The following is a 211,680-nucleotide window of genomic DNA, read 5'->3' on the forward strand; positions in this document are numbered from 1 at the left end:
ACTCCCTGCGTCTTTTCCTTTGGAAGCTGCACAACACGGTGTCGTCGTCGATCGCGCGTAGTGAGGATTGGTATCACCAGGATTCCGGGGCGTACTACACCTCTCGCTATTGGCCCAGCCTGGATTCTGAACTTGAGCGTGCCCACACTCTCGGCATTGACCTGATTCAACGCGATCGGGTTCAGCGCATTTACGGCGTTGTGAAAAGTGCAGCCCATCTCTCGGTGTTGCGCGATGAACTGCAGGTGTCGCTGCATGCCGATGACATGCAGCAGCAGGAGGTCATTCGCACCAAGGCGGTTGGAGCGATCGGTGCAGTTGAGGATGCGGTGCTTCAGTCCCGCTTCCTTCATGAGAATTACCGCTACAACCCTGATCTCCAGTTGGAGCCACCCCATTTCAGTCCTGCTGAAGAGGTCCTGGCCCGCAGCGGTCAGTTCACAGAGGACTGATGCTTTGGAGCAGCGGCTTTTTCAGGCTTGCGCTGACTGCTTCGCTTACAAATCAACCCAATACAAGGTTTCTGGTGCCAGAGATCGCTTGCATGGCAAGCAGCAAGGCCACCAGCAGATTGCTGCTGATGTGAACGCGCCTGGCACCCGTGGAATGCCCAATCAAGGGCTGCAGCGCGGTGGAGCTCAGCAACAGGCTGGTGAGCAACAGGCCCATCCAGAAATGCGATTGCCAGAACAGGGGGTTCCAGGGAACATCGCTGAATCGCTCCACGGCCGGTTGTAGCCCCAGCAGAAGCAGGCCTGCTGCACTGGCGCTAGCCCAGAGAAAGCGCTGCCAGACCATCCGGGTCGCCAGCAGGCGTCCGAAGCTGAACATCACAGCGCTGCCGGTGACGATCAGACCAAGGGGATGGCTGCTCCAGAGGCTGTGGCCTAGGCCGATCAGCACCGCCACCAGCACCCCGCCAGTGACCCAGGCCCCATGCTGCGCGTGCTCCACCGGCACCGTGTCGGCGATCGGGTTGATGTTCAATCGTTTTTCCCGCGCCAGAATTCCCAGCCGGATCGTCGCGCCCACAACGGGGTAGACAAACATGATCATCAGCACCGGATGAAGCAGCCCCATCCAGGCGTGGAGGCTGAGGACCTGATCAGACAAAGCAACGGGCTCGCTGATCCCAGCCTGCCTGATCCATGCGGCATCAGCCGAAGGTGGCTGTTCTGGTCATCCGAGCAAATGAAAATTCCATGCCTAAAGACGATCGGATCCACATCATTTGTTTCGATGAGGATGTTGCGAGTCTTGCTGTGATAACCGCAGGCTCTTTGCTCTGGGGATGGGCAATTGATTGTTGGTGGCGTCAAGCTTGATTGGATGCGACACCTCAAGACCCGCGTTGCAATGGCTTGGTGAGCCTTCTTGAATCAGGATTAACTTCCTCCATTGCTTCGAGGCTTTGGCCGTCTCCTGAAATGAAAAAAATAGGTGTTGTTTCGCTGCCTGGTCTTTGTAAGAGGTATTCCTGCTGATGATGAAGACGATCGATGATGCTGTCTCGGATCCCAGATCTCAGAGTGAAGAAGATTCTCTGGGGCTCGCTTGTCGTGCTTCGGGTTCTTCTCGTCATGGCGGTTGTCGCCTATATCGCTGTCGAGTACATCGAATTTGACTCCAACAAAGAGGTCTTGCATCTCACGTTGTTTTCGATGTTTTTCTTGTTGTCTAATCTCATGGTTAATATCGGTCGGCACAAAGCAGCCATTGACAATGATGAGCATGCGCAGAGCCTGTTCTGGATAACCTTGTTCGCTCTCTCTGCCGCAATGTTGGAGTTGGTGGATTTAGCGTTCGACCAGGTGTTAGCGGCTATGGCCGATCCGTCCATGGTGATCTATTCCAATGCATTGGGTATTGTTGAGTTTTTAATCAGTATTTTTGCAGTGTTGATGGCATGTTTTTCTGTTGACAAATTTCTTGTTTTTCTTCGTTCAATCTCCTTCGAGCTCAAATACATCGGCCTGCAAGTAAAAAAAATCCCCCGCCCTGAGGGCGAGGGATAATGCTGGGGCAGATCAAGAATTGCAGCCGGTGACTGTCTGACAATCAGACCTTTCTGGAGTAGTACTCCACCACCAGCAGTTCGTTGATTTCCAGGGCAACCCACTCGCGTTCGCAGCGGGCGGTGACCTTCGCGCTCAGCTTGGACTTGTCAAGCTCGAGGTGGCTGGGCACGTTGGCCAGGCCGGGGAACTCGAGGTTGGCTTCAGCCAGCTTCTTGCTGCACTTGCGCTCACGGATGGCGATCACATCGCCGGGCTTGCACTGGTAGCTGGCGATGTCGGTCACACGACCGTTCACGGTGACGTGACCGTGGTTTACCAGCTGACGGGCGCCGGGCACGGTGGGACCGAAGCCGAGGCGGAAACAAACATTGTCGAGACGGTTCTCGAGCAGCTTGAGAAGGTTGGTTCCGGTGGAACCTTCCTGGGCGCGCGCTTTCTTCACGTAGCGCACGAGCTGACGCTCGGAGACGCCGTAGTTGAAGCGAAGCTTCTGCTTCTCTTCGAGACGGATCGCGTATTCAGAGCGCTTGCGACGGGCTTGGCCGTGCTGACCGGGGGGATAGGACCGTTTGGCGGCCTTCCGGGTGAGACCTGGGAGGTCTCCCAAGCGCCGCGTGATCCTCAGGCGAGGGCCGCGGTAACGAGACATAGGTGGGAAGGTGTGTGTTGAGATCGTGCGGTTGTTGGGCATGCTGGAACCGAAACAGCCCCAGGCATCTGCCGCGATGCACGAATCGACCACTCTATCTGGCGGCCCGATGGCCAAGCTCCGACAGGCGCTCAATCAGGTTCTGGCGGCTGTTCTCTTGGCAGGGATTGGGTTTTATCGGCGCTTCATCTCCCCGATGATCGGGCCCCGCTGTCGCTTCACGCCCACCTGCAGTGCCTATGGCCTGGAGGCCATCCAGAAGCATGGACCCTGGAAGGGGGGCTGGCTCACCGTGAAACGGCTGCTGCGCTGCCATCCCTTCACCCCCTGTGGCTGTGACCCGGTGCCCGATTGATGAACCAGCTCACCCTGTACGGCCGCGCTGGTTGCTGCCTGTGTGAAGGCTTGGAATCCCGCTTGCGCGCCCTCGATCTTTTGGGGCTCTCGATCGAGCTGACGGTGATTGATATCGATGCGCCTGGAACCCCCCAGGAGCTGAAGGCGCGTTACGACCTCGAGGTTCCCGTGCTCGCGCTCGATGGATCTGAGCTTCCCCGGGTCTCCCCGCGTTTAACGGGTGAGGGACTGTTGAATTGGTTGCAACGCTGTCTGTCCACGGCGCTCTGAACGGCTTAAAACTCCCCTAAGCACAGGGGAGATGGGATGACGCAGGCGTTGCATGCCCTGTTGAGTGATGCAGGCATCGCAGTGCCGCAGGGACTGGTGAACCCTGGGTTGGAGGCGATCACCACCGATTCCCGCCGCGTCGGCCCTGGAACCCTGTTTCTCGGTCTCCCCGGCGAACGGGTGGATGGAGGCACCTTCTGGGCCCAAGCCCTTGAGGCCGGTGCTGCCGCTGCTGTGATTGGAGCTGAAGCTGCTGCAGCACAACCGCCAGGCGCGGATGCCCCTGTGGTGGTGATCCAGGAGCCGGTGGCGCGTCGAATCGGTGAGATTGCTGCGGCGTTCTGGGATCATCCCTGCAGGCGCATGGCCCTGATTGGTGTGACCGGCACCAATGGCAAAACCACCACCACCCATTTGATCGAGCATCTGGCCGCTTCGGCCGGCCAATCCGTGGGCCTGTTCGGCACGTTGGTGAACCGCTGGCCGGGCCACAGCATCACGGCCACCCACACCACGGCCTTTGCCGACCTCCTGCAGGGGCAACTCGCCGAGGCTGCCTCCGCAGGTTGCGGCCTGGCGGCCATGGAGGTGAGTTCCCACGCCCTGGCGCAGCAGCGTGTGGCGGGCTGCAGCTTCGCAGGGGCCGTGTTCACCAACCTCACCCAGGACCACCTCGATTACCACGCCTCCATGGAGGACTACTTCGAGGCCAAGGCATCGCTGTTTGCGGATCCTCTGCTGATTGCTGATGGCGCGCGATCGGTGGTCAACAGCGATGATCCCTGGGGGGCACGCCTGGCCGAACGGCTTGGTGCCGCCTGTTGGCGCAGCTCGCTGGAGGATCCATCGGCTGAGTTGCGCATGAGCGACCTGCAGATGACGGCTGCTGGGGTGGAGGGCCGCTTGATTAGCCCTGTGGGTGAGGGCCGTTTCCGTTCGCCCTTGCTGGGGCGTTTCAACCTGATGAACCTGTTGCAGGCGGTAGGGGTGCTGCTTCAGCAGCAGTTGCCCTTGCCGGTGCTGCTGGAGGCCATCGGCCGTTTCAGTGGCGTCCCCGGACGGATGGAGCGGGTGATTTTGAACGGGGTGGATGCAGCGAATTTGCCCCCGGTGCTGGTGGATTACGCCCACACTCCCGATGGTCTGGACAATGCTCTTTCTGCAGCGCGTCCGTTCTGCGTGGGCCGGCTGATCTGTGTGTTCGGTTGCGGTGGTGATCGGGACCGGGGCAAGCGTCCGCAGATGGCGGAAATTGCGGCACGCCTGGCTGACCGTGTGGTGGTCACCTCCGACAACCCCCGCACCGAGGATCCTCAGCAGATCCTGGATGACGTGGTTGCCGGGATTCCGGCCGGTAGCGATCTGCTGGTGGAGGGTGATCGAGCCCAGGCGATTGCTTCAGCCATTGCCGAAGCTGATCCGAACGATCTGGTGCTGGTGGCCGGCAAGGGGCACGAGGATTACCAGATACTCGGCACCGAAAAAGTGCACTTCGACGATCGCGAGGAAGCGGAACGCGCTTTGCGCTTGAGGTTGTCTTGAAGCAAGTGTTCTATCGCGATTGATCTGAGCCGATCAAAGGGCGCTGATCGCGGCCACAAGGGCGTTGATGTCGTCTTCTGTGGTGGTGATGTGGGTGCAGGCCCTCAAGCAACTGGGGTCCGCCAGATCGCGAATCCACAGTCCCTGGGCACCCAACTGCTTCACATGCTCTAAAGGGGGCACATCGCCCGTGATCTGAAAGCTCACCAGTCCGCTGGCGGGCGGCACCTCCATCAGGGGTGTGACGCGCTCCAGCTCCTGGAGCGATTGCCAGAGCATGCCACTCAGCGTTCGGATGCGCTCCCAGCGCTGTTGGGCTGATCCCGTTTGGTCCAGCAGTTGCAGTGAGCTGCGCAGGCCCGCCATCAAGGGCACGCAGCTAGTGGCCACTTCAAAGCGGCGGCTGTCGTGGTGAAACAGGTCACTGCTGTTCAGATCGGCCTTGCTTTCATCACGCAGGCTGCGCCAGCCGATCACGGTCGGCGCGGCCTCCTCTAGCACCCGTTCAGACAGCGCCACGCCCCCCAGACCTTCCGGCCCGCAGGCCCACTTGTGCCCGGTGAAGGCGTAGATGTCCGCTGCTGCAGCGGCTTCGTTGACGGGGATCTGTCCGAAGCTTTGGGCTGCATCCACCAGCAGGAAGGGCTGTTGGGGGTGTTGGTTGAGCTGACCGGCGACGGCGGTAATGGGCATCACCTGCCCTGTGTTCCAGAGCAGATGGCTCAGCACCACCAGACGGGTGCGGGGGGTGATGGTCTCATTAATCGCCTTGAGCACGGCGGCATCGCAGTGGGTCTGATCACCCCGCAGATGCTTCACCGGCAGCACGTCGATGGCGAGGTTCTGGCGCCGGGCCAGTTCAACGCAGGCACTCACCACTCCGGGATGCTCGCAGTCGCCGATCAGCAGCCGGTCTCCTTCCGCAAAGGGCAGTCCCCATAGCGGCAGCACGCAGCCGCTGGTGACGTTTTCGGTGAGGGCAAGCCGATGGGGTGGAACGCCGCAGCACTGAGCCAGAAGGCGGCGGGTGCTGTTCACCTCGGTGCCGATGAAGGGCCACACATCAGCAGTGAAGGGCCCCAACTCCTGGATGCGCGACCAGCTCGCGGTGATCGCCTCGAGGGATGAACTGGGCAGTGGCCCTTGGCCGCCGTAGTTGAAGTACGTCTTGTTCTGCAGGGCAGGGCAGAGGTCGCGCATGGTCACGGCAGTGGCCTGAGCCGAAGAATGGGTCCCACCACGTTGGCAGTGGCTTTGTCGTTCTTCAGAGTCTTAGGTCTTTGGTTAAACGACTCAGGCCCACTTTTTTCTGAACTGTTTTTCCGCTGTTCGTTCCATCTGCCATCCCGACCAACGGCGCCATTCGATCTCCGCCGCCGTCAGGCATTGATCGGCGAGTGATTCTTTTTGGTTGTTCGGGGTTCCAAACCGGATGGGGCAAGCAGGACCAGCGTTCACTTCGATTTCCCGACCTCAATCAACCTTGTCGCGCAGACTGAACCGATGGTGGTTGTGTTGGATACAAAAACCAATCGATCAGTATTTCAACTCAGTTTGAATTGCATCTTTGGGCAGGATGTTTCAGCTGGCCTTGAGGTAGATCTTGCGACCTTTGCTATCAACTTTGTAGCGGCCACCCCTGGGGCCGATGTGAATCACATCGGATGGTGATTTGTGGAGGGGGGTTGGCGGCACCAAAGCTTCCCGTTCAACCTTGGTGGGGGTTGGAACTTTAGGCGCTTGTGTTCTTAGGTGTGGCGCGGCTTTGAAGATATTGAGCCCGAGCTTGCGATACAGAAAATCTGCGATTCGCATGACGCATTGCTGGAACTTCCTTTTATTTTCTGGCGTTGTCAAGTGTTCGTGGTGTTGCTGATGTCAATCGCTCAGCTTCAATTGGATCAGCTTTGATCGTTTAACGACTCCGCTCGACTGTTTTGCACGTCGGGGAAGTGCTCGTTCATGCACTCTGGGCAAATGCCATGGCTGAAGTTCAGCGTGCTGTGCTGCATCAGGAATCGTTCGATCGGTTGCCAGAAGCCTTCGCTGTCGCGGATCGACTTGCAGTAGCTGCAGGTGGTGATTAAGCCCTGAGCATGATGCATCTGGCAGAACTCATCCATGAGGGCTAGGGATCGGCGTCTGAGTTCCAACAGGGTGGTGGCCTGTTCCGCCAGTCCTTCCATCACCTTGTATTGCGAATTGGTGAGTGATTTGGGAATGCGATCAATCACGCAAAGCGTTCCAATGCGGTGGTTGATGTCGGTTTTGAGGGGGAAGCCTGCATAGAGCCGGATGTGGGGTTCTTCCTGCACAAGGGGGTTGTCGCGGAATTTCTCGTGAAACAGTGCGTCCTCCACCACCAGAGGTTTGGAATCGAGGATCGTATGGGCACAGAAGGAGATATCCCGGTCGGTTTCGCTGGCCTCAAGGCCCACCTTCGATTTGAACCACTGACGCTTCTCGTCCACCAAGGAGATCAGGGCAATCGGAGATTGGCAGATCTCTGACGCCATCCGGGTGATGTTGTCAAAGGCCTGTTCGGGCTTGGTTCCCAGAATTCGATATTCACTGAGGGACCTCAGCCTGGCTGCTTCGTTGATCGGCTTGGGTGCGGCCTGCATGGACACAGCTCGCTAGGCATGCGTTTGGTCTAAGGCATGAATTTTTTATTTTCTGTAAATGTGCAGTGCGAAAAATTTCGCTTTGTTGATTTTAATTTTCTGGATTAATTAAATTTGCCGGCCTTCCGGGTGTTGGGTTCATTCGGCTGGCCATGCTTGAGCTCCTAAGGGCATGGACACGGGCCTGTGACCATCACTGATTGGCTCTGGATTCTTCATCCCGCCCTTGCGGTTGTTCTGATCTATCCCCTCATCGGGATGGTGGTGCGTCTGGCCTGGCAGACCCGTCAGAGGCGTGTTGCCCAGGTGAAACATCCACCGATGGTGGGCCGCGATCACAGTGATCTGGGCCGTTGGCTCGCGGCGGGTGTGGTGCTTCTGGTGCTGATCGCCTTGACCGTGGCCATCGCCACCAAGGCACCACCAGCTGATTTCTCTGGCGGCGCTGGTCGTGCCATCCAGCTGAGCATCGTGCTGCTGGGTACGGGGGCGAGCCTGGTCGCTCTTTTGCGAAGCAAAGCTGCTGCCCTGCGCCTCAGCTTCAGCTTGATCACCTGGATTGGCGTGCTCACGCTCGGAGCGCAGCCGGAGGTGTGGCGTCTATCGGATGATCCCCTTTCGCCTGCGTTCTGGCAGTCCCATTACTGGGCTGGTGTTGCGGTCACCGGTCTGATGCTGTTTTCCCTGGCGGCCCGGCCTGAGATCCTTCGGGACCTTCGCCTGCGCCGGTTGCACGTCACAGCCTCGGTGCTGGCGGCGCTGCTTTTTGTGATGCAGGGCATCACCGGCACAAGAGATCTGCTGGAGATTCCCTTGAGTTGGCAAAAACCTGCGGTCTATGCCTGCGACTTTGATTTGCAACGTTGTCCCTGAGCTTTGGCCGGAGGTGCTGTGCTGAATTCAGGGAAGACGTGGAACCAGGGAACGGTCGAAAACTTGGGGAGTTGGGCCCCCGAAGAGCAACCGTTTCAGCAGCATCAGTAGTCCCAACACTTCCTGTCTGGGGCGCCGGTCCGGCCATACCCCATCACTGCAGAACAACCAGCGGATCAGGCTGTGTTGTTGCTGTTGGCTCAGGTTGCCCCAGTTCAAGGCCGCCTGCCGTTCTTGGATCTGCAGCATCACAACCGGTAGAGGCGGGATGGCTGCTGTCCACTGCAGCTGGCTGCTGTTCATCAGGGGCGGAACCTTTGTGGCGAAGGCCAGCTCCACACCGCTTTCACTGATGGCGGTGATCCGACATGGATGGCAATGGCCCCCGGAATCAATCACATTCGCGGCGTGGTCCAGGCTGAGCCAGGGGGAGGGATCGCTCTGGGGAGGATTCCAGCAGGCGCGAAGAGCGATGAGGGTTCCCAACAGGTTCAGTCCAGCCCAGACCAGCCCCAGCTGAAGCGGTCCGACTCCGTCCCAGCCTGCGAGCATCAGCTGCTGCACGAGCCCCAGCAGATTCGCCAGGTTGAACAGGCTGAGCACGATCAGGGGAAGCGCCAGAAACCATGACCAGCCGCCCCGGGATCGCTGGCGATGCTTGGGGGTGACCCGGAATCCAACGGAGGAACCGAGGACATTCCAGATCAGGCTCACCACCAGCGGAACGGTGAGTACCCAGCTGGTCAGTTCGGTCAGCAGGGCTGAGCGGCTGTTGCGGTTCAGCCAGCCGATGCTGAGCAGCACCGTTCCCCACAGGGGCAGCATCAATTCAATGATGGCTCGCTGATCCAGCAGGATTGGTGCGACACCAAGCAGCCCGTAGCTCAGCGGCATCAGCATCAGCACCAACCTCGGCAGGTTGTTGAGCCAATGAATGACGCCCTCCAGGTAGGCCAGCTTCTGGCCGGGGCTGAGGCCACAAGCCCGTAGCGGGCCATGGGGCAGTCTCAAACTTTGCAGGGTGCCGTTGGCCCAGCGTTGCCGCTGTTGCACGAAGTCCTCCATGGACTCGGCGGCCAGCCCAGCACTGAGCTTCTGCTGGAGGTACAGCAGCTTCCATCCCTGCGCACGCAGGGCAATGCCGGTGACGTAGTCCTCCGACAAAGCACCCTCGACGAAGCCACCGATCCCATCCAGGGCGCGCCGCCGCACCACGAAGGCTGTGCCGGCACAGACCACGGCTCCCCAGCCGTCCCGTACCGGTTCGATCCAGCGATAGAAGCTCTCCTCATCCGGCAGCAGCCACGACTCCATCCGCAGGTTGCGCATCACCGGATCGGCATTAATGAACGACTGCGGCGTCTGCAGCAGGGCCACATCGGGGTCCAGCAGAAAGCCGATGCCGTGTTCCAGGAACCGTTGCTGAGGGATGAAGTCCGCATCGAACACCGCCACCAGCTCGCCATGACATTGGCTCAGCCCGGCGTTGAGGTTGCCCGCCTTGGCGTGCAGGCGTTCGGAACGATGCATGTAGCGACAGCCCAGTTGTTGGGCTAGGCGCTTCACCTCCTCACGGCCAGAGTCATCCAGCACCAAAACACTGGTGTGGGGATAGCTCTGCTGCGTGCAGCCCAGAAGCGAGCGTTGCAGCACTGCCAGCGGCTCGCCGTAGGTGGGTACGAGGATGTCCACATGGGGCCTCCACTCCGAGGCCTGCCAGTCCCGATGGCGTTTTTGGATGTCCCGACGTCGATCCGGGAAGCGGCGCCAGGCCAGCCACAGTGGCAGCAGACCGGTGATCAGCAGCCAGCCTTCCGCCAGCAGCAAAAGGCCGCTGAGGCTGGTGGAAACAGCGGTGTTGAGATTGAGGCTGGCGGTGCAGCGCCAGTGCAGATAACGAAGGGTCAGAGCGCTGATCAACAGGATCAGGCTGCGTCGGGCCCACAGCGGAGACTCCGCTTCCGGCCGCTGGATCAGCGCCAACGGCCAGAGCAGCAGCAGCAGGCTCACTCCACAGCCAGGCCTTGATTCCTTGGTAACGCTAAGGGGCGTTGTTCCTACGCCGCTTCATAGAGCAAAACGCTGCGGCCATCCCTGAGGGTCACGCTGCTGCGTTGATACACCTCAGGGACGTCCTCCCAATCATCCAAGGCGGGCCAACAGGGCTCGGGCACCCAATACACCTCTCCTGAGATGCCCCCATTGCCCCGTTGCAGCATCGGATAGCCCCGGTGCTGGATCTCGATGAACCCGTCAACGATGCCGTCACGGTCTCGTTGAGCGCCCTTCAGCAGGTTATGGGCGCTGCCGTTGCTTTTGAGTGATCCGTAGACGAAGAGGCGCTTCAGAGCACCTGCACCACTTCACTCACTTCAGGGATCGACTCGCGCATCTTGCGTTCGATGCCCATCTTCAAGGTCATCGTGCTGCTGGGGCAGCTGCCGCAGGCTCCCTGCAGGCGCACTTTCACGATCGGGCCGTCCAGTTCCACCACTTCAACGTTGCCGCCGTCGGCCATCAGGAAGGGGCGCAGCTCATCCAGCACCTTCTCCACGTTCTCAAGCGTGAGGGCCATGGTTTCAGTGCTCATCGGGATGAACCAGACATCAAGACTTCAAGGTTACGGAGTGGCCCCATAGGGTGACGAGAGCGGTTAACCCTCCAGCTCCGGTGCAGCACGACGGTTCGTTCAACCCAGAGGCCCGCTACGACGCCGTGCTGGTGGGCGCCGGAATCATGAGCGCCACCCTGGCGGCGCTGCTGCATGAACTTGACCCGCAGCTGCGGATTCTTCTGGTGGAGCGCCTCGAGGCGCCTGCTCTGGAGAGCAGCGCAGCGGTCAACAATGCCGGCACCGGTCATGCCGCCAACTGCGAGCTGAACTACACCCCGATCCAGGCGGATGGCACCGTCGCGACGGCCAAAGCTGTGGCCATCAATACCTCGTTTGAACGCAGCCTTGAGTTCTGGAGCTCGCTGCAGGAGCGGGGCGACCTCGACACCAGCAGCTTCCTCCATCAGGCGGCTCACATCAGTGCCGTTTGGACGCCGGAGAACATTGCCTTTCTGCGTCAGCGCTTCAGCCAGCTGAAGGATCTGCCGGCCTTTGCGCGGATGCGCTGGAGCGAAGACCAGAGCGAGCTCACCGAATGGATGCCCCTGGTGATGGCGGGCCGCGATCTCAAGCAGCCGGTGGCGGCCACCCGGATTGATCGGGGCACCGATGTGGATTTCGGCAGCCTCACCCGGGCTTATCTGATGCCGTTGCAGCAGAGCGGAGCGCTCAGCGTGGAGTACGGCACCCAGGTGCACGACCTCAAACGTCTGCGTCGTAGCGACATGACCGAGGCCGACTGGAGCTTGGTGCTCAAAGGGCCCTCGGGCAAAAAGGAAGTGCGAGCTCCTTTCGTTTTTCTGGGTGCCGGTGGGGGTGCCCTGCCGCTGCTGCAACGCTCTGGGATTCCGGAGGCGGCTGATTTCGCAGGCTTCCCGGTAAGTGGCCTTTGGCTCGTCTGTGGTGATGCCCAGCTGGCCGACCGTCAGCAGGCCAAGGTGTACGGCAAGGCGGCGGTGGGAGCTCCACCGATGTCGGTGCCCCATCTCGACACCCGCTGGATCGATGGCAAGCGGTCGCTGCTGTTCGGTCCTTTCGCGGGCTTCAGCAGCAAGTTCCTCAAGCAGGGTTCCCTGTTGGATCTGCCTGCGTCCGTGCGCGCCACCAATCTGGTGCCGATGCTGCAGGTGGGCGCCACCAACTTCGAACTGGTGCAGTACCTCATCAATCAGCTGCGCCAGAGCCCTGCGGAGCGGCATGAGGCGCTGCAGCAGTTCATGCCCACCGCCCGCGCCGAAGACTGGACTCTCTCGGTGGCGGGCCAGCGGGTGCAGATCATCAAACGGAGCAAGCAGGGCGGACGGCTGCAGCTGGGAACCGAGGTGGTGGCCTCCGGTGATGGCTCCCTGGCGGCGCTGCTGGGGGCCTCCCCAGGGGCGAGCACAGCGGTGACGATCATGTTGGAGGTGCTGCAGCGCTGCTTTAAGCAACGGCTCGATAGCGAGGCCTGGCAGCAACGCCTGCAAGCGCTGTTGCCCAGCATCCATGACGACCCCCAGCAGGATCCGCAGGTGTTGAACCGGATGCGGGAACGCAGCGATGCCTTGCTTGGGCTCACCGCCTAAGCGTCATTCCCCGAGATTCACCAAGACAACGCCGGCCGTGATCAAAGCGATGCCGATCAATTGGGCGGGCTGAAGCATCTGGCCATAGGCAAAGCGCCCCACCAGCACGATCACCACGGTGCCGATGCCGCTCCAGAGGGCATAAGTGATTCCCAGGGGAATGCTCAGCACCACCTTTGAGAGCAGGACCATCGCCAGGGCGTAGGCGCTGAACACCAGCAGGGTGGGCAGTGGTCGTGTCATGCCTTCCGACAAGCGCAGGCAGGAGGTGCCGATCACCTCAGCGCTGATCGCTAGCAGCAGCAGGGTCCATGGATTGCTCATGACCACTGGTGCCGCTCCTTAGGATTGTGGCAACGACGCTTTCTGGACCCGAGACGGGATTCCGCCGCTGCATGACCGACGCCCCCGTCTCACGGATCCGCAACTTCTGCATCATTGCCCATATCGACCACGGCAAGTCGACCCTGGCCGATCGCTTGCTGCAGGACACGGGCACCGTGGCCAACCGGGACATGCAGGACCAGTTCCTGGACAACATGGATCTGGAGCGGGAGCGGGGGATCACGATCAAGCTCCAGGCCGCCCGGATGAACTACACGGCGGCCGATGGCGAGGAGTACGTCCTCAACCTGATCGACACGCCTGGCCACGTCGACTTCTCCTATGAGGTGAGCCGCAGCCTGCAGGCCTGTGAAGGGGCGCTGCTGGTGGTGGATGCCAGCCAGGGCGTGGAAGCCCAGACCCTGGCCAACGTGTACCTGGCGCTGGACAACGATCTCGAGATCATCCCAGTGCTCAACAAGATCGATCTCCCCGGGGCGGATCCGGATCGGATCAAGGAGGAAGTGGAGGCGATCATCGGCCTTGATTGCGACAACGCCATTCCCTGTTCGGCCAAAACAGGCCTTGGTGTGCCCGAGATCCTGCAGGCGGTGGTGGATCGGGTCCCCCCGCCGAAGGATGCGGTGGAGGAACCCACCAAGGCCCTGATCTTCGACTCCTATTACGACCCCTACCGGGGTGTGATCGTCTACTTCCGCGTGATGAGCGGCCGGATCAATTGCAAAGACAAAGTGCTGTTGATGGCCAGCAAGAAGACCTACGAGCTTGATGAGATCGGGATCATGGCGCCGGATCAGAAGAAAGTGGATGAGCTCCACGCTGGTGAGGTGGGCTATTTGGCGGCCTCTATCAAGGCCGTGGCTGATGCCCGTGTTGGCGACACGATCACCCTGGTGAATGCGCCGGCTGATGAGGCCCTCCCTGGTTACACCGAGGCCAAGCCGATGGTGTTCTGTGGCTTGTTCCCCACAGAGGCCGATCAGTACCCGGATCTGCGCGATGCCCTCGACAAGCTGCAGCTCTCAGATGCGGCGTTGAAGTACGAACCGGAAACCAGCAGCGCCATGGGCTTCGGCTTCCGCTGCGGCTTCCTCGGCCTGCTGCACATGGAGATCGTGCAGGAGCGGCTCGAACGCGAGTACGACCTTGATCTGATCGTCACCGCGCCATCGGTGATCTACAAGGTGAACATGATCGATGGCTCAGAGGTGATGGTGGACAATCCCGCCACACTTCCCGATCCGCAGAAGCGCGAGTCGATCGAAGAGCCCTACGTGCGCATGGAGATCTATGCGCCGAACGAGTACAACGGCGCCTTGATGGGCCTCTGCCAAGAACGGCGCGGCGATTACGTCGACATGAAGTACATCACCACCGATCGGGTGACGTTGATCTACGAATTGCCGCTGGCTGAGGTGGTGACCGACTTCTTCGATCAGATGAAGACGCGCACCCAGGGCTATGCCTCGATGGAGTACAGCCTGATCGGCTACCGCAAGAACCAGCTGGTGCGCCTTGATGTGCTGATCAACGGCGAGCGGGCCGATGCCCTCACCACGATCGTCCATCAAGACAAGGCCTACAACGTGGGCAAGGCGTTGGTGGAGAAACTCAAGGAACTGATTCCTCGCCAGCAGTTCAAGATCCCCATTCAGGCCTCGATTGGTAGTCGAATCATTGCCTCCACCAGCATCAGCGCCATCCGCAAGGATGTGCTCGCCAAGTGCTATGGCGGTGATATCTCAAGGAAGAAGAAGCTGCTGAAGAAGCAGGCCAAGGGCAAGAAGCGGATGAAGGCCATGGGCAAGGTGGATGTGCCGCAGGAGGCCTTCATGGCGGTGCTGAAGCTCAATGATGGAGGGGGAAATTAACCCTCCATCATTCTGATGAATCAAAGGTCTTCGACTTTAATATAGGCGCCAGAAGTTTTGCTCGAGAGGAGTTGCATCCATGTGGAATCAAGCCCCACACTTGTTGAATTGATTTTGATAGATAGATTCCCATTGGTTACCCGTGTTGCATTTAATCCGGCCGGGAGTTTGCCCTGTGGCTTGGCCGGTCGGCAACCGAAGCTCGCCATCACGCCTCGAGATGGCTCCGATCCTGTTGTGTACAGCCTCGGACCAGCGCCATCGGCGATCTGGCGCGGTGATGTGTTGATGCGCTGCGGCCCTGCCTTTGACCTCCAGGGCGGTGTCCGCAGCGGCAGCCGCTATCAGAACCGTGTTGTCTTGGATGGCGTGGACCGTTTTCAACTCCATCAGCCGTCTGGACTGCCGGTGCTGCAGATGCAGCTCGAACAACGCACCCGCCTGGGAGGCCGGGTCCGCTCCCAGGGGGTTGGTTAGGGCTCGGTGATCGGCTCTGGCTCTGGAGCCATCAGGAAGAACACCGTTAACGCCACTTCAGACAGCGCCAGCAGCAGATGGTCCAGCCAGCCGAATTCCACGCCCATGCCCATGGCGGTGATCCAGCTGTTCACCACCACCATCACCGTCGCAAAGATCGCAAGGATCAGTGCAGGAACAGGCCGCAGCAATCGCCGTTGCCTCCAGAGCGTCCACAACAGTGGCCGCAGCACCAGCGTGCAGATGCCATGCAGGACGCGCATCGACACATCGCTGTGCATGTGGGGTGTGATCGCAGCCCAGAGGTTCACCGGGATCAGCAGTGAGCAGAACACCAGGAACGAAATCATGAGGGCAACACCACGGTGAAGCAGCTGCCTTCGCCGAGGCGGCTGTGCACCTCAATGCTGCCGCCCATGCCCTCCACAAGCAGCTTCACAACGGAAAGTCCTAAGCCTGAGCCTGTTTTTAGGGGGGCGTTACTGCCGCGCTGAAAACGTTCAAACACCTTGTTCAACTCGGTTTCAGGAATGCCGATGCCTTGGTCAATCACATCGATCAAGACGGCACTGTCGCTCTGCCGCAGCACCAGTCTGATGGCGGCCTCCCCAGGGGAATACTTGTCGGCGTTTTCGATCAGATCCAGCAGCACCTGGCGCAGGCGAGCGGGATCGGCCTGGGCCACCGCATCACGGGCTGTTGGATCTTCAGGCAGCTCCAGCAGCAGCGGGCGGCTCAAGGTGTTGCGGGCCAGATCGGCCACCTGTTCCAGTTGGTCGGCGAGGCGAACCGGCTCCTTGGTGATTGCCAACCGGCCGGAGTCGCCGCGGGAGAGGTCCAGCAGATCGTCCAGCAGCCGGCGCATGCGGATGCTTTCCTCCTCGGCGGTTTGAAGCTCCTTCACCTGGTTGGCATTGAGGTTGTCGCCCCGTTTGATCGTGCGGTGCAGATAGCCCTGAACGATGGTGAGGGGGGTGCGCAGTTCGTGGCTAACAGCGCTCACGAACTGGCGTTGCTGGCTCCAGGATTGGGCCAGCCGTTCGAGCAGGTCGTTGTAAGTACGGCTCAGCTGCATCACTTCGATCGGGCCTTCGCCCAGCTGAAGTTTTGCTGTGGCCAGGGTGTCGGCGGTGAGTTCAGAGCTGGCGGCATTGAGCTGATCCAATGGCTGCACCACCCGCCGCACCACCCAGCTCACGCTCAGCAGGGTGATGGCCAGGCAGCTGCCCCACACCATGATCATCAACACCAGATAGTTGTTCAGGGCCTGAAGGTTGGAGCTGGCCCGTTGGGCCATCCAAAGACGGGAGCCATCGGGCAGCTCTGCTTGACCAGCTCCGTCAGTAGCCGTTCATTTTCGAACTCAATCGTGCGCTGCACCCCCGGCTCACGGCCGGGGTTGGTGGCCATGGCGGTGTGGATGGCGACTTCTGAAATGGATTGGTGGATGCGGGGTCGCAGCAGTGTTCCGTTGTCGTCTTCGATCCAGAGGCTGGTGTTGGCATTGGAGTGGAACAGCAACTCCTGTTCGAGCCGGGCGGGGTCGTCTTGCAGGCCACTGATGGCTTTGTCGCAGAGCGCGATGCTTTGGCGGGCCAACTGCTGGTCGTTGGCCAGCAGATTGCGCTGACCGATCAACAGCCCCACCGATGAGGCCCCGGTGAAGCCGAGGAAGACCACCAGATAGGTGGCCAGCTGCAGCTGGCCTTGCAGGCTGCCCAGCAGCTGTTGTCGCCAGCGGTAGCGAGACGCCATGACTTCATTCTTCCGCGGTTCGGGAGACAATGCATCTGCCTGAGGCCAACCTGCCCGTGATCCGCAGCCTCTCCACCCGTATGGCCCGTTGGGGCCTGGTGATTGTGGGGATCTACCTGCTGGTGGCTTTGATCACGCCGTTGTTGGTGACGGCTGGCATCCTTCCGGACGCCAATGCCGGCCTGGAGAACCCGATCTACGCCGGTCCCAGCTGGACCCATTGGTGCGGCACCGACAGGCTCGGCCGGGATGTGTGCGTGCGCACCATGGCCGGCAGTGGAGTGGCGCTTCAGGTGGTGTTGCTGGCGGTGGGTGTGGCCCTGCTGGTGGGTGTGCCCTTGGGCATGGTGAGTGGTTATTTCGGCGGGGCTGTCGATCGCCTGATGGTGCTGCTGATGGACACGCTCTACACCCTGCCGGTGTTGTTGCTTTCGGTGGTGTTGGCCTTTCTGCTGGGCAAGGGCATCCCCAATGCCGCCGCCGCCCTTTGTGTGGTGTACGTGCCGCAGTATTTCCGCGTGGTGCGCAACCAAACCGCCCAGGTGAAAAGCGAGCTGTTTGTGGAGGCCGCCCAGAGCCTGGGGGCAGGGCCGCTCTGGGTCCTGCGGCGCTACCTGTTCCGCAACGTGATCACCTCCGTGCCGGTGCTGCTCACCCTCAATGCCGCTGATGCGGTGCTGGTGCTTGGGGGATTGGGATTTCTCGGTCTGGGCTTGCCGGAGACCGTGCCTGAATGGGGTGGCGATCTCAATCTGGCCCTTGCAGCAGTGCCCACCGGGGTGTGGTGGACGGCGCTGTTCCCCGGTCTGGCGATGTTTGTGTTGGTGCTGGGGCTGTCCTTTCTTGGTGAAGGCATCGAGGCCTGGGTGAGCGGCGCAGAAGCCAGGCCCGCGTCAGACTGACCCCATCGGCACGGGTGTGATGGCCTGGTGGATCAGCTTGCTGTTGCTGAGCATGGCAGCGTTGCTGTGGAAAAAGAGCTGCGACAGCACCGATGACGTGATCGCTTTGCTCGAGCGGATCCTGGCCACCACCCTGCTGCTGGTGGTGGTGCTGGTCAGCCGCAATCTGCTGCTGGAAACGGCGGTGTTGATCGCCGCGGTTCAGTTGCCTGGGGTGCCGCGGCGACCGCGCTGATTTCAGGCTGGTTTCGGTGCCTTCACCTCACGGATCGAAATCCGGCAGGAGCTTGGGAAGATGGCATGGGCCGCTTCCACGGCATGGGTGAGATCGTCGGACTGGAGCATTTCTTCGCCCCATTCGTTGCCGCAGTGGTAAGTGACCGCGTACTGGTGCAGCTGTTTGTTGTCCATTGCTGACATTCCGCTGCTTTGGTTATGGCCCAGGGTTCATGGAGATACAAGTCTTCCGTCGAATCAGCAGCGCAGCTTCACAGTTCGCGGCAACTCCTCCATCAGCTCTCCCTCCTCACTCAAGGCGGGGTAAGGCCGTTCCTGCTCCCGGCACCAGCGGGCCACCTCGGGGTAGGACCACTCAAACAGCAACTGCTGGTACTGCTCTGGCTTCAGGCCTTCCCCCTGGGTTGGAGCCAGGCCGGCCACTTGGCGTTGGCGCAGCGCCTCAAACAGCAAGGTCGCGGTGGCGACCGACACGTTCAGGGACTGAACCATGCCGCGCATCGGGATGAACAGCGCTTCATCCATCAGGTCCCGGGCCTGATCGGTCAGCCCCCATTTCTCCGCCCCGAGCACGAAGGCGGTGGGTCCAGTGAAGTCGCACTCCCGGTAGTCCTTGGCATCCACCCCGAGATGGGTTCCGTAGAGCCGGAACCCTTTCGCTTTGAGATAGCGGATGGCTGTTTCGGTGTCGGGATGGTCGTGCAAAGGCACCCATTTCTGGCTGCCCTGGGCCGTGCTGTTGAAGGTGCGTGGCCGCCCGTCAAAACTCACCGCGTGGGCTTTCAGCGCCCCGACGGCATCACAGCTGCGCAGGATGGCGGAGAGGTTGTGGGGTTTCTCCACGTGTTCGAGCAGCACCGTGAGATCCGCCATGCGGTGGTTCAGCACGGATTTCAGCCGCTCAAACCGTCGCGGCAGCAGGGGCATGGGCGGTCAATCGGGTGAGAGCAACAGGTTGGGGTTCTTCCATGCTTTGGGGTCTGGAACGACAATCGGGAAGTCAGCGCTTCCGTCGCCATCCAGATCCCGCCCAAGGATCCCTCCGTTGAACCGTACGTCTCCGGCGGCACGTTTGATCAACGTGTCTGGAGCCAGGTGGCCCGCATCCCCCACGGTCGCTTGGCGACCTACGGCCAGATCGCTGAGTTGATCGGTGCCTTTGGTTGTGCGCGTCAGCTGGGTTGGGCGCTGCGGCGTCTCAAGCTCCCGTCCGTCGTTCCCTGGCATCGCGTGGTCAACGCCCAGGGGCGGATTTCGATGAGCCTCAGCCGTGAGGGCAGTGACTGGATCCAGCGTGATCTGCTGCTGGCTGAGGGCATTCCTGTGGATGCGGAGGGACGCTTGCCGCTGCGTCAGTTCCTCTGGCACCCGGACGCCCATGCTGGGGATTGATGCGTGCTGCTCTTGTCTGATTCGGCTCCGATTGGACTGCTGCCGCGCCGTCTCGCCTGGGATGTGTTGCAGGCGGTTGCGGCTGGAGCTTATGCCGATGTGGCGCTGGAGCGGGTGCTGCGGGAGCGGGACCTCAAGGCACCCGATCGGGGATTGGTGACCGAGCTGGCCTATGGCGCGATTCGCCAACGGCGCACTCTCGATGCCTGGCTGGATCGGTTGGGCAAGGTGCCGGCGTTGAAGCAGCCGCCCAAGTTGCGCTGGCTGTTGCATGTGGGTCTTTATCAACTGCTGTTGATGGAGCGGATTCCAGATTCAGCAGCGGTGAACACCGCCGTGGAGTTGGCCAAAACCAGCAAGGGATTGGCCCGGCTGGCCCCTGTGGTGAATGGGGTGCTCCGGGCGGCGCTGCGGGCACGGGAGGCCGGCGAAACCCTGCAACGGCCCAACGATCTGGCGGCTCAGCTGGCCCAGGCCCATTCCCTGCCGGATTGGTTCACCCGGTTGTTGATCGAGTGGCGCGGGGCGGAGGGGGCCGCGGCGGTGGCCAGCGCCTGCAACCGTGTGCCGGATCTGGATTTGCGGGTGAATCGGTTGCGATCGAGCCCTGCGCAGGTGCAGCAGGATCTGGCCGCGGCTGGCATCAGCACTGAGTCCATCGTTGGTTGTCCCGATGGCCTGCGCATCTCAGGCCACAGCGGCGATCTGCGCCACTGGCCCGGCTATGCCGAGGGCCATTGGTGTGTGCAGGATTGTTCGGCGCAATGGATTGCACCTCTGCTCGATCCCAAACGGGGGGATCGCATCCTGGATGCCTGTGCGGCTCCGGGGGGCAAAGCCACCCATTTGGCGGAGTTGGTGGGGGATCAGGCGGAGATCTGGGCTGTGGACCGTTCAGCCGGACGGCTCAAGCGCGTTGCGGCCAATGCCGCCCGGCTGGGCCTTGCCTCTATCAATGCCCTGGCTGCGGATGCCGCCAATCTTTTGGAGCAGCGCCCCCAATGGCGTGAGTCTTTCCAGAGGATTTTGATCGATGCCCCCTGCTCGGGGCTTGGAACGCTGGCCCGTCATCCCGATTCCCGTTGGCGGGTGACGCCCCAATCCATTCGTGGTCTTTTGCCCCAACAACAGGCTCTGCTGGATGGCCTTCTGCCGTTGTTGGCTCCCCAAGGCGTGTTGGTGTACGCCACCTGCACCATTCATCCCGATGAAAATCAGGCACAGATTCAGGCTCTGTTGAAGCGTCACCCAACGCTGCGCCTGGAGCAGGAGAGCCAGCTCTGGCCAGATCAAGCCAGCGGGGGAGATGGGTTCTATTCGGCTGTGCTGCAGCGGGCCTAGGGCCTTGGATCAATCCCGTGTCCAGCGTCGTCCCTGGCGATCGATGTTGCGGTCTGGAGCGCTGTTTCTCCAGAGGTAAGGCGTCTGGCGAGGTGCAGGTGCCACGGGCGTGGGTGTGGGTTGGTCTGTCTCAACCGTTGGTTGAGCGGCATCTTGCTCGGCGGTCGCCTTCTGCTTTGGTTTGGGTTGGGTCTTCGGCGGCTTGGCAATCGTTTTCGGGTCGACAGCCAAACGCACTTTTCGCTTCGTCTTGGGTTTGTCGGGGAAGTTGCGTACGGGGATCTCGTCCTTGATCTGGAGCATGAATTGCTTCCACGCCCATGCCGCTTCGCCGCTGGTGCTTTTGGTGGCGCGGTCGTCGTCGTATCCGAACCAGACGCCTGTTGTGAGCTGAGGAATCGAGCCGATGAACCAGAGATCGCGGGTGTTTTCTGAGGTTCCCGTCTTTCCGGCCACCTGTCGATCATCGAGTTTGGCGGCGATGCCGGTGCCGCCGGTCACCACCCGCTGCAGCATCCAGTTCATGGTGTCTGCCACATCACTATCAACCGCCCGCTTGCCTCGGTTGTCGCTCAGGCGCCGGCTCCAAAGCAGCTCATTCTTGGGTCCGCGAATTTCCTCAAAGGGGCTGGGTTTGAAGAACACTCCGCGGTTGGCCATTCCGGCATAGGCGGCGGTCATGTCGAGGATGGTTTGCTCGTAGGCCCCGATGGCCATGGGGTAGTACTTGCCGAGAGGTCGCTCGGTGCCGATGTTGAAGTTGTTGGCGATATCGATCACGGCATCAAATCCAACGATGTCCTGCAGTTGAACTGCCACTGTGTTCAGCGAGTTCTTCAGCGCATCGGCAAGGGAGATGTTGCCGTAGTACTTGTTGCCAAAGTTTTTGGGGCAGTAGCCGTTCCAGCAACGCTGGGCATCAAACACTTTGGTTTCGGGCTTCATGCCCCGATCAATGGCGGCGGCGTAGGGAAACAGCTTGAAGGTGGAGCCCGGAGAGCGCAGCGCCAGGATGGTGCGGTTGAACTGGCTCTTGGAGAAATCCTTGCCGCCCACCATCACCCGCACCAGCCCGTTGCCGGGATCGATCGAAACCATCGCACCTTCGGTGTCGAAGGGGGCATTGGCTCGAATCACCTGCTGAGCTTTCTTCTGCCAGTCGAGATTCAGGCTGGTGCGCACCTTGACTCCGCCCACTTCCAATTGTTCGGGCGTCAAGAATTTGGGCAGCTCCTGGGCAATCCAGGTGGTGAAGTAAGGCGCTGAACTGTTGAAGTACTTGGGTGTTGCGGGCTTCAGTCCAAGCGGGCTGGTGCGACCTCGCTCCGCTTCGCTGGTGGAGATGAATCCGGCCTGGGCCATGCGGTCCAGAACGATCGAGCGCTGCTCTTTTGCCAGATCTGGGTTCACAAGGGGTGAATAAATTGATGGGGCCGGGGGCAGCCCGGCGATCAGGGCTGCTTCAGGAACCGTGAGCTGCTCCGGGGTTTTGGAGAAGTAGATCCAGGCCGCATCGGCAACGCCATAGGCACCGGACCCCAGGTACACGTAGTTGAGGTACTGCTCGAGGATCTGCTGCTTGCTCAGTTGACGCTCCAGCTTCATGGCCAGAGCCGCCTCCTTGAGTTTGCGGGTGATTGTGCGGTCCTGGCTCAAAAAGACGGTTCGAGCCAGCTGCTGGGTGATGGTGCTCGCCCCTTCCCTAACCGCGCCCTGGCGGACATTGGTGACGATGGCCCTGGCGATGCCCCAGCCATCCACACCATCGTGCTGATAGAAGCGCCGGTCTTCTGCGGCGATGAAAGCCTCCGCCACCGTTGGTGGCATCGCGCCGGGCTTCACCTTCTCCCGCGTCGCTGGCCCAAGCTTCTGAATCACCTTGCCATTGGTGGAGAGCAGGGTGATCGTTCCCGGCCGATTGAAGCTGGCAATCCCGCGGGCATCCGGAAGCGTGGCATCCACCATTTCCGTCAGAGCGCGCATGCCCAGAGCAGCTCCAACGCCCACTGCAGCTGCTGTGCCAGCGATCAGTGCCCAGTGCAGGCGGGTACGGTTCACATCACCTGGGTCAAGGGGCTGTGGCCCACGGCCAGAGCGGTCACCAACATGCCGAGCACCAGGAAGGGTTGGGCACTGGCCTGATATTTCACGTCAAAGGCCACGGGGTCTCGCAGCAACCAGATGTCCTGGAAGGTGATCTGGGGAACGATCAAGAGAACCAGCAGAACCGCTGCGAAATGCTGGCCGATCCCGATCAGGACGGCAACCATCGCCAGCTGAAAAACATCGATCATTGCGGCGCTGATCCAACTGGCCCGTTTGATGCCGAACACCACCGGCAACGATTGAAGCCCGAGTTCTCGGTCGCCTTCAACGCTCTTGAAGTCGTTGACCACAGCAATGCCGAGACCTGCAAGGCTGTAGGCCAGGGTCAGCAGTGCTGTGCCCCAGGTCAGCTGGCCAAACAGGGCTTGGCCTGCCCACCAGGGCAGAGCGATGTAGCTGGCACCGAGGGCGTAGTTCCCGAGCCAGCCATTCTGCTTGAGCTTCAGCGGGGGGGCTGAATAGATGTAGCTCACAAAGGAGCCTCCCAACGCCAGTAGAAAAACCACAGGCGTGGCGTGACCGGCCCATCGGTCAAGGCCGTAGGACACGCCCAAACCCGCAAGCAGCAGAACCCAGATCTGCAGCTTGACCTGGCCCAGGGGAATCGCTCCCGAGGGGATCGGGCGGTAGGGCTCGTTGATCGCGTCGATCTCGCGGTCGTAATAGTCGTTGATGGTCTGGGTGAAGCCCGCCAGTAAGGGGCCACTCATCAACATGCAGGCAAAGGCGACGAGCACGTGGTCCACCCGCCACTCGTAATTACCGCTCGCTGCGGCACCACAGATCACCCCCCAGATCAAGGGGATCCAGGTGACCGGTTTCATCAGCTGCAGCCGCAGCTTCCAGATGTTGGTGGTGCCTGAGGCACCCTTCATCCCAAGCAGCTGACGGGCGTCGCTCACGGAGTCAGTCCTCAGGCGGCGGCGATTTCGTCTTCGAAGAACCAGCTGGTGGAGCCATCGCTGAGCTCAACAACCACACCGATTCCTTTGCCGTCGACGGTGCGGAAATCCTTCACCGTGCCGTTGGCGTCCTTCTTCAGAAGGTCAACCATGGCCTGGGGAATGCGATCACGCACGCGGGTCACGCGAACCTTGGAGCCGATCGAGATGGCGTCAGCCTGGGACATGGCCTGCGAGGCTTGGAGAGTGCGCAACCCTAACAGTCGCTTTTGCGCCGAATCGATGGTTGCTCTGCGTCTGATTCCCTGCCTGGATGTCGCCCGGGGACGGGTGGTGAAAGGTGTCAATTTCGTTGGCCTGCGCGATGCCGGTGATCCAGTGGAGCTGGCTTGCCGTTACAGCCGTGCAGGGGCGGATGAACTCGTTTTCCTCGACATCGCAGCCAGCCATGAGGGGCGCGGCACCCTGATCGACATGGTGCGTCGAACCGCTGAATCGGTCACGATCCCTTTCACGGTTGGCGGTGGCATCAGCACCGTTGAAGGAATTACCGAGTTGTTGCGGGCCGGTGCCGACAAGGTGAGTCTCAACTCCTCTGCGGTGCGGCGGCCTGAGCTGGTTCGGGAGGGGGCCGATCAGTTCGGTTGCCAGTGCATTGTCGTGGCCATTGATGCCCGTCGGCGCGATGCCGGTGGCTGGGATGTGTACGTGAAGGGAGGACGCGAGAACACGGGCCTCGATGTTGTGGAGTGGGCCCAGCGGGTGGCTGGCCTCGGGGCAGGAGAGATCCTGCTCACCTCCATGGATGGTGATGGCACCCAGGCGGGATACGACCTTGCCCTGACCAGGGCCGTGGCCGATGCGGTCCCCATCCCGGTGATCGCCTCCGGTGGCGCGGGTTGCCTGGATCACATCGCTGAGGCCTTGGATGTGGGCCCCACAGGAGGCCATGCTTCCGCAGCCCTGCTGGCCTCGTTGCTGCACGACGGCGTTCTCACCGTGGAGGAAATCAAGCAAGATCTGCTCTCCCGTGGTCTGACGATCCGTCCATGAAGCCTGGTGATCCCGCGGCGGTAGAACAGCTGTTTGACGCTGTCGCTCCCCGCTACGACCGCCTCAACGATGTGCTCAGTTTCGGGTTGCATCGCCAGTGGAAACGTCAGTTGGTGCGTGCCCTGAAGCCAGTGGCAGGCGAGCATTGGCTTGATCTGTGCTGCGGAACGGGGGACCTTGCCTTGGAGCTTGGGCGCTGTGTTCGCCCCGCTGGTGCGGTGACCGGTCTGGATGCCGCCGCTGCTCCCTTGGAGCGGGCCCGCCAGCGCCAACAGCAGCAGCCTTGGTTGCCGGTGACCTTCCAGCAGGGGGATGCTCTGCAAACCGGCTTGCCCAGCGCCTGCGCTGATGGCGCGGTGATGGCCTACGGATTGCGCAACCTGGCGGACCCTCTGCAGGGGCTGCAGGAACTCCGCCGGTTGTTGAAGCCCGGCGGCCGCGCCGGGGTGCTCGATTTCAACCGTCTGCCCCAAAGCGGCGCTGCCGCCGCCTTCCAGCGTTTTTATCTGCGTCGCCTGGTGGTGCCCGCTGCCGCCTCTGTGGGCTTACGGGAGGAGTACGCCTACCTGGAGAAGAGTCTGGAGCGCTTCCCTGATGGACCTGAGCAGGAGCGCTTGGCACAGGAGGCGGGATTTGCTGAAGCGATCCATCGCTCTGTTGTGGGAAAACAGATGGGGGTTTTGATTCTCAGGGCGTGAATCTTTGGCTGTGTCGCTTGCGACGCACCCCGTTACTGATCTAGAAAAGCTAAAGAGAACGTTAAGGGGGAGGTTCCGGTTTGGCGTTTCCGCTGCCGAAGCTGCTGCCCCGCATCGAAGAGCTGCTTCAGGAAGTGCAGTGGCTGGATGGTCTGATTCTGATCACCGACTCCGAACGCGCCTGCTTCGTTTCCTTCTCGCAGGTGGATCCTCTGCTGCGTCGCCTGCGCCAGCGCCCCAAAGGACCGGAGGTGGCTGAAAAGCTCTGCATGTCCTTGCTGGATTGCCATGGCAAGGGAGGCGCAAAGCCCGTCCTGGTCTTTCAAGGGGATGGCAGCTTCTGGCTCGGAATGATTGGTCCCAGCGGCAACAATCCGCATCGCCATCACGCCATTGCGCACCTCCACCGTTGTCTGGCTTTGGAGGGCTGACCGGCCACTGGGCAGAATCGGAATCCAGGACGCCCCAACCCAGTGCATTTTCAGGTCTTCAGTTTATTGATTAATTAATCGCAACGCTTACGGCTCTACTTAATGTTAAGCCGAGAATATCTAGTGCAATAAAGCTATTTGCTATAGAAGTGTACTTGGCTGTTTTGGTTTTCATTTTGTGCGACGTAACATTATTTTTTATAAAAGTGCCAAGAGAGAGCATTAAATAGTCCGGCGGTGTGGGTATTGGATGCGCAAATTCGATTGCAGGTGTATTGCCTTCCGCGCTTGGGAGGTTAATCCTCCAGTACCACCAAGAGAAGGCGACGACGATTACAGGTATAAACAATACAAGTTCAATCAGAAGGAGTGTAGGGCTTTTAAGGGGGGAGAGTAAAAGGACGTTCATCGTTAGAAGTTCTACAGCCCAAGCAATTGATAAGTAAGTAGCAAGAACATCATTGATTTTTCTGGCTTTGAAGCCTGCGATAGAGAGGACGATCGAGATGCTGAATATGGCAAATGTTGCAGCTCCAAGGGGGTGATTTGGCTCGGTTATGGATTGAAGAAAATTATGAAGAACTTCGAGAACACTTCTTTGAAGACTTTGCTCCACGCCTTCAAGGTCAAGATTCCGGTCAAATTGCTCCGTAAAAATAAATGTTGTTAATAAGGTCAGGCTTTCAAGAGCGTTAAAAATACTGGGTTTTATTCGTTGAGGCACTTGTTTTGAATGTCAAGTCATTTTATTAATAGCTGCGCCGGGTGTGAGTAACAACCGCAGCCAATCTTTTATCAGCGACTCCCTGCAAGCAGTCTCGTTACAAGGGGCTTTAAGACTCTTTGTAGAACCATGGAGGTTTCAGGTCTTAACACTGTTTGAAGATAGTAGGTCGTAAGTGTGCACCTTCGTAATAAAAATAAACATTTATGAATTCATTGCTCTGCCGTCTGTTGATTGCGTGAGTTGCTCTCTGCGCTCACAGCGCTTCCAATGGTTGGACAAACGCTGCTTTGAGAGAATTGTCGAACTCAGGTCCAACTCGCCTAGACAGCGGCGTTGGTGAGCGAGACAGCGCAACGCGTTTGTGTTTCCTGTCCAACTGATGTCCAACTCCACGGACACCCAAATTCAAGGCTAGGACTGCGTTTTGTACTTTCAGGACATCATCAGCACGCTCAACAGATTCTGGGCGGATCAGGGGTGTCTGTTGTTGCAGCCCTACGACACCGAGAAGGGTGCCGGCACCATGAGCCCCCACACGGTGCTTCGTGCCATCGGGCCAGAACCCTGGGCGGTGGCTTACCCCGAACCCTGCCGTCGCCCCACCGACGGCCGTTATGGCGATAACCCCAATCGAGCCCAGCACTACTTCCAATACCAGGTGCTGATCAAGCCATCCCCAGATGGCATCCAGGAGACCTACCTGGCGTCACTGGAGGCGTTGGGCATCAAGGCCGCTGACCACGACATCCGTTTCGTCGAAGACAATTGGGAGTCCCCCACCCTCGGCGCCTGGGGTGTGGGCTGGGAAGTGTGGCTCGACGGCATGGAGGTGACCCAGTTCACTTATTTCCAGCAATGCGGCGGCATCGACTGCAAGCCCGTTTCGATTGAGATCACCTACGGCCTCGAGCGGCTCGCCATGTACCTCCAAGACGTGGAGAGCATTTGGGACCTCAGCTGGAACAGCGAACGCAGTTACGGCGAGATCTGGCTGCCGTTTGAAAAGGGGCAGTGCCACTTCAACTTTGAGGCCTCCAATCCCGAGCGGCTCAAGCAGTTGTTCGCCATCTACGAAGCGGAAGCGGCTGATCTGATCGAGAAGCAGCTGCCGGCACCGGCCTTGGATTTCGTTCTGAAGTGCAGCCACACCTTCAACCTGCTGGAGGCCCGTGGCGTGATTTCCGTGACGGAGCGCACCGCCACTATCGGCCGGATCCGCAACCTGGCCCGCAGGGTCGCCGAAGCTTGGCTGGCGGAACGGGAGGCGCTTGGTTTCCCGCTCTTGAAAGGGGGAACTCTCGAGACAGCGGCCTGATGGTTTCTGCGTCCACGTCGTTCTGCTGATGCCATTGCCATCTGTCTCCTGGCACTGCTTGTGCTGCGAGGGCTGTTCTGGGGGGCGCCTGCGCCGAGCCGAGTCGATCCATCTCGCCTGATCCAAACGCCGCCTGCGGCCGTGGCGATCAGCGGTCGCTTGCTCGCTGATGTGCGCCGTTTTTCCTCGGGATGTTCTGCTCTGTTGGAGGTGGATCGGATTGAGGCTCGCCGGGGCGATGGACGAACCGAGCTCCAGCTGCCTGCCTGCTCAGCGCCGTTGCAGCAGGGCTGGCGAGTCCAGGCCATAGGTGTGCTGAGGCGTCCGCTGCCAGCAGCGCACCCGCTGTTGCCGGGATCGGCAGAACGTCTGGCCCGCCAAGGCAGTTGGAGTCAGTTGCGGGTCGAGAGCATCAAGGTGCTGCAGCGTCCATGGACGCCATTGGTTGATCTGCGGCGCGATGTTGCCCAGCGACTGCAACGGGCCCTGGGGCCGCGGCGGGGTGGCTTTCTGGCCGCTCTGGTGCTGGGCAGCGCCCAGGTGCAGCTCTCCGCAGATATCCGAGAGGCGTTCCGGATGGCCGGTTTATCCCATGCCCTTGCGGCATCGGGGTTTCACCTCTCTGTTCTGCTCGGCACTGTGCTGATGTTGGCCCGCCGCTGGCCGCCTGGCCTGAGGCTTCCCCTGGCGGCCATGGCGCTGCTGCTGTTTGTCTGTCTCGCTGGAGCCCAGCCATCGGTGGTGCGGGCGGTGCTGATGGCTGCGATGGCCTTGCTGATTCGTGAGGCAGGGCATCACAGCCGTCCCCTGGGGGTGCTGGTGCTGACGCTCAGTGGCATGTTGCTGTTGCGCCCGGCCTGGGCCCTATCGATTGGTTTTCAATTCAGTGCGGCGGCAACCGCTGGGCTGATCCTTACGGCTCCCCGCCTCGAGCGGGCTGTTCAGGCGTGGTTGCCGGATCGCTGCCAGGGGCTGGCAGCGGCGTTCTCCATTCCTCTGGCTGCCCTGCTCTGGACGCTCCCGCTCCAGCTGCTCCATTTCGGTGCAATGCCGTTGTACGCCCTGGTTGCCAATCTTCTCGTTGCCCCGCTGCTGGCGCCGCTCACGCTGCTCGCCATGCTCTCGGCGTTGTTGGTGCTTGTGGGGCCTCCGTCTGTGCTGCCCCTGCTGCTGTGGCCCGTTCATCAGTTGGCGGGCCTGGTGATCACCATGGCCAGCTGGATCAGCCACTGGCCTGGGACACAACTGCTCACCGGACGGCCCCAAGAGTGGGTGATTGCCCTGTTTGTGCTTGGACTGTTGCCTTGGTTGCTGGGGGCAGGGCCTTGTCGCCGCTGCTGGTCGTTGATCCCCCTGGCAATCGCCCTGTTCGCCCATGGCCTGCTTCAGTTCAGCGATGGTCTGGTAGCGGTGGAGCGGTTCGGTCGCCACTGGTTGCTGGCTTGCCATCATGGGCGTGCCGCTGTGGTGAGCACCCATGGCGATGCGCGCAGTTGCCGAATGGCGAAGAGACTCGCCGCCGTTCACGGCCATGCCCGTCTGGACTGGGTGATGCTCTTGGATCCTGTGGCCACAGAGGTGATGGTCTGTTGGCAAGCGTTGGCGCATCGCGCTGAGGCTCCCCAGCAAGGCCAAGCTCCCATCGCCATCGGCCAGGTGCTTCGGAGTGATGGCTTATCTGTTCAGCACCTGCAGCATCGCTCTGGAGCACTGTTGATGCGGGTGGGTCCTCAGTCCTGGCAACTGTTCCCAAGCCCTCAGGCCTTGTGGGCACTGCAGCATCGGCAGCGATCAAAACCCCAGCAGATGATCACCGGAACATGGCTGGGCTTCAAGCCTTCCGCACCGCAGCGGCGTTGGCTTCTGAAGCATGCAGCTGGCTCTCGGTTCATCGGCCTTTAAAGTGGACTCACGCCTGAGGGCGTGTGGAGAGGTGGCAGAGTCCGGTTGATCGCGCACGACTCGAAATCGTGTAGGGGTAACACCCTCGTGGGTTCGAATCCCACCCTCTCCGTTCCGATGAAAAACGATTGAGAGATAAATTAGTAGTTGATAGTTTTTCCTGTTTTTAATAGAGCTATTCCGGTGGTATCGATTTTAAAAAAGACTGCTCGAAAGTATTGATGATGCAGATTCTCCTGGTTTTGTAGTTACTGTATGTGCTTAGCCATTTTCTATATTCTCGGTGGTACAAGAAATTTGAAAGTCGTCTGCTTGCTCTTGCTGAAAGTGCTATCAATGCTGCTCTTAATGATGGTTCGTTGCTGGTGTGAAGTCGATCAAGAATGCGTTGGCGCCATTCGTCCGGTGAAGTGTATAGGGTAATCACGTCGAGCCGTTTGGTTTGCTTTGAGACATGGCGCAATAGCTTCAGATTATTGTTGTGATTGATGCTGGTCAGGTCGATGTGAACCAGTAGACAGTTGTTTAACCTTCGTGCTTTTCGTTTCTTGGAATTCACGGGGTCCATCAGCCTCTGCATCCGTTCAACAGTTGAGCGTTTGAAGCGTTGCTTCGGATTGCAGTCGAGCCGTTCCAGTACGCCCAGTGTGAAAGCGTCATGGGGCGGTTGACTTAACTTTTGGATCAACTTCGTTTTGCCTGATCCCGATGCGCCTGCGATGACAATCACATGGCGGGCAAACTTTCCCTTCCCCTTGGCTTTCATCGGTTCATCGTCATCATGCCGTTTGTATCATAGTTGATATCTGCTCTTTAGAGGGTCGCCATTGCCTGAATGGTGACAATACTTCGTTGGATAATGTTGATTTCTTGGTGGCCGCTGGCGCAGTGTCGAAGTTATTAAATTGTTCTTGTTGGAGCTGGCAGAGAAGTGCCTGGCCTGATCAGAAAAAACGTGTCTCGTTAATATCAACGTCTCTTTTTTGCACATGAAGAGTTTGGTTGAAGAACTTGAATTAAACTAAGAATTAATCGATTGGGCGACCGTTGCATCTTCGCTTCAATCGACCCAAGGGACCTTGAGGGTGCCATGGCCCTACATCAATAACACCCTCTTGCGTGATTCATCTCTTTTTTATTAAGTATTCATTGTCAGTGCGAGCTGATATTTCCCAGGTCGACCCCCCCTTATATGCAAACGCTGCTATCCAAGAAAAGACCGATTCGTACCAGGTACGGAAAGTTCTAGGGGCTGACGACTCTTCTTCTGCCTTTTCCTCTGCATCGATTACAGCTATGACGATTAGCGCTCCTCCTGTCATTGCATCGCTTCGGGGCAATCCGCTCGAACCACAGGGCACAGCATTTCGTCGTTACACCGGGTCTCCTCACCCTTTTGGAAGCACCGTCGAAGCAGACGGCGTGAACTTTTCGCTGTTCAGCGGCAGTGCTACTGGGGTTCAACTGCTGATTTTCACTCGACCTGAAGACCTCGATCCGGTCAACGTCATTACCCTTAGTGCAACTGAGAACAGAAGCTTCAACATCTGGCATGCCTTCATCGAAGGCGTCAAGCCTGGTATGGGTTATGCCTACCGGGTGGACGGTCCCCGTGAACCCTGGAACGGCCATCGCTTCGATCCAGAGAAGGTTCTTGTCGATCCGTACTCCAAAGGAAACAGTCTGGCCCTTTGGAATCGCGGAGCTGCTTGTACACCAGGCGACAACCTGCACTGCAGCATGCGCAGCGTTGTTATCGACACCGGCGACTACGACTGGGAAGGGGATCAGCCCCTGAAACGTCCGATGGCCGATACGGTCGTTTATGAAATGCATGTGGGGGGCTTCACCAAGAGTCCGACCAGTGGCGTTAAACACCCAGGCACTTATCTGGGACTGATCGAAAAAATTCCTTATCTGAAAAGTCTTGGTGTCACGGCTGTCGAGCTTTTGCCCTGCTTCAGCTTCGACCACACAGATGTCACCAAGGAACATGAAGGCCGCAAATTGGTGAACTATTGGGGCTACAGCACCATGGGCTATTTCGCGCCTCACCAGGGTTATTGCGTGAGTGCGGATGCAGGAACTCATATCAAGGAGTTTCGTGACATGGTGAAAGCTCTGCACAATGCAGGAATCGAAGTAATCCTTGATGTGGTGTACAACCACACGGATGAGGGCAATCATCAGGGTCCGATGTTCAGCTTCAGGGGAATTGATAATTCAACGTATTACTATCTAACTGGTGCTAATGGATCAAAAGAGTATTACTACGACTACACAGGATGTGGCAACACATTCAACTGTAATCATCCCGTCGGTGAAAAGCTGATTCTCGACTCCCTGAGATTCTGGGTGGATGAGATGCATGTTGATGGCTTCCGATTCGATGAAGGCTCTGTGTTGAGTCGTGGCGAAGACGGTTCTCCTTTGGAGCATCCTCCAGTGATTTGGGCGATTGAGCTCGACGATATTCTTGGTAAGAGCAAGGTGATTGCTGAAGCTTGGGATGCTGCAGGTCTGTACCAAATTGGCTATTTCCCAGGAGCACGGTGGGCTGAGTGGAACGGTAAATACAGAGATTGCATCCGTCGTTTCATCAAAGGTGATGCGGGCATTATCAGCGAGGTGGCTTCACGTATTACGGGCAGTGCAGATCTCTATCAGTGGCACCACCACGAGCCTGTGAACAGCGTGAATTTCGTCACGGCACATGATGGATTTACTCTTTATGACCTAACTGCGTACAACGAAAAGCACAACTGGGCGAATGGGGAAGGAAATAACGATGGTATTGATGAAAATTTAAGTTGGAACTGTGGTTTCGAAGGTGAGACTGATGACCAGTGGATTAACGACATGAGAAAAAGACAAGTTAAAAATTTCGCCACAATTCATATGCTTTCTATGGGTGTACCCATGATCGTGGGTGGTGATGAATACATGCGGAGTCAGGGTGGCAACAACAACACTTACTGCCATGATAACGAGATCAATTGGTATGACTGGGATCAGATCGCATCAAAGGAAAGTCAGGAGATGATTCGTTTCTGGTCTCTTCTGATCGAGAAAAGAAAAATGTATATTGACCACTTCCGTGGCCGTTATTTCAAGGGCAAATCAAATAAATTTGGACTAAACGATATTGCTTGGCACGGTACGCAGTTGAACAATCCTGGCTGGGATAACAGTGATGCTCGATGCCTTGCTATGACCCTTGGAGACACGGCTGAGGATACAGATCAGACTCACAATGTTCACATTATGTTCAATATGTTCTGGGATGCTGTCGAATTTGAGATTCCTCAAATTCCAGGATTAGCCTGGTACCGAGCAATCGACACTGCTTTGCCTTCACCTCAGGACATCGAGTCTCCCGATCAACAGGTTGCTGTTCAAGGAAACAGCTATTTGGTGACCGGCCGCAGCATCGTGACGCTTGTCTCTCGAGCGTCAAATTGACTTTTATTTAATCCTTACACATTCTCTAGAAACCTCACATTCAACCCAGTCATGGCATCTTCCAATCAGCTTAATTTCCCTTTTTCTGACCTGGTCGCTGGTTACATTCGTAGCGTTTCATACCCCGATGTTTTCGACTGTAAAGGCGAGGTAGAACTCGAAACATCCGATGGAAGGATGTACACAGTGAAAATTACTGATGCAGCATACGCTGAGCTGGTCAGGAATCTAGGTGAGCCATTCCAAATGGCTCCCGATCTTAGTCAGATCTTGGTTGAGGGCAGATTCATTCACGTTTATGGCCTTTTCTATCCTGAATCAGACCGGTTGAAGTTTGAAGCCAAGCATATGTTGCTGTTTGGTCGAGGGAAGGATGACCTTAGATTTGAAAACCAGAACTGGTGGATTCATCAGATTCAGCAATTGTTGAACTTCTATTTGGAAGCACAGTTCCAAGTGGTTGAAGGTGAATCCATTGACTTCAAAAAGTTCAGAACAGATCTCAGTGCGGAAGGTAAAAAGCAGGACGGTGTTCAAAATCTTGATACCATCTCACGCTTGATCTATGGCTTTGCGACGGCCTACATGATCACCGGCGACGAGCGGGCTTTGGAGGCAGCCAAGAACGGAACTGAATATATGCAGCGCCATTTCAGGCACCAAAACAAGAGCGAAGGGATCTGCTACTGGTACAGCCAAATTGACATCCAAGAGGATGGTAGCGTTCGCAAATACATGGGCTCCACTGCCGGTGGTGATGAAGGTGGTAATGCAATTCCGTGTTATGAACAAATTTATGCTCTTGCTGGTCCAACCCAGACGTGGCGACTAATCGGTGGCGAAAGTATTAAGCAAGATATTGACGACACGATCTCATTCCTTAACCGCTACTACAAAGATCATGGTCCATACGGTGGATACTATTCACACGTTGATCCTGTCACTTTTGATGCCAAGGCTGATTCTCTTGGTGTCAACAAGGCCAAGAAAAATTGGAACTCCGTTGGCGACCACGCTCCGGCTTATCTCATCAACTTGTATTTAGCCACTGGTGATGAGAACTATGGAACGTTCCTTGAAGATACTTTCGACACGATTTGTGAGCATTTCCCTGATTATGGCTACAGCCCCTTCATGAACGAGAAGTTCTACGAAGACTGGACCCATGACCTGAAGTGGGGGATTCACCAAGCAAGGTGCGTGGTCGGTCACAATCTAAAAGTTGCCTGGAACCTCACCAGGATGCATAGCTTGATGCCCAAGGAGAGCTACAAGACGTTCGCTCATCAGATTGCTGATGCGATTCCAGGCGCAGGTTGTGATAACCAGCGCGGTGGCTGGTACGACATGATGGAGCGTACCCTGAAGGATGGGGAAGAGCATTACCGTCGCGTCTGGCACGATAGAAAAGCCTGGTGGCAGCAGGAACAGGGGATTCTTGCTTACTACATCATGGCTGGTGTTTACAACGACAAACCTGAATACCTCCGCTACGCAAGGGAAGGTTCTGCCTTCTACAACGGCTGGTTCCTCGATTACGACGCTGGTGGAATCTATTTCAACGTTCTTTCGAATGGTCAACCCTATTCATTGGGTGGAGAGCGTGGAAAGGGCAGTCACTCGATGGCTGGCTATCACTCCTTCGAACTCTGCTTCCTTGCAGCAATCTACTCAAACTTATTGGTGAACAAGGAACCGATGGATTTCTACTTCAAGCCGGATCCTCAGGCTTGGCCCGAAAACAAACTCCGTGTTGCTCCTGATCTACTACCTGCTGGTAGCGTAGAACTATCGGAAGTTTGGATTGATGACAAGTCTTACACAGATTTCGATCGAGCCAACTTGATTGTCAATCTGCCTGAATCGGATATGCCCTTAAAGGTTCGTGTCAGGATTGAACCTGCAGGCTTGGGCTTTAGTGCTGATCTGATGACCTATGAAAATAGCATTGCTAACTTTGCATTGGACGGAGATCTGACCCGCTGCAAATTGCCACTTCTTAAGAAGGAAGTGGAGAAACTGAGCTGCCTGAAGGGCATGGTCCTCGATATGACCAATCTCAAGACTGTTGACGACACAGGCTGGAATTACCTGTTATTCACAAAGCAACAAAGAGGTGCTGATTTCAGCCTCTCACTCAAGGGTTTGAACGCAGAAATCGCACAGTCCCTAAAAGATGCAGAACTAGACGAAGAGTTTACAACTCTCTAACATTCTGAAAAAGGCTGACTTCAATCGTTAAATTAAGAGGGCATGTTTATCATGCCCTCTTTTTTGTAACAAGACCATGACAGCAAGCAATATCTCCAACAATAGAAAGGGTGTTGAGGCTGCCATGGCAGGTAACCATATTGAAGCAGAAAAATTTTTTCGGCAGGCAATAAAAGAGAATGAAACCGCTATTGAAGGGTGTATGAACCTTATCAGACTTCTACATATGCAAGGAAGACACGCTGAGACAATTAGTGCATTCAAAGAGCTTCAAATAAATGTTCAAATAGAAAAGATCCATCCACAAATTTTGTATATGGTCACTCAAAGTGCTTTGGATATTGGCGACCAGAAAATAGCAATCCAGAACCTCAGCGTACTATCCCCACAGCATCCTGGAAATAGTGAGATCCAGTGCATGCTTTCTGAGGCATTCATCAAAAGTGGAAGACTAGTAGATTCCCAAAAATTACTAGAGAGAGTAATACAACTCAACCCAGAGGATCCCAGTATTGCCACACAACTAGCTATTACGGAAAGTGAGCTTGGGAATTACAACAAGGCGGAGAAAATACACAAGCAACTTGTAGGCAAATTTGAGAATGCATTTTTAAGTCACTTTAACTATGGTCTTTTTTTGGCAAACATAGGCGAAACAAAAAGGGCATTAAGATGTTTCGAACGGTGTAAGCAAATCGTTCCAAATGCACCAGAGGCACAAGAGCAAATCGAGAAGTTAATCCAAAATGAAAGCAACGGATTGACAGAGATCTATCAAGATATCGAGAAAAAATATTGGGTTGAAGCTGAAAAAAAGCTTAGAAAAAATAAAGAGGTAATAGAGCCAATTCAGTTTTGGGCTGCAGTTAATGAGTTACCAAAAGAAAATCAGCAAAAACTAGGAAGTATTCAGGCTTTTGACGCAGAAATACAGATCAGAATAGTTGAACTCTATTCCGTCTCGGAAAAAGAAAAGTTTTTGGCTGAACTTGTCGATAACGTGAAGAATGCAGAAAGCTTGATTTGGAATCGAGCTGGCAAACCAACACGGCATGGACTACAAAGCCATGAAATATTGAATGGTAGTCAATCAACCGCCATTCAGGATTTATGTAGGCGTCTCAAGGAAGCCTCACTTGACTACATCAAAAACAAACCACTTCTGCAAAAAATTAGAAATCAAAAAAAGGGAAATAAAGAATTGAGTGGCTGGAGTGTGGTGTTGAAGAAAGGGGGACATCAAAAACGTCATATCCATCCAGAATCCATTGTGAGTGGAGTCGTCTACATACAACTTCCAAAAGAGAGCGCTAACGAGGAAAAAAAAGAAGGGAACCTAGTGTTCCCTTCAAATAATATGAAAATGGTCACCCCGAAAGAAGGTATGGCGGTAATATTCCCGAGCTATCTAGCCCATGAAACGGTACCAATTAATAGCAACGAAGAGCGAATCTGTATCGCTTTTAATTGGACATAAGTTCAGCTATATGGTCGTACGGAATATCCACCATGCACGGCATCTACAAAGAAACGATAGTTACCTGTGTGAGTCGGTGTGAACTCCAGGGCAGGAGGATTGCCGTGAGATGTCAGCTGTCCAAAGCGCTTGAGAGAGCGTCTTGAAGGATCTGCCGCATCAGGGTTACTACCACTGAAATCAAATCCATAACAGTCGAGTTCATAATCAGCATAAACAAGTGCCCAGGGTGAGCGATTGGCGACGTATTTATAGTTGTAAGTTTTTCCAGCAGTTAAGGGAACGACACGATCAAAACAGCCGGGTTGAAGAGGATTCATCAAGTTCAAAGCTGACTCTGGATTCCAAGCTTCGAGAGTTTCTGTATCGTCAAACGATCCGACAAGAGACATCGAATCAAGAGAGGAAACAGGAAGAAGTTGACCAGGTCCGGCAACCACACGAATCGAGAGCCGATCTGTCTCAGGGTCAAAGACAAATTCGAGGTCACTATTAACATCAAGCTTGAAGCAGATATTTAATTCATGCGGCTTCCCATGCCAAGTCACACATTCGAGTGAAGAGGAAGGTATGCCGTCATTGATATCAATCCAACAGCCTAGCCCCATCGTGTCAAGAAAGAGCTCAGAACTGATCCCAACATTTACGACATGAAAGCCAGACTTAACAGACGTTTTGAGTGAAAACTTGTCAGAGTTTGCAATTGGCTTCATCAAGCGTTCAGGATCCGTTGGATCAAACTGGTTGGCTTCAAAGATACTCCCAAGAAGTTGAAAAGAAATTCGGTCGTTCAAAACATCCGGCGTTTTAAGTGAGGGATTGGCGGGAGATGGAATTACGCTGAAGTGAGGTGAATTTGAGGTCGGATCGTGAAGATTAAAACGATACTCGCCGTCTTCAAATACCTGAATCGTGCAACCTGAATGCATGGAAGAACCGTGACTGCTACCAAAACCAGTCCCTTGAACAAGCGACGATTTGCCATCATTTAAGGCAGAAAAACCATAATCTTCATCGTGGTTGGCAGAGATCAGAAACTGATAAATACCATCAGCACGAAAATCGATACCACCAGTCTTCAATAAGGGGACATCGATAGTCCATAGCTGATCAGACTGCTTGACAAACTCACGTCCTTTGAGACGAGGGTCAAATTTGTCAAACATATTGAGACTATCCCATGGAAAACCATTCAATTGGAAGGAATCAAATGAATCAACATGGTGAAAAGTATTATGCCCAGCATTGGGCTTACAAGTTAACTGCATTGACTCAGAGTCAAACTCAAAGACGATGAGCTGAGAGACATCAACGCGAAAATTGATGTTGTAGGTTGATCTCCCATCACGAGTTTCGATCAGATCGAAAACCCCAGACTGCTTCTTGGATAATGATGTTTTGAGTTGGCGTTTAGGAGAATGATTGATTACAAGACGGAGACTATAAAGGCCATTAACATCTGGAAGTTGTGGACCATCGACAGCATGACAAATACGCCAGGTGGTTTCCGACACCCTGACCATATCAAGAGCTGTTTCAAACGGATTCCATCGCCAACGACGTCGATGGATTGTGCCAAGCAGGCTGACTGATTCAATCGTCTCAGAGTCAATATGTTGTTGAGTGAAGCGTGGCAACAAAAACATCGAGACTGGTGTGAAGGCTCAAACCACTGATAGCCAGAAGCAGGACATAACGCAATCATTGAGGAATGAAGCGACCTTGAGTGAACCAGGGATAATAAAAGCCTAAAGAATCAAAGTACTGGTCAGCGAGTCAACACAATGGGGTCACGAAGCGTGAAAGCATCTTTGGCTTTAATGATGCCAAATGGAAAGCTTGTGACTATCGTTGATTTGAGTGAAAGCAACACTCTGACCTTATCTACCATTGGCTATGGCAAAAAGAATTCTGGTCGTCCTGTCTGAGTGGGGCTACTGGGGCGAAGAGCTGATTGGCCCCCTTGATGTGCTGACGAAAGCTGGTTATCAGCTTGATTTCATGACTTCGTTTGGCAGGAAGCCGCCGGCGTTGCCCCCTAGCATGGAAGAAGGATATCTTGATCCACCGCTAAACAAGGTTGTTACCGACGCACACTATGCGAAGCGGACAACCGAGGTACATGAATCAAATCTTCTCGATAATCCAATTAATTTGTCTGAGAAGATTTCGTTGATGCCTTATTTCAACGGACTAAATTTTGGATTAGAACTAGCAGCATTTCATGAAAGAAGAGAGGAATTCTGGAAAGAATTCGTTGATCCATACGATGCGCTGCTGCTCCCTGGAGGTAGCGGACCTATGGCAGACATGGTTAACAACGAAAGGCTGCATAACCTAATTCTTGGATATGTTGATCGTGACAAGCTGATTGCAGCTGAGTGCTATTGCGTCACGTGTCTGGCATTTGCCAGGGACTGGACTGATAGAAAGAGCATTATTTGGGGCAAGCATGTCACTGGACACGCCAGGGAGTACGACTACAAAGAAAACACTGGCTTTGCACAAATGTACGGCTTTGATGGTGAACCGATGAACACTACGGCTAACTTCGGGCCTCCGTTCTACCCATTGGAATATATCCTTCGTGATGCCACTGGCCCTCATGGCAAATATCACGGTGGTGTCGGGAAGAATCTTTCAACGATTTTGGATTACCCCTTCCTTACGGGTCGTTCCACACAGGACTCCGCGTTGGTTGGAGACCTGGTGCGGAAGGTGCTGGAAGACGGTCTTCGCCGCTACGGCTGGTAAAGCAAACAACTAAAAGGGCGCCTTAGTAGGCGCCTCGTTCTTTACTCACATCTCGAGAAATTATGAAAGGACATGAGGCGATCCTGAGGCAGTTTCTTGCCAACGACCTGGACCATATGTTCGGGAACCCAGGGACTGTGGAACAGGGTTTTCTGGATGCTTTGGCAGATGTGCCAGAGATGAAGTACATCCTTACCCTTCAAGAATCAATTGCAGTGCTGTGTGCAGACGGCTACGCGAGGGCACGGTTGAAGCCAGCATTGGTACAGATCCACAGTTCACCGGGACTCGGCAATGCAATCGGTAATCTTTATCAAGCGATGCGAGGACAGGCTCCACTGGTTGTCATCGGCGGAGATGCGGGAATCAAGTATCAGGCCATGGATGCACAGATGGCAGCTGATCTTGTCGCCATGGCAGAGCCAGTAACCAAATGGTCTGCCATGGTTCAACATCCGTCAAGCTTGCTGCGGATGGTGAGACGAGCTATCAAAATCGCCTCAACTCCTCCCTGTGGCCCTGTTTATCTCTGTCTACCTGAAGACATTCTGGATGCTGAGGTCACGGAAGAAATCTTCCCCGCCCATGTACCAAGCTTGGCGACGACGCCACGGGGTGATGATCTGGAGAAGTTGGCCTCAGCGATTGAGCAGGCCAGCAACCCAATCATCCTGGTAGGCGATGGAGTTGCTTGGACCGGCGGGGTCGACCGGGTGGTTGAGTTGGCGGAAACCATGGGGGCAAAAGTCTATTCAGCCGACGGTGGTGAGATTAACTTTCCCGATGATCACCTACTTAACTACGGAAGTACAGGACACATGTTCGGAGATGCAAGTCTTCCGATCATGAGAGGTTGTGATTTCTGTATCACTCTCGGAGCCTACTTACTACCAGAAGTATTTCCCCATCTAGGTGATATCTTTGACCCGAAGGCAACGGTCATTCATGTGGATACCGATGTCAATAATATCGCCAAAAATCATCGGGTCGACATCTCCTACGTTGCCCATCCACATACAGTGATCGAGGGATTGATACCCCTAGTAAAGCAGTTGCCACAGAGTTGGCACAATGCCGCTCAGGAGAGAAGAAAAAAGCTGGAAAGCGAGTCACCTGTGGTCAATAATGACGTCGATATCAATTATGAAGTTGTACCGAAACATGCAAGTGGAGAATATGACGGCAAAAAGTTATCAATGCGGTCGGGGTATTTCATCAAAACGCTCTCTGAAATGATTCCCGAAAATAGAATTATTTTTGACGAGGCATTGACCAATTCACCACCTGTCAACAAATACCTGCCAGGGCGTGCACCCGGTGAACGAATGTTGACACGAGGTGGGTCATTGGGTACTGGATTCCCCGGAGCCATTGGTGCCAAGATTGCTCATCCTGATCGATGCGTTGTTGGCTTCTCTGGTGATGGAGGAAGCATGTACACCATCCAGTGCCTGTGGACAGCAGCACGTCACAACGTTGCAGCAAAATTTGTGGTCTGTCAAAACAGATCGTACAAACTTCTGCAGGCAAACATTAGCCAATTCTGGAAGGAGAGAGGCATTGAAGGTAGGGAGTTCCCCATTCCTTTTGATCTATCCAAGCCTGAAATCTGCTTCAACGAAATTGCAAATAGCTTTGGTGTTGCAGGAGAGCAAGTTGTTCGACCTGATCAAGTTAAAGATGCAATTACAAGAATGTTGTCTCATGATGGGCCGTATCTTATCAATCTTGTACTTGATGGCACCATTAGACCCGACTTAATTGGAGTTAAGTGCGGCCAATAACCATGCATATTTCATTATTGCTTCTTAATTATTTCCCTTCCGGATAAGTTTATCCAATTTTACTTTCAAACACTCATTCTGGTTTTCAAAATGTTCACTCATCCCGAAATTTGGTCCTTTGCATCGAATTGGTATCGTTATCTGGATGTTCATGCTCCCCTCGATAGTTTTAGGCCTCTTTTGACTGAGGACGTTCAGCTTGTTTTTCCAGAGGCTACAGTAACTGGCTTTGAAGGATACTCTACCTGGTACAACAAGGTTATTGATATATTTTTTGACGAACAACATACCCTAAAGATTGCAGACATAACCAGTCAATCTGACCAGGCTGCTGAGGTTCATGTTGTTGTTAATTGGCACGCAAGTATCTGGAATGCACCTGATGCCCGTAGTACCCGTTTGATGATGGATGCTGATCAAACTTGGGAAGTAATGCGAAATTCTGTAGGTCAACCTGTCGTTTCTAAATACATTGTTAACTATATGACATACGAGCCTGGCTCTTGTAAACTTTAATCAGTCACTTATTTTTTCACTTAGTTTGTATTTTTGCCATGAAAAATGTCCCTCAAACCAAGCTTGGTAATCTTTACCGAGAGCACATCAGCTTGATTCTTAAAAAGGATATTGATGGTCTTCTTGCTCAGTATGCAGACGATGCATTGTTGATTTCAAGTTTTGAAAAATCACCTAAATATTTCCGTGGTAGTAAAGAACTTGAGATCCATTTTCAGGGAATTCTTGGTATTCAAGGCCTTGATACTGAAATCGCATTCTGGGGTGAAACAGAAAATCCAACGACACTTATGATCGTTGAGGCTATAACGATGCAAACTCCAGGTGGTGAAGCAAAAATGCGCTTTGCCGACAGCTGGGTTCTTAATGAAGAGGGTCGGATACAGATCCATTTCGCTGGTATGACTCAGTATCCTGATGGTTCAGTTGCTTGAGGATAATATGCTTCAAATTATTTCCCAATTAGCTCTCACTTGTAGAGACCAGAAAGTTACAGAGGATTGGTACGTCAGAAATTTTGGTTTTCGTCGTGCTCGCGTCGCTACATTACCTGATGGTTCTCAAATTATATTTATCAAAATGGCTGATTCAAGTTTTTATCTAGAATTATTCGCCGCAGATAGCGAGAATCCGTTGCCTGATCCCATCAATGATGGTCCAACATATCCGGCATTTAGGCATTTAGCTTTTAAGGTTGATGACGTTGACAAAAAACTCTCACAGATTAGTCCTTTGGACATCACACTTGGACCACTAGACTTCGATGCCTTTATCCCAGGGTGGAGAACAGCTTGGTTGAAAGACCCTGATGGTCGAATTATTGAAGTTAGTCAAGGCTTCGTGGATGAATATTGAGATCGTTCTTTTTAATTAAAACACCTCACTATCTATTTCATGTCAGTTTATTCATCACCACAAGAAGAAGCTCAATTCAAATCTAGAACCGTTGAGCAACTCTGGAACCATCATAATAAATCTTTGGCTGCTCGAGATATCGATGAGTTCATAAAAGATTTTAGTCCATCTTGCATTTTTATCAACAATCCCAAGAGTGGTCATGCTCAAGGTACTTTTCTTGGTGCTGAAGGTGTCGCTAAATGGTGCAAAGAATTTTTTGACTTATTCCAAGATATTTCAGAGTTTAAAGTTCCTTTTGGTGCTCACATCGATTCCCCCCATGAATCCGACGGTGTTGTGATGATTAGCTGGGAGATTTTCAATTCTTCTTTCAATGTCAGGAACGGGGTTGATACATTTATTGTTAAACAAGGTAGGTTTGAAATTGTAACTGTTGTATACGATGTTCAATCTGCTCTGAATTGAATTTGTACATCTAACAACCTTTTCTTTTTATCATGTCTGCTTTTCCTGTGTTTAATGATGTCAAGCTTGATTCCAATAATCAGCAAACTCAAGCTTCATACTACAAATCAGCTGCCACGGGTGATTTTGAGGGTACTTTAGATACTCTTGCTGATGATGTGTTTTTTGAGATTTCAGGTGATCGTTCTACCCTTCCTTTTGCTGGTAGGTGGGAGGGTAAAGAAAATGTCAAAACATTATTTTCTACTTTTGGTTCCGCGTTTAGGCTCTTAAATCTTACCGAAACTGACATTGTTGAATCTGCTTCGGTTTCTTATTCTTTCAATGATGAGTCTTTTTTTGTTTATCAAACTGGCATCTATTACCGTGTTCCTGTACTTCATATCATGTCTTTCAACTCAGATAACAAAATATCTTCGTTAGTTAATATCCATGATACAAGTTCAGCTTATCAAGCCTTTACATCTTCACCTTCATCTCTTATCCCAATATCCCCAAAAATTGCTCCACCATCTGACTCATCTGTCCTGGATGATGCGTATTTGGAGGATATTTCTACTTCTTTGGTTAAGGCCATTTTTTCCGGTGAGACCGCTTCTTCTCTCTTTGCTGAGAATCTCACTTTTTATATTCCTGGTTTGCAAGATAGGGACAAGATCGCTGGTGTCTGGACTCTTGATGAACTTAAATTAGTTTACCCAGATCGCATTAAAAAGTTAAACAAGTTTAGTTCAAGTTCTTCAATTCACTCTATTACTAAGTCTGAAAATCGTATTGCTATTCATGGTTCTGGGGGCTTCTCCAGTCAAAATCCCTGGGTAATTTTGGCTTCTGTCGATTCTAATAAATTGTGCAGTCAGTCTTCTTTATATTTTGATTTTCAGTTTTCACTTTGACCCTTTTTTTCTAAGTCATGTCTGTTTCAACACAACGTTTCGTTGATCCTTTTCTTGTTATTCACCGATTTGAATCTCCTCATATTGATGGTGGTGAGGGCGTTAATAGCTATATTATCGAAACAAGTAATTGTTTAATTATTCTTGATTTACCTCTCCTTGATTCTGTTGCTAAAAATATAAGGGAATATGCTGATCAACTCCAGAAGCCTATCAAAAAAGTATTTATTACTCATGCTCATCCGGATCATTGGTTTGGTCTTTATCGATTTAAAGATTTTGAAAGCTTTTCTACCCCGAAGACTATTGATGAAATAAAAAATTTAGGATCCCAATACCTTGATTTTAAAAGATCTTCTCTTGGTGGCGATGATGCTGACTTGCCTCCTGAAGTGATTGTGCCGAATAACTCTGTTGAGACTTTTGATGAAACTATTGATGGAGTTAGGTTTTCGTGGAAACTTATTTCTAATGTTGAATTCCTCGAAGGTCTCTATTTGATTTTTGATCAACATAAAATATTTATGGCTGGTGATTTAGTCTATAATGGAGTACACCACTATGTCGGACAACGTGACGAATCGGGTTCTCTATGTGTCACCAACTGGATAGATTTTCTATCATCACTTGAAGCTTCCTCTTTTAACTATGTTTACGCTGGACACGGTCCTAATGCTGGGTTTGAGCTAATAGGATTCTCTGTTGATTACCTTAAATGTGTTCGAGATATTATTACTGACCCGAAAAAATCACGTGTGGATTATCGAGATTTTGTCAACACACGATTTCCCGATCATAAAGTTTCTGAAATGATAGACATATCTGACTTTTTTGTTTATGGTCCTCCCGACTCAAATTCCTGATTCATAACTAATTTCTTTCATAGCATTGAATCATCGCTTTGAGGTGCTGCTTTTTTGTATCGCATACTTCTTGTAGTATTTATTTATTTTAAATTTGACTTTATTTAATGCTCCTTTCCTGACTTTAGGCTTTGTACTGCTCTTGTTGCATTATAATTTTTTCAACTAATTCTCTATTATGTACAAACTGCCTATCCTTTGTTCGCTTCTGTTGTTACCACCTGCTGCCATGGCAGAGGATCGAACCTTAGATATTTCTCCCTCTATAAGTTCTTACGTCCAGCAAGATCAAATTTCCTCAGTATCACAATTCTCTGATGTATTGCCTTCCGACTGGGCATATCAGGCATTGTCCAATTTGGTTGAACAGTATGGATGTGTTGCTGGCTACCCCAATGGAATATTTCGTTCTTCTCGTGCAATTACTCGCTACGAGGCGGCGGCCCTCTTGAATGCTTGTCTCGATAGAGTTTCTGAATTAACAGATGAATTGCGTCGTCTTCTGAAGGAATTTGAAGTAGAGTTATCTACCTTGAAGGGTCGTGTTGATGGTTTAGAGGCTCGAGTTGGTGAGCTTGAAGCTACCCAATTTTCAACAACTACTAAACTTTCCGGTACAGCTGCATTTTTATTTGGAGGAACAAAATACCTTGGTTCTGGTGCTCATAATGTAAGTTCAGGAAAGAGAAATTCTCAGCTTCCTAATTATGGTGCTGGGCCGACAGATGGTTTACATTTTGTTTACGATCTTCGTCTCGACTTGAATACAAGTTTTACAGGCAAGGATCTTTTGAAAACACGTCTTGAAGCTGGAAATATGAATAGCAGCAGTTTTGGATTGGGTACAGCTACTCCTTTGTCCTATTATTCATGGATTGCGCCCTTAGGCGGAAATGATAATGAAGTCTCTATTTCTCGGTTGTGGTACAACTTTCCTTTAGGTGACTCTTTCCGTTTTACCATTGGTCCTCGTGTCCGCCAGGATGAACTTCTTGCAACATGGCCTGTTCGTTATCCTTCAGAAATACCTCTTTTCGGTATACCTTGGTATGCTGGGAATCCTGGAGTCTATAATTTAAATACCGGTCCGGGTGCTGGTATTACTTATAATGCCAAATTAAATGATACAAAGTTTAGTGCCGCAGCTATCTATGTTGCAGGTTCTGGTCAATCTAGTTCTCCTACCACCGGTGGTTTGGGCACTGAATCTTCGAAGGCCACATCTACTTTTCAGGCATCTTTCTTCGATGATGAGTGGAACTTTACCCTTGCGTATAACTATACTCAGGCTGGGGTATATCCAGGAATGGGTACTCCCTATTTTACGCAGAACCTAAATAATCCAATGCACTCCTGGGCCGTTTCTGGTTTCTATGATTTCAATATTAATAATAAATATCTTCCAACATTCAATCTTGGTGCTGGTATGAACCATTTTGAAGATGATGATTATGGTCGCCTATCATCAGCTTCATGGTACTCAGCTTTCATGTGGAAAGATTTGATTTCTGATGGTCAAGATTTTGGTATATCTTTTGGTCAGCCCACTTTTGTGACTGACGTCAAGAATGGTACGCCCCGCGATGGTGGCTTTTTTGTCGAGACATATTATCGTTTTTCTGTAACCGACAATATCTCCGTTACACCTACGCTTCTTTGGCTTTCTAGGCCTTATGGTGAGCAAACTAAAGCAATTACTGGCAAGGATACCTTCCGAACTCTCGCTTTTATGCTCAAGACAAACTTCTATTTTTGATCAACAGATATTTCTATAGAGACTTCCTTCGTTTCCTTGTACCCTTTTAAGCATTATTGATATTCAATAATGCTTTTTTATTTTTGGTTATCTAAATTCTTTTGTATTGAGAGGAGGTTGATACCTTTTGTTGCCGTGCTCTCTTTGATAACTTGTGATTCCGTCAGGGTGCCATACGCCAGGGGAGTTAATTTCTTGGTCTTTGCTTACAATTCTAAGTTCTGATCTCACATCGGCAATCTGTATGTTTTTATATTCAAAGTAATCGACCCCATACATCACATCTCGATTACATATTCTCCCTCGACGTATTGCATCAGCCACTCTTTCTGGCATTCCAGGTATCTCAAGGTGTCCTTTATCTACATTTAGAACTCCTCCACCCCAGGACTCAAGTCGGCCTGTTTCGAACAAACTCACAATGGCAACCAGGAAGGAAAATCCTTTGATATCAGGGATTGCTGAGCCAATGAAGGAGAACACTTCCAGTTCTCCCTCAATAGTGGTGTTGTAATCACAAAGTAAGTGAATCCAATCGTGTTGGGCAATTGATGGGTTGACACTCCCTTGTTGCCCTGTGAAAACGAATCCACGGCCTTGGTAGTACTCCCAAATGTTTCGACCTAATGATCCTTTCGGGCAATGCTCAAGCGCTAACCACTGATTTAATAATTCTGGATCATCCTCATCAAGCTCAAAAGGATCGGTCAATGGTTTGTGCACATGCATCAGTTTTCCGCCCTGCTTCACTAAATCTGGATTGCCCATGTATCCCTTGCGTGCCAGGTCTGAAGCTGCTATCCCGTAAGCACCTTGACTGTATTCGCGCGCAATTTCAATAAATTCGTCCTCAACACCCAGTGCATCTGCGGCATGTTCTAGGGTTTCTGTTGCTTTTAAAGGCAATGGGTCAAGAATTAGCTCGGCAAGTGTGAACAGTTGAAACAGCCTGTGGCGAATGGGTTCGCTGACGTCTTTGAACTCTTCTCGTAGACCATCTAGGGAATTGTGATCAACTGCTGCTTCTTTTACATCCAGATCCAAGCCCAATAAGGCTGTTCCGATGGCATGCACAAGATGAATTTGCGTCAGGCCTGAGGTGCGTTGTTCGTTTGCATGCTGCGTAAGGCTATAAAGACACCGCAAAGCAATGTCACGCTGACACGTACTCAGGGTTTTGAAATCTGGATCGAGATGAATCACTTTGACGCCAGAAAATGTTAAGGAGTCTATTAAGAACCTTTGCTAAATCACTTGGGTTGGCTCTCTGAGATGAAGCTTCCCAAGCCATTTAGGTGTCTCTCCACGCAAGCTAGCCAAGTTGATGGGGAGTGTCAGCAGCGATTGTTTGACCCGTTTCCCTTCTCTTTTACATCTGTTTCTTTCTTATGAATGGAACAACAGCACCAGTCCCTGTTCCACTTGATGGAACTCCCGTTCCTCTCGGCTGAGGTCGAGCCCCACATTGAGCCCCTCTTTGAGCGCATCCTCAAAGGGAGGTATCGACGGGGGTGCATTGTCAATCCACAGTGCGGCGATGCCTACTGCCGTGGCATGCCAACGGAATCGGCTCGTTGTGCCGATGTCCGGTTCGTTCAACGCCTCCTCCAGGAGGATGTTGATCGTGAGGTTCGTGCTTGACATGTGCACCAGCATCGTGATCCTGGCCTGCTCCTGCAATGAGCTGAGAGACTTTGTATCGTTCGCTCCACACAAGCTGGATGCCGCCGTCTTCGGACCACTTACCGCAACGCATCGCTCTTGTTCATGAATGGTTTTCGCCCCGCTCAGTCGGCGGAGCTGAACAGGTTGTTCAAGAGGTTGATGCTCTTCTTCAGCGTCTTGGTTGTGAGCCTCAGCTCGCCGCTCTGATCGATGCTGAATCCCGGCGGTCAGGTAGTTGGTTGCATGGCCGATCCGTTTTCACCAGTCCGATTCAGAACCTCCCATGGGGAAGCAGCCACGTTCAGCAGTATCTGCCGCTGTTGCCCTTTGCAATTGAACAGATCGATCTCGGTTCATTTGAGTTGGTGATCAGCAGCAGTCATCTTGTGGCCAAGGGTGTGCTCACTTCTCCAGAGCAATTGCATGTCAGCTACGTGCACACCCCCGTGCGTTACGCCTGGGACCAGATGCACGCTTATTTGCAGCGTTCTTCGCTGGCTCGGCGTGGTCTGGGCCCTTTGATTCGCTGGCAGTTGCATGCTTTGCGGCAATGGGACCAACTCAGTGCAAAGCGGGTGGATCATCTCATTGCCAACTCCCGTTTCACGGCGCGTCGAATCCGCAAGTACTGGGGGCGCGAGGCCAGCGTGATCCATCCCCCCGTGGAGGTGGAACGCTTTCGCTGGAACGCTGATCGAGACGACGTCTACCTCTGCCTGTGCCGTTTGGTTCCTTACAAGCGGGTGAATCTGGTGGTGGAAGCCTTCAACCGCTTGGGTCTACCTCTTCTTGTGGTTGGGGATGGTCCAGAGCGGGCGCGATTGGAGGCTTTGGCAGGTCCAACGGTCACCTTGCTCGGCCGTCAGTCCCAGCAGCAGGTGGAAGAGCTCATGGCCCGTTGTCGGGCCTTTGTGTATGCCGGTCTTGAAGACTTCGGCATCGCTCCGGTGGAAGCGATGGCGTCCGGAGCGCCGGTGATCGGTTTGGGCCGGGGTGGTCTGTTGGACACGGTTCGTTGTGCAGCTGCCGGGATTCCTGAGCCCACTGGGGTGTTGTTTCCGGAACAAACCGTGCAGTCGTTGGTTGAGGCCGTGGAGTGGTTTGAGCAAGATCGACTTTGGCGCTCTCTGGATGCGGAAGCCATTCGTGCCTGGGCTGAGCGCTTTCGGCCGGAAGCCTTCGCGACGCGCTTTGAATCCGCTCTGCGAACAGCCTGGAGCGCCCATCAACGGGGCTGTGCCGTTGCAGCGAGTGACCCTGCGGAGATGCCAGGGCTCCGCTGGTGACGTTGAGTGTGGTGAGTCCCAGGTTGAGCCTTTGACCTCGGCCTCCCGGCCTTCCTTGATTCAGACCGCAGGGCGTGCGCCTCGCCGCGGCAAGTACAAGCCTCATCTTGCCCTGATCTCAGCGCCGCCCTCGGTTCTCTCGACCGGCACGCTGATCCGCCATCAGAACCGTTGGGGCCGCGTCTTCAAGCGCACCGGCGACATTTTGTTTTCTCTGGCCGTACTCAGCATCGGTTCACCGGTGTTGCTGCTTTTGGCGGGTTTGGTGAAGCTCAGTTCGCCAGGGCCTGTGTTTTACGTCCAGCGACGGGTGGGCCGGAGCTACCAGCGTTTTGGCTGCATCAAGTTCCGCACCATGCGGGCGGATGCGGATGCCGTTCTTGCGCGTGTTCTGGAGGCAGATTCCTCGTTGCGCGCTGAGTTCGAGCGTGACTTCAAGCTGAAGCGTGATCCAAGGATCACCCCCTTCGGTCGTTTCCTTCGCCGTTCCAGCCTCGATGAGCTGCCGCAGTTCCTGAACGTTTTGCGTGGGGAAATGAGCGTTGTGGGGCCGCGCCCGATTGTTGATAAGGAGCTTGTTCGTTATGGCCCCTACATGGACGAAGTTGCCTCAGTTCGTCCTGGGTTGACCGGGCTCTGGCAGGTGAGTGGCAGGAACAACTTGAGCTACAAGAAGCGCGTCAAGCTAGACCTGGCCTACGCCCGCGGTCGTTCCTTCGGCCTCGACTTCGCGATCATCCTGCGCACCTTTGGTGTGTTGCTTTTGCCGATGGATCGCGGTGCTTACTGAGTCGTGTTCAGCGGCTGATCGCCCATTGGATGATCACAAGAGCACTGAGCCAAACAACCTCTAGCCGGCTGGATGCCTTCAGAACACTTTTGACGAGGGTCACGTTGGGGTTGGCTTGGCCTGCCCCCAGCAGCGGTTTCTGAACCAGGCGCTCTCCGTAACGGTTTTCTCCGCCGAGTTGGATTCCGATGCAGTGGGCGTAGATCGCTTCTGAACGTCCTGCATTGGGTGATGGATCTGCAGATCCATCCCGTTCTGCAGCTCGCACCCGTTGTGCCCAGTGCCTCCAGGGAGGGCAGACCAGAGGCAGCGTCAGCATGACCAGACGGCAGGGCAGCCAGGTGAGCAGATCATCGAGGCGTGCGCCCGCTGTCCCCAACCAGCGCAGCCGACCGCTGCGGTACCCGAGCATGGAATCCAGCGTGCTGCTGGCCTTGAAGCCCCAGGCCAGCGCCAGCGGACCAGGCCCAGTGGGCATGACCATCCAAAGCAGCGCACCGATCCCCATCCAGAACAGCGGTGCGAACACACCATCCACAGCATTTTCTGAGGCTGTTTCGGCTGCTGCCCTTAGCAGTCCCTCTCGATTCAAGTTTTGAACGTCTCGTCCGACGATCCAGCTCAAGTTCCGGCGGGCTGGCTCGAGATCCACCTCCGCCGCTGATGGCAGCGCATTCAGCACCGCGAGCACGCTGTCTCTGAGGCTTCGAGCCGCCAGGGCGCTGGCAAGGCTCAGGGTCAGTACCGGAATACTGAGCCATCCCCATGGGGAGGGAAGCCACAGCAGCCGCTCCAGACACCAGCCCGTCAGGACGCTGCCAAGCACCAGGATCAGGCTGATCAAGCCTCCCCCGATCCGCAGCTTGATCGGATGGTCCCCCGCCCATGGTTCGGCCCAATGGCGCAACTGCTTAATGCTCCACCCCATCACCACCACGGGGTGGAGCAACCGGCGCGGGTCACCGATCAGCTGATCCAGCAGTGCTGCCCCAAGCACCAGCAGGCCTCCCACCGCTTCTGAGCTCATGGGAGGGGCGTGGCCAGAAACCAACAAAAATCCCCGCTCTGCTGCCCGAACGGTGCAGAGCGGGGGGTGATGTGAGTGATGGTGTTTGATGCCACCTGCTATTCAGGGCTTGCGCTGGATCAGGCGTCCTTCAGCCAGCTGAACATCGAGCGCAGGCCTTTGCCCACCTTCTCGATCGGGTGCTGGGAATCACGGTCGCGCACCTTCTTCATTTCAGGCTTGCCGGCTTCGCATTCGGCCACGAAGTTCCTAGCGAAGGTGCCGTCCTGGATGTCTGCCAGAACGCGCTTCATCTCGGCCTTGGTGTCGGCGGTGATCAGACGGGGGCCGCTGACGTAATCGCCGTACTCAGCGGTGTTGGAGATCGAATCGCGCATGGAGGTCAGTCCTCCCTTCACCATCAGATCCACAATCAGCTTCACTTCGTGCAGGCACTCGAAGTAAGCCAGTTCGGGCTGATAGCCCGCTTCCACCAGGGTCTCGAAACCAGCCTTTACCAGTTCGGACAGACCGCCACACAGCACAGCCTGTTCCCCGAACAGATCGGTTTCGGTCTCTTCCTTGAAGTTGGTCTCCAAGATGCCGGCACGGGTGCCGCCGATTCCCTTGGCGTAGGCCATGGCCATGCCGCGGGCGTTGCCGGAGGCGTCCTGTTCGATGGCGAACAAGGCGGGCACGCCCTGGCCGTTCTGGTACTCCCAACGCACGGTGTGGCCAGGGCCCTTGGGGGCGATCATCACCACATCCACATCGGCGGGAGGCTTGATCAGCTCGAAACGGATGTTGAAGCCGTGAGCAAAGCTAAGCACCTTGCCTGCACTGAGGTGAGGTGCGATTTCCTTCTCGTAGACCTCCTTCTGGAATTCGTCCGGCAGCAAGACCATGATCCAGTCAGCCTTGGCTGAGGCATCAGCCACGCTCAGCACTTCAAGACCGTCTGCCTTGGCTTTCTCGGCGGAGCGGCTGCCGTCATAGAGGCCCACCACCACGTTCACGCCCGAATCCTTCAGGTTCAGAGCGTGGGCATGACCCTGGGAGCCATAACCAATGATGGCCACGGTCTTGCCGTTCAGCAGACCGAGATCGGCGTCGGAGTCGTAAAAGAGCTGGGCCATCCGGGGCGGGCTTGCGGAACACTGCAGTGGACGAGCTTACGCAGCGGCCTGCCCCATTCGGTTCAGGCCTCGTTCGGATGGGAGATGACGCGGTCGATCAGGCCGTATTCCTTGGCTTCTTCGGCACTGAGGAAGTAGTCCCGGTCGGTGTCCTTCTCGATCTTCTCGAAGCTCTGGCCACTCATGTCGGATAGGGAGCGGTTGAGCATCTCCTTCATCCGCAGGATCTCCCGTGCCTCGATTTCGATGTCACTGGCCTGGCGACGGCTGGTGCCACCAAGGGGCTGGTGGATCATGATCCGGCTGTGGGGCAGGGCAACCCGCTTGCCCTTGGTGCCAGCGGCAAGAAGAAATGCGCCCATGGATGCCGCAAGGCCAACGCAGATGGTCACCACCTCGCTCTTGACGTACTGGATGGTGTCGTAGATCGCCAGGCCGGCCGTGACGGAGCCCCCCGGGGAGTTGATATACAGGTAGATCGGCTTGCTGCTGTCTTCCGAATCCAGATAGAGCATCTGGGCCACCAGGCTGTTGGCGATGCCGTCATTCACTTCAGAGCCGAGGAAGAGGATGCGCTCCACCCCGAGACGGGTGTAGATGTCGACCCAGCGCTCCATCTGGCTGCCGGGCAGGCGGTAGGGAACGCTGGGGGTACCGATCGGCATGGTTCAGAACGTTGAAGAAAGAAGTGCAGGAGGGTTGGGTCTGATGCCGTCGGTCAGACGGGGGGATTGCCAGGCAGATCCTTGCGGCTGCTGAGCACGCGGTCGATGAGTCCGTACTCAACGGCTTGTTGCGGGGTCAGGTAGCTCATTCGGTCGGAGTCCTTGCTCAGTTCCTCCACAGAACGACCTGTGTTGGTGGAGAGAATTTCAAGCATCGCCTGCTTGTTGTGCAGCACTTCTTTGGCACGGATTTGGATGTCCGTCGCCTGGCCGCGGGCACCGCTGCGCGGCTGGTGCAGGACGATGGAAGAGTTCGGGAGAGCGGCCCGTTGACCTTTCGTACCTGCCGAGAGGATCACCGCGGCTGTACCCATTGCCTGGCCGATGCAGATGGTGTGCACCGGAGGCTTCACATAGCGAAGGGTGTCGCAGATGGCGAAGGCTTCGGTCTCGAAGCCGATCGCTTCACCTGAGTACCAGCTGGTTCCAGTGGAGTTGATGTAGAAGTAAATCGGCTTCTCTGGGTTGTCGAATTCCAGATAAAGCAGCTGAGCAATGATCAGCTCAGTTACGTCGATGCCCATCTGACGCTTGGCGTCGTCGTCAGAGAACAGGGGCAAGCCCAAATAAACGATTCGCTCCTTCAGCAGGAGTGAGGGAAGGTCAGGAGGTGGTGTGCGCATCACGGCGCTGTCGCCGTAGTACGGGGCCGAAGTTGTCATCTCCACCATCGCGGTGGGGCGAGCCTAGCCGGGGTCAGCGGGCTTGCGGTTGCTGGTTTTGGCCGGTTTTCCCTGACTTTTCGATTTGGATGAAGGCTTGGTGTCGGTTGATGCATCGTTCTCGTCCAAGCGTGCGAACACCATGCGGCCGGTTGGGGTTTGCAGGGCACCGGTCACCACCACTGGCTTGCGTTGGCCGATCAGCGATTTCGCCTCGTTGACCACAACCATCGTTCCGTCATCGAGGTAGCCGACCCCCTGGCTGTCCTCCTTGCCCTCACGCACGATTTTGAGTTTGAGCTCGTCTCCGGGTTGCACTTCAGGCCGCAACGCGATCACCAGCTCACTCAGGTTCATCACCTTCAGGTCTTTGACCTGGGCCACCTGCGCCAGGTTGAAGTCTGCGGTCACCAGCGTGCCGCCGGTGTCAGAGGCCAACTGCAGCAGTCGGTCGTCCGTTCCCTTGCCGTCGTATCGGGTGCTGTTGATCACCAACCGCCGCCCGTAGGTTTCCCGCAGATCTTTCAGAAGCTTCAGGCCACGTCGGCCCTTGGCTCGCTTTTCGATGTTGGTGGAATCCGACAGCTGTTGCATCTCATCGATCACCGATTCGGCAACGATCACCTGCCCTTCCAGCAATCCGCAGGCGAGCATTCCGCGGATCCGGCCATCGATGATCACGCTGGTGTCCAGGATCTTGGCCGTGGCGGGGGTCAGCACCCCATCAGCCACCAGCAGCGCCTCCGTGCTGGCGGGATTGAACAGGCGCAGCAGCGTGCGGCCGTGAACTTCCGCCAGGTTGCTTCCCAGAATTCCGAAAAAGACGTTGCTCACCACCGCCAGAAGGGGTTTGAGCAGAACAATTCCCCCGGAAAACGGAAGCAGCAGAACAGGCAGCAGCAGCAGGTTGGCCACCAGCAGCCCCAGGATCAGTCCGACAGCCCGGCTCACCAGCAGATCGGTTGGCATGGTGCGCACCTGTTGCATCAGGCGCACCCGCAGCCTTTTGAACACCAGGCCTGCGATTAAGCCAATGCCACCGCTAGCTCCGCTGAGCTGGAGACGCAGCTGTTCAGCATTGGTGGTTGCACTAACCAGCCCGTCGGGCAGCAAGTGAATCCCCATCCAGCCAGCAGCTGCACCGGAAACCACAAACAGAAGCAGGATGAGCGGATCCACCATGGGTTCAGGTCGTGGCAGCTCGATCCGGATGCCAGAAGCATGCCTTATCCCATCCCGCCCCGCAGCGCCTATCTCCACATTCCCTTCTGCCATCGGCGCTGTTACTACTGCGATTTCGCTGTGGTTCCCCTGGGAGACCAGGCCCGTGCTGACCACGGGCCTGGCAGCCGCTCGATCCGTGAGTACCTGAACCTGCTGCATCGTGAAATCGCCTCTGCCCCAAGCGGTCCGCCCCTATCGACGGTGTACATCGGTGGGGGAACACCATCACTTTTGTGCCCCGATCAGATCGGAACACTGATCGATGCCTTGACCAACAAATTTGGTCTTCAACCGGGTGCGGAAATCACCCTTGAGATGGATCCGGCCACCTTTGATGCCGCGCAGTTGGCCTCCGTTCTGGCCCATGGCGTGAACCGCGTCAGCCTGGGGGGCCAGAGCTTTGATGATGCGGTGCTCGAGCAGCTGGGGCGTCGGCACCGCCTGAGCGACCTCCATGCAGCGATCGACTGGCTGGTTCAGGCCTGGCGCGATGGGGCACTGCGGTCCTGGAGTCTCGATCTCATCCAGAACCTCCCAGGCCAGACCCTGGCCGGGTGGGATACGCAGTTGGATCAGGCCATTGCCAGTCAGGCCCCCCATCTCTCGATCTACGACCTTTCGGTGGAACCGGGCACGGTGTTTGATCGCCAACGCTCGCTTGGCCTGTTGAAGCTGCCGGAGGACGACCTTGCCGTTGCCTTGATGGAGCGAACCACACAACGGCTTTCGGCTGCTGGCCTCAGCCGCTACGAGATTTCCAACCACGCCCGTCCAGGCCATGCCTCCCGTCACAACCGGGTGTACTGGAGTGGTGCCGGTTGGTGGGGATTTGGCATGGGAGCGACATCCGCACCCTGGGGGGTGCGCTTGGCACGACCCCGAACCCGCGCTGCCTATGCGGCGTGGCTGGATCACCCTCCCGTGGAATCAATCGCCGAGGCTGGTCTTCCCCTGGATGATCAATTTCTGGTGGGTCTGCGGCGCCGCGAAGGGGTGACCCTTCAAGGACTTGATGCTGATGCGCTGGTGCGCCGTTGGACACCGTTCGTTGAGCGTGGATGGCTGCAGCAGCGGGCAGGCCGTTGGTGTCTCACCGACCCCGAGGGCATGGCCCTCAGCAATCAGGTGTTGATCGAGGTGATTCTGTGGTGGGAAGAGACTTTAGAAGAACAAAGCCAGTCACAGCAAGCGATCTGATTGATCAGCGGCTGCTCTTGCGTTTGGCTCGTAGTGCAACGACCTTGCGATCGTTAGGGCTGATTGGGTCAGAAGTGTGAATGAATTCGCCCGAAATCTCAAAAAAAAGAGGTAGGCCCCTCAGCCCACCCCCAAACGACGCATTGAAGGCACCACTGCCTTCTGATCCATCATCACTGACGGATGGGCCCTTGCCCGGTATCAGTTGCATCTAATTAGGCATTAATGCTTAGCCAGATCTTCTCAAGTTGACTGTGAGGATGGCTAAGGCGCTAGCACCACTGCAAACGCTTGGGAGACGGAATGTTCGCGGGTTCCCTCGCCCGCGTCTCCCTAAACGCTTGAGACAGTCGAGCCAAGGCTCGATGGCCGACCCCATCCCTGTTGTCGAGCAGATCAAGCAGGGTCAGCCAGTAACTCTGAGATGTTGGGCATGGGATCAGGCTTCCCATCAGCAATTGCCCGGGCACGAAGGTAAAACCAGCTCTCGGTATCGCCCTTGGCTTCCATGCTTTCGGCGATCGATTTCCAGTTGTTGATCTCAGCTTGATCCATAGGGAAGCAAAAAAAATCTCCGGAACCCCTCAGAACCGGAGATCGTCCAACGGTCTGGTTGCAGCTCTGCATTCAGACGAGCTGACCCTAAAAATCGAGAGCAGACGACTGAGGTACGGATGACCGTTGTCGTCTCTCGAAACCCAGCTATTTCTTTCCAGGCTTCGCTTCACACACAGCCCTGTGGCGCTTTTAGGGCTGTGATTCAAGTTTTATCGGCTTGGGTGATCTCCCCTTTGCTGGGAGGAGTGTGATTCCGGGTCTGGTTGACCCAACCCTTCAACGCGTCGATGAACAGGCGGCGGCCATCCACGAGTGCTGGGCTGAAGGGAGGTTGTTTGGCGGTGAGCCCCAGTAGATCTGCCGTCACGCGCACTTGGCCGTCGCAGCCATCACCTGCCCCGATGCCGATCACAGGGATGGTCAGGGCCTGCTGCACCCGGCACGCCAGCTCGGCTGGAACATGTTCCAGCACCAAGGAGAAGCAGCCCTTCTGCTCGAGGGTGCATGCTTGCTCGAGCAGGCGTTCCTGGCTGATGGCGTCCGTGGCCTGACGGCGGTACCCCAGACGATGCACGGCCTGAGGCGTGAGGCCCAGGTGCCCCATCACGGGAATGCCCATGCGCACCAGACGGTCGATCACAGCGACAACCTCGGGTTCCGCTCCCTCCAACTTCACCGCCGCAGCGCTGGACTCCTTCAGCAGACGTCCTGCGGCCGCCACAGCACGGTCTTCGCCGCACTGGTAGCTGAGAAAGGGCAGGTCGCAGACCAACAGCGGCTGATCGGCGGGCATGGTCGTCAATCCCCGGGCCACCGCCTGGGTGTGATGGAGCATCTGGTCCAGGCTCACCGGGAGGGTTGTGGCATGGCCCAGCGCCACCATCGCCAGTGAATCACCGATCAGCAGCACATCTGCACCGGCGGCTTCGGCCAGAGCCGCAGAGAGGCTGTCCCAAGCGGTGAGCACGGCGATGGGTTGGCCCTTCTGCTTGAAGCGGGTCAGATCAGAAGGACGCATGCAGCTTCGGAACCCCTGGTCGGCTCATTGCTAGCATTCGACCGATTCGGGCCCATGCGGCTCTGACGCCCAAATCTGGTCAGGACCGGAAGGGAGCAGCCACACGGGATGCTCAGGGCAGGCGTGGGTTCCGGGTCACCACATTGAGATAGCCCGTCAAATAGAAAGTTCTGACGGGGTACTCACACCGCGCCATTGTCCTGTTGCTGACGACGACGCAGGAATTCAGGAATGCGGGCGCCGTTTTCTTCAGGTTCCGCACGGTTCACCATGGATGGCATGGAGCGGCTGCGCTCGCTGCGGTAAGGCTGCTTGTTTTCGAATCCTGTGGCGATCACTGTGACGTGAATTTCGCCTTCGAGGGCTTCATCCACCACAGCGCCCACGATGATGTTCGCTTCGGGGTCAACGACGTCGTAGATGACCTCAGAAGCAGTGGTCATGTCCTCCAGGGTCATGTCCTTACCGCCGCTGATGTTGATCACACAGCCCTTCGCACCATCGATGCGCTCGGTTTCCAGCAGTGGACTTGCAATAGCGGCTTGGGCTGCTTCCACGGCTCTGGAGCGGCCGGAACCGATGCCAATGCCCAGGAGTGCCGTGCCAGCTTCAGTCATAACGGAGCGAACGTCCGCAAAGTCAACGTTCACCAGTCCAGGGCAGGTGATGATGTCACTGATGCCCTTGACGCCCATGCGCAGGACGTCGTCCGCACTGCGGAAGGCCTCCTGAAGGGGGGCTCCGCCGATGGCATCACGCAGGCGGTCGTTGGGGATCACGATCAGGGTGTCCACGTGTTCTGCCAAACGAGCGATGCCTTCGTCGGCCTGACGCATGCGACGACGGCCCTCGAAGCTGAACGGCTTGGTCACGATGCCGACGGTGAGAGCACCGACTTCACGGGCGACTTCGGCGACCACTGGTGCGGCACCAGTGCCCGTTCCACCGCCCATGCCCGCGGCAATGAACACAAGATCGGAGCCCTGCAGTGCCTCGTGGAGATCAGTGCGGGATTCCTCGGCTGCTTTCTGGCCGATTGTGGGATTGCCGCCGGCGCCAAGCCCGCGCGTCAGGGTCTGCCCCAACTGCAGACGTTGCTGGGCTTGCGATTGGATCAGGGCCTGCGCGTCGGTGTTGAGAACGCGGTAGCCAACCCCCTCAAGGTCACTGAGGATCATGCGGTTGACGGCATTGCTGCCACCTCCGCCAACGCCGATGACCTCGATGCGGGCGGACTGGCTGGGCTGGATTCCCGCTGCCGTGTAAGACCCTGAGCCGCTCACCATCTCCATCGTCGAGGCAGAACCGTGTGGTTGCGTTGCATTATGTCCCTGAAGCCTGGTCTCGGCTTCAACTGATCACAAACCAGGCCCTGAGGTTGTGGTCTCCAGATTTTCCACCCTCTTGTTTCAGGGTTGGGTTTGGACTTTCTTGGGCGCTGGTGGCGATGGCAGTTGCAGCTCCGGTCGCTCCGGATTGCTGAGATCAAGGTTGCTTTGATGGGCCTGGCGCATGTGCTTCGGCAACGTATTGTTGAGGTGGACGATCGTGTCGATCTGGGTGTTCAGAAGGGCTGGTTCGCCTCCGAGGTCGATTCGGCCCAATCCCGTGGTGATCAGACTGACGCTGCCGTCGGGGTGAAGCACGATCGCTTTTAGTCGCCCCTCGAAGCGATCCCGTTGTTGCAGCAATGCGGCGATCTGGCCGCTTTTCCGATCGTTCCAACCTCGAACCATGATGTTGGTGAGCGGTTCTGGTGATGCTTCGCTGAGGGGAATCCATTGCCCGTCGGCGTTCAGCAGTCCCCTCTCCCGTCCGTCGGGACCCTGACGCATCGCCTTGGCAACGGGAATCTCGGGTTTCAGGCTGATGATGAGGCGAGCGGGCAGCATTCGGCGCTCCACCTGAGCAGTTCGCACGGGCAGCTCCCTGACCAGCTGGTTTTCAAGTGCCCTGGGACTGATCTCCAGCAGCGGTTGGGGAAAGCGCAGCTTGGCGGCCTCAATGACTTGACTGGTCTCGAGGGCAGCGCCGCCGGTTAGTACCACCACATCGGAGCTTCGCAGCGTCCAGCCATGGCGCAAGAGGATCCATGTGCATCCTCCACCGAGGAGCAGCAAGGCCACCAAGCGCCAGAGCTGGAGCAAAAGAATCTGCCGACGCTGCCGGCGCAGCTCCCTGCGACGGGCCACCTGAGCGGAAACCGGCCGTTGGGAGGATTGGGTTTTGGTCGATGCCCGACTCAAAGGTCGCACCGGGCCCGCGCCATCAGTTGCTCACCCCAGCTGCGCGCGCGGTCCGCATCAGAGAAGGGCACATCCATCTGCAGATCCTTGCCAACGAGGCGCAGCCGACAACGCCCCTGGGATTCATCGGTGAGTGGCGCATCACCGGAGGCCAGCGACATCAGTTCCACCAGTTCGAGTTTGCAGATATCAAACGAGCCTTGTTCCTGAAAGCTGCCTGCTTCGAAGCTGCTCCAGTGCAGTGCACCGTCTTTCAGACGCGCACCACCACAACCGTCGAGCTTGGCGAGTTCGGAGCCTTCAGCCCAGGCGCGAAACAGGGTTTGGCGCCGGCGTTCCAACCATCCGAGCGACGCCAGCAGCACAAAGGCCAGTAGCAATGGAAACCAGAGCAGTCCGTGGCTCATGGGTCAGGCGAAGGACGCTGCGCTCATTCTCCTGCTGTTTGGATCAGTTTGTGCACCAACTGTTCGAGTGTTACGCCGCTGGCGGCCCACAGCATCGGGAACATGCTCTGGGCCGTGAAACCAGGCAGGGTGTTGATTTCGTTGATCCACAGCTGATCGTTGGCGTCGTCGTAGAAGAAGTCCACCCGACCCATGCCCTTAACGCCAACAGCTGCGCAAGCCTGCAAGGCCTGCTCACGGATGCGGTCACGTACCGGATCTGGCAAGGGAGCTGGAATCAACGTGGTGCTGCGGCCTGCGGTGTATTTCGTCTCATAGTCGTACCAGTCCGCATCAAAACGAACCTCCCCGATCACCGATGCTTCGAGCGTCCGTCCTCCCAGAACGGCGCATTCCACTTCTCTGGCGTTGACGCCCTGCTCCACCACCAGCCTTGGATCGAGTGCTGCTGCCTGCTCGAGTCCCGCTTCCAGTTCTTGGCGGGAACGCACTTTGCTGATGCCCACTGATGAGCCGAGATTGGCGGGCTTCACAAAACAGGGGTAGTTCAGTTCGCGTTCAATCCGGTCCAAGAGAGCCGATCGGCTCTTGGCGTCCTCGAGTTCCGACGCGTGAAGAGCCACATAGGGCACCTGGGACAGCCCGGCGCTGGAGAAAGCAGATTTCATCGCCTGTTTGTCCATACTGACGGCTGAGCCGAGCACGCCGGCGCCCACGAAGGGTTTGCCGGTCAGCTGAAACAACCCCTGAATCGTTCCGTCCTCGCCGTTGGGACCATGCAGCACCGGGTACCAGAGGTCGATCGCATCGCAGCCCTCCGGGAACCCCTGGAATCCTGAGGGTGGCCTAGGTGTTGTGAGCTCCGGTGCGACTTCAGAGGCCAGGGTTGCCTCGGCCAGATCCGTTCCCCACCAGCGACCATCACGGTCGATGTAGATCGGCTGCACCGTGTACCGCTCGTTGTTTTTACCGCTGCGCAGGCCGCGAATGACAGTCGCTGCAGATCGGATCGAAACGTCGTGCTCTCCAGAGCGGCCTCCAAAGACGAGGCCGACCGTGATGGGACTGGACGGCATGAATGCTGCGACCCCTGAGCGCTGGGAGCGCCAAACGTATCAGCGTTGTGCTCAGTGGGGCAGGGGGCTGCCGCTGAGTGAAAAGGAGCGCACCGCATCGATGCGCACCTGAACAAGATCGCCAGCTTTGTAGGCATGACCATCTGCGCCGGCGGCACTGAAGAAGGTCAGGCGATTGGTGCGGGTACGCCCCATCAGCTGTGATGGGTCCTTGGGATTGATGCCCTCCGCAAGCACTTCTTCCGTGCGCCCCTCGTAGCGGGCATTGGCTTTGCGAGCGCAGCGTTCCACCAGGGCATTGATTTCGCGCAGGCGTTCCACCTTCACCTCTTCTGGCAGCTGGTTGTCCCAATTGGCTGCAGGGGTATTGGGCCGGGGTGAATAGGCCGCTGTGTTTACCTGATCGAAGCCAATCTCTTCGATCAGGTCGAGGGTGCGGCGGTACTGCGCATCAGTCTCTCCGGGGAAGGCAACGATCACATCGGCACTGAGGGAGGCATCGGGCATGCGCTCACGGATGCGGTCGATGATCCGCCGGTAGCGCTCAACGGTGTAGCCCCGGGCCATGGCCTGCAATACGTCGTTGTCTCCGCTCTGAAACGGAATGTGGAAGTGTTCACAGAGCTTGGGCAGGTCGGCACAGGCATCGATCAGCCGCTCGGTGAAGTAGCGCGGATGACTGGTGGCAAAACGGATCCGTTCAATGCCCTCCACGTCGTGGACGTGATGGAGCAGATCGGTGAGGGTGTGTTGGCGGCGACCCTCCGGCGTGATGCCTGGCAGATCCCGGCCATAGGCATCAATGTTCTGGCCGAGCAGGGTGATTTCCTTGTAGCCCTGGGCGGCGAGACCCTCCATTTCCAGCTTGATCGCCTGGGGCAGCCGTGATTGTTCCTTGCCGCGCACGGAGGGCACCACGCAGTAGGTGCAACGTTCGTTGCAGCCATAGATCACGTTCACCCAGCCGCAGATGCTGCTGTCTCGGCGGGCTGTGGTGATGTCTTCAAGGATGTGGTGGTCTTCAGTGGCGACCACTTGCTGACCGCTGTCCACCTGCAGCAGCAGGGTTTCCAGGCGATTGGCGTGTTGCGGTCCCATCACCAGATCCAGCTCCGGCACCCGCCGCAGCAGGGATTCGCCCTCCTGCTGGGCAACACAGCCCGCCACCACCAGGGTGAGATTGGGGTTGCTGCGTTTCCTCTGGGCCTGTCTGCCGAGGTAGCTGTAAACCTTCTGCTCGGCGTTGTCCCGGATGGTGCAGGTGTTGTAGAGCACCAGATCGGCATCCAGTTCGGCTGACGCCTCCCGGTAGCCCATGGCCTCAAGGATTCCCGCCATCCGTTCGGAATCCGCCTTGTTCATCTGGCAGCCGAACGTGGTGATCCAATAGCTGCCCCGCTGGGGGTTGGTGGTGGCGTCAGTGGCGAGGGGGGCGGAGGCGACCAAATCTCTGGCTCAAGCCTTCTCAGTGTGAGTCACAGCGGTGTTGTGTCAGTTTGGAGATTGACAGCCGGATGGCGATGGGCTGGGCCCTCACACGGTTTTCGCTCACCAAGGCCGTGCCCCTCACGATCAGCCGGGGCACCACCGCTGCCGTGGTGCGGTTGCAGCTCAGGTTGGAAGGTGATGGGCTGGTGGGTTGCGGCGAGACCGGTGGATTTGAGACCGGCCACCGTGCCTTTGCCCTTGAGGCTGTGGAGCAGGAGCTGCTGGCGCTGTTGCCGCAACTGGAAGCTCTGGATCACCACCGTCCGCAACGGTTCGAGCCCCTGCTTGCATCCCTGAGTCCCCCGGCCCGTTGTGCCATTGACCTGGCCTTGTGGGACTGGCATGGCCAACGGCTCGGCCATCCGCTGTGGCGGCTCTGGGGATTGGACCCAGCCGAGGGTGTGGCCACCAGCGTCACCCTGGGACTTGCTTCTGTAGATGCCGTGTTGGATCGTCTCCAACGCTGGTGGACGCAGCTGCCGGCGACGCGGGTGAAGCTCAAGCTGGGCAGCCCTGATGGATTGGACCACGACCTCAGCCTGTTAGAGGCGGTGGCCCAAGCCATCACGGATCGATCCCAGCGGCAGGGTGTGGCCATCGAACTGCAGGTGGATGCCAACGGCGGATGGACCGTGGATCAGGCCAGGCAAATGCTGGAGCCCTTGGCCGCACACCGGGTGGTGCTGCTGGAGCAACCCCTGGCTCCCGATCTGGATCCCACGCAGGACACAGCGGGATTCGCGGCGCTTCACCCGCAATGTCCGATGGCCCTGGTGGCGGATGAAAGTTGTTGGGATCTGGACGATCTGCTGCGCCTGGCTCCCGTGGTGGATGGTGTGAATCTCAAGCTGCTGAAGACCGGCGGGCTCAGTCAGGCCCTGCTGATGGCCCAGGTGGCGCAGACGAAGGGGCTGAACCTGATGGTGGGGTGTTATTCCGACAGCTCGTTGTTGAACGGCGCAGCGGCCCAGATGTTGCCTCTGATTCGTTGGCCGGATCTCGACAGCCACCTCAACTTGGTGGATGACCCCTTTGTGGGCCTTGAGTTGCAGAACGATCGTTTGCGACCTTCGGCGATGGCTGGATTGGGGATCCGTCCTGCAGGAGGCACAGAAGCGTGATGAGCGGGATTCAGGCGCCGCCGGGATTTCGGGACATGCGGTTGGTGCTGCTCCAACATGGCGGATTGGCCAGCCTCACCGGCAAGACCGGTCTGGCCATGCTCCGCCACCGTGCCGGACCGATCGTCGCTGTGATCGATCCCGACCATGCGGGTCAGTCTCTGCAACGCGTCACCGGTATCGAGCGGGACGTGCCGGTGGTGGCGGATTTGGCTGCGGCGCTGCCCTACGAGCCTGAGGTTGCTGTGGTCGGCCTGGCTCCCTCGGGGGGGCGGCTACCTGATCCTGTCCGCCACGACGCCTTGGCGGCGTTGCGCGCCGGCCTTCACCTCGCCAGCGGACTCCACACCCGGCTGGCCGATAATCCTGAGCTGGCAGAAGCCTGCTGGCCTGACCGTTGGATCTGGGATCTTCGCCGGGAGCCGGAAGGTCTCAACGTTGGCCAGGCACGCGCCGCAGCACTCCCTTGTCGGCGGTTTCTGGCGGTTGGCACCGATATGGCTGTCGGCAAGATGAGCGCATGCCTGTCTTTGTTGGAGGCGGCCCAACGCTCCGGGATTCCCGCGCGCTTTGTGGGGACAGGTCAGGCGGGAATCCTGATCAGCGGGGAAGGGGTCGCCCTGGATGCTGTGCGCATTGATTACGCCGCCGGTGCGGTGGAGGCGGCGGTGCTTCGGGCCGCGGATGCTCTACCGAAGCAGGGCCTTGTGCTGGTGGAGGGGCAGGGGTCGCTCTGCCATCCGGCCTCAACAGCCACCCTGCCCCTGTTGCGCGGCACCCAGCCGACGGCTCTGTTGCTCGTGCATCGGGCAGCACAGCAGACCATCGACCGGCTTCCTCAGATTCCTCTCCCCAGCCTGGAGGCTTTGGTGGCCACCACCGAAACCCTGGCAAGTTGGGCTCGGCCTGATGGGGCCGGTGAGCCAGCCAAGGTGGCCGCTGTCGCCCTCAACACAGCACGCCTTGATGAGGCTCAGGCTCGAGAGGAGGTGGAGCGCATTCGCCTAACCCTGGGTCTGCCCTGCACGGATCCAATCCGCTGGGGTGCAGAACCTCTCCTGGACGCTTTGTTGAATTGTTAGAAGGGCGAGCGAGGGGATTCGAACCCCCGAATAGCGGCGCCACAAGCCGCTGCCTTAACCACTTGGCGACGCCCGCCGCGTCCGTGAGAATCTACCAACACGAGCTGCAGCCTGCCTGGTGTCACGTTCATCGCGTCCGCAAGGTCGTTCTGCTCTGGCGATGTTGGCGGGGGGGATTGCGGCGGCCGGGGTGCTGTCGCTGGTGGTATCCAACCCATCGTTGGAGGACTATCAGGCCCATGCCGGAGACCAGCTGGTCCGGTTGGGCACCAAGGAACTGTGCGACGAACCAACCCTGCCGATGGTCCTGCGTCTCTGGATTCGCAATTGCCCTGAACTGATTGCCTCCCAGCGGGATGCACTGGGGGCATTGGCAGGCCAGTTCACCACCCGCCGCAACCTGTTTGTGGCCAGTCTTTATTCCACGCGGATGGAACGGAAGGAGATGTTGCCGGGTCTGCGCCTGCCTGGTTTTGAAGTGCTCAGCCTTGGTGTGGCCGGTCGTTTCGTCGTCCTCCGCACCGATGCCAGCAATGGTGCTGAGCGGTGATGGACACCCCGTCGCTTGAGACCCAGCCGGGGAGTGGTTCCCTTGAGGCCTGGGCACCCCTGGGACTGCTGGATTTCGCCCCTTCAGCGCCCCTGCCTGATGGCGAGAAGCAAGGGCTGACGCCTGTGCGGCTTGCCTGGCATCAAGGGCGCTTGAGGGAGCCCATGCCCCTGGCCGCCGAACACGTGTCTCCTTCTCGGATGGTGCTGCCGCGCTTGGTCGACTGCCATGTCCATTTGGACAAGGCCTACACCTGGCAGGAGCATCCAAACCTCAGCGGCAGCTATGGCGGTGCCCTGGAGGCCAACCTGCGGGAGCACAGCAGCCGAACCGTGGCCTGTGTGCTTCAACGCGGAGAGCGCGCGATGGAGAGGGCATTCGCCAATGGTCTGCGGGCCATGCGTAGCCATGTGGACAGTGGAGGCCCCGGTGCTGAGCCCAGTTGGGAGGCCTTGCTCACCCTGCAGCAGCGCTGGCGCACCCGCATTGATCTCCAGCTGGTGGCGCTGGTGCCCTTGGAATTCTGGTGTTCAGCTGAAGCGGATGCTCTGGCGCGTCGTGTGGCCGCCAGTGGCGGCTGTCTTGGTGGTGTGCTGACCCCTCCTTGTGGATCGGCTCTGGTCACCGAGCAGTTGGAGGCGTTGTTGCGCCTGGCAGATCGCCACAACTGCGGTGTCGATCTGCACATCGATGAGGCGGATCACGGCCCGGCGGAGGGAATGGTTCAGCTGCTGAAGGCTCTGCAGCGCGTGCCGGTGCAGGTTCCCGTTACTTGCAGCCATGCCAGCAGTCTTTCCCTGCTGCCGGCGTCACGCCTGATGCGATTGGCAGAGCGCATGGCAGCAGCGCAGCTCAGTGTGATTGCGCTTCCCCTCACCAATGCCTGGTTGCTGGCGCGGGCGGATCACGCCACACCACTTCAGCGTCCGCAGGCTCCGATCCGTCAGTTGCAACGTTGTGGTGTTCCGGTGGCGGTGGCGGGTGACAACGTGGCCGACCCCTGGTTCCCGGGAGGTGACTTCGATCCCTTGGCCCTGCTGGCCGCATCGATGCCTTTGACCCAGTTGCTCCCCTGGCAGCGCCTGGGCTTGGCCCCCTTCACCACGGCACCGCCCGCCATTCTTCAGTTGGAGTGGGATGGAGTGCTGCGGGCTGGTGCTCCAGCCGATCTGATCTGCATGGAGGGCCAGGGATGGTCGGACCTGATCCGCTCTGCTCCCCAGCGTCAGGTTCTTGTGGACGGCCACTGGCAGTCGTCACCGGGCGCTAGACCCTGACCAGTGTTCCGCCACGCCATGGGTCGCGCCGAAGCCTTGATTGCCCTGCGGCAAGCCCTCAGTGCTGTTCCGGAACTGGAGCTGTTGGAGGAACCGGGGGAGCTGCAGCGCCATTCCCGGGACGCCTTTGAGTACTCACCCGTTCTGACGCCGCGGCTGGAGGCCTGCCGTGCTGAGTTGGTGGTCCGCCCGCGCACGGTGGATGCCGTTGAACGGCTGGCTTCGGCCTGCGCTGAGCACCAGGTTCCCTTAACCCTGCGCGGCTCCGGGACAGGGAACTACGGCCAGTGTGTGCCTCTGCAGGGCGGTGTGGTGATGCTCACCACGGCCCTGCGGCAGATCCGCTCGATTGATCCGATCACCGGGGTGGTGACCGTGGAACCGGGCTGTGTGATGCGCGATCTGGATCAGGAGTTGCGCCGGCATGGACGCCAGCTGCGCTTGATGCCCAGCACCTGGCGCAGCGCCACCATCGGTGGCTTTGTGGCAGGGGGCTCCGGGGGCATCGGTTCGCTGCGCTGGGGCTTTCTGCGGGATCCAGGCCATCTGCTCGGGTTGGAGATCGTGCCGCTACGTGCCGATGCCCAGCGCCATCAACTCGGCGAGATGGATGCTGAGGCCTTGAATCACGCCTATGGCACCAACGGCATCATCACGGCCCTCAGCCTGGCCACAGCTCCAGCGGTCAACTGGCACCAGGTGAGTGTCGACTGCGAGCACTGGGAGCAGGCGATTGAGCTGATGCAACGGATCGCTGCCTCGGCCTTGGATCTCCATCTGGCGAGCCTGCTGGAACAGCCGCTGCTGTCGCGTTTGCCCAGCTGGGGTGGACCTGCCGTCTCGGCGCACCGTCTTCTGTTGCTCGTCGCCCCCGATGGGCTTAACAGCCTGCATCGGATGGCGCAGTCAGCCGGCGCCATCCTGCGGGATCTCGGCCCTGAGGATCTCTCCGGGGGCAATGGCTTGCGCGAGCTGAGCTGGAACCACACCACCCTGCATGTAAGGGCTTCAGAGCCGGGATGGACCTACCTGCAGATGCTGTTGCCGCAACCGGAGGCCCCAGCGATGGGGGCACTGAAGCAGCGCTGGGGTGATGCCCTGCTCTGGCATCTTGAGCTTGTGCGTCAGCAGGGCAGTCCCCGTCTGGCGGCGCTGCCGTTGGTGCGTTGGCAGGGGGCGGATCAGCTGAACCGGTTGATGGACGACTGCAGGGCCGCGGGTGCGGTGTTGTTCAACCCCCACGTGATCACCGTGGAAGACGGCGGCCTTGGTGTGATCGATGCCGATCAGGTGGCGGCCAAGATGCGATTTGACCATGCCGGCCTGCTTAATCCTGGCAAGCTTCGGGGATGGGAGGAGCGCACCTGAGGATCAGCAGCCCAAGCTGTCGAATGTGGCAACTCCGGTGCTGGGATTGATGCCATCTGCCTCGCCGCACAGTCGGCGTTGATCATCTCGATCGAGCAGGGCGTCAGTGAAATCGGCCCCCTCGATCTGAGCGTTGCTGAAGCTGCTGCCCGACGCAATGATCCCGGTCAGGACGGCATTGCGGAGATCGGTGGCGACGAAGTCGGCGCGGTCCATCAGGGCATCGGAGAGGTCAGCACCCTGGAAATCAGCCTCGGCGAAGGCCCCTTGGGTGAGGATTGCTCCATGCAGGTTGGCGCCCCGGAAATTCGCACCGCGGCCCACGGCTCCGGCGAAGGATGTATTGGCCAGGTTCTGTCCTTCGAAATCGCCATTGCTCTGGTTGGTGAGCGTGTAATCCACCTTTTCCTGGAACAGGGCGCGGTCCTGCAGACCCACTCCAGCTGAGGTGTCCAGGGCCTGGGCAGGTGATGCCATGAGCAGGAGGGGCAGGAGAAGGCCCAGCAACCAGGAGATTCGCAGCACAGTTCACGCGCAAGCTGTGCTCACTCTGCCGTTACAACGCCGCGAGCGAACAGGTCACCGATCAGATACAGCGATCCGGCAACAATTGGCACCGGTGTCGGCCATCCATTGCTGCTGAGCTGGTGCAGCACGGTTTCGAGGTTGTCGGCCTCCTGCATCTGGTGCTCGAGCTGAGGCAGTTCCTGGAGGAGGGCCGACCGGTTCCAGCTCCTGTGGCTTGGCACCGGAATGATCCAGGCCTGGTCCTGCGGCTGTAGCAGCGTCCGGAGCATGGCGACAGCGTCCTTGTGGGCCTGGATTGCCAGGATCCACACCACACCATTGGCGGCATGGCTCCAGAGGCTGCGTTCTTCGGCCAGTTGCACTGCGGCCGGTGGATTGTGGGCTCCATCAAGGCGAAGCCTGTGGTCACCCCAACGCACGCTTTGCAGCCGACCGGGCCAGTGGGCTGTGGCGAAGCCCTCCTGAATCACAGCCTCAGGCAACGTCCAGCTCAAGCCCGAGAGGGCTTGCAGGGCACCAAGGGCCACAGCGGCGTTGCTGCGCTGAATGGCGCCGGGCAAGCCCAGTTGCCAGATTGGATCCAGGGGCTTCACCCAGTGGAGCCTGGCCTGCTGGGTCCGGCAGGTTGTCTCCAGGACGTCCCGCACTTCAGGGGCTTGGGCGCCACTGATCACGGTAGCCTGAGGCGGGATTGCTGCCGCTTTTTCAGTTGCGATGGCGGTGAGGCTGTGGCCCAGGTGCTCGCAGTGGTCCAGGCCAATGCTGGCGACGGCCACGACAGGACGGCAGGGATGGGCCGTGGTGGCATCAAGCCGTCCCCCCAGCCCAACCTCCAGCACCAGCAGCTCGCAGGCGTGCTGTTGGAACTCCAACAAGGCGGCGGTCACCAGCAGTTCAAACGGAGTGAGCCGATGCCGTTCGTTCAGCGGCTGGAGTTCCTGCAACCGGCTGCGCAGGGTTTCAATCGCAATGGGTTTCCCCTGGATCCGGATGCGTTCGCACCAGCTCACCAGGTGGGGGGAGGTGGTGACACCGCAGCGGAGGCCAGCGGCACAAAGGGCTGATTCCAGAAAGCTGACGATGGAACCCTTCCCGTTGGTGCCCAGCACCTGGATCGCTGGAATCGTCCGACAGGGATGGTCGAGCTCGCGCAGGGCCGCATCCATGCGATCCAACTGCAGATCCATGCCACGCAGATCGAAGCGCGGGATCAGATCAGACAGATCGTCCACTCAGCTGAGGCTGGAGAGGGTTGTCGCCAGACGGCGCAGCAGTTCGCGCACCTCGCGCTTGTTGATGGTCAGTGGGGGCACCATGCGCAGCACTGAGGGGCCGGCCGCCACGAGCAGCAGGCCGTGATCGATGGCGGCTTTCGCCAGCGCGGGTGCCGTCCAACTGCTGCCTTCCCGGATCACGATGCCCTGCAGCAGGCCCCAGCCGCGCACGCCTTGCAGGTGCTCCGGGAAGCAGTTCACGAGCTCTTGGAGTCCATTGCGCAGTTGTTCGCCACGGGCTGTGACGTTGGTCAGCAGATCGCGGCGTTCGATTTCGGTGGCCACTGTCAACCCCGCTCTGCAGGCGAAAGGATTGCCTCCGAAGGTGCTGGCGTGGTCGCCGGGTTCGAACACATCAGCTGATGCATTCACCAACAAGGCACCAATGGCATGGCCACCGCCCAGGCCCTTGGCCAGGGTGAAGGCGTCAGGGGTGATGCCCAGCTGCTCATAGCCCCAGAGGCGTCCACTCCGCCCCATGCCCACCTGAACTTCATCAAGGATCAGCAGGATGTTTCGCTCCGTGCAGATCTCGCGCAGGCGTGAAAAGAAAACGCGATCTCCAGGGTTGACGCCACCCTCCCCCTGCAGGGGTTCAACCAGAACGGCCGCGATCGAGGGGCCGGCCTGTTCGTAGCGGTTGATCAGGGCTTCGAGGGCCTTCAGATCGTTGTAAGGGAAATAATCAAACCCGGTCACCATGGGTTCAAAACCCTTGTGGTACTTGGGTTGACCCGTGGCGGTGACCGCCGCAAGCGTGCGGCCATGGAAGCTGGCTGCTGCCGTGAGAATCACGGGCTGTTCGATACCGCGCCGTTGATGGCCGTGTTTGCGGGCCAGCTTGATCGCGGCTTCATTGGCCTCGGCGCCGGAATTGCAGAAGAAGACGCTGTCGGCACAGCTGTTGTTCACCAGCCAGCTGGCCAGCTCTTCCTGTTCCGGAATCCGATAGAGGTTGGACACGTGCTGGAGCCGTCCCAGCTGCTTTCGCAGAGCCCGCTGCATAGCCCTGTCGCTGTGGCCCAGGGTGCAGGTGGCAATGCCGGCGACGGCATCCAGGTAGCGCCTGCCTTGAGTGTCCTTGACCCAGCAGCCGTTCCCTTGGGCCAGAGCCAAAGGGAACCGGCCGTAGGTGTTCATCACAGCGGAGGGATGGGAGCCGGGGGACTTGAACCCCCAAGACCAGTGGCCGGCTGATTTTGAGTCAGCTGCGTCTACCAATTCCGCCAGGCTCCCGCACAGGGATTGTATTGATTGAAGGGCCCCACTTCAGGGGATGTTGCGCTTCACCTCAGCGCCAGCAGTGCTGAGCTTGGCTTCGAGGTCGTCGTAGCCCCGGTCCAGGTGCTTCAGACCAGCCACTTCGGTGATTCCTTTGGCGGAGAGGCCAGCCAGCACCATGGCTGCGGCTGCACGGAGGTCGGTGCCGGTGACGGGAGCTGCGCTCAGCTGAGCCACTCCTTCAACGATGGCGGTGCTGCCCTCGAGTCGAATCGATGCCCCCATGCGCTGCAGTTCGGCCACATGCTGCAGACGGTTTTCGTAGATCTTTTCGCTGATCACACTGGTGCCCTTCGCGGTGCACATCAGGGCCATGAACGGTGCCTGGAGATCGGTTGGAAACCCGGGGAACGGTTGGGTGGTGATGTCCACGGCCGTGATCTCGCCAGGGGTGATCGTCACGGCCCTCCCCTTGATCTCGATGGAGCAGCCGCAATCACGAAGTTTTTGGATCACAGCGCTGAGGTGTTCGGGAATGACGGGCTCCACCACCAGTGGTGAGCGCGTGATTGCCGCCGCCATCAGGAATGTTCCGGCTTCGATGCGATCCGGGATCACCGGGTAGTTGCTGCAACCACGGAGACGCTCTACGCCTTGAACGGTGATCATCGGGCCGCCAGCGCCGCTGACCTGGGCTCCCATGCTGTTGAGCAGGTTGGCCAGGTCCTGCACTTCAGGTTCCTGAGCAGCGTTTTCAATGGTGGAGACCCCATCGGCCAAAACCGCTGCCATCAGAATGGTTTCGGTGGCGCCAACGCTGGGGCAGTCGAGCACGATCTGAGCGCCCGTAAGGCGTTTTTTGCTGCCGGGCACTGAGGCCGTGACAATCCCGTGCTCGACATTGACGACGGCACCGAGGGCTTTGAGTCCGCGGATGTGCTCCACCACGGGACGAGCCCCGATACGGCACCCTCCAGGGAGAGGGACCCGAGCGTGTCCCAGGCGTCCAAGCAGCGGACCAATGCTGAAGAAACTGGCGCGCAGGCTGTTGACCAGTTCGTAGGGAGGGGCCGAGCCACTGAGCTCGGCTGCGGTGAGGCGAATGCAATCCGACTGCCTGTCGACTTGAACCCCCAGAGATTCGAGGATGGCACTCATGCCATCGATATCTGTGAGAGAGGGAATGTTGGTCAGCTCAATGGTCTCCTCGCTGAGGAGGCTGGCTGTCATCAGCACCAGAGCAGAGTTTTTCGCACCGCTGACGCGAAGTGTCCCCTTCAAGCCATTGCCACCGCTGACATTGAGGCGTTGCTTGAGACTCTCCTGAGACGCTTCTGCAACGGCCATCATCGGTGAGCTGATCCCCTATGTCCGGAGTTTGGCAACAGTTTTTGAGACCGTCTAGACGGCCGGCGTTCAAAGTGGACAGTTTGTTACGAGCGGCTGGGGCCGTCAGGGATCGGCGATGGCCTATGGTCTTGCGGTCGAAAACGACACGCCAGCGGATGTGGCGGAATTGGTAGACGCGCTAGTTTCAGGTACTAGTGGTGGCAACATCGTGGGAGTTCAAGTCTCCCCATCCGCACTAACTTTGTCGGGTAACGACACCCGACAACCATGATCGTTCTGAAAATTTCCAACGCTTCGGAAGTCGTTGCTTCGAAGGTGGGGAAATTTCTTGAGTTTCTCACCCCTGATTCCATCGACCATGCAACCGTCGAAGATCAGGTGATTAAAAAGATGATTGAAAATCTGGCAGCGGAAGGAATCAAAGGCGAAATCGCAGCCATCAATGGCCTCGAGCTCGACGGAGAAGATCTGAGCGTTCACAAGGGCCTGAACGTGCGCAAACACGCAGCGTTCTGAGTCGTTCTCTGGATTCCTCTTTCCCCCTGATCAGCAGCCGACGTAATCCCCTGGTCAAACGGCTGCGAACCCTGGCCACCCGTGCTGGGCGAGAGGCCGAGGGGCTGTTGCTTCTCGAGGGCACCCACCTGTTGCAGGAAGTTCTCAGGCAGGGCAACGCACCCGTTGAAATCATCTCGACTGAAGCCTGGTGGCAAGGTCATCCGGCCCTGGCTGAACGTTGTGTCCAGGCGCGATTGCGGATCGTCACAGATGAGGTGTTGCGGGCTGCTCTCACAACAGTCACACCTGATGGCGTTGCCTGCCTGAGCCCCCTGGATCGACTGCCCGCCGTCCCACCAGAGCTGGACTTCCTCCTGGTTCTGGATCGGATTCAGGATCCAGGGAATCTGGGCACGTTGCTGCGCACGGCCCTGGCCGCTGACCTCAACGCGGTTTGGATGGGGGCTGGCGTTGATCCCCTTGGCACGAAGGTGTTGCGGGCCTCTGCCGGTGCTCTGCTTCAACTGCCGCATCAACGCTTTGGACCCAGCGAAGCGATGGCGATTTCACAGCTTCGGCAGGAACTGAAGCAGCTGGCAGCTTTGGGTGTGCAAGTGGTGGCCACCCTGGTGCCCGATTCGACCCAAGCTTCTCCGATTCCCTATTGGGATCTCGACTGGACGCTGCCGACGGCGCTGGTGCTGGGAACCGAGGGCGCAGGTCTGCATCCGGATCTGCAGGCCTGCTGCACCCATGCCGTCACGCTCCCCCATAGCGCACGGGTGGAATCCCTGAATGTGGCGTCTGCCGCTGTTCCTCTCCTTCTGGAGCGGCGAAGAGCGACAATGACCGCCACATCGCAGCAGTTCGGGTGAGCGACGCCAGCTTCGACTTCGACGTCATTGTTATTGGAGCCGGCTACGGCGGCTTCGATGCTGCCAAACATGCCGCCGAGCACGGCTTGAAGACGGCGATCGTTGAATCCCGCGACATGGGTGGCACTTGTGTGAACCGGGGCTGCGTGCCCTCCAAGGCGCTGCTGGCCGCCAGTGGAAAGGTGCGGGAACTGGCAGACGACAAACACCTCTCGAGCTTCGGCATTCACGCTGCTCCCGTCCGGTTCGAGCGGCAGAAGATCGCTGATCACGCCAATCAGCTGGTTCAGACCATCCGCACCAACCTCACCAAAACCCTCGAACGGGCCGGGGTGACCATCCTTCGTGGGCACGGCCGTCTTGAGGGCAGCCAGAAGGTGGGACTGCGGGAACCCAGCGGGGTCGACAGGGTGCTGACCGCCAAGGACGTGATCATCGCCACCGGATCAGATCCCTTTGTTCCGCCAGGCATCGAAACCGATGGCCGCACGGTGTTCACCAGTGACGAGGCCATCAACCTGGAATGGCTGCCCCGCTGGATCGCCATCATCGGCAGCGGTTACATCGGCCTTGAATTCGCTGATGTGTACACCGCCCTCGGTTGCGAGGTGACGATGATCGAGGCCATGGACAAGGTGATGCCCACCTTTGATCCCGACATCGCCAAGATCGCTGGGCGTCATTTGATTGATGGTCGTGATATCGATGCGCGTTCCGGTCTGCTGGCCCGCAAGGTCACCCCGGGCTGTCCGGTGCAGATCGAACTGGCTGATTTCAACAGCCGTGAACTGGTGGAGACCCTTGAGGTGGATGCCGTTCTGGTGGCCACAGGGCGTGTTCCCAGCAGCAAGGGTCTCAACCTGGAGTCGCTGAATGTGGAAACGAACCATGGTTTCGTCCCGATCGACGACGCCATGCGCGTTCTGGTCAACGACCAGCCTGTTCCTCATCTCTGGGCCGTGGGCGATGTAACCGGCAAGCTGATGCTGGCCCACACGGCTGCTGCCCAAGGCACCGTTGCGGTGGACAACATCCTTGGCCATGCGCGCGAGATCGATTACCGGAGCATTCCGGCGGCCACCTTCACCCATCCCGAGATCAGCTCGGTTGGCCTGACCGAGGCGGATGCCAAAGCTTTGGCAGAGAAGGATGGCTTCCAGCTCGGTTCCGTTCGCAGCTACTTCAAGGCCAATTCCAAAGCTCTGGCTGAACTGGACAGCGATGGCCTGATGAAGCTGCTGTTCAACAAAACCAGCGGTGAAGTGCTTGGCGCCCACATCTATGGGCTTCACGCCGCCGACCTGATCCAGGAGGTGGCCAATGCCGTTGCCCGGCGCCAGAGCGTGCGTCAGCTCGCCACCGAAGTGCACACCCACCCAACCCTCAGCGAGGTGGTGGAGGTTGCTTACAAGCAGGCTGCCGCCCAGGTGGCCGCCTGATCCCGCCCCACGTTTTTCGTTCCAGTCTTTTTCCTCTTCTATGGAGATCCGCCGTCGTCCCCCCAACCCCAAGGTGAGGGTGGCCCATCTCGAATATGCGGTGCCCCACGATGACGAGGAACCGCGTCACATTCTCGAGAAAATTGTCTGGGAAAAAGACCGTGAGATCGATGCCGCCCGCGAAAAGGTTCCCCTCGACAACCTGAAGCAGCAGATTGCCAAGCTTCCTCCCACCAAGGATTTCCTGGGGGCGCTTCAGGCGGCCGCCACGAAACCTGCGGTGATCGCTGAGGTGAAAAAAGCGAGCCCCAGCAAAGGGGTGATCCGTGAGGATTTCGACCCGGTGGCGATTGCTAAGGCCTATGCCGCTGGTGGTGCAAGCTGCCTCTCGGTGCTCACCGACAAGACCTTCTTCCAGGGCGGCTTTGATGTCTTGGTGGAGGTGCGTCAGGCCGTTGACCTGCCTCTGCTCTGCAAGGAGTTTGTGCTGAGCCCTTACCAGCTGTTCCAGGCCAGAGCGGCCGGGGCTGATGCGGTGCTGCTGATCGCTGCCATCCTCTCGGATCAGGATCTTCGTTATCTCAACAAGGCTGCGGCGGCACTGGGCCTCACCGTGCTGGTGGAGGTTCATGACGCCACCGAAATGGACCGGGTGCTCAACATTGGCGGCTTTCCCTTGATCGGAATCAACAACCGCGATCTCACCAGCTTCGAGACGGATCTGGCCACGACCGAGCGGCTGCTGGTCGACTTCAACGACCGGTTGAAGCAACAGGGGGTGCTGCTGGTGAGTGAATCGGGTCTGTTCAGCCGGGCCGATCTCGATCGCGTGCAAGCCGCCGGTGCGGGGGCTGTGCTGGTGGGGGAAGCCTTGATGCGGCAGCAGGATGTTGAAGCTGGTCTGGTGCAGTTGATCCAGGCCGGTTAAGGCCGTTGCCGTTTCACTGCTGATGCAGAATTGCGACATTCAGGCGGTTCTTTGTGCTGATTAGCCTTTTGACCGGTGTTGCAGCCGGGGCCGTTCATGTCGTGGGTGGTGCTGATCACCTGGTGGCCATGGCGCCTTTCTCCCTGAGCAAGCCATGGGCCGCCTTTCGTCACGCCCTGGCGTGGGGTGCTGGTCACTCCACCGGAGTCGTGGTTCTTGCGTTGATCGCCATTGGTCTGAAAGACCTGGCCCATGTGGAGGCGATGTCGTCTTGGGCGGAATTTTTGGTGGGTGTTGCCCTGCTGGTGGTGGGTGCCCTGGCCGTCCGCACGGCGTTCGGGCTGGAACTGCACACCCATCAGCACCGCCACGACGGTGCCGCAGAGCATCGTCATCTTCACTTGCATGTGCGCGGCGCCAGCAACCACCGTCGCCACGTCCACGCCTCCTCCGGCCTGGGCTTGCTGCATGGCCTGGCGGGGGCCAGTCACCTGCTTGCAGTGATCCCTGCGTTGGCCCTGCCGCCCCACGCCGCTGTGGGCTACCTCGTGGCTTACTTGCTTGGATCCATTGGCGCCATGGTGGCCGTGGTGTCTGTGGTGTCGTTCCTCACGCTCCGCAGCGGTGCCCGGCTGATGCCTTTTCTTGTGGGCGGTACGGGTGCTCTCTCGATCATCACCGGGGCCATCTGGCTGCAGAAGACCTCACCGGCTCTGTTCTGATTCCCTACGCGGCAACCGACCCACCACTTCGCCGATCAGCAGGCTTGTGGGCACAGCTCCAAGTTGGCGGCTGTCGGTGCTTTCGCCTGGGTTGTCTCCCAGCAACCAAAGCCCCGTTTCCTCAACGCTCTTCAGACGCTTGATCAGGCGCAGCTTGCTGCGCTGGGGATGCCAGGTCACGACCACGGATCCCAGGCAGGGTGCGGTCTTCCGTCCCAGCCGCCTGACCAGAACCCGATCTCCGGGTTCAAGGGTGGGTTGCATCGATCGTCCTTCGATGCGAAGAAGCAGGCGTCGGCCACAAAAAAGCAGCAACAGGTCGCGAAGACCTGCTGCTGCGATGGAGGGATTGGTTCTGTTCGAACTCAGGATGCGGTGACCCAGGCGTCGGAACGGCCCTTGGATTGCCAGAACATGCCGTGGATTTTCTCAACGGCGGCCATCAGTTCCTCGGCCTTGGCCTGATCGATGTTCACCTTGCAGGCGCTGCAGAGTTTGGCTGCTTTCCAGAAGGTGTAGTGCAGGTCGGGGAAGGTGGCCAGGTGATCGGGCTTGAAGTAGTCGGTCCAGAGGATCAACAGCTCTTTCTTGGTCTTCTGTGCTTCCTCTTCTTTGATGGCCACGTAGCGGCCGAAGGTGTTGTTGTAAGCGGCCAGGGCAGCAGCGGCACCAGAGGCGGGAGCTTCCATCGCCTTCAGCTTTTTGGTCATGGACAGCACGGCTTCGGCTGCCACACGAGCGGAAGCCGGGTCGTACACGCCACAAGGACCGTCGCAATGGGCTTCTGCCACGGGGGCAGGGAGTGCACATGCAAGGGCGGAAAGGGCCGAGCGCAGCATCGGTTCAGAGCGGAATTGGCTTGGGTTGAGCCTAGCTTCCGCTCACTTCTTCACGTCGAGCAGTTCCACCTCGAAGATCAAGGTTGCGTTGGGGGGAATCACGCCACCGGCGCCCCGGCTTCCGTAGGCCAGGTCGGAAGGGATCACCAGCTTGCGTTTGCCACCAACTTTCATGCCGGCAACACCTTCATCCCAACCCTTGATCACCCGACCAGCCCCGAGGGGGAAGCTGAAGGGTGTGCCCCGGTCGTAGCTGGCATCGAACTGGAGTCCGTCTTCCAGGGTGCCGCGGTAATGCACCACAACCGTTTGGCCGGGGGTGGCCTCTTCGCCGCTGCCCACCTCCAACTCAATGATTTTCAGACCACTGGCGGTGATGGTGGTGTCGGGGGCATCGAGGGGGCCACCGAGAGCTGATGCGTCTGCGGAAGCGGAATCGTTGGCCATGGCGAAAAGAGTCGGGTTGGGGTCGTCAGGGTCGAGTTCGAAGCTCAACGCCTGTTTGGGTTTCGAAGCTTCGCTGCGAACGGCAGCAGGTTGCACCGGGGCTGCGGAAACGGTGGAGGGGGCCACGATCTGGCTGACCAGCGCCAGGAGCAGGCAGGCCACACAGACCGTTGTGCTGATGATGATGTCGCGCACGGAAAGGCTTCTGTTGCGCTGATTCTGACCTCCGGTCCGCGGCGTCGGCGTTCATTCAGGCCGGTTCATCTGCCGCAGCTGTTGCTCGAGGCGATCAATGCGACCGCGCAGCTCGTCCACTTCCTTCTGGCTGGGAACACCAAAGTCCTGGAGCAGGTTGTCGCGGTTGCGTTCCAGGTTGCGCCCCACCTGCTGTTCCAGCTCGGGGGTTTCACCGCGCAGGGCCTTGAGCACGTCGTCCACCAGAGCGGATGCTTCATTCGGATCCAGCCGGCCACTGCTCACCCAGTTCTGGGTGACGCCGCGCAGACGCTCAGCAACGAGGGTGGTGGTGCCCAGGCCGCGGAGCAGCAGTTGCTGGAGAGGATTCGCGGCATCCATGGCGACAGGTGGGCGGGTCCGATCCAGGATGCCTTCGGCCGGGACTGCTGACCATGGGCAATCACCAACTGAAGGCCGGATCGCGGGCGCTGCTTGGCGGCGTCCTGGCCGGCGTGGCTCCATCCCTTGGCGGGCCATTGCTGATGGTCCCCGCCCTGGCGCTGCTCTGGTCCGTGGCTGAGCGTCCCCGGTGGTCGGCCGGCTGGGGACTGCTGGCCGTTTTAATCAGTCACAGTTGGCTTCTGGCCCTGCATCCACTTACCTGGATGGGCGTCCCCGCCTGGCTGAGCCTGCCTGTGGCACTGGCCATCTGGCTGGCCTGCGGGAGCCTTGCCGCTCTGCTTCTGGCCGGATGGTCTGTGCTGGCGCGGTGGCTGCCTCATCACTGGCCGCGTCCAGTGCGGCTGATGTTGCTGGCCGGGGTCTGGGCCCTGGCCGAACTGGTGCTTTCGGGCTCGCCGCTGTTCTGGATCGGCGTCGGCGGCACCACCCTGCCCTGGGACCGTCCCCTGGCGGGATTGGCCCGCTGGTTCGGTTCCGGAGGGCTGACATGGCTGCAGTTGTGCTGGGGCTGCTGCCTGCTGGCGCTGTTCGAGCAACCCGCTGCCTGGCGTCGCTGGGGCATGCTCGGATTGGCCAGTGTGCTTCTAGCCCATGGTTTGGGCAGCTGGCTGTTGTCGGCGCCGCCGCCGGTCGGCTCCGTTGCTCTGGGGGTCTGGCAACCCGCCGTTCCCACCCGAGAAAAATTCGATCTGGAACGTCAACAGGCGCTTCCAATGGCTCTGGTGGATGCGATGCGTCAGCTGGAGCCCAACAATCCAGCCGCTGTGGTTGCTCCGGAGGGAGCGCTTCCGGCGCGTTTTCAGCTGCCGGCCGAAGCTCCAGCCGTTCCTCTGATCAGTGGCGGATTCCGTTGGGTGCGGGGTCAGCAACGAAGTTCCTTGTTGCTTTACGAGCCGTCCGACTGGTTTCCCGTTCCTCTGGCAGACAAGCACCGTCTCGTGCCGATCGGGGAATGGATTCCGCCTCTTCCTGCCGGGCTGACGGCGGGACTGTCTGCGGTGGGGGGACTGTCCCCCGGTCCGGCCCCGAGAACGATGGCGGTGGTGGAACCCCCTGCGGCCGTTGCGATCTGCTACGAGATCGCCGATGGTCTGGCTCTGGCCCGCGCCGCTGCCGATGGAGCGACCTGGCTCCTGGCTATCGCCAATCTCGACCCCTATCCGCTCCAATTGCAGGAGCAGTTTCTGGCTCTCGCGCAGTTACGGGCGATCGAGACAGGACGGGATCTGCTCAGCGTTGGCAATACGGGCCCCACGGCGCTGATTTCGGCCAACGGGTCGGTGCAGAGGTTGTTAGCGCCGGAAGCCCCTGGGGTCGCCGAGGCCGTCGTTCAGGTGCGTCAGCGCGTCACGCCCTATTCCCGTTGGATCAGCCCCCCACCCAGAACGGTTTCACCGTCGTAGAACACAGCCGCCTGGCCTGGTGTGATCGAGAACTGCTCCTCCTCAAAGCTGAGACGGCAGCGGTGGGGCCGGTCCCGCTGCTGATCTGCTTCGGTTGCTGGAAGGGGTGAAAGCTCCGCACGCACCGGCGTACTGCGGTAGCGCACCTGCACCTCAACGGTTCGCGGCGCCTCGATCGGGTCAATTGAGACCCAGTTCACCGCACCCACCACGCAGCTGTCTCGGCCGGCCTCGGCCCGGGGTGCCACGACCACCCGATTCATGGCAGCGTCAAGGCGGATGACGTGAAGGGGCTCGCGCCAGGCCACACCGAGCCCTTTGCGCTGACCGATGGTGAAGTGTTCAATGCCGTCGTGCTCGCCCACAACAGTCCCGTCCGCCAGCACGATTTCCCCCTGCCGCGGTGGCAGATAGGCATCCAGGAACGCCCGCATCGATCCGTGGTGGTCAGCCAGGCAAAGATCCTGGCTCTCCGGTTTTTCTGCGGTGCGCAGACCGTGGCGGGCGGCTTCGAGTCGCGTGTCGGGTTTGGTCAGCTCCCCCAAGGGAAAAACGATGCGTCCAAGAACCTCCTGGGGCAGGTCATAGAGGAAGTAACTCTGGTCTTTGCGGGTATCGAGGCCCCGCAGCAGCTGATGTCGCCCTCGATCGCCGCCATGGCGGATCCGGGCGTAGTGGCCAGTGGCGATGCGGGGCAGTTTGCGCTCCTGCAGAGCCCAATCGAGCATCGGTCCGAATTTCACCGATCGATTGCACTGGGAGCAGGGCAACGGCGTGATCCCATCGCGATAGCCATCCACCAGCCGTTGAACGATTTCCTGTTGGAACGTTTCGCGCGTGTCCACCACGTGGTGGGGAATGCCCAGCTGTTCACAGATGCCGGCCGCATCCACCAGCCCCTCGGCGCAACAGGCTCCTTTCCCGCTCATCAGCCAGAGGGTCAGGCCTTCCACCTGCCAGCCCGCTTCCACCAGCAGTGCCGCCGTCAGGGAACTGTCGACGCCTCCAGAGAGACCAACGGCCACACGATGCTCCCCGGGCCATTGCCTGAGGCGCTCAAGAGCAGCCTCTCCAGCGCGGGTTGTGGTGGATCCGACGGCCATGGGCGGCGCAGGGAGTTCTCTCCATAGTGAGGTCCCGGCAACCTTCAACTGGTGTGGCCTCCCGCTGATTCCGATCACGTGCTGGTGGATGCCGCGTCCATGGGGGCTGCGGAACAGAGGTTGTTCGAGAGCGGAATGCCCGTCGCCGCCTTGATGGAGAAGGTGGGGCTGGCCATGGCGGCTTGGCTTCTGGCACGCCGGGATCTGCTGCGCCATGGCGTGGTTGTCCTGGTGGGACCGGGTCACAACGGTGGCGATGGTCTGGTGGTGGCCCGGGAGTTGCACCTGGCTGGCATCGAGGTGTCGTTGTGGTGTCCCTTGCCGATTCGCAAGACCCTCACCGCTGAACATCTGCGCCACGGGGAGTGGCTTGGTCTGCGCCAACGGATTCAAGAGCCCGATCCAGGCGGATCCGAACTGTGGCTGGATGCGGTCTTCGGGCTCGGCCAGAGTCGGCCGCTGCCAGAGCTCTTGGCGGACCTGTTCCGGCGCCGCCAGCAGCTTCGGCCAGGGGCCTTGATCAGCCTGGATGTGCCGTCGGGCCTTTGCTCCGACCAGGGAACCGTGTTGGGCGAGCAGGCGGCCTGTGCCTCGGTCACCCTCAGTGTTGGCTGGTTGAAGCGCGGGTTGTCTCTGGACCCGGCCCGTTCCTGGGTTGGAGCATTGGTGCGGATTGATCTGGGGTTGCCGTCTGCGGTGTTGGGCAACGCCGCAGCGGTCTTGCCGCGCCGTCTACCGGTGAGCGAGTCCTGCTCGGCCCCGTTACCGCCGTTGCCGCCCACGGCGATGAAGTACGAACGGGGCCGCTGCCTGGTGGTGGCTGGCAGTGATCGCTACCCCGGCGCAGCACATCTGGCGCTGCGGGGTGCCATGGCCAGTGGCTGCGGCTGCGGCTGCGTTCAGGCCGTTGTGCCGCCCCGTCTTCAATCCAGCTTGTGGCAGGTGTTGCCGGAGGCGATGCAACTGGAGGACGGGGTGATTCCAGAGCGGCTGGATGCGGTTTTGGTCGGTCCCGGGCTGGGGGAGTCCACCCATTGGTGGAGCCAGTGGTCGGAGCAGATGCTCAGCGTTGCCGGTTTGCTGGTGCTCGATGCCGATGGCCTCAATGGCCTGGCGGCCAGCCCTCAGGGGTGGCGCTGGTTGTTGAAGCGGCGGGGGCCGACATGTCTGACACCCCATGCGGCTGAGTTTTCCCAGTTGTTTCCAGACTGTGATGCGGGTGATGCGCTTGAGAAGGCGATCGCCGCGGCCCGCTGCAGCCGTTGCTGCATTTTGCTGAAGGGTGCGCATTCCGTGCTGGCTGATCCATCGGGTGCGGCGGTGGTGCTGGCCGGCACATCCCCCCGGGTGGCCCGCACGGGTCTGGGCGATCTTCTGGCCGGTTTCGTCATCGGTTGGGGCGCCCAGGGAGTTGCGGCACAGCAGCAGCCCGGGCTTGAAAGCTTCGCTGCCGCTGCGGCTTTGCACGGTTTGGCGGCAGCTCGTGCTCGATCCAGTGATGCTTCAACGATTGCGGATTGTTTGAAAATCAATACAGCGCGGTGTCAGAAAAAGCAAACAACGATGTTCAACGAAGTCTGAATAAATGATTCGTTTTGATTGCCTCGGCGTGCAGGTCCCAAAAGAGCTTTTCTTGGTTTTTAAATCTTTCGCAAATCTGAAATGTTGCGGTTTGCTGTTCTGAATCTGAAGGGTTGCTGAAAACACTTCGACATTCTTTCTGTTCGTAGGAAAGTCAACTCACTTCCGCAGCACCCAAGGTGTCCACAGCTTCCAAGCCGCTGGAGACGCAACGTCGGCGCAGCAGCGACCCCGTCAGTTGGTATCTCGCCACCATCGGCAGAATTCCACTGCTGACCCCAGCCGAAGAAATCGAGCTGGGCAATCAGGTGCAGGCGATGATGGCCCTCACCGAAGACGGTTCTCGTGAGTTCGAGGATGGAGAACTCACCACGGCACAGCGCCGTCTTCTGAGGATCGGTCGCCGCGCCAAAGAGCGGATGATGAAGGCCAACCTTCGTCTTGTGGTCAGCGTCGCCAAGAAATATCAAGGCAAGGGTCTGGAATTGCTCGATCTGATTCAGGAGGGCTCACTGGGCCTGGAGCGTGCTGTTGAAAAATTTGATCCCACCCGCGGTTACAAGTTTTCCACCTATGCCTTCTGGTGGATCCGCCAGAGCATGACCCGGGCGATTGCCTGCCAGTCGCGCACGATTCGTCTTCCCGTTCATCTCAGTGAGCGGCTCACCACGATTCGCAAGGTCAGTCTTGATCTGGCCCACAAGCTCGGCGCCATGCCCAGCCGTGTGGAGATCGCTGAAGCCATGGATATCCCCTTGGATGAGCTGGATTCGCTGCTGCGCCAGGCGCTCACCACCAGCAGCCTGGATGCTCCCGTCAACGGTGAGGAGGGTCGCAGTTTCCTTGGGGATCTGATCGCTGATTCATCCCTTGATGAACCGCTCGACATCGTTGAACAGCGGATTCATCACGAGCAGCTGGGCCGCTGGCTGAGTCATCTGAGCGAGCAGGAGCAGCACGTTCTGCGCATGCGCTTCGGGCTTGAGGGCAACGAGCGTCACACGCTTGCTGAAATCGGACGCTTGATGGAGGTGTCCCGCGAGCGGGTGCGTCAGGTTGAACTCAAGGCGCTGCGGAAGTTGCGCAATCTCACCCGACGGCTTCCGAGCGGCATCTGAGCCGCCACGGGAGTCGATTGATTCGGTTGATCCAGGTCAGCTGAATCAGTCTTCAGCCCAGATGTATCGGGTGAGTTCTGCTGGGTCTGGCTCGGGTGCGGAGAGGGCGAAGTCAACGCAGTCCTGAACGATCCCGTCGATGTCCTTTTCGATGGCGCGCAGTTCATCGCTGTTCACCAGACCCGCTTCGGTCAGGTCCCGCTCGAGGGCTTTGAGGGGATCACGCTTGGCCCAGAACTGCTTTTCTTCCTCCGCCCGCAGTTCGTCCGGATCAGCCAGAGAATGCCCGCGGAAGCGGTAGGTGAGGCATTCCAGCAAGGTAGGACCTTCACCCGCCCTGGCACGTTCCACGGCGCGTTGGGCCGCTGCCCGCACCGCCAGAACGTCCATGCCATCCACTTCCTCTCCGGCCATGCCGAAGGAACTGGCCTTGCGCCAGATCTCCGGGTCGCTGGTGGCCCGGTCGTGGGCCATGCCGATGGCCCACTTGTTGTTCTCGACCACGAAGATGATCGGCAGCTTCCACAGCTGCGCCATGTTCATGCATTCGAAGAACTGACCGTTGTTGCAGGTTCCATCGCCAAAGAAAGCTGCTGTCACGGCGTTGCTTGAGGCATCACCAAGGGCGTCGCGCTTGTAGCGGCTGGTGAAGGCAGATCCGAGCGCTACGGGAATGCCTTCGGCGATGAAGGCAAAGCCGCCAAGAAGGTGGTGCTCCTTGGAGAACAGGTGCATCGAACCGCCGCGGCCTTTGCTGCAACCGGTCTCCTTGCCGAAGAGTTCGCTCATGACTTCGCGGGCCGGCACACCGGCGCTTAAGGCATGCACGTGGTCGCGATAGGTGCTGCAGAACCAGTCGTGCTGCCGTTTCATCGCACCGATCACGCCGGTGCTGACCGCTTCCTGACCGTTGTAGAGGTGCACGAAGCCGAACATTTTGCCCCGGTAGTACATCTCGGCGCACTTGTCCTCAAAGCGCCGGCCCAGGGTCATGTCCCGGTAGAGCTCCAAGCCGGTGTCCCGGTTCACGGTGGCCCGTTGTGTGGTGACCAGCTTCGAGAGCCGTTCGGCGTGGGGACCAGCAGTCGCAGTGCCAATCGGAGCGGAATCGACAGCGAGGTCCTGACCCATGTCCACCTGAGGGATTGCGTTCAACTTTAAGGGCCAGCCGATGAGCGATGGGCAAAACCCCTGACACTGACTAAGATCCGCGTCTCCTCGCAGCGGCGCTGTTGGATCTGCCCATTGATCATTTCCGACTTCTGGGCGTCAGTCCATCGGCAGACCCTGAGGCAATCCTGCGCCGCTTGGAAACCCGCTGTGACAGTCCACCAGATCAGGGCTTCACCCATGAGGCTCTGCTCCAACGCGCCGATCTGCTGCGTCGCTCCGCCGATTTGCTGACCGATCCCGCGGACAGGGCTGAGTATGAAGCCGCTCTGTTGCGCCTCAGCGAATCCCATCCGAACGGCACGGTGGGATTGGACCTCCCCACCAGCAGTGAGGTGGCGGGTCTGATTCTGCTCTGGGAAGCCCATGGAGCTCTCGAGGCCTTTCAGCTGGCAAAGCAGGGGCTCCAGCCCCCCCAGGCTCCAGCCCTCGGCAGTGGCCGTGAAGCGGATCTGACGCTTCTGGCCGCCCTGGCCTGCCGCGATGCTGCCTTGGAGGAACAGGAGCAACGGCGCTATGAGTCGGCGGCCCAGCTGTTGATCGAGGGCATTCAGCTGCAACAGCGGATGGGCAAGCTGCCCGACCAGCAGCGCCGGCTGGAAAACGATTTGCAGGGCCTCACTCCCTTTAGGATTCTCGATCTGCTGAGTCGTGATCTTGGCGATCAGGCCTCCCATCAACAGGGTTTGACGCTGCTTGATGAGTTGGTCGTGGCCCGGGGCGGCTTGGAGGCCGCTGATGTTGATGACGATCAGCCCGGCAGCCTCAGCCAGGAGGATTTCGAATCGTTTTTTCACCAGATCCGCCGCTTCCTGACCGTTCAGGAGCAGATCGATCTGTACAGCCGCTGGTTTGAGGCGGGCGCCGCCGATGCCGGTTTCCTCACGGTTCTGGCCCTCACTGCTGCAGGCTTCTCCCGGCGCAAGCCCGAGTTTCTCGAGCAGGCGCGTGAGCGGATGCAGACGCTTGCCAATGCTGATCTCGATCCCATGCCTCTGCTGGGGTGTCTGGATCTGCTGCTGGGCAACGTCAAGGATGCGGATCGGCATTTCGCCGTCCTGCGGGATCCGGATCTGCAGGCCTGGTTCCTCAATCACCCGGGTGATCGGCTGGCCGCGCAGTGCGAGTACTGCCGGGCCTGGCTTGAACGTGATGTCTTGCCGGGATATCGCGACGTGGATGCCTCGGGTGCCGATCTCGATGCCTGGTTCGCTGATCGTGATGTTCAGGGCTTTGTCGATCGTCTCGATCGCAAGGCGTCGCGGCAGATCGGATCCGACGACATGACCTTGGCTTGGGCAACGGCAGGCGATGCCTCCCTTGGGGAGCCGAGCGAACCAGCTGAATCAGACCAGGCGGTTGACTCCGAAGAAGCGGATGCCACACCGCTCTGGCAGCAACGTTGGGTCCGCCCCGCTGCTGCAGCGCTTGCACTGATCGGAATCACCGTTGCAGGTTTTGCCCTGGTTCGACGCAACTGGAATCCCGCGTCGCAGATGGCGCAAAGCGCTTCACCGTCCGCTTTGGAAGAGGAGGTTGAAGCGAAGCTGGAGCTCGACGCTGCTTCATCTCCCGTGGATGAAGAGCCCATGGATGACGAGCCCGTGGCGAGTCTGAAGCCCGATCTTGAGCCTTCAGCTCTTTCTGAGCCACTGGTGAGTGATGCCCCGACGGAAGCCGAGCTTCAGGCCTTGCTCCAGGGATGGCTTGATGCCAAAGCGTTGACACTGTCCGGCCAGGCAGCGGATCTGTCCGTCGTGGCGAGGCAGCCCCTGGTGAAGCGCGTGGAGCAGGAGCGGGCAGCTGATCAGGCTGCAGGGCGATCCAAGTCGATTGATGCATCCATCACCACCATTGAGGTGGTCGACCGCAAGCCTCAGAGGATTGAATTGCTGGCCCAGGTGGCCTACAGCGATCGCTTGACGTCTGGCGACGGAACCGTCATTGAAGAGACAGCGCCGACTGATTTCATCGTCACCTACGTGCTCGGCAGGGATGGAACCCAATGGCGTTTGCACGACTACATCCCAGGCTCCTGAGTTGCTGAATCGGATTGCATGACCGTCGCTTTTTACGATCACCCCATTGATCCAGGGGCGTAACGCCGATGTTCGACGAGCTTTCAGCCCGTTTTGAGGATGCGGTCAAAGGGCTGCGCGGCCAAGACAGCATTAGCGAAACCAACGTCGATGGGGCTCTGAAGGACGTCCGTCGGGCCTTGCTTGAAGCCGACGTCAGCCTGCCGGTGGTGAAGGAGTTCGTGGCTGATGTCCGCGACAAAGCCGTTGGTGCCGAGGTGGTGCGCGGTGTCAGCCCGGATCAGAAGTTCATCCAGGTGGTCCACGAACAGCTGGTGGAGGTCATGGGGGGCGATAACGCTCCTCTGGCCAAGGCGGCTGACGCCCCCACCGTCGTGTTGATGGCCGGTCTTCAGGGTGCTGGTAAAACCACCGCAACGGCCAAGTTGGGCCTCCACCTCAAGGATCAGGGACGTCGGGCCTTGATGGTTGGTGCCGACGTCTACCGACCAGCCGCCATCGAGCAGCTGAAAACGCTCGGTGCTCAGATCGATGTGGAGGTGTTCAGCCTCGGTGCTGAGGCCAAGCCTGAAGACATTGCGGCCGCTGGTCTGGCCAAGGCGAAGGAGGAAGGGTTCGACACGCTCCTGGTCGACACCGCCGGTCGCCTCCAGATCGACACCGAGATGATGGAGGAGATGGTGCGGATCCGCACCGCTGTGCAGCCCGATGAGGTGCTGCTGGTGGTGGATTCGATGATCGGCCAGGAAGCAGCCGAACTCACCCGCGCCTTCCACGACCAGGTGGGGATCACCGGTGCGGTGCTCACCAAGCTCGACGGTGATTCCCGTGGAGGTGCCGCCCTCTCGATCCGCAAGGTGAGCGGTCAGCCGATCAAGTTCATCGGCACCGGCGAGAAGGTTGAGGCCCTGCAGCCGTTCCATCCCGAACGGATGGCCAGTCGCATCCTCGGCATGGGTGACGTGCTGACGCTGGTGGAGAAGGCCCAGAAGGAGGTCGAACTCGCCGACGTCGAAAAGATGCAGAAGAAGCTGCAGGAGGCGACGTTTGATTTCTCGGACTTCGTCAAGCAGATGCGCCTAATCAAGCGCATGGGCTCGCTGGGGGGTCTGATGAAAATGATCCCGGGCATGAACAAGATCGATGACGGCATGCTCAAGCAGGGGGAGCAGCAGCTCAAGCGCATCGAGGCCATGATTGGTTCGATGACCCAGCAGGAGCGGGAAAATCCCGACCTTCTGGCGAGTCAACCCTCAAGGCGTCGCCGGATCGCCAGCGGCAGCGGTCATCAGGCTGCAGATGTGGACAAGGTGCTGGCCGACTTTCAGAAGATGCGCGGCTTCATGCAGCAGATGAGCCAGGGCAACATGCCCGGAATGGGCGGAATGCCGGGGATGGGTGGAATGCCGGGGATGGGTGGAATGCCGGGGATGGGTGGAATGCCGGGAATGCCCGGAATGAGCGGCATGCCTGGAGGTGGTGGTCGTCCCGGTCGTGGGGGACCACCGAAGCGACAGCGACCCGCCAAGAAGAAGAAGGGCTTCGGGGACCTGTGAGGGCGGAACGGTATGGTGGTTGTTTGGCAGGCGTTTAGGCGCCGCCGGACCACCTCTTTCCTTCACTCCAGGGCCACGATGATCAAGCTCCGCCTGAAGCGGTTTGGCAAGAAGCGGGAAGCGAGCTTCCGCCTCGTGGCCTGCAACAGCACCTCACGTCGGGACGGTCGTCCTCTGCAGGAGCTGGGCTTCTACAATCCGCGGACGAAGGAAACGCGTCTCGACACCGAGGCCATTCGTGAGCGTCTGGGTCAGGGTGCCCAACCCACTGATGTGGTGCGCACGCTGCTCGAGCGCGGCGGTCTTCTGGAAAAGACCGTGCGTCCTGCCGAGACCGTTGGCAAGGCCAAGCAAGCGGCCAAGCGTGAGGCTGATGCCAAGCAAGCCGCCAAGGAGGCTGCTGAGGCCAAGGCTGCAGCAGCTGAAGAGAAAGCTGCAGAAGCTGAAGCTTCTGATTCCGCAGAATCCGAATCCACCGAGGGCTGATCATTCCGGTGTCTGACGACGGCGAACGCGGCCGTTTCGTTCTCGACCTGCCTGATCCCGATGCTGCACTGGCCTTGGCTGGTGAAGCGGAAACAACCCTGCATCGCCTGGAAGCTCTGACAGGAGCCTCCATGGTGTTGCGGGGTCTTCAACTGGTGATCACCGGGCGGCCAACGCAGATTGAGAGGGCTGCTGCGGTTGTGGAATTGGTGCGCCCGATCTGGCAGGACGGCCAGTCGGTGTCACCGGTGGACCTCCAGTCGGCGCTGGGAGCGCTCAACACCGGCCGCGGCGATGACCACGCCGCTATGGGCGAGCAGGTGTTGGCGAAGAGCCAGAAGGGCAATCTGCTGCGCCCGCGCACCCTGCGCCAGAAGAAATACGTGGATGCCATGGAGCGCCACGATCTCACCTTTGCCCTCGGCCCTGCCGGCACCGGCAAAACCTTTCTCGCCACCGTTCTCGCGGTTCGGATGCTTACCGAACGCAAGGTGGAGCGCTTGATTCTCACCCGGCCGGCCGTTGAAGCTGGGGAGCGGCTGGGGTTCCTGCCCGGCGACCTGCAGCAGAAGGTGGACCCATATCTGCGGCCGCTCTATGACGCCTTGCATTCCCTGCTCGGCGCGGAGAAAACCACTGTGCTGCTGGAGAAGGGTGTGATTGAGGTCGCTCCCCTGGCCTACATGCGGGGCCGCACCCTCAGCGATGCCTTTGTGATCCTGGATGAGGCGCAGAACACCACGCCGGCCCAGATGCGCATGGTGCTCACCCGTCTTGGAGAGCGTTCGCGAATGGTCGTGACCGGTGACATCACCCAGGTGGATCTGCCCGCCACCGTGCAAAGCGGTTTGGTGGAGGCATCCGAGGTGTTGGAGGGCGTTGAAGGGGTCGCTGTCTGCCGCCTCACTGCGGCGGATGTGGTGCGTCACCCTCTCGTGCAGCGGGTGGTGGAGGCCTATGCCCGACGGGACGAACGCAAAACGCCAAAAGTTCAACGTCGATAGGGAGATCCACACCCCAATCCCTTGTCAACGCTGGCAGGATGTGATGAGTCTTTGGTGACCTGGTCGACATGCCAGCAAGCAGCAATTTCCAGGAGGCGATCCGCGAGGCGCAATCGAGTGCCCTCGTCGGCCCCAACGTTGTCAATAAAGCGCTGCCCTACGTCGGCGGCGGCATGGTGCTCACCTCAATCGGGGTGATTGGTGGTCTCTCGATGATGGCGACACCGCTGTTCATGCCCCTGTTCTGGGTGGCTGTGATAGGCAACCTGGTGCTGTTCTTCGTGGCGCAGAACGTCGCCTTGAAGGGCAACAACGCCACAGCCTTGCCGCTGTTGTCGATCTACAGCTTGATCACCGGGTTCACCTTGAGTGGTCTCGTGGCTTTGGCGGGAGCCGTTGCGGGTGTGGGTGCGGTCGGCACCGCTGCCCTGGCCACCGGCATCACCTTCGTGATTGCCTCGATCGTCGGCCGCCGCATGAGCGATTCCGTTGGTCAGGCGCTGTCCGGCGTGGTGGGTCTCGGCCTGGTCGGCCTGATCCTGGCGATGGTCGTCCAGTTCATCGGCGGCATCTTTGCCCCTGCCATGTTCCATGGCACCAGCTTTGAGCTGATGATCGCGGGCTTTGGCACCGTGCTCTTCGTGGGAGCCGCCTTCGTCGACTTCTACACGATGCCCCGCTCCTACCGGGATGACCAATATCTGGCAGGCGCTCTGAGCATGTACCTCACGTACATCAACCTGTTCATCTTCATCCTGCGTCTGATCATCGTGCTCAACGGCGGTGGTCGTCGGGACTGATCGTCGCGACTGACGATTTCAACGCAATCGCATCATTCCTTGCCCCGGCCTGTCCGGGGCTTTTTTTGTGGCTCAGCCTTCAACCTTCAGCCCTCCGCCACGGTATAAACGCTGTCTCCAATGGCTTGTTTCTGCTCGGCGTCGTACCCCCACTTCTCCAGGAAGGCGACGTCCTCACCGCGGTTGTCGAGTGCTGCGGCCAGCAGTTGCTCTAGGCGCTCTTTCACCTCCGCTGGTTCCAGCAGCCTGAGCAGTTCAATGCAGCGGCTGCTGACCCGCTCCGAGCCGGCCTGCTGCACCTCATCTCCCGCGCGCTGGTGATGAACGGCCATGGCAGTGCTCATGGCCAGATTGCGAACGCTCAGATCCACAACTTCAGAACCGGCGCCGCGCAGCTGACCGACGACGGCGTCGGGCAACCGATCCATCAGCACGCTCTCGCCCGCCAGGCTCACCACGAAAAATCCCCGGGCCCCATCGCGGCTGGCCACCATTTCACCGATGCGGTCGGCCAGCACCTCATCGCTGATCTCCTCGTTGTCCCACTGCAGCAGCCAGGCCGCTGTGATTTCCATGGCCTGCTGGAAGGTGGGCTGCTGATCCGCCATGGACCTGTCCAATTCCTGCTCTCAGGCTATGGGTCGATTCAACGGGTTGATTCAACGGCGGCGCAGACTTAGAAGATGCATGCAACTCCCCTGCCAGAGGATTACCGCTCTGGCTTCATAGCACTGATCGGTCGCCCGAACGTGGGCAAATCCACGCTGGTGAATCAGCTGGTGGGGGAGAAGGTGGCGATCACATCGCCCGTGGCCCAGACCACCCGCAACCGACTGCGGGCCATCCTCACCACTAAGGTGGCCCAGATGGTGCTGGTGGACACGCCTGGCATCCACAAGCCCCACCACTTGCTGGGGGAACGGCTGGTGAAGAGTGCCCGCAGCGCCATCGGTGAAGTGGATCTGGTGGTGTTGCTGTTGGAGGGGTGCGAGCGCCCGGGGCGCGGTGATGCCTTCATCGTGAATTTGCTGCAGCAGCAGTCCCTGCCGGTGCTGGTGGCCTTGAACAAGTGGGACAAGCTGGCGGAGGAGCGCCGCGCTGAAGCGGAAGAGGCCTATGCCGCTCTGCTGCAGGAGACGAATTGGCCGGTGCACCGCTGCAGCGCCCTGTCAGGCGATGGCTGCGCAGATCTCACAGCAGCGATGGCGGCTCAGTTGCCCTTGGGGCCACAGCTGTATCCGCCCGAGATGGTGAGTGATCAACCGGAGCGGGTGCTGCTGGGGGAACTCATTCGCGAGCAGGTGCTTCTGCACACGCGGGAGGAAGTGCCCCACAGCGTTGCCGTCACCATTGATCGCGTTGAGGAGTTGCCGGCCAAGGGCAAGGGTGCGGGTCGGACGGCTGTCTTGGCCACGGTTCTGGTGGAACGGAAAAGTCAGAAGGGAATCCTGATCGGCAAAGGCGGGGCGATGCTCAAGACGATCGGCCAGGGGGCGCGGCTGCAGATGCAGGTGCTGATTGATGGTCCGGTGTATCTGGAGCTGTTCGTGAAGGTGGTGCCTGATTGGCGCAGTAAACCGGCCCGCTTGGCGGAGCTGGGTTACACGGGAGATCAATAACTGCCCGCTTGATGGCATCAGCGCGTAATGTCGCGCCCATGCTTTCGCTGCTGACGCGCACCAAGAGCTTTCGGGACCCCTGGGTCGGTCACCCGGATCTGAACCGACGCTGGCAGCTGCATCGACGCCGGGTTCAGCTGGCCGAGACGCTTTGTCTTTGGAGGCGGCTGCTGCGACCAGCTCAGCTGGCCAGCCTGGAGCGGGATGGCTTTGTGGTGCTGGAGAACTTTCTGGCGCAGCCGGAGTTTGAGGCCTTGCGCGATGAGGTGGAGACCGTGGTGGCTCGCGCCTCACGCTTGCATCCGGCACCGGACAACAGCCGGCCTGGTTTTCGCCCCAAACAACCCTTCCCCGGGGGGTTTGACCGTTTCGATGGAGGAACCCTCAACCGCTTTCTGCACATCGACCCCGAGCAGATGCCTCGGGCCGCTGCCTTCTCCCATGACCAGCGGCTCAGTGCGGGATCGCGCCAGGTCATCGGCTTGCCGATGAATCCGCGCAAGCTGGACATCTACCTCACGCTGCACGGCGAGGAGGCCCGCACGCCGGATCTGCAGAAGGTGCTGCATCGGGATACGTTCTTCCGAGCTCTGAAGTTCTGGTTCTTTCTTCGGCCGGTGCAACCCCAGGACGGCCCCTTCGAATACGTGCCGGGCAGCCATCGTCTCGATTCGTCCCGCCTGCGTTGGGAGCAGACCACAGCCATTGCAGCTGCCGAAAAACGGCGGCAGCCGGATGTGTCTGGATCGTTCCGCATTCGCGAAGAGTCCTTGGCCGAACTGGGTCTGCCAAGGCCTGTTGCCCTCACCTGCCCTGCCAACACCCTGGTGCTGGCGGATGTGTTCGGCTTTCACCGGCGCGGAGCCGCCGCCCATGGTCAGCAGCGGCTTGCGCTCTACGGCTGGAACCGCCCTTATCCCTTCCTCCCCATCAGTTGGTGATCCGGCTGAGAGGATGGGCGCATGAGTGAACAAGCCTTTCCCCCGGAAGACCCTGGCTCCTTTCTGAGCCTTTGCGACGGGGAGTGGATGAGCCTTCGCAGTTGCTTTGAGCTGGCTGCTGGTGGTGATGACGAGTGGCACAGCAGCGAACGGGGTGAACTCACCGTCCGCTGCGTGAGCGAGCAAGGGGCGCTCGGCCAACTGCAGGTGCAGGCCCCTGGTGGAACCAGCAGCACCCTCACCTTCGCTGCTGATGGACGGCTGATTCTTGATGGTGATTCGCCAGGCAACTGGAGGTTCTGGCCTGACGGCAGCATGGAGCTGAACCTCAGCCGGGCTGACGGCGTGCAGGTTCAGGAGCGGATCTGGTTCACGCGGGCCAACCTGCGCCTGCGCAGCACCACGGCAGTGGATGCCCAGGGCACACCGGTGCAGGGCAGTTTCTGCACGGACATCCGCAGGGTGTCCAAACCCGCGGCCTGAGGCGGCATGGCGCCCTATCGCCTTGATGTGGTGAGCCTGGCGCCGCAGGCGTTTGCTCCTCTGCTGGAGCTGGGGGTGATCGGTCGTGCCTTCAACGCGGGCATTGCCGAGTTGCACCTGCACAACCCCAGGGACTTCGCCACGGATCGCCATCGCAAGGTGGACGACGAGCCCTATGGGGGCGGCGCCGGCATGGTGCTTAAGCCTGAGCCGGTGTTCGCCGCGATGGAGGCGATCCCCCGCAGTCCCCGCAGCCGGGTGCTGTTGATGTCACCGCAGGGGCGTCCCCTCCTGCAGGCAGATCTGCAGCGTTGGTCCACCGACCACGATCAACTGGTCTTCCTCTGCGGTCACTACGAGGGCTTCGACGACCGGATTCGCGGCCTGGCCGATGAGGAGGTGTCAATGGGTGATTTCGTCCTCACCGGTGGTGAGCTGCCGGCGATGACGGTGATCAACGGTGTTGTGCGCCTGCTGCCCGGCACGGTGGGGACCGCCGATTCCCTGGTGGAGGAAAGTCACAGTGCACTCCTCCTGGAACACCCGCATTACACCCGCCCCGCCGACTTCCGCGGCATGTCCGTTCCGGATGTGCTGCGCAGTGGCGACCACGGTGCCATCGCCCGGTGGCGCCAGGAGCAGCGGGAGCAGCGCACCCGCGAGCGGCGGCCCGATTTGTTTGCCCGCTGGCAGACCGCGACAATGAACAACCCTTCAGATCCCGGCATGGAGCTGCGCATCGGCAACGGATACGACATCCATCGGCTGGTGCCCGGTCGGGCCTTGATCCTGGGGGGTGTGACCCTCGACCATCCCGATGGTCTTGGTCTGGATGGCCACAGTGATGCCGATGTGTTGGTGCATGCCGTGATGGATGCGCTGCTCGGGGCCCTTGCCCTCGGCGACATCGGCAAGCACTTCCCCCCCACCGATCCCCAATGGAAAGGGGCCGACAGCTTGAAGCTGCTGGATCAGGTGGTGAAGCTGGTGAAGGAGCGCGGCTGGTCGGTAGTGAACATCGATGCGGTGGTGATTGCTGAGCGCCCCAAACTCAAGCCGCACATTGCTGAGATGAGCAGCCGGATGGCGTCTGCGATCGGCATCGCCCCCGATGCCGTGGGTGTGAAGGCCACCACCAATGAAGGCTTGGGTCCGGAGGGACGGGAAGAAGGCATCAGTTGCCAGGCTGTGGCTCTTCTGCAGCGGAGCTGAACCGTGCATCACCTCCGGTTTGTACTGCTTAGGGTCATCGCACCTTGTTTGGCGCTGGTTCTCTTGTTGGGCGGGCTTTCGGAGACAGAGGTGCGGGCAGAGTCCGACCCGACACGTGGTGACGTGGTGGCTGTGGTTGAGCACCTGCGGCTGCAGGTACCCCGGGAGAGCCGTGATCAATGGATGGCGGCGGAACGCGGCAGCTGGGAGCCTTGGCTGAACCAACAGCCTGGTTTTCTGGGTCGTGATCTGTTCTGGGATCCGGCCACCGAAGAGGGAACGCTGCTGATTCGTTGGAGCAGTCGTAAGGCTTGGAAATCCATCCCCATGGCCGAGGTGGAGACGGTTCAGGAGCGCTTCGAGACGCTAGCCCGTGAGGCAACGGGGCAACGCCAGGGCAACCCGTTCCCGCTGGTGTTTGAAGGGGAACTGTTGCCGCAGTGACCACGCCGGACGCTCGCCTCGATCTGCAGCGCCGCCAGCGCTTGGGCATGGTCGAGGCCGTGTGGGGAGAACACAAGACAGCCGATCAGATCGTCGCCATCCTTGAGAGCTTTGCCGCAGCAGGAGAACTGGGTCTGGTGACCCGGGTGGCTCCCGAAAAGGCGTCACGGGTGTGTGAGGCGTTGCCGGCGGTGGAGCTGCATGCCGATGCTCGCTGCCTCACCCTGGGTGCACTGCCTCCTGCGCCTGCGCCACCGGCTGCGGTGGCGGTGCTCAGCGGAGGCAGCAGTGATCGCACGGTGGTGGCGGAGATCAGCTTGGCACTGCGTTGCCATGGCATCGGCGTGGATCCTGTGATGGATGTGGGGGTGGCTGGATTGCGCCGCTTGCTGGATCAACTGCCCCGTCTCGCTACGGCGCGGATCCTGATCGCCTGCGCGGGAATGGAGGGTGCGTTGCCGACGGTGCTGGCTGGGCTGGTGCCGCAACCCGTGATCGGCGTCCCGGTTTCCGTTGGCTATGGAATCAGCGCAGGGGGACGAACCGCTTTGGAAGGAATGCTTGCCAGCTGTGCCCCAGGGCTGACAGTGGTGAATATCGACAACGGCTACGGCGCAGCCATGGCTGCATTGCGGATGCTCAGGGGCTGTGCCCCGGATGCTTCAAGCTGAGGCTTCAAGCCGCAGCGGAAGGGTCGATCTGGCCGAGACGCTGCAGCTCAACGCTGTTGTGATCACACTCCACCTGCTGAAGCGCATGCACAAGAGCATCCAGATCAGCCTGCGCCAGCTCGCCGTCCTGTTGCCATTGCATGGAGCGGGGGTCGGGAGCCAACGCTTGAAGTACGCAATCTAATCAAGCCAAATTAGGCCTGATCGCTGGGGAGAAATACTCAGAAAACCTGTAGATGAGCCATCAATGGCTCTGGCGTCTCAGAGGTGCTGGAGGTTGGGGTAAGCCGTCACCAGGTCGTTAGCGCTCAGCACATCTCCACGGCCTTCCGGTTGCCAGATCACTTCCAGGGCCATGAGTTCACTTGAGGCTGTGGAACCAAGAATGCGCAGGGTCTGGCGCAGATCTTCACCGGTGTCGGACCCGGAGAGCTTGGCCGATGCCGTGGAGGCCACCAGCAAGGTCACAACGATGAATTCGTTGGTGGCATCAGCGTCTCCAGTGCTGTTACTCGAGTCCGTCGTCCGCTGTCCGCCGACGTTGCTGGTGAGCTCAGCGTCCAGCTTGCTGCGCTCGTTCATCGAGAGGCGATTGAACGTTGATTCAGCCGAGCTGAAGGGAACGCTGCCGCTCTCGGCATTGGCGTAAACCCAGAGGTCCGGTTGGCGCAGCAGGGCCAGGGTTGTTTCCTGTAGCAGCCTCTGCAGACCGGCGGAACTGCTGGTGTCTGAGGAGGCGGCCAAGGAGCGCAAATCATCCTGCAGGGATTTGGCACTGGCCAGCAGGCCCACCTGCACCTGAATCATGTTCACGTTGCGCGGCATGGCCGGAGCCGCAGCAGCACCACCGATTGAGGGGGCATTGCCAACGCCACGAAGGGCGTTCACCAGCACACCTGCAACCGCCATCAGGATCAGTAGACCAAACAGTCCACCACCGCCGAAGCCGAAGATGGGGATGAGGAAGGGGAAGCCAAGTCCGCCGCCGCGGTAACCACCCCCGCGGTAACCGCCGCCGTAGCTGCCACCCCCGTAGCTGCCACCTGATCGGGGCATCGAGGGAGCGCGGAAGCTGCCGCCTCCCATTCGCCCACCGCGGGCGGCATCAGCCGGCTGTGCCTGAAACAGGCAGAGCCCCACAATCACCAGCGGCAACAGCAGTGATGCGAGCAGTCGTCGGGATCGCGTCAACAGTCGGGGAGTGGCCACAGCAGCGCCCACAGCATTGATCCGACGACTCTAGGAACCACCACCAACGATGGTGACGATCTCAAGGGTGTCGTCATCCTTCACCACGATGCTGTCCCAGCGGCTGCGGGCTGCGATCACGCCGTTGTGCTCGGCGACCACCAGCTGGGGGTTGTTGGCTAACAAGGCAACAACGGCCGCCAGGCTGGCGGGCTCCGGTGCTGGATCCAGCACTCGGGTTTCACCGTTGACCATCAGGGTGAGAGGCATGGCTCAGATCGGGGCTTGGTCCAGCTGCTGGAGCAGGTGCCGAGTGGCCTGCCCGCTGTCATTGGCCTGCATGATCGCGCCGATCACCGCCGCGCGCTGGCCCCCGGCCATGAGCAGTGCCGGCAGGTTGGCCGGAGTGATTCCACCGATGGCGAAGACGGGGCGTTGGCTGATCGCCATGGCCTTGGCCAAGAGCTCAACACCCACAGGGTTCCGTTCGGGTTTAACGGCTGTGGAATGGATCGGGCCGAAGCCGATGTAGTCGATCGGCTCCTGCTGAGCCTGATGAACCTGATCGATGCTGTGGGTGCTGCGGCCCAGGAGCCGATCAACGCCCAACAGATCGCGGGCCACCTCGCTGGGCATGTCCTCCTGGCCGAGGTGCACCCCATCCGCATCCACCGCCAGGGCCAGGTCGACACGGTCATTGATCAACAACAGCGCCCCGAAGTTGTTGCAGAGCTTCCTGAGCTGCTGAGCCTCCTGGAGGCGTTCGCGGTCGTTCCCCGCTTTGCAGCGGTACTGCACCATCCCTACGCCATTCCTTAGGGCGGCCTCCACCCGATCGGTCAGGTCATCGCAGGGGGTCGTGATCAGGCAAAGGCGAGCGTCCTTGAGCTTGTTGCGTCGCCTTGCTCCCAGGGTTGCGTTGAGGCAGGTCACCTCCAGGTCGTAAAGCCCGTAGCGGATTGCTGCGGCTTCAGCGGCCAGCGCAGGATCGATTGTGCGGCCGTATTCCTCAAGCACTCGCAGCGCCTCCTGCACCCGGGCGCAGTTGGCCGCCACCACGTGGTCGGGGCTGTGGCGATCGAGTTGGGCCGGATGCTCCAGTCCGGCGCCGGTGTCGGTGCTCGTGGAGCGAGCCTGCTTGTAGCTGTCGTGATGCAGTCGCCCCAGCCGTTGCCGCCAGTCCTTGAGGCGCACCACCAAATCCTGTTGCTCCAGCCCGAAGCGGCACCAGTCTTCGACCACCCTCAGGCCTTCCCGGGCACGGTCGAGGTTGGCGTCGATCAGGCGTGCCACCCGTGGATCCAGGAATGTCTCGCTTGGGGTTGGATTCATGGCACCCTGTGGGCAACGGTTTCTGCGTTGGTCATGGAGAACGGTGGTTCTGAGAGCACCATGCACGTTCTGGTCTGGGGAATCGTCCTTCTCGGCGGCATCGGCGTGTTCATCGTCTGGGGGCTGGTGAATGCCTATCCGACCGTGGCCTGAGAGCCGGTCTGAAGAATCTCGCGGGCCTGGGCTGCGTCTCGGCCGATCTGGCTGCTGAGCTCCTCGAGGCCACTGAATTTGCTCTGGCCGCGCAAGCGCTGCACCGGCTCGACGCCCAGTTGCCGGCCCTCCAGCTCTAGGCTCTGATCCAGCAAGTGCACCTCCACGGCTGAGGGAGATGTGGGATCGATTGTGGGTTGGGGCCCGAGGTTCATCACGGCCGGCAGCCGATCGCCATCCCCATCCAGTTGGGCCCAGGCGGCGTAGACGCCAAGGCCTGGCAAGGCCTTGCGCCCATCCACTTGGAGATTGGCGGTAGGCCAGCCCAGTTCACGCCCCAGGCCTCGGCCTCGAACCACCCGTCCCTGAAAGCGGTAGGCCCGGCCCAGCAAGGCTTTGGCGGTGGTGAGGTCGGCCTGCTCGAGGGCTGCGCGGATGCGGCTGCTGCTCATCCGGCCCTCCCTGTCCTCAACGATGGGCACCACCTTCACCTCAACGCCGCTGCGAGCCGCCAGCCGCTCCAGCATCTCGGCGTCACCGCGCCGCTGATGACCGAAGCGGAAGTTGGTGCCAACGGCAATGCGCCGTGCTTGAAGAGTGTTCAGCAGCACGTTGGTGACGAAGTCTTCGGCACTCAGCTGAGCGAGCTCGCGGGTGAAGGGCACCAGCACGAGCTGTTGGATCCCCAGCGGTTCCAGCAGAGCGAGTTTTTCGCTGGGTAGATCCAACCTCAGACGTGCCTCCCCGAACAACACCTCACGGGGATGGGGCCAGAAGCTCACCACCGAGGCAACGGCCTCCTCGGGGCGGTTCTGAATGGCCTCAGAGATCACGCGGCGATGGCCGGCATGCAGGCCATCGAAACTCCCCAGCGCCAGGGCAGTGGGCCGACGGGCTTCCTCTGGAGAGCAGAGCGGGATCAAAGAGGTGCAGAAGGTGCGCTTTGGTGGCAAGTTTGAACGACAGAGCACCAGGGCATGCCAGACCGCCTCGATTTCAAGAAGTTGTCGTTCGGCGTGCGTCGGATGGGATGGATCCGGTTCTGGATCCAAGTGGTCCTCGGCATCGTTGTGGTGGGTGTGCTGCTGTTCAACAACATCGGCGGAAGCCTGGCCCGTAATTCCGAACGTGCTGTGGGCTTGGGGCCTGGCCTTTCGCTCACGTCCCTGGCCTTTCTCGTGTTGCTGTTCAGCCTCTGGCAGGGCTGGCTGATCGTGCGGACCGGTCGGGCCATCGACAGTGCAGCCCGTCCCAGTCGGGGTGAGGTTGCGCGGCTGATCAAACGGGGGCTGTTGGCGGATCTTCTGGGTCTCACCTTCGCCACCATTGGTTACCAAGCCCTTGCCGGCAGCCTGTTCGTGCAGGCCTCTATGCAGACTCCCGGCATTGCCATCGGCGGCCGCGGCATGGCCGACAACCTGGCGATCACGTCCCTGGAAATGCTTTCAGTGCTCAGCAACACTCAGGTGCTGTTCGCCCACCTGATCGGGGTGTTGTTCTCCCTTTGGTTGCTGCAGCGGGTTTACCGCACCAGTTGATCCTTGAGCTTGAGTTGCGGCAGTCCGCTGAGGGGCCCCCGCCAGAACAGGTCGGGCTGGATCGGCGTGAGTGAGGGTGAATTGGCGTGAATTTGGGCCACATCACTGGGCCAATCACGGGGGCCTTCTCCAGCTGATTCCAGATCCTGCACGGCTTCTCCGGCCAGCCAGTAGTAGGCGCGGCCACGGGGATCTTCCCGGCGGCTGAATTGCTCGTCGTAGAGCCGGATCGAGAGACGGGTCCAGCGCAGTGCTCCCATCTCCTCCCGGTCACAGGGGGGGATGTTGAGGTTGAGCAGCAGGTTGTCGGGCCACTGGTCGGCGATGGCCTGTTCACTCACCTCCAGGGCAAGATCGGCGGCCGCCTGGAACTGACGCCACTGGAAGCAGGCGCTGCTCACCGCTAAGGAACGAATGCCCTCAAGGGTGCCTTCCATCGCTGCGGCAACGGTGCCGGAGCAGAACACGTCGGTTCCCAGGTTGGGTCCGTGATTGATGCCGGAGAGCACCAGGTCTGGCTTCTCCTTCACCAGTTCGAACAGGGCCAGCTTCATGCAGTCGGCTGGGGTGCCACTGCAGGCCCAGGCGGTGACCCCTGGGGCGAACAGTTCATCGGCCCGTTCGGCGCGGATGGGGGTCTGCAGGGTGAGGCCATGGCCTGTGGCAGACCGTTCTTGATCCGGGCAGACCACCGTCACCTGATGGCCGCGGGCTGCCGCTGCGGCGGCCAGGGTTCGGATGCCGTCGGCGAAGACCCCGTCGTCATTGCTGATCAGTATCCGCAGCGGGGCCATGGGGTCATTCGCACTGTGGTGAACCTAAGCGGCATGGCTGCTTACAGTCGGCAGCTGTCTGTTTCATCCCTGTGAGCGCACCGGTCACCCTGCAGCAGCTCACCGATCAACTCGATGCCCTCGAGCAGCAGGCCGCGGCGGAGATCGCCGAGGCGGCCGATGCCGCTGCGCTGGAGCAACTGCGGGTTGGGCTGCTGGGCAAGAAGGGCCGCATCTCCGGTGTGCTCGGGGCGATGGGCAAGTTGCCCGGAGAGGAGCGTCCCCTCGTGGGTCAGCGCGCCAACGTGCTGAAAACGCAGGTGCAGTCGCTATTGGGAGAGCGGTTGCAGGCCGTGAAGCAGGCGGCCATGGCGGAGCGAATTGCCAGGGAAAGCCTCGATGTCACCGCTCCGGCTTCCGGGGTGCCGATGGGGCATCGCCATCCCCTGATCACCACCACCGAAGAGATCGTTGATCTGTTCCTGGGCCTCGGTTACAGCGTTGCCGAAGGGCCTGAGGTGGAGCGGGACCATTACAACTTCACCGCTCTGAACATCCCCGAGGACCATCCGGCCCGGGACATGCAGGACACCTTCTATCTCGGGGGTGACCTGCTGATGCGGACCCACACCTCCCCGGTGCAGATTCGCCACCTCGAAGAGAACCCGCCTCCGGTGCGGATCGTGGCTCCCGGTCGGGTTTATCGCCGCGATGCCGTTGATGCCACCCACTCGCCGGTGTTTCACCAGGTGGAGGTGCTGGCCATTGATGAGGGGCTTGATTTCAGCCACCTGCGCGGCACGGTGATGGCCTTCCTCAAGGCCTTCTTCGGTGACCTGCCGGTGCGCTTCCGGGCCAGTTATTTCCCCTTCACCGAGCCCTCCGCCGAGGTGGATGTGCAGTGGCGCGGCCGCTGGCTTGAGGTGATGGGCTGCGGCATGGTGGATCCTGCCGTGCTGGAAGGGCTTGGCCTCGATCCGGAGCGTTACAGCGGTTTCGCCGCGGGCCTGGGGGTGGAGCGCTTCTGCATGGTGCGCCATGGCATTGACGACATCCGCCGGCTGTACACCAGCGATCTGCGCTTCCTTGAGCAGTTCTGATTGGCGCAGTAAAAGCTCAACCACGCTCTGCCACCTAGGGCTTCGGTGCTCTTAACCCGCAGTTGGCAAGGCTGAACAGGGTGTTTAAAAAAGAGAATCAGGGAAGTTTCGATGGCTCGTCTTGGCTGGCGACTGACGGCCTTGGTGACGCTCACGATCGTGGTGGGTCTTGCGCTTCACTTCGGCGTCTCTGGATGGACGTCGACATCAGTCGCGGCAGGCATCGATGCAACGGGGCGAAGCTCCCTGGTTCTCTTCTCGATGGCCTTTGTGGCTTCGAGTGTGCAACGCCTCTGGCCGTCATCCCTGAGTCAGTGGATGCTGCAAAACAGACGCTGGATCGGGCTGAGTTTTGCATCGTCCCATGGGATTCATTTGGCCTTGATCCTTGCGATGGCGCTTGATTTCCCTGACCCATTCCTGAGTGAGCAGCCCGCAGGGAAGTGGCTGGTTGGCGGTGTGGCGTATCTGTTGATTGCCTCGATGGCTCTCACGTCAACGAATGCGGCTCAGCGATGGATGGGCATGAAACATTGGATGCGACTGCACGTGATTGGCTCCTATTGGATTTGGGCCGAATTCGCCCTCACTTACGTGAGCCATGTGAAGAAAGGGCCAGCGGATTTCTATGCACCCTTTCTTGTCTTCACCCTGGTTCTCCTGCTGATCCGCTGGGTTGGCCACATCAAACCCAAAAGCCCGTTAAGTCCCGTGGGTGGATAAACACTCAAGTCGTTCGGGTTGGAGGCTTAGTCAAACAACCAGCGAAATCCCATCGAAACGCCATGTTGCGTGGAGGAGTAGCTGTCGCGTCCGTTGTGGGCGGAGTAGTCGATACCGAAGTAGCGATAGGCCAGGGAAATCTGAGCGGAATTGCCCAGGGCGTAGGCCATACCCGCTTCGACGGTTCCCGAAAGATCCTGTTTGCCATTGAGCCCAAAGCCACCGGCATCCATGCCGAGGAAGGCCTGCCAGTCTTCGCCCAGAGCCAGGGTGGTGTTCATGCCCACAAGGGGCTGAACCCAGGTGTTGTGCCACGTCTCACTGGCTTCATTGGCAATGTCGCGTTGGAGTTGCCTTGAGGGAAGGATTCCCTCGATGGTTACGTCGTCTTTGAACGACACGTCCATGTCCAAGGAGGCGTCGATCAATCGCATGCCTGCGAAGCCAATGAAGCTCATCGCCCCTGGCGTCATCCGTGGCTTTTGAATCTCCCCAGCGCGATAGCGCAGGGCCAGATCAAAAATGGTTTGCTCGCTGTCGGTGACCGACTTGACCGTTCAATGTTGATTGCCCTCGGGCTTCGATAGGCCCTGTTTTTGTCCCAATTGCCAGCGCACTCAGAGCGAGGACTTGTCCAAGCGTTTTGAAGGCTTTCATGGACGTCTGCGCATTTTCCTCTTGTTAGAGAGAAAAGGAAATTTGCGCAGCGTTGCGATCCCGATCGCGGACGGATGGGCGCATGCAAGGTCCCATAAGCTGAATCCGTTGTTTCTTGGCCGCGATCAGTGCCCCGCATTGGACTGATCGTCAATGACGGCAAGCCGCTGGCCGTTCAGACGGCGGACACGATTCAGCAGCGCCTGGAGGCAACCGGCCACGCCGTGGAGCGGGCCAGCAGTTCGGGGGGAATGGTGGGCTTTGCCAACCCCGATCAGCACCTGCGGCTGCGGGGCTATAGCGCCTGTGTGCCCAAGGGCTTTGATCAATCAATGGTGCTCGCCATCGTTTTGGGGGGAGACGGCACGGTGCTCTCCGCAGCGCGGCAGACCGCTCCTGTGGGGATTCCGATTCTCACGATCAACACCGGCCATCTGGGGTTCCTGGCTGAGGCTTATCTCGATGATCTGGACCGGGCCCTCGATGTGGTGCTCACCCAGCAATGGACGATCGAGGAACGCAGCAACCTTGTGGTGAGTGTGATGCGGGGCGACCAGCGCCGCTGGGAGGCGCTGTCCCTCAATGAAATGGCCCTGCACCGTGAGCCGCTCACGAGCATGTGTCACTTCGAGATCGCTATTGGCCGCCACGCCCCGGTGGACATCGCTGCCGATGGTGTGATCCTTTCCACGCCGACGGGCTCGACGGCCTACGCCCTCAGCTCCGGTGGTCCGGTGATCACGCCGGATTGTCCGGTGCTGCAACTCACCCCGATCGCGCCCCATTCCCTGGCCTCCCGCGCCCTGGTGTTCAGCGACCGTGAGCCCGTCACGGTGTTTCCGGCCACACCGGAGCGGCTGATGATGGTGGTGGATGGCAGTGCCGGTTGCTATGTCTGGCCCGAGGACCGGGTCTTGATCCGTCGCAGCGATCACCCCGTGCGCTTTGTGCGCCTCGCTGACCATGAGTTTTTCCAGGTGCTGCGCAACAAATTGGGTTGGGGCCTGCCCCACATCGCCAAGCCCGAGCGGGAATGAACGCTGATCCCTTGTTGCTGTTGGCAGGCCCTTCGGCGATCTCCCTGGCGCCCCGTCTAGCCGCATCGGGCTACGCAACCCTCGATTGGCTCAGTGCCGGGCCCTCGGCACATGCCGCTGAACCGGGTGAATCCCCTGTGGCTGCTGTGCTGGCGGCCGATCAGACCGCATTGATTCAAGACCTGCGCAGCCGTTTTGGGGCCATGCCGATCCTTTTGGATCTGGAACGCGACAGCGTTGAGGCCCGGGCCGCCTGCCTCGGAACCGGTGCAGATGATTTCTGGCTCTCGGAGATCGGGCCCAGCGATCTGTTGCTGCGTCTGCGCCTGCACCGCACGATTCAACAGCGCTCGGGGCAGCGACCGGTGCTGCTTCAGCTCGATGATCTCAGTGTCGACCCCACCAACCGGACGGTTCGGCGGGGAGAACGTGTGGTGGCGTTGACGGCGAGGGAATTCATGCTGTTGCAGGTGCTGTTGCGGCGGCGTGGCCAGGTGTTGAGCCGCGAGCTGCTGCTTCAGGAGGTGTGGCAGGGGGAGCGTTCCAGCAGCAATGTTGTTGAGGTGTACGTGCGCTACCTGCGTCAGAAGCTGGAGGCCGGTGGTGAGCGCCGTTTGCTTCACACCGTGCGCGGCCGGGGGTATCGCCTCGGCCAGGTGTTGCCGAAGGCTTGAGCGGCCATGGATGCTCTGCCCCCTGAACCGCCCCCGCAGTGGCTGCCGATTGGGGCCCGCTGGTGTGTGGCCCAGCAGCGTTGCATTGATCTCGAGGTAGCCCGCAGTCCGGAGCAGCAGCGGCTGGGCTTGATGCAGAGGCCGGCTCTGCCGCCTTTGCGTGGGATGTGGTTTCCCTTCGCCACCCCCCAGCCGCAGCGCTTCTGGATGTTCAACACCCTTGCGCCTCTTGACATGATCTTTGTGCGTGATGGGCGGGTGCTCGATTTGGTGCCCGCTGTTCCCACCTGCGCTGCCCTGCCCTGTCGCTCCTACTCCGCCGATGCCGATGGCAATGGACGGGCTGATTTCGTTGATGCGGTGATTGAGATCGGTGCCGGTGAGGCGCAGCGTCTTGGCATTGGCATCGGGGATCCGGTACGGATCACGCCGCTCCAGCTTTCGCCGTGAAGCCTGCTTAAGCCGGCTTTGTTCCCGTCACGATCAACGTGGGGTTCATCGGAGCCAGGCGGGTGCCATCCCCCAGTGGTTGTCCCCTCCAGGCCTGCAGTTGCTGCACGCGCACGGCCAACCCAGCGTTCTCGAGCAGAGGCCGAACGCTGGCCAAGGCCTCGATGCTCGCCAGGGGAATCACCACAACGCCATCAGGCCGCAGCCGCGTCAGCACGTTCTGCAGCAGGCGCTCCCGTTGGGCGCCACCGCCTCCGAGCAGAACCCGATCGGGCTGATTGAGGCCATCGGGGAGCCCCCCGTTCAGCACCGTGGTGGCGTCGGCCTCCAGTACTGCTTCGGGGCTGACACCGAGCCGTTGCGCATTGCGCTGGATCAGTTGCGCGCCACCGGCGCGGCGTTCCACCGCGAGCAGTTGCAGGCCAGGCCGCAGGCGCAGCGCTTCCAGACCGACGCTGCCGGTGCCGGCCCCCAGATCCCAGAGCACGCCCTGCTGCGGCAGGGCGAGTTCGGCCAGAAGTTGGATGCGCACCTCCCGCTTGGTCATCAGCCCGGGGTGATCGCTGTGCTGCAGGTAGAGCCCGTCATCGAGCCCGAATAACGGCAGCTGATGCGGATCCGGTGCCGCGGGTTCGCGGGCGATCAGCAGTGCAATAAGCAGTGGATGCAGATCTGTTGGTAACGAGGCGTGTGGGGCGATCAGCTGCACCCGTTCATCGGGGTGCCCGAGGTTTTCGCAGAGCCACAGGTCTGTGCTGGCCTCCAAGCCGCTGCTGCGCAACATCTGTTTCACGGTGCCGGCGCCCCCCTGGTTCGGGTCCGTCAGCACCGCCAGGGCCGCCGGTCGCTTCTGCAGGGTGCTGGCCAGGATTTTGGGATCCCGTCCGTGCAGGCTCACCCACTCGGCGTCCTGCCAGGGGCGCCCGATGCGGGCGAAGGCCAGCTGCAGCGATGTGGGGGCCGGATGAAACCGAAGCTGCTCTGCCCCGATGCGGTCGCAAAGAATGCGCCCTAGGCCGAACCACAGCGGATCGCCGCTGGCCAGTACCACCACAGCTTGATCAGCAGCTTTTGATTGCAGGCTGTCCACCAGAGCCCGCGGTTCATCGCTGCTGATCAGCTCAGGTTTGGCGTCCCCTAGCCAGTCCTGCAGAGCAGCTTGCAACCGCTGCGGTGCGGCAATCACGGCGGCCGCCCGCAGCAGCGTCTGCTGTGGAGCGGGCAACGAGGCGGGCGCCCCGGCGTCGGTGCCGATAACATCGATCATCACGTCATTCTGGTGTCAGGGTTTGCGGGGCAATGACCGCTGGTGCAAGCCCTGCTGCATGCTCGGATTGCCCAGGCCCGCAGTTACACCGCTGATGCGGTGACGCTGCCCTTGGCGGCGGAACAGCGCCTGAACGACCTGATGGAGGAGGCATGACCCCAGCCCATGATCGCCGCCAACGCTTGCATGAGCTTGTGATTGCCTTGATTGCTCAGCAGGACGATCTGCCCTTGCTCGATCCCGATCAGCCCGACTTGGAGGGGACGGCCCCCGGCCGTTGGCTGGATCAGAACCGCCGCAGCCTGCATCGCTATCAAGCCTTGGTTCGCACGGCGGTCACCTTGGATGCCCTGCTGGATGCCGAAGACAATCCCTCACGACTGTCTGCAGGCTGATGCTGATGTCTGCAGGCTGATCGCAACGGCTGGCTGATCGCGTCAAACCTGGCAATCTGGGGCGACTCTCGGCCCCTGCATGGCTTCGTTCGGTTGGTCCGCTCTGAACTCCCTGCTGGGTCGCGGCAAGCAAGCCAAGCGCTGGCATCCACCGGAGGCTTCCTGGAGCCGACCCTTCGGCCTGGGCTGGGACAAGCCCTACACGGTTCGCTATGCCAGCAACCTCGACGACGGCCCCAACCACGGCATGCCACTGGGGGGCTTTGGAGCCGGTTGTTTTGGGCGGGCACCCGACGGCAACATCAACCTCTGGCATCTCGATGGCGGCGAGCACTGGTTTGGGGTGTTGCCCGACTGCCAGTTCGCTCTGTTTGAAGGGAATGGTCGCGGCAAGCGCGCCCACGCTTTGGCGGTTCAGCCGGATCAGGATGCTTCGCGGCCGGAGGCTGGCCAGCCGCTGAAAGCCTGGGAGTGGTACCCGGCCAGCACGCCGGATCGCATCACCGGCACCTATTCCGCCCGTTACCCCCTCAGTTGGACCAGCTACGAGGGTGTGTACGACGCAGAGGTGCGTTGTGAGGCCTTCAGCCCGATCCTGCCGGGTGATTACCAGCGCACCAGCTACCCGGTGGCGGTGTTCGTCTGGACGCTGCGCAATCCCACCGATCAGCCTCTGGATTTGTCGTTGCTGCTGAGTTGGCGCAACACCACCGGCTGGTTCACCAACACCGATGCCTCCGCGGAGGTTCACTTCCGCGATGACGGCAGCCCCGAGCACAACTACGCCCCGGCCATCGGCAGCACCGCCGGCCAGCGCAACCGTTGCATTGACGATGGCTCCCTCAAGGGAGTGGTGCTCGAGGGCAACGTCTCCAATCCCGTTGCCGAGGGCGAGGGCCAGTGGTGCATTGCCACAGCCGAGCAGCCCGGTGTCACGATCCAGCGTTGCAGTCGCTGGAATCCCAGCGGTGATGGGCGTGAGCTGTGGGAGAGCTTCAGTGCTGATGGATCCATCCCTGAAAGCAACAATGACCGACGCAGTGGATCCGATGATCCCCTCAGTGCTGCGCTTGCGGTGCAGTGTCAGCTGCCCCCTGGGCAGAGCATTGAGATCCCGCTGGTGATCAGCTGGGACCTGCCTGTGACGGCCTTTGCTACCGGTAGCCAGGCGCTGCGCCGCTACACCGACTTCTTCGCTGCGGATGCCAACCAGGCGGTTGCCATTGCCGCTGAAGCACTATGTGACTGGCGCAGTTGGCGCCAGCAGATCGAGGCCTGGCAGCAGCCGGTGCTGCAACGCCAGGACCTGCCGGAACCTCTGCGAATGGCTCTGTTCAACGAGCTTTACGACCTCTGTAGTGGCGGCAGTCTCTGGAGTGCGGCGTCACCTGAGAATCCCTACGGCCGTTTCGGCGTTCTCGAGTGCCTCGACTACGCCTGGTACGAAAGTCTCGACGTTCGGCTCTACGGGTCCCTAGCCCTGCTGCAGCTCTGGCCGGAACTCGACAAGGCCGTGCTGCGCAGCTTTGCCCGCGCGATTCCGGCCGCAGATGCCACCCAGCGACCGATCGGCTGGTACTTCACCCAGGGGAAGGGCCGGGTGGAAGCTGATCGCAAGGTGAAAGGAGCCACCCCTCACGACCTGGGGGCTCCCAACGAGATCCCCTGGGATGCGACCAACTACACCGCTTATCAGGACTGCAACCTCTGGAAAGACCTCGGCAGCGATTTTGTGCTGCAGGTTTGGCGCAGCTTCAAGCTCGCCCCCAGTGGTGAAGACATCCGCTTCCTCGCTGATTGCTGGCCGGCGGCCGTGGAGGCACTGCGCTACCTGAAGACGTTCGATGTGAACAACGACGGCCTGCCCGATAACGGCGGTGCTCCGGATCAGACCTTCGACGACTGGCCCCTCAAAGGGGTGAGCGCCTACTGCGGTGCTCTTTGGATCGCTGCGCTTGAGGCTGCCCTGGCGATTGCCCAGACGCTTCAGCTCATCACAGGGCTGGACACCTCCGCTGAACAAAGGGAATTCAGCGGTTGGCTGGAGCAATCCCGGGGCAATTTCGACAAGCTGCTCTGGAACGGCGAGTACTACGACATTGATGCCGAGAGCGGCACGCCGGTGGTGATGGCCGATCAGCTCTGCGGCGATTTCTACGCACGGCTCTTGGGCCTGCCCCCGGTGGTGAGTGACAACAACAGCCGCAGCACCTTGAAAGCAGTTAAGGAGGCCTGCTTCGAGGCTTTCGATGGTGGATCCCTCGGTGTGGCTAACGGCTTGCGCCGCGATGGCACGCCTTTGGATCCCAATGGCACCCACCCCCTCGAGGTGTGGACGGGGATCAACTTCGGGATTGCCAGCTACTACCGCCTGATGGGAGACAAGCAGACGGCGCAAGCGATCTGCTCAGCGGTTGTTGAGCAGGTGTATTCCGGTGGTCTGCAGTTCCGCACCCCTGAGGCGATCACTGCGGTGAACACCTTCCGGGCCTGTCACTACCTCAGGGCCATGGCCATCTGGGGGCTCTGGGCCACGGAGACCGATTGGATGCTCATTCCCGGAGCGAATGCCCGTTGAAGCGTGGCGCTGGGGGATTCACCGAACTGGTTGCGGTAATCCCTGGCGAAGTGATTGCGACTCTGGAAGCTGTAATGGCAGGCGATTTCATGCACGGTGCTGCCGCCAATGATCCGCTGCACCTCCGGGGAGCTGAGAGCGTGATGCACCTGGCTGAGCCGGATCTGTTTCAGCATTGGTTTGGATGGATAAAACCGGCAGCTTTCCTGAACCACCCAGCCGGAAGGTCCCTTCGAGTCGGCCCCGGCTCAATTGGGTGACATCCATCTCGAAGCCAACCGCCTGCAGGCTGTTGCTGAGGCACGGAGCAGAGTGGAATGCAACCTCCATGGGCTGATTGTTGGAGTGAATCGCCTTCTATGCAGGTTTGTTGTGAGAATTTATTCACTCACCTCTTCCCCATGCGCCGTTTGCTCTGTTGTTTGTTGGCCGCTCTGGGGCTGCTGCTGCTCACGCCGGGTACGGCCTGGGCCCAGGTTCATCAGCATGAGAACGAGGACGGCGTCGCCATGGTGCGTTCGCTGGAGAGCCTGCGGGACCTCGATTACGACAGCTGGCAGGCGGTGGCCTACCGCGAAGGCCCTCCGGGCCAGCCGGTGGTGCTGCGCGTGGTGGGTTATCCCGGAAAACTGCGGCTCGATCATCCGGTGAGCCTCCAGGTGTTGGCGGGTCGGCGCGAATGGCAGCTGGACGACATCACCCTGGCCAATCCGGTGCTGGCCACCGATGGGCGCGACGCAGCGGCTGAATTTGCCCTCGATCCTCTGCTGGACGACCTCAGCAACAACCGCCCGCTGCGTTTGGCGTTGCCGGGTGTCTTCACCGAGTTGCCGATCCCTCCCTACGTCGTCGGTGAATGGCGGTCCCTGCAGGAGCTGCCCCTCAGCTGATGTGGGAGCTCTGGATGCGGCGGGCCCTGGCCCTGGCCGCCCTTGCTGAAGGCCACACCAGCCCCAACCCCCTTGTGGGGGCCGTGGTTCTTGATCGCGAAGGCCGCCTTGTGGGCGAAGGCTTTCATGCGCGGACTGGAGACGCCCATGCCGAGGTGGGTGCGTTGCGGCAGGCCGGGGATGCGGCCCGGGGCGGAACCCTTGTGGTCACCCTTGAACCCTGCTGCCACCACGGCCGCACGCCCCCCTGCAGTGAGGCGGTGCTGCGGGCAGGCATTGGCCGCGTTGTGATCGCCCTGGAGGATCCCGATCCCCGGGTGGATGGGGGCGGCATCCGTCAGCTGAGGCAGGCGGGGCTGGAGGTGATCAGTGGTGTGCTGCGCGAGGAGGCCCGCCAGCAGAACCGGGCCTTTCTGCACCGTGTTCGCACCGGCCGCCCCTTCGGAATCCTGAAGTGGGCCATGAGCCTGGATGGCCGCACCGCTTTGCCCAACGGCGCCAGCCAATGGATCAGCGGCCCAACCGCCCGCGATTGGGTGCATCGGCTGCGCAGCGGCATGGATGCCGTAGTGGTTGGGGGCGGCACGGTGCGCGGCGATGATCCGCTGCTCACCAGCAGGGGCCGGCGTTCACCGGAACCGCTGCGGGTTGTGCTGAGCCGCAGCTTGGATCTGCCGGATCAGGCCCAGCTCTGGGACACCGCGGTTGCGCCGACCCTCGTGGCCCACGGGCCCGAGGCTGACCCCCAGCGCTTGCCATCCGGTCCAGAGGGCCTTGGGCTTTCGGCCTGTGAACCGGAGCAGCTGATGGAGGCCCTGGCGCAACGGGGGTGCAACCAGGTGCTTTGGGAGTGCGGGCCTGAGCTGGCGGCCGCGGCGATCAGGCAGGGCTGCGTGCAGGAGATTGCGGCAGTGGTGGCTCCGAAGCTGATCGGGGGCATGGCGGCCCGAACCCCCTTAGGGGATCTGAACTTCAACGCCATGGATCAGGTGCTGCAGGGGCAGTGGCATCAGAGCGAGCCCATGGGCAACGACTGGTTGTTGCGTTGGCGCTGCGGCAGCTAGCTCAGCGCTCCCGGCTTTGCCGATCGAGGCTGCTGGCGAAGCGGCCGATCAGCACCCCCATCACGGCAGCGAGGTAGAGCGGTCCGGCGACGCTGGTGGCCACACTCACCATCCGTGACAGGGGGAGCATTGGACTGATGTCTCCGAAGCCAACGGTGGTGAGGCAAACGAAGGCGTAGTAGTTCAGCGCTGAAAAGATGCGGGCGTTGGCCAGAACGCTTGTATCGCCAACGTTGGCCATTTCCAGGGGTTGAAAGCTGCCTGGCTGAATGGTTTCCAGAGCACTCATCACCAGGCCGGCAGCGAGTCCGATGTGCAGGTACCCGGCCGTGGCACCCATCAGCAGCGCCTCGGTGACCCGTCTGGTGTTGGCGAAGCGTGTCACCAGGCGGATCACGCTCCAGCCCACCAGCACACTCCAGCTCAGGGCCAGCGGCATGCCGCTGTAGATCAGCTCCAGGGGGGTGAGCAGCCAGAGCCACATGGTCACCACGGCCATCAGCCCCAGGCCGCGGTACAGCGCATCACTCCAATCCGGTGCCTTGCTGCTCCCCACCATCACCTGCGTCAGCAGTAAGGCAACAAGGGTGTAGCCGATGTAGGTCACCCAGTCCAAGCGAGGAAAGGCGAAGCCCACGGTGGCAATCAGGGTGAAGAGCAACAGCAGCTTCAGCTGCGTGTCATCACGCTGCAGGAGCCGCTGAACCAGACCCACCAGCACCTTGGCCACTGCTGCTGCACCCAGGGTCGGCAGGCATAGACGGCTGTCAAGCCTTGTTCAATCCAGCAAGGAGAGTTGCTGGTGCTTGTTTGTAAGGGCAGCTGGCTTGAGTGCTCTGCAGTCCCATGGTTCTGCTGGTGATGGCGTGAGCATCGGCTCGAGGGCGCGTCGGTGGGCCCCATCACCCGGTTCAAGCCAGACGCTCTCCAACCCCTCAGGAATGATCACCGGCATTCGATCGTGCAACGGCGCCACCAGGCTGTTGGGCTGCGTCGTGATCACGCAGCAGGTCTCCACTTCACTGCCATCGGGGCCGATCCAGCGGTCCCAGACACCAGCCAGCCAGAACATCTGCCGGTCTTTGCGCTGGATCAGGTGCCCCTTTTCAAAAAAGCCTGTGCTGGGCAGAAGGCAGCGGTGATGGCGCCATGGCCCGCGAAAGGAGGCTTTCTCTGCAATGGTTTCTGCGCGGGCATTGATAGGTCGCGGCGCCTGCAATGGATCCTTGACCCAGCCTGGCAGGAGGCCCCAGAGCATGTGGGAGAGACGGTCTTCACCGTGCTCACGCCGCACCGCCAGCACCGGTTCGTGGGGGCGGATCAGCTCGCGGGGGGCGTAATGCTCCAGCCAGGCGCTGTCGTCTGGCCGCAACCAGCTGCGCAGCAGCTGCTGCAATTCCGCGCGAGGCGTGTCGAGGCAATAGCGACCACACATGGGCAGAAGCTAGGCGCCGTTCGGTTCTTACACCCGTTGATTGCCAGAGATCCCTCGTAGCGTGTCGGAACTCTCAGGCCATCCATGCCGATCCGCCAGGACGACAACCAGCCGAACCGTCGCTTCGGGATCATCAACCTGGTGCTGATTGGTTTCGGGGTGCTGCTGCTGGCCAGCAGCTTTCTCCCCAGCAATGGCATGCAGCAGGTGCCGCGGGTGCCCTACTCCCTGTTCATTGATCAGGTGAATGACGGTGCGGTGAAGCGGGCCTTCATCACGCAGGACCAGATCCGCTACGAGCTGAGTGATCCCGAGGAGGGCACGCCTCCGGTGCTGGCCACCACGCCGATCTTCGATATGGATCTGCCCCAACGCCTCGAGACCAAGGGCGTTGAATTCGCGGCAGCCCCTCCGAAGAAGCCGAATATTTTCACCACCATCCTTAGTTGGGTGGTGCCGCCCCTGATCTTCATCCTGGTGCTGCAGTTCTTCGCTCGTCGCTCGATGGGCGGTGGTGCACAGGGGGCGTTGAGCTTCACAAAGAGCAAGGCCAAGGTGTACGTACCCGATGAGGAGTCGCGGATCACTTTCGCCGACGTGGCGGGTGTGGATGAAGCGAAGCAGGAACTTACTGAGATCGTTGACTTTCTCAAGCGCCCTGAGCGGTACGCCGAGATCGGTGCTCGCATCCCCAAGGGTGTGCTATTGGTCGGACCTCCCGGCACTGGTAAGACCCTTCTTTCCAAGGCCGTGGCTGGTGAAGCCGAAGTGCCCTTCTTCATTATTTCCGGCTCGGAGTTCGTTGAACTCTTCGTTGGTGCCGGTGCTGCACGGGTCCGCGACCTGTTCGAGGAAGCCAAGAAAAAAGCGCCCTGCATCATTTTTATCGACGAACTCGACGCCATCGGCAAGAGCCGTTCAGGGTCCATGGGCGTTGTCGGCGGCAACGACGAACGGGAGCAGACCCTCAACCAGCTGCTCACCGAGATGGATGGTTTCACCGCCCAGGACAAGCCGGTGATCGTTCTGGCAGCGACCAACCAGCCCGAGGTGCTGGATGCTGCCTTGCTGCGTCCAGGCCGCTTCGACCGGCAAGTGCTGGTGGACCGTCCGGACCTCTCCGGCCGCAAGACCATCCTCGAGATCTACGCCAAGAAGGTGAAGCTTGCTGCAGGCGTAGACCTCGACAGCGTGGCTCAGGCCACTAGCGGCTTCGCTGGAGCTGATCTCGCCAACCTGGTGAATGAAGCTGCCCTGCTCGCAGCCCGTGCCCAGCGCACCAGCGTTGAGCAGCAGGACCTCGGTGAAGCGATCGAGCGTGTTGTGGCCGGTCTGGAGAAGAAGAGCCGCGTTCTTCAGGACGATGAGAAGAAGGTGGTGGCTTATCACGAGGTGGGCCACGCGATCGTGGGCCATCTCATGCCTGGCGGCAGCAAGGTGGCCAAGATCTCGATCGTGCCCCGCGGCATGAGCGCCCTGGGCTACACCCTGCAGCTGCCTACCGAAGAACGTTTCCTCAACTCCAAGGAGGAACTCCAGGGCCAGATCGCCACGCTTCTGGGGGGTCGCTCGGCTGAGGAGATCGTCTTCGGCAAAATCACCACGGGTGCTGCCAACGACCTGCAGCGGGCCACCGATCTGGCTGAGCAGATGGTTGGCACCTACGGCATGAGCGACACCCTGGGGCCCCTGGCCTACGACAAGCAGGGCGGTGGCCGTTTCCTTGGTGGGGGCAACAACCCACGCCGCTCGGTGAGTGATGCCACGGCCCAGGCCATTGATAAGGAAGTCCGCGGGCTGGTGGATCAGGCCCACGACGACGCCCTCTCGATCCTGCGCGAGAACATGGCGCTGCTCGAGACGATCGCCCAGAAGATCCTTGAAAAAGAAGTGATCGAGGGGGATGACCTCAAGCAGATGCTTGAGGCGAGTGTGCTGCCGTCGGGTGTGACCGCTTGACGGCAGCGGGCCTCATCCCCGATAACAGTCCTTTGAACCGTCGCGATGGCTACCGCTTCTGCGGGCGTTGCTGCAGTCCTCTCTCCGCTGTGTGGACGTGACTTCCTTTCCTCAGCGGATTGCTCCGCTGGCGAAACAGCAGCGTTGCTGGACCTGGCTGCACAACTGAAGAGCGGCGATCGTCGAATCGATCTCGGCAATCGCGTGCTGGGTCTGATCTTCAGCAAGGCCTCCACCCGAACCCGTGTGAGTTTTCAGGTGGCCATGGCTCGCCTCGGCGGCCAGACGGTGGACCTCAACCCTTCCGTCACCCAGCTCGGCCGCGGTGAGCCGCTGGAGGACACGGCCCGGGTTCTCAGCCGTTACTGCGACGTGCTGGCGATTCGCACCTTCGCTCAGCAGGAACTGGTGGACTATGCCCACTGGGCCTCGGTGCCGGTGATCAATGCCCTCACCGATCTGGAGCATCCCTGCCAGGCCCTGGCGGACTTCCTCACCATGCGGGAAGCCCATGGCGCGCTTCCTGGCCAGACCTTGGCCTATGTGGGCGATGGCAACAATGTTGCCCATTCCCTGATGCTTTGCGGCGCGTTGCTGGGGGTGAATGTTCGGATCGGTTGCCCTGAGGGCTTCGAGCCGTTGCCGGGCGTGCTTGAACAGGCCCAATCCCTGGCGCAGCATGGTGCCTCGATTGAGGTGGTAACCGATCCCCGTGAGGCGGTGGCGGGTGCCCAGGCCATTTACACCGATGTCTGGGCCTCCATGGGCCAGGAGGCCGAACAAGCGCAGCGGGAGCAGGCCTTTGCTGGGTTCTGTGTGAATGAAACCCTGATGGAGCAGGCGGCAGCCGATGCGATCGTTCTGCACTGCCTGCCGGCCCACCGTGGTGAGGAGATCAGCGCTGAGGTGATGGAGGGCAGGGCGAGCCGCATCTTTGATCAGGCGGAAAACCGCCTGCATGCCCAGCAGGCTCTGTTGGCTGCGTTGATGGGTGGTCTGTGACCGTGATCCACCGCTGGTTTGTGCCTTTGATCGTCACCGCCCATGCGGTGGCAGCGTCAGCGGATCAGGCCACCGATAAACATCAGCAGAGCACCATTGCCCGATGGACGGCAGAGAAAATCTGTGAGATGGGTGTGGATGCCTTCTATGCGTTGCCGGATCCAGAGCTCAAAACCATGTTTGAGGACGACACCTCGATGCGTTACGAGGATGTACCCACCGCACCGAATGATCAGGAAAAGTCCCGCATCACGGGGCAGTTGATGGGATATCTCATGGCGGCCTGTCCGCAACAGCTTGAGTCCTACAAAAACCGCTGAAGAGCATCGCGATGCGCAAGGAACGCTGCTGGGTCTGGTTCAAAGGTGGACTCTCTGAGCAGGGGCATTGGATGTCGGGCTGGGTGGCCAGCACAACTGAGGAGCCGGGGCTGTTGATTGAGCATCCCGGTTACGTCACCTGCCGGGTTCCGGAATGGCGTGTGGTGTTCAAGGAGCCCAAAGACCTGAACCTGGCGCCGAGCATTCCCGATGCTGCGGTGTGGAAAGTGATTTGAACTGAGCCTGCGCTTGCGGCACACGGCAAGGAACGGTACAAATGTATTGCCCGAACCTTTTCTTGCGGTGACCCGTGCCCCCCAGGAGCCCCTCACCACTGCTCAGCAAGAGCTGTACGACTGGCTAGCGGACTACATCGGCACCCATCGCCACAGCCCTTCCATTCGCCAGATGATGCAGGCGATGGGATTGCGCTCTCCTGCGCCGATCCAGAGCCGGTTGCGCCATCTTCAGCAGAAGGGATGGATCACCTGGCAGGAAGGCCAGGCGCGCACCTTGCAGCTTCTAGGCGACATGGTCGGCGCTGCGGGGATCCCTGTGCTGGGCGCCGTTGCCGCCGGTGGCCTAGTGACGGCTTTTGATGATGTTCAGGAGCATCTCGACCTGGCGCCGGTGCTGGAGACCCGTGGCCTGTTTGCCTTGACGGTGAACGGTGACTCGATGGTCGACTCCCACATCGCCGATGGTGATGTGGTGTTGATGGAGCCGGTGCAGGATCCCCAGCGGCTGCGCAACGGCACGGTGGTGAGTGCTCTGGTGGCCGGCAGTGGCACCACGCTCAAGCATTTCCATCGCCAGGGGGCGACGGTGGTTCTCGAAGCTGCCAACCCCGCCTATCAACCGATTGAGCTCCCCGCCGAACAGGTGGAGGTGCAGGGTCGCTTGGTTGCCGTGTGGCGGCAGGTCTGAGGATCTCGCGGTGTAAGCTGTGAAACGACAACGGCGGCTCTGAAGCCTCCACGTCGACATGGGGCCATAGCTCAGCTGGTAGAGCACCTGCATGGCATGCAGGGGGTCAGGAGTTCGAGTCTCCTTGGCTCCATTGGGATCTCACCAATCCAGTGAGATGAGTTAGGGGGAAAGCTAGGGGGATTTGACCCCAAGCTCTCCCCCTTTCTTGTGTCTTGAACGCCAATCCCCCTAGCGCTTGGGGGGAGGTGTGCTTATGACAGGTCCAGATCTTCGCCATGTAAGAGATGCTCACCTTGGCGCGGATTTACACCTATTCGAAGACTGACCTGGGTGACGAAAAATTTGAGTTGATAGAGGTCGAGCACGATCATCTCGATAAAACTGTGGAGTCTTTGGTTCGAAATGGGTATGAGCTCATGCCAGAAGGAATAACTCCTGAGAAGTACATCGACCACATCGTTGAAGTGTGAAGGGGATTGTGGGCGAAGTGCTCAAAGGTGTTGTTTTTACGGCCATAGGTGCTGCTCTATTTGCGGCAAATCCCAGAGTTGGTACTGCCGGTGGGCCTTACCTTTTTAGTTGTACCGCAGGATTAGGCCTTCGTTGGGACTCTTCTGAAAATAGGTTGCGTGTGATGGACAAACTCCAATGCCCTGCTGACTAAACAGCTCGGAAGCGACTTTTACAAGCTGTTAGGTATTGACAGCTTTAGATGTGGTGTTTAAGTTGTAGTCACCACAATTCATGGTGATCGCGCGAATAAGGCTCGCGTCCACCGTTGCTACCGGTCCGACCGGAAGTATGACCCCCTTCAGTGACAGATGAGTGGTGCTGTTAACAAGTTCTTTCCTTCTTAGATGGCAAAGAAACGGCACCTGGCCAAGCGTATTGGCGAGTTGAAAGGTCAGCCGATCAATATTCCAGATTCGATGCTTTCTGATGAGCGACCTGTTGAAATCAATGTGGTAGCTGATAACGGTGAGATTTTAAGAAAGTCTTTTCCGAGAACTGCGTCGGGCTGGAAGTCGGCGATTGAGTTTGGCTTAAACGATCTGGCCTTCAGGGAGGCAATGCTTTCTGGCGGTCAATACGTTCCAAAATGGTTCCGTAAATTTGCCATTGCAGAAGGATATATTTCGGAGACCTCCAATGAGCACAACATGGCTGAAAACACGCCCAGCATCTGAAGCGCTGGGTTGCTCTCCTGAGCATCTGAAACGACAACGCGATATTTACGGTGGATTTTTAGAAGCAGGCGTTCACTACAACCTTGGTTCCAGCGTTACTGCTGCGATCACCTGGGATGTGGAGAAGTGTCGTGCTGCTTTTCACCATCGCGGTCAAAAAGTGCGATTCAAGAGTGCACTCTTAGCACAACAAGGAGACAAAAAAAGTCACGCTTTGCCTGTACAGCAGAGTGAAAACGACCCCAGCTTTTTGTGCGCCGGAGAAAAGTAAAAAGGCCGAGCCGCTAACTCGACCACTGCAAACCTGACCCCGAATTGAGTCATCGTCATTATGGCATCGCTGCCTGGTAGTTCACTGTCAGTGGACACTTTCGATCGGTTAAAGCCGCTCGAAAATCTTGTCCGCTTCATTCCAACTGGTTCCAAAAAGGATGGTAAAAAACCGCTCATCAGAGAGTGGCCTAAACACCCTGGTTTCACTGTTCAAGAACTGCAAAAACAGTTCCCTCAAGCAATGTCCGTTGGTGTCGTCACTCAGCCTTTGCTGTGCTTCGACTTTGATGGTGAGACGGCTACTCAGCACGCAGTCTTAAACGACCGCGATCCTGATTACGTCAACACCTGGCGCATCAACAGGACTACTGATCCTCACCGCTACAAGCTGCTGTTCCTGCCCAGCAAAGAGCAGTTGGCGCAGCTTCCTAACGGTCAGATCACTCACAGCTTTAATACGCGGCCAGCTAGCAGCGTTCGTCACCCTTACGAAAAGGGTGCTGTTGTCTCCAAAGGTGAGGCGGAAGAAATCTTCTGCCACCCAGGACGACAAGTGATCGTTGCGGGTGCTCACCCTTCAAGTGGTGGACATTATTTCTGGCCCGTTGGTTTTGGACCTGAAGCGCTGTCTGCACCACCAGAGGAATGGTGGGAGCACGTTCTTGAGTTATCGCGGGACTATCCACGACCAGCAGCAGGAGCTAACAAAACTGTCAGCGCCAGTAGCTTCGCTAGTCGTGACTGGCAACGGATTGAACATTGCCCAATCTGTGGTCGTGGCCCTAACGACAACCCTCTCTGTCAGCTTCACCGCGATGGTGAAACGCTGCGTTGCTTCTTAGGTCAGACGTTTAGTCCGCCAACAAACCTTGAACCAGGTGAACTGGTGCCCGGCACTGATTGGGCGTTTAGCCGTGTCAGTTCCAGTGGTTGGGGTGAGTTCCTCACTTTTGTGAAGGACAACCCCAATCGTTACCAGCAGATCAAAGCCATGTTGCGGGGTTACGCCAATGGCAACTGATCTCGTACTCGCTGACCAACTGCCGCCAGGTTGGCTTGATGACAAGGAGGAAGAGCGCTACCGCCTTGAGGTGGGTGATTTGATCACCCTTCTAAGCGGTGCGCTCCGCAAGCGTTGGCGCTTCAACCTCATGACTAAAAAGATTGAGCTTGATGGCAAGCCGATTCCAGTCTTTGAGCTTGAGAACCTCTACTGCCATCTATCGCAACGCGGTTACACCATCTCCAAGGACAAGGCGATTGATGCCGCCAAAGCAGCTGCAATGGCGCACTCGTTTCACCCTGTCCGTGAATACTTGGATCGCATTGCGTCAGACGACAGCATCGTTGCCGCTGATCTTGACCAGATAGCAACGGCGTTTTGGGATACCGTTGATCCGCTGTACGACGCGATGCTGCGTAAGACGCTCATCGGTGCCGTTAAACGGATCTATGAACCTGGGTGCATGTTCCGTACCTGCCTTGTTTTTAAAGGCGGGCAGGACATTAGAAAGTCGTCCAGCTTCAAATATCTGGCAAGCCCGGATTGGGTGACAGATACAGCGCAGGATAAGCACGAGGATTTTCTCCTCGCTCTTCACGGTTGCTGGTTTTATGAGTTGGCTGAGTTGGACAGCATCACCAACAAGAAGGATGCAGGTGCGTTGAAAAACGACCTGTCCTCTCCGAAAGACGATATTCGTGTTCCGTACGGCAGAGCGCATGACACGTTTCGCCGTCAGAGCATTTGTGTCGGCAGCTCAAACAGAGACGATTTCCTCTGCGATGAAACAGGGGCGTCTCGGTTCTGGGTTGTCGATCTTCCGCATGATGCAGAAGAAGGGTTTGTTATCGACACCGACCGCATACGGGATAACCGTGATGCGATCTTGAAGGCTGCTGTTCTTGCCTACCGAACTGGTGAGCAACCGGTTTTATCCCGGGAACACCAGAACGAATCCAATCGACGCAACCTTGGTTTCGAGCGCAACCACCCGTGGGAGGACTATCTCGCTGACCTGTTGCATAACCTTCCGGCTCACATCAAATCGTTCTCCGCTGAAGCAGCGTTGAACATGTCTGGTGCCATGGGTACTTCGCCCGTTGGGTGGGACTACTCCTATTCAGCGTTGCCGTACAAGGACAGCGTTGAGGTTGGAAAAATCCTTCGCCGTTTGGGTTGTACCCAGGACAAGCATCCAGTTCGTAAAAACGGAAAGCGTCGTCGTTGGTGGCATCCACCTGACACAAGTGACACAGGTGTTTCTAGTAACCGTGCGCCAGCTCTAACCGCAGCAGTGGCAACGGATTTGAGCGATTTGGCACATGGCACTAGTGGATCTTCTTTAAAAGACTCACCACCCATAAACACGCCAGCACCTGCTGCCGCCTTGATGGGCAAAACACCTGTGCCACCTGTGCCAGAGGAAGATTCACCCCTCTTCCTGGCGGAAGATGACTTCAACAATGTTGCTATGGGGTCAGCTTGGGACGTATAAACCCAGTCATAGACAGGAATTTTTCACGTTCTTAAAGCGCCGATTTTCTGGAGAAAAAAAACCGATGGCCCGTCATAGCGACATTGAACGGCTCACGGCTCGTGTGAATAGGTTGTGCCGGTCTGTGTCACTACCTCAGATAGACATTGCTGTCTGGCATGAGGGTGACGTACCGCCAGACCCAAAGCCTTGGCAGTTGCGAATCATGATCGAGCGCCTTGATTAGTCGCTAAGTGCTCCGCCTCTACGCCGTTGAGGAATAAAGGGTGGCTGCTCTTTAGCGATCTGCTCTCCGTCTTTCACCAAGCGCTCAAGTTGAGCCTTAGCTTCTGACTCTTCGTCTTTCTTGGCTGTTTCTGGCATTGGTATGGAGCCTGAGTGGGGGACCATAACCAGAGCAAGCCACAGATTGTGTGGTCTATGCGCCCATTCATAGAAGTCGTTCATGCACCGGCAAGAACGCAAGCGCTCTTATCGGAGTCAGAGACTTCAATGTAATTTGCCAAAACCTGAAGATTGGAATGCCCTGAGATTGATTGGATATTCCGCAGCGGCACACCGTTCTGACTGCAACTGGTCAGGAATGATCTTCTGAAGCTGTGAGTTGAAGTTCCCTGCAACCCAAGTTCTTCGACAGCCTTCCGCAGCGCGTGGTCAAATCCACGTCTCGTCAGATGCGTAGAAGCATGACGACCTGGAAACACCCATTGCTCTGGATTGTTATCTGGATTGACAACAAGCTTCCAAGCATCAAGCTCTTCAGCAAGCAACGGATGAAGTGGGATCGCTCGCGTCTTGGTTTTGCCTTTAACAGTCGGAGCGATCAGGACAATTGAGCTGGGTGTTACGTACTTCCACTTGAGCTGCAAGCCTTCTGAAACCCTGGCACCAGTGCGTCTAAGCAAAGAAGCCAAGACAGCATGTGGACCAGGCAGATGAGCGTGCAACGCATCAAGCTCAGCAGTGGTCAAGACCCTCGCTCGATTGAAGCGATTGATCTTCATTTGTGATTTTCAAGGTGCGGTTGAGGCTAGTCACAGAGTGCGATGTCCTCTTCCTTACCGTAGAGGACGAGATCTGTACTTGAACAGCAACTACACCTGAATCACTGACAGTATCTTTTATCAAAAATCGCAATCATTATGACAATTACTGTCTTCGCAGATACTGATGGAATGTATCTGTAATCATCAGTATTGTTGTTATCAGTAAGTCCAATAGTAGGGGGTAGGGTTGCAAGTTTTTCTTATGCAATCCCAGCGCGGGGAACTTACTTAGACAACATACATACGGTGGTTAGTAACTGTCAAGTAGTACTTTAAGAGGGAAGTTGAAGCCATGGCTGAAGGGACCTTTTCGCCACGGCTATCAACCAGTGCGACCGCACGACGCACTACTGACATAATGACATAAAAGAGCGTAAAATAAAGGTAAGTTCTTATTACTGTTCTTGGACAGCGATTGGCAACTCAGCAAGGAAGATTGGGGGCTCATGGGCCGCTGTAATCGTGCTGCTGAGATGCTGTTCCCGTACAGCGGTCGTCAAGCTGAAGCCTGGTCTCTTTGGGCTTTTAAGCAATACAGGATGACTGGAAAGACCCCCGAGCAACTGAGAGACCAACGTTGCCCAGGGATAAAAGAACTGCACCAGCGCCGTCCACCTAAATCCAACATCTTGAGGTACCGATGAGCAACGAAGTCGCGTTCGCAAACTGGTGGGAAAAGGAGATGAAGGGCATCCCTTGTCCCCCGGTGCCACGGAATCTGAGTGAGTTGACGATGACTGCTCAGATGGCGATGCAAGCAACGCATCCACAGCTCTACACAGCGCTGTTTGCAGGCTCCAGTGAGGTTCGGCTGCCTGCTGATGTGTCTGTCCGTTTGAACTCAGGACAGCTGCAACCTGGCGACGCTGCTGCGCTTCGTGCTTCTGGTCTTGAAGAGCAAGCTCAATACTGTGAGCGACTTCAACAGCTCCAGACGGATCAGCGCATTGCCGATCAAGCGCTTGCATCACGCCAGAACTACTAAGCAGAGCGGCAGCGCTATGCCCGTTACAGCGAGATGGGACTGCTTGAACGTCTTGGTCATGCCCCTGCTTTGACCCCAGATCAGATTGCAGCGAATCGCAGGCGTTACGGCGGGGCAGTGCAGGAATGACAGAGCAACCAGCACCAGTAGGGCGACCAACACGAGAGCTGGTCTTGGACAGCGAAGGCATTCCAGCGCCAGTGATGATTGCGTTGGAAGCTCGTGCTGCTGGTAACTCTTGGAAGCAATCGGCTGAGATTGCTGGTGTTGCTGTCACCTCATTGAGGGAATGGCGCAAGCACGCCATTGTTCGCGACACGTTGAACGAGATGGTGCGCGACAAGCTCGCTGGCGCCACAGCAACGCTGGTTGATGCAACACCACTGCTGGCGAAGGAATTGATCTCGCTAGCCATGGACAGCCGGAACAAGCCGTATTCGCGGGTTAACGCGATGGCTCTGGTGTTCCAGACGGTTGCAACACATCTGATCGACCAATCGCAGCAAGAGCAGATGGCTGAGTTGAAGCAGCAACTGGAGAGGCTTGAGGCCGGTGCTCCGATTGATGTGTAACTCTCGCCACAGTTTGTGTTGTTGAGTCCCGGACATTTTCCTGCTTTAACCACAGTGGTCTTGAAATTCGTGCAAGGTTGTTGGAACCTCCGATTATTTCGAGTGAGTTGTGGGAAATTCGTACCGTGATTCTCTAGAGGAAGAGATCGAGATCCATCGATTAATGCTTGCTCGTGATCTGATAGGTCCCACTTCTCAGGGATCTGACATTCGTTTTGGGACTCTCTTGAGTAAAATAAGGGAGTTAGAAATGCAGCTTTCTGACTACGAAGATCAGTTTGCTGCTTAGTTCTCATGAACGATGGTTTTTTGTCACGACATTGAAGAAGTAGAGACAAGAATCCGCGCCGGTTGGCATATCGATCAACTGCCTCTATGTAAAGCAACATCAACCATGAACAACACGCCAGCACCTCGTTGTGGGAAGGTTCCACGTATGAGTGAAACCCCAAAAGAGATTCCGGTCTGGATCGGTAGAGAGTCAGGTCAACGGAAGCGCTATTTGAAATCGTTAGAGCAGGACCTCGCATCAGAGTTCGGTCCCGACTGGCGAGAAAAGGTTGCCAACCGTTCGGAGGTGTGACTTCTTCTTCTGTTCGTCGTCAGTCCAAGAGCCGTAGTGCTTCATATGCGTCTTGGGGTCATGCCCCATGTACGACGCAAGATCTCGAATCGGCACTGGCTCTCGATAGTGCTCGTATTTGACGGCCCGCCACGCGTATCCATGTCTCAGTGAGTAGGGCACCAGACCCTTTGTGCTGGCCTTCAGCGAGTTCCAGTAGTCATGTCGAGCAAGACATGTTGCAAAGGCATTACCAGCGCCTTTGAAGTCTTTGGCGTTGACGATGGCGGCGGGGAGTTTGACCAATCCCGACCTCCACAATTCAACGCAACGGGCACCCTCGCCAGGCATCTCAACCAAATCCAACGGCAGCGCCAACCGTGGTTTGCGTGGTGCCTTTGCTGTGGCCTTGTTGCGTTTGGTCGGCGCAACGTAGAGATCACCTTTATCGAACGACAGCGTTTGCAGTTCAGAGGGTCGGAGGCCGTACAGCCCAACCAGTGCAACCGCTAACCGCACCTCTGGTTTGCTGTCCAAGGACACCAGCAGCGAATGAAGCTGCTCTGGCATGAGAGGAACGGTCTGTTCAACAACAAGCTCACGCTCACCCTTCAGCTCATCGATGTCTTCCTTGTCGGGTGGCAACCACTGTTGAGCTGCACCGCAACGCTTGACCGCGAAATTCAGAAATCGCTCGATCGACAGCAAGTGCCGTTTACGGCCAACGCCACCGGCAGGGCAGTTCCCAAAAAACTTGAGCGCGTAGTCCTTCATCAGAGAGCGACCATCATGCGGCGCTCGTTTTGGCAGTGACAGCAGCTTCAGAGCGTTGTTGATGTGGGGGCGCTCGTCTCTGTCATAGGTGGACTGTTTGGGCACACCGCTGAGACGCCACTGCTCATAACGCTTGGCGACCTCAACCCAGTCCAACTGTCCTTGAACAGAGGTCTCCGGTACATCAACCAGGAGCTTGTATGACTCCGCCAGCCCCAGGTTCAACGACTCCATCCGGTCGCGAATTTCGCCAACCAGAGATGTGAGCTTGGTTGCTGAGCTGGGTGCCCAACTCAGATTTGTGGTTATTGCCTGTCTCCGCTGACCAGGAACAGCACGGCAGATCTTGATGCGACCGGACTGCTGCTCGATCAGCCACCCCTTTCCATGCTCACGCCGCAGCACGGAACGAACGTCCGTAATCCAGTCAGTCTTCGGCATTAAAGATCTCAGCACTTTTAAAGCGAATTTCGATATTCCTCGCTTGCCACCAACCAATCCTTTCCATTGAGTCCCTTGAGGATTGCCGTGTTGATCTTCATGACTCTTTTGTTCCCCTCAGAAATGGTTTCGCCAGAGGCAGCCATTGTTAGCCCCATTCGTGTCCAACTCTCCATCTGTTCATGTAGCTCTCCGCCGTTGTTGGAGAGCATGAGCAGCCTGTAAGCCGAAAAGATCGCCTGGTCGTAATCCGCTTTGGCTTGCTTGAGTTTCCAGAACAAGATGCCCGCAACACATAGCGAGATGATCGAAATAGACATGCGGATTGCTGTTAGAGACCTGCTTGCTGGGCAGGGGGTCAACTGTTCCCCCTAGTTTAGGGGGTTGTCTAGGGGGATTTGCTTCTGACTAGTCATGACTGGTTGTGAGTATGAGACAGAGAGTCGCTCAGAAAGCAGTGACAGCAACAGGTGTCTCTAGTATTCTCAAGGCATCTCGAAAACTAAGCTGGCTGCATGGCATGCAGGGGGTCAGGAGTTCGAGTCTCCTTGGCTCCATTCCAAAAGAGCCCAGTCCCGGACTGGGTTTTTTAATGCGCGTTCTTACGCTGGCTTGCCAGCACTCCATCTATGGCGTTGATCAGACTTGCCACGACATGGTGGGTTGCAAGCTCTTGTCATCAACCTGGGCGGATCGTTACTTGCATCCCATTGCCTTGTTCCCAAAGGCGGCCTCACTGCCAATGAGGGGGTCTGGCTCTTGACTCCATGCCCAACGCTTGAATCCTTCAGAGCCGACAGACGCTCCAGCATGGAAGCTGCAGGAGTAGATCCAAAAGGTGCCTTCGTCATTGCGGCCCATGCGTGCTTCAACGCTGAAGAGGACCCCAACGAGGATTGCAAAAGGCAGAGCTCTTAGAAAGTGTCTGATCATCAACTGAGATGACTCAGGGTCAACATGCCCAGTTGGAGTGATGTGGTCAATGGATGGGCTGGGCTTCTGAGGCTGGTTGAGGGCAGGATGGATGTATGGGCAAGAAATCCAAGAAGGCCAGCAAGGTGAAGAAGGTCCAGCAGGCCTTCACTCCCCTGATTTGGCACAAAACGTTCATCAAACGGATCAGGCAACGCTTTGGTTTGAGCAAATACCAAATGCTCTGGATCACTTTTGGCAAAGGTCTGGTGATCGGCTACGTCCTGGCGTTCCTGGTTCACCGCTGAATGGAGTCCACTCAGAAGCTTGTAGAAAAGCTCGTCGATAGACGGATGCAGAACACCGGAGAGTCTCAAGCGGTAGCCAGGGCAAACGTGATGGCTGCCTTCGAGAAGCTCAAGAAGAACAAGGCTTAGTGCTTGTGCCGTGCTTGGAAACTCTCAGCAGAGCCTCAGAACAAATCAGAGGGATACCGTTTAACTGGCAGGGCTCGAGGGCACACACGGAACCAGACCCAGGAGACCTTCTCTTCCCTCCTGGGTTTTTTATTGTCTGAGCAGAGCGGGAAAAAATTTCTGCAGTCATGACTCACCGATGACTCGCCGCTTCCATCGTGGCTAAACCTTCAGAAGTTCAGCTGCTCAATTCGGCGAATGAAGCCAACCACCCTTCTTGGAACTCTGGTCCTCCTCAGCACGTGGAGCAGTGTTGGTGCCACTGAGGCTGGTACATATTCCATCCAAAAAGCTGACAACAGCGTTGAAGAACGCATTGCTGCTGCACGGAGTGACGAAGGCTGGTCGAATCTGTTGAAGTCAAAGCTGCACCAATCTTTGGAGTTCGCTGCTTGGGGGAACGGTCGCGGACGTGGCTGGGCTAACGGCGGTGGAGGAGGTGGTGGCTTCGCGAATGCCCGCTATGGAGGTGGATGGGGTAACGGTGGCGGCTGGCGCAACGGAAGCGGTGCCTGGGGCAACGGTGGCGGTCGGCGTGGCTTTGTGAATTGGTGAAACTGCGAGTGATTCATCTTCCAACGGAACAATTTCCCCGTCAGCAATGGCGGGGTTTTTGCTTGAGCAGAGGCAGAAAAAAGCCGGGGCATCACGCCCGGCCCATGCGCAGGTGAATCTGTTGATTGGCTGAGAGGCGAAACGCAAGAGCGCAGCATGCTGTTCTCATCACGACCCACCTTTCCCTTGGGGTTCAGGGTGGTGGTGTCCATCGCTTGAGCCTGGCGACATCCCCCAAATGGGTAATCTTTGCGACGGCTTATCTCCCTCAAATGAGGGATGCGGTGGAGCAGCTGCAGCAGGGGGCACCACCTCGCGACGATCGAGGGCATTGACGGCATCATTCACGGAGTCGTACCTGTCCGATGCTCCACCGACTCTCGATCGGACAGCTGGCGACAGCGATCTCCATCGTCCCGTTGCCCGCAAAGGCTCAGTACGGCACTGCCGAAGATCTTGGTGATGTCATGAACATCAGTCTCAAGGATGTGGTCAGTACAACTTTCGCTGACCAATGCGCATTGCAGGTTGCCAATGCTGGTTCTGGGGGCTTTGGTTGGCTTTCTGATGAAAACAAGGTGTTAACGATCAGCGATAGCCTTTCCTACGACGAATCCCTTGACACAAGCTTTGCCTCAGATGTCGCATGGCGTTTTGGTGTCAATGGCTTGGATGATGGAAATGTAGACAGTGTCCTTTTCAATCATTCGCATCCATCAGCCCTCAGCGAACATGATGAGCAGTTGCGCCAGCTCGATTCATGTCTCTTTGGGATGACGCAACCAGTCGTCCTGCCACCGCTTCCGCTTTCTCCACTGAAGCAATAATTGCATTATCTCTAGCATGATAAGTAGGAATTGGCTGTCGATCTTTCCTGACTGCTGCTGCTTGAAATTAGCAAACTATTCTAATTGGGAAAAGTATTTATCTCATTCTTTCTCTCCTTAATCAACAACTCTTGGGCCTGCATTGATCAGGATCTGTTCGCCATCAGCCTGATGAATGATTCTTTGAAAGAGCTGAGTTCGGATTGGTGAACCGATTCGTTTTGAGGCATCAAGCTCTCAGGTTGTCGATGCCTTGGATCTTCTCCATTACGCCAAGGGGTGAACAACAGGAAATTTCCGGCCACCAGCCCTGCTGTAACGATTACCGCAACGAGCTGCTCCAGCTGTTCGATGTCCATCCCTGCATTGTCCCGCTTTCCCTGAGCAAGGACGTCCCCTTGAGTGTTGACGGGTCCTGGTTCAGCTGTGGCCGCAGCTCCAGGCACAGGGCCGCTCCAAGCATCACAGTGATTACTCCAAGCCCCTGGCTCAGCTTGAGCCGCCTTTTGGGCTTACGAAAAATACAGCGGGTCATACCAGGACCTTGCTTCTTATCGTGCTTTAACCCTTTCTTTCAGTTCAAATTGAAGCGTTTGCCACGAGAACGCTGGGAAAACGCTGAGACAACCGGTCTCAATCCTCTTTTGGGTTTTCTATGTCGCGGCGGATCAGGGCCAGCAGGTATGAGGGCGATTTGTAGCGGGTGGGCAGGCAGCGGTTCAGCGTTTCCAGATGTCCCCAGCAAACCGTGCGCTCAATGTCCTGAACGGTTTTTCCCTGCTGGAGGAGACGCCGCAGCGCCTTGCAATACATCGGATAGCCCGCCTCTAATTCACCGATGGTGAGTTTTGCCTGAGGCATAGGACCACTGAAGCCAGTTCCAACCTATGCCCCCGCGGGGCAGGCTCAGCTGCCGAGCCAGGCGACGCAGTCGATTTCCACCCGTGCTCCCTTGGGAAGAGCTGCCACCTGAACGCAGGCGCGAGCTGGGCTGACCCCCTCACCAAACACCTCGGCATAGATGCCATTGACTGTTTGGAAATCGCCCAGGTCCGCCAGGAACACCGTGGTGCGCACCACCTGAGCAGGCGTGGCGCCAGCTTCTTTCAACACAGCACAGAGGTTTTTCAGCACCTGATGCGTTTCCGCCGCCACATCACCATTCCCCACCATCTCGCCGGTTGTTGGATCCAGTGGAATCTGTCCGGAGCAATAGAGCCATTCGCCGGCAAGCACCGCCTGGTTGTAGGGCCCAACCGGTGCAGGGGCGTCTTGTGTGGTGATGGCCTTGGCGCTCATGGGGTGGTTCTGAACAGCACTCACCTCGATCATCGCCGTTGGTGATCCCGTTCTTCGCTATCGATCACACCGGTCGCCACTGATCCTTGTGTGAGCGCAGAACGCCTAATTCGGCGGCTGAGCTGGCCTGCATGAACAGGTTGGTGCGGCGCTCCACCCCAATGCTGCTGGGCAGGCTGAGCTTGCCTTTGGCGCGGAGACTTCGCACCTCCCGGTAGCGCTCAACCAGCACCGTGTTGTTTGGCTGTTGTGCCACGGCCCATTGCAGGTTGGCCTCGGTGTACTCGTGGGCACAACACACCTGGGTGGCCTCGGGAAGTTCGGCCAGGTTCTGCAGGGCCTGATGCATCTGTTCAGCGCTGCCTTCAAACAGCCGGCCGCAGCCCCCGCTGAACAGGGTGTCCCCGCAGAACAACAGGGGCCCGATCTCGGCACCCTCAGGGTTCGGAAGGAAGAAAGCGATGTGGGTCCTGGTGTGGGCCGCCACATCCAGCACTTCCACCGTTTCTCCAAGAACTGTGACGTGGTCTCCACCCCGCACCGGCATGGTCTGGAACGGAATCCGCTCCCGGTCATCCGCGGAGGCAATCACCTGTGCTTCCGGCCAGCGTTGCAGCAACTCCGGTGTGCCGCCGATGTGGTCGGCATGGTGATGGGTCTGCAGAACGGCCGCCAGGCTCAACTGCCGTTCCTCCAGCCACGCCCGCACCGGTGGCGCAACAGCGGGGTCGATCACCACGGCCTCCGCGCCCCTCACCCAGATCCAGATCACGTTGTCCTGAAGCACCGGCAAGGCATGAAGTGAGGAATGCATCGTTAAAGTCCTGCCTGGTTAACCGGTCAGCGCTCGACCCATGATCACTGTCGCGTTGGCCAAAGGAGCGCTGCTCAAAGATTCGGTGGCCCGCTTTGCGGCGGCGGGGCTTGATTTTTCAGCTGTATTGGACAAGGACAACCGTCAGCTGATGGTGCCCACCCCTTGCGGACGCGCCCGGGCCCTGCTGGTTCGCAACGGTGATGTGCCCACCTATGTGGCCTACGGCCAGGCCCAGCTGGGGGTTGTGGGCTTCGACGTGCTCAAGGAGCATCAACTCCCCGTCGCCCAACTGGTGGACCTGGGCTTTGGTGGTTGCCGCATGGCTGTGGCGGTTCAGGAGAGCAGTGGTTACACCCGTGCCGCTGATCTGCCCGCCCACTGCCGTGTTGCCAGCAAATTCACCCACTGCGCCAGGGAATATTTCGATGCCCTCGACCTTCCCGTTGAGTTGGTTCACCTCAATGGCTCCGTGGAGCTGGGGCCAATCACCGGAATGTCGGAAGCGATTGTCGACCTGGTGGCCACCGGTCGCACCCTGCGGGAGAACGGCCTGATCGCCATCGAAGACCTTTTTCACTCCACAGCACGACTGGTGGGGCACCCCCTGTCCGTTCGCCTCGATCACGGCCCCTTGGCCTCCATCGTCGATGCGATCCGCGCAGCAACACTTGTCGGGAGCTCCAGCTGATGGGAGCCGTCGCGGACTGGCGCCGGGTCCGTCGTCTGGGCCGATACCTCGTGCGGGATCGCCGGCGGCTTCTGGTTGCCCTCCTGCTCCTGCTTCCTTTGGCCTTTGCGGGAGCACTCCAGCCCGTTCTGTTGGGCCAGGCTGTCAGCGTTCTGCGTGGAGAGCCCAGTCTTCCCTGGTTGTCGGGGTTGAGCCTGTCCGCTTCGATCCGCGTGATCATCTGGCTCTACTTCGGCTCGGTGTTGCTGCGGTTCGGCCTGCAGGGCGTACAGCAATTCAGCATCCTGGCCGTCGGACAACGGCTCACTGCGCGCATCCGCGACGACCTGTTTGAACATGCGTTATCGCTGTCCCTGCGTTTCCACGACCGCATGCCGGTGGGCAAGTTGCTCACACGGCTCACCAGCGATGTGGATGCCCTCTCTGAGGTGTTTGGCAGTGGTGCTGTTGGAGTGCTCAATGATCTGGTGAGCCTGCTGGTACTGGCCTCAACGATGCTGTTCATCGAGTGGAGGCTGGGGCTGCTGCTGTTGTTCACGCAGGTGCCCGTCACCTTGGCCGTGCTTTGGCTGCAGCGTCGTTACCGGAAGTCCAACTACCGCGTGCGTGAAGAGCTCTCCCAGCTCAATGCTGATTTCCAGGAAAACCTCCAGGGCCTTGAGGTGGTGCAGATGTACGGCCGTGAAACGGTCAACAGCGCCCGCTTCCTGCGTACCGGCAGGGACTACCGCAGCGCTGTGAACGGCACGATCTTTTACGACAGCAGCATTTCAGCCTTCTTGGAATGGGTGGCTCTGGCCGCCATTGCCCTGGTTCTGGCCCTTGGCGGCTTGATGGTGACCAATGGTGCGATGGGCCTGGGCACTCTCACCACCTTCATCCTGGCCTCGCAGCGTCTGTTCGACCCTCTGCGTCAGCTGGCCGAGCGTTTCACCCAGATTCAGGGTGGGCTGACGGCCGTCGAACGCATTGGTGAATTGATGGAGGAGCCCCTCGAGATTGCCGAGGCCAAGGATGTCCTTCCTCACCTGAGCGGCGGAGGCGGCGAGGTGATCTTCGAGAACGTGAGCTTTGCCTACCGGCCGGACGATCCGATCCTCCGCAACCTGTCGTTCCGCATCGCCCCCGGCGAGCATGTGGCGTTGGTGGGCCCCACGGGTTCCGGCAAGAGCACGATCATCCGCTTGCTCTGCCGCCTTTATGAACCCCAGCAGGGACGCATCCTTCTCGATGGACGTGACATCCGCACGATCCCCATGGCGGATCTCCGGCGTGAGCTGGGCGTCGTGCTTCAGGACACGTTTCTGTTCAGCGGCAATGTGGCCGACAATCTCCGGCTCAGTGCTTCGGTGAGCGACGGTGAGTTGGCTCAGGTCTGTGCTGAGCTAGGCCTCAACGAGCTGCTCTCGAAGCTTCCCAGGGGTCTGGAGACGGAGCTGCGCGAGCGGGGAGGCAACCTCTCCTCAGGTGAACGCCAACTGCTGGCGGTGGCCCGGGTGGCGATCCGCCAGCCAACGGTGTTGGTGATGGATGAAGCCACCGCCTTTATGGACCCTTCAACGGAGGCGACGCTCCAAGCTGATCTCGACCGGGTCCTGCAAAAGCGCACCGCCATTGTCATCGCCCACCGCCTGGCCACGGTGGAGGCCTCGGATCGCATCCTTGTGCTGCGCCGCGGTGAACTGATTGAACAGGGCACCCATCAACAGCTCAGAGCCCGCGGTGGGCTTTATGCCCAGCTCGCCGAGCTGCAGGAACGGGGGTTGGCGCGTCTGTGATCGCTCCTCTGCCCATGCCAGCTGAGCCGCTGTTGGAGCAGTACGGCAAGGGGGCGCGCCTTTGCCCATGTGCCAATGATCAGATCACCTTGGTGTTCAGCCAGGAGTACCCCTTCGATCTGGTGGAGCTTGAGCAGTTGCTGGAAGCCGTGGGCTGGAGTCGCCGCCCGATTCGCCGGGTGCGCAAAGCCCTCAGCCACAGCCTGCTCAAAGTTGGGCTCTGGCGGCACGACCCTAGGGTTCCCCGTTTGGTGGGTTTTGCGCGCTGCACCGGCGATGGTGTGTTTGAAGCCACGGTCTGGGACGTGGCTGTGCACCCCCTGTATCAAGGAAATGGTCTGGGCAAGCAGCTGATGGCCTACATCCTCGAGGCCCTCGATCAGATGGGAACCGAGCGGGTCAGCCTGTTCGCGGATCCGGGCGTCGTCAGCTTCTACCAGGGCCAGGGCTGGGATCTCGAGCCCCAGGGCCATCGCTGTGCCTTCTGGTACGCCAACTGATCGGAATCGGATCCTTCAACGCCGATAGATCCGCAACAGCTGCTCCGTTGATCGGCCCTGCCGCCAGAGCCAGCGCAGCCGGGCATTGCGCCAGGCCTGCATCAGCACGCTCCGCGACTGCCAGCGCTCCGCGCTGGTGAGCAGGGAGCAGTTCAATGAACGGAGGGGAGCGACCTTGCTCAGGCGTTCCACCAGGTCCAGGTCTTCCATCAGCGCCAGGGGCCTGTAGCCGCCCACCCGCTCATACAGCTGGCGCTGAATCAACAGGCCCTGATCGCCGTAAGGCCGTTGCAGCCAATGGCTGCGCAGGTTCACCATCCGCTTCAGCAGCCACAGCATCGGCCGCCCCTCTGCATCCACGTTGAAGTTGAAGAACCAGGCGCTCAGGTGAGCCTCCGGCCTGTTCAGAACCCTCACCACCTTTTGATGCCAGCTGCCCGGAAGGCGGCTGTCAGCGTGCAGCACCAGCACCCAGGCATGGGAGCTGTGGTCGACGCCCCAGCGCAGCTGTGGCCCCCGTCCGGCGTGCGGGTTGTCGAGCACGCTGGCACCGGCCAGCTGCGCCACCACTCGGGTCTGATCCCGGCTGCCTGCGTCGGAGACGATCACCTCCAAGTCTCCTGGCCATTGCTGCAGATCCGCCAGCAGCAGCGGCAGCCTGCTGGCTTCCTCCAGGGTCGGAATCACAACGCTCAGCCCTGCCATGGCTTGAGATCGCTCCAGTGATCCAGATCATTCCGTTGGGGCACGAGGGTGCATGACAGCTGCGGTCTGCGCGCCGCCTCCAGCGTTGCCTCCAGCACGGTCGGGCCGCCCCAGGGAATGCCGATCAGCGGCCAGTGCTGCGGTCTGCGGATCAGGGATGCGCCGATCCCCAGCAGCCAGTACCCCCCATCGGAGGCTGGTCCAAGCACCAGATCATGGTGTTCCAGGTGCTCAACGGCCTGCTTCAAATCATCAGCATTGAGTTCGGGCAGATCAGTGCCGATCACAAGGCAGGGCCTGTGCTGGTGATGGCCGTGCATCAACTGCCGTCGCAATCGGGTGCCGAGTTGCCCCCTCCCCTGCAACCGCACCTGCCCCAGCCCCAGCTGCTGCCCCCAGCGCGTGGCAGCCCGGGGCCCGAGCCCGTTCACCGCCAGCACCGGCTTCATCTCCATGGCGCCGGCCAGGCCGCGCACCACCGCAGCGGTGTGCTGCGTGAGCCGCCACTGAATCCTTGTGGCGCGCTCGCTGCTGTTGGACAAGCCCAGCGCGTGGCTGAGATCGCAGCTCAAGCGGCGTTTGCATCGGCCCGGTGATGGCCAGCGGGCCATCACGACGATCTCCACCATTTCAGTTGTTGCGAGGCAGTTCTCGCGGGCGCACCTCCACGGTCAGGTCCTCTCCGTTGCGTTGGATGGTGAGCTGCATCGGTTCTCCCACCTGGCCGCGGTCCACGGCGAGTTGAACGTCGGTGGGCGTTTGAACGGGGTTGTTTTCCACCTTGAGAATCAGATCGCACTGGCGGATGCCAGCTGCGGCGGCCGGTGTGCCTTTCACCACCTCCTTGACCAGAACACCATTCACCTCGGGAACCCTGCAGGCGCTGTTGGTGGCATTGATCTCCCGGGCCAGCTGCGGGGTGAGGGGCATCAGCTGCACGCCGATGAAGGGATGGGAGGCCTGACCGGTGCTGACGATCTGTTGCGCGATCCGCTTGGCCAGGTTGATGGGAACCGCAAAACTCAAGCCGCCGCCGGGGGCAGTACGGATCGCGGTGTTGATGCCGATCACCTGACCGCTGGCATTGATCAGGGGGCCGCCGCTGTTGCCGGGGTTCACCGCTGCATCGGTCTGGATGTAGGGCACCCGTCGTCCGGAGCCAAGGGCATCGGTGCGATCGACGGCGCTGATGATGCCGGCGGTCACGGTGTTGTTGAGCCCAAACGGATTTCCGATGGCAATGGCCCATTCCCCTGGCTTGAGCTGGTCGGAGTTGCCCAGGGCCGCCACCGGCAGCTTGTCGGCCACCACTTTCACCACCGCCACGTCGGTGAGGGGGTCGGTGCCGAGCACCTTGCCTTTGAAGTTGCGACCGTCCGGAAGGGTAACGGCCACCTGATCAGCACCACGCACCACGTGCTCATTGGTGAAGATCAGGCCGCTGGTCCGGGTGATGAAGCCGGAGCCTTGGCCCTGCTGCCGCTGGCTGGAGGGACCCATGCCGAACATCCCTCCGAAGGGGTTTGAGATCTCCTTCACCACATCGATGCGCACCACGGCAGGGCCGACGCGATCCACCGCCTTCACGATCACGTTGTCCCCCGGCTGCAGCGGAGCACTGCGGGGCTGATCGTGCACCACCGGTGGCGCTGTCATCGGTGGCTTGGGCGTCAGGCCCAGCTGGTCTCTCATCAGGCTGCAACCGGAGAGTGCGCTTCCGGCCAGGGCGATGGCAAGCCAATGCTGGGCGTTGGGCATCACGACGAGATGTGTGCTGATGCATTTAAGACGGCCTGAGCGGATCGGCATGCGTAGATTCAGCGCTCGGGAGATGGGTGGTTTTGGCGCAGACGGGCGAAGAGCTCTGGATCAAGGTGCGGGATGGGTTGCAGGCCAAGCTGAGCAAGCCCACCTTCGAGACCTTCATTCGCCCCACGGGTTGCAGCGGCTTTGCCAATGGAGAGCTGAAGCTTCTGGCCCCGAATCCCTTTGCCAGCGTTCGTCTGCGGGAACAGCTGCTGCCCACGATCGCCGAGATGGCCAGCAGCATCAGCGGTCAGCCCGTCCAGGTGACGGTTCTGGCGGAAACCGCCCTGCCGCTGCCGGACGCCACCGATGAGGCCTCAGCCGCTGCAGATGTGGGGCCGCCGCCAGCGGCCCAGGAGTCGGCATCGGCTCCGGCCCGGAACGGCTCCCAACGGCGCTATCTGCCTGGGCTCAATCCCCGCTATGTGTTCGGCCGTTTTGTGGTCGGCCCCAACAGCCGGATGGCCCATGCGGCGGCTCTGGCTGTGGCCGAAGCACCGGGCCGGGAGTTCAACCCCCTGTTCATCTGCGGCGGTGTGGGCCTGGGCAAAACCCACCTGATGCAAGCCATTGGTCATTACCGACTGGAAATCGACCCCGGGGCTCGGGTGGCCTATGTCTCCACCGAAACCTTCACCAATGACCTGATTCAGGCCATTCGCAAGGACGGGATGCAGGCCTTCCGCGATCGCTACCGCGCCGCCGATCTGATTTTGGTGGACGACATTCAATTCATCGAAGGCAAGGAGTACACCCAGGAGGAGTTCTTCCACACCTTCAATGCCCTGCATGAGGCAGGACGTCAGGTGGTGATCGCCAGTGATCGCCCCCCCAGCCAGATTCCGCGGTTGCAGCAGCGCCTGATCTCCCGGTTCCAGATGGGCCTGATCGCTGACATTCAGTCGCCTGATCTTGAGACACGCATGGCGATTCTTCAGAAGAAAGCGGAGCAGGAGCGCATGTCGCTGCCCCGTGATCTGATCCAGTACATCGCCGGCCGCTTCACTTCGAACATTCGCGAGTTGGAAGGGGCCCTGACCCGGGCCGTGGCCTTCGCCTCCATCACGGGCTTGCCGATGACCGTGGAATCGGTGGCGCCGATGCTCGACCCCACGGGTCAGGGGGTCGAGGTCACGCCGCAACAGGTGATCGACAAGGTCTCTGAGGTGTTTGATGTCACGGCAGAGGAGATGTGCAGCAGCACCCGTCGCCGCGCCGTGAGCCAGGCCCGTCAGGTGGGTATGTACCTCATGCGCCAGGGCACCGACCTCAGCCTGCCGAGGATCGGCGACAACTTCGGCGGAAAGGACCACACCACGGTGATGTATGCGATCGAGCAGGTGGAGAAAAAACTGGCTTCCGACCCCCAGCTCGCCGGTCAGGTGCAGAAGGTGAAGGATCTGCTGCAGATCGATTCCCGCAAGAAGCGCTGATCAGCGGCAGGCTTTCTTGTCGCCTTTCCAGCCCGGCATGTTTTGTGCAGCGGCAGAGCACACCAGCTGGCGTGCTGCTGCTAGAGCTGGCTCCAGTCGCCTGGAGCTGAAGGGGGGTAGGGGGCGGCTGCGCAGCCATGCACCCCAACGAAACTCGTGATACGGGATCAGGGGCTGAGGTTTGATCCAACCCTCCTGCTTCAGCTTCCATACGAGGCTCCGGTAGGGATCGTCGTCCAGCCCCAGCAGGCTCGTGGGCAGCTGATCGGCAGGGTGCGGACCGTTGCCTCGTCCGTCGTAAAGGTAGAGCCAGCCTTGGTTGTGTAGATAAGCCAGCACACCACTTCGGTCGGCTGTTGGGAGGTCCTGCACCACGTAAGCCCAGGTCGTGGCACCTGGATCAATGCCGATCAGGCCTCGCAGCCGGTGGTGCCGATCCATCATCCACATCGCGCCATCGGCAGATCGGATCAATGGGACCGGTTTGCCGCGCAGGTAGTCAAGACGCTGCTGACGGGTGTCCTGGGCGAAATCTTTTTCGCGCGACCAAATCTCCGCCAGACCCACACACCACTGGGTCGGCTGCAGCTGCGATGCAGACACCTCGATCAGTTCAGTTCCCCGATCGGGGGCTGGGATCGGTTGGTAGGCGGGCAGCCGCAGGGGCACGACTCAGTCTTGACGCCCCCGCACTATGACCCAATCAAGAAGGGTCGGGGATCCTGATCAAAGCGATCCCTTACCGGCAAGGGATTGGCCTGCTCAGGACCATCCAGCTGGGCGGTGGCTTCGAGGGCCTGACGCAGCAGTCGCGCTGCCGGGAGTGGCATATCCCTTGGAACCGAAATGCGGTCGCGCAGATAACGCAGCCCGGCGGCACTCCCCGCTGGAGGCGGGCAGGGTGTGTTGCGAACCAACCGGGTGAGGGCGCAGCGCAGGGGCTGGTCAAAGGCTGCAGAACCCATGGGATTCACGTCGCGCAGCCGCTGCTGATGTCGCAGCACCCGGCTCAGGGCGATGACGGCCGGATCGGCTTGATGGTCTGCATCCCAGCAGGCTTCGTCCTCGCCAAGGCCATCACCTCGGTCGATCCGTTCAGCCAGGCGCTTCGCTTCTTCACCATCGTCCGACCAACAGCCGCCCATCTGGGGAGGCAGGTCATGGGCATGGGTGTGAAAGTCGCTTTGGGTGCCGCGGTAGGTCTCCAGTTGCTCCAGGGCACGGAACCAGCGGTCAATGGCTGGATGCTCAGCCCTCAGCCGGTATCCCTTGTAGTAAGCCAGCGAGGCATTCATCCGTTCCACGTAGGGAACAAAGATCAAATCCACGGTCTGCGGCTCCAGCCCCCGCAGCCATGGGCCTTCCATGCGTGTGAGCTCGCTTTCAAAGCGCTGGGCGATGCCATGAAACTGCTCGCGGGCCAGAACCTGTTGCCTCTGGCTCAGCCGTGGTGAACACAGCCAGATGCACCAGGCCTGAAACAACAGCCGTTCAAGACGGCGCAGTGCAAGAGCTTCCGGTGCTGTCATTGCCATGCCCAGGGGGCCGAACTGCTGTTCGAGGGCCAGCAGGATGTCGTCGCTTTCGGTGATCAGCCGCCCGTTGAGCTCCAGGGCCGGCAGCATCCCCGAGGGCACTTTCTCCAGGAACCACGGCTCCTTCGAGCCGTAGCAACGCATGGTGACTTTGCGGATCCGGTAGGGGATGCGCTTGAACTCCAGCCAGAGCCAGATTTTTTGACAGTAGGGGCACCAGGCGTGGTGGTCGCGGTACAGCGTCACCATCACCTTGGATTCAGGCTGTTCGAACAGGCGCAACCTGGCCTGGGCACTGGTCGGCCCTTCAATCCGATTCGGTTCCGGCGTTGCCAGGCTGGCCAGTTCCGACCAACTCAGGGGTTCAGCTGATTCCGATGAAAGGGGCATGCAGGATCGGCGCAAGCTTTGACCGTCCATAGGACTGCCAGTCGCCCAGTTCGTGCATCAGTGCCAGACAGTCCTGCTGGCGGCCCTGATCAGCCAGCTGTTTGAGCCGCAGCTTCATGTCGTCGCTGGTAATCATCATCACGATCTCGCGGCGTTGTGATCGTTTGAGGCGCAGTTCAGGTTCAGGCGGCTGCCTGCGGCGCTTGGAAGAACGGTTCATGGTTTAAGGACGCGGTTGAAGTACGACCGACTCGTCTTGGGCGTTACGGCCCTCTTCCCCGGACCATAACGCCATCTTTACGATGACGCCCGTCGTCTCGGGCACTCTGCCTTTATGGGCGCTGATCTGGATCTGATTGTTCTTGGGGCGGGGTCCGGTGGACTGGCCGCTGCGAAACGTGCGGCCCGTCACGGAGCCCGCGTTGCGATCGTGGAGGGAGATCGCGTCGGCGGCACCTGCGTGATCCGCGGCTGTGTTCCCAAGAAGCTTTTGGTTTATGGCGCCCAGGCCCGCCATCAACTGGCGGATGCATCGGCATATGGCCTTGAGATCGGTGCGGTGCGTTCGGATGTGCCTGATCTCCTGCGTCGGGTTCGCTCCGAGGTGGATCGGCTCAATGCACTCCATCTCGGATTCTTGGAGAAGGCCGGAGTTCAGTTGATCTCCGGTTGGGGACGCTTCACGGCACCAGATTGCATCGGCATTTCCGATCAACGTGGTGGGCCCGTGCGGGAGGAACTCACGGCCCCGCGGTTTCTGGTGGCGGTTGGTGGTCGTCCGGAGCGTCCGGACATTCCAGGCACTGAAAAAACCTGGGTCAGTGATGACATGTTCCTGCGCAAGGATTTCCCTCCAGCGATGGTCGTGGTGGGGGCCGGTTTCATCGCCTGTGAGTTCGCCTGCATCCTGCGAGGCCTCGGTGTTGCGGTCACTCAGGTGGTGCGTGGTCCGCGCTTGCTGCGGGGATTTGATGCCGAGTTGGCGGACACGTTGCTTGATGGCATGCGTGAGCAGGGCATCGACGTGCTGCTGGAGCACACGGTGGTGGCTGTGGAGGGTGAGCCCGGTTCGCTGACGGCTCGTCTGGGGAATGGTCAGTCCTTGGACTGCGGGGGAGTGTTCATGGCCACCGGGCGTCGCCCTTGGCTTTCGGATCTTGGGCTGGACGCTGCTGGCGTTGCGCTCGACAACGGCCGCATCACTGTCGACGCCAACTCCTGCACTTCGGTTCCCCACATCCATGCCGTCGGCGATGTCACCGACCGGGTCAACCTCACGCCTGTGGCCATTGATGAAGGTCGTGCTTTCGCCGACAGCGTCTTCGGTTTGCGTCAGCGCCAGGTGAACCACGATCTGGTGGCCTGTGCCGTGTTCAGCGATCCAGAGTTGGCGACCGTTGGCCTATCGGAAGAACAAGCCATCGAACGCCATGGTGTGGATGGTGTTGTTGTGCATCGCGCCCGGTTCCGTTCCATGGCGCGGGCCCTGCCCGCCTCGGGCCCCCGCTGTCTGCTCAAGCTGGTGGTGGAGAAGCACACCGATCGGGTGCTGGGCTGCCACATGGTGGGTGAGCATGCTGCCGAAATTATTCAGATGGCGGCGATTGCCGTAGGGATGGGCGCCACCAAGGCTGATTTCGATCGCACCATGGCGCTGCATCCCTCCGTCTCCGAAGAGTTCGTGACGATGTAAGCAATCGCGTTCTCGGTCAGGCCAGGTGGTTGGCAAGCCTGAGCGCCATGGCGATCACCGTGAGGCCAGGGCCAACGCTCGAGCAACTGGGAAATACGCTGCTGTCGGCGATGTAGAGATTCTCCAATTCATGGCATTTGCCCTGAGGGTCCACCACGGAACTTGCGGCGTTTTCACCCATGCGGCAGGTGCCGCAGCCAAAGCCCACCACGCTGAGCGGGGCTTCCCCCCGGGCATGGGTGGGGGCCTTCAGCACCACCTTGGTGATCGGGTCGTTTTCCACGTCTTTAAGGGTGTCGATCCAGCGATACACAAGCCGGTCGTGGGCTTCGCGGTTGTTGGGGATGTAGTTGATCCTGATCTGCTCGTTGTTGAGCCACACCTTGTTGTGGGGATCCGGTCGGACTTCGGTCATGGCCCACCAGGCCACCGAGCGGGAGGCCAGGCGCTCCAAACCGAAGTCGGGGATGAGCTTGGTCACTAGCGAGAGCACTGGTGGTGACTCGGCAAACAGCGCGTCCTGCAGCACGCCACCGGCGGCCTGAATGTGGCCCAGTGGAAAACTGACGTTCTTGTCTCCCCAGTAGTAGTCGTTGATTCCCAGTGAACGTCCATAGCGGCCGCTGTTCCGTTCCGTGGCCAGCTGCAGGATTGAGGTGAGCTGCAGATTCATCAGGTTCCGGCCCACCTGATCAGACCCGTTGCCGATGCCCTTGGGATGGTGGGCATTGTCCGAGCGCATCAGGATGGCCGGCGTGTTGATCGCCCCCGCAGCGAGCACCACCACGTCTGCGCTGAACAGCCAGGAATCGCCGTTCAGCTCCGCTTCCACTCCTCGAATCGCTCGGCCGCTGGGATTCACGTGCAGGCGCAACACCCGTGCGTTGTCAAGCACGTTGAGCCGTTTGGGTTCACCCACCTGCAGCCCGAACAACTGGGCATCACCGCTGGGATCATCGGCGTCGTCCGACCAACTGATCGGGATGTCGTAGGGCCGACAGCCCTGACGTTGGAGGGCGCCACGCAGGGGTTCGAGGAAGGGTTCGATGGTCTTGGGTGGAGCCAGGAAATCTCCCTTGCGTTTGGGTTCGGTGGGATCAACCCCCGCTTTGCCATGCACCCGATACAGCTGTTCGGCCTGTTGGTAGTAAGGCTCCAGTTCGGCGTAATCCAGGGGCCATGCCGGTGAGATGCCGTCTTGAAGGGCAACCTCCTCAAAATCTCTTTCGCGCATGCGTTCCAGCACCGCGCCCCAGATCTTGGTGTTGCCGCCGCGGGCGTAGGTGGTTTGCGGTGCAAAGGGATCGCCGTCAGGGCCGAACCAGCGTTCGCTCTTGGGGTGGTAGCGATCCTTGCGGAACAGATCCACGTCGGCGACGTTCTGGTCTTCAAGGGCCATTGCCCCGCCGCGTTCCAGCACCAGTACGGTCTTGCCCTTGCGGCTCAGGGCTCCAGCAAGGGTTCCCCCTCCGGCGCCGCTGCCGATCACGATTACGTCGTAGTGGTTGTCGTCGATGATCATGGAATTACTGCCACACGTAGATCAGTAGGAAAACGCCAGCTCTGGAAGGCGTTTTAGAGGGGCAAATCATGGATGTGCCACGTCTGTGTCATGCCCTGATCAGACGTAAATCACCTTCCTGAACGGTAGGTAGATATTCCGGATTTGAACGCCTCCCTCACGACAGGCCTTCAGTCCCACGGTGACGTCTGACCCATGACACCCGCACTGCTCTTTCTGATGTGGGCTGGGCAAACATGCACCGCACTGCAAAGCAAAAATTGGGAGGTTGTTAATCGATGAAGTCAAAAAATGTGTTTTTCTTCAAGTTGAAGCCTTCCATGCGACGTTGCTGGGTAGTTGATCTGGAACAACCTGAACTGCAACAAGCACAAAAGTTTGCTTCTCTTGAGCAGATGCATTCCTATTTGTAATAGGTACTCCATTTTCCCAACGCAAAGCATTGCTCTCGTCTGCGCTGCCTTTCTGGCTGAGGTTTAGGGGATCAGTATTATTACCGGCAAGGCGGTTCAGAATCTGCTCAAGATCGTTGTTGGTGTGTGCTACGTAGCCAACCCCGCCGAATGCGGCGGCTAATTTTGAGTAGTTCCATATGTGTCCTTGAGGGACTTGGCACATGGGTAGAAATTTTTCAGAAACAGTTCTGCTATCAGACGATTTATAGATTTCAGCATTGACGAGCCACTGCTCGACGCCATAGACACGATTGTCTGCAACAAATATAATTGAATCTAAGCCAAGTTCGGCGATTGTTCCGATCGCGTTGACGCTCTGAGCAAATGCGGCATCACCGGAAATACTGATCGTACGCCTCTTTTCTGTTTCGAAGGTCTGCCGGGCAAGTTTGACTCCATAGCTCGCCGCAGGTGAATATCCAATTGCACCCCATGCAATCTGCGCGATGTATCCATTTTGGGGTGACTTAATATTATTAAATGCGTAAAAACTTAGGCCAGTGTCTGCAAGGACAATTGGTGCGCTTTCCTCGCTGTGTTGAGACAAGTAGTTATGGTGTAAGAGTGATTTAAAACTGTCCCATGTGAGCTGATTATTGTCTCCAAATTCGCTTGTCATTGGAATATTCCATGGTGAACCTTCGAATTTTCGATAGTTGTTCCGGCCAGTTATGCCGCTAGCGAGGCATTTCTCGGTCAGGCCACGGATTAGTAGCTTCAAATTAACATCGCCCCAGTAGGTGCTGCGAGACATTCCAACTTGGACAGCCCCTTCTTTGTATTCGATAAGCTTTTCAGTATTGATTGCATCTTTTACAGAATTAGGGTCATCAGTATTTTGCATTCCAGCAAAGTTAAAGTCGCTTGACATGATCCCCAGGCTCAGCAAGCAGTCTGACTCATTCACAAGGGTTAAAACATTTGGCTGAGAATTTTTCCCGTTGTAAACCCCGGAAAAGTTGAGATCGGTTCTGTACTCACTCAGAACACTTTTGCCAAATAAGCTGGTTACATATGGAGTGTCTAAAGATTTCAGCAGTTCAGCTAGTTCCTTCTGTGCTCTAAAGCGGCATATTTCTGAGCCGGCAGCTACAACTAAATTTTTAGAGTTGCAGATTCGATTAAAAATAGCATCTATGGCTTCGTCTAATAGTTTCTTGGATTGTAGGGGGTGAGAGAAGTCAAGCTGATTTGTTGGCAGGGATCCGCATGGTTGCTTGTCAATATCAATTGCCAATTCAATAAAGACAGGCTTGCTTTTTGTTATGCACGTTATTAGGGTGGCGTCTATCAGTTCAGGTGCTGTTTTTGGATTGTCAATTCGTACCGAAGCTGCAGTTATGTTTTGAAAAATGTGGCGGTCAACTCCTGTGCCATCAATCATGTGATGCCAAAGCATCCCTTGATCACGATGCGAATTAAGCTGTGCTTGAGAGGGGCCGCCATCAATGATAACCAATGGCACATTCTCAACAAAAGCGCCTGCGACAGGCTGCACTGCATTCAGTGATCCAACGCCATAGGTAAATGCTACGCAGCCAACACTTTTTTCAGTTGAGCGGCCATACCTATCAGCTGCATATGCTCCACACATTTCATTGTTCGGATGTATGCGTTGGAGGCCAAAGGATGTCTGTGGATCATCAAGTGATTCCACCCAGCTGGCTATGTAGTCGCCAGGTATTGCAAAGACATGGCGCACTCCAATTTGATGTAAACGAGTGCTGAGATAAGCGCCCACAGTAAAATCTGACTGGGCATAAGGTAAACAAGTGGTCGGATCTATTCATTGAACATCTCTTCCAGTCATCTTAATGCATGAAACCATCATTCTTTTTTAGCTGTATTTCTCTGTGAGGTAAGTCAAGGCCCGTAAGTCTTCTTTTTTAACTTGCTGAGTTGCTGAATGCTCTGAGTGGAGTGCTTAAGGCCTGGATGTTCTGTTCCGAAGCGGACCCCTTTACTGCCATACGTAGATCAGAAGGAACAGAAGGATCCAGATCACATCAACGAAGTGCCAGAACAGGCTCACCGCAGCAACGCCCATCTCGCCTTTGTCGTAGTTCCCGGGAACAAACGAACGCGCCAACATCAGGCCCATCAGCAGGATGCCGGTGATCACATGAAGGCCGTGAAAGCCCGTGAGCAGATAGAACATCCCGCCGAACACACCACTGCTGAGGCTGAATGTGAGTTCCGACCATTCGATGTACTGGCCGTAAACGAAATAGGAGCCCATCGCCATGGTGAGGAACCACGCAGCACGGAAGCCCCAGAGGTTGCCCTTGTGCAGATAGCGCTCAGCGAAATAGGCCACAAAGCTGGAGCTCACCAGAACAACGCTGTTGATCAGCGGCATGCGCACCTCCAGTCCTTCAACACCATCCGGTAGCCATTGGGGGGCAGTGAGCTTGAGCACGGCGTAGCCGGCAAAGAAGGCCAGAAAAATGACGCTCTCGGAGCAGAGGAAGATCACAAAACCGGTCATGTTGTGGCCGTCGTGCTTCACATGGCCGGGGGTGTGATTCAGCTGCAGATCGGGATTGACGCTGGTCATTGGCTCAGGCCTCCTGGGAACGGCGCACGTAGAACTCCTCGTCTTCGACGAGGGGGTGGCCCAGGCCATAGCCGTAGGGCTCGCTGATCACGGTGGGGATGTCGTCCTCGAAGTTTTCAGCCGGTGGCGGCGAGGGCAGCAGCCACTCCAGGCCGATGGCCCGCCAGGGGTTGGGAGGAGCCTGCGGCCCCCGGGCCCAGGAGCTCACCATGTTGAGAATGAAGGGGATCGAGGCGACGCCAAGCATGAAGGCACCGATGCTGGCGATCACATTCCAGATAGCGAATTCAGGGTCATAGGAGGCGACCCGGCGCGGCATCCCCAGCAGCCCAGCCCAGTGCAGGGGCAACCAGTTGAGGGTGGCGCCGATGAAGGTGAGTGCGAAGTGCACCTTGCCCAGGCCTTCGTAATACATGCGGCCGGTGAATTTGGGGAACCAGTGGTAGATCCCGGCGAACACACCGAAGCCGATCGTGTTGAAGATCACGTAGTGGAAGTGGGCCACCACGAAGTAGGTGTTTCCCACGTGCACGTCGATCGGCACGGTGGCCAGCATTACGCCCGTGATGCCGGCGAAGATGAAATTGAACAGGCCACCGAGGCAGAACAGCATCGGGGTGCTGAGGCGGAGATTGCCTTTCCAGAGGGTTCCCAGCCAGGCGAACACTTTCACGCCGGTGGGAACGGCGATCAGCATCGTGGTGGCCATGAACAGATTGCGCATCCACATCGGTGTGCCCGAATAGAACATGTGGTGCACCCACACGATCAGGCTGAGAAAGGTGATGCCGAAGGAGGCGATCGCCACAAAGCGGTAGCCGAACAGGGGCTTGCGGGCATAAACAGGGAAGAGCTCAGAGAAGATGCCGAACACTGGCAACGCCAGCACGTACACGGCGGGGTGCGAATAGAACCAGAAGAAGTGCTGAAACAGCACGGGATCACCGCCGCCTTCAGGCCTGAAAAAGCTGGTGCCGAAGCTGAGGTCGAAGAGCAGCATCACCGCACCACCGGTCAGAGCGGGCAGGCCTACAAGCTGGATGGTCTGAGCAGCCCAGGCGGTCCACACGAAGATCGGCATCTTGAAGAAGCCCATGCCGGGAGCCCGCATCCGGATGATCGTCGTCACGAAATTGACGGCGCCCATGATCGAGGAAATCCCTGAAAGAGCCACCGCCAGAATCCAGAGGAACTGGCCGTTGATGAAGTGGTTCAGGGGGTTCTGCAGGCTCATCGGTGGGTAGGACCACCACCCCGATGACGCCGGGCCCCCGGGGGCGAAGAAACTCCCCATCAACACCACCGCGAACAGCGGCACCAACCAGAAGGCGGCCGCATTCAACTTGGGGAACGCCATGTCCGGCGCACCGATCATGGTGGGGATCAACAGGTTGTTGAAGCCGTTGAGAATCGGGAAAAGGAACAGGAACAGCATCACTGTTCCATGCATGGTGTAGAGGCCGTTGTAAACACTCGGATCCACCAGATCCGCCGGCGGGGTGATCAGTTCTCCGCGCACGATCATCGCCAGCAATCCACCCACCAGCAGGAAGAAAAGCGAGGTGGCGATGTACTGAATCCCGATCACCTTGGCATCGGTGTTGAAGCTGAAGAAGCGCTTCCAGTTGTCAGGGGCACCGGGGACAGGGTGCGGCGCCTTGAGGATGCGTGGGTCGTAGTTGGTGGTGGTCATGGCTCAGGCGTCGTGCGGGATGGAGGGATCTCCGGGGTCGTTCACCATCGGGGCAGGAGCTGGTGGCACCGTGGCCCAGCCTTTGTCGCCACGAGCGATACGACGGTCGTAGAGCACGCGGCCGGGGTCGAGGCCGGGTTGCAGGGCTTGCTTGGCCGAACGCTTCAGCCAATCGGAGTAGGCCTGCTCCGATTCGACGATCACGTTCGATTGATTCACCGACATGTAGGCGCCACTGAACATGGCGTCGCGCAATCGGAAGCGCCCCTCCCGGGTGGGCGTGAGGCTGTAGGAGATCATGCTGCCGGGAACGATGTCCTGCTTCAGCCGAAAGGCCGGCACATAGAAGCTGTGAATCACGTCCTCGGATTGCAGCTGAAGGTTGACCCTTTGATCGATCGGGAGGTGCAGTTCTGAACTGCGAACGCCATCGGGATATCTGAATTCCCAGCTCCATTGCCGTGCAATCACCTGGATCGGTCCCACCTGCGCCAAGGGATCGGCCAAGACCAGTGCGCTGGTGTCGGCACCGATGGCGTACTTCTGCTTCGGCCCCAGGGCGTTCAAGGTGTCATTCACCTTCATCGATGTGAAGGCAATGGCGAACACCAGCAGCAGTGGGATCACCGTCCAGATGATCTCCAATCTGGTGTTGCCCTCAATTGGTGCCCCGTCGCTTTCGTCGTATTTGCCGGCCCGGTTGAACAGCAGCACCCAGCCCATCACGCCGGTGCAGCCGAAGAAGATGAAGGAGCCGATGCCGGTTTCCAGGGCGAACAGATCGTCGACGTACGCCGCTGCGCTGGAGGCCTGCGGCGGAAACCAGCTGTATGACCAGGTCGCCATCAGTTTGGCGATGGCGAGATTGATCGCGATCGCGATGCTGATGACCACAATGGCGCCGATGTTGGGGCCGCTCTTGGGGGCTGTGCTGGTCATGGCAATGCCTCCTGCAGATCGGCACCAGCGGCCAGCAACTGGTCTGCGGTGATGTGCACCCCGAAGTCGCTCGCGAGCCACGCCCCGAGGCTTCCGTGCAGCCCCATCACCAGCAGCATGCCGATGCCGCAGAGCAGATAAAGCCAGCTCACTTGACGGCCCAGGTCCTTGCGCCAGACAAAGCGTTGGTAACCACGCCAGATGGTCATGGCCACGATCACAAGCAGGATCGCGACGCCACCGATTGCATGCCAAAGCATGGTGTCGATGGCGGTCTGGCCGAGGATGCTGCGGATGCCTGGCAACGGCACCGCCAGCAGCATTTCGTAGAACCCTGCGGCCACGGTGAAAAAGCTGATGCCGCTGCAGGCGACGAGGTTGTACCAGCCCACGTCGTGGAAGCCGCTGCGGGTCACCGGCAGAGCCAAGTAGCGGAACACCCGTTTTTCTAGCGGGTAGAACGCACCGGCGACGTCGAAGGCAATGGCGATCGCAAACAGGCCGATGGTGAGGTGCACCAGGTTGGGGTGCAGCGGAATCGCGTAGGGAAGGTTGTTGGCGCCGAGGGAGTCGGCGATGTCGTTGATCGGCGATGCGATCGCGGCGAAGTGGGTCACGACACCACCCCCTGACGGATGGCTTCCACCACGGGGACCGTGTGCAGCCCGTAGACCCACACCAGCTTGTCGCCGAGGAACACCTGCGTGATCACAAGCCCCGCCAGCACCACATCAAGGGCCAGAAAGCCCCTGGGCAAGTTCGCCGGATCCTTCTGCCGGGCGACGTAGCGCCAGCCCGTGAGCAGGGCCAGCACGCCGGCCAGGGACCAACCGATGGTGCTGTGAATGTTGAGGATGTCCCGCGAGGCGCCGTAGGGATTGGCAAGACCGGCCTCCACCTGGCCGAAGATGATGGCTACAAAAATCGCCACGGTGGCGACGATCAGGTTCCAGAAGCTGACTTCAAACAGGTTTTTCTTACCACTGATCACACCGATGACGTCGAACACCACCGTGATCAGGGCCATGGCGATCACGAAGTGAACGACGATCGGATGGATGACGTCGAGCCAGGGCAGATTTTTGTCGTTGAGCGGTGGAAGCAGCTCAAGCATCGGCAAGCCGATCGACACCCGCCAAGGATGACCACGGTGGATCAGACGGTCATCACCAGATGTGCAATTGCAACTCCATTCGTCTCCTCACGGGTTGCACTCGAGATGCCGCTAGGTCTTGGTGCGCCAGAACACCAACGCCTGGGTCATGATCACGATCAACACCACCGGCAGCACAAAACAGAGCATCAACAGCCGGAACTCGTCTGACCAACTGGCGAGGGTTGTTCGGGGAAGGACGTTGTCAACGATGTAAAGGATGTACAAGCCCAGCAACAGTCCACCTTCGAGTCGGCTGATCCGTCCGCGCGTCCAGAAGATCGGCAGGCAGGCCAGGCTGGTGAGCAACATCACAGGTAGGTCGTCCTGAATCAATTCGGGGCTGACCTCCAGGCCACGACCAGCGGCAGCTAAGGCTCCACCACCCAGCACCAGCAGCAGGTTCAGCAGGCAGCTGCCCACCACGTTGCCGATGGCCAGATCGGTGCGCCCGCGCAGGGCGGCCACCAGGGAGGTGATCAATTCCGGCATTGAGGTTCCGGCGGAAACGATCGTCAGACCGATCACCGCCTCACTCACCCCGAGGTAGGTGGCTGCTGCTGTGGCGCCACTCACCAGTACACGGGATCCGATGGTGAGGATTCCAATGCCTCCGATCAGCCGCAGGACGGCAAGGGTCCAGCCGCCGCTCGCCGCGTCCTCTTCGATCTCGGGTTCAGCACTGCCGCTGTCGTCAGGTTGTTCACGGGCGGTGCGGATTTCCCAGATGGTGTTGATCACAAGCCCCAACAGCAAGGCCAGGCCCGCCTGCCAGGTGACCCGTCCTGCTGAGGCCATGCCCCAGACCGCCGCCGAGATGGCAATCATCAGAGGAACATCGCGTCGTACCAGACGGCTTTCGACGCGCAACGGCAGGACAAGGGCGCTGCTGCCTAACACCACCATCACGTTGAAGATGTTGCTGCCCACCACATTGCTCACGGCGAGCGCGTCAGCCCCCTGCAGCACTGAGCTCAGACTCACGAACAGTTCCGGGGCGCTGGTGCCCAGGGAAACCACCGTGAGGCCGATCACGAGCTGGGGGATGCCAAAGATCACCGCCATGGCGACGGACCCTTGAACAAACAGTTCTCCGCCACCGAACAGCAGCCCGATGCCCAGCAGCACTTGGATCGAGGCCTGGAGGAATTCAGGCATGGAGCGAGATCAGGTGTACGGGGATTGTGCTTTGAGGGGAATCAACCTAAGGTCACTCACCTGGGTAATAGATAAGAAACCTTGTTGAACCGGATCAGCATCAGCAACCTGCGTGGTGACGCCTTTGGCGGCGTGACCGCCGCGGTGATTGCTCTGCCGATGGCCCTGGCCTTCGGGGTTGCCGCCACGGGTGACCCTGCTCCCGGGCTTTGGGGCGCCGTGATCATCGGCTTGGTGGCTTCTCTTTTCGGTGGAACGCCCACTTTGATCTCCGAACCCACAGGTCCAATGACCGTGGTGTTCACCTCGGTGATCCTGAGCTTCACCGCCACAGCTCCGGACAAGGAAACGGCCATGGCCATGGCCTTCACCGTGGTCATCCTGGCGGGTCTGTTTCAGATCCTTTTCGGCGTCTTCCGTCTGGGTCGATATGTCACCCAGATGCCCTACACGGTGATCTCTGGCTTCATGTCGGGGATTGGAGCCATCTTGGTGATTCTCCAGCTGCCCGCCTTCCTGGGGCAGACCGCATCTGGCGGGGTGATGGGAACCCTGTCCAACCTTCCGGGCTTGATTGCTGGCATTCAGCCGATGGAGCTGGCGCTGGCGTTGATCACTGTTGCGATCCTCTGGTTCACCCCCGCCAGAGTGAAGCGTTTCTGCCCGCCGCAGCTGCTGGCGCTGGTGTTGGGAACGGTGCTGTCGATGACCTTGTTCCACGACGCAGGCCTCAAGACCATTCCGCCGTTCAATGCTGAGCTTCCCAGCCTGCATGTGCCCACCTTCTCAGGCGGACAGCTGCGTTTGATGTTCGTGGATGCCGCAGTGCTGGGCATGCTCGGCTGCATCGATGCCTTGCTCACCTCCGTGGTGGCCGACAGCCTTACCCGCACGGAGCACAACTCCAACAAGGAATTGGTGGGTCAGGGTCTGGCCAACATCGCTTCGGGCGTCTTTGGCGGACTGCCTGGGGCGGGAGCCACGATGGGCACCGTGGTCAACATTCAGGCCGGCGGACGTTCGGCCCTGTCAGGCATTGTCCGGGCGCTGATTCTGATGGTGGTCGTTCTGGCCGCCGCGCCCCTTGCTTCCACGATTCCCCTTGCTGTGCTGGCGGGCATCGCCCTGAAGGTGGGTATTGACATCATCGATTGGGATTTCCTCCAACGGGCCCACCATCTCTCGGTGAAAGCTGCGGTGATCACTTACGGCGTGATTGCGCTCACGGTGCTGGTGGATCTCATCACTGCTGTGGGTATCGGAGTTTTCGTGGCCAACGTGCTCACCATTGATCGGATGAGCGCCTTGCAGTCAAGAAAAGTGAAAACGATCAGCACGGCCGATGACGATGTGGAGCTGACCGATGAAGAGCAGGTGTTGCTGGATCAGGCCTCCGGCAAGGTTCTCCTGTTCCAGCTCGCTGGTCCGATGATCTTCGGCGTGGCCAAGGCCATCTCGCGTGAGCACAACGCCATCGGCAATTGTCAGGCCGTGGTCTTCGACCTCTCCGAGGTGTCCCACTTGGGAGTGACCGCTGCGATTGCCCTCGAGAATGCCGTGAAGGAAGCGATTGAAGAAGGACGCAAGGTGTTCCTGGTCGGTGCAACGGGCAGCACGGAGAAGCGTCTTCAGAAGCTGAAACTGTTGGATCGGCTCCCCCAAAGCCACATCACCGGTGATCGCCTCGATGCCCTGCGCCTTGCCGTGAACGGTTTGCCGCTGAATGTCTGATCAGATCTCGATCATCGCTCCAGATGATTGGCACGTGCATCTCCGCGATGGAGAGATGCTGAACCAGGTTGTGGCCCATACAGCCCGCCGTTTTCAGCGAGCCATCGTGATGCCCAACCTGCGTCCCCCGGTGACCACGGTGGCGGCTGCAGAGGCCTACCGCGATCGCATTCAGGCGGCGTGCCCCGCTGATCTGGAGTTCACCCCTCTGATGACGGCGTACCTCACCGATTCGATCGCTCCTGCCGAGCTGGAGACGGGTTTTCGAGAGGGTGTTTTCGCTGCCGCCAAGCTTTATCCCGCCAACGCCACCACCAACTCCGCCGCAGGGGTGACAGATCTGCTGCAGATCGATCCTGTGCTGGAAACGATGGCCCGGATCGGCATGCCCTTGCTGATCCATGGTGAAGTCACGGATCCCGAGATCGACATTTTTGACCGTGAGGCAGCGTTCATCGAACGCCATCTGGAACCGCTGCGGGAGCGTCATCCCGAGCTGAAGGTTGTGTTCGAGCACATCACCACTGAACAGGCGGTGCAGTACGTCAGCTCAGCGGACCGCCATCTTGCCGCCACCATCACCCCCCACCATCTGCACATCAACCGCAACGCGATGTTCGCCGGTGGGTTGCGCAGTGATTTCTATTGCCTCCCCGTGGCCAAGCGGGAATGCCACCGTCAAGCCCTGCGCCGGGCGGCCACCAGCGGTGACCCACGCTTCTTTCTCGGCACCGACACGGCACCCCACGAACGGTCATCCAAGGAAAGTGCCTGCGGTTGCGCCGGCATCTTCAATGCGCCCTTCGCCTTGGAGAGCTACGCCCAGGTTTTTGATCAGGAGGGCGCTCTGGAGCATCTCGAAGCCTTCACCAGCCTGAATGGGCCGGCTTTCTACAAGCTTCCAGCCAACACCCATCGCATTACGTTGCAACGGCGTGATCATCTCGTGCCGGAACTTGTTAACGGACTGGTTCCTTTCCATGCTGGAGAGATCCTGTCCTGGGCCGTTGCCGATGCACCTGATCAAGTTCAGCTCTGAAGATTGCGGCACCTGTCACCGCATGAGTCACTACGACGGGAAGGTGGCCGAGGAACTCGGCTGCAGCTTTATCTCCGTGATGCTGCAGGACACAGAGATGTATCGCAAATACCGGAAGATCCTGCTCAAGCAGTACCCCAACAAGGAGGGCATGGGCTGGCCCACCTACCTGTTGGTGAACGATCCCGATGGAGATTTTTCAATTGAGGGAGAACTGAAGGGTGGCATGCCCAAGGGAGACTTCCGCACCAAGCTCGCTGAGTTGCTGCCGTCCTGACGCCTGGTGGTGGGGGCAGGGGGACTTGAACCCCCACAGGCCTTTCGGCCCAAGCGATTTTAAGTCGCGTGCGTCTACCGATTCCGCCATGCCCCCGCCAGAACATCTTAGATTTCCCTCAGCTGTCCTCAGGCCTTGGACCTTTCGTCCCTGCTTTCTCAAATCCCACAGGACACGTTGTTGGTTTTATTGGCCTACGCCGTTCTGGGCGGCCTTTACCTCGTTGTCGTTCCCCTCGCCCTGTACGCGTGGATGAACCAGCGTTGGCATCGCATGGGCAAGCTGGAGCGTCTGGGGATTTATGGCATGGTCTTCTTCTTTTTCCCGGGGATGATCTTGTTTGCCCCCTTCCTCAACTTCCGGCTGAGCGGACAGGGAGACGTCTGACTTGACGCGTGGAAAAGTTCTTCTGATCGGACTTGCAGTCCTCCTGCTTGGAGGACTGGGCCAGGTTGTCTTTCAGGCTGCGGGCTTTGAAGGCTTCTCTGCAGGGATTGCTGCGGAGGCCCTGCTGGTTGTGATTGTGGTGGTGTGGACCAGTTCCTACCTGTTTCGTGTGGTCACCGGTCAGATGACCTACATGGATCAGCGTCGTCGTTACCGCGAGGTGTACGACAAACAGGAAGCTGAAGCGCTTCAAGCCCGTTTTGATGCTCTTCCCGAGGAGGAACAGCAGGCGCTGCTGCGCAAGATTGGGGCTGATGGCTTGGGTCCCACGGACGGTGAGGTCCCCGTCGACTCATAGGCTTCCGAAGTTTGTTCCTGGTCGGTTGACTGAGATGCCCAATCAGCAGTCCTCTTCCATCGCCCAGCGCTTTGAGCAGCTGAAGCAGGACGGTCGCCTCGCCTTGATGCCATTCCTGATGGCTGGCGATCCTGATCTCGCGGTCACCGCTGATGTGCTGCTCAGTCTGCAAAGGGCAGGGGCCGACATGGTGGAACTGGGGATGCCCTACAGCGACCCGCTCGCGGATGGGCCGGTCATTCAGGCCGCTGCGTCCCGTGCCCTTGCTGCAGGAACCACGCCAACGGGCGTGCTTGACATGCTGCGGTCGTTGAAAGGTCAGCTACAGATCCCCGTGATCCTGTTCACGTATTCCAATCCACTGCTCAATGTGGGGATGGAGGCGTTCTGCCAGTCTGCAGCGGAGGCTGGTGCGGCGGGTTTGGTGGTGCCTGATCTCCCCCTCGAGGAAGCCGAGCGGTTGTCAACCATCGCCGAGCGTCATGGCTTGGATTTGGTGCTCTTGGTTGCACCCACCACTCCTCAAGATCGGATGGGTCGGATTGCCAAATGCAGCAGCGGTTTTACCTATCTGGTGAGTGTTACTGGCGTCACCGGTGAGCGAGCTCAGATGGAAAGCAGGGTTGAAGGTTTGGTGCAGCAACTCAAACAAACCTCTCCGGTTCCTGTTGCGGTTGGTTTTGGCATCTCTGGGGCGGAGCAGGTGCGACAGGTTCGGGGCTGGGGTTCCGATGGAGCGATTGTGGGCAGCGCGCTCGTGAAGCGGATGGCTGCAGCATCGCCGGGAGAAATTGCACAGGAAGCTGGTCGTTTTTGCGCTGAGCTGCGTGCCGCGGCAGATCAGCCTTAACGGCTGCCATTCGGTTAGAGCACGAACCAGAGCATGAAAAAACCCCAGCCAAGGCCGGGGTTCATCGATCACGGTGATTGAATCACTCCTCGTCTTCGTCACTGCCACCAACAGGTGTCAGACGAATTTGTTTGCGCCCCAGTTTGATTTCAAATTCATCTCCAGGCTTCAGGTCGAGCAGAGCCGTATACGCCTTGCCTATCAGCAGATTGCCGTTGCCTTGAACGGTGGCCACATAGCTGAGTTTGCGGCCGCCTTTGCCTACGCCGCCAACACCACCCATGCCAAGACTCACTCCTTTGGCTTCCAGCAGTGCCTCATAAAAAGCGGTGAAATTCAAACGTTCTCCACCGTCCTTTTTATTGGAGACATAGCCACAGGCACGAACAAGATCAGACTTGCTTACGTCACCAAGGTCTTTGACTTTATTGAGAAGGTCGCTCCCAGTGAGCATCGCTTTCGAGAGAAATCAACCTTCACAACATAGCGTTTGTGCAAGTCGTTATGCCATCATTTTTCTCTGAAAAGTTCTTCGGTATTTCATCCTTCGCTATGGCACGTTTCGTCTTGTGGGGCACTTACTGCACGGATGCTCTTGTGAAGCGTGCTCCTTATCGTGATGAACATCTTGCTCGCCTTCAGGGCTTGAAAGATCAGGGAACGCTGGTCACGCTCGGACCCACTGAGGGAAGCACCCATGTTTTCGGGATCTTCGAGGCAGACAGCCTCGACGTCGTTCGCAAGCTGGTTGAGGACGACATCTATTGGAAGCAGGGAATCTGGACGGCGCTTGAGGTTTATCCCTGGGTCCAGGCGTTCTGAGCCTGCATGAGCACCCATTCCGCCACAAGCTGATCTCCCTCGCTCCCGAGAACGTCGGCGTAACCACTCATCTGGCCTCGACCTTCACGGGCAATGGCTGCGATGGCGTCCACCGTTGCGATCTGCTCACGCTCGAGGGTCTTCAGCTTCAAGTTTTTCCCTCGGCGAATGATGTTGCCGCCGTTGATGTGGCATCCGGCGCAGTGCTGTTCGAACAACAGGGCGCCGGTGCTGGCATCCGGTCCGGCGGCCAGCGATGCACCGCCTGATCCAAGGCTCAGCAGCAGCACAAGAAACGCACCAATGCAGCAGCGAAGGATGGAGCTCAGCACAGGGACGGTGTGGCTTGAATCAGTCTGCTTGAGCAGGTGATGCCTCCTTCTGGAACCGCTGGATTAGTTCATCGGGAGAGCGGTAATCCTTCGGAAGCGAGGTGTGCAATCTGTTGAGGTAATCCCAGCAGACCGTCCGGCGAATGGCGTTGAGATCGCGTCCATCGGCCACAAGGCGACGCAGGGCTTGGCAGTAGGTCGAGAATCCAGCCTCCAGATCTCCGATGGTGAGCGCCTTGGTTGCGGACGGCATGAAACAGAAGGTCAGGATCCTCTGACTTTTGCGTCGATCTCCTGATTGGTCTGTTGTCAAGATCACTGTTGGAGCTGTGCGGTGGTCCCCATGGCGGAACAGGATCTGATCCGTTTCCTCAACAAGATCTCCCAACTTCAGGTCCTTGCGGAGCGTGTGCGGAACGACTCCAGCAGCCGTGAACAGCTGGCGGCCTGTGCGGACCACAATCAGGTTGTACAGCTGGCCAGATCCTGGGGGTTCGACATCGGTCGGCGCTGGGGTGAGCGTGACCATGGGCCTGGGGGAGAAGCCAACCTGCTGGCGACTACGTGCCCTCCCCCCGGTGAAGAATCAACGCGCGTGTTGGCGTCTGCTGAGACGTGGAGATTGCTGCTGATTGCGTCCAACGGCTACCGGTCCCCCGATGACGCATGGATGGACCAGTTCGATCACGAATGGGTGCTTGTGCTGCGGGGCAGCGCCTGTGTTGCGCTGCAGAACCCCGATCGGATCGTCGATCTCAGCCCTGGGGATCATCTTCTGCTTCCGCCCCATCAGCGCCACAGAGTGGAGCGCACCGATCCTGCGCCTGGAACCCTTTGGTTGGCCTTGCACTGGGATGCGGCTTGAACCTGCATTGGCACGCCTCTTCCACGATGGCTCGTGCCGCCCCAACAAAGCAATGAGCACGACAGCTGATTGCCGTTGGCTTCATCGCGGACGAGAGTGTGTGCATCGAGACCGGAGGAGCCGATGACGGCCGACACTCCACCTGAGCAAATCCCAGAAGCAGACTGACTTCCTGGCCCCTGCTCCAACAGTTTCCACCCATTCGTAAGCGATTCGTCTGGCGCGACAACGAAGAGCGTCAAGCCAGTCGACTTTCCTCTGCATCGTTCGTAGGTGCCCTGCAGGAGAGCCGCTTCACACCTGGACCAGATGGCCCCAGGGTGCCTTAAGCCAGGCGCTTCGACCTTCCTGTATCAGTTCCATCGCTGGAGGAGATCTCCCGAGGCATCAGACACTGAAGTTGAGGTCGATTGCCATGCGCAAACGAGCGAGTTAGGCCGTCTTTCTATCGGGAAGGGCGGCCTTCCTCTTGGCTCATCAACCGTCAGTCCTCGAAATCAAGCTTGGTGGCCGATCCACCACGGCCCAGACGTTTGCGGGAGGGAGTGGCATTGGCTCGCTTGACCAACCAGTAAGCAGCCGACAGTGAGACGACTGCGATCCCAAGACCCACCAGAAGCTGGGGTTTGTTTTCAGCACCGGAAGGCAACAGGATCACCTTTCGAGCCACTGCCGTAAGTGCTGTCACCAGAACCAGTTCGATCTGCACCACGTGGCGCCTCAGGTAACTGGTGATGTTTTGCAGCACCTCCAGAGCGATCAACACGGTGAGCAGATCGCCAAGGATCTTGATCAGATCGTCACCCAACCACGTTGCCGATGTTCCGGTCAGCAACTTTGAGCCCAAGGAAATGATCAGCTGGATGATGGCGGCGCTGATCACAACAGCTGTGATCAGGGTGAGCAGCCGAGCAACCTCCCGCTCACCAGCATCAACGAAACCGAGGAAACTTCTCTTGGATCGATTGGGTCCGCTCACGAGGTTCAATCGTTGAAGGGGTTGTAGTAAGGGCGAGCTTTGGTGTCGCTGGCTGGATTCACCACCTTGGTGTCGCAGGTGACCGAGCCGTCTTCTGCGGTGACGCAATCGGCCTCAATTTTGCTGTCTTTTCCCGTGGTGCTTCCCGGCCCCCGAAGCCATCCCTCGGTTTGGGCGAGGGCGGGGGATGCGCCGAACACCGACATCATCAACAGGAGGGAGGAGCTGAGGAGTTGAGTGGGCGTCATTGCGGCATTGACTGAGCAACCACTTTGCCGGTGAAGTCCCCTAATCGGTGCAGTCGTCTCGAATTTCCTGCAAAAGCAGATCAAGTTGACCGAACGGATCATCCTCGGCTGTGGCCCCACCGGCACTGTCGTTTGCAGGCTGGCCATGCCATTCGGCTTCAACGCTGCAAAGCTGATCAGCCAGCCCGGCAAGGCCACGCAGTTTGTGTTCGCGCTCCAGCACCTCAAGTAGGGCGGGCATTCGGGTCGACACCGCACGCAGTTTGCGACGCAGGTCGGCCTGTGTGCGCCCTTGCTGCTTCAACCAATCCTTCAGCAGCAGAGTCAGATCCGCTTCAAATTCAGGGTTCCAGCCAGACATTGATCAGCGATTCAGTTCAGCGATTCAGTGCGTCAGGGGAAACCAGCGATCCAGTTTGCGGCGAGCCCGCATCCGGATTGCCGGTGTGACGTGATTGCTCCACAAACCCACCATGGCCGTAAGCGCCACAAGATCATCACTGAAACCGGCCACCGGCAGCAGGTCGGGGATCAGGTCGGCGGGCATTAGCAGATAGCTCAGGGCCGCCAGCATGGTCAGCCGCGCGGCTGAAGGCGTCTCGGGGTCAAGCATCAACTCCAGGGCTTCCAGGGCTGGGGCGGCGAGACCTCGGCCGGCCCGCTTCAGCAGGCGCCGCAGCAGGCTTTCATCGATCACCTCCCGTTCGAGCACGTCGGCTTCAACGGTGGTATGCGCAGCATGGTCAGTCATGCGGAAGGGGCCGATTGAACCCACTCTCTCCAGTCCCTCAACAAGACGCCAGCGGGACAAGCCGAAGTTCAGAGTGTGGATTCCACGAGTCCGCTCTGAATGCCTGTCTTGCGCAGTTTGCGCAGGGCCCGCTGCACCACCTGACGGCAATACTCACGGGAACAGTTCATATGGCGAGCCACTTCTGCGAGGGTGCGCCATTCGTTGGTGCCATCCAGCCCAAAGCGCAAGGTCACAACGGTGTGCTCTTTTGGGGTGAGATTGGCTTTGGCCAGCAAGGACCAGACCGACGCGGTGCGCTCGGCGATCTCGGCCCGTTCCATCGGCGGCAGCTCCTCGCTTGGCAGCACGTCCACCAGCTCTGAAGGATCGGATTTCGATTTCACAACCCCCTGCAGGCTCACGGTGACGCTGCGCAGTTCACAGGCCAGCAGATCCTCCACCTCAGCGATGGGGATCTCCATGAACTCCGCCAGCTGCTCACCGCTCGGGCTAAGGCCGTTGCGCTGCATCAGGCGTGCCTTGGCGGCCCGCAATTTCGTGAGTTTTTCGTTCACATTCACAGGAATGCGAATCGTGCGGCTCTGGGTCGAGAGCGCTCGGTTTAGGCCCTGCCGAATCCACCAATAGGCATAGGTGGAGAAACGATGGCCGCGGGTGGGGTCGTATTTCTCGACGGCACGGGTCAGGCCAAGGGTTCCCTCCTGAATCAGATCGAGCAGATCCAGGCCCTTGCCCTGATAACGCTTGGCCAGATTGACAACCAGGCGAAGGTTGGACGTAATCATCTGATTCTTGGCCCGTTCGCCACGGCGAATCACACCTTTTTCTTCGTCGCTGTACTCACAGGCCGGACCACTCCCGCCAGCCAGATGACAGCGTTCTGTGATGGCGACCATCGCCTGAACCTTTCTCCCCATCATGAGTTCCTGCTCTGGAGTGAGCAGTTGATGGCGACCAATTTCGCCGAGAAAAGCACTCAGAGAACTCGTCATCATGACGATACGGCTGAATTGAACCTAGAACCAAAGTGTTTTTTCTGGCGGTCATAATAAAGACTCCCGAATTAATACTTTGTGCGCTATTTCACTCTTTCTTCCTGTTAGTGAAGTGAATCTTTCATTGTTAATACAATTGGGTGGCTAAGGTCGCCGCACCTTCCGTTGCTGCGCCCATGCCCCTGGCCGTCGCTCTCACGTCCGACATCGCCAAAAACGCTGGCGTTGCCTACGTTCACTACCTCAGTTTCATGCTCTGCTTCGGCGCCCTGGTGCTGGAGCGGAAGCTGATCAAAGCTGATCCGAATCGCCAGGAAGCCACGGCGATGGTGATCACCGATATTGTTTATGGCATTGCCGCCCTTGCTCTGCTCGTCAGTGGAATCCTGCGGGTCATCCACTTCGGCCAAGGGGCTGAGTTCTACACCCAGAATCCGCTGTTCTGGTGGAAGGTTGGTTTGTACCTTTCCGTGGGGGGGCTGTCGCTCTATCCCACGATCACCTACATCCTCTGGGCGATTCCGCTGCGCAAGGGTGAGCTGCCGAAGGTGAGCGAAGCTCTCGCCAAGCGTCTGGCCTGGATCATCAATATTGAATTGTTGGGCTTCGCCAGCATTCCGTTGATGGCGACCCTGATGGCCCGCGGTGTTGGTCTCCCAGCCGCCTGATGCAGCCCGAGCTCTGTCCTCCACAACAGCAGGTTCGAACGCTGCAGGTGGCTTTGGAGCGGCAGGCTCCCGGCCAAAGACCCGGCTATGCCTCCTCCATCGCCACCACCTCTCTAGGCCCGCCTGTGTTGAAGCACTGGTGCATCTGGGTTCAGCCCGCCGCCGCCACGCCGGCCAACCGCTGGGACCAACGCTGGCTTGATCAGGTTTCCTCGGCGCTGACCACCTGGGGTGGTCTGGTTCCGCTCACGCTGGTGGACAGTCCGGACCAGGCCAACGTGTTGATTCATCGGCAACGTCCGGCTCGCCGGCAGGTGGCTGGGGTGTGGCGCGCCAGCAACGGACGCACACAGCTTCAGGTTGTGGATGTGCAGCGCCAGGGCCGCCGAAGGCTTGAACCCCTGGTGAAAGTGATGGTTTCACCAGGGCTGCGCGCTGAAGCACTGCAGGCCACGGCTCTGCATGAACTGGGTCATGCCTTTGGCCTCTGGGGCCACAGTTCTGTTCCCACTGATGTTCTGGCGATCAGCCAAGGCGAACGTCCGGTGTTGGTGCCATCGGAGCGGGATCGCCTCACGCTGACGTGGGTGATGCAGCAGCCCAGCCGTTTCGGTTCGACGATTCAACAGCCCGGCGAACCGGTCAAATCTGAATCACCGGAGTGACGTCACCATTCGTGCGCGGCATGCTGCCGGCAGTCGTGATTGATCGATGCAGCTGATCCGTTCTCTGGCACTGGCTGGTTTGCTGATGAGCCTGGTTGGTTGTCGTTCCAACAACAGCCTGCCCCAGCAGGACCCTCAGGTTCGGGAACCGATTCGGATTCAGCTGGACGGCAGCAATCCAGCAGCCAGTGAAGGTGTGTTGGATCGTGCTGAAGGACCTTTGCGGTTCACCGTTGGCCATGGTCGCCATGGCATCGGCTGTGAGGGCACCACCTTCGAAGAGGGCGTCACCCCGCTTGGAACGTTTCAGGTCAACGCCATCCTCAGCAACGACCGCTTCGAGATGGATCCCGCACTGGTGGAGCAATCCGGAAAATCGCAAGAGGAACTGCGCGAGAGCCTCTTCACCAATATGAACTCCATCGACTTCAAGGGTGACGGGGAAACCGGGGAATACGGCATCGGTTACATCAGCCTGGCTCCTGTGCCGGCTACGGAGCAGCCCTTCCGTTTCAACACCTACGACGGCGTCTTCCGCTGGTACAGCTTCGCCATTCACGGCACCAATGACGAGAGCCGTATCGGCAAAGCGGTGACTGGCGGGTGCATCAATGCCGGAAAGCTCACCATGGGGGTGTTGTTGGACACCGTGGAGCTTGGCGATGAGGTGGTGATCAGCACCGACAGCCCCTGCTTGCCTTAGTGCCGGCGCGGGGCGCCCCGTCGTGCGGCCAGCACTTCCTGCACCTGCCGCCAGCTGACGCCGTGATGGGCCAGGGCTACCTGCATGTGGAAGACGATGTCCGCAGCCTCGCCGGCGATCTCGGCAGCGTTGTCGTCTTTGCAGGCCATCACGAATTCAGCGCTCTCCTCCCCGATTTTCTTGAGGATGCTGTTGTCTCCCCCCGCCAGCAGCTTGTTGGTGTAGCTGCCTTCCTCCGGTTGCTCGCGTCTCCCTTCGATCACCCGGAACAGTTCAGTGCAGGCATCCGTTGGCGGCGCTGGAGCCTCGGCTCCACCAGCGGTTCGGGCGTCGCTGTTTTCGTAGAAACAGCTGCGGGAGCCGGTGTGGCAGGCCACATCCCCAGCCTGCTCCACGGTCACCAGCAGCACGTCGGCATCACAGTCGTAGCGGATCTCCCGCATCGTCTGGATGTGACCGCTTGTGGCCCCTTTGTGCCAGAGCTCTTGGCGTGAGCGGCTCCAGTAATGCACCTCACCGCTGCGCAGGGTGGCTTCAATCGCGTCCCTGTTCATCCAGGCCACCATCAGTACGGCCCCATCCAGCCAGTCCTGGGCCACAGCTGGAATCAGCCCCGCTTCGTTAAAACGGAGTTGGTCAATGAAGGCGGGGCTGAGGGGCTGCATCAGGCCTCGGACATTCGGGCAACGCCTGAATCTTCCCGCAGCGTGCTCCATTCCGCGTTTCACCCCTTGCTCGTTTCTCCGACCCCCTACAGCTGCAGCAAAGCCTTTAGCGGCTATCCCTGCTGTCACCGGCAGTGGCGCCACCAGGGCCATTGCCGCTTCGTGCATGGGTACAGCCGTTCATTCACGGTGCACTTCGCTGCAAGTTCGCTGGATAGCTGTGGCTTTGTTGTTGATTTTTCCAGCTTGCGGCCTCTGGAACAGCAACTCAGTCAGCAGTTCGATCACACCTTCCTGGTGAATGCCGATGATCCTTTGATGGAGGAATGGAAGCGTCTTGATCAACTTGGTGCACTTGATCTCCGGGTTATGGACAATGTCGGCATGGAGGCATCAGCTCGTTTGGTTTGGTCCTGGACGAATGCGTTGCTGCTGGAGCGGGATGGAGGGAGGACCTGCTGCTGGCTTGTGGAGGCCCGCGAAAACACTCGCAATGCTGCTAGCTACCACATAATTCCTGATTGGTTTGGCTCGTCCTCCAGTGGATCGTGACGAGGGGATCAGGTTGTTCATCGCGCAAACCCACGACCTGAGTTTTTGCTAGTTCTGATGGTGGACTGCTGACTGCTGCTGGTCACCATGTCCTCCCGATGGATTCAAAGTTGCCTGAACGATCACACCCTGCAGCAGCTGCACAGCATCTGAATCGGGTGGGGTCTTCCCTTGCCTGGTCAACGCAGGTTCGATGAGGTTTTTGTCATGACAATGCCTTTATGGCAACGCACTGCACTGGAGGCCTTCGGAACAGGCTTTCTTGCCTTCACGGTGGGTCGACTGGGCAGCAGCGAATTCAATGGGTTCGAACAGGCCATCGTGATCGGTCTGTGTCTTGCGCTCCTGATCCATCTCATTGGTCGTGCGACTGGCGCCCATTTCAACCCTGCCGTCACATTGCTCTTGAATGCGCAAAGGTTCGGCCGAGCAAGGCTCCTGTCACGGGGTGCTCTCCGTGAATCTGTCGCCTACATCTCAGCTCAGCTGCTGGGAGCCACCGTGGGGCTTGGGCTCAACCCCGTTGAAAGGCCGATCAATGACTTTGCTCTCGAAGCCTGGCTGCCGGAGTTTGTCCTCAGCTTTGTGCTGTTTGGGTTGATTCTGCGTTGGAGTCACGAAGGTCGCATCTGTCCTGTGGCTCAGCCCTTGTCTGGCCTTGTGATCGGTAGTGGGTTGAGCGTGCTTGTGATACTGGGAGGTTTGACTGAATCCGGCATCTACAACCCAGCGATGGCAATCGCATTCGCTGTTAAGGGGATGGGTGGTTCATTCATCGCCATCGTGGATCAATTCCTGGCAGCCGGATTAATGCTGCTGTTGTTGCCCTCTCAGCCACAGTCATCCGATTGAGAGCTGTTCTCCCTCGACGTCAACCGCGATGGAACTGTTCTCGCCCAGTCGCCCGGAAAGGATCAGCTTGGCAATGGGTGTCTCCAGTTCCCGTTGCACAGCGCGTTTCAGCGGTCGTGCTCCATAGACGGGGTCATATCCGGCACTGGCTAGCCAGTCGGCGGCCCCATCGCTCAGGCTCAGCTCCAGCTTGCGCTCAGCCAGGCGTTGGCGCAGGCGCTCCACCTGGAGGGTGACGATCTGGCGCAGTTCCTCCCGCCTGAGGCTGTGGAAGATGATCTGATCATCGAGGCGATTGAGGAATTCCGGCCGGAAATGGGCCCGGAGAGCGTCATTCACCCGGCTTTCCATTGCTTCATGTTGCTCGGGATCGCCGGCCAGCTCCAGGATCGACTGGCTGCCGATGTTGCTGGTGAGAATCAGCACGGTGTTGGTGAAGTCCACGGTGCGGCCCTGCCCGTCGGTGACGCGGCCGTCATCGAGGATCTGCAGCATCACGTTGAAGACATCCGGGTGGGCTTTCTCCACCTCATCGAACAGGATCACGGCGTAGGGCCGACGACGCACGGCTTCAGTGAGCTGACCCCCGGCCTCGTATCCGACGTAGCCGGGAGGTGCCCCGATCAAACGGCTCACGGTGTGCTTCTCCATGTACTCCGACATGTCGATCCGCACCATGGCGTCGTCGCTGTCGAACAGCCGGTTGGCGAGCGCTTTGGAAAGTTCCGTCTTGCCCACACCGGTGGGGCCGAGAAACAGGAAGCTGGCGATGGGGCGATTCGGGTCGCTCAGACCAGCCCTGGAGCGTTGAATCGCATCCGCCACAGCGGTGACGGCCTGTTGTTGGCCGATCACCCGCTGATGCAGGTCATCCTCCAGCTGCAGCAGCTTCTCCATTTCGCTCTGCACCAGCCGCGCCACAGGGATTCCGGTCCACTTGGCGATCACCTCGGCGATGTCGTCTTCACTCACCTCTTCCCGCAGCAAGCCTTTCTCGCCTGGCTCCTCTGAGGCGATCTGGGCTTCCTGTTCGAGCAACTGCTTCTGCAGCGAGGCCAGGGTGCCGTATTCCAGTTCCGCCGCTTTGTTGAGGTCGTAGCTGCGTTTGGCCTGTTCCACCTGCAGCTGCACCCGTTCGATCTCTTCTTTGAGCGACGACAGCTCATCGATCGCGCCTTTCTCCTGCTGCCACTGGGCATTCAGGGAGCTTTGCTGTTCGCCCAGGTCTGCCAGTTCCCGCTCGATCCGTTGCAGCCGCTCCTGGCTGGCACTGTCGGATTCACGGCCGAGGGAGAGTTTCTCCATCTCCAGCTGCAGGATCTTGCGATCGATTTCATCGATCTCCTCCGGTTTGGAGGTGATCTCCATCTTCAGGCGCGCGGCGGATTCATCCACCAGATCGATTGCCTTGTCGGGCAGAAAGCGGTCGGCGATGTAGCGGCTGCTCAAGACAGCCGCCGCCACCAGGGCACTGTCGGCAATGCGCACACCGTGGTGCACCTCATACCGCTCCTTCAGACCCCGCAGGATTGAGATTGTGTCTTCCACGCTGGGTTGATCCACCAGCACCTGCTGGAAGCGTCGCTCCAGGGCAGGGTCTTTTTCGATGTGCTGGCGGTGCTCGTCGAGGGTGGTGGCGCCAATGCATCGCAGTTCCCCCCGGGCCAGCATCGGCTTGAGCAGATTGCTGGCATCCATGGCTCCACCGGTGGCTCCAGCGCCCACCACCGTGTGGATTTCATCGATGAACAGCACGATCTGGCCTTCCGAGGCGGTGACCTCCTTGAGCACAGCTTTGAGCCGTTCCTCGAACTCACCGCGGTATTTCGCACCGGCGATCAGGGCTCCCATGTCGAGGGCGATGAGCTGACGGTTCTGCAGGGCCTGGGGCACATCGCCGTTGACGATGCGCTGCGCCAATCCCTCAACAATGGCGGTCTTTCCCACCCCTGGTTCGCCGATCAGCACGGGGTTGTTTTTGGTGCGCCGGCTGAGGATCTGGATGGTGCGCCGGATCTCCTCGTCGCGACCGATCACCGGGTCCAGCTTTCCGTCACGGGCGGCGGCTGTCAGGTCCCGTCCGTACTTCTCAAGCGATTCATAGGTCCCTTCCGGGTTTTGATCGGTCACCGTCTGGTTGCCTCGCACGGCTGTAATGGCTTCGTTGAGTTTGCTGGTGTCAACGCCCGCCTGGCTCAGCAGTTGCCTGCCACAGCGTTCATCGTCGGCCAAGGCCAGCACCAGATGTTCGATGGCGATGTAGCTGTCACTGAATCCATCGCGGGCTGTTTCGGCGCGATCCAGGCAGCTGTTCAGGGATCGTCCCAGAAACACCGATTCCGGTGGAGAGCCAAGACTGGGCTGCTGCCTGAGATGGCTGTCGACGGCCGCCTGGAACGTGCCAGCGTCGACCCCTGCTTTGCTGAGGATGCGTCCAGCCAGCCCGTTCTGCTGCAACAGCGCAAGCAGCAGATGCTCCGTTTCCAGTTGCTGATGCCTGGCGCTCTGCGCCAGTTGCTGGGCGGCGACGATGGCGGCCCAGGCTTGTTCGGTGAACTGTTCAGCCGTGGGTTGCATCTCGGATGCGTTTCAAACTGGGTTCACCGTATGGGGCTTGATCCGTTTTCAGGGGGGGCAAACCGAAGCCTTGGGATCGGTCCTCACGCCAGGGGGCGGCTAACCGGGGTGTCTTTTTAGAGTTTGCCGAACTCTTGGATGCCCATGCCTGATCAGCCGCTGGTGGACTCCCTCGTGCAGCAGGGCTTGGCGCTGGCAGCAACGGCTGGCGGTGAGCTTGAACGCAGTTGTTGGATGGTGGTGCATGAGCACCACCACGGGGTGAAACCCACGGAGTACGACATCCGGGAAATCGACGAGGACCTCTACCTTGCAGTCCTAGAGGCAGCTCGTCAGTTGCAGTAATGGTTCTCAGGGAATCTGCTGTTCTCAGCTTCGAAGTACTGGAACAGCTCGCCTTCGTTCTCAATCAGGACAGGGTCGTAACCCTTCTGCAATGCAGCCACGGCCAAGAGGATCTGCTGGGGCCCTTCGATCATTGCAATCCGTTGATTAACACAGACGGCAGTCGTGCTCTGAGGCAGAACGAACGGCTGCATTGAGTCGATATTCAGGAGCAAATAGCTACTCATCAGTGCATGAAAAAGCAGGTGGCGCTGATGTTGTCGCTATCCATCTCCCGATATACCTCACACACTCCACCCCCTTAGCAATGGCGGGTCTTTACATGGTCCACCAAGGAAGCTGGCGGAAAACACTGACTTGTTCAAGCCAATCCAGGCGTTTACTTCTGCCCCCAGTTGAATCCGAACCGCTGCTGGGCAGCTGCCTCCATCTCCTTGCGGATCAGCTGCATTGCTTCACGAGCAAATGCCTTCTCATTTTCCTGTGCCGTAATGATCTGCTTCGTAAGGGCACGGAGCTTGTCAATGTCCTCGCAGCTATCGATCTCTCTGAAGGCTGCCTCCAGGTGAAACCTTTGCTCTACTGACAGGTGCTGGTTGGTCATTGGAAGTAAGTAAAAGCAGTTACAACCTTGCTTTTATTGCAAGGCTGCCAATCAGTGAGTGAAATTCAGGCTGCAGAAATGCTCAGAGGAGCAGCTGGGTAACTCGTGGGCTTGGGGTCAGGATTGCCCTCTGCAAGTGCTTTTGCTCGACGGTACATTTCGCTGTTGGTTGCACCCTGAGCTTCCATTGCAGCTGCGACAACAGCCCAGTTACGAATTTCAGTTGTCATCCTTAAATCAATGAAGACCTGTTGAGTCTTGCAATCACTGCTTCTAGCTGTGTGGTGGGTAACCGAATGCAGGCCGAACCACAGCTGATGCATGTTTTTTGTTATCACTCAACTTTCAGGTATGAGATGTAGCCTTGGTCACTTTTTATCTATTAGAGATGTCAGTACTTAGATGGCTTGTTGCTAAAACTTGGTTCTTTGCCTGAAGGTCTTTTATCCGATTAAACCCCCGACAGAACATTCACCCCGTCAGAAATGGCTGGGTTTTTTTATGGCTATTGCTGATCTTCGGTTGTGAATGCTGCGGGGGGAGAGGCCCCTCCGGTCCTCCATCCCCCTCAGTGGTGGGGAGAGTCCGTTAAGCCTCGATCCCCGTGTGGCGGCCGCAGAGCTGCCAGACCCACACCATCAACATCGCCATCAGCCACTCGGTGGGGACCCTGTTCCACAGGTTTTCTTCAGGCGATGCTGTTGAACTCTTCACAACTCCTCTGCTAGTGCATTTGTACTTGATTGGAAGGGATGTCGGTTGATCATTCGAGCGGTGTTGCAGCGCCCAAGGCGGACCCCGTCTTTCTGCACGTGAAGTCGGGAATGACGGTGATCGTCACGGGCACGGATGGGACCTGGCGGATGGCCGACGTGATTTGGGTGGACGGTGGCGCCAGAAACCCGAAGGTGCCGACCCTGTTCCAGGTGGCTGATGTCGATACGGGCGTCATCAACTGGATCAACGCTGACCTCGTCACCCACATCGTTCCCAGGGTCTGATTGGGGAAGCGCTGGGCCCTCGTTAAACCCAGCACTACCAATAGGGATGCAGCTCTGCAACCCGCTGGGACACTCCCAGCAACAGGCAATGCTGGGGAGTTCGGATGGTTACACCCAGTCTTTAGGGATTGTTAAGGGGAGAGAGCAGGTTGGTTGCGTGCTCTCCATTCCCTCGCGTGACTTTCGAGTCAAAACGAAAGCTCGATTAACAAGTCACGTCCAATTGATAGCCACCAAATGAAGACCTGTCAGAGCCTGTGAGGCATTGTCCCCAAGTAGGGGTATTGGCGCGCAGCAAAGAGGAGTTAATCGACCCTATCGGCAGAATCCACCGTTACTTCTGTCGGTCATCGAGGAGAGGCCTTGTTACTGAGCTGCCAAGGCTTCCTCGGATGAAAGGAAGACGACCCTGGAGCCAACTCTCCAGGGTTTTCTTCTGATCAACCCAGCGCAGCGGCGGCCTGAACACCCCTGGATGAGGGCTCGCTGACCCGAGTTGCCGCTTCTTCTATCAATTGCCAGCCTGAGCAAGTCGATAAACACGAGCCCCTTCATCAGAGCTGGGGGGCTCTTTTTTTGGCGAACGAAACCACCGGCAAGTCGACCAAGCGATGGTGGTTCCGTTGCTCCTGCTCTGCAAATCAACTGGAGCTCTTCTGTCGTAACCCTGCTTCGCCAGGACACGACGCATCATCTGACACCTATCTACAGACCCGACTGGTCAACAGGGTGGAACAAAAGGGGTGACCGATCGATCTGCTCAAGGAAAAGAGGACAGCAACCCGCAGCTCATAGAGGTTGTTGCCTCCCTGACTCTCAGAGCCAAAGGCTCAGAAGAAAACTATTGAGCAGTACCTGAGGCCCAGGTTGAAAACTGCTGAGAGCTTTCTGAGAAAAGCCTGAGAAGCGGAAACAAGGGGGCGCTCGTTCTGCACATGGCACACCCCCCTGGGACCGAATTCATGTTGATGAGCTCAGTTGGAGTTGGTGGGCCGAAAAGTCCACGATGCAGGATCGGCATACCGAGCTGAGTGAGGTGGAGCCATGGCCTCTCTGTAAGCAGAATTTATGGTGCTATGCCGAAAAACTCATTCAGGGGCTGGGATATGAGTACGACATTCGGGAAATCAACGAAGATCTCCACCTGGCTGTGTTGCAGGCGGCCAAGCAGGCCCAGTCTGCGGCTTGATCAGCCCTTAAGCAGCTCCCGCAGAAGTGCGCGGTGAGCGTTTTCAGCCTCGATGCTCTCCCGCATTTCTTTGGGGAGGCGGGCCTCCAGGATGTCCTGTTTTTTCATCTCTGTGGCGTAGCGGCTGCTAAACGCGCTGAAGCGATTGAGATAGGGCGTCGCCGTCTCTGGGGTGAATTCAATCACCTCCAGGGCATGTTTGAAGTGGAGGTAGGACACGGTCCACTCCACCAGCTCGTCAAAACTCTGCAGGCCAAGCGGATTGTCAGGGAGTGTCATCGCTGCATCGCCCATGGCTTCAACCAAAACCCTCGGCCTTGGCCTGGGCCGTCAGGTCCTTCAACCGGCCGTTGAGCAGAACATCGCGTTCACGGTCTGCCCCCACATGGGGGGCGATCTCCACCCCAGCGCTCCGCATGGCCTGCATCGCTGCTGCTTCCTCGGCTGAGCCCGTTTCACTGCCGAGGTAGCGCTCCACGGCGGCAGCCCCTGGGGCGTCCGCGGCGAAATACACCGTTCCTGGGCCTCGCCGCTCGATGGTTTGCTGCCGCTGCCGCCGGCGCTGCTGCACGCTTGCCCAGAGCCGTCCTTGATTGGCGGTCATGAAAGCGTTCAGATCGGCGGCGTCGGTGTCTTCCGCCAGGGCCATGCTGGTGCCGTCGATGAAATCACTGAGCAGGGTGACAACGGCCATCAGGTCTTTGGTGATTGCGGGGGTGTTGATTTGGAAAGTCTTGATTGGGAGGGATTTGATTGAAACGAGCGCTGGATCCGGCTGGTCTTGAACCAGCGGGTGATGGCTGATTCCCGGGCGTCGTCGTACAGATCCTGCTGGATCACATTGAACCCGTGGCAGCGTGCCAGGGCCAAAAGTTGATCGTCATCACGGCATTGGGCCACATCACGCCGCAAGCCCTGGTGGTGCTCCACAGCCCGCAGAAAATCCCGAAGAGCTTCACGACTCATCGCCTGGACCAGCCCAATTCGGCCCGTTGTTCAACGTAGGTGGCAACCGCCATGATCTCCTCCTCACTCAGTTTGTCGGCATAGCTGGGCATTGCATTCAGCCCATCCTCGATCTCATGTTCCAGGGCTTCCAGCGGGGAGCTGGAGTAGGCCTCCACATGCTCGTTCAAGTCGCTGATCTTCAGCGTTCGGTTGGCGCGGATCACATTGCCGCCCCCCATGTGACAGGCCGCACAGTTGCTGTTGAAAATCTGCTCACCTCGCTCCAAGGCGGAGCTTTCCATCGTGTCCATCGCCATCACCGGAGCAGACAGCAGACCTGTTGCGCCAACGATCAACAGCAACGTCAGCATCAGGCCTGATAGGCGTGCCATCGCAACCCCCCTCAATGACCCAAGCTATCCATCGTTGCCGGCAAAAAAAAGAACCCCGGGCTGCGATTGATACACAGCCCGAGGCGTTCAGTTCAATCTGAAATTCTCGGAAATTTCCTCGGAAATCCAGGAATCACTCAACAATCACCTTGCCGACCATGCCAGCACCGCGGTGGGGCTCGCAGTAGAAGTCGTAGGTGCCTGCGGTGGCGAAGGTTTCTTCCCAGGATTCGCCGGGGTTGAAGGCGAGATCAGAGTGGCTGTACTCGTCGTGGCCGTCGAAAACAGCGTTGTGAGGAGCCAATTTGTTGTTGACGAATTTGACGGTGTCGCCGGCCTTGATGTTCACGGTGGCGGGCTCGAAAGCCAGCATGCCGCCGTCGGTGCCGAGCTTCACTTCAACAGTGGCGGCTTGAGCGCTGCCGACGTTGAGGCCGATCAGCATCAGGAAGGCGCAGCAGGCGGCTGCAATGGTGCGGATGACGGAGCGCATGAAAGTGCTAGGTCGATACCTAAACCTTACGCGCGGGTCTAGGGGTTCCGCGATTGGGCAGGCCGGAATCGCTAAGAACTGTTGCCAAGTCAGGGGCATGGCTGCTGCCACCGAAACGTTCCGGCTGCGTCACCGGGTCATGGATGAAGTGGCGCTGTCGAATGCTGAATCGGTCCCAGGCATTCACTTCGATCGGCAGAACGCGGATCAGGGTCTCAATCAGCCATGGCCAGAGCGGAATGCCGGGCGTTCGGGCCACACCGCGCCAGCGGCAGAGGGTTTTCACGGTGTCGTTCACCGAGATGGCCGGCTGTCCCATCACCACCCGGCGCAGAGCGCCTTGACCGGGCTCACGGTTCGGCTCGTGGGGGCGTGTGGCCACCAGGCCACAGATGCGGGCGATGTCTTCCGCATGGATGAAGTGGAAGCTGGCATCCACCCGAAGCCAACGGGCCAGCCAGAGCCATTTGCTGGCTTCAGCCAAACCTTCGGTGAGATAACTGGTGGGGAAAGGGCTGGTGCCATCGACCCGTCCGCCGAACACCAGGGTGGGAAACACCGCGACGACTTTGCTGGCAAGGGGATGCTGCTCCAGATCCCTGAGGCAGCGAGCCTTGGTTTGGATGTATTCCGTGCCGTAGGCCAAGGCTTCAGGCAAGGGGCGCAGGTGCCGATCGAGCACGCTCGCCGTTGAGAAATAAATGATCTGCTCCAGCTTGCTGGGATCCAGAAGCGCCAGCATCCGCTTCACCGCCACCACATTCACCTGTTCGGCCCGCTCCGGATCACCCCAGGCCGTGGCGGTGTGAATCACCCGGTTCACCGAGGCCAGCTCATGGGCATAACGGTCGGTGTCCCGCAGGTCACCCACCAAAAGACGGATGCGGGGATGGTCTGGGGGAACAGCGGTGAGTTTGGCTGGGTCTCTGAGCCAGAGCAGCAACTCCGCATCGGATTGGTCCAGCAGCCAGCGGGAGATGTACTGACCGACGCATCCGCTGGCGCCGGTCACCAGGATGCGGGTCAAACGACAGCCCCGAGACGGTCCATCACGCTCTTGCCGGCCCGGAAGAAGGCTTCGCCGTTCTCTTCCGGTGTACCCGGCAGGATTCCATGGCCGAGATTGAGGATGTGCTTCCGGCCGCGGGCCTTGCGCACGCAGTCATCGATGCGGGCCTCGATCGCCTCTGGAGTACCGAAGAGCAGACCGGGGTCCACATTGCCCTGAACACCAACGTGCTCCGGCAGACGTGCCAGGGCCTCGGCCATGTCCACGGTCCAATCCAGCGAGACGATGTCAACACCGGTGTTGGCCATCCGCTCGATCACGCCGGCGCTGCCGGAGATGTAAAGGATGAAGGGAGTGTCGGGGTGGGTCTTTTTGACCAGATCCACCACTTTCTTCTGATAGGGCGCAGCGAAGGTGTCGTAGTCCGCTGGGCTCAGCTGGCCAGCCCAGGAATCAAACATCTGCACCACCTGGGCACCGGAATCAATCTGATAGCGCAGGTAGTTGGCGATCGACTCGGCGAAGTGGTCGAGCAGCTTGTGCAGGATCTCGGGTTCGCGGAAGGCCATGGCCTTGATCACCGCGTAGTTCTTGCTGCTCTTGCCCTCCACCACGTAGGCGGCCAGGGTCCAAGGGGCACCAACGAAGCCGAGAACGGCTGCTTCGTTGCCAACGCTCTGGCGGAGACGACCCAGCACTTCACCCACGAAGGGCATCGACTCGGAGGGGTTCAGCGGGCGCAGAGCATCCACCTGGGCCATGCTCCGGATCGGATCTCCGATCTGGGGGCCTTTGCTCTCGATGATGTCGAAATCGATTCCCATCCCCGGCAGGGGCGTGAGGATGTCGGAGAACAGGATCACGCCATCGGGCTTGAAGGCGTGAAACGGCTGCATCGAGATCTCATAAGAGAGATCGGGGTTCTCGGAACGCTCACGGAAGCTGGGGTACTTGTCCCGCAGGTCCCGGTAGGTCTTCATGTAGCGACCGGCCTGGCGCATCATCCACACCGGAGGACGCTCCACCAATTCACCGCGCGCAGCACGCAGGAGCAGGGGTAAAGAGTCGCTCATCAAGCACGGTCAGGTCAGCCGGAAACCTACCCGAACCCAAGCCTCAGCTAGAGCTTTACCCCCTCTTTGTCATCACGTTCGTCACACGATGTTGTCAGGCTCGCTGCTGTTCAGGCTGCGCTTCGGATCGTGCTTGAACACCATCAGGCTTAGCGGTGGCAGGCAGAGATCAAGGGAATTCTCGTAACCGTGGATGCCCCACTCGTCCGTTGGTTTGCCACCCATGTTGCCGAGGTTGCTTCCCCCGTACTTGGCTGCATCGGAGTTGAAGATCTCCTCGTAGAAGCCGGAGAGCGGAACGCCCACGCGGTAGTGGGAGTGACTTTGGGGCGTGAAGTTCGACACCACCACCAGCCAGGTGCCGCTGGAACTCTCCCGACGCATGAAGCTGATCACGGAGTGGCGGTTGTCGTTGCAATCGATCCACTGGAAGCCGAACTGGTCGAAGTCGTCCCGCCAGAGAGCCGGTTCTGCTTTGTAGAGAACGTTGAGGTCATCCACCAACCGCTGGATGCCCTTGTGGGGCTCGTAGTTGAGCAGATCCCACTGGAGATCGCCCCACACATTCCATTCAGCCCGCTGGCCGAATTCCATCCCCATGAAGATCGTCTTCTTGCCGGGGTGGGTCCACATGTAGGAGAGCAACGCCCGGGTGTTGGCGTACTTCTGCCAATCATCTCCCGGCATCTTGTGCAGGAGATGGCTCTTCCCATGCACCACTTCATCGTGGCTCAGGGCCAGCATGAAGTTCTCGGTGTAGGTGTACCAGATCGAGAAGGTGATGTTGTTCTGGTGGAACTGGCGGAACCACGGGTCCAGCTCGAAGTAATCGAGCATGTCGTGCATCCAACCCATATTCCATTTGAGGTTGAAACCGAGACCGCCGCTGTCCGTGGGCTGCGTCACCATCGGCCAGGTTGTTGATTCTTCCGCGATGGAGAGGGCGCCTGGGAAGTGCTGGAACAGCACGTGGTTGGCCTGCTGGAGGAAACGCACCGCCTCGGTGTTCTCCCGGCCGCCGTTTTCATTGGGGAGCCATTCCCCATCAGGGCGCAGGTAGTCGCGATAGAGCATCGAGGCCACAGCATCCACGCGAATTCCATCGATGTGGAACTGCTCGAACCAGAAGATGAGGTTGGCAACAAGGAAGTTGCGAACCTCGTTGCGGCTGTAATTGAAGATCAGCGTTCCCCATTCCTTGTGTTCCCCGATTCGGGGATCACTGTGTTCGTAGAGATGTGCGCCATCAAAGAAAGCCAATCCATGGGCGTCCTTCGGGAAATGACCGGGAACCCAGTCGATGATCACGCCGATGCCTTCAGCGTGGCAGCGGTCCACGAACGCTCTGAATTCATCGGGCGTTCCGTAGCGGCTGGTCGGGGCGTACCAACCCGTCACCTGATATCCCCAGGACCCATCGAAGGGGTGCTCCGTGATCGGCATCACCTCGATGTGGGTGAATCCCCTGTCCTTCACATAAGGAATCAGTCGATCAGCGAGCTCGGCATAGGTGAGCAACCGTGCCCCGGGCTTCATGTCTGCCGCAGGGACAGGTGGGCGTGGGGTTCCATCGGGTTGGATCCAGGGCTCGTCCGCTGAGGCGTGAATCCAGCTGCCCAGGTGCATCTCGTACACCGAGATGGGCTGATCGAGCGCATTGCTGCTGTCGCGCTTCTGCATCCAGCTCTGATCGGACCATTGGAATCCGTTCAGACGTGCCACGACGGAACTGTTGTCGGGGCGAACCTCGTGCTGGAAGCCGTAAGGATCAGCCTTCTGGTAACAGTGACCGTCCTGGGTGCGGATTTCGTATTTGTAGAGATGTCCCTCCTCGAGTCCGGGGACAAACAGTTCCCAGATGCCTCCGACACGCTGCTGCATGGGGTGGTGACGGCCATCCCATGAGTTCAGATCACCAATAACCGAGACGGTGAGAGCGTTGGGAGCCCAGAGGCAGAACATCACACCGGTGATCCCGTCACGCTCGGTGAGGTGGGCACCCATCTTTTGCCAGATGTGGTGGTGATTGCCTTCGGCGAACAGATGGTGATCCATTTCGCCCATCCACTCACCACGGAAGGCCCATGGGTCGTGCTGTTCATGCACGATTCCGCCACGCTCAACCCTGACCCGGTAGTGACATCCGGGGTCTTGGCTGACCTGGGCCTCAAACACCCAGGGGTGGTTTGGCGTGGTCATGGCGATCTCTTCGCCAGCCTGCAGCAGGGAGACCGATTGAGCTTCCGGCATCCACATCCGCACGGTCCATCCTTGATCCGAGGCTTGAGGACCAAGCACCGCAAACGGGTGGTCATGGCGACAATTCGCCAACCGTTCGCCGTCCTGCACCATCCAGTCGAGGACTGCGGCGACACCCATGGGAGACCTGAGAATTGGGCGTGATGTTAAGCCTGATTTACGAAACAGATCCGCTGTTGATCAGACGAAGTCTCGGGAAATGTCGACGTTGGTGATCCGACCGCGTTCGTCGAAGATCACGAACAGGTTGGTTGTGGCCTTGCCGAAGCTGACAGCCACCAGCACCAGCTGTTGTTCGCCCCCCTGATGGGCGATCACGGCGTCTTTGACCTTGCGGAACCCCCCCGACGTCCGGCTGAGCTTGGTCCATTTGCGTTCCAGGTCTCCGGGGGCCAGATCTTCCTGCAATTGCAGAGACATCTTGGATCGAGCTGCTACCCAGCGCCCTGCTGCCAGATCGCGGGCGAATTCGACGGCCGTTGTCTCGATCGGCTTGATCTGGTCAGTCCACTTCCAGGCCAGCAGCTTGCCGTCTTCATCCAGCACCATCAGCATCCCTTCGTCACCGGATGCCGTGGTCACGACAGCATCAATGGTTGTCGTGTTGTATCCAGGAATCACGCTGACAACGCGTGTCGCCTCGATGGCCATGCGTTGGTCCAGGCGTTCCTGGACGGTCTTCACATCAACACTGGCCTGAACCGGGGTGGCGAGAGCGTCATGCATGACGTCTCCCTGGCGGTTTTTCAGGGCGTCCAGAAGCAGTTCAGCCGCCGCTGTTGCTTGGGCCGGGCTGAGTTCAGTTCTGGTGAGGTCCTCTGCTGCTGCGGGATTGATCACCCCCATGGGGGCTGACAGAGCAAGGGCCAGCAGGGCAGCGGAGAGCTTCAAGGCACAACCATCAGTCGAGCCGCAGTCTGCCGGAGTCAAAGGGGTTCAGCTGCAGGGTGGAGTCAGCAAGTTCCAGTGTCAGCGTCACCACATGATGCTCTGGGCTTGGTGCGCCGCAGGGCACGGCTTCGTGGCCAGGGTTGACGGCGATGGCAGGCCAAGCTGCTGCGGCAATCGAGAGCCTCAGCCGATCGCCGGAAGCAAGGGTCGCCTGCAGTGGTTGGAGGGTCACGCTGCGCCTGGCTGGCTGCAAGGCCTCCTCTCCTCGAACGCGCACCACTCCCGTGCTGAGTTGTTCAACGCTGTTGGCGTTTGCAGGCAGGCGGGACAGGCTGATGCAGAGATCAAAGCCGGGTTGGTCCGCTTCGGCGTTCAGCAGGAGTGACGGTTGACCCGACAGCAGAAGCTCCTCAACCAGGGGAGCAGAGGTGAATGTCGCGACGTCGCTGCGTTGATCCACCGCCAAGCGATCAACGGGGCCAGGGGTTGTCCCCAAGTGTCCACCGATGGCCGGAACCGGTCGCCAGGGGTCATGAACGATGACCACGCTGCCTTCTCCTTCCCCACTCGCCACGAGTCCACCGTCGCTTGGATCGATGCAGGCCAGTCCATGGGTGCGCAGTCCCCATGACGCCGGCCCGCTGGTGCCGGGTGCGGGGATTGCCTCCCACTGATGCTGGGTGATGTTCCAGAGCTGGTGACTGGGCTTCGGCTCCTGCGGGCGGCAATCCTGCAGATGCTGTTGGAAGAACTGCAGCATCAGCTGCTGGGTTTCAGGCCACCACTGCAGATGGGAGGCCGGCCCGATGTGAAGGCAAGGCTGCCCCCCGGCGAGCTGGCTGCGATGCCAGAGGTCCAAAAGGCCCACCAGATGCGGATCCCACCATCCACCGATCAACAGCATCGGCCGTTGAAGCCAGCTTGCCGGTGAGCGATGAACCGTCCACTGCTGATCATTGCGGGGGTCGCTTTGCATCCATCTCCAAGCCATGCCTTCGGGGTCATGGCGCTCCAGCAGGGCTGGCCCGTCGCGCAAATAGCGGTTCTCCTCCAGGCTGCGGCGGATCTCCAGCCAGGCCGCCGCGTCTCCTCGTCGCTGGGCCTGAAGAGCGGCGAGCTGTAGCCCCCATCCCAGCCCCAGATGCCACCAGTGGGCACCGCCTTCACAACTCCAGTGACGGCGTTCGTCCAATCCGGTCATGGCTGGGGCGGTGCAATCCGGTGGTGGCGCGGATTCCGTTGCCGTGAGCTGGGTTAGCCCCTGATAGGAAAACCCGTAGGCCCCCAGGCGTCCATTGCATTCCGGCAACTGGCGCACCCAGGCGTGGGTGGCGCTGGTGTCGGCTGCTTCCTGACCAAACCCCCCGAAGCTGCCTCCTGACTCCCCCTGGCCTCTCACGTCCTGAATGACTACCAGAAAGCCATGGGAAGCCCACCAGCGGGGATGGGCGTAGGTGACGGTTGAGGCGATGCGGTTCCCGTAGGGCTGCCGCATCAGCAGGGCTGGCCAGGGGCCTTCACCACTTGGGTGCCACAGCCGTGACCGCAGCACAACTCCATCGGCAAGCGTCAGCGCTGCAGAGCGGCTGGAAACGATGCCCTTCTCAGCGCACATTGGGGCAATGCATCCCCACGACGTAGGTCACAAGGATCTCCGCATCCTGAAAGGTCAGGTTCTGACTCTCAGCAACCTTGCGTGTCGCTTTTTTGGAGTAGGCGGATTTGCCGTCGGCATTCATCTGCCGGAATGAACGACACATCGCCTTCGCTTTTTCAGGGTTGCGTTTGACGCTGTTGAGCAAGTCCGAATCTGCGGCACCGACGGGTGAAGCTGACCCAGTGAGGGCTAGAGCGACCAGAGCCGTGCGTAGGAGGTTCAAGCCCATAAACCACTCATACGCAGAATTGGACTTCAAGTCAGGGCTGCTGGGGTCAGTTCGCCAGTTGCCTCGCGCGTCGGATCCAATCGCCAGCAACCCGTAGATCAACAACAGCAGGCCGTTTGGTTCCAAGGCTGCGCTCCAGCCTCCCGGTCTGGCGCACGAGACGCTCTGGGGTGCACGCCGCCAGAGCGGTGGGCGTGGCAATGCCCGCATGCATCAGCAGCGCGGCGTCCTGGGGAGGCAGATTCAAACTGCAAACCAAGTCGGCCAAACCCCGCAGCCGTTTCAGGTTTCGGGCTGAAGCCTGGCCACTGCGAGCGAGCTGGCTCAGCTCCAAATCCGTCAGATCACGGATGCGGGACCAGCGGTTGATGCCGGCTCGATCAAGCTCCTGTTTTTCTCTGCGGAACGACTGGGGGAGTTCCTCAATCGCGTCGTTGAAGCCTGGCATCAACGCAAGGTCTTGCTCACCTCGCCCAGAATGACGGGCCGGCCCAGGCCATCGCCTTCCGTCTGGATTCCGCGCAGCCGCACCAGCACAGTGTTGCTGGAACGACCGGAGCCGCGCAGGTTGCCCTCCAACTGTTCCAGGGTGGCTTGAACGGTGTCTGGAGCTAGATCGGCTGGAACCTGCGCCACCACCAGGTCATTGCCGTTGTCGAAAACGATCGGTGCCCGTACAGCACCTTCCACCACCACTGGTGGGGTGTAGCTCACGCCGAATGCCCAGCAGCTCACCGCGAGCAGCAGGGTGAAGCTGCTGACACCAACCAGTCGAAAACGAATGCCCCACTTGGTGAGGAAGGCAATGGCCGTCAGCGCGCCAAGCCCAAGCCCAGACCAACCCAGCCAGGGAGCGGCAGTAAGCAGCAGCTGATCGAAAGCCATGGGGTCTGGTGGACTGAAAACAGTCTCCTTATATTGCGCGAGATTCCGGAGTGGCCGCCGCGTCTGATGGGGAAAACGCGGCGCAGGGTTTGGTTGGTATCAACCGGTTTGGTTCTGATCGGGGCTGGAACAGCGGGCTTCATCGCTCTAGACCGTGCTGCCGAACGCATCCTGAGCAGCGTGCGCCCCGGATTGGAGCGCACGCTTTCAGGCCCTCTGGGCCACGACGTGGACATTGGTCCCTATGAGGGTCTTCGCCCCCTGGGCTTGGGGATTGCCATTGGGCCGACTCGGATCTTGCCGGCGGCGGCGGATCGCTCTGAGCTGAGCCTGGCGGGGCTGGAGGTGAGCTTTGCTCCGCTGGCGAGTCTTCGGCTTCTGCAGCCGGTTCTGCAGATCACGGTGCACAAGCTGCGCGGCCAGTTGCAGGCCAATGAGACTGGGAATTACTGGACCTTCGGATCACCGAGCGGCGACGGCGCCCTGCCGCGGCTTGGCGTGCAGTACCGCTTGGCCGACCCTGCGCTGATTCGTTTCGGCCCTCAGCAGCAGACCCTTGAACTCCGCAGCCGGGGCGCGGTTCGGCTCGGGGAGGCCTTTTTCAGCACCGCATCGGAACTTCGCTGGGTTGAGCGTGAAGGGGCCCTGCGGTTGGACGGTCAAGGGCATTGGGATCGCCCCAGCTTCAAACTTCGAACTCGGCTGGATCGGCTCAAGCTGAAACCATTGGCGGCCGTCATCGCCCCCGCTCAGGAGCTGGACGCCTCCGGGACGTTGGAGGGAGATGTTCAGATCGGCTGGGCCGACGGCGCGTTGAACTGCCGAGGTGGGCTCAGCTTCAAGCGTCTCAAGCTTGCTTCGCTGAACAGCAATCGTCTCAGCGTCGCCTGCAAGGGCGATCAACTGACGCTGGAGCCCGCAACACTGGGGTTCGGAGTTTTTGAAGCTCGGGCCTCAGGTTCTGTCGCCCTCAACAAGAGCTTTGATCTCCGTGCTGAGGTGCACAGCTCAGACCTCAGCTCTGCAAGCAAGGATCGGTTGAAGCTCAGGATCCAGGGCCCCTGGGTGGAGCCCCGGTGGAGTGTTGATGGTGAGATCAAGTTGCCTGAGGCCATGGGGCTCAACAGAGCCCTGACGCTGGAGGGAGCCTGGCGCACCCCCTGGTTGCAAGACCAGCAACCCTCTGTTGCCGTGGACAGCCTGCGCCTCAGTGCCCCGGGACTGCGCTTCGGACTGGCCGGGACGATTGGATCCCAACTGGATCTGCGCAGCACGGAGCTGCAGATCGCTCCCCGCTTCTGGTCTGCGGTTCCGTCTCTGCAGGCCGGACTGGGCCAAACCGCTCCGGTCCTTGGAGCCGTCAACGTCAGTGGTGAATTGGCCTCACCGGAGCTGAGCCTGAAGCTTGGCCAGGCAGCCAACCCGCTGCTGGATCAATGGTCGTTTCTGAGCCGATGGTCCACGGAGGATTCCGCGCTGGTGCTGGATCGCTTCACCAGTCCTGTGTTGCGGGCGGAAGCGCGCCTGCCTTTGCAGCTGGCGCAGGGGCAGCTGCAAGTTGGTGAACTTCAGAGCGGCTTTGAACTCAAACCCCTCAACCTGAGCCGTTTCACCCCCTTGATCGGGATGCCGTTGGGGGGGCAAGTCGCAGCGCGGGGGCGCGTGAACGGTCCGCTGTCGGCGCTGCAGCCCGACATCAGCCTGATGCTGGATCAACCTCGCTTCGGAGCGTTGCAGATACCCGAGCGCTGGACGGGACGTCTCAACGGTGAACTGGGCCGTGGTGCTCGCCTGGCGATGGCGGCCCAGCAGCCCAGCGTGCCCGGCACGCTCGAGGCCGTTCTCAATGCAGATGCCTGGCCCCAGATCGTTCGCTTGGACCGTGGTGAGGGGCAGTTGCGCTTGGACGGACTGGCGCCCGGTGGAGATCAACGTCGCTACCGGTGGAGTGCGGCAGATCTCAACATCGATGGCCTTCGTTTCATCGTCCCGCCGGCTAACCAGCCCAAAGCGGCGGCGGGCCAGCTGACGGGTGCAGGTCGCCTGGCCATGGGCCCCCTTGCGATCCGTGGCTCTGCCTCCATTGCTGAACCCTCGCTGGCGGGTGTTGCCATGCAGAGCGTTGAGGTGGAGGGCGTCCTGACGGATGGTCGTTTTCAGGCCGATGCGGCGCTCACTCCTCTGCAGGGCAGCATTCAGCTGAAAGCCCGTGGCGACCTGGGTGGGCGGATGCACAGCGCGATAAAGGCCGAAGGCCTGGACGTGACCTGGCTGACACTTCTTGCTCGTCAGCTGAGAGGGAGCGACCCCCGTCCGGGTCTTGCTCCCGAGCGTGCTGAGGATCTCGGAACCCTATTCATCAATACCTTCGGCGGTTCCCTTGATGGGCAGTTGCGAGCTCTGGCGGAATCGCGCCGGGCTCTCGAGGCCTACGCCCTGGCCCATCCGTCCAAGGGACCTGAGCTGGAGCGCCTGGAAGGGCGGGTCAATCTGTCGGGAACGATCAAGGGGCCCGATCCCAAGCGCCTGAAGGCCGAGCTGATCGCCAAGGCACACCTGTGGATTGAGGGGGATGACCAGGCCAAGGCACTCCAGCTTGAACCGGTGGTCGCCACGCTTCGCGGCTCGTTGTTCGGTGGATCCGGAGACCTCTCCCTGCTGCAGGTTCCGATCTCCCTCCTGGCGTTGTTGGCGCCTGTGCCGCAGCAGCTTCGCGGCAGCATCGGCATCCGCGGCCGCTACGACCTCAGCGCAGCGGCTCCTCTGCTGGTTTCCGATCTGCTGCTCGACTCCGCCAGCCTGGCGGGCCAGCCCCTGACGTTGGAGCAGCGATCAGTCATCGTTGACAGCGAGCTGATCCGTCTGGATCTGGCTCTCAAGGGAGGGGAGAGCAAGGAAGCTGTCACCGTGACCGGGACGGTTCCTTTTGATCCCGATGCCGACCTGAATCTGAGGCTGGAAAGCCATGGGGATGCCCTGGGCGTGTTGTCGGTCCTCGCTGGGGAGTCCTTCACCGCCAAGCAGGGGAGCACGGATCTGCGGCTGCTGCTGCGCGGGCCTTTGAACCAACCCCAGGCCAATGGCTTTGTGGTGGTGAGCAATGGAGACCTCAGCATCGGTGAACAGGAACTGAGCCGGATCAACGCTTCGATCCTGTTCGACTTCGATCAGGTCGAGGTGCAACGGCTTGAGGCCGAGGTGGGTCGCGGTGGCGTGTTGCGCGGTTCAGGAACCCTGGGCTTGTTCAGTCCCCAAAGCGATGGTTCACCGCTCACCTTGCAACTCAGTCAAGGTCAGATTCGTCAGCCGATTGTGCAGTTCCAGGCCGATGGCGAACTGCAGGTCTCCGGCGCCCTGGTGCAGCCGGTGCTCTCGGGAAATCTGGCCCTGTCACGAGGCACGCTGCGGCCGCAGTCAGGGTTCTTCGGACGGCTGCGACGGGGTGGACTTCGATCCATGGTTTCCAACGGTGTCGAGGGCCCCTCAGAGGAGGTGCGTCCCGGTGCCGACTCGGTGATGCAACTGCTGGCGGAGCAGTGGGACTTCCAGGAACCTCTGGTCCTGATGGGCCCCAACCGAACCATCCAGGGTCCGGATCAGCTGCAGCGGTTCATGCCGTCACTGCCGGCCATCCGCTTTGAGAATCTTCGGCTTGCCCTCGGCCCTGATATCGAGGTGCAGATGCCCCCCTGGATCCGCTTCAAGGGTGAAGGTGCTCTCACCTTGAACGGCCCCCTGGATCCCTCTCTGGAGGCGCGGGGCTTGATCCGACTCAATTCCGGCAGGATCTGGGTCCCCCCCCTTGCGCCACTGCGTTTGGATCCGCAGGCAGCGAATGCAGCGGTGTTCACACCCTCGCTGGGGCTCGTCCCCTACGTGGATATCGCGATGCAAGCCAAGGTTTCTGACACCATCAGCGCGGGCACCAGCGATCAGATCACCAGCGCCAATCTGTTTGCTTCGAATGGCACGGGCAGCGCTTACGCCGAGGGTGGTCAGCTCCGTCTGGTGAAGGTCATGGTCCAGGCCACAGGGCCGGCCAACCGTCTGGTGAACAGGGAAAACCTTGTTCTTCGCAGCTCCCCACCGATGAGCGAGCAGCAGTTGTTGGGCCTGATCGGTGGAAATTCCCTGGCTTCCCTGGGCGGAACCGGTGGCGCTGCGTTGGCCACGATGCTGAGCCAATCGCTGCTCTCCCCTGTGCTCGGCACGTTGACCGATGCCATGGGGCAGCGGCTCCAGGTGGCGATTTTCCCCACTTACGTCAATCCCGATGTGAAATCGGAGAAGGAGCGCACCTCCGGCCGGGTGTCGCCAACACTCACAGTGGTGACGGAGTTCGGTGTGGCGTTGACCGACAAGTTCGATCTCTCCGTGCTTATGGCACCGAATACAACCGACGTGCCTCCGCAGGCCACCGTTTCCTATCGCTTAACGCCAACGACGTCTGTCTCGGCGGCCATGGATGCCAATGGCACCTGGCAGAGCCAGTTGCAGGTGTTCTTCCGGTTCTGAGGAATGCCTGACGTGCAGGTGATTGGGGTGGACCTCGGGGGAACGGCGATCAAGCTGGCTCGGATTCGTGCTGATGGCACGGTGATGGCCGAAGCACAGTGCCCCACACCCCAGCCCGCGGTGCCTGGTGCGGTGACGATGGCCCTGTGTGAGGCGATCGAACAGATCGATCCCGGGCATGCGGCTCAGGCGGTCGGTGTCGGACTTCCCGGTCCGATGGATGCGGCGGCCCGGGTGGCCCGGGTCTGCATCAACCTGCCCGGCTGGGAGGACGTGCCGCTGGCGGATTGGCTGGAGTCGCGGATCAATCGCCAGGTCACCCTGGCCAATGACGGCAACTGTGCGGTTGTGGGCGAGGCCTGGCTTGGGGCCGCCCGGGGTGTTGAGGATGTGGTGCTGCTCACCCTCGGCACCGGTGTGGGAGGTGGAGTGATCTTGAGGGGGGAGCTGTTTACCGGCCATAACGGCGCTGCAGCGGAACCAGGGCTGATCGGGGTGCAGCCCGATGGTCCTGCCTGCAACAGCGGCAACCGTGGCTCTCTGGAGCAGTTCGCCAGCATCACGGGCCTGCGGCGGTTGTGTGATCGCGACCCCCGCGAGCTCAGTGCGGAGGCCGATGCCGGTGATCCTGCGGCCCTGGAGGTTTGGAGCCGTTACGGCGAGCGCCTGGGCTGTGGCGTCGCTTCTTTGGTGTATGTGTTCACGCCGCAGTTGGTGTTGCTGGGTGGTGGCCTGGCGGGTGCCGCCCGCCACTTTCTGCCAGCGGTGCGCCGCGAGGTGGAGTCGCGGGTTCAGGCCGTCTCGCGGGAGGGCTTACGCATCGAAGCCGCATGCCTGGGCAATGGTGCTGGACGACTGGGGGCAGCGCGGCTCGCTCTACAGCGGCTGAACGGGATGATGGCTCCAGATTGATTGCCTTGATGTCCAGCGTTCCAGAGCCTTCCGCCGCGCTGTTGCAGCGTGCCGCGGCTGTCCGCCGTGCTGCTGTTGATCTGGGGCAGACCGATGACGGCCAGCGGGCCTTGGCGCTCCAGGCCATGGCGGATGCGCTGACTGAGCGCGCAGCAACCATCCTTGCGGCCAACCGTGAAGACCTCGAACGCTCTGCTGCCGAGGGGCTGGCACCGGCCTTGATGGCGCGGCTGAAGTTGGACGACATCAAATTGGCTGCGGCCATTGATGGCGTGCGCAAGGTGGCAAGCCTCAGCGATCCGTTGGGTTGCCGTCAGTTGCACCGGGAGCTGGACCAGGGCTTGGTGCTGGAACGGGTTTCCGTGCCGCTCGGGGTGGTGGGTGTGATCTTCGAAGCCAGGCCGGATGCGGTGATGCAGATCGCCTCCCTGGCGATCCGCTCGGGCAATGGCGCTCTGTTGAAAGGGGGCAGTGAAGCCCGCTGCACCAATGAGGCTGTGATGGATGCCCTGCAGGCAGGCCTGGCGGCCAGTCCGGTGTCTGCCGATGCCCTGGCGCTGCTCACCACCCGTCAGGAAAGCCTGGCCCTGTTGCGTCTTGATGGCCTTGTGGATCTGATCATCCCCAGGGGAAGCAACGAGCTGGTGCGCTTCATCCAGGACAACACCCGCATTCCTGTGCTGGGCCATGCCGATGGGGTGTGTCATCTCTATGTGGATGCGGCGGCCGACATCGCGAAAGCCGTTCGCGTGGCGGTGGACAGCAAGAGCCAGTACCCCGCCGCCTGCAACGCCATTGAAACCTTGCTGGTTCACCGCTCCATTGCCCAGCCTTTTCTTGCCGCTGCGCTGCCGGCCTTCGCTGCTGCTGGCGTGAAACTGCGGGGCGATTCCGAGAGCGTGGCCCTTGGCGTGCCGGAAGCGGCCACGGAGGAGGACTGGAGCACGGAGTATCTGGATCTGATCCTGGCGGTGAAGCTGGTTGATGATCTCGAGGCAGCCGCCGATCACATCCGCTCCTACGGGTCGCGTCACACCGAGGTGATCCTGACGGAGGATGCCCAGGCGGCTGATCGTTTTCTTGCGGCGGTGGATAGCGCCGGGGTGTATCACAACTGCTCGAGCCGCTTCGCCGATGGGTTCCGTTATGGATTCGGCGCTGAAGTTGGCATCAGCACCCAAACCCTTCCTCCCCGGGGACCTGTTGGCCTGGAAGGGTTGGTGACCTATCGCTATCGGTTGCGCGGCGAGGGCCACATCGCTGCTGACTACGCCAACGGCAGCCGCGTCTTCACCCACATCGATCGGCCGCTCTGATGGATTGCATCGGTGTGCGGGAGCTTCGGTTGTGGGCCCATGTCGGGGTGTTGGAACACGAACGCCGGGATGGCCAGTGGTTCAGCCTTGATTTCAGTGTCCAGTTCGATCTGAAGGCTGCTGCCGTGGCCGACGATCTGAGCCGGAGCCTGGACTACAGCCTGGCCATTCAGGCCCTGCAGGATCTGTCCCGGCAGATTCGTTGCCTCACGATCGAGCACTTCAGCGAGCAGATGCTGGATCGCTTGGAATCCTTGTATGGGGCCATGCCGATGTGGCTGCGCTTGACCAAATGTGCTGCACCGGTTCCAGGATTTAACGGTCGGGTGTTCGTGGAACGCTCGCGCCATGGCGGCAGATCAGCCCTGTGAGCATCCCGTTGGTGTTGGTGCATGGTCTCTGGGACACGCCCCGCCTGTTTCACCGATTGATTCAGGGTTTGGACCAGCCGGATCGCCCGTTGCTGGCGCCGCATCTGTCCCATGGTCTGGGTTGGGTTCCCCTGCGGCAGTTGGCCTCGCGCCTCGACCTGCACATTCAGCAACGCTTCGGGGCAGACACCCAAGTCGATCTTCTGGGGTTTTCGATGGGGGGCGTGATCGGCAGGATCTGGCTGCAGGAGCTGGGGGGAGCACAGCGCACCCGACGCTTTTTCAGCGTGGGTAGCCCGCAGCAGGGCACCCTTGCCGCTCAGATGATTCCTCGCCCGCTGCTGGCCGGTGCGGCAGACATGAAAGTGGGTAGTCGCCTGCTGCGGGATCTGAATCGCCAACCCGATGCCCTGGCTGGGATCGAGTGCTCAAGTTTCTTTTGCCGCTGGGATCTGATGGTCTGCCCCGGCTGGAGAGCTGTTCTGCCGCTGGGTCGGTGTGAGGAAATCCCCGTCTGGACCCACCAGCAGCTGATCAGCCACCCCGATGCGATCCGACGGCTCTGCAGCAGCTTGCGCCCCTGAAGTCAGGCCGCGGCCACCAGGCCGGAATGGCGAATCAATGCTTCGGTGCTGGCTGGACGCCCTCGGAAGGCTTCAAACACTTCTGCTGGGGAGCGACTGCCCCCGAGGCTGAGCACGGTGTCGCGGAAGCGGGCTCCCGTTTCGCGAATCTGCTCCTCCTGATCCAGACCAACCTCCTCAAAAGCAGAGAAGGCATCGGCACTTAGAACTTCAGCCCATTTGTAGGAGTAGTACCCAGCGGAATAGCCCCCCGCGAAGATGTGCCCGAAGGCGCAGAGGAACTGATCTTCTGGGATGGGAGCCATCACCGTGGTGGTGGCGGCAATCTCACGGCGCAGTTCGTCTGGGGTGATGCCAAGGTCGGGGGTCCACTGGCTGTGGAGGCGGAGGTCACTCAGGGCGAAGTGAACCTGCCGCAGGGTGGCCAGACCTGCATTGAAGGAGCGGCTGCTGCGCAGCTTGTTGAATTCCGCCTCGGGCAGGGGTTCACCGGTCTGCCAGTGGCGCGCCATGCCCATCAACGTGGCGTGATCAAGGCACCAGTTCTCCATGAACTGGCTGGGGAGTTCCACGGCATCCCATTCCACGTTGCTGATGCCGGCTGCTTCCGGTTCCTCAACGGTGGTGAGCATGTGCTGGAGACCATGGCCGAATTCATGGAAGAGGGTCTCCACCTCTTCGAAGCTCATCAGGCTTGGCGTGTCGCCCACAGGTGGGGTCTGGTTGCAGACCAGATAGGCCACCGGCAGCACCACTGATCCATCGGGTTTCTTGCTGAGGCCCAGGCATTCATCCATCCAGGCTCCACCGCGTTTGCTGGCAGGCCGGCTGTAAGGGTCGAGGTAGAAGCCTGCGATCGGTGTGCCATCCGTGCGCTTCACACGGAAGAAGCGCACGTCATCGTTCCAGGTCGGTGCTTCGCCGTCGGCGGCGACGATCTCGACGTCGAACAGCCTTGAACACAGGCTGAACAGACCTTCGAGAACCTGCGGCAGTGGGAACCAGGGGCGCAGCGCTTCCTGATCCAGGTCGAACCTGGATTGGCGCAGCTTCTCCGACCAGTAGGCGATGTCCCAGGGAGCCAGATCATCGGCTTCAGGGGCCTTGTGCTCCCGGGCGATGGTTTGGAGATCCAGTAGTTCCTGCTGAGCTGCTGGATAGGCCGCAGCGCGAAGTTCTTCCAGCAGTGCTTCCACCGCCGGAACATCGTCGGCCATCTTGGCGCTGAGGCTCAGATCAGCCCAGTGGGCATAGCCCAGGCGGGACGCTTGTTCACGCCTCAGGGTCAGGATCTCCTCGATCAGTGCCCGGTTGTCGAGTTCCCCTTCACTGGCCCGCCCTACATGGGCCCGATAGGCCTTTTCCCTAAGGGATCGGTTGTTGGCGTGGGTGAGGAAGGGCAGATAGCGGGGCATGTCCAGTCCCAGCAGCCAGGGGCCGGACTCTGCAGACGCTTCAGCATTCCCCGCTTCGCGCGCTGCTGCGGCCAGCGCCTCTAAGGCCCGTTGCGGCAGGCCTTCCACCTCGTTGGGCTGGCTGAGCTTCAAGGTCCACTGCTGAGTGGCATCGAGCACGTGGTTGCCGAACTGGGTGGAGAGGGCGGCCAAGCGTTCACTGGTGCTGTTGAAAGCTGCTTTGTCCTCACCACTGAGGCCAACACCGCGCTGCTGCATCGAGAGCAGTTCTGATTTCAGGATCCGCTTCTGGGTTGGATTGAGCGGTTCGGCGGGATCGCTTTGAAGGGCCATCAGGGCCCGATGAAGAATCTGGCTTTGGCCGAGCCGGTTGCTGAGGCGCACAACATCGGGCTGCTGGGCGGCGTGGGCATCGCGCAGCTCCGCGGAATTGCAGACGCCATTGAGGTGCGACACCACACCCCAGCTCCAACGCAGCCGTTCGCCGATGGCCTGCAGCGGTTGCATCACCCGATTCCAGGACAGCTTCGAGGGTCCGGCAAGGGCTGACTCAAGAGCCTGCTCTAGGGCAGTGAAGTCCTGATCCAGCTGTGCGAGCAGAACCGGGATGTCTGTGCTGACGAGCTCAGGGGAGATGGCACGGAACTCGGGAAGCTCTTGACCGCGCAGGAGGGGGGAAACAGTCGACATTTCAGCTGGCGATGAACTGCAGGGCCAGAGCGTTGGTGGAAGCTTCGTAGAGATCCATGGCAATGCGGGGCCAGATGCCGATCACCAGGGTCGGCACTAGCAGGCTCAGGCCAATCACCAGCTCTCTGGGGCGCATGTCAGCCACGCTGGCGAGAGCAGGAATCCTTGGGCCGAAGAACACCCTGCGGCACATGGAGAGCAGATAGATCGGTGTGAGCACCAGACCGATGGCGGCAAGCAGCACGGTGATCGAGCGGAACACTGAGGTGAAGGCTTCCTGGCTGGTGATGCCGAGGAACACGGTGATTTCACTGATGAAGCCACTCATGCCCGGAAGGGCAAGGGAGGCCAGAGAGCTGGCCAGGAAGAAGGCAAAGGTGATCGGCAGAGCCTTGGCCAGTCCGCCCATATTCGGGATCGAGAGGGTCTTGGTTCGCTCGTAGAACACGCCCGTCACGAAGAACATTGCTGCGGCGATCAGGCCATGGCTCACCATCTGAAGCATGGCTCCGCTGATTCCCAACGCATCAACGGCACCGATTCCAACCAGCACAAAGCCCATGTGGCTCACGGAACTGCAAGCGATCCTGCGTTTGACGTTGTCTTGGGCGAAGGCATTAAGGGCGCCATAAACGATGTTCACGATTCCAAGAATCACCAAGGCCGGCGCCAGGGTGGCGTGGGCTTCGGGAAGCATCTGCACGTTGAAGCGCAGCAATGCGTAGCCGCCCATCTTCAGGAGCACTCCGGCCAGCAGCATCGACACCGGCGCGTTCGCCTCGCCGTGGGCATCAGGCAGCCAGGTGTGGAGCGGGAACATCGGCAGTTTCACGCCGAAGCCGATCAGGAAGCCCACGTAACACAACAGGCCGAAGCTGCCGCCCGGCGAACGAGCCGCCAGTTCCGTGAGGTTGAAGGTGAAGGTGTCTCCGGAGAGAGCCAGCGCCAGGCCACTGATCAGGATCAGTAGAGAGGCCAGAGCGGTGTAAAGGATGAACTTGGTCGCGGCGTACTGGCGGTTTTGTCCGCCCCAGATGGCGATCAACAGGTAAACAGGAACCAGTTCCAGTTCCCAGGCCAGGAAGAACAGCAGGAAATCCTGCGACAGAAAAACCAGGCCCTGGGCCGAGGCCTGCACCAGCATCAGGGCGAAGTAAAGCCTTGATTTGCGCTGAACCGACCAGCTGGCCGCCACAGACAGAAGGGTGACCAGGCCGCTGAGCACCACCAAGGGTGCTGAAAGACCATCAACACCGAGGGACCATTCGAGGCCTAGGGCTGGGAGCCAGTTCACCCGCTCCACCAATTGCAGCCCTTCAGTGCTGGGGTCGAAGCGGGTGGCAAACACCCCCATCATCAACAGAAGATCGACCAGCAGGACGCCCAGGGTGATGATCTTGGGCGCTGGGGATGGCTTCTCTTCGCTGCTCGGAACCAGTGGCAGCACCAGAGCTGCAGCCGCCGGCAACAGCACAATCAGCGACAACCAAGGAAAGGAACTGCCCGAGACAGCAAGCTCTGCTAACCCAGCATCCATTCCGTGTCCGCAATCTTTAACAAAGCTAACAGGGCTGAACGCCCGGTTTAGGTGGATCTACTCATCCTCGGCCGGTTGCCAGTGGCTGCCTGAGGTCTGCAAATTCAGCACCGGCGCGCGGCTGGCAACCCCTGCCGCTTCCCAGGCCTTGACCATGGCGCGACTCACGGCAGGGCCTTTGTCTTCCTCGCACAGAGCCAGGACGCTCGGTCCGGCTCCGCTGATGGCGCAGCCCCAGGCGCCCGCCTCCATGGCCGCCTGTTTGACCTGGTCACCGCCTTTGATCAGCCGCCAGCGGTAAGGCTCATGCAAACGATCATGCATGCCGTCGGAGATCAGATCACCATTGCCGGTGCGCAGGCCCTGCAGCAGCAGCGTCAGGGCGCCCAGATTGACCACGGCATCGCCAACGGGAATGGCCTTCGGCATGGCCCGGCGGGCTTCGCTGGTGCTCAGGCGAATCGATGGGATCGCCACCACGGCCTTCACGCTCGGCATCCATTCGCATCGCACAACACGCCAGCGCTGAGAGGCGGCTTTGGCGGTCATGCAGAGGCCCCCCAGCAGGGAGGGCACAACGTTGTCGGGATGCCCTTCGATGTCGATGGCCAGCTCGAGTAGCTTCTCCTTGGAGAGGGGCTCGCCAACGAGGGCATTGGCTCCCATCAACCCCGCCACGATGGCCGTGGCACTGCTGCCCAGCCCCCGTGCAGGCGGTACGGCAAGACGCACCCGTGCCTCAAGGGCGACCGGCTCAAGCCCGGCCGCCTTCCACACCCGTTGGGCTGCTCGGTACACGAGGTTTTCAGGCCCACCGCGGAGGTGACTTCCCTCCGATCCTTCAATAATCAGCTCAAACCGTTCACCACCCCCTTCGATCCGACGCATCGCGAATCGGTTGTTCAGGTCGAGGGCTGCACCGAGGCAGTCAAATCCGGGGCCGAGATTGGCGGTGGTTGCCGGGACGTCCACGACCACTTTCTGACCGATGCGCGGCTGCGCCATCGCTGATCCTCTGCTCAGGCCAGTGTCCCACCTGACTCCGCCAGCATCCGGGCGCGACAGGCTGCACTGAACAGTCCGGCATCGGGATCGATCACCGCCGTGACCTGCATCCCTTCGATCAGCTCGCGGAAGCGACCCTTATCGCGCATCGCATTGAGAAAGCTGGCGGATTGCAGTCCCTTCAGTTGTTTTGATGCGGTGCCCCCACCAACCCAGAGACCTCCTGTGCAGAGTTCCTGGAGGGCAAGATCGCCTGCCGCTGCCCCATAGGCCTCCAGCCAGAGCTGTAGAGCGCGTTGCATCAAGGGATCACCCCCTTCAGCAGCGACGCTCACCTGAGCGGGAAGATCGTTGGAGCTGTTGCGCCGCCAAGCCTCCGCCACGCTGCGCAGGGGGTGCATGGCGGCGTCGGGTTTCTGAAGCAGCCAGTGGGCCACATGCCCCAGGCCGGTGCCACTCACGATGCGTTCGATCGACAGCCGGCTGATGCCGAGGTCTTGTTTGAGCCAGCAGGCCAGCTCCCATTCCGATTCATTGCGCGGGGCAAATTCGCGGTGCCCTCCTTCGCTCGCCAGGGCCACCAGGCCCCGTTCACTCTGCAGTCCTCGTGCCATGCCGAGACCGGTGCCGGCACCAAGAATTGCCACGGGGCCCTTGTCCTGGTGGCCCCTCTGAAGGATCACCTGCTGATTGCCGTCGAAGTGGGGCAGTCCGTAAATCAGCACGCCGAAATCATTCACCAGTTCGAGCTGTTCTGTGCCCGCAGCCTTCGCCAGGTCGGCCTCCCGCAGTCGCCAGGGAAGGTTGGTGATCCGGGCCTCGCTCCGACGCACCGGACCGGCAACGGCGATGCAGGCATGCGTTGGGGCTTGGAGATCAGCGGGACGGTTGTTGAGGAAGGCCTCGAGCATCGGCTCAAGCGATGCCCATTCCCCTGAGCGGAAGCGTTCTTGATGCAGCAGGCGCAGCTGACCCGCCTCACTCCCGTAGAGAGCAAGCAGAGTCTTGGTGCCTCCCATGTCCCCCGCCAGGAGTGTGGTGGTGGCCATCCAGGGCTGTGGCGTCTCCTACCAGCGTGGTTCGCTCAAGAAAAGAAGTCCAGTGGAAGTGGTCCCCAGGTGGTGCTTGGCGTGGTGTCGTCATCGCCGTGGCCACTGATCAGAATTCCTTCGCCGAGGCCGTGCTCGATCCGAATGCGGATCGTGCCCCCCTTCTGATTGGCTTTCAGGAAAACAGGACCCGCTTCCTCAGGGCTGTCGACGAGCTCCAGCGGCTCCCACTGTTGGCTTTGCTCCAGGCTGCGCAGCGCTGTGAGGGCCTGCTCGCTGGACGGAGCCATAACGCCGATGGTGAACCAGCTGGCCTTGGCCATGGTCTGATCGAGTTCTGCTCGCAGCTCACTTTTGATCTGGGGCAGCAGCTCCGGTGCTCCGCGCAGACGCGCGAGATCGGCAAGGTTCTGCACGGGGGAATCCGTCATCGGTTCAGCTCCAGGCCTGCTGCGCGCTCGCTGTTGGCCGTCTGGGCAGCACTGAGAAGGTCGGACACTGCTGTAACCCCGAGATCACCGTCATGTCGGCTGCGCAGGCTCACGGCGTTCTGCTCCGCTTCCTTGGCACCGATCACTGCCAACACAGGGATCTTCATCTGTTCGCCGGTGCGGATCAATTTGCCGAGCCGGTCGCCGCTGCGGTCGACGGTGGCGCGAACACCAGCCTTGGTGAGCTGATCGAGCAGCTGCTCCGCGTAGGGCTGCACCTCGTCGGTGACCGGCAGCAGACGCACCTGCTCGGGGGCCAGCCAGAAGGGGTAATCGCCGGCGTAGTTCTCGGTCATGATCCCGAAGAACCGCTCCAGCGAACCGAAGATGGCGCGGTGGATCATGATCGGCCGCTGCTTGCTGCCGTCGGCGGCGATGTAGTCGAGCTCGAACCGTTCCGGCAAGTTGAAATCCAACTGGATGGTGGAGCACTGCCACATCCGGCCGATGGCGTCTTCGATCTTGAGGTCGATTTTCGGGCCGTAGAAGGCACCGCCGCCCTCATCGATTTTGTAAGCCCAACCCTTGCGCTCCAGGGCCTCAATCAGTCCCTTGGTGGCCAGGTCCCAGACGGCGTCTTCGCCGATGGACTTCTCTGGGCGGGTGGAGAGATTGATCTCGTAGTTGCTGAAATCGAAGGTGGAGAGGATCCGTTCGGTGAGATCGAGGATCTTCAGGATCTCGTCGCTGATCTGCTCCGGCAGGCAGAACACATGGGCATCGTCCTGGGTGAAGCCCCGCACCCGCATCAGACCGTGCATCACACCGGGCCGCTCGTAGCGATACACCGTTCCCAGCTCCGCCCAGCGGATGGGCAGTTCCCGGTAGCTGCGCAGTTTGCTGGCGTAGGTGAGCACGTGGAACGGGCAGTTCATCGGCTTGAGCTGGTACTCCCGCTCGTCCACCTCCATCGGGCCAAACATGCTCTCGGCGTAGAAGTCGAGGTGGCCTGAGGTCTTCCAGAGGCTGATGTCCGCCACGTGGGGGGTGTAAAGGAGCTCGTATCCGCCCTCGAAGTGGGCCTGGCGCCAGAACTCCTCGATCAACAGGCGCATGCGGGCACCGCGGGGGTGCCAGAACACCAGGCCAGCCCCGGCCTCATCCTCGATGGAGAAGAGGTCGAGGTCTTTGCCGATGCGGCGATGGTCGCGGCGAAGCGCTTCTTCCTTGCGGCGTTTGTGCTCCGCCAGCTGTTCCGGGGTCTCCCAGGCCGTGCCGTAGATGCGTTGCAGCTGCGCTTTGGTTTCATCGCCTCGCCAGTAAGCGCCTGCGACGCTTTCCAGCTCGAAGGCCTTGGCATTGAGTTGGCCGGTGTGATCCACGTGGGGGCCGGCACAAAGGTCCCACCAGTCCTCTCCAAGGGTGTAAAGGGTGATCGGTTCCTGCAGTCCCTCAAGAATCTCGAGCTTGTAGGGCTCGTTCTGGGCTTTGATTTTTTCCTCGGCCTCGTTGCGGCTTACTTCAACCCGCTGAAGGGGCAGCTTCTTATTGATGATTTTGATCATCCCCTTCTTGATGGCCTTCAGGTCGGCCTCCGTAAAGGGATCGGGATTGTCGAAGTCGTAATAGAAACCTGTTTCGGTCCAGGGGCCGATGGTGACGCGTGCCTTAGGAAACAACTGCTGCACAGCCATGGCCATCACATGGCTCATGGAGTGCCGAATCTTCAGCAGTTGATCGCTTTCGCTGGTCTTGGGCAGAACCACCGGTGCTGAAGGGGCTGGGGTGGTTGCTGCAGCGCTGCTCACCGATTCAGGTTCAGGGCCTCCATCCTATGGGCGAGACCCGAGGGCAACACGTGGGTGAGTCAACCAATCGGGAAGCTGGCGCACTCTTGGATGAGTTGCTGTCTTCCCTTCTCGATGACTTCGAGCACTGGTTTCAGCGGGGCGAGGAGCTTCTGCAGGCCTGTCCGGAGGAGGTGATGCCGCGGGAGGAGCGTCAGCGCATGGAGGAGCGGTTGCAGGACGGCAAGAAGGCCATTGCTGCAACGCGATCACTTGTTGCTGCATCAACGCAGCCCATGGCGGTCTCCATGGAGGTTATGAGCCCGTGGCATGGCCTGGTCACGGAGGTGTGGGCTCTGGCCGCGAGGTTGGGGTCGTCCCGCTCGACTCAGGCACCCAGTTGATTGCGCAACTCGCGCAAGTTGCTGCTGTAGAAGCTCGCCAGTTCCTGATGGCTCTTCACAGGTTGACCGTAGGCGGAGCGGCCAGTCCAGGTGGGGAAGGATGCCCATTCCGGAGCCAGCTTTGCCATGGCGTTCTTGGTCAGGCCCTGTCGGTCAATTTCTTTGAGAGCACCCCGGCGCTCAACAAGGTGCAGAGCGGCCTGATCCTGGTGCCTGGGTTCGAAGCTGCTCAGCCTGAGTTCCTTCGCCACTCCTTTCCAGGTCTTGGGCAGAAATTGATAAGCCCCGGCAGCGGCGCTGGTGTAGCGCTTCACGATCACCCGCTCGGGATGGCGTGAGAGGTCCTGAAACTGCCCTCCCCCGTACATGATCCGATAGCCCTTGTCTTCGCCGTCCTTCCAGGTTCCCTCGGCGTAGCGAATGGTGTTGAGCAGGGCGCGTCGCTCAGGCGTCAGCTCATAACGACCGCCCTCCTTGCCGAAGGACAGGGTGGCGCGGCTGCTGGTGGCGCTTTGCTCAGCCTGTTCTGCAGGCGCCTCTGCGTTCTGGATCGGCTGTTTGGCTCCTGCGGACAGCACCAATCCTGCAGTCAGGGCTGCACCGACCACAGGCCGGCTCCAACGTGTGGCTGGGCTGAACACAGAAAAAAGACGATGCACGCAGAACAATCGGGTGGACGGTCACAGTGCTGGCCCATGAGGCCTGGACGCGAGATCGGCGCCTGAGGGGTTGACTCGTCGTCTCCGCTGTGTATATGCAGCTGAGAGAAGGGTGAGAGTCTTGCAAGACTCGCGGTCGCGACTGAGGTTGTCTTGGTCAGGCCTTGGTGGCCAGCGCCCAAGGTCGTGCCAGCCGCATTGATAAGTGCGGCTGATGCTTGCCTTGGGTGGCGATCAGGCTGGTCGGGCGAAGCCCAAGGCGTCCCGAACCCGTTCAAGCGTGGCGTTGGCCACGGTTTCGGCTTTCTCGCGGCCTGTGCTCAGCACATGGTCGAGCTCGGTGGGGTCCTGCATCAGCTCCCGGTAGCGGGCCTGGATCGGCTCCAGGGCGTTCACGGTGGCTTCGGCCAGCAACGGCTTGAACTGTCCCCAACCCATCTCGGCACATTCAGTGGCGGCCTGCTCCCGCCCCTTGCCGCTGAGGATTGCGTAGAGCCCCAGCAGGTTGTCGGTTTCTGGTCGATCAGGGTTGCCGAATTCGAGGCCACGTTCTGGATCGGTTTTGGCGCGTTTGATCTTCTTGGTGATCAGCTCGGGAGGGTCCAGAAGCGTGATGCGACTCCCCTCGTTGGGATCGCTCTTGCTCATCTTGCTGCGACCATCCGTCAGGCTCATCACCCGTGCCCCTTCTTTGAGGATCATCGGTTTGGGCACTTTGAGCACCGGCGTCTCCTTGTCGCCGAAGCGGGCATTGATGCGCTGTTGGGCGATGTCCCGCGCCAACTCCAGGTGTTGCTTCTGATCCTCTCCAACGGGCACCAGGTCAGCGTCGTAGAGAAGGATGTCGGCGGCCATCAACACGGGGTAGTCCAGCAGGCCCACGGAGACGTTGTCCCCCTGCTTCACGGCTTTCTCCTTGAACTGAATCATCCGCTCCAGCCAGTTGAGCGGCGTGACGCAATTCAGCAACCAGCACAGTTCGCTGTGGGCTGCCACCTGGCTCTGGACGAACACCGAGCAGCGTTTGGGGTCCATGCCACAGGCCAAGTAGAGCGCTGCTGTGGAACGGGTGTCCTCAGCCAAGCGGCTGGGGTCATGGGGAACGGTGATGGCGTGGAGATCCACGACACATACAAAGGTGTCGTGGGTCTCCTGCAGATCAACCCAATTGCGGATGGCACCCAGCCAATTGCCGAGGTGCAGTGCTCCGGTCGGTTGCACCCCGGAAAGAACCCTTGGCTGGCTCATCAATCAGGCCTCGGTTGCTTCGGTTTTGGTGTCGTCGCTGGAGGCGGCTTCTGACTCCACCACCGGCTCCACAACTGGTTCCACCTCTGGCTCGGCAACCGGTTCAGCCGGGACTTCCGGCTGGGGTTTGGCCGGTCGGGCAAAGGGATTCGGACGGGACCCACGGCCACCACGCTCATCGTCAGAGCGGCGGCCACGACCGCCACCATCGCGGCCACCACCATCACGCCGTCCCCCCCGGGCAGGCTGATTGCGTTGCTGCTCGATCAGGGCGTCGAGTTGGCCGTCCTCCAGCATTTGGCCGAGGCTGCGAACCGCGAAACCCAGAACGGCGACGGTTGAGCGGAGGTTGAAGGCCTCCTGCAGTGCCCTTGCCGAGCGCATTTCGTTGTCACTCAGGCGAATCCGGAAGCCTCCGCCTTCACGGCCGCCACCACGGTTGCCACGACTGCGCTGACCGTCTCGGCCGCCGTCTCCCTGTCCCGCCTGTTGTTGGGGATCGCTGTAGGAATCACTCATGGCCCATGGCCTGGAATCAGGCGCAAGTGTGACGCATCACCGGGGTGGTTTCGGTGATCCAGAGCAGCTGGTGGCATTCAACGCTGTTCTCGCGAGCCAGCACGAGCATCGGAACCGCCGTGACCCCCCGCTCAATCCGTTCGCGATAGCTGCTCACCAGTTGTCGGTACCGCTCGGCTGTCCAACCGTGGAGGGCCGTGTCACGACTGTTCCAGTAGTCCTGCAGCGCCCTCTGGCAGTCCTCGATGCCGAAGTCATGCCAGCAGTTCTGTTGGGCCAACAGTGGATCCATCCCCTGCTTCAGCAGGCGCCGGTAATGCACCAGTTCCGGGGCTTCATCGCGTCCATCCGGAGGGAGCAAACGGTGCAGTTGCGTGAGGGGGGTTCGAGACAGCCGCAACCAGCAGCGTTCCCGCAGCAACACAGGAAGTTGCCACGACCAGCCGTCGGCACGGCGAACTTCATCGAGCACCTCAATCAGTCCTCGCTGCTGACGCTCGGTCAGCCCAGTGAGCGCGTGGGTTGTGGTCTCGACCTCAGCCATGGGCGCCGGTGTAGGTGATCCCGTCCTCCACGTAGTCCTTGGGTTCCAGATGAATGGTGCACCGCACCGGCCCGAAGCTTTCGTCCAAGCGCTCTTCCACCTGTTCGGTGATCCGGTGCGCCTTGGTGAGGTCGTCTGCGTCGACAACCATATGCATTTCGATGAACACCTGCTGGCCAAGAACGCCCCGGCTGGCGATGTCGTGGCAGTTCATCACCCCTGCGGTGGTCATGGCTTCGGCATAGATGGCTTCAGGCGCAACCGCCATGTGGTCCACAAGCCAGGGCAAGGTGCCGCGCAGCACCTGCCAGCAAACACGAATCAAAAGCAGTGCCATGGGGATGGCCAGTGCAACGTCGAGCCAGCTCACCTGCAACCAGACCGCCCCCGCCATGCCCACCAGCACCACCACGGTGGTCCAAACGTCGCTCGCCGCATGTTGGGCATCTGCCTTGAGCAGGTTGCTGTTCAGTCGCCGACCTTCCCGCAGCTCATATCCCGCGAGCAGGAGGTTGAATCCCAGCACCAGCGTGAGCAGCACCAGCTCCTGGCTGGTCACACGGATGGGAGGCAGGCCTTCCAGGAGCCTCTCCCCTGAACGAAGCAGGATCTCGATGGCTGTGAACAGGATGAAACCAGCGATACCCAGGGCTCCCACCGCCTCGTATTTGCGGTGGCCGTAGGGGTGATCCCTGTCGGGACGTGGATCGGAAAGCTTGTTGGTGACCAGTCCCGTGAGGCTGGACAACGCATCGGTGGCGCTGTGCATGCCATCAGCGATCACCGCAAGGGAACCACTCATGGCCCCCACCAGAAGCTTCAGCAGCGACATGCTGATGTTCAGGGCCAGGGCCACCATGAGGACTCTCCGCACCCCCTGGCGGTTGTCGACCATCGCGATGGGATGACTGTGCGTCACGGCTAACTAGGGCCTCATCCCAACTTATGGAGAAGTCGTGCTTCTGGCCTGATGTTCTGGTCTCGGGTGGTGGGTTGAGCTAAGAAGGGCCACTGCTACAGCAGCCGTTCTGTTGAAACTCCCGGCTTCATGGCCCGACCTGGTGATGCCACCGTCGTCGCTGCTGCGGCCGTTGGCTCTTGCTGGAGCTGGCCTGCTTGCGGGACAGTGGCTGATCAGTGATGTGATGCACGTTCCCGGCGGGGGGCTGGGGCTGCTGGCAGCTGGTGGCGTGGTGATCTGGCTTGGCCGCAAGCCAAGCCAACCTCGGTTCACTGCACCGGTCTCACTGGATGGCTGGCTGACTCGATGTCAGCAAGTGCTGGATCAGTTCGCACATTTCGAGCAGCAACCCTCTGCGGATCTGGCCCGTCGTGCTGAGCTGAAGTCGGTCTTGGAGCGCAGCGGTCCTGTGCGCATGGCGATGGTTGCCTTGGGAGGCTCCCAGGGACCGAATGAAGCAGACCTCAGCAGCTCTCTGGCTGGCCCGGTGCCGTTGACGCTGTCACTCTGCCATCCACTAACCACCGATGTCGGCAGACGTTGCTGGCCCCGCGGCCTGGTGGATCAGGACCTGATCCTGTTCAGCCTGCAGGCGCCACTGCTGGCTTCGGATCTGCTCTGGCTTCAGCAGGTGCCGGAGGATCAGCCGGCCTGGTTGCTTTTGGCGACTGAAGCTGAGAACGCATCCACCGACGCTGTCTCTGCTGTTCGGGATGACCTTCCCCCGCGCTGGCGCGAGCGAATCCTGGTTCAGGAGCCGTCGATGCAGCTGCGCACTGCCCTTGCACCGCTGCGCCGTTCGCTCAAACAGGCTGCAGTTGAGACGCGGCCGCGGCTGTTGGCGGAACTGCACCGGCGTTGGCAGCGGGACCTCGAATTGCTGCGGCGTGAACGCTTTCTGCAGATCCAGCAGCGCACCCAGTGGGTGGTGGCAGGGTCTGTGATGGCCTCCCCCATTTCCAGCCTGGATCTCTTCGCTGTCGCCGTCGGGAACGGTTTGATGATCAAGGAGATGGGAGAGATCTGGGGGACGTCACTGCAGCCCGATCTGCTGAGGGAGGCGGCGACACAGCTGGCTCGGGTGGCCCTCGCCCAGGGCGTGGTGGAGTGGACCGGTCAGACCTTGCTTGGACTGGCCAAGCTTGATGGGGGCAGCTGGCTGATCGCCGGTTCGATGCAGGCGCTCAGCGCTGCTTACCTCACCCGTGTGGTGGGCCGATCCATGGCGGATTGGCTGGCGATCAATGCTGGTGTGGATGAGCTTGATCTTGTGGCGTTGAAGCAGCAGGCACCGTTGCTCGTGGCTCGGGCTGCAGAGGAGGAGCGGGTGAACTGGAATGGCTTCGTTCAGCAATCCCGTGACTGGTTGCTTAATGCAACTTCATGAACGCTTAGTAAAGTGCTTAATGAAGTTTTTTTGAGAGCTGATTCCGATTGTTGAGATGTCATGTAACGGAACGTTCCATCCATAAACTTGATCCACCTTTCCCTTTTTTGGGAGAGGTTCATCCGTCTTCTTTTCTTCCATGTCCACCGCAATTCGCAGCGGACGCCAGAGCAATTGGGAAGCCTTTTGTCAGTGGGTGACCGACACCAACAACCGCATTTATGTGGGTTGGTTCGGCGTGCTGATGATTCCCTGCCTCTTGGCGGCCACCATCTGCTTCACCATTGCTTTTATCGCCGCTCCCCCGGTTGATATCGATGGCATCCGCGAGCCTGTCGCTGGCTCCCTGATCTACGGCAACAACATCATCTCTGGTGCTGTTGTTCCTTCCAGCAACGCCATCGGCCTGCACTTCTACCCCATCTGGGAAGCTGCTTCCCTCGATGAGTGGCTGTACAACGGCGGCCCTTATCAGTTGGTTTGCTTCCACTTCCTGATCGGCATTTCCGCCTACATGGGTCGTCAGTGGGAACTCTCCTACCGCCTGGGCATGCGCCCTTGGATCTGCGTCGCCTACAGCGCTCCGCTGTCTGCAGCGATGGCTGTTTTCCTGGTTTACCCCTTCGGTCAGGGTTCCTTCTCTGATGGCATGCCCCTGGGCATCTCCGGCACCTTCAACTTCATGTTGGTGTTCCAGGCCGAGCACAACATCCTGATGCACCCCTTCCACATGCTGGGCGTCGCAGGTGTTTTCGGCGGCAGCCTGTTCTCCGCCATGCACGGCTCCCTGGTGACCTCCTCCCTGGTGCGTGAAACCACCGAGAGCGAGTCCCAGAACTACGGCTACAAGTTCGGCCAAGAGGAAGAGACCTACAACATCGTGGCTGCCCACGGTTACTTCGGTCGCCTGATCTTCCAATACGCCTCCTTCAACAACAGCCGTAGCCTTCACTTCTTCCTGGGCGCCTGGCCTGTTGTCGGCATCTGGTTCACGTCCATGGGCGTGTCAACCATGGCCTTCAACCTGAACGGCTTCAACTTCAACCAGTCCATCCTTGATGGTCAGGGCCGTGTTGTGAACACCTGGGCTGACATGGTGAACCGTGCCGGCCTCGGCATGGAAGTGATGCACGAGCGCAACGCTCACAACTTCCCCCTCGACCTAGCAACTGTTGAGTCCACTCCTGTGGCTCTGCAGGCTCCTGCCATCGGTTGATCTGGAATCAACAAACGATTCAGATCAACTGAATCGGAAAGCCCCCTCCTCGGAGGGGGCTTTTTGTTGCTGTGTTGGCTGCGAAGGATGAGTGTGGGGGTGCTCAGGCTCCCTCAGGGCACCAGCCGATCTGATTCTCCAGCCGCTGCATCCATTGATGGCAGCGGTGGGTGAGGTGTGCCCCCTGGGGGATGCGCTGTTGGTGGTGTGCGCAGGCTGGCTGGGTGATCCCTGCCTCTCCAAGGGTGTGCTGAAAGTGCTGGCAGGTGAGGCACACCATGAGGGACCGGCTGGGTCGGAGCTGCCCTGTTCCCATCGGCGGCCAGGCGCTTGGCGGCGGAGCGTTGACAAGGCCCATGGTCTTTTGATTGGTAGCTATGTACTACTCGTTCCCCCGTGAGCTGTCAACGTGGTGTTGGGGAGAATGGAGTCATGAGTGAGCATCAACCCACCCTCCAGTTCGATCTGGATCTTGAAGCTGTTCGCCTGCTTCACCGCTCGGTGAGCTTTCACCTTGAGAAATGGCCCGGGGGGCCAGATCCCAGAGAGCAGGAGGCCCTGCAGTCGATGAAGACCTTGCTCACGGCAGCGCTGCTTGAGTTCAGCCTTGATCAGGATGGTCAGCGCTGAAACGTGCGCCCTTCACTCCTGAGCGGTGAAGCAGCAACAGCGATGCGTTGGTAGGTCTACAACGCATTGAGTCGGTTCAGGCCTGCCTGGACTGCATCCCCACCTGTTGCATCGACGATGGGAAAGAGCAGGGCTGCAGAAGCCTGTGTCTCCTGCGTTGTTCTCCTAAACCGTTGTCCCTGTGGGTTGGTTGATCGCCGTTGCAATCGTCGTGCTGCTGTCCTGGCTGGGATGGCGTTGGAATCAGCTCGAGTGTGCTGAAAGCCGCTCCGTCAGCGGCCGCTTGGTGAAGCGGATGCGTCGTCATTCGCGGCGACGCAAGCACCATCACTAGGCCTGCAATCAGGCCATGGGCATGCGACAACCCAGCTGAATCGTGCCTTCGTCGATCAACCGGCCCAGCCGTTGAGCGATAGCCTCCTCAGTTCGTGTGAATTGATCCTGGCGGGCGGTCACCCACGCCATCTCGCCGTTGGTGATCACGCCGGTGGACATGGCTTCGAGAAAGAGTACGCCGAGCGTCATGACACGGATGTGGTTGGAATCACGTTGATGGGACTCCACCGGGGCTGCATGACCTGCTCACCTTTCTTCATGGCGAGGGATTAAGGATGGTCTTGAGGGCCCTGTCGATCTGAGTGTTCAGGTGTGAGCCGGCGGGATTGAGGCGAATCAAGCCTGTGAATCCTTCGCTGAGTTCGGGCCTGTCAGGGGGACTGCTCAGCCTGAAGTGCATCGCACGAATCACGGTTTCTGGAACGGATCGTTGACGAGAGCGGTTCCAGACCAGGCACTGATCCAATGGTGTCTGCAACCACCAGCCGGTCCATTGAGCGTGCTGGCCCCCCATGCTTCGGTGCATCAACCGTTGGCGCCAGTCCCGCTGCGCATGGGTTGCATCCACAAGCACGTTGTCGCCATCAGCAATGGCGCGGTCGATGGCCCCATGCAGATGGGGCTCCAATTCAGACCAAGGGCCCTGGACATTCGCGTCCCCCCACAGCTGCTCTCTCAGAGCGTCAGTGGAGATCACTTGTGCAGGGAGAAGCGGAGCGAGGATCGCCGCGAGAGTGGACTTGCCGCTGCCCGGTGGGCCGATCAACAGATGGCCCTGGGGCCGTGGTTCAGGCAACGAAGCGTTTGTAGAGCCACCGCACCAGTCCACCAATCACGGGCACCGGAGCAAACGTGGGGCCAACAAAATCGAAGTAATCGCGGTGGTCTCCGATCTTTCCGTCTGGATTGAAGCTGAGTCGGGTTGCTCCCGGGTAGATGAACTCAATTCCTTTGATCTTGAGGCCCATACGCCATTCAACAAAGGCTGTATCACCATTGACCACCACTGACTCCGTTTCCAGGAAAACGTCATCACAGCGCTGCATCAGACCGTCCTGAGCAAGGATGTAGGCGTCGATCCCCTGCCGTTCCTGGGTTGGATCGGTGAAATGCACGTCGTCGGCGTAGACGGCTTTCCATTGCGCAGCTGTGGGGCCAGCAGTGCCGTACGGCTTAGTGAACAGGGCACGGATCTGTTCGGCGTCCAGCGGGGGGTGAAGCATGGGAGTGGTCATCAGAAGTCGGCGCCCACCTGAGCGGTGATGGTGTTGTTCAACTCGGGCGTGCTCATGCTTTGGTAGATCGATTGCACCCGCAATGTTGTGAACAACTTGCTGTTCTCTGCGGGGTAGTAGCGCACCTCAGCGGTCAGGGTATTGCCCGGTTGAACTTCATTTGCCCAGACCGCTGTGAACTGGTTTTGAAGTCCGAACTGAAGCGAAGGCCAGGGTTTCCAGCTGAGATCGGCCGTCAGCGTTGCGCCGCCATAGCTGTTGCCGCAGAAAGTGTCGCTGGCACAGGTGATCCCACCCCCGCTCCACTGCAGAGAGGGACCGATGGACATGGTTAGTTCAGTTGTTTCTGACTTCAACAATGGGAAGGCCACACCGATGTTTCCCAGAACGGTGTTCACCCCGGAATCATTGGTGCCGTTGTATTGGTAGTTGCTCAGTGCAAACAAATCGAGGTTGGCTGCGATCGGTTTGTCGTAGCGGAGTTCTGCAGATCCTTTCTCTGTATCGATCGAGAGTGGCTCGCCTGAATCCTTCGACTTGCTGGAATTGAAACTGCCGCTCAACGACAGCTTCTGTTGGTCGTCTTTGTAGCGGGTTTTTCCGCTGAAGCTGATCGAGAGGGAGTTGTCGCCATCATTCTCATTGCCGATCACTCCGGCGGAGATCGAGCTGGCCCAAAGGGGCTTGGGCTTGGCTGGTTTGAGTTGGTCTGCGGTGAGTTCCAACCGTCCCAGCTGGGGATGGTTCAGCACCGTGGTCCCGTTGTTTGGATTTCGCTCAACCAACTCCCCGTGCAGGCTGTCGCCGTTGCGCAGGGTCAAGCTGACGGTCTCGGCCCAGCTCATGCCTGGAGCCAGGCAGAGGCTCAAGAGTCCAGCCGTGGCGAGGGAACGATGCATGGCTTCAGCTAAAAAAACCCTTGGACTGAAGCCAGAGGCCGATGGCAAGCAGGGGCCCGAAGCCGGCGATCAACACGGTGATCTTCAGGCGCAGCGGCGAAACCTGAGGTTTGGTCTCTCGAAGAGCCATGGCAAGGCACAAAGGCAAGTGAACTTAAACGCTGTAAGGCGTTGGTACCTGTTCAGAGCTCGTACTCCTCTTCAAACTGCTGAATCAGACCCTTGTAGAGCGCCAGAAGGCCCTCGGTTTCTTCGCAGAAACCGTCCGTTGTGTACTTCGCGATCAGATTCACCACGGCGCTGCGGATTTGCGTGAAGGCGCCGAGGTACTCACCCTGGATGTCCTCATCGCGGATGTCATTGATCAGCGCGCCCACCAGCTCAATCTTCCGCTTGGCAGCGGCCATCTCCGCTTCCATCTCTTTGTTGAGCTTGCGGCGTTTCTTCGGCATCCCCTCAACCGGTTCAGTCAGCGACATTACGGGAGCCGCAGGCCTTCCTCGTTCGAGCGGCTTCCCTTAGCGTCGGGTTCGCTCGACCCATGGCCTTGTGAATCGGACATTTCGCGGTGTTGCTTACGTGTCCGTCTGGGTGGTGATCTGGGGAACGGTGGCGTCCTTGATGGACTGGATGCTGCTGACGGGCGAGGTTTATGAAACGGCCAGCTCTGGTCAGGCGGTGACGTTCATCGCCTACGGGGCCGCAACAGTGGTGTTGGCCACGCGGTTCTCGGGGCGTTTTCTTACAGAGGCTGATTCAGAGGCTTCGGATCAGGAGTGATCCGCCCATCAGCAGCGCCAGGATCTCGAAGGCTTGCTTGACCAGGCGGCTTCCTTTCACCAGGGAATAGTGCGCCCCCAAAAAGCCACCGATCAGCGATCCGAGAACGAGAGCGGGAAGCCAGTCCCAACGGATTTCACCGCTCAATCCCAGCACCAGCGCCCCGGTGCCATTCCACCCCAGACCCACCAGAACCAGGGTGTGGGAGACGGCTTTGGCATAGCTCAGCCCGAACCAGCGCACCAGCCAAAGGGTGACGAATAATCCCGTTCCTGAGGTGAGTGAGCCGTTGAGGATGCCGATGATGAAGAGGCCGCAGCTGCCAAGTCCGACGGTGCGGGCTGTCAGGGGTCGGGGCTGGTCTGTCGTTCCCAGATCAGGTTTCCGGGCCGAGTACAACCCCAGCCCCAGGGTCAGCAGCCCAAGGCTGCCGGTGGCCACTTGATCGGGAAGCGCAAGAACCATGCTGGCCCCCACAAACACCCCTGGAAGACCGGCGGCCAACACCAGCGCGGAGCGTTTGAGATCAAGGCTGCTGGCCCGCCAATGACGTCCCGTGGCTCCCAGCCCCAGGGCCACACTGGCCACTTTGTGGGTGGCCAGCGCCATGGAGAAAGGAAGGCCCAGAAGGATGAGGGCGGGCAGTTGCACCAGTCCTGCTCCCCCTCCCGCCAAAGCTGAGAGTGCATTGGCGCCTATGGCGATGCCCAGCAGGGCGATTTGCATCAGCAGTTCAGACACACTCAAGCTCGTGTCAGGAAGGCGATCGGCACCGAAAACGTGATGATGCGATGGGGATCGCCGGGAAGAATGGCGACGCAGGCCACCTCACGATCAGCGTGGGCTTCTCGGGACTGCACCACAAAGTCCGTGGCGTCTTCGATGCTCCACATCGGGGCGTCACCGCAACGGCGTTCATCCCTGTAGGCCTGCCAGACCTCGCAGAACGCCTCTCCATCGTCACCGCTTTTCATTTCCGTCAGCGCCTGTTCCAGGCCCACGTCTTCGAAACGCTCGAACAGGCGCACCATCAATGGATGGGCAATGGTGGATGAGGCCTTCAAGGTGGAGTTGATGGTGCCAATGGCACTCACCATCAGCTTCGGTTTGGAGCGTCGTGCATCAATCACTCCCACTGGCAGGTTGAGGTCCCAACTGGGGTGTCCGCTCACAGCACAGGCCAGATCGAACAGCCCCAAACTGCACTGCTTGATCAAGTTCTGAATGGTCTCTCGATCCATAACTTCAGTTCCGCGCGGCCTGATTCACCGTTTGCCTTCCAGTGTTGCCAAGATGACCGCCGGATGGTTCCTGTTTGGATGTCCTTGGTTCAGATCTACCTTGAAGCCGTCACCCACCAGGTGATAACCAATGAGGAGCTTGCCTACGTCGCTGGCAATCAGGATCGATTCGATCGCACTGAACTGAAACTCACTGCACGTCTGGAACAACTGATCGGTGCAGGGAACATCAGTGTGGGGACACGCTGATTAACCGAACAGAAAACGTTGAAGCCGATTGAGCAATTGCCGCATCGGTCTTTTGTCACGACTGAAGATCATTCGCTCATGTGACAGCATCGCGCGACTCACCTGATCTTCGCTCCCTGATAGACAGAAATAAAGGGGAAGTCAAGTCATCACGGAAGGGCAACCACCCCCGACCAACTCTGGAGAACATCGGGTGCGCCTTGGGTCAGGGCAGCAACAGCACTGGCTGAGCCAATCCCGATTCCCACCACAACCCCTACGGCAAAAACAAGCATCCCCGTCAGAACACTGCGTTCGGAAAATGGCATCCACTCAACGATCAGCCGTTCTGACTTTCCTTCGGCCAACGACCAATGGCCACCATGGTGTCACAGGATGTGATGGGCTCCCGAGCCGATCTGTTGTGTTGTTTCGGCCATAAAGGTAGATCTACCGACTGATTGATCGGGGTGGTCTTCGCTAACAACCGGATGTCAGCCAGATGACCGTTTTAGTCATGAAAACGATTGACGAGCACATCCAGAAGGACCAAGAGGAGTTCCTCAAGGCTCTGTCTGAGCACAACGAAGGCAAGGTGCGTCATCTCACAGAGGAGCTGCAGTGGCTGTTGGATCACAAGAAGGAATTTCCTGATGATCCCCATGACCCCTCACCCCTTGAGCTGTTCTGCGAGCAGAACCCCGATGAGCCCGAGTGCCTGGTGTACGACGACTGAGCAGAAATACCTATTCCTTGCTCCAGCTAGGCGCGAGGCCGCGCACTTACACACAACTTACTTAAGTTGTGTGTAGTCGACGTGCTCCCTGGTGATTCGCGCCATCCTGACCCGCCCCATTGCTGGCGATCTCGGTTTGCTTCTGCTTCGGGTGTTCACCGGAGCGCTGCTGATTCACCACGGTTACGAGAAGCTCGCCAACATCGAGAATTTCGCCGATGCGTTCGTTCGCCCTTTGCATCTGCCCTTCCCGATCCTTCTCTCCTACGTCGCAGCTTTCTCTGAGGTGATCGGTAGCTGGTTGTTGATCACTGGGTTGCTGACCCGGATGGGAGCCTTGGCCGTCGCCGGAACGATCTCCGTCGCCATCTATCACGCCATCGTCACAGCGGGCTTCAACATTTATCTGCTTGAGCTGCTGGGTCTTTATTTCGCCGCTGCTGTCGCTGTTCTCGCCTGTGGCCCTGGTGTCTTCTCCATCGACGAGCTCATTGCCCGCCGGCTCGAACCAGACATGCAGTTCTCCGCTGCGGAAGGCACGGATTACGCCGGCGGCGAGGTTGCTGTTCTGGAAGAAGCCGTCGCCAGCCGCTGAAAACCAAGGTGATTAGCTTCAAAAGCCCCACCACGGTGGGGCTTTTTTAATGGTTTGGCGTCGGTTTGGGCAACAAACGCGTCAGAATCATCAAAGTTGAATGAACGCGATGAAAGAGGTCAGCTTGCTCGAGATGATTGGCCGTTCATTGGCAAAGGTTGCTGCAGGAGCTGGTATTGCAGCAGTTTTGATTTGGCTCACCTACGTGATGCTTGATGTTGGTCATATGCAGTCGGGTTTCACCCTGCCTCAATCCAGTTACTGAGCCCAGATGCAGTTGAGTGGTCTTGAATCTCCGGTTCTGATCATTGCTTCGCTACTGATTGCCCTGCAGGTTTGCTGGATTGAATCTGTGCTTCGGCGCAACCAACGCAGGCTCCTGGGAGAACCTCTCAGTGCAGCAGCATTTCAGCGTGAACTCCAGCGGATTTTTTCAAGAGCGAATGGACTGTCCTGAACCATGAAGCAACTTCCAGGTCAACGGAGCAAGACCCTGCCGCGATGGCTGAAGGCGATCATGGCGGGAGCAATCACTGTGATCGCCACCATTTGGCTGGTGTCGTTGCTTCCCTTTCTGCTTCTGGCAGCTTTGGTGCTTTCAATCGCGCTTATTCCAATCACAGGTCGTCTGCGACGGGAGATGGAAGAGGCTGGATTCAGTGTTGATGAACCGAGAACAACCCATCAACGCCCTGACCTCAACATCACTCCCTGGCATCGCCAGATTCGCAACCTCTGGAGAGATTTCAATTCTTGAACAGGTCGCTCGCCATTGAGCGATAACGACCAAGAGAACTACCGGCGCGACGAGATTTTGTGGGCACACTTTGACCCGGCAAAAGGTTCAGGGGAGCGAAATTCACCAACGTCAGCTCCGGCTGCTCTTCCTGCTCAGCTGCCAGCAGCTCCGCAATGGCTTCTGCTGTGGTTTGTGCTGGAGGTTCGCTCTCCGAAACAGCTTCGGTTGTTTCGACCGGCTTGACCTTGAGTGGACTTTTGGCTTTTGCGCCACCGAGGGGCCAAAGAAAAACAAGACTCAGCAGAAGAGCAACGGCGGCCGTCAGGGTGCCGGTGAGTCCAAACGCCAAACCCTGAAAGTTCCACAGCAACCCCGAACCCGCCATGCCGAAGGTGCCGAGGATGGCCAGCATTAGGCCGAGGAAAGATGCCTGTGGTGCTTTG

Annotated in this window: 246 protein-coding genes, 6 tRNA genes and 1 other RNA gene (2 of these 253 only partly in view); 124 read left to right on the forward strand and 129 right to left on the reverse strand. The window is 59.3% G+C overall.

The window, feature by feature from the left end:
- Window positions 1–452 carry the 3' end of an ERV1/ALR-related protein gene (locus SynA1562_RS03890; RefSeq protein ID WP_186494819.1) on the forward strand. The gene continues 1,729 nt to the left of window position 1, outside the view, so the window shows 452 of its 2,181 coding nt (coding positions 1,730–2,181); its start codon lies beyond the left edge, outside the window; the stop codon is at window positions 450–452.
- A 52-nt stretch (window positions 453–504) separates the two neighbouring features.
- Here the strand turns inward: SynA1562_RS03890 and SynA1562_RS03895 are convergent, their stop codons facing one another.
- Window positions 505–1,080: a DUF4079 family protein gene (locus tag SynA1562_RS03895; protein ID WP_186495297.1), complete on the reverse strand. Its 576-nt coding sequence runs from the start codon at window positions 1,078–1,080 to the stop codon at window positions 505–507.
- Window positions 1,081–1,580: 500 nt separating this feature from the next.
- On the opposite strand from SynA1562_RS03895, the gene SynA1562_RS03900 reads away from it, so the two are divergent.
- On the forward strand, window positions 1,581–2,015 hold the full coding sequence (locus SynA1562_RS03900; protein WP_186494820.1) for a hypothetical protein: 435 nt from the start codon (window positions 1,581–1,583) through the stop codon (window positions 2,013–2,015).
- Between the two features lie 43 nt (window positions 2,016–2,058).
- On the opposite strand, the gene rpsD is transcribed toward SynA1562_RS03900, so the two are convergent.
- Window positions 2,059–2,667 (reverse strand): 30S ribosomal protein S4, encoded by a 609-nt coding sequence (rpsD, locus tag SynA1562_RS03905; RefSeq protein ID WP_011363781.1) that lies wholly within the window; start codon window positions 2,665–2,667, stop codon window positions 2,059–2,061.
- Between the two features lie 76 nt (window positions 2,668–2,743).
- Between rpsD and yidD the strand changes: the two genes are divergently transcribed.
- The 3 genes from yidD to SynA1562_RS03920 are packed head-to-tail and all read left to right on the forward strand — an operon-like array spanning window position 2,744 to window position 4,836.
- Window positions 2,744–3,022 carry a membrane protein insertion efficiency factor YidD gene (gene yidD, locus SynA1562_RS03910; RefSeq protein ID WP_186495298.1) on the forward strand — a complete coding sequence of 93 codons (279 nt, stop codon included), beginning with the start codon at window positions 2,744–2,746 and terminating at the stop codon, window positions 3,020–3,022.
- On the forward strand, window positions 3,022–3,294 hold the full coding sequence (locus SynA1562_RS03915) for a glutaredoxin family protein (protein ID WP_186494821.1): 273 nt from the start codon (window positions 3,022–3,024) through the stop codon (window positions 3,292–3,294). The genes yidD and SynA1562_RS03915 overlap by 1 nt, the downstream gene beginning before the upstream one ends.
- 36 nt (window positions 3,295–3,330) lie before the next feature.
- Complete coding sequence (locus tag SynA1562_RS03920; RefSeq protein WP_186494822.1) at window positions 3,331–4,836, forward strand: UDP-N-acetylmuramoyl-L-alanyl-D-glutamate--2,6-diaminopimelate ligase; 1,506 nt, start codon at window positions 3,331–3,333, stop codon at window positions 4,834–4,836.
- A 33-nt stretch (window positions 4,837–4,869) separates the two neighbouring features.
- Here the strand turns inward: SynA1562_RS03920 and SynA1562_RS03925 are convergent, their stop codons facing one another.
- The 3 genes from SynA1562_RS03925 to SynA1562_RS03935 form a co-directional block, all read right to left on the reverse strand.
- Window positions 4,870–6,036: an aminotransferase class V-fold PLP-dependent enzyme gene (locus SynA1562_RS03925; RefSeq protein WP_186495299.1), complete on the reverse strand. Its 1,167-nt coding sequence runs from the start codon at window positions 6,034–6,036 to the stop codon at window positions 4,870–4,872.
- A 381-nt stretch (window positions 6,037–6,417) separates the two neighbouring features.
- Window positions 6,418–6,693, reverse strand: a complete 276-nt coding sequence (locus SynA1562_RS03930) for a hypothetical protein (protein WP_186494823.1) — start codon at window positions 6,691–6,693, stop codon at window positions 6,418–6,420.
- Window positions 6,694–6,737: 44 nt separating this feature from the next.
- Window positions 6,738–7,460, reverse strand: coding sequence for a GAF domain-containing protein (locus SynA1562_RS03935; RefSeq protein WP_186494824.1), 723 nt, complete (start codon window positions 7,458–7,460; stop codon window positions 6,738–6,740).
- Between the two features lie 186 nt (window positions 7,461–7,646).
- Between SynA1562_RS03935 and SynA1562_RS03940 the strand changes: the two genes are divergently transcribed.
- Complete coding sequence (locus tag SynA1562_RS03940) at window positions 7,647–8,333, forward strand: DUF4079 domain-containing protein (RefSeq protein WP_186494825.1); 687 nt, start codon at window positions 7,647–7,649, stop codon at window positions 8,331–8,333.
- 27 nt (window positions 8,334–8,360) lie between these two features.
- On the opposite strand, the gene SynA1562_RS03945 is transcribed toward SynA1562_RS03940, so the two are convergent.
- From SynA1562_RS03945 to SynA1562_RS03955, 3 genes are read right to left on the reverse strand one after another with little or no spacing between them, the layout of a single operon-like run.
- Window positions 8,361–10,343, reverse strand: coding sequence for a glycosyltransferase (locus SynA1562_RS03945; protein WP_186494826.1), 1,983 nt, complete (start codon window positions 10,341–10,343; stop codon window positions 8,361–8,363).
- A 47-nt stretch (window positions 10,344–10,390) separates the two neighbouring features.
- Window positions 10,391–10,681, reverse strand: a complete 291-nt coding sequence (locus tag SynA1562_RS03950) for a gamma-glutamylcyclotransferase (protein WP_186495300.1) — start codon at window positions 10,679–10,681, stop codon at window positions 10,391–10,393.
- Entirely contained in the window at window positions 10,678–10,923 is a 246-nt protein-coding gene (locus tag SynA1562_RS03955) for a NifU family protein (protein WP_011128549.1), read from the reverse strand. The genes SynA1562_RS03950 and SynA1562_RS03955 overlap by 4 nt, the downstream gene beginning before the upstream one ends.
- An 80-nt stretch (window positions 10,924–11,003) precedes the next feature.
- Here SynA1562_RS03955 and SynA1562_RS03960 point away from each other — a divergent pair, with 80 nt between their 5' ends.
- On the forward strand, window positions 11,004–12,512 hold the full coding sequence (locus tag SynA1562_RS03960; RefSeq protein ID WP_186495301.1) for a malate:quinone oxidoreductase: 1,509 nt from the start codon (window positions 11,004–11,006) through the stop codon (window positions 12,510–12,512).
- 3 nt (window positions 12,513–12,515) lie between these two features.
- On the opposite strand, the gene SynA1562_RS03965 is transcribed toward SynA1562_RS03960, so the two are convergent.
- Complete coding sequence (locus SynA1562_RS03965) at window positions 12,516–12,836, reverse strand: multidrug efflux SMR transporter (protein WP_186494827.1); 321 nt, start codon at window positions 12,834–12,836, stop codon at window positions 12,516–12,518.
- Window positions 12,837–12,907: 71 nt separating this feature from the next.
- Here SynA1562_RS03965 and lepA point away from each other — a divergent pair, with 71 nt between their 5' ends.
- Both lepA and SynA1562_RS03975 read left to right on the forward strand, forming a co-directional pair.
- The gene (gene lepA / locus SynA1562_RS03970) at window positions 12,908–14,728 is read left to right on the forward strand and encodes a translation elongation factor 4 (RefSeq protein ID WP_186494828.1); all 1,821 of its coding nucleotides are present in this window, start codon (window positions 12,908–12,910) and stop codon (window positions 14,726–14,728) included.
- Window positions 14,729–14,908: 180 nt separating this feature from the next.
- Entirely contained in the window at window positions 14,909–15,205 is a 297-nt protein-coding gene (locus SynA1562_RS03975) for a hypothetical protein (RefSeq protein ID WP_186494829.1), read from the forward strand.
- Here the strand turns inward: SynA1562_RS03975 and SynA1562_RS03980 are convergent.
- From SynA1562_RS03980 to SynA1562_RS03990, 3 genes are read right to left on the reverse strand one after another with little or no spacing between them, the layout of a single operon-like run.
- The gene (locus SynA1562_RS03980; protein ID WP_186494830.1) at window positions 15,202–15,555 is read right to left on the reverse strand and encodes a hypothetical protein; all 354 of its coding nucleotides are present in this window, start codon (window positions 15,553–15,555) and stop codon (window positions 15,202–15,204) included. The genes SynA1562_RS03975 and SynA1562_RS03980 overlap by 4 nt on opposite strands.
- A complete protein-coding gene (locus tag SynA1562_RS03985; protein WP_186494831.1) occupies window positions 15,552–16,502 on the reverse strand; it encodes a sensor histidine kinase KdpD in 951 nt (316 codons plus the stop codon). The genes SynA1562_RS03980 and SynA1562_RS03985 overlap by 4 nt, the downstream gene beginning before the upstream one ends.
- A complete protein-coding gene (locus SynA1562_RS03990) occupies window positions 16,466–16,960 on the reverse strand; it encodes a hypothetical protein (protein ID WP_186494832.1) in 495 nt (164 codons plus the stop codon). The genes SynA1562_RS03985 and SynA1562_RS03990 overlap by 37 nt, the downstream gene beginning before the upstream one ends.
- Window positions 16,961–16,989: 29 nt before the next feature.
- Here SynA1562_RS03990 and SynA1562_RS03995 point away from each other — a divergent pair, with 29 nt between their 5' ends.
- The gene (locus SynA1562_RS03995) at window positions 16,990–17,862 is read left to right on the forward strand and encodes an ABC transporter permease (protein ID WP_186494833.1); all 873 of its coding nucleotides are present in this window, start codon (window positions 16,990–16,992) and stop codon (window positions 17,860–17,862) included.
- 19 nt (window positions 17,863–17,881) lie between these two features.
- Window positions 17,882–18,097 (forward strand): hypothetical protein, encoded by a 216-nt coding sequence (locus SynA1562_RS04000; RefSeq protein ID WP_186494834.1) that lies wholly within the window; start codon window positions 17,882–17,884, stop codon window positions 18,095–18,097.
- Window positions 18,098–18,099: 2 nt separating this feature from the next.
- Here the strand turns inward: SynA1562_RS04000 and SynA1562_RS04005 are convergent, their stop codons facing one another.
- The 3 genes from SynA1562_RS04005 to SynA1562_RS04015 form a co-directional block, all read right to left on the reverse strand.
- Window positions 18,100–18,273: a hypothetical protein gene (locus SynA1562_RS04005; RefSeq protein WP_186494835.1), complete on the reverse strand. Its 174-nt coding sequence runs from the start codon at window positions 18,271–18,273 to the stop codon at window positions 18,100–18,102.
- Between the two features lie 63 nt (window positions 18,274–18,336).
- Window positions 18,337–19,026 (reverse strand): tRNA (guanosine(18)-2'-O)-methyltransferase TrmH, encoded by a 690-nt coding sequence (trmH, locus tag SynA1562_RS04010; protein WP_186494836.1) that lies wholly within the window; start codon window positions 19,024–19,026, stop codon window positions 18,337–18,339.
- A 6-nt stretch (window positions 19,027–19,032) separates the two neighbouring features.
- On the reverse strand, window positions 19,033–19,179 hold the full coding sequence (locus tag SynA1562_RS04015; protein ID WP_186494837.1) for a hypothetical protein: 147 nt from the start codon (window positions 19,177–19,179) through the stop codon (window positions 19,033–19,035).
- Between SynA1562_RS04015 and SynA1562_RS04020 the strand changes: the two genes are divergently transcribed.
- Together SynA1562_RS04020 and SynA1562_RS04025 are read left to right on the forward strand one after the other, a co-directional pair.
- Window positions 19,123–19,491, forward strand: a complete 369-nt coding sequence (locus tag SynA1562_RS04020; RefSeq protein WP_186495302.1) for a methylated-DNA--[protein]-cysteine S-methyltransferase — start codon at window positions 19,123–19,125, stop codon at window positions 19,489–19,491. The genes SynA1562_RS04015 and SynA1562_RS04020 overlap by 57 nt on opposite strands.
- 3 nt (window positions 19,492–19,494) lie before the next feature.
- Window positions 19,495–20,832, forward strand: a complete 1,338-nt coding sequence (locus SynA1562_RS04025) for a 16S rRNA (cytosine(967)-C(5))-methyltransferase (RefSeq protein ID WP_186494838.1) — start codon at window positions 19,495–19,497, stop codon at window positions 20,830–20,832.
- A 9-nt stretch (window positions 20,833–20,841) separates the two neighbouring features.
- On the opposite strand, the gene SynA1562_RS04030 is transcribed toward SynA1562_RS04025, so the two are convergent.
- The 3 genes from SynA1562_RS04030 to SynA1562_RS04040 are packed head-to-tail and all read right to left on the reverse strand — an operon-like array spanning window position 20,842 to window position 24,067.
- Window positions 20,842–22,890 carry a transglycosylase domain-containing protein gene (locus SynA1562_RS04030; protein WP_186494839.1) on the reverse strand — a complete coding sequence of 683 codons (2,049 nt, stop codon included), beginning with the start codon at window positions 22,888–22,890 and terminating at the stop codon, window positions 20,842–20,844.
- Entirely contained in the window at window positions 22,887–23,840 is a 954-nt protein-coding gene (gene chlG / locus SynA1562_RS04035; protein WP_186494840.1) for a chlorophyll synthase ChlG, read from the reverse strand. The genes SynA1562_RS04030 and chlG overlap by 4 nt, the downstream gene beginning before the upstream one ends.
- An 11-nt stretch (window positions 23,841–23,851) precedes the next feature.
- Window positions 23,852–24,067, reverse strand: a complete 216-nt coding sequence (locus SynA1562_RS04040) for a DUF2862 domain-containing protein (protein ID WP_114988478.1) — start codon at window positions 24,065–24,067, stop codon at window positions 23,852–23,854.
- Between the two features lie 55 nt (window positions 24,068–24,122).
- Between SynA1562_RS04040 and hisF the strand changes: the two genes are divergently transcribed.
- The 3 genes from hisF (at window position 24,123) to SynA1562_RS04055 (ending at window position 26,022) form a co-directional block, all read left to right on the forward strand.
- Window positions 24,123–24,893, forward strand: a complete 771-nt coding sequence (gene hisF / locus SynA1562_RS04045; protein WP_011363801.1) for an imidazole glycerol phosphate synthase subunit HisF — start codon at window positions 24,123–24,125, stop codon at window positions 24,891–24,893.
- A complete protein-coding gene (gene ubiE, locus SynA1562_RS04050; RefSeq protein ID WP_186494841.1) occupies window positions 24,890–25,591 on the forward strand; it encodes a bifunctional demethylmenaquinone methyltransferase/2-methoxy-6-polyprenyl-1,4-benzoquinol methylase UbiE in 702 nt (233 codons plus the stop codon). Before hisF ends, ubiE begins: the two co-directional genes overlap by 4 nt.
- A gap of 80 nt (window positions 25,592–25,671) precedes the next feature.
- A complete protein-coding gene (locus SynA1562_RS04055) occupies window positions 25,672–26,022 on the forward strand; it encodes a hypothetical protein (protein ID WP_186494842.1) in 351 nt (116 codons plus the stop codon).
- A gap of 70 nt (window positions 26,023–26,092) precedes the next feature.
- Here SynA1562_RS04055 and SynA1562_RS04060 read toward each other — a convergent pair whose 3' ends face one another.
- The gene (locus SynA1562_RS04060; protein WP_186494843.1) at window positions 26,093–26,746 is read right to left on the reverse strand and encodes a hypothetical protein; all 654 of its coding nucleotides are present in this window, start codon (window positions 26,744–26,746) and stop codon (window positions 26,093–26,095) included.
- A gap of 427 nt (window positions 26,747–27,173) precedes the next feature.
- Here SynA1562_RS04060 and glyQ point away from each other — a divergent pair, with 427 nt between their 5' ends.
- The 3 genes from glyQ (at window position 27,174) to SynA1562_RS04075 (ending at window position 30,078) form a co-directional block, all read left to right on the forward strand.
- A complete protein-coding gene (glyQ, locus tag SynA1562_RS04065) occupies window positions 27,174–28,064 on the forward strand; it encodes a glycine--tRNA ligase subunit alpha (protein WP_186494844.1) in 891 nt (296 codons plus the stop codon).
- Between the two features lie 6 nt (window positions 28,065–28,070).
- Window positions 28,071–29,966: a ComEC/Rec2 family competence protein gene (locus SynA1562_RS04070; RefSeq protein WP_186495303.1), complete on the forward strand. Its 1,896-nt coding sequence runs from the start codon at window positions 28,071–28,073 to the stop codon at window positions 29,964–29,966.
- A gap of 25 nt (window positions 29,967–29,991) precedes the next feature.
- A tRNA-Ser gene (locus SynA1562_RS04075) sits at window positions 29,992–30,078 on the forward strand.
- A 63-nt stretch (window positions 30,079–30,141) separates the two neighbouring features.
- On the opposite strand, the gene SynA1562_RS04080 is transcribed toward SynA1562_RS04075, so the two are convergent.
- A complete protein-coding gene (locus SynA1562_RS04080; protein ID WP_186494845.1) occupies window positions 30,142–30,732 on the reverse strand; it encodes a hypothetical protein in 591 nt (196 codons plus the stop codon).
- A 353-nt stretch (window positions 30,733–31,085) separates the two neighbouring features.
- On the opposite strand from SynA1562_RS04080, the gene glgX reads away from it, so the two are divergent.
- The 3 genes from glgX (at window position 31,086) to SynA1562_RS04095 (ending at window position 37,116) form a co-directional block, all read left to right on the forward strand.
- Window positions 31,086–33,428 carry a glycogen debranching protein GlgX gene (gene glgX / locus SynA1562_RS04085; protein ID WP_255445723.1) on the forward strand — a complete coding sequence of 781 codons (2,343 nt, stop codon included), beginning with the start codon at window positions 31,086–31,088 and terminating at the stop codon, window positions 33,426–33,428.
- 51 nt (window positions 33,429–33,479) lie between these two features.
- Window positions 33,480–35,639 (forward strand): AGE family epimerase/isomerase, encoded by a 2,160-nt coding sequence (locus SynA1562_RS04090; RefSeq protein ID WP_186494846.1) that lies wholly within the window; start codon window positions 33,480–33,482, stop codon window positions 35,637–35,639.
- A 76-nt stretch (window positions 35,640–35,715) separates the two neighbouring features.
- On the forward strand, window positions 35,716–37,116 hold the full coding sequence (locus tag SynA1562_RS04095) for a putative 2OG-Fe(II) oxygenase (RefSeq protein ID WP_186494847.1): 1,401 nt from the start codon (window positions 35,716–35,718) through the stop codon (window positions 37,114–37,116).
- A gap of 2 nt (window positions 37,117–37,118) precedes the next feature.
- Here the strand turns inward: SynA1562_RS04095 and SynA1562_RS04100 are convergent, their stop codons facing one another.
- Complete coding sequence (locus SynA1562_RS04100; RefSeq protein WP_186494848.1) at window positions 37,119–38,753, reverse strand: hypothetical protein; 1,635 nt, start codon at window positions 38,751–38,753, stop codon at window positions 37,119–37,121.
- 259 nt (window positions 38,754–39,012) lie between these two features.
- Here SynA1562_RS04100 and SynA1562_RS04105 point away from each other — a divergent pair, with 259 nt between their 5' ends.
- The 9 genes from SynA1562_RS04105 (at window position 39,013) to SynA1562_RS04145 (ending at window position 47,008) form a co-directional block, all read left to right on the forward strand.
- Window positions 39,013–39,870 carry a type 1 glutamine amidotransferase domain-containing protein gene (locus SynA1562_RS04105; protein ID WP_186494849.1) on the forward strand — a complete coding sequence of 286 codons (858 nt, stop codon included), beginning with the start codon at window positions 39,013–39,015 and terminating at the stop codon, window positions 39,868–39,870.
- Between the two features lie 62 nt (window positions 39,871–39,932).
- Entirely contained in the window at window positions 39,933–41,654 is a 1,722-nt protein-coding gene (locus tag SynA1562_RS04110) for a thiamine pyrophosphate-binding protein (protein WP_186494850.1), read from the forward strand.
- A gap of 180 nt (window positions 41,655–41,834) precedes the next feature.
- Complete coding sequence (locus tag SynA1562_RS04115; protein WP_222929803.1) at window positions 41,835–42,170, forward strand: hypothetical protein; 336 nt, start codon at window positions 41,835–41,837, stop codon at window positions 42,168–42,170.
- A gap of 38 nt (window positions 42,171–42,208) precedes the next feature.
- Window positions 42,209–42,604 (forward strand): nuclear transport factor 2 family protein, encoded by a 396-nt coding sequence (locus SynA1562_RS04120; RefSeq protein WP_186494852.1) that lies wholly within the window; start codon window positions 42,209–42,211, stop codon window positions 42,602–42,604.
- Window positions 42,588–43,025: a VOC family protein gene (locus tag SynA1562_RS04125; RefSeq protein ID WP_222929804.1), complete on the forward strand. Its 438-nt coding sequence runs from the start codon at window positions 42,588–42,590 to the stop codon at window positions 43,023–43,025. The genes SynA1562_RS04120 and SynA1562_RS04125 overlap by 17 nt, the downstream gene beginning before the upstream one ends.
- Window positions 43,026–43,064: 39 nt before the next feature.
- Window positions 43,065–43,493, forward strand: coding sequence for a hypothetical protein (locus tag SynA1562_RS04130; protein ID WP_186494853.1), 429 nt, complete (start codon window positions 43,065–43,067; stop codon window positions 43,491–43,493).
- Between the two features lie 32 nt (window positions 43,494–43,525).
- Window positions 43,526–44,389, forward strand: a complete 864-nt coding sequence (locus SynA1562_RS04135; protein WP_186494854.1) for a nuclear transport factor 2 family protein — start codon at window positions 43,526–43,528, stop codon at window positions 44,387–44,389.
- Window positions 44,390–44,406: 17 nt separating this feature from the next.
- Window positions 44,407–45,252 carry an MBL fold metallo-hydrolase gene (locus SynA1562_RS04140; protein WP_186494855.1) on the forward strand — a complete coding sequence of 282 codons (846 nt, stop codon included), beginning with the start codon at window positions 44,407–44,409 and terminating at the stop codon, window positions 45,250–45,252.
- A gap of 229 nt (window positions 45,253–45,481) precedes the next feature.
- Complete coding sequence (locus tag SynA1562_RS04145; protein WP_186494856.1) at window positions 45,482–47,008, forward strand: iron uptake porin; 1,527 nt, start codon at window positions 45,482–45,484, stop codon at window positions 47,006–47,008.
- A gap of 87 nt (window positions 47,009–47,095) precedes the next feature.
- On the opposite strand, the gene SynA1562_RS04150 is transcribed toward SynA1562_RS04145, so the two are convergent.
- Complete coding sequence (locus tag SynA1562_RS04150; protein WP_186494857.1) at window positions 47,096–48,211, reverse strand: hypothetical protein; 1,116 nt, start codon at window positions 48,209–48,211, stop codon at window positions 47,096–47,098.
- 183 nt (window positions 48,212–48,394) lie between these two features.
- Complete coding sequence (locus tag SynA1562_RS04155) at window positions 48,395–48,664, reverse strand: hypothetical protein (RefSeq protein WP_186495306.1); 270 nt, start codon at window positions 48,662–48,664, stop codon at window positions 48,395–48,397.
- A 65-nt stretch (window positions 48,665–48,729) separates the two neighbouring features.
- On the opposite strand from SynA1562_RS04155, the gene SynA1562_RS04160 reads away from it, so the two are divergent.
- Window positions 48,730–49,959 (forward strand): glycosyltransferase, encoded by a 1,230-nt coding sequence (locus tag SynA1562_RS04160; RefSeq protein ID WP_186494858.1) that lies wholly within the window; start codon window positions 48,730–48,732, stop codon window positions 49,957–49,959.
- A 31-nt stretch (window positions 49,960–49,990) separates the two neighbouring features.
- Window positions 49,991–50,749, forward strand: coding sequence for a sugar transferase (locus SynA1562_RS04165; RefSeq protein ID WP_186494859.1), 759 nt, complete (start codon window positions 49,991–49,993; stop codon window positions 50,747–50,749).
- Between the two features lie 7 nt (window positions 50,750–50,756).
- Here SynA1562_RS04165 and cbiB read toward each other — a convergent pair whose 3' ends face one another.
- The 5 genes from cbiB to SynA1562_RS04190 all read right to left on the reverse strand — a co-directional run bounded on the left by cbiB (window position 50,757) and on the right by SynA1562_RS04190 (window position 55,460).
- Window positions 50,757–51,776 carry an adenosylcobinamide-phosphate synthase CbiB gene (gene cbiB, locus SynA1562_RS04170; RefSeq protein WP_186494860.1) on the reverse strand — a complete coding sequence of 340 codons (1,020 nt, stop codon included), beginning with the start codon at window positions 51,774–51,776 and terminating at the stop codon, window positions 50,757–50,759.
- Window positions 51,777–51,895: 119 nt separating this feature from the next.
- Complete coding sequence (gene ilvC / locus SynA1562_RS04175; protein WP_186494861.1) at window positions 51,896–52,891, reverse strand: ketol-acid reductoisomerase; 996 nt, start codon at window positions 52,889–52,891, stop codon at window positions 51,896–51,898.
- A 62-nt stretch (window positions 52,892–52,953) separates the two neighbouring features.
- Window positions 52,954–53,556 (reverse strand): ATP-dependent Clp protease proteolytic subunit, encoded by a 603-nt coding sequence (locus tag SynA1562_RS04180; protein ID WP_011363833.1) that lies wholly within the window; start codon window positions 53,554–53,556, stop codon window positions 52,954–52,956.
- Between the two features lie 53 nt (window positions 53,557–53,609).
- On the reverse strand, window positions 53,610–54,278 hold the full coding sequence (locus SynA1562_RS04185) for an ATP-dependent Clp protease proteolytic subunit (protein WP_041435522.1): 669 nt from the start codon (window positions 54,276–54,278) through the stop codon (window positions 53,610–53,612).
- A 24-nt stretch (window positions 54,279–54,302) separates the two neighbouring features.
- A complete protein-coding gene (locus SynA1562_RS04190) occupies window positions 54,303–55,460 on the reverse strand; it encodes a PIN/TRAM domain-containing protein (protein WP_186494862.1) in 1,158 nt (385 codons plus the stop codon).
- A 39-nt stretch (window positions 55,461–55,499) separates the two neighbouring features.
- On the opposite strand from SynA1562_RS04190, the gene hemW reads away from it, so the two are divergent.
- Window positions 55,500–56,699, forward strand: a complete 1,200-nt coding sequence (gene hemW, locus SynA1562_RS04195; protein ID WP_186494863.1) for a radical SAM family heme chaperone HemW — start codon at window positions 55,500–55,502, stop codon at window positions 56,697–56,699.
- Between the two features lie 396 nt (window positions 56,700–57,095).
- Here hemW and SynA1562_RS04200 read toward each other — a convergent pair whose 3' ends face one another.
- Both SynA1562_RS04200 and panB read right to left on the reverse strand, forming a co-directional pair.
- Window positions 57,096–57,254: a hypothetical protein gene (locus SynA1562_RS04200; protein ID WP_186494864.1), complete on the reverse strand. Its 159-nt coding sequence runs from the start codon at window positions 57,252–57,254 to the stop codon at window positions 57,096–57,098.
- A 205-nt stretch (window positions 57,255–57,459) separates the two neighbouring features.
- Window positions 57,460–58,275: a 3-methyl-2-oxobutanoate hydroxymethyltransferase gene (gene panB / locus SynA1562_RS04205; RefSeq protein ID WP_186494865.1), complete on the reverse strand. Its 816-nt coding sequence runs from the start codon at window positions 58,273–58,275 to the stop codon at window positions 57,460–57,462.
- Window positions 58,276–58,318: 43 nt separating this feature from the next.
- Here panB and ffs point away from each other — a divergent pair.
- Window positions 58,319–58,416, forward strand: an RNA gene (gene ffs / locus SynA1562_RS04210) — signal recognition particle sRNA small type.
- A 41-nt stretch (window positions 58,417–58,457) separates the two neighbouring features.
- On the opposite strand, the gene ftsZ is transcribed toward ffs, so the two are convergent.
- From ftsZ to miaB, 5 genes are all read right to left on the reverse strand, one after another.
- Window positions 58,458–59,567 (reverse strand): cell division protein FtsZ, encoded by a 1,110-nt coding sequence (gene ftsZ, locus SynA1562_RS04215; RefSeq protein WP_186494866.1) that lies wholly within the window; start codon window positions 59,565–59,567, stop codon window positions 58,458–58,460.
- 117 nt (window positions 59,568–59,684) lie between these two features.
- Window positions 59,685–60,467, reverse strand: a complete 783-nt coding sequence (locus SynA1562_RS04220) for a cell division protein FtsQ/DivIB (protein WP_255445725.1) — start codon at window positions 60,465–60,467, stop codon at window positions 59,685–59,687.
- Window positions 60,468–60,517: 50 nt separating this feature from the next.
- Complete coding sequence (locus SynA1562_RS04225; RefSeq protein ID WP_186494868.1) at window positions 60,518–60,928, reverse strand: hypothetical protein; 411 nt, start codon at window positions 60,926–60,928, stop codon at window positions 60,518–60,520.
- 23 nt (window positions 60,929–60,951) lie between these two features.
- A complete protein-coding gene (locus SynA1562_RS04230) occupies window positions 60,952–62,004 on the reverse strand; it encodes a D-alanine--D-alanine ligase family protein (protein WP_186494869.1) in 1,053 nt (350 codons plus the stop codon).
- A gap of 51 nt (window positions 62,005–62,055) precedes the next feature.
- The gene (gene miaB / locus SynA1562_RS04235) at window positions 62,056–63,450 is read right to left on the reverse strand and encodes a tRNA (N6-isopentenyl adenosine(37)-C2)-methylthiotransferase MiaB (protein ID WP_186494870.1); all 1,395 of its coding nucleotides are present in this window, start codon (window positions 63,448–63,450) and stop codon (window positions 62,056–62,058) included.
- A 74-nt stretch (window positions 63,451–63,524) separates the two neighbouring features.
- On the opposite strand from miaB, the gene SynA1562_RS04240 reads away from it, so the two are divergent.
- Complete coding sequence (locus tag SynA1562_RS04240; protein ID WP_186495307.1) at window positions 63,525–64,613, forward strand: mandelate racemase/muconate lactonizing enzyme family protein; 1,089 nt, start codon at window positions 63,525–63,527, stop codon at window positions 64,611–64,613.
- Entirely contained in the window at window positions 64,613–65,695 is a 1,083-nt protein-coding gene (locus SynA1562_RS04245) for a DUF1611 domain-containing protein (RefSeq protein WP_186494871.1), read from the forward strand. The genes SynA1562_RS04240 and SynA1562_RS04245 overlap by 1 nt, the downstream gene beginning before the upstream one ends.
- 3 nt (window positions 65,696–65,698) lie before the next feature.
- Here SynA1562_RS04245 and SynA1562_RS04250 read toward each other — a convergent pair.
- Window positions 65,699–65,771: transfer RNA gene (locus SynA1562_RS04250), tRNA-His, on the reverse strand.
- A gap of 84 nt (window positions 65,772–65,855) precedes the next feature.
- On the opposite strand from SynA1562_RS04250, the gene SynA1562_RS04255 reads away from it, so the two are divergent.
- Genes SynA1562_RS04255 through SynA1562_RS04265 form a run of 3 tightly spaced genes read left to right on the forward strand, consistent with a single transcriptional unit; the run spans window position 65,856 to window position 68,890 of the window.
- Entirely contained in the window at window positions 65,856–66,245 is a 390-nt protein-coding gene (locus SynA1562_RS04255; protein WP_186495308.1) for a DUF4359 domain-containing protein, read from the forward strand.
- Complete coding sequence (locus tag SynA1562_RS04260) at window positions 66,245–67,522, forward strand: amidohydrolase family protein (protein WP_186494872.1); 1,278 nt, start codon at window positions 66,245–66,247, stop codon at window positions 67,520–67,522. Before SynA1562_RS04255 ends, SynA1562_RS04260 begins: the two co-directional genes overlap by 1 nt.
- Window positions 67,523–67,540: 18 nt before the next feature.
- Complete coding sequence (locus tag SynA1562_RS04265; RefSeq protein ID WP_186494873.1) at window positions 67,541–68,890, forward strand: FAD-binding oxidoreductase; 1,350 nt, start codon at window positions 67,541–67,543, stop codon at window positions 68,888–68,890.
- A 3-nt stretch (window positions 68,891–68,893) separates the two neighbouring features.
- Here SynA1562_RS04265 and SynA1562_RS04270 read toward each other — a convergent pair whose 3' ends face one another.
- The 5 genes from SynA1562_RS04270 to murA form a co-directional block, all read right to left on the reverse strand.
- Window positions 68,894–69,367, reverse strand: coding sequence for a pentapeptide repeat-containing protein (locus SynA1562_RS04270; RefSeq protein ID WP_255445772.1), 474 nt, complete (start codon window positions 69,365–69,367; stop codon window positions 68,894–68,896).
- A 68-nt stretch (window positions 69,368–69,435) separates the two neighbouring features.
- Entirely contained in the window at window positions 69,436–70,650 is a 1,215-nt protein-coding gene (locus SynA1562_RS04275; RefSeq protein ID WP_186494875.1) for a folylpolyglutamate synthase/dihydrofolate synthase family protein, read from the reverse strand.
- The gene (locus SynA1562_RS04280) at window positions 70,651–71,832 is read right to left on the reverse strand and encodes an aspartate aminotransferase family protein (RefSeq protein WP_186494876.1); all 1,182 of its coding nucleotides are present in this window, start codon (window positions 71,830–71,832) and stop codon (window positions 70,651–70,653) included.
- Window positions 71,833–71,845: 13 nt separating this feature from the next.
- A tRNA-Leu gene (locus tag SynA1562_RS04285) sits at window positions 71,846–71,928 on the reverse strand.
- Window positions 71,929–71,961: 33 nt separating this feature from the next.
- Window positions 71,962–73,263: a UDP-N-acetylglucosamine 1-carboxyvinyltransferase gene (gene murA, locus SynA1562_RS04290; RefSeq protein ID WP_186494877.1), complete on the reverse strand. Its 1,302-nt coding sequence runs from the start codon at window positions 73,261–73,263 to the stop codon at window positions 71,962–71,964.
- Between the two features lie 151 nt (window positions 73,264–73,414).
- Between murA and SynA1562_RS04295 the strand changes: the two genes are divergently transcribed.
- From SynA1562_RS04295 to SynA1562_RS04320, 6 genes are all read left to right on the forward strand, one after another.
- Window positions 73,415–73,498 (forward strand) — tRNA-Leu (locus SynA1562_RS04295).
- Between the two features lie 32 nt (window positions 73,499–73,530).
- A complete protein-coding gene (locus SynA1562_RS04300; protein WP_186494878.1) occupies window positions 73,531–73,779 on the forward strand; it encodes a hypothetical protein in 249 nt (82 codons plus the stop codon).
- A 26-nt stretch (window positions 73,780–73,805) separates the two neighbouring features.
- Window positions 73,806–74,636 carry an RNA methyltransferase gene (locus SynA1562_RS04305; protein WP_186495309.1) on the forward strand — a complete coding sequence of 277 codons (831 nt, stop codon included), beginning with the start codon at window positions 73,806–73,808 and terminating at the stop codon, window positions 74,634–74,636.
- Window positions 74,633–76,075: a dihydrolipoyl dehydrogenase gene (gene lpdA, locus SynA1562_RS04310; RefSeq protein WP_186494879.1), complete on the forward strand. Its 1,443-nt coding sequence runs from the start codon at window positions 74,633–74,635 to the stop codon at window positions 76,073–76,075. Before SynA1562_RS04305 ends, lpdA begins: the two co-directional genes overlap by 4 nt.
- A gap of 40 nt (window positions 76,076–76,115) precedes the next feature.
- Window positions 76,116–77,003 (forward strand): indole-3-glycerol phosphate synthase TrpC, encoded by an 888-nt coding sequence (gene trpC, locus SynA1562_RS04315; protein ID WP_186494880.1) that lies wholly within the window; start codon window positions 76,116–76,118, stop codon window positions 77,001–77,003.
- A gap of 53 nt (window positions 77,004–77,056) precedes the next feature.
- Window positions 77,057–77,725: a hypothetical protein gene (locus tag SynA1562_RS04320; RefSeq protein WP_011363864.1), complete on the forward strand. Its 669-nt coding sequence runs from the start codon at window positions 77,057–77,059 to the stop codon at window positions 77,723–77,725.
- On the opposite strand, the gene sodX is transcribed toward SynA1562_RS04320, so the two are convergent.
- Genes sodX through SynA1562_RS04340 form a run of 4 tightly spaced genes read right to left on the reverse strand, consistent with a single transcriptional unit; the run spans window position 77,708 to window position 79,587 of the window.
- Complete coding sequence (sodX, locus tag SynA1562_RS04325) at window positions 77,708–78,040, reverse strand: nickel-type superoxide dismutase maturation protease (RefSeq protein ID WP_186494881.1); 333 nt, start codon at window positions 78,038–78,040, stop codon at window positions 77,708–77,710. The two genes, SynA1562_RS04320 and sodX, sit on opposite strands and share 18 nt — an antisense overlap.
- Before the next feature lie 50 nt (window positions 78,041–78,090).
- On the reverse strand, window positions 78,091–78,564 hold the full coding sequence (gene sodN / locus SynA1562_RS04330; RefSeq protein WP_186494882.1) for a superoxide dismutase, Ni: 474 nt from the start codon (window positions 78,562–78,564) through the stop codon (window positions 78,091–78,093).
- A gap of 42 nt (window positions 78,565–78,606) precedes the next feature.
- Window positions 78,607–79,206, reverse strand: a complete 600-nt coding sequence (locus tag SynA1562_RS04335; RefSeq protein WP_186494883.1) for an FKBP-type peptidyl-prolyl cis-trans isomerase — start codon at window positions 79,204–79,206, stop codon at window positions 78,607–78,609.
- A 51-nt stretch (window positions 79,207–79,257) separates the two neighbouring features.
- Complete coding sequence (locus SynA1562_RS04340; protein WP_186494884.1) at window positions 79,258–79,587, reverse strand: phasin family protein; 330 nt, start codon at window positions 79,585–79,587, stop codon at window positions 79,258–79,260.
- Window positions 79,588–79,640: 53 nt separating this feature from the next.
- Here SynA1562_RS04340 and SynA1562_RS04345 point away from each other — a divergent pair, with 53 nt between their 5' ends.
- Entirely contained in the window at window positions 79,641–81,053 is a 1,413-nt protein-coding gene (locus SynA1562_RS04345) for an apolipoprotein N-acyltransferase (protein WP_186495310.1), read from the forward strand.
- On the opposite strand, the gene mnmA is transcribed toward SynA1562_RS04345, so the two are convergent.
- The gene (mnmA, locus tag SynA1562_RS04350) at window positions 81,005–82,156 is read right to left on the reverse strand and encodes a tRNA 2-thiouridine(34) synthase MnmA (RefSeq protein ID WP_186494885.1); all 1,152 of its coding nucleotides are present in this window, start codon (window positions 82,154–82,156) and stop codon (window positions 81,005–81,007) included. The genes SynA1562_RS04345 and mnmA overlap by 49 nt on opposite strands.
- 51 nt (window positions 82,157–82,207) lie before the next feature.
- Here mnmA and SynA1562_RS04355 point away from each other — a divergent pair, with 51 nt between their 5' ends.
- Window positions 82,208–83,737 (forward strand): NAD(P)H-hydrate dehydratase, encoded by a 1,530-nt coding sequence (locus SynA1562_RS04355; RefSeq protein ID WP_186494886.1) that lies wholly within the window; start codon window positions 82,208–82,210, stop codon window positions 83,735–83,737.
- 179 nt (window positions 83,738–83,916) lie between these two features.
- Window positions 83,917–84,855 carry an RpoD/SigA family RNA polymerase sigma factor gene (locus tag SynA1562_RS04360; protein ID WP_186494887.1) on the forward strand — a complete coding sequence of 313 codons (939 nt, stop codon included), beginning with the start codon at window positions 83,917–83,919 and terminating at the stop codon, window positions 84,853–84,855.
- A 45-nt stretch (window positions 84,856–84,900) separates the two neighbouring features.
- Here SynA1562_RS04360 and pdhA read toward each other — a convergent pair whose 3' ends face one another.
- Window positions 84,901–85,986, reverse strand: coding sequence for a pyruvate dehydrogenase (acetyl-transferring) E1 component subunit alpha (gene pdhA, locus SynA1562_RS04365; RefSeq protein WP_186494888.1), 1,086 nt, complete (start codon window positions 85,984–85,986; stop codon window positions 84,901–84,903).
- 101 nt (window positions 85,987–86,087) lie between these two features.
- On the opposite strand from pdhA, the gene SynA1562_RS04370 reads away from it, so the two are divergent.
- The 5 genes from SynA1562_RS04370 to SynA1562_RS04390 all read left to right on the forward strand — a co-directional run bounded on the left by SynA1562_RS04370 (window position 86,088) and on the right by SynA1562_RS04390 (window position 91,910).
- A complete protein-coding gene (locus SynA1562_RS04370) occupies window positions 86,088–88,064 on the forward strand; it encodes an IMS domain-containing protein (RefSeq protein WP_186494889.1) in 1,977 nt (658 codons plus the stop codon).
- A gap of 68 nt (window positions 88,065–88,132) precedes the next feature.
- Window positions 88,133–89,620, forward strand: coding sequence for a signal recognition particle protein (gene ffh / locus SynA1562_RS04375; RefSeq protein ID WP_186494890.1), 1,488 nt, complete (start codon window positions 88,133–88,135; stop codon window positions 89,618–89,620).
- 78 nt (window positions 89,621–89,698) lie between these two features.
- Window positions 89,699–90,106 carry a 30S ribosomal protein S16 gene (gene rpsP / locus SynA1562_RS04380; RefSeq protein ID WP_115133001.1) on the forward strand — a complete coding sequence of 136 codons (408 nt, stop codon included), beginning with the start codon at window positions 89,699–89,701 and terminating at the stop codon, window positions 90,104–90,106.
- A gap of 8 nt (window positions 90,107–90,114) precedes the next feature.
- Window positions 90,115–91,110, forward strand: a complete 996-nt coding sequence (locus SynA1562_RS04385; RefSeq protein ID WP_186494891.1) for a PhoH family protein — start codon at window positions 90,115–90,117, stop codon at window positions 91,108–91,110.
- A gap of 68 nt (window positions 91,111–91,178) precedes the next feature.
- Window positions 91,179–91,910 (forward strand): Bax inhibitor-1 family protein, encoded by a 732-nt coding sequence (locus SynA1562_RS04390; RefSeq protein WP_186494892.1) that lies wholly within the window; start codon window positions 91,179–91,181, stop codon window positions 91,908–91,910.
- Between the two features lie 86 nt (window positions 91,911–91,996).
- Here SynA1562_RS04390 and SynA1562_RS04395 read toward each other — a convergent pair whose 3' ends face one another.
- Window positions 91,997–92,518: a hypothetical protein gene (locus SynA1562_RS04395; RefSeq protein WP_186494893.1), complete on the reverse strand. Its 522-nt coding sequence runs from the start codon at window positions 92,516–92,518 to the stop codon at window positions 91,997–91,999.
- Between the two features lie 75 nt (window positions 92,519–92,593).
- On the opposite strand from SynA1562_RS04395, the gene era reads away from it, so the two are divergent.
- The 6 genes from era to larB all read left to right on the forward strand — a co-directional run bounded on the left by era (window position 92,594) and on the right by larB (window position 97,280).
- A complete protein-coding gene (gene era / locus SynA1562_RS04400; RefSeq protein ID WP_186494894.1) occupies window positions 92,594–93,529 on the forward strand; it encodes a GTPase Era in 936 nt (311 codons plus the stop codon).
- A gap of 38 nt (window positions 93,530–93,567) precedes the next feature.
- A complete protein-coding gene (locus tag SynA1562_RS04405; protein ID WP_186494895.1) occupies window positions 93,568–94,470 on the forward strand; it encodes a phytanoyl-CoA dioxygenase family protein in 903 nt (300 codons plus the stop codon).
- A 21-nt stretch (window positions 94,471–94,491) separates the two neighbouring features.
- Window positions 94,492–94,953, forward strand: coding sequence for a phycobiliprotein lyase (locus SynA1562_RS04410; RefSeq protein WP_186494896.1), 462 nt, complete (start codon window positions 94,492–94,494; stop codon window positions 94,951–94,953).
- A 6-nt stretch (window positions 94,954–94,959) separates the two neighbouring features.
- Window positions 94,960–96,165, forward strand: a complete 1,206-nt coding sequence (gene trmD, locus SynA1562_RS04415) for a tRNA (guanosine(37)-N1)-methyltransferase TrmD (protein ID WP_186494897.1) — start codon at window positions 94,960–94,962, stop codon at window positions 96,163–96,165.
- A gap of 63 nt (window positions 96,166–96,228) precedes the next feature.
- Window positions 96,229–96,609 (forward strand): TIGR03792 family protein, encoded by a 381-nt coding sequence (locus tag SynA1562_RS04420; RefSeq protein ID WP_255445773.1) that lies wholly within the window; start codon window positions 96,229–96,231, stop codon window positions 96,607–96,609.
- A complete protein-coding gene (gene larB / locus SynA1562_RS04425; protein WP_186494899.1) occupies window positions 96,606–97,280 on the forward strand; it encodes a nickel pincer cofactor biosynthesis protein LarB in 675 nt (224 codons plus the stop codon). The genes SynA1562_RS04420 and larB overlap by 4 nt, the downstream gene beginning before the upstream one ends.
- A gap of 4 nt (window positions 97,281–97,284) precedes the next feature.
- Here the strand turns inward: larB and SynA1562_RS04430 are convergent, their stop codons facing one another.
- From SynA1562_RS04430 to SynA1562_RS04445, 4 genes are all read right to left on the reverse strand, one after another.
- Window positions 97,285–97,443 (reverse strand): hypothetical protein, encoded by a 159-nt coding sequence (locus SynA1562_RS04430; RefSeq protein ID WP_186495457.1) that lies wholly within the window; start codon window positions 97,441–97,443, stop codon window positions 97,285–97,287.
- Between the two features lie 98 nt (window positions 97,444–97,541).
- Window positions 97,542–98,501, reverse strand: coding sequence for a DUF1517 domain-containing protein (locus SynA1562_RS04435; RefSeq protein WP_186494900.1), 960 nt, complete (start codon window positions 98,499–98,501; stop codon window positions 97,542–97,544).
- Window positions 98,502–98,519: 18 nt separating this feature from the next.
- On the reverse strand, window positions 98,520–98,738 hold the full coding sequence (gene thiS, locus SynA1562_RS04440; protein WP_186494901.1) for a sulfur carrier protein ThiS: 219 nt from the start codon (window positions 98,736–98,738) through the stop codon (window positions 98,520–98,522).
- 3 nt (window positions 98,739–98,741) lie between these two features.
- Entirely contained in the window at window positions 98,742–99,800 is a 1,059-nt protein-coding gene (locus SynA1562_RS04445; RefSeq protein ID WP_186494902.1) for a thiamine phosphate synthase, read from the reverse strand.
- Between the two features lie 27 nt (window positions 99,801–99,827).
- On the opposite strand from SynA1562_RS04445, the gene SynA1562_RS12965 reads away from it, so the two are divergent.
- Window positions 99,828–99,953: a hypothetical protein gene (locus SynA1562_RS12965; RefSeq protein WP_255445805.1), complete on the forward strand. Its 126-nt coding sequence runs from the start codon at window positions 99,828–99,830 to the stop codon at window positions 99,951–99,953.
- Here SynA1562_RS12965 and SynA1562_RS04450 read toward each other — a convergent pair.
- A complete protein-coding gene (locus SynA1562_RS04450; protein ID WP_186495311.1) occupies window positions 99,935–100,876 on the reverse strand; it encodes a bifunctional riboflavin kinase/FAD synthetase in 942 nt (313 codons plus the stop codon). The two genes, SynA1562_RS12965 and SynA1562_RS04450, sit on opposite strands and share 19 nt — an antisense overlap.
- A 54-nt stretch (window positions 100,877–100,930) precedes the next feature.
- Between SynA1562_RS04450 and SynA1562_RS04455 the strand changes: the two genes are divergently transcribed.
- The gene (locus tag SynA1562_RS04455) at window positions 100,931–101,491 is read left to right on the forward strand and encodes a DUF3611 family protein (RefSeq protein ID WP_186494903.1); all 561 of its coding nucleotides are present in this window, start codon (window positions 100,931–100,933) and stop codon (window positions 101,489–101,491) included.
- On the opposite strand, the gene surE is transcribed toward SynA1562_RS04455, so the two are convergent.
- Complete coding sequence (gene surE / locus SynA1562_RS04460) at window positions 101,476–102,285, reverse strand: 5'/3'-nucleotidase SurE (RefSeq protein WP_186494904.1); 810 nt, start codon at window positions 102,283–102,285, stop codon at window positions 101,476–101,478. The genes SynA1562_RS04455 and surE overlap by 16 nt on opposite strands.
- 71 nt (window positions 102,286–102,356) lie before the next feature.
- On the opposite strand from surE, the gene pheS reads away from it, so the two are divergent.
- Both pheS and SynA1562_RS04470 read left to right on the forward strand, forming a co-directional pair.
- Window positions 102,357–103,364 carry a phenylalanine--tRNA ligase subunit alpha gene (pheS, locus tag SynA1562_RS04465; RefSeq protein WP_115081995.1) on the forward strand — a complete coding sequence of 336 codons (1,008 nt, stop codon included), beginning with the start codon at window positions 102,357–102,359 and terminating at the stop codon, window positions 103,362–103,364.
- 111 nt (window positions 103,365–103,475) lie between these two features.
- Complete coding sequence (locus tag SynA1562_RS04470; RefSeq protein WP_186494905.1) at window positions 103,476–104,087, forward strand: ferric reductase-like transmembrane domain-containing protein; 612 nt, start codon at window positions 103,476–103,478, stop codon at window positions 104,085–104,087.
- 26 nt (window positions 104,088–104,113) lie between these two features.
- Here the strand turns inward: SynA1562_RS04470 and SynA1562_RS04475 are convergent, their stop codons facing one another.
- Window positions 104,114–104,545: a hypothetical protein gene (locus SynA1562_RS04475; RefSeq protein WP_255445730.1), complete on the reverse strand. Its 432-nt coding sequence runs from the start codon at window positions 104,543–104,545 to the stop codon at window positions 104,114–104,116.
- A gap of 327 nt (window positions 104,546–104,872) precedes the next feature.
- Here SynA1562_RS04475 and SynA1562_RS04480 point away from each other — a divergent pair, with 327 nt between their 5' ends.
- The 3 genes from SynA1562_RS04480 to SynA1562_RS04490 are packed head-to-tail and all read left to right on the forward strand — an operon-like array spanning window position 104,873 to window position 106,905.
- A complete protein-coding gene (locus SynA1562_RS04480; protein ID WP_186494906.1) occupies window positions 104,873–105,781 on the forward strand; it encodes an NAD(+) kinase in 909 nt (302 codons plus the stop codon).
- Window positions 105,778–106,455, forward strand: a complete 678-nt coding sequence (locus SynA1562_RS04485; RefSeq protein ID WP_186494907.1) for a response regulator transcription factor — start codon at window positions 105,778–105,780, stop codon at window positions 106,453–106,455. Before SynA1562_RS04480 ends, SynA1562_RS04485 begins: the two co-directional genes overlap by 4 nt.
- A gap of 6 nt (window positions 106,456–106,461) precedes the next feature.
- Window positions 106,462–106,905 (forward strand): DUF192 domain-containing protein, encoded by a 444-nt coding sequence (locus SynA1562_RS04490; protein WP_186494908.1) that lies wholly within the window; start codon window positions 106,462–106,464, stop codon window positions 106,903–106,905.
- A gap of 7 nt (window positions 106,906–106,912) precedes the next feature.
- On the opposite strand, the gene cbiE is transcribed toward SynA1562_RS04490, so the two are convergent.
- Window positions 106,913–108,172: a precorrin-6y C5,15-methyltransferase (decarboxylating) subunit CbiE gene (gene cbiE, locus SynA1562_RS04495; protein WP_186494909.1), complete on the reverse strand. Its 1,260-nt coding sequence runs from the start codon at window positions 108,170–108,172 to the stop codon at window positions 106,913–106,915.
- A 152-nt stretch (window positions 108,173–108,324) separates the two neighbouring features.
- Between cbiE and SynA1562_RS04500 the strand changes: the two genes are divergently transcribed.
- Both SynA1562_RS04500 and SynA1562_RS04505 read left to right on the forward strand, forming a co-directional pair.
- Entirely contained in the window at window positions 108,325–108,567 is a 243-nt protein-coding gene (locus SynA1562_RS04500) for a hypothetical protein (protein WP_186494910.1), read from the forward strand.
- A 79-nt stretch (window positions 108,568–108,646) separates the two neighbouring features.
- Window positions 108,647–111,145 (forward strand): GH116 family glycosyl hydrolase, encoded by a 2,499-nt coding sequence (locus tag SynA1562_RS04505; RefSeq protein WP_186494911.1) that lies wholly within the window; start codon window positions 108,647–108,649, stop codon window positions 111,143–111,145.
- On the opposite strand, the gene SynA1562_RS04510 is transcribed toward SynA1562_RS04505, so the two are convergent.
- Window positions 111,064–111,321: an AraC family transcriptional regulator gene (locus tag SynA1562_RS04510; protein ID WP_186494912.1), complete on the reverse strand. Its 258-nt coding sequence runs from the start codon at window positions 111,319–111,321 to the stop codon at window positions 111,064–111,066. The two genes, SynA1562_RS04505 and SynA1562_RS04510, sit on opposite strands and share 82 nt — an antisense overlap.
- Window positions 111,322–111,546: 225 nt before the next feature.
- Between SynA1562_RS04510 and SynA1562_RS04515 the strand changes: the two genes are divergently transcribed.
- Window positions 111,547–112,035 (forward strand): DUF3122 domain-containing protein, encoded by a 489-nt coding sequence (locus SynA1562_RS04515; RefSeq protein WP_186494913.1) that lies wholly within the window; start codon window positions 111,547–111,549, stop codon window positions 112,033–112,035.
- On the forward strand, window positions 112,035–113,099 hold the full coding sequence (ribD, locus tag SynA1562_RS04520) for a bifunctional diaminohydroxyphosphoribosylaminopyrimidine deaminase/5-amino-6-(5-phosphoribosylamino)uracil reductase RibD (protein ID WP_186495312.1): 1,065 nt from the start codon (window positions 112,035–112,037) through the stop codon (window positions 113,097–113,099). The genes SynA1562_RS04515 and ribD overlap by 1 nt, the downstream gene beginning before the upstream one ends.
- Window position 113,100: 1 nt before the next feature.
- Here the strand turns inward: ribD and SynA1562_RS04525 are convergent, their stop codons facing one another.
- Window positions 113,101–113,829 (reverse strand): potassium channel family protein, encoded by a 729-nt coding sequence (locus SynA1562_RS04525; protein WP_186494914.1) that lies wholly within the window; start codon window positions 113,827–113,829, stop codon window positions 113,101–113,103.
- A gap of 48 nt (window positions 113,830–113,877) precedes the next feature.
- The gene (locus tag SynA1562_RS04530; RefSeq protein WP_186494915.1) at window positions 113,878–114,534 is read right to left on the reverse strand and encodes an SOS response-associated peptidase; all 657 of its coding nucleotides are present in this window, start codon (window positions 114,532–114,534) and stop codon (window positions 113,878–113,880) included.
- 84 nt (window positions 114,535–114,618) lie between these two features.
- Between SynA1562_RS04530 and ftsH the strand changes: the two genes are divergently transcribed.
- The 11 genes from ftsH (at window position 114,619) to SynA1562_RS04585 (ending at window position 122,703) form a co-directional block, all read left to right on the forward strand.
- Complete coding sequence (gene ftsH, locus SynA1562_RS04535; protein WP_186494916.1) at window positions 114,619–116,493, forward strand: ATP-dependent zinc metalloprotease FtsH; 1,875 nt, start codon at window positions 114,619–114,621, stop codon at window positions 116,491–116,493.
- Between the two features lie 45 nt (window positions 116,494–116,538).
- Window positions 116,539–117,495, forward strand: coding sequence for an ornithine carbamoyltransferase (gene argF, locus SynA1562_RS04540; RefSeq protein ID WP_186494917.1), 957 nt, complete (start codon window positions 116,539–116,541; stop codon window positions 117,493–117,495).
- Window positions 117,492–117,815, forward strand: a complete 324-nt coding sequence (locus SynA1562_RS04545; protein ID WP_186494918.1) for a hypothetical protein — start codon at window positions 117,492–117,494, stop codon at window positions 117,813–117,815. Before argF ends, SynA1562_RS04545 begins: the two co-directional genes overlap by 4 nt.
- An 11-nt stretch (window positions 117,816–117,826) precedes the next feature.
- Window positions 117,827–118,051 (forward strand): hypothetical protein, encoded by a 225-nt coding sequence (locus tag SynA1562_RS04550; RefSeq protein WP_186494919.1) that lies wholly within the window; start codon window positions 117,827–117,829, stop codon window positions 118,049–118,051.
- 67 nt (window positions 118,052–118,118) lie between these two features.
- Window positions 118,119–118,742 (forward strand): transcriptional repressor LexA, encoded by a 624-nt coding sequence (lexA, locus tag SynA1562_RS04555; RefSeq protein ID WP_186494920.1) that lies wholly within the window; start codon window positions 118,119–118,121, stop codon window positions 118,740–118,742.
- A gap of 60 nt (window positions 118,743–118,802) precedes the next feature.
- Window positions 118,803–118,875: transfer RNA gene (locus tag SynA1562_RS04560), tRNA-Ala, on the forward strand.
- Window positions 118,876–119,029: 154 nt separating this feature from the next.
- Window positions 119,030–119,215 (forward strand): hypothetical protein, encoded by a 186-nt coding sequence (locus SynA1562_RS04565; RefSeq protein WP_186494921.1) that lies wholly within the window; start codon window positions 119,030–119,032, stop codon window positions 119,213–119,215.
- A gap of 387 nt (window positions 119,216–119,602) precedes the next feature.
- On the forward strand, window positions 119,603–119,932 hold the full coding sequence (locus tag SynA1562_RS04570; RefSeq protein WP_186494922.1) for a hypothetical protein: 330 nt from the start codon (window positions 119,603–119,605) through the stop codon (window positions 119,930–119,932).
- Window positions 119,895–120,203, forward strand: coding sequence for a hypothetical protein (locus tag SynA1562_RS04575; protein WP_255445732.1), 309 nt, complete (start codon window positions 119,895–119,897; stop codon window positions 120,201–120,203). The genes SynA1562_RS04570 and SynA1562_RS04575 overlap by 38 nt, the downstream gene beginning before the upstream one ends.
- 60 nt (window positions 120,204–120,263) lie before the next feature.
- Window positions 120,264–121,226: a hypothetical protein gene (locus tag SynA1562_RS04580; protein ID WP_186494923.1), complete on the forward strand. Its 963-nt coding sequence runs from the start codon at window positions 120,264–120,266 to the stop codon at window positions 121,224–121,226.
- Window positions 121,216–122,703: a VapE domain-containing protein gene (locus SynA1562_RS04585; protein WP_186494924.1), complete on the forward strand. Its 1,488-nt coding sequence runs from the start codon at window positions 121,216–121,218 to the stop codon at window positions 122,701–122,703. The genes SynA1562_RS04580 and SynA1562_RS04585 overlap by 11 nt, the downstream gene beginning before the upstream one ends.
- Before the next feature lie 443 nt (window positions 122,704–123,146).
- Here the strand turns inward: SynA1562_RS04585 and SynA1562_RS04590 are convergent, their stop codons facing one another.
- Window positions 123,147–123,674, reverse strand: a complete 528-nt coding sequence (locus tag SynA1562_RS04590) for a site-specific integrase (RefSeq protein WP_255445733.1) — start codon at window positions 123,672–123,674, stop codon at window positions 123,147–123,149.
- A gap of 802 nt (window positions 123,675–124,476) precedes the next feature.
- Between SynA1562_RS04590 and SynA1562_RS04595 the strand changes: the two genes are divergently transcribed.
- Together SynA1562_RS04595 and SynA1562_RS04600 are read left to right on the forward strand one after the other, a co-directional pair.
- Window positions 124,477–124,734, forward strand: coding sequence for a hypothetical protein (locus tag SynA1562_RS04595; protein WP_186494926.1), 258 nt, complete (start codon window positions 124,477–124,479; stop codon window positions 124,732–124,734).
- A 125-nt stretch (window positions 124,735–124,859) separates the two neighbouring features.
- Window positions 124,860–125,306, forward strand: coding sequence for a hypothetical protein (locus SynA1562_RS04600; RefSeq protein ID WP_186494927.1), 447 nt, complete (start codon window positions 124,860–124,862; stop codon window positions 125,304–125,306).
- 529 nt (window positions 125,307–125,835) lie between these two features.
- Here SynA1562_RS04600 and SynA1562_RS04605 read toward each other — a convergent pair.
- From SynA1562_RS04605 to SynA1562_RS04615, 3 genes are all read right to left on the reverse strand, one after another.
- Window positions 125,836–127,140, reverse strand: a complete 1,305-nt coding sequence (locus SynA1562_RS04605) for a hypothetical protein (RefSeq protein ID WP_186494928.1) — start codon at window positions 127,138–127,140, stop codon at window positions 125,836–125,838.
- Window positions 127,101–127,403 carry a hypothetical protein gene (locus SynA1562_RS04610; protein ID WP_186494929.1) on the reverse strand — a complete coding sequence of 101 codons (303 nt, stop codon included), beginning with the start codon at window positions 127,401–127,403 and terminating at the stop codon, window positions 127,101–127,103. The genes SynA1562_RS04605 and SynA1562_RS04610 overlap by 40 nt, the downstream gene beginning before the upstream one ends.
- Before the next feature lie 612 nt (window positions 127,404–128,015).
- Complete coding sequence (locus tag SynA1562_RS04615) at window positions 128,016–128,297, reverse strand: hypothetical protein (RefSeq protein ID WP_186494930.1); 282 nt, start codon at window positions 128,295–128,297, stop codon at window positions 128,016–128,018.
- A 372-nt stretch (window positions 128,298–128,669) separates the two neighbouring features.
- Here SynA1562_RS04615 and grrA point away from each other — a divergent pair, with 372 nt between their 5' ends.
- Both grrA and SynA1562_RS12975 read left to right on the forward strand, forming a co-directional pair.
- Complete coding sequence (gene grrA, locus SynA1562_RS13145) at window positions 128,670–129,026, forward strand: GrrA/OscA1 family cyclophane-containing rSAM-modified RiPP (protein ID WP_186494931.1); 357 nt, start codon at window positions 128,670–128,672, stop codon at window positions 129,024–129,026.
- 365 nt (window positions 129,027–129,391) lie between these two features.
- On the forward strand, window positions 129,392–129,853 hold the full coding sequence (locus tag SynA1562_RS12975; protein WP_255445735.1) for a hypothetical protein: 462 nt from the start codon (window positions 129,392–129,394) through the stop codon (window positions 129,851–129,853).
- 146 nt (window positions 129,854–129,999) lie between these two features.
- On the opposite strand, the gene SynA1562_RS04630 is transcribed toward SynA1562_RS12975, so the two are convergent.
- From SynA1562_RS04630 to gloB, 4 genes are all read right to left on the reverse strand, one after another.
- Window positions 130,000–130,212 carry a hypothetical protein gene (locus tag SynA1562_RS04630; RefSeq protein WP_186494932.1) on the reverse strand — a complete coding sequence of 71 codons (213 nt, stop codon included), beginning with the start codon at window positions 130,210–130,212 and terminating at the stop codon, window positions 130,000–130,002.
- Between the two features lie 274 nt (window positions 130,213–130,486).
- Window positions 130,487–130,714 carry a DUF3136 domain-containing protein gene (locus SynA1562_RS04635; RefSeq protein WP_186494933.1) on the reverse strand — a complete coding sequence of 76 codons (228 nt, stop codon included), beginning with the start codon at window positions 130,712–130,714 and terminating at the stop codon, window positions 130,487–130,489.
- Between the two features lie 45 nt (window positions 130,715–130,759).
- The gene (locus SynA1562_RS04640; protein ID WP_370593258.1) at window positions 130,760–131,185 is read right to left on the reverse strand and encodes a RidA family protein; all 426 of its coding nucleotides are present in this window, start codon (window positions 131,183–131,185) and stop codon (window positions 130,760–130,762) included.
- Between the two features lie 31 nt (window positions 131,186–131,216).
- Window positions 131,217–131,966, reverse strand: coding sequence for a hydroxyacylglutathione hydrolase (gloB, locus tag SynA1562_RS04645; protein WP_186494934.1), 750 nt, complete (start codon window positions 131,964–131,966; stop codon window positions 131,217–131,219).
- Between the two features lie 40 nt (window positions 131,967–132,006).
- Between gloB and hisG the strand changes: the two genes are divergently transcribed.
- Genes hisG through SynA1562_RS04660 form a run of 3 tightly spaced genes read left to right on the forward strand, consistent with a single transcriptional unit; the run spans window position 132,007 to window position 134,935 of the window.
- Window positions 132,007–132,657: an ATP phosphoribosyltransferase gene (gene hisG / locus SynA1562_RS04650; RefSeq protein WP_186494935.1), complete on the forward strand. Its 651-nt coding sequence runs from the start codon at window positions 132,007–132,009 to the stop codon at window positions 132,655–132,657.
- The gene (locus tag SynA1562_RS04655) at window positions 132,657–134,435 is read left to right on the forward strand and encodes an ABC transporter ATP-binding protein (RefSeq protein WP_186494936.1); all 1,779 of its coding nucleotides are present in this window, start codon (window positions 132,657–132,659) and stop codon (window positions 134,433–134,435) included. Before hisG ends, SynA1562_RS04655 begins: the two co-directional genes overlap by 1 nt.
- 14 nt (window positions 134,436–134,449) lie before the next feature.
- Window positions 134,450–134,935 carry a GNAT family N-acetyltransferase gene (locus SynA1562_RS04660; RefSeq protein ID WP_186494937.1) on the forward strand — a complete coding sequence of 162 codons (486 nt, stop codon included), beginning with the start codon at window positions 134,450–134,452 and terminating at the stop codon, window positions 134,933–134,935.
- Window positions 134,936–134,950: 15 nt separating this feature from the next.
- Here SynA1562_RS04660 and SynA1562_RS04665 read toward each other — a convergent pair whose 3' ends face one another.
- The 3 genes from SynA1562_RS04665 to SynA1562_RS04675 are packed head-to-tail and all read right to left on the reverse strand — an operon-like array spanning window position 134,951 to window position 137,398.
- The gene (locus SynA1562_RS04665) at window positions 134,951–135,640 is read right to left on the reverse strand and encodes a TIGR04283 family arsenosugar biosynthesis glycosyltransferase (RefSeq protein ID WP_186494938.1); all 690 of its coding nucleotides are present in this window, start codon (window positions 135,638–135,640) and stop codon (window positions 134,951–134,953) included.
- On the reverse strand, window positions 135,628–136,269 hold the full coding sequence (locus SynA1562_RS04670; protein WP_255445737.1) for a TIGR04282 family arsenosugar biosynthesis glycosyltransferase: 642 nt from the start codon (window positions 136,267–136,269) through the stop codon (window positions 135,628–135,630). The genes SynA1562_RS04665 and SynA1562_RS04670 overlap by 13 nt, the downstream gene beginning before the upstream one ends.
- 1 nt (window position 136,270) lies before the next feature.
- Window positions 136,271–137,398: a trypsin-like peptidase domain-containing protein gene (locus SynA1562_RS04675; RefSeq protein WP_255445738.1), complete on the reverse strand. Its 1,128-nt coding sequence runs from the start codon at window positions 137,396–137,398 to the stop codon at window positions 136,271–136,273.
- 83 nt (window positions 137,399–137,481) lie between these two features.
- On the opposite strand from SynA1562_RS04675, the gene dnaA reads away from it, so the two are divergent.
- Entirely contained in the window at window positions 137,482–138,879 is a 1,398-nt protein-coding gene (gene dnaA / locus SynA1562_RS04680) for a chromosomal replication initiator protein DnaA (protein ID WP_186494940.1), read from the forward strand.
- Here dnaA and SynA1562_RS04685 read toward each other — a convergent pair whose 3' ends face one another.
- Genes SynA1562_RS04685 through SynA1562_RS04695 form a run of 3 tightly spaced genes read right to left on the reverse strand, consistent with a single transcriptional unit; the run spans window position 138,880 to window position 141,024 of the window.
- On the reverse strand, window positions 138,880–139,548 hold the full coding sequence (locus tag SynA1562_RS04685; protein WP_186494941.1) for a ParB-like protein: 669 nt from the start codon (window positions 139,546–139,548) through the stop codon (window positions 138,880–138,882).
- 23 nt (window positions 139,549–139,571) lie between these two features.
- The gene (locus SynA1562_RS04690; RefSeq protein ID WP_186494942.1) at window positions 139,572–140,804 is read right to left on the reverse strand and encodes a glutathione S-transferase family protein; all 1,233 of its coding nucleotides are present in this window, start codon (window positions 140,802–140,804) and stop codon (window positions 139,572–139,574) included.
- Window positions 140,779–141,024 carry a hypothetical protein gene (locus SynA1562_RS04695; RefSeq protein WP_186494943.1) on the reverse strand — a complete coding sequence of 82 codons (246 nt, stop codon included), beginning with the start codon at window positions 141,022–141,024 and terminating at the stop codon, window positions 140,779–140,781. Before SynA1562_RS04695 ends, SynA1562_RS04690 begins: the two co-directional genes overlap by 26 nt.
- A 114-nt stretch (window positions 141,025–141,138) precedes the next feature.
- Here SynA1562_RS04695 and gorA point away from each other — a divergent pair, with 114 nt between their 5' ends.
- On the forward strand, window positions 141,139–142,497 hold the full coding sequence (gorA, locus tag SynA1562_RS04700; protein WP_186494944.1) for a glutathione-disulfide reductase: 1,359 nt from the start codon (window positions 141,139–141,141) through the stop codon (window positions 142,495–142,497).
- A gap of 16 nt (window positions 142,498–142,513) precedes the next feature.
- Here gorA and SynA1562_RS04705 read toward each other — a convergent pair whose 3' ends face one another.
- From SynA1562_RS04705 to SynA1562_RS04740, 8 genes are all read right to left on the reverse strand, one after another.
- Window positions 142,514–144,019, reverse strand: a complete 1,506-nt coding sequence (locus SynA1562_RS04705; RefSeq protein ID WP_186494945.1) for a GMC oxidoreductase — start codon at window positions 144,017–144,019, stop codon at window positions 142,514–142,516.
- 303 nt (window positions 144,020–144,322) lie between these two features.
- Window positions 144,323–146,215, reverse strand: a complete 1,893-nt coding sequence (locus tag SynA1562_RS04710) for a thiamine pyrophosphate-binding protein (RefSeq protein ID WP_186494946.1) — start codon at window positions 146,213–146,215, stop codon at window positions 144,323–144,325.
- Window positions 146,216–146,434: 219 nt separating this feature from the next.
- On the reverse strand, window positions 146,435–147,031 hold the full coding sequence (locus SynA1562_RS04715) for a heme-copper oxidase subunit III (protein ID WP_186494947.1): 597 nt from the start codon (window positions 147,029–147,031) through the stop codon (window positions 146,435–146,437).
- Window positions 147,032–147,035: 4 nt separating this feature from the next.
- Window positions 147,036–148,724: a cbb3-type cytochrome c oxidase subunit I gene (locus SynA1562_RS04720; RefSeq protein WP_186494948.1), complete on the reverse strand. Its 1,689-nt coding sequence runs from the start codon at window positions 148,722–148,724 to the stop codon at window positions 147,036–147,038.
- Window positions 148,725–148,727: 3 nt separating this feature from the next.
- Window positions 148,728–149,663, reverse strand: coding sequence for a cytochrome c oxidase subunit II (locus SynA1562_RS04725; protein WP_186494949.1), 936 nt, complete (start codon window positions 149,661–149,663; stop codon window positions 148,728–148,730).
- Window positions 149,660–150,280 carry a DUF2231 domain-containing protein gene (locus SynA1562_RS04730; protein WP_115082052.1) on the reverse strand — a complete coding sequence of 207 codons (621 nt, stop codon included), beginning with the start codon at window positions 150,278–150,280 and terminating at the stop codon, window positions 149,660–149,662. Before SynA1562_RS04730 ends, SynA1562_RS04725 begins: the two co-directional genes overlap by 4 nt.
- Window positions 150,277–150,777 (reverse strand): DUF2231 domain-containing protein, encoded by a 501-nt coding sequence (locus tag SynA1562_RS04735; protein ID WP_186495315.1) that lies wholly within the window; start codon window positions 150,775–150,777, stop codon window positions 150,277–150,279. The genes SynA1562_RS04730 and SynA1562_RS04735 overlap by 4 nt, the downstream gene beginning before the upstream one ends.
- Window positions 150,778–150,888: 111 nt before the next feature.
- Window positions 150,889–151,974 (reverse strand): calcium/sodium antiporter, encoded by a 1,086-nt coding sequence (locus tag SynA1562_RS04740; protein WP_186494950.1) that lies wholly within the window; start codon window positions 151,972–151,974, stop codon window positions 150,889–150,891.
- 81 nt (window positions 151,975–152,055) lie between these two features.
- On the opposite strand from SynA1562_RS04740, the gene SynA1562_RS04745 reads away from it, so the two are divergent.
- Genes SynA1562_RS04745 through SynA1562_RS04755 form a run of 3 tightly spaced genes read left to right on the forward strand, consistent with a single transcriptional unit; the run spans window position 152,056 to window position 155,021 of the window.
- Window positions 152,056–153,705, forward strand: a complete 1,650-nt coding sequence (locus tag SynA1562_RS04745; RefSeq protein ID WP_186494951.1) for a SulP family inorganic anion transporter — start codon at window positions 152,056–152,058, stop codon at window positions 153,703–153,705.
- Window positions 153,698–154,744, forward strand: coding sequence for a dihydroorotase (gene pyrC, locus SynA1562_RS04750; protein WP_186494952.1), 1,047 nt, complete (start codon window positions 153,698–153,700; stop codon window positions 154,742–154,744). Before SynA1562_RS04745 ends, pyrC begins: the two co-directional genes overlap by 8 nt.
- On the forward strand, window positions 154,719–155,021 hold the full coding sequence (locus tag SynA1562_RS04755) for a thioredoxin family protein (RefSeq protein ID WP_025362365.1): 303 nt from the start codon (window positions 154,719–154,721) through the stop codon (window positions 155,019–155,021). The genes pyrC and SynA1562_RS04755 overlap by 26 nt, the downstream gene beginning before the upstream one ends.
- Window positions 155,022–155,028: 7 nt before the next feature.
- Here SynA1562_RS04755 and SynA1562_RS04760 read toward each other — a convergent pair.
- A tRNA-Leu gene (locus SynA1562_RS04760) sits at window positions 155,029–155,117 on the reverse strand.
- 39 nt (window positions 155,118–155,156) lie between these two features.
- Here SynA1562_RS04760 and SynA1562_RS04765 point away from each other — a divergent pair.
- From SynA1562_RS04765 to trpA, 3 genes are read left to right on the forward strand one after another with little or no spacing between them, the layout of a single operon-like run.
- Window positions 155,157–155,408 (forward strand): NAD(P)H-quinone oxidoreductase subunit L, encoded by a 252-nt coding sequence (locus tag SynA1562_RS04765; protein ID WP_186494953.1) that lies wholly within the window; start codon window positions 155,157–155,159, stop codon window positions 155,406–155,408.
- A gap of 1 nt (window position 155,409) precedes the next feature.
- The gene (locus SynA1562_RS04770; protein ID WP_186494954.1) at window positions 155,410–155,766 is read left to right on the forward strand and encodes a DUF3007 family protein; all 357 of its coding nucleotides are present in this window, start codon (window positions 155,410–155,412) and stop codon (window positions 155,764–155,766) included.
- A 34-nt stretch (window positions 155,767–155,800) separates the two neighbouring features.
- On the forward strand, window positions 155,801–156,616 hold the full coding sequence (gene trpA, locus SynA1562_RS04775) for a tryptophan synthase subunit alpha (RefSeq protein WP_186495316.1): 816 nt from the start codon (window positions 155,801–155,803) through the stop codon (window positions 156,614–156,616).
- Window positions 156,617–156,698: 82 nt separating this feature from the next.
- On the opposite strand, the gene SynA1562_RS04780 is transcribed toward trpA, so the two are convergent.
- Window positions 156,699–157,070 (reverse strand): AbrB family transcriptional regulator, encoded by a 372-nt coding sequence (locus SynA1562_RS04780; RefSeq protein ID WP_186494955.1) that lies wholly within the window; start codon window positions 157,068–157,070, stop codon window positions 156,699–156,701.
- A gap of 98 nt (window positions 157,071–157,168) precedes the next feature.
- Here SynA1562_RS04780 and SynA1562_RS04785 point away from each other — a divergent pair, with 98 nt between their 5' ends.
- On the forward strand, window positions 157,169–157,438 hold the full coding sequence (locus SynA1562_RS04785) for a YciI family protein (RefSeq protein WP_186495317.1): 270 nt from the start codon (window positions 157,169–157,171) through the stop codon (window positions 157,436–157,438).
- Here the strand turns inward: SynA1562_RS04785 and SynA1562_RS04790 are convergent.
- Together SynA1562_RS04790 and SynA1562_RS04795 are read right to left on the reverse strand one after the other, a co-directional pair.
- On the reverse strand, window positions 157,414–157,770 hold the full coding sequence (locus tag SynA1562_RS04790) for a c-type cytochrome (RefSeq protein ID WP_186494956.1): 357 nt from the start codon (window positions 157,768–157,770) through the stop codon (window positions 157,414–157,416). The genes SynA1562_RS04785 and SynA1562_RS04790 overlap by 25 nt on opposite strands.
- Window positions 157,771–157,789: 19 nt before the next feature.
- Window positions 157,790–158,023 (reverse strand): DUF3136 domain-containing protein, encoded by a 234-nt coding sequence (locus SynA1562_RS04795; protein WP_114988622.1) that lies wholly within the window; start codon window positions 158,021–158,023, stop codon window positions 157,790–157,792.
- Window positions 158,024–158,113: 90 nt separating this feature from the next.
- On the opposite strand from SynA1562_RS04795, the gene SynA1562_RS04800 reads away from it, so the two are divergent.
- Window positions 158,114–158,635 (forward strand): Nif11 domain/cupin domain-containing protein, encoded by a 522-nt coding sequence (locus SynA1562_RS04800; RefSeq protein ID WP_186494957.1) that lies wholly within the window; start codon window positions 158,114–158,116, stop codon window positions 158,633–158,635.
- A gap of 484 nt (window positions 158,636–159,119) precedes the next feature.
- Here the strand turns inward: SynA1562_RS04800 and SynA1562_RS04805 are convergent, their stop codons facing one another.
- The 5 genes from SynA1562_RS04805 to SynA1562_RS04825 all read right to left on the reverse strand — a co-directional run bounded on the left by SynA1562_RS04805 (window position 159,120) and on the right by SynA1562_RS04825 (window position 161,608).
- Window positions 159,120–159,614 carry a phosphate-starvation-inducible PsiE family protein gene (locus tag SynA1562_RS04805; protein WP_186494958.1) on the reverse strand — a complete coding sequence of 165 codons (495 nt, stop codon included), beginning with the start codon at window positions 159,612–159,614 and terminating at the stop codon, window positions 159,120–159,122.
- 5 nt (window positions 159,615–159,619) lie between these two features.
- A complete protein-coding gene (locus SynA1562_RS04810; RefSeq protein ID WP_186494959.1) occupies window positions 159,620–159,862 on the reverse strand; it encodes a hypothetical protein in 243 nt (80 codons plus the stop codon).
- Between the two features lie 40 nt (window positions 159,863–159,902).
- Entirely contained in the window at window positions 159,903–160,223 is a 321-nt protein-coding gene (locus SynA1562_RS04815; RefSeq protein WP_186494960.1) for a hypothetical protein, read from the reverse strand.
- 24 nt (window positions 160,224–160,247) lie between these two features.
- The gene (locus SynA1562_RS04820) at window positions 160,248–160,613 is read right to left on the reverse strand and encodes a YkvA family protein (protein WP_186494961.1); all 366 of its coding nucleotides are present in this window, start codon (window positions 160,611–160,613) and stop codon (window positions 160,248–160,250) included.
- 68 nt (window positions 160,614–160,681) lie between these two features.
- Window positions 160,682–161,608 (reverse strand): sigma-70 family RNA polymerase sigma factor, encoded by a 927-nt coding sequence (locus SynA1562_RS04825; protein WP_186494962.1) that lies wholly within the window; start codon window positions 161,606–161,608, stop codon window positions 160,682–160,684.
- A gap of 179 nt (window positions 161,609–161,787) precedes the next feature.
- Here SynA1562_RS04825 and SynA1562_RS04830 point away from each other — a divergent pair, with 179 nt between their 5' ends.
- The 3 genes from SynA1562_RS04830 to SynA1562_RS04840 are packed head-to-tail and all read left to right on the forward strand — an operon-like array spanning window position 161,788 to window position 163,647.
- Window positions 161,788–162,279, forward strand: coding sequence for a DUF2214 family protein (locus SynA1562_RS04830; RefSeq protein WP_186494963.1), 492 nt, complete (start codon window positions 161,788–161,790; stop codon window positions 162,277–162,279).
- Complete coding sequence (locus SynA1562_RS04835; RefSeq protein ID WP_186494964.1) at window positions 162,279–162,944, forward strand: peptidase; 666 nt, start codon at window positions 162,279–162,281, stop codon at window positions 162,942–162,944. The genes SynA1562_RS04830 and SynA1562_RS04835 overlap by 1 nt, the downstream gene beginning before the upstream one ends.
- 46 nt (window positions 162,945–162,990) lie before the next feature.
- Window positions 162,991–163,647, forward strand: coding sequence for a L,D-transpeptidase (locus tag SynA1562_RS04840; protein WP_186494965.1), 657 nt, complete (start codon window positions 162,991–162,993; stop codon window positions 163,645–163,647).
- Here SynA1562_RS04840 and hisIE read toward each other — a convergent pair.
- Window positions 163,644–164,312, reverse strand: coding sequence for a bifunctional phosphoribosyl-AMP cyclohydrolase/phosphoribosyl-ATP diphosphatase HisIE (hisIE, locus tag SynA1562_RS04845; RefSeq protein WP_186494966.1), 669 nt, complete (start codon window positions 164,310–164,312; stop codon window positions 163,644–163,646). The two genes, SynA1562_RS04840 and hisIE, sit on opposite strands and share 4 nt — an antisense overlap.
- Before the next feature lie 66 nt (window positions 164,313–164,378).
- On the opposite strand from hisIE, the gene SynA1562_RS04850 reads away from it, so the two are divergent.
- Window positions 164,379–164,864: a 6-carboxytetrahydropterin synthase gene (locus SynA1562_RS04850; RefSeq protein WP_186494967.1), complete on the forward strand. Its 486-nt coding sequence runs from the start codon at window positions 164,379–164,381 to the stop codon at window positions 164,862–164,864.
- Window positions 164,865–165,071: 207 nt separating this feature from the next.
- The gene (locus SynA1562_RS04855) at window positions 165,072–165,716 is read left to right on the forward strand and encodes an aquaporin (protein WP_186494968.1); all 645 of its coding nucleotides are present in this window, start codon (window positions 165,072–165,074) and stop codon (window positions 165,714–165,716) included.
- On the opposite strand, the gene clpB is transcribed toward SynA1562_RS04855, so the two are convergent.
- The gene (gene clpB, locus SynA1562_RS04860) at window positions 165,705–168,293 is read right to left on the reverse strand and encodes an ATP-dependent chaperone ClpB (RefSeq protein WP_186494969.1); all 2,589 of its coding nucleotides are present in this window, start codon (window positions 168,291–168,293) and stop codon (window positions 165,705–165,707) included. The genes SynA1562_RS04855 and clpB overlap by 12 nt on opposite strands.
- Before the next feature lie 144 nt (window positions 168,294–168,437).
- Between clpB and SynA1562_RS04865 the strand changes: the two genes are divergently transcribed.
- The gene (locus SynA1562_RS04865) at window positions 168,438–168,638 is read left to right on the forward strand and encodes a hypothetical protein (protein WP_186494970.1); all 201 of its coding nucleotides are present in this window, start codon (window positions 168,438–168,440) and stop codon (window positions 168,636–168,638) included.
- On the opposite strand, the gene SynA1562_RS04870 is transcribed toward SynA1562_RS04865, so the two are convergent.
- From SynA1562_RS04870 to SynA1562_RS04880, 3 genes are all read right to left on the reverse strand, one after another.
- Entirely contained in the window at window positions 168,626–168,865 is a 240-nt protein-coding gene (locus SynA1562_RS04870; protein ID WP_186494971.1) for a hypothetical protein, read from the reverse strand. The two genes, SynA1562_RS04865 and SynA1562_RS04870, sit on opposite strands and share 13 nt — an antisense overlap.
- A gap of 152 nt (window positions 168,866–169,017) precedes the next feature.
- Window positions 169,018–169,242 carry a hypothetical protein gene (locus SynA1562_RS04875; protein WP_186494972.1) on the reverse strand — a complete coding sequence of 75 codons (225 nt, stop codon included), beginning with the start codon at window positions 169,240–169,242 and terminating at the stop codon, window positions 169,018–169,020.
- 65 nt (window positions 169,243–169,307) lie between these two features.
- The gene (locus SynA1562_RS04880) at window positions 169,308–169,565 is read right to left on the reverse strand and encodes a hypothetical protein (protein WP_186495458.1); all 258 of its coding nucleotides are present in this window, start codon (window positions 169,563–169,565) and stop codon (window positions 169,308–169,310) included.
- Between the two features lie 429 nt (window positions 169,566–169,994).
- Here SynA1562_RS04880 and SynA1562_RS04885 point away from each other — a divergent pair, with 429 nt between their 5' ends.
- Window positions 169,995–170,243: a DUF3104 domain-containing protein gene (locus tag SynA1562_RS04885; protein WP_186494973.1), complete on the forward strand. Its 249-nt coding sequence runs from the start codon at window positions 169,995–169,997 to the stop codon at window positions 170,241–170,243.
- A gap of 1,006 nt (window positions 170,244–171,249) precedes the next feature.
- On the forward strand, window positions 171,250–171,432 hold the full coding sequence (locus SynA1562_RS04890; RefSeq protein WP_186494974.1) for a hypothetical protein: 183 nt from the start codon (window positions 171,250–171,252) through the stop codon (window positions 171,430–171,432).
- Here the strand turns inward: SynA1562_RS04890 and SynA1562_RS04895 are convergent, their stop codons facing one another.
- The 13 genes from SynA1562_RS04895 to SynA1562_RS04955 all read right to left on the reverse strand — a co-directional run bounded on the left by SynA1562_RS04895 (window position 171,433) and on the right by SynA1562_RS04955 (window position 181,268).
- Window positions 171,433–171,711, reverse strand: a complete 279-nt coding sequence (locus SynA1562_RS04895; protein WP_255445739.1) for a hypothetical protein — start codon at window positions 171,709–171,711, stop codon at window positions 171,433–171,435.
- A gap of 19 nt (window positions 171,712–171,730) precedes the next feature.
- On the reverse strand, window positions 171,731–172,126 hold the full coding sequence (locus tag SynA1562_RS04900) for a hypothetical protein (RefSeq protein ID WP_186494976.1): 396 nt from the start codon (window positions 172,124–172,126) through the stop codon (window positions 171,731–171,733).
- The gene (locus SynA1562_RS04905; protein WP_186494977.1) at window positions 172,126–172,398 is read right to left on the reverse strand and encodes a Nif11-like leader peptide family natural product precursor; all 273 of its coding nucleotides are present in this window, start codon (window positions 172,396–172,398) and stop codon (window positions 172,126–172,128) included. Before SynA1562_RS04905 ends, SynA1562_RS04900 begins: the two co-directional genes overlap by 1 nt.
- The gene (locus SynA1562_RS04910) at window positions 172,395–172,772 is read right to left on the reverse strand and encodes a c-type cytochrome (protein ID WP_186494978.1); all 378 of its coding nucleotides are present in this window, start codon (window positions 172,770–172,772) and stop codon (window positions 172,395–172,397) included. Before SynA1562_RS04910 ends, SynA1562_RS04905 begins: the two co-directional genes overlap by 4 nt.
- Before the next feature lie 133 nt (window positions 172,773–172,905).
- Window positions 172,906–173,265, reverse strand: a complete 360-nt coding sequence (gene petE, locus SynA1562_RS04915) for a plastocyanin (RefSeq protein WP_186494979.1) — start codon at window positions 173,263–173,265, stop codon at window positions 172,906–172,908.
- A 19-nt stretch (window positions 173,266–173,284) separates the two neighbouring features.
- Window positions 173,285–174,292, reverse strand: coding sequence for an NAD(P)-dependent oxidoreductase (locus SynA1562_RS04920; protein WP_186494980.1), 1,008 nt, complete (start codon window positions 174,290–174,292; stop codon window positions 173,285–173,287).
- Entirely contained in the window at window positions 174,289–175,347 is a 1,059-nt protein-coding gene (gene hemE, locus SynA1562_RS04925; protein WP_186494981.1) for a uroporphyrinogen decarboxylase, read from the reverse strand. The genes SynA1562_RS04920 and hemE overlap by 4 nt, the downstream gene beginning before the upstream one ends.
- Window positions 175,348–175,428: 81 nt before the next feature.
- Window positions 175,429–177,726 carry a 1,4-alpha-glucan branching protein GlgB gene (gene glgB / locus SynA1562_RS04930; protein WP_186494982.1) on the reverse strand — a complete coding sequence of 766 codons (2,298 nt, stop codon included), beginning with the start codon at window positions 177,724–177,726 and terminating at the stop codon, window positions 175,429–175,431.
- Between the two features lie 60 nt (window positions 177,727–177,786).
- Window positions 177,787–178,497, reverse strand: coding sequence for a DUF3887 domain-containing protein (locus SynA1562_RS04935; RefSeq protein ID WP_186494983.1), 711 nt, complete (start codon window positions 178,495–178,497; stop codon window positions 177,787–177,789).
- 10 nt (window positions 178,498–178,507) lie between these two features.
- On the reverse strand, window positions 178,508–180,112 hold the full coding sequence (locus SynA1562_RS04940; RefSeq protein ID WP_186494984.1) for a CocE/NonD family hydrolase: 1,605 nt from the start codon (window positions 180,110–180,112) through the stop codon (window positions 178,508–178,510).
- The gene (locus SynA1562_RS13150) at window positions 180,102–180,299 is read right to left on the reverse strand and encodes a hypothetical protein (RefSeq protein WP_156783163.1); all 198 of its coding nucleotides are present in this window, start codon (window positions 180,297–180,299) and stop codon (window positions 180,102–180,104) included. Before SynA1562_RS13150 ends, SynA1562_RS04940 begins: the two co-directional genes overlap by 11 nt.
- A gap of 130 nt (window positions 180,300–180,429) precedes the next feature.
- Window positions 180,430–180,831, reverse strand: coding sequence for a DUF4332 domain-containing protein (locus SynA1562_RS04950; RefSeq protein ID WP_186494986.1), 402 nt, complete (start codon window positions 180,829–180,831; stop codon window positions 180,430–180,432).
- Window positions 180,831–181,268: a Ycf51 family protein gene (locus SynA1562_RS04955; RefSeq protein WP_186494987.1), complete on the reverse strand. Its 438-nt coding sequence runs from the start codon at window positions 181,266–181,268 to the stop codon at window positions 180,831–180,833. Before SynA1562_RS04955 ends, SynA1562_RS04950 begins: the two co-directional genes overlap by 1 nt.
- A 66-nt stretch (window positions 181,269–181,334) precedes the next feature.
- Here SynA1562_RS04955 and SynA1562_RS04960 point away from each other — a divergent pair, with 66 nt between their 5' ends.
- Genes SynA1562_RS04960 through SynA1562_RS04980 form a run of 5 tightly spaced genes read left to right on the forward strand, consistent with a single transcriptional unit; the run spans window position 181,335 to window position 188,966 of the window.
- Window positions 181,335–185,783 carry a translocation/assembly module TamB domain-containing protein gene (locus SynA1562_RS04960; RefSeq protein ID WP_255445740.1) on the forward strand — a complete coding sequence of 1,483 codons (4,449 nt, stop codon included), beginning with the start codon at window positions 181,335–181,337 and terminating at the stop codon, window positions 185,781–185,783.
- Window positions 185,784–185,786: 3 nt separating this feature from the next.
- Window positions 185,787–186,695 carry an ROK family protein gene (locus SynA1562_RS04965; protein WP_186494988.1) on the forward strand — a complete coding sequence of 303 codons (909 nt, stop codon included), beginning with the start codon at window positions 185,787–185,789 and terminating at the stop codon, window positions 186,693–186,695.
- Window positions 186,696–186,703: 8 nt separating this feature from the next.
- Window positions 186,704–188,011 (forward strand): glutamate-5-semialdehyde dehydrogenase, encoded by a 1,308-nt coding sequence (locus SynA1562_RS04970; protein ID WP_186494989.1) that lies wholly within the window; start codon window positions 186,704–186,706, stop codon window positions 188,009–188,011.
- On the forward strand, window positions 188,011–188,382 hold the full coding sequence (locus SynA1562_RS04975; RefSeq protein WP_186494990.1) for a dihydroneopterin aldolase: 372 nt from the start codon (window positions 188,011–188,013) through the stop codon (window positions 188,380–188,382). Before SynA1562_RS04970 ends, SynA1562_RS04975 begins: the two co-directional genes overlap by 1 nt.
- The gene (locus SynA1562_RS04980; RefSeq protein ID WP_186494991.1) at window positions 188,379–188,966 is read left to right on the forward strand and encodes a triacylglycerol lipase; all 588 of its coding nucleotides are present in this window, start codon (window positions 188,379–188,381) and stop codon (window positions 188,964–188,966) included. Before SynA1562_RS04975 ends, SynA1562_RS04980 begins: the two co-directional genes overlap by 4 nt.
- A 2-nt stretch (window positions 188,967–188,968) precedes the next feature.
- Here the strand turns inward: SynA1562_RS04980 and SynA1562_RS04985 are convergent, their stop codons facing one another.
- The 6 genes from SynA1562_RS04985 to thrS are packed head-to-tail and all read right to left on the reverse strand — an operon-like array spanning window position 188,969 to window position 196,901.
- Window positions 188,969–191,071: a M3 family metallopeptidase gene (locus SynA1562_RS04985; protein WP_186494992.1), complete on the reverse strand. Its 2,103-nt coding sequence runs from the start codon at window positions 191,069–191,071 to the stop codon at window positions 188,969–188,971.
- Between the two features lies 1 nt (window position 191,072).
- On the reverse strand, window positions 191,073–192,608 hold the full coding sequence (locus SynA1562_RS04990) for an NAD(P)H-quinone oxidoreductase subunit 4 (RefSeq protein WP_186494993.1): 1,536 nt from the start codon (window positions 192,606–192,608) through the stop codon (window positions 191,073–191,075).
- A 57-nt stretch (window positions 192,609–192,665) separates the two neighbouring features.
- Window positions 192,666–193,613, reverse strand: coding sequence for a homoserine kinase (thrB, locus tag SynA1562_RS04995; RefSeq protein ID WP_186494994.1), 948 nt, complete (start codon window positions 193,611–193,613; stop codon window positions 192,666–192,668).
- 14 nt (window positions 193,614–193,627) lie between these two features.
- A complete protein-coding gene (gene glk, locus SynA1562_RS05000) occupies window positions 193,628–194,662 on the reverse strand; it encodes a glucokinase (RefSeq protein WP_186494995.1) in 1,035 nt (344 codons plus the stop codon).
- 35 nt (window positions 194,663–194,697) lie between these two features.
- Window positions 194,698–195,093 (reverse strand): DUF1824 family protein, encoded by a 396-nt coding sequence (locus tag SynA1562_RS05005; protein WP_186494996.1) that lies wholly within the window; start codon window positions 195,091–195,093, stop codon window positions 194,698–194,700.
- Entirely contained in the window at window positions 195,090–196,901 is a 1,812-nt protein-coding gene (thrS, locus tag SynA1562_RS05010) for a threonine--tRNA ligase (protein WP_186494997.1), read from the reverse strand. The genes SynA1562_RS05005 and thrS overlap by 4 nt, the downstream gene beginning before the upstream one ends.
- A gap of 26 nt (window positions 196,902–196,927) precedes the next feature.
- Between thrS and SynA1562_RS05015 the strand changes: the two genes are divergently transcribed.
- On the forward strand, window positions 196,928–197,284 hold the full coding sequence (locus SynA1562_RS05015) for a DUF2605 family protein (RefSeq protein ID WP_186494998.1): 357 nt from the start codon (window positions 196,928–196,930) through the stop codon (window positions 197,282–197,284).
- Here SynA1562_RS05015 and SynA1562_RS05020 read toward each other — a convergent pair.
- From SynA1562_RS05020 to SynA1562_RS05040, 5 genes are all read right to left on the reverse strand, one after another.
- A complete protein-coding gene (locus tag SynA1562_RS05020) occupies window positions 197,269–197,943 on the reverse strand; it encodes a glycoside hydrolase family 104 protein (protein ID WP_255445741.1) in 675 nt (224 codons plus the stop codon). The two genes, SynA1562_RS05015 and SynA1562_RS05020, sit on opposite strands and share 16 nt — an antisense overlap.
- Window positions 197,944–198,177: 234 nt before the next feature.
- Window positions 198,178–199,191 (reverse strand): tryptophan--tRNA ligase, encoded by a 1,014-nt coding sequence (gene trpS / locus SynA1562_RS05025; RefSeq protein WP_186494999.1) that lies wholly within the window; start codon window positions 199,189–199,191, stop codon window positions 198,178–198,180.
- A 3-nt stretch (window positions 199,192–199,194) separates the two neighbouring features.
- A complete protein-coding gene (locus SynA1562_RS05030; RefSeq protein ID WP_186495000.1) occupies window positions 199,195–199,710 on the reverse strand; it encodes a hypothetical protein in 516 nt (171 codons plus the stop codon).
- 16 nt (window positions 199,711–199,726) lie between these two features.
- Window positions 199,727–200,254 (reverse strand): hypothetical protein, encoded by a 528-nt coding sequence (locus SynA1562_RS05035; RefSeq protein ID WP_186495001.1) that lies wholly within the window; start codon window positions 200,252–200,254, stop codon window positions 199,727–199,729.
- Window positions 200,247–201,149, reverse strand: a complete 903-nt coding sequence (locus SynA1562_RS05040; protein WP_186495320.1) for a cation diffusion facilitator family transporter — start codon at window positions 201,147–201,149, stop codon at window positions 200,247–200,249. The genes SynA1562_RS05035 and SynA1562_RS05040 overlap by 8 nt, the downstream gene beginning before the upstream one ends.
- Before the next feature lie 136 nt (window positions 201,150–201,285).
- On the opposite strand from SynA1562_RS05040, the gene SynA1562_RS05045 reads away from it, so the two are divergent.
- The 5 genes from SynA1562_RS05045 (at window position 201,286) to SynA1562_RS05065 (ending at window position 204,782) form a co-directional block, all read left to right on the forward strand.
- Window positions 201,286–202,602: a YcjF family protein gene (locus SynA1562_RS05045; RefSeq protein WP_255445742.1), complete on the forward strand. Its 1,317-nt coding sequence runs from the start codon at window positions 201,286–201,288 to the stop codon at window positions 202,600–202,602.
- A gap of 139 nt (window positions 202,603–202,741) precedes the next feature.
- Entirely contained in the window at window positions 202,742–203,818 is a 1,077-nt protein-coding gene (gene psbA, locus SynA1562_RS05050) for a photosystem II q(b) protein (protein WP_186495002.1), read from the forward strand.
- 91 nt (window positions 203,819–203,909) lie between these two features.
- Window positions 203,910–204,218 (forward strand): hypothetical protein, encoded by a 309-nt coding sequence (locus tag SynA1562_RS05055; RefSeq protein ID WP_186495003.1) that lies wholly within the window; start codon window positions 203,910–203,912, stop codon window positions 204,216–204,218.
- A gap of 32 nt (window positions 204,219–204,250) precedes the next feature.
- The gene (locus SynA1562_RS05060; RefSeq protein WP_186495004.1) at window positions 204,251–204,448 is read left to right on the forward strand and encodes a hypothetical protein; all 198 of its coding nucleotides are present in this window, start codon (window positions 204,251–204,253) and stop codon (window positions 204,446–204,448) included.
- A gap of 190 nt (window positions 204,449–204,638) precedes the next feature.
- Window positions 204,639–204,782 carry a hypothetical protein gene (locus SynA1562_RS05065; RefSeq protein WP_186495005.1) on the forward strand — a complete coding sequence of 48 codons (144 nt, stop codon included), beginning with the start codon at window positions 204,639–204,641 and terminating at the stop codon, window positions 204,780–204,782.
- Window positions 204,783–204,790: 8 nt separating this feature from the next.
- On the opposite strand, the gene SynA1562_RS05070 is transcribed toward SynA1562_RS05065, so the two are convergent.
- From SynA1562_RS05070 to SynA1562_RS05090, 6 genes are all read right to left on the reverse strand, one after another.
- Complete coding sequence (locus SynA1562_RS05070) at window positions 204,791–204,973, reverse strand: hypothetical protein (RefSeq protein WP_186495006.1); 183 nt, start codon at window positions 204,971–204,973, stop codon at window positions 204,791–204,793.
- Window positions 204,974–205,040: 67 nt separating this feature from the next.
- Window positions 205,041–205,580: an ATP-binding protein gene (locus SynA1562_RS05075; RefSeq protein ID WP_186495007.1), complete on the reverse strand. Its 540-nt coding sequence runs from the start codon at window positions 205,578–205,580 to the stop codon at window positions 205,041–205,043.
- Entirely contained in the window at window positions 205,573–206,007 is a 435-nt protein-coding gene (locus SynA1562_RS05080; RefSeq protein ID WP_186495008.1) for a nuclear transport factor 2 family protein, read from the reverse strand. Before SynA1562_RS05080 ends, SynA1562_RS05075 begins: the two co-directional genes overlap by 8 nt.
- 11 nt (window positions 206,008–206,018) lie before the next feature.
- The gene (locus SynA1562_RS05085) at window positions 206,019–206,918 is read right to left on the reverse strand and encodes a DUF481 domain-containing protein (protein WP_255445743.1); all 900 of its coding nucleotides are present in this window, start codon (window positions 206,916–206,918) and stop codon (window positions 206,019–206,021) included.
- Window positions 206,919–206,922: 4 nt separating this feature from the next.
- Complete coding sequence (locus SynA1562_RS12980; RefSeq protein WP_255445744.1) at window positions 206,923–207,048, reverse strand: hypothetical protein; 126 nt, start codon at window positions 207,046–207,048, stop codon at window positions 206,923–206,925.
- 52 nt (window positions 207,049–207,100) lie between these two features.
- Window positions 207,101–207,370, reverse strand: coding sequence for a hypothetical protein (locus SynA1562_RS05090; protein ID WP_041434610.1), 270 nt, complete (start codon window positions 207,368–207,370; stop codon window positions 207,101–207,103).
- A gap of 97 nt (window positions 207,371–207,467) precedes the next feature.
- On the opposite strand from SynA1562_RS05090, the gene SynA1562_RS05095 reads away from it, so the two are divergent.
- The gene (locus tag SynA1562_RS05095) at window positions 207,468–207,698 is read left to right on the forward strand and encodes a hypothetical protein (RefSeq protein ID WP_186495009.1); all 231 of its coding nucleotides are present in this window, start codon (window positions 207,468–207,470) and stop codon (window positions 207,696–207,698) included.
- Here the strand turns inward: SynA1562_RS05095 and SynA1562_RS05100 are convergent.
- Together SynA1562_RS05100 and SynA1562_RS05105 are read right to left on the reverse strand one after the other, a co-directional pair.
- On the reverse strand, window positions 207,675–208,424 hold the full coding sequence (locus tag SynA1562_RS05100) for a sulfite exporter TauE/SafE family protein (protein ID WP_186495010.1): 750 nt from the start codon (window positions 208,422–208,424) through the stop codon (window positions 207,675–207,677). The genes SynA1562_RS05095 and SynA1562_RS05100 overlap by 24 nt on opposite strands.
- Before the next feature lie 17 nt (window positions 208,425–208,441).
- Window positions 208,442–208,939 (reverse strand): hypothetical protein, encoded by a 498-nt coding sequence (locus tag SynA1562_RS05105; protein WP_186495011.1) that lies wholly within the window; start codon window positions 208,937–208,939, stop codon window positions 208,442–208,444.
- A 78-nt stretch (window positions 208,940–209,017) separates the two neighbouring features.
- Between SynA1562_RS05105 and SynA1562_RS05110 the strand changes: the two genes are divergently transcribed.
- Window positions 209,018–209,188, forward strand: coding sequence for a hypothetical protein (locus tag SynA1562_RS05110; RefSeq protein WP_186495012.1), 171 nt, complete (start codon window positions 209,018–209,020; stop codon window positions 209,186–209,188).
- A gap of 149 nt (window positions 209,189–209,337) precedes the next feature.
- Here the strand turns inward: SynA1562_RS05110 and SynA1562_RS05115 are convergent, their stop codons facing one another.
- Window positions 209,338–209,496 (reverse strand): hypothetical protein, encoded by a 159-nt coding sequence (locus SynA1562_RS05115; protein ID WP_186495013.1) that lies wholly within the window; start codon window positions 209,494–209,496, stop codon window positions 209,338–209,340.
- Window positions 209,497–209,684: 188 nt separating this feature from the next.
- On the opposite strand from SynA1562_RS05115, the gene SynA1562_RS05120 reads away from it, so the two are divergent.
- From SynA1562_RS05120 to SynA1562_RS05135, 4 genes are all read left to right on the forward strand, one after another.
- Complete coding sequence (locus SynA1562_RS05120) at window positions 209,685–209,903, forward strand: CP12 domain-containing protein (protein ID WP_006852050.1); 219 nt, start codon at window positions 209,685–209,687, stop codon at window positions 209,901–209,903.
- Window positions 209,904–209,994: 91 nt separating this feature from the next.
- Window positions 209,995–210,498 carry a DoxX family protein gene (locus SynA1562_RS05125; RefSeq protein ID WP_186495014.1) on the forward strand — a complete coding sequence of 168 codons (504 nt, stop codon included), beginning with the start codon at window positions 209,995–209,997 and terminating at the stop codon, window positions 210,496–210,498.
- Between the two features lie 109 nt (window positions 210,499–210,607).
- A complete protein-coding gene (locus tag SynA1562_RS05130; RefSeq protein WP_186495015.1) occupies window positions 210,608–210,763 on the forward strand; it encodes a hypothetical protein in 156 nt (51 codons plus the stop codon).
- Between the two features lie 195 nt (window positions 210,764–210,958).
- Window positions 210,959–211,255 (forward strand): hypothetical protein, encoded by a 297-nt coding sequence (locus SynA1562_RS05135; protein ID WP_255445745.1) that lies wholly within the window; start codon window positions 210,959–210,961, stop codon window positions 211,253–211,255.
- On the opposite strand, the gene SynA1562_RS05140 is transcribed toward SynA1562_RS05135, so the two are convergent.
- On the reverse strand, window positions 211,245–211,680 hold the 3' portion of the coding sequence (locus SynA1562_RS05140) for a hypothetical protein (RefSeq protein ID WP_186495016.1). Its footprint extends 221 nt past the window's final position; the window shows 436 of its 657 coding nt (coding positions 222–657); its start codon lies beyond the right edge, outside the window — the gene reads right to left on this strand; its stop codon occupies window positions 211,245–211,247. The two genes, SynA1562_RS05135 and SynA1562_RS05140, sit on opposite strands and share 11 nt — an antisense overlap.

The organism is Synechococcus sp. A15-62 (assembly GCF_014280075.1).
GTDB lineage: Bacteria > Cyanobacteriota > Cyanobacteriia > PCC-6307 > Cyanobiaceae > Parasynechococcus.

What these genes read in the sequence shown, in the direction of transcription:
- SynA1562_RS03895 (WP_186495297.1), bottom strand. Translation starts at nt 1,080, where the DNA reads ATGGGGCTGCTTCATCCGGTGCTGATGATCATGTTTGTCTACCCCGTT.
- SynA1562_RS03900 (WP_186494820.1), top strand. Translation starts at nt 1,581, where the DNA reads ATGGCGGTTGTCGCCTATATCGCTGTCGAGTACATCGAATTTGACTCC.
- rpsD (WP_011363781.1), bottom strand. Translation starts at nt 2,667, where the DNA reads ATGTCTCGTTACCGCGGCCCTCGCCTGAGGATCACGCGGCGCTTGGGA.
- yidD (WP_186495298.1), top strand. Translation starts at nt 2,744, where the DNA reads ATGCACGAATCGACCACTCTATCTGGCGGCCCGATGGCCAAGCTCCGA.
- SynA1562_RS03915 (WP_186494821.1), top strand. Translation starts at nt 3,022, where the DNA reads ATGAACCAGCTCACCCTGTACGGCCGCGCTGGTTGCTGCCTGTGTGAA.
- SynA1562_RS03920 (WP_186494822.1), top strand. Translation starts at nt 3,331, where the DNA reads ATGACGCAGGCGTTGCATGCCCTGTTGAGTGATGCAGGCATCGCAGTG.
- SynA1562_RS03925 (WP_186495299.1), bottom strand. Translation starts at nt 6,036, where the DNA reads ATGCGCGACCTCTGCCCTGCCCTGCAGAACAAGACGTACTTCAACTAC.
- SynA1562_RS03935 (WP_186494824.1), bottom strand. Translation starts at nt 7,460, where the DNA reads ATGCAGGCCGCACCCAAGCCGATCAACGAAGCAGCCAGGCTGAGGTCC.
- SynA1562_RS03955 (WP_011128549.1), bottom strand. Translation starts at nt 10,923, where the DNA reads ATGAGCACTGAAACCATGGCCCTCACGCTTGAGAACGTGGAGAAGGTG.
- SynA1562_RS03965 (WP_186494827.1), bottom strand. Translation starts at nt 12,836, where the DNA reads ATGAGCAATCCATGGACCCTGCTGCTGCTAGCGATCAGCGCTGAGGTG.
- lepA (WP_186494828.1), top strand. Translation starts at nt 12,908, where the DNA reads ATGACCGACGCCCCCGTCTCACGGATCCGCAACTTCTGCATCATTGCC.
- SynA1562_RS03980 (WP_186494830.1), bottom strand. Translation starts at nt 15,555, where the DNA reads ATGATTTCGTTCCTGGTGTTCTGCTCACTGCTGATCCCGGTGAACCTC.
- SynA1562_RS03985 (WP_186494831.1), bottom strand. Translation starts at nt 16,502, where the DNA reads ATGGCCCAACGGGCCAGCTCCAACCTTCAGGCCCTGAACAACTATCTG.
- SynA1562_RS03990 (WP_186494832.1), bottom strand. Translation starts at nt 16,960, where the DNA reads ATGGCGTCTCGCTACCGCTGGCGACAACAGCTGCTGGGCAGCCTGCAA.
- SynA1562_RS03995 (WP_186494833.1), top strand. Translation starts at nt 16,990, where the DNA reads ATGCATCTGCCTGAGGCCAACCTGCCCGTGATCCGCAGCCTCTCCACC.
- SynA1562_RS04000 (WP_186494834.1), top strand. Translation starts at nt 17,882, where the DNA reads ATGGCCTGGTGGATCAGCTTGCTGTTGCTGAGCATGGCAGCGTTGCTG.
- SynA1562_RS04005 (WP_186494835.1), bottom strand. Translation starts at nt 18,273, where the DNA reads ATGGACAACAAACAGCTGCACCAGTACGCGGTCACTTACCACTGCGGC.
- trmH (WP_186494836.1), bottom strand. Translation starts at nt 19,026, where the DNA reads ATGCCCCTGCTGCCGCGACGGTTTGAGCGGCTGAAATCCGTGCTGAAC.
- SynA1562_RS04040 (WP_114988478.1), bottom strand. Translation starts at nt 24,067, where the DNA reads ATGTCCCAGGCTGACGCCATCTCGATCGGCTCCAAGGTTCGCGTGACC.
- hisF (WP_011363801.1), top strand. Translation starts at nt 24,123, where the DNA reads ATGGTTGCTCTGCGTCTGATTCCCTGCCTGGATGTCGCCCGGGGACGG.
- ubiE (WP_186494841.1), top strand. Translation starts at nt 24,890, where the DNA reads ATGAAGCCTGGTGATCCCGCGGCGGTAGAACAGCTGTTTGACGCTGTC.
- SynA1562_RS04080 (WP_186494845.1), bottom strand. Translation starts at nt 30,732, where the DNA reads ATGAAAGCCAAGGGGAAGGGAAAGTTTGCCCGCCATGTGATTGTCATC.
- SynA1562_RS04090 (WP_186494846.1), top strand. Translation starts at nt 33,480, where the DNA reads ATGGCATCTTCCAATCAGCTTAATTTCCCTTTTTCTGACCTGGTCGCT.
- SynA1562_RS04095 (WP_186494847.1), top strand. Translation starts at nt 35,716, where the DNA reads ATGACAGCAAGCAATATCTCCAACAATAGAAAGGGTGTTGAGGCTGCC.
- SynA1562_RS04105 (WP_186494849.1), top strand. Translation starts at nt 39,013, where the DNA reads ATGGCAAAAAGAATTCTGGTCGTCCTGTCTGAGTGGGGCTACTGGGGC.
- SynA1562_RS04110 (WP_186494850.1), top strand. Translation starts at nt 39,933, where the DNA reads ATGAAAGGACATGAGGCGATCCTGAGGCAGTTTCTTGCCAACGACCTG.
- SynA1562_RS04120 (WP_186494852.1), top strand. Translation starts at nt 42,209, where the DNA reads ATGAAAAATGTCCCTCAAACCAAGCTTGGTAATCTTTACCGAGAGCAC.
- SynA1562_RS04125 (WP_222929804.1), top strand. Translation starts at nt 42,588, where the DNA reads ATGGTTCAGTTGCTTGAGGATAATATGCTTCAAATTATTTCCCAATTA.
- SynA1562_RS04130 (WP_186494853.1), top strand. Translation starts at nt 43,065, where the DNA reads ATGTCAGTTTATTCATCACCACAAGAAGAAGCTCAATTCAAATCTAGA.
- SynA1562_RS04135 (WP_186494854.1), top strand. Translation starts at nt 43,526, where the DNA reads ATGTCTGCTTTTCCTGTGTTTAATGATGTCAAGCTTGATTCCAATAAT.
- SynA1562_RS04140 (WP_186494855.1), top strand. Translation starts at nt 44,407, where the DNA reads ATGTCTGTTTCAACACAACGTTTCGTTGATCCTTTTCTTGTTATTCAC.
- SynA1562_RS04145 (WP_186494856.1), top strand. Translation starts at nt 45,482, where the DNA reads ATGGCAGAGGATCGAACCTTAGATATTTCTCCCTCTATAAGTTCTTAC.
- SynA1562_RS04155 (WP_186495306.1), bottom strand. Translation starts at nt 48,664, where the DNA reads ATGCTGGTGCACATGTCAAGCACGAACCTCACGATCAACATCCTCCTG.
- SynA1562_RS04160 (WP_186494858.1), top strand. Translation starts at nt 48,730, where the DNA reads ATGCCGCCGTCTTCGGACCACTTACCGCAACGCATCGCTCTTGTTCAT.
- cbiB (WP_186494860.1), bottom strand. Translation starts at nt 51,776, where the DNA reads ATGAGCTCAGAAGCGGTGGGAGGCCTGCTGGTGCTTGGGGCAGCACTG.
- ilvC (WP_186494861.1), bottom strand. Translation starts at nt 52,891, where the DNA reads ATGGCCCAGCTCTTTTACGACTCCGACGCCGATCTCGGTCTGCTGAAC.
- SynA1562_RS04180 (WP_011363833.1), bottom strand. Translation starts at nt 53,556, where the DNA reads ATGCCGATCGGTACCCCCAGCGTTCCCTACCGCCTGCCCGGCAGCCAG.
- SynA1562_RS04185 (WP_041435522.1), bottom strand. Translation starts at nt 54,278, where the DNA reads ATGACAACTTCGGCCCCGTACTACGGCGACAGCGCCGTGATGCGCACA.
- SynA1562_RS04190 (WP_186494862.1), bottom strand. Translation starts at nt 55,460, where the DNA reads ATGGTGGATCCGCTCATCCTGCTTCTGTTTGTGGTTTCCGGTGCAGCT.
- hemW (WP_186494863.1), top strand. Translation starts at nt 55,500, where the DNA reads ATGCCTTATCCCATCCCGCCCCGCAGCGCCTATCTCCACATTCCCTTC.
- SynA1562_RS04200 (WP_186494864.1), bottom strand. Translation starts at nt 57,254, where the DNA reads ATGGATCAAGCTGAGATCAACAACTGGAAATCGATCGCCGAAAGCATG.
- panB (WP_186494865.1), bottom strand. Translation starts at nt 58,275, where the DNA reads ATGCGTCCTTCTGATCTGACCCGCTTCAAGCAGAAGGGCCAACCCATC.
- ftsZ (WP_186494866.1), bottom strand. Translation starts at nt 59,567, where the DNA reads ATGGAGATGGTGAGCGGCTCAGGGTCTTACACGGCAGCGGGAATCCAG.
- SynA1562_RS04225 (WP_186494868.1), bottom strand. Translation starts at nt 60,928, where the DNA reads ATGAGCCACGGACTGCTCTGGTTTCCATTGCTACTGGCCTTTGTGCTG.
- SynA1562_RS04230 (WP_186494869.1), bottom strand. Translation starts at nt 62,004, where the DNA reads ATGCCGTCCAGTCCCATCACGGTCGGCCTCGTCTTTGGAGGCCGCTCT.
- SynA1562_RS04240 (WP_186495307.1), top strand. Translation starts at nt 63,525, where the DNA reads ATGGGCTGGGCCCTCACACGGTTTTCGCTCACCAAGGCCGTGCCCCTC.
- SynA1562_RS04245 (WP_186494871.1), top strand. Translation starts at nt 64,613, where the DNA reads ATGAGCGGGATTCAGGCGCCGCCGGGATTTCGGGACATGCGGTTGGTG.
- SynA1562_RS04255 (WP_186495308.1), top strand. Translation starts at nt 65,856, where the DNA reads ATGTTGGCGGGGGGGATTGCGGCGGCCGGGGTGCTGTCGCTGGTGGTA.
- SynA1562_RS04260 (WP_186494872.1), top strand. Translation starts at nt 66,245, where the DNA reads ATGGACACCCCGTCGCTTGAGACCCAGCCGGGGAGTGGTTCCCTTGAG.
- SynA1562_RS04265 (WP_186494873.1), top strand. Translation starts at nt 67,541, where the DNA reads ATGGGTCGCGCCGAAGCCTTGATTGCCCTGCGGCAAGCCCTCAGTGCT.
- SynA1562_RS04270 (WP_255445772.1), bottom strand. Translation starts at nt 69,367, where the DNA reads ATGGCATCACCTGCCCAGGCCCTGGACACCTCAGCTGGAGTGGGTCTG.
- SynA1562_RS04280 (WP_186494876.1), bottom strand. Translation starts at nt 71,832, where the DNA reads ATGAACACCTACGGCCGGTTCCCTTTGGCTCTGGCCCAAGGGAACGGC.
- murA (WP_186494877.1), bottom strand. Translation starts at nt 73,263, where the DNA reads ATGATGGCCGTTGCAGAAGCGTCTCAGGAGAGTCTCAAGCAACGCCTC.
- SynA1562_RS04300 (WP_186494878.1), top strand. Translation starts at nt 73,531, where the DNA reads ATGATCGTTCTGAAAATTTCCAACGCTTCGGAAGTCGTTGCTTCGAAG.
- trpC (WP_186494880.1), top strand. Translation starts at nt 76,116, where the DNA reads ATGGAGATCCGCCGTCGTCCCCCCAACCCCAAGGTGAGGGTGGCCCAT.
- sodN (WP_186494882.1), bottom strand. Translation starts at nt 78,564, where the DNA reads ATGCTGCGCTCGGCCCTTTCCGCCCTTGCATGTGCACTCCCTGCCCCC.
- SynA1562_RS04340 (WP_186494884.1), bottom strand. Translation starts at nt 79,587, where the DNA reads ATGGATGCCGCGAATCCTCTCCAGCAACTGCTGCTCCGCGGCCTGGGC.
- SynA1562_RS04345 (WP_186495310.1), top strand. Translation starts at nt 79,641, where the DNA reads ATGGGCAATCACCAACTGAAGGCCGGATCGCGGGCGCTGCTTGGCGGC.
- mnmA (WP_186494885.1), bottom strand. Translation starts at nt 82,156, where the DNA reads ATGGCCGTCGGATCCACCACAACCCGCGCTGGAGAGGCTGCTCTTGAG.
- pdhA (WP_186494888.1), bottom strand. Translation starts at nt 85,986, where the DNA reads ATGGGTCAGGACCTCGCTGTCGATTCCGCTCCGATTGGCACTGCGACT.
- ffh (WP_186494890.1), top strand. Translation starts at nt 88,133, where the DNA reads ATGTTCGACGAGCTTTCAGCCCGTTTTGAGGATGCGGTCAAAGGGCTG.
- rpsP (WP_115133001.1), top strand. Translation starts at nt 89,699, where the DNA reads ATGATCAAGCTCCGCCTGAAGCGGTTTGGCAAGAAGCGGGAAGCGAGC.
- SynA1562_RS04390 (WP_186494892.1), top strand. Translation starts at nt 91,179, where the DNA reads ATGCCAGCAAGCAGCAATTTCCAGGAGGCGATCCGCGAGGCGCAATCG.
- SynA1562_RS04395 (WP_186494893.1), bottom strand. Translation starts at nt 92,518, where the DNA reads ATGGCGGATCAGCAGCCCACCTTCCAGCAGGCCATGGAAATCACAGCG.
- era (WP_186494894.1), top strand. Translation starts at nt 92,594, where the DNA reads ATGCATGCAACTCCCCTGCCAGAGGATTACCGCTCTGGCTTCATAGCA.
- SynA1562_RS04405 (WP_186494895.1), top strand. Translation starts at nt 93,568, where the DNA reads ATGCTTTCGCTGCTGACGCGCACCAAGAGCTTTCGGGACCCCTGGGTC.
- SynA1562_RS04410 (WP_186494896.1), top strand. Translation starts at nt 94,492, where the DNA reads ATGAGTGAACAAGCCTTTCCCCCGGAAGACCCTGGCTCCTTTCTGAGC.
- trmD (WP_186494897.1), top strand. Translation starts at nt 94,960, where the DNA reads ATGGCGCCCTATCGCCTTGATGTGGTGAGCCTGGCGCCGCAGGCGTTT.
- thiS (WP_186494901.1), bottom strand. Translation starts at nt 98,738, where the DNA reads ATGCCTCTCACCCTGATGGTCAACGGTGAAACCCGAGTGCTGGATCCA.
- SynA1562_RS04445 (WP_186494902.1), bottom strand. Translation starts at nt 99,800, where the DNA reads ATGAATCCAACCCCAAGCGAGACATTCCTGGATCCACGGGTGGCACGC.
- SynA1562_RS04455 (WP_186494903.1), top strand. Translation starts at nt 100,931, where the DNA reads ATGCCAGACCGCCTCGATTTCAAGAAGTTGTCGTTCGGCGTGCGTCGG.
- surE (WP_186494904.1), bottom strand. Translation starts at nt 102,285, where the DNA reads ATGGCCCCGCTGCGGATACTGATCAGCAATGACGACGGGGTCTTCGCC.
- SynA1562_RS04470 (WP_186494905.1), top strand. Translation starts at nt 103,476, where the DNA reads ATGGCTCGTCTTGGCTGGCGACTGACGGCCTTGGTGACGCTCACGATC.
- SynA1562_RS04475 (WP_255445730.1), bottom strand. Translation starts at nt 104,545, where the DNA reads ATGAGCTTCATTGGCTTCGCAGGCATGCGATTGATCGACGCCTCCTTG.
- SynA1562_RS04485 (WP_186494907.1), top strand. Translation starts at nt 105,778, where the DNA reads ATGAACGCTGATCCCTTGTTGCTGTTGGCAGGCCCTTCGGCGATCTCC.
- SynA1562_RS04490 (WP_186494908.1), top strand. Translation starts at nt 106,462, where the DNA reads ATGGATGCTCTGCCCCCTGAACCGCCCCCGCAGTGGCTGCCGATTGGG.
- cbiE (WP_186494909.1), bottom strand. Translation starts at nt 108,172, where the DNA reads ATGATCGATGTTATCGGCACCGACGCCGGGGCGCCCGCCTCGTTGCCC.
- SynA1562_RS04500 (WP_186494910.1), top strand. Translation starts at nt 108,325, where the DNA reads ATGACCCCAGCCCATGATCGCCGCCAACGCTTGCATGAGCTTGTGATT.
- SynA1562_RS04505 (WP_186494911.1), top strand. Translation starts at nt 108,647, where the DNA reads ATGGCTTCGTTCGGTTGGTCCGCTCTGAACTCCCTGCTGGGTCGCGGC.
- SynA1562_RS04510 (WP_186494912.1), bottom strand. Translation starts at nt 111,321, where the DNA reads ATGCTGAAACAGATCCGGCTCAGCCAGGTGCATCACGCTCTCAGCTCC.
- SynA1562_RS04515 (WP_186494913.1), top strand. Translation starts at nt 111,547, where the DNA reads ATGCGCCGTTTGCTCTGTTGTTTGTTGGCCGCTCTGGGGCTGCTGCTG.
- ribD (WP_186495312.1), top strand. Translation starts at nt 112,035, where the DNA reads ATGTGGGAGCTCTGGATGCGGCGGGCCCTGGCCCTGGCCGCCCTTGCT.
- SynA1562_RS04530 (WP_186494915.1), bottom strand. Translation starts at nt 114,534, where the DNA reads ATGTGTGGTCGCTATTGCCTCGACACGCCTCGCGCGGAATTGCAGCAG.
- ftsH (WP_186494916.1), top strand. Translation starts at nt 114,619, where the DNA reads ATGCCGATCCGCCAGGACGACAACCAGCCGAACCGTCGCTTCGGGATC.
- argF (WP_186494917.1), top strand. Translation starts at nt 116,539, where the DNA reads ATGGCTACCGCTTCTGCGGGCGTTGCTGCAGTCCTCTCTCCGCTGTGT.
- SynA1562_RS04550 (WP_186494919.1), top strand. Translation starts at nt 117,827, where the DNA reads ATGCGCAAGGAACGCTGCTGGGTCTGGTTCAAAGGTGGACTCTCTGAG.
- SynA1562_RS04565 (WP_186494921.1), top strand. Translation starts at nt 119,030, where the DNA reads ATGCTCACCTTGGCGCGGATTTACACCTATTCGAAGACTGACCTGGGT.
- SynA1562_RS04570 (WP_186494922.1), top strand. Translation starts at nt 119,603, where the DNA reads ATGGCAAAGAAACGGCACCTGGCCAAGCGTATTGGCGAGTTGAAAGGT.
- SynA1562_RS04575 (WP_255445732.1), top strand. Translation starts at nt 119,895, where the DNA reads ATGAGCACAACATGGCTGAAAACACGCCCAGCATCTGAAGCGCTGGGT.
- SynA1562_RS04580 (WP_186494923.1), top strand. Translation starts at nt 120,264, where the DNA reads ATGGCATCGCTGCCTGGTAGTTCACTGTCAGTGGACACTTTCGATCGG.
- SynA1562_RS04585 (WP_186494924.1), top strand. Translation starts at nt 121,216, where the DNA reads ATGGCAACTGATCTCGTACTCGCTGACCAACTGCCGCCAGGTTGGCTT.
- SynA1562_RS04600 (WP_186494927.1), top strand. Translation starts at nt 124,860, where the DNA reads ATGACAGAGCAACCAGCACCAGTAGGGCGACCAACACGAGAGCTGGTC.
- SynA1562_RS04610 (WP_186494929.1), bottom strand. Translation starts at nt 127,403, where the DNA reads ATGTCTATTTCGATCATCTCGCTATGTGTTGCGGGCATCTTGTTCTGG.
- grrA (WP_186494931.1), top strand. Translation starts at nt 128,670, where the DNA reads ATGAAGCCAACCACCCTTCTTGGAACTCTGGTCCTCCTCAGCACGTGG.
- SynA1562_RS12975 (WP_255445735.1), top strand. Translation starts at nt 129,392, where the DNA reads ATGCTCCACCGACTCTCGATCGGACAGCTGGCGACAGCGATCTCCATC.
- SynA1562_RS04630 (WP_186494932.1), bottom strand. Translation starts at nt 130,212, where the DNA reads ATGGACATCGAACAGCTGGAGCAGCTCGTTGCGGTAATCGTTACAGCA.
- SynA1562_RS04635 (WP_186494933.1), bottom strand. Translation starts at nt 130,714, where the DNA reads ATGCCTCAGGCAAAACTCACCATCGGTGAATTAGAGGCGGGCTATCCG.
- SynA1562_RS04640 (WP_370593258.1), bottom strand. Translation starts at nt 131,185, where the DNA reads ATGATCGAGGTGAGTGCTGTTCAGAACCACCCCATGAGCGCCAAGGCC.
- gloB (WP_186494934.1), bottom strand. Translation starts at nt 131,966, where the DNA reads ATGCATTCCTCACTTCATGCCTTGCCGGTGCTTCAGGACAACGTGATC.
- hisG (WP_186494935.1), top strand. Translation starts at nt 132,007, where the DNA reads ATGATCACTGTCGCGTTGGCCAAAGGAGCGCTGCTCAAAGATTCGGTG.
- SynA1562_RS04655 (WP_186494936.1), top strand. Translation starts at nt 132,657, where the DNA reads ATGGGAGCCGTCGCGGACTGGCGCCGGGTCCGTCGTCTGGGCCGATAC.
- SynA1562_RS04660 (WP_186494937.1), top strand. Translation starts at nt 134,450, where the DNA reads ATGCCAGCTGAGCCGCTGTTGGAGCAGTACGGCAAGGGGGCGCGCCTT.
- SynA1562_RS04665 (WP_186494938.1), bottom strand. Translation starts at nt 135,640, where the DNA reads ATGGCAGGGCTGAGCGTTGTGATTCCGACCCTGGAGGAAGCCAGCAGG.
- SynA1562_RS04670 (WP_255445737.1), bottom strand. Translation starts at nt 136,269, where the DNA reads ATGGTGGAGATCGTCGTGATGGCCCGCTGGCCATCACCGGGCCGATGC.
- SynA1562_RS04675 (WP_255445738.1), bottom strand. Translation starts at nt 137,398, where the DNA reads ATGCCCAACGCCCAGCATTGGCTTGCCATCGCCCTGGCCGGAAGCGCA.
- SynA1562_RS04690 (WP_186494942.1), bottom strand. Translation starts at nt 140,804, where the DNA reads ATGCCCCTTTCATCGGAATCAGCTGAACCCCTGAGTTGGTCGGAACTG.
- SynA1562_RS04695 (WP_186494943.1), bottom strand. Translation starts at nt 141,024, where the DNA reads ATGAACCGTTCTTCCAAGCGCCGCAGGCAGCCGCCTGAACCTGAACTG.
- gorA (WP_186494944.1), top strand. Translation starts at nt 141,139, where the DNA reads ATGGGCGCTGATCTGGATCTGATTGTTCTTGGGGCGGGGTCCGGTGGA.
- SynA1562_RS04705 (WP_186494945.1), bottom strand. Translation starts at nt 144,019, where the DNA reads ATGATCATCGACGACAACCACTACGACGTAATCGTGATCGGCAGCGGC.
- SynA1562_RS04715 (WP_186494947.1), bottom strand. Translation starts at nt 147,031, where the DNA reads ATGACCAGCGTCAATCCCGATCTGCAGCTGAATCACACCCCCGGCCAT.
- SynA1562_RS04720 (WP_186494948.1), bottom strand. Translation starts at nt 148,724, where the DNA reads ATGACCACCACCAACTACGACCCACGCATCCTCAAGGCGCCGCACCCT.
- SynA1562_RS04725 (WP_186494949.1), bottom strand. Translation starts at nt 149,663, where the DNA reads ATGACCAGCACAGCCCCCAAGAGCGGCCCCAACATCGGCGCCATTGTG.
- SynA1562_RS04735 (WP_186495315.1), bottom strand. Translation starts at nt 150,777, where the DNA reads ATGCTTGAGCTGCTTCCACCGCTCAACGACAAAAATCTGCCCTGGCTC.
- SynA1562_RS04740 (WP_186494950.1), bottom strand. Translation starts at nt 151,974, where the DNA reads ATGCCTGAATTCCTCCAGGCCTCGATCCAAGTGCTGCTGGGCATCGGG.
- pyrC (WP_186494952.1), top strand. Translation starts at nt 153,698, where the DNA reads ATGTCTGATCAGATCTCGATCATCGCTCCAGATGATTGGCACGTGCAT.
- SynA1562_RS04755 (WP_025362365.1), top strand. Translation starts at nt 154,719, where the DNA reads ATGCACCTGATCAAGTTCAGCTCTGAAGATTGCGGCACCTGTCACCGC.
- trpA (WP_186495316.1), top strand. Translation starts at nt 155,801, where the DNA reads ATGCCCAATCAGCAGTCCTCTTCCATCGCCCAGCGCTTTGAGCAGCTG.
- SynA1562_RS04780 (WP_186494955.1), bottom strand. Translation starts at nt 157,070, where the DNA reads ATGCTCACTGGGAGCGACCTTCTCAATAAAGTCAAAGACCTTGGTGAC.
- SynA1562_RS04785 (WP_186495317.1), top strand. Translation starts at nt 157,169, where the DNA reads ATGGCACGTTTCGTCTTGTGGGGCACTTACTGCACGGATGCTCTTGTG.
- SynA1562_RS04795 (WP_114988622.1), bottom strand. Translation starts at nt 158,023, where the DNA reads ATGCCGTCCGCAACCAAGGCGCTCACCATCGGAGATCTGGAGGCTGGA.
- SynA1562_RS04800 (WP_186494957.1), top strand. Translation starts at nt 158,114, where the DNA reads ATGGCGGAACAGGATCTGATCCGTTTCCTCAACAAGATCTCCCAACTT.
- SynA1562_RS04810 (WP_186494959.1), bottom strand. Translation starts at nt 159,862, where the DNA reads ATGACGCCCACTCAACTCCTCAGCTCCTCCCTCCTGTTGATGATGTCG.
- SynA1562_RS04815 (WP_186494960.1), bottom strand. Translation starts at nt 160,223, where the DNA reads ATGTCTGGCTGGAACCCTGAATTTGAAGCGGATCTGACTCTGCTGCTG.
- SynA1562_RS04820 (WP_186494961.1), bottom strand. Translation starts at nt 160,613, where the DNA reads ATGACTGACCATGCTGCGCATACCACCGTTGAAGCCGACGTGCTCGAA.
- SynA1562_RS04825 (WP_186494962.1), bottom strand. Translation starts at nt 161,608, where the DNA reads ATGACGAGTTCTCTGAGTGCTTTTCTCGGCGAAATTGGTCGCCATCAA.
- SynA1562_RS04830 (WP_186494963.1), top strand. Translation starts at nt 161,788, where the DNA reads ATGCCCCTGGCCGTCGCTCTCACGTCCGACATCGCCAAAAACGCTGGC.
- SynA1562_RS04835 (WP_186494964.1), top strand. Translation starts at nt 162,279, where the DNA reads ATGCAGCCCGAGCTCTGTCCTCCACAACAGCAGGTTCGAACGCTGCAG.
- SynA1562_RS04840 (WP_186494965.1), top strand. Translation starts at nt 162,991, where the DNA reads ATGCAGCTGATCCGTTCTCTGGCACTGGCTGGTTTGCTGATGAGCCTG.
- hisIE (WP_186494966.1), bottom strand. Translation starts at nt 164,312, where the DNA reads ATGCAGCCCCTCAGCCCCGCCTTCATTGACCAACTCCGTTTTAACGAA.
- SynA1562_RS04855 (WP_186494968.1), top strand. Translation starts at nt 165,072, where the DNA reads ATGACAATGCCTTTATGGCAACGCACTGCACTGGAGGCCTTCGGAACA.
- clpB (WP_186494969.1), bottom strand. Translation starts at nt 168,293, where the DNA reads ATGCAACCCACGGCTGAACAGTTCACCGAACAAGCCTGGGCCGCCATC.
- SynA1562_RS04865 (WP_186494970.1), top strand. Translation starts at nt 168,438, where the DNA reads ATGCCTGATCAGCCGCTGGTGGACTCCCTCGTGCAGCAGGGCTTGGCG.
- SynA1562_RS04870 (WP_186494971.1), bottom strand. Translation starts at nt 168,865, where the DNA reads ATGAGTAGCTATTTGCTCCTGAATATCGACTCAATGCAGCCGTTCGTT.
- SynA1562_RS04875 (WP_186494972.1), bottom strand. Translation starts at nt 169,242, where the DNA reads ATGACCAACCAGCACCTGTCAGTAGAGCAAAGGTTTCACCTGGAGGCA.
- SynA1562_RS04880 (WP_186495458.1), bottom strand. Translation starts at nt 169,565, where the DNA reads ATGCATCAGCTGTGGTTCGGCCTGCATTCGGTTACCCACCACACAGCT.
- SynA1562_RS04885 (WP_186494973.1), top strand. Translation starts at nt 169,995, where the DNA reads ATGTCGGTTGATCATTCGAGCGGTGTTGCAGCGCCCAAGGCGGACCCC.
- SynA1562_RS04890 (WP_186494974.1), top strand. Translation starts at nt 171,250, where the DNA reads ATGCAGGATCGGCATACCGAGCTGAGTGAGGTGGAGCCATGGCCTCTC.
- SynA1562_RS04895 (WP_255445739.1), bottom strand. Translation starts at nt 171,711, where the DNA reads ATGACACTCCCTGACAATCCGCTTGGCCTGCAGAGTTTTGACGAGCTG.
- SynA1562_RS04900 (WP_186494976.1), bottom strand. Translation starts at nt 172,126, where the DNA reads ATGGCCGTTGTCACCCTGCTCAGTGATTTCATCGACGGCACCAGCATG.
- SynA1562_RS04905 (WP_186494977.1), bottom strand. Translation starts at nt 172,398, where the DNA reads ATGAGTCGTGAAGCTCTTCGGGATTTTCTGCGGGCTGTGGAGCACCAC.
- SynA1562_RS04910 (WP_186494978.1), bottom strand. Translation starts at nt 172,772, where the DNA reads ATGGCACGCCTATCAGGCCTGATGCTGACGTTGCTGTTGATCGTTGGC.
- petE (WP_186494979.1), bottom strand. Translation starts at nt 173,265, where the DNA reads ATGCGCTCCGTCATCCGCACCATTGCAGCCGCCTGCTGCGCCTTCCTG.
- hemE (WP_186494981.1), bottom strand. Translation starts at nt 175,347, where the DNA reads ATGAGCGACTCTTTACCCCTGCTCCTGCGTGCTGCGCGCGGTGAATTG.
- glgB (WP_186494982.1), bottom strand. Translation starts at nt 177,726, where the DNA reads ATGGGTGTCGCCGCAGTCCTCGACTGGATGGTGCAGGACGGCGAACGG.
- SynA1562_RS04940 (WP_186494984.1), bottom strand. Translation starts at nt 180,112, where the DNA reads ATGTGCGCTGAGAAGGGCATCGTTTCCAGCCGCTCTGCAGCGCTGACG.
- SynA1562_RS04950 (WP_186494986.1), bottom strand. Translation starts at nt 180,831, where the DNA reads ATGCCAGGCTTCAACGACGCGATTGAGGAACTCCCCCAGTCGTTCCGC.
- SynA1562_RS04955 (WP_186494987.1), bottom strand. Translation starts at nt 181,268, where the DNA reads ATGGCTTTCGATCAGCTGCTGCTTACTGCCGCTCCCTGGCTGGGTTGG.
- SynA1562_RS04960 (WP_255445740.1), top strand. Translation starts at nt 181,335, where the DNA reads ATGGGGAAAACGCGGCGCAGGGTTTGGTTGGTATCAACCGGTTTGGTT.
- SynA1562_RS04965 (WP_186494988.1), top strand. Translation starts at nt 185,787, where the DNA reads ATGCCTGACGTGCAGGTGATTGGGGTGGACCTCGGGGGAACGGCGATC.
- SynA1562_RS04970 (WP_186494989.1), top strand. Translation starts at nt 186,704, where the DNA reads ATGTCCAGCGTTCCAGAGCCTTCCGCCGCGCTGTTGCAGCGTGCCGCG.
- SynA1562_RS04975 (WP_186494990.1), top strand. Translation starts at nt 188,011, where the DNA reads ATGGATTGCATCGGTGTGCGGGAGCTTCGGTTGTGGGCCCATGTCGGG.
- SynA1562_RS04985 (WP_186494992.1), bottom strand. Translation starts at nt 191,071, where the DNA reads ATGTCGACTGTTTCCCCCCTCCTGCGCGGTCAAGAGCTTCCCGAGTTC.
- SynA1562_RS04990 (WP_186494993.1), bottom strand. Translation starts at nt 192,608, where the DNA reads ATGGATGCTGGGTTAGCAGAGCTTGCTGTCTCGGGCAGTTCCTTTCCT.
- thrB (WP_186494994.1), bottom strand. Translation starts at nt 193,613, where the DNA reads ATGGCGCAGCCGCGCATCGGTCAGAAAGTGGTCGTGGACGTCCCGGCA.
- glk (WP_186494995.1), bottom strand. Translation starts at nt 194,662, where the DNA reads ATGGCCACCACCACACTCCTGGCGGGGGACATGGGAGGCACCAAGACT.
- SynA1562_RS05005 (WP_186494996.1), bottom strand. Translation starts at nt 195,093, where the DNA reads ATGACGGATTCCCCCGTGCAGAACCTTGCCGATCTCGCGCGTCTGCGC.
- SynA1562_RS05015 (WP_186494998.1), top strand. Translation starts at nt 196,928, where the DNA reads ATGGGCGAGACCCGAGGGCAACACGTGGGTGAGTCAACCAATCGGGAA.
- trpS (WP_186494999.1), bottom strand. Translation starts at nt 199,191, where the DNA reads ATGAGCCAGCCAAGGGTTCTTTCCGGGGTGCAACCGACCGGAGCACTG.
- SynA1562_RS05030 (WP_186495000.1), bottom strand. Translation starts at nt 199,710, where the DNA reads ATGAGTGATTCCTACAGCGATCCCCAACAACAGGCGGGACAGGGAGAC.
- SynA1562_RS05035 (WP_186495001.1), bottom strand. Translation starts at nt 200,254, where the DNA reads ATGGCTGAGGTCGAGACCACAACCCACGCGCTCACTGGGCTGACCGAG.
- SynA1562_RS05040 (WP_186495320.1), bottom strand. Translation starts at nt 201,149, where the DNA reads ATGGTCGACAACCGCCAGGGGGTGCGGAGAGTCCTCATGGTGGCCCTG.
- psbA (WP_186495002.1), top strand. Translation starts at nt 202,742, where the DNA reads ATGTCCACCGCAATTCGCAGCGGACGCCAGAGCAATTGGGAAGCCTTT.
- SynA1562_RS05060 (WP_186495004.1), top strand. Translation starts at nt 204,251, where the DNA reads ATGAGTGAGCATCAACCCACCCTCCAGTTCGATCTGGATCTTGAAGCT.
- SynA1562_RS05070 (WP_186495006.1), bottom strand. Translation starts at nt 204,973, where the DNA reads ATGACGCTCGGCGTACTCTTTCTCGAAGCCATGTCCACCGGCGTGATC.
- SynA1562_RS05080 (WP_186495008.1), bottom strand. Translation starts at nt 206,007, where the DNA reads ATGCTTCACCCCCCGCTGGACGCCGAACAGATCCGTGCCCTGTTCACT.
- SynA1562_RS05085 (WP_255445743.1), bottom strand. Translation starts at nt 206,918, where the DNA reads ATGCATCGTTCCCTCGCCACGGCTGGACTCTTGAGCCTCTGCCTGGCT.
- SynA1562_RS12980 (WP_255445744.1), bottom strand. Translation starts at nt 207,048, where the DNA reads ATGGCTCTTCGAGAGACCAAACCTCAGGTTTCGCCGCTGCGCCTGAAG.
- SynA1562_RS05090 (WP_041434610.1), bottom strand. Translation starts at nt 207,370, where the DNA reads ATGCCGAAGAAACGCCGCAAGCTCAACAAAGAGATGGAAGCGGAGATG.
- SynA1562_RS05100 (WP_186495010.1), bottom strand. Translation starts at nt 208,424, where the DNA reads ATGCAAATCGCCCTGCTGGGCATCGCCATAGGCGCCAATGCACTCTCA.
- SynA1562_RS05105 (WP_186495011.1), bottom strand. Translation starts at nt 208,939, where the DNA reads ATGGATCGAGAGACCATTCAGAACTTGATCAAGCAGTGCAGTTTGGGG.
- SynA1562_RS05110 (WP_186495012.1), top strand. Translation starts at nt 209,018, where the DNA reads ATGTCCTTGGTTCAGATCTACCTTGAAGCCGTCACCCACCAGGTGATA.
- SynA1562_RS05115 (WP_186495013.1), bottom strand. Translation starts at nt 209,496, where the DNA reads ATGCCATTTTCCGAACGCAGTGTTCTGACGGGGATGCTTGTTTTTGCC.
- SynA1562_RS05120 (WP_006852050.1), top strand. Translation starts at nt 209,685, where the DNA reads ATGAAAACGATTGACGAGCACATCCAGAAGGACCAAGAGGAGTTCCTC.
- SynA1562_RS05130 (WP_186495015.1), top strand. Translation starts at nt 210,608, where the DNA reads ATGAAAGAGGTCAGCTTGCTCGAGATGATTGGCCGTTCATTGGCAAAG.
- SynA1562_RS05135 (WP_255445745.1), top strand. Translation starts at nt 210,959, where the DNA reads ATGAAGCAACTTCCAGGTCAACGGAGCAAGACCCTGCCGCGATGGCTG.